147 protein-coding genes and 1 pseudogene are annotated in these 174,678 nt (G+C 71.8%); 62 read left to right on the top strand and 86 right to left on the bottom strand.

Features of this window, described 5'->3' with window-relative positions; all coding sequences use genetic code 11:
* Both KME79_RS18200 and KME79_RS18195 read left to right on the top strand, forming a co-directional pair.
* The coding region (locus KME79_RS18200) for an MFS transporter (RefSeq protein WP_246640014.1) at positions 1–1,550 on the top strand (1,550 nt) is incomplete at its 5' end.
* Between the two features lie 50 nt (positions 1,551–1,600).
* The gene (locus KME79_RS18195) at positions 1,601–2,530 is read left to right on the top strand and encodes an aldo/keto reductase (protein ID WP_219545437.1); all 930 of its coding nucleotides are present in this window, start codon (positions 1,601–1,603) and stop codon (positions 2,528–2,530) included.
* A 50-nt stretch (positions 2,531–2,580) separates the two neighbouring features.
* Here the strand turns inward: KME79_RS18195 and KME79_RS18190 are convergent, their stop codons facing one another.
* Positions 2,581–3,483, bottom strand: a complete 903-nt coding sequence (locus tag KME79_RS18190; protein ID WP_219545436.1) for a polyprenyl synthetase family protein — start codon at positions 3,481–3,483, stop codon at positions 2,581–2,583.
* A 245-nt stretch (positions 3,484–3,728) separates the two neighbouring features.
* Between KME79_RS18190 and KME79_RS18185 the strand changes: the two genes are divergently transcribed.
* From KME79_RS18185 to KME79_RS18155, 7 genes are all read left to right on the top strand, one after another.
* On the top strand, positions 3,729–5,087 hold the full coding sequence (locus tag KME79_RS18185) for a cytochrome P450 (RefSeq protein ID WP_219545435.1): 1,359 nt from the start codon (positions 3,729–3,731) through the stop codon (positions 5,085–5,087).
* Positions 5,084–5,950, top strand: a complete 867-nt coding sequence (locus tag KME79_RS18180; protein WP_219545434.1) for a terpene synthase family protein — start codon at positions 5,084–5,086, stop codon at positions 5,948–5,950. Before KME79_RS18185 ends, KME79_RS18180 begins: the two co-directional genes overlap by 4 nt.
* Positions 5,947–7,464, top strand: a complete 1,518-nt coding sequence (locus KME79_RS18175; protein WP_219545433.1) for a prenyltransferase/squalene oxidase repeat-containing protein — start codon at positions 5,947–5,949, stop codon at positions 7,462–7,464. The genes KME79_RS18180 and KME79_RS18175 overlap by 4 nt, the downstream gene beginning before the upstream one ends.
* Positions 7,465–7,599: 135 nt before the next feature.
* On the top strand, positions 7,600–9,948 hold the full coding sequence (locus tag KME79_RS18170) for a sensor histidine kinase (RefSeq protein ID WP_148030607.1): 2,349 nt from the start codon (positions 7,600–7,602) through the stop codon (positions 9,946–9,948).
* A complete protein-coding gene (locus KME79_RS18165) occupies positions 9,945–10,364 on the top strand; it encodes a roadblock/LC7 domain-containing protein (RefSeq protein WP_148030606.1) in 420 nt (139 codons plus the stop codon). Before KME79_RS18170 ends, KME79_RS18165 begins: the two co-directional genes overlap by 4 nt.
* Complete coding sequence (locus tag KME79_RS18160) at positions 10,361–10,738, top strand: DUF742 domain-containing protein (RefSeq protein ID WP_148030605.1); 378 nt, start codon at positions 10,361–10,363, stop codon at positions 10,736–10,738. The genes KME79_RS18165 and KME79_RS18160 overlap by 4 nt, the downstream gene beginning before the upstream one ends.
* On the top strand, positions 10,719–11,303 hold the full coding sequence (locus tag KME79_RS18155) for a GTP-binding protein (protein ID WP_148030604.1): 585 nt from the start codon (positions 10,719–10,721) through the stop codon (positions 11,301–11,303). Before KME79_RS18160 ends, KME79_RS18155 begins: the two co-directional genes overlap by 20 nt.
* A gap of 58 nt (positions 11,304–11,361) precedes the next feature.
* On the opposite strand, the gene KME79_RS18150 is transcribed toward KME79_RS18155, so the two are convergent.
* The 3 genes from KME79_RS18150 to KME79_RS18140 all read right to left on the bottom strand — a co-directional run bounded on the left by KME79_RS18150 (position 11,362) and on the right by KME79_RS18140 (position 14,682).
* A complete protein-coding gene (locus KME79_RS18150; protein ID WP_219545432.1) occupies positions 11,362–12,981 on the bottom strand; it encodes a monocarboxylic acid transporter in 1,620 nt (539 codons plus the stop codon).
* On the bottom strand, positions 12,978–13,208 hold the full coding sequence (locus KME79_RS18145; RefSeq protein WP_372452440.1) for a DUF485 domain-containing protein: 231 nt from the start codon (positions 13,206–13,208) through the stop codon (positions 12,978–12,980). Before KME79_RS18145 ends, KME79_RS18150 begins: the two co-directional genes overlap by 4 nt.
* 313 nt (positions 13,209–13,521) lie before the next feature.
* Positions 13,522–14,682: a trans-sulfuration enzyme family protein gene (locus KME79_RS18140; protein WP_219545431.1), complete on the bottom strand. Its 1,161-nt coding sequence runs from the start codon at positions 14,680–14,682 to the stop codon at positions 13,522–13,524.
* 11 nt (positions 14,683–14,693) lie between these two features.
* Between KME79_RS18140 and KME79_RS18135 the strand changes: the two genes are divergently transcribed.
* Complete coding sequence (locus tag KME79_RS18135; RefSeq protein WP_219545430.1) at positions 14,694–15,683, top strand: LacI family DNA-binding transcriptional regulator; 990 nt, start codon at positions 14,694–14,696, stop codon at positions 15,681–15,683.
* Here the strand turns inward: KME79_RS18135 and KME79_RS18130 are convergent.
* The 12 genes from KME79_RS18130 to KME79_RS18075 form a co-directional block, all read right to left on the bottom strand.
* Positions 15,680–16,693 (bottom strand): SseB family protein, encoded by a 1,014-nt coding sequence (locus KME79_RS18130; protein ID WP_219545429.1) that lies wholly within the window; start codon positions 16,691–16,693, stop codon positions 15,680–15,682. The two genes, KME79_RS18135 and KME79_RS18130, sit on opposite strands and share 4 nt — an antisense overlap.
* Complete coding sequence (locus KME79_RS18125; protein ID WP_219545428.1) at positions 16,686–18,341, bottom strand: IQM protein middle domain-containing protein; 1,656 nt, start codon at positions 18,339–18,341, stop codon at positions 16,686–16,688. The genes KME79_RS18130 and KME79_RS18125 overlap by 8 nt, the downstream gene beginning before the upstream one ends.
* A 58-nt stretch (positions 18,342–18,399) precedes the next feature.
* Positions 18,400–19,887: a sodium/solute symporter gene (locus KME79_RS18120; protein WP_219545427.1), complete on the bottom strand. Its 1,488-nt coding sequence runs from the start codon at positions 19,885–19,887 to the stop codon at positions 18,400–18,402.
* Positions 19,884–20,264, bottom strand: coding sequence for a hypothetical protein (locus KME79_RS18115; RefSeq protein WP_219545426.1), 381 nt, complete (start codon positions 20,262–20,264; stop codon positions 19,884–19,886). The genes KME79_RS18120 and KME79_RS18115 overlap by 4 nt, the downstream gene beginning before the upstream one ends.
* A 57-nt stretch (positions 20,265–20,321) precedes the next feature.
* Entirely contained in the window at positions 20,322–21,071 is a 750-nt protein-coding gene (locus tag KME79_RS18110; RefSeq protein WP_148030597.1) for a LytR/AlgR family response regulator transcription factor, read from the bottom strand.
* A gap of 33 nt (positions 21,072–21,104) precedes the next feature.
* Positions 21,105–22,283 (bottom strand): sensor histidine kinase, encoded by a 1,179-nt coding sequence (locus KME79_RS18105; RefSeq protein WP_219545425.1) that lies wholly within the window; start codon positions 22,281–22,283, stop codon positions 21,105–21,107.
* A gap of 3 nt (positions 22,284–22,286) precedes the next feature.
* Positions 22,287–22,700: an HIT family protein gene (locus KME79_RS18100; protein WP_148030595.1), complete on the bottom strand. Its 414-nt coding sequence runs from the start codon at positions 22,698–22,700 to the stop codon at positions 22,287–22,289.
* A gap of 50 nt (positions 22,701–22,750) precedes the next feature.
* Positions 22,751–23,686 (bottom strand): YihY/virulence factor BrkB family protein, encoded by a 936-nt coding sequence (locus KME79_RS18095; RefSeq protein WP_308248963.1) that lies wholly within the window; start codon positions 23,684–23,686, stop codon positions 22,751–22,753.
* A gap of 1 nt (position 23,687) precedes the next feature.
* The gene (locus KME79_RS18090) at positions 23,688–24,464 is read right to left on the bottom strand and encodes a DUF3618 domain-containing protein (protein ID WP_219545423.1); all 777 of its coding nucleotides are present in this window, start codon (positions 24,462–24,464) and stop codon (positions 23,688–23,690) included.
* Positions 24,461–24,841 carry a phage holin family protein gene (locus KME79_RS18085; RefSeq protein ID WP_148030592.1) on the bottom strand — a complete coding sequence of 127 codons (381 nt, stop codon included), beginning with the start codon at positions 24,839–24,841 and terminating at the stop codon, positions 24,461–24,463. Before KME79_RS18085 ends, KME79_RS18090 begins: the two co-directional genes overlap by 4 nt.
* Before the next feature lie 132 nt (positions 24,842–24,973).
* On the bottom strand, positions 24,974–25,138 hold the full coding sequence (locus KME79_RS18080; RefSeq protein ID WP_219545422.1) for a hypothetical protein: 165 nt from the start codon (positions 25,136–25,138) through the stop codon (positions 24,974–24,976).
* Positions 25,139–25,160: 22 nt separating this feature from the next.
* Complete coding sequence (locus KME79_RS18075; protein ID WP_219545421.1) at positions 25,161–26,204, bottom strand: questin oxidase family protein; 1,044 nt, start codon at positions 26,202–26,204, stop codon at positions 25,161–25,163.
* A 113-nt stretch (positions 26,205–26,317) separates the two neighbouring features.
* On the opposite strand from KME79_RS18075, the gene KME79_RS18070 reads away from it, so the two are divergent.
* Positions 26,318–29,218, top strand: a complete 2,901-nt coding sequence (locus KME79_RS18070; RefSeq protein WP_219545420.1) for a DEAD/DEAH box helicase — start codon at positions 26,318–26,320, stop codon at positions 29,216–29,218.
* Position 29,219: 1 nt separating this feature from the next.
* Positions 29,220–29,969: an SWIM zinc finger family protein gene (locus KME79_RS18065; RefSeq protein ID WP_219545419.1), complete on the top strand. Its 750-nt coding sequence runs from the start codon at positions 29,220–29,222 to the stop codon at positions 29,967–29,969.
* Positions 29,970–29,976: 7 nt separating this feature from the next.
* Here the strand turns inward: KME79_RS18065 and KME79_RS18060 are convergent, their stop codons facing one another.
* The 8 genes from KME79_RS18060 to ctaD all read right to left on the bottom strand — a co-directional run bounded on the left by KME79_RS18060 (position 29,977) and on the right by ctaD (position 39,038).
* Positions 29,977–30,915 carry a diacylglycerol/lipid kinase family protein gene (locus tag KME79_RS18060; protein ID WP_148030588.1) on the bottom strand — a complete coding sequence of 313 codons (939 nt, stop codon included), beginning with the start codon at positions 30,913–30,915 and terminating at the stop codon, positions 29,977–29,979.
* A 78-nt stretch (positions 30,916–30,993) separates the two neighbouring features.
* Positions 30,994–33,741 (bottom strand): immune inhibitor A domain-containing protein, encoded by a 2,748-nt coding sequence (locus KME79_RS18055; protein ID WP_219545418.1) that lies wholly within the window; start codon positions 33,739–33,741, stop codon positions 30,994–30,996.
* Between the two features lie 120 nt (positions 33,742–33,861).
* Entirely contained in the window at positions 33,862–34,203 is a 342-nt protein-coding gene (locus tag KME79_RS18050; protein WP_219545417.1) for a hypothetical protein, read from the bottom strand.
* Entirely contained in the window at positions 34,200–34,583 is a 384-nt protein-coding gene (locus KME79_RS18045; protein ID WP_148030585.1) for a fumarate reductase subunit C, read from the bottom strand. The genes KME79_RS18050 and KME79_RS18045 overlap by 4 nt, the downstream gene beginning before the upstream one ends.
* Positions 34,580–35,305, bottom strand: coding sequence for a succinate dehydrogenase iron-sulfur subunit (gene sdhB / locus KME79_RS18040; RefSeq protein WP_372452439.1), 726 nt, complete (start codon positions 35,303–35,305; stop codon positions 34,580–34,582). Before sdhB ends, KME79_RS18045 begins: the two co-directional genes overlap by 4 nt.
* On the bottom strand, positions 35,298–37,031 hold the full coding sequence (gene frdA, locus KME79_RS18035; RefSeq protein ID WP_219545415.1) for a fumarate reductase (quinol) flavoprotein subunit: 1,734 nt from the start codon (positions 37,029–37,031) through the stop codon (positions 35,298–35,300). Before frdA ends, sdhB begins: the two co-directional genes overlap by 8 nt.
* Positions 37,032–37,035: 4 nt before the next feature.
* Complete coding sequence (locus KME79_RS18030) at positions 37,036–37,269, bottom strand: hypothetical protein (protein WP_148030582.1); 234 nt, start codon at positions 37,267–37,269, stop codon at positions 37,036–37,038.
* Between the two features lie 80 nt (positions 37,270–37,349).
* Positions 37,350–39,038: an aa3-type cytochrome oxidase subunit I gene (gene ctaD / locus KME79_RS18025; protein WP_219545414.1), complete on the bottom strand. Its 1,689-nt coding sequence runs from the start codon at positions 39,036–39,038 to the stop codon at positions 37,350–37,352.
* A 175-nt stretch (positions 39,039–39,213) separates the two neighbouring features.
* Between ctaD and KME79_RS18020 the strand changes: the two genes are divergently transcribed.
* Entirely contained in the window at positions 39,214–40,419 is a 1,206-nt protein-coding gene (locus KME79_RS18020; protein ID WP_219545413.1) for an aspartate aminotransferase type Ic, read from the top strand.
* On the opposite strand, the gene KME79_RS18015 is transcribed toward KME79_RS18020, so the two are convergent.
* Entirely contained in the window at positions 40,420–40,998 is a 579-nt protein-coding gene (locus tag KME79_RS18015; RefSeq protein ID WP_219545412.1) for a hypothetical protein, read from the bottom strand.
* A 54-nt stretch (positions 40,999–41,052) separates the two neighbouring features.
* Here KME79_RS18015 and KME79_RS18010 point away from each other — a divergent pair, with 54 nt between their 5' ends.
* The 12 genes from KME79_RS18010 (at position 41,053) to KME79_RS17955 (ending at position 55,147) form a co-directional block, all read left to right on the top strand.
* Complete coding sequence (locus KME79_RS18010; protein WP_261808441.1) at positions 41,053–42,414, top strand: FAD-binding oxidoreductase; 1,362 nt, start codon at positions 41,053–41,055, stop codon at positions 42,412–42,414.
* Between the two features lie 173 nt (positions 42,415–42,587).
* The gene (locus tag KME79_RS18005; RefSeq protein WP_308248962.1) at positions 42,588–44,930 is read left to right on the top strand and encodes a serine/threonine protein kinase; all 2,343 of its coding nucleotides are present in this window, start codon (positions 42,588–42,590) and stop codon (positions 44,928–44,930) included.
* Between the two features lie 79 nt (positions 44,931–45,009).
* Complete coding sequence (locus tag KME79_RS18000) at positions 45,010–45,636, top strand: TetR/AcrR family transcriptional regulator (RefSeq protein WP_187281064.1); 627 nt, start codon at positions 45,010–45,012, stop codon at positions 45,634–45,636.
* Positions 45,637–45,689: 53 nt separating this feature from the next.
* A complete protein-coding gene (locus tag KME79_RS17995) occupies positions 45,690–47,222 on the top strand; it encodes an acyl-CoA carboxylase subunit beta (protein WP_148034438.1) in 1,533 nt (510 codons plus the stop codon).
* Complete coding sequence (locus KME79_RS17990) at positions 47,219–49,141, top strand: ATP-binding protein (protein ID WP_219545411.1); 1,923 nt, start codon at positions 47,219–47,221, stop codon at positions 49,139–49,141. Before KME79_RS17995 ends, KME79_RS17990 begins: the two co-directional genes overlap by 4 nt.
* The gene (locus tag KME79_RS17985; protein WP_219545410.1) at positions 49,113–49,874 is read left to right on the top strand and encodes an enoyl-CoA hydratase-related protein; all 762 of its coding nucleotides are present in this window, start codon (positions 49,113–49,115) and stop codon (positions 49,872–49,874) included. The genes KME79_RS17990 and KME79_RS17985 overlap by 29 nt, the downstream gene beginning before the upstream one ends.
* Positions 49,875–49,882: 8 nt before the next feature.
* Positions 49,883–51,616 carry an acyclic terpene utilization AtuA family protein gene (locus KME79_RS17980; RefSeq protein WP_308248961.1) on the top strand — a complete coding sequence of 578 codons (1,734 nt, stop codon included), beginning with the start codon at positions 49,883–49,885 and terminating at the stop codon, positions 51,614–51,616.
* Between the two features lie 48 nt (positions 51,617–51,664).
* Positions 51,665–52,465, top strand: coding sequence for a GNAT family N-acetyltransferase (locus tag KME79_RS17975; RefSeq protein WP_219545409.1), 801 nt, complete (start codon positions 51,665–51,667; stop codon positions 52,463–52,465).
* A 55-nt stretch (positions 52,466–52,520) separates the two neighbouring features.
* Positions 52,521–53,543 carry a phosphotransferase family protein gene (locus tag KME79_RS17970; protein WP_219545408.1) on the top strand — a complete coding sequence of 341 codons (1,023 nt, stop codon included), beginning with the start codon at positions 52,521–52,523 and terminating at the stop codon, positions 53,541–53,543.
* 96 nt (positions 53,544–53,639) lie between these two features.
* Positions 53,640–53,900 carry a hypothetical protein gene (locus KME79_RS17965; protein ID WP_219545407.1) on the top strand — a complete coding sequence of 87 codons (261 nt, stop codon included), beginning with the start codon at positions 53,640–53,642 and terminating at the stop codon, positions 53,898–53,900.
* A 59-nt stretch (positions 53,901–53,959) separates the two neighbouring features.
* On the top strand, positions 53,960–54,811 hold the full coding sequence (locus KME79_RS17960; protein ID WP_219545406.1) for a helix-turn-helix domain-containing protein: 852 nt from the start codon (positions 53,960–53,962) through the stop codon (positions 54,809–54,811).
* A gap of 69 nt (positions 54,812–54,880) precedes the next feature.
* On the top strand, positions 54,881–55,147 hold the full coding sequence (locus KME79_RS17955; RefSeq protein ID WP_148030571.1) for a hypothetical protein: 267 nt from the start codon (positions 54,881–54,883) through the stop codon (positions 55,145–55,147).
* 2 nt (positions 55,148–55,149) lie between these two features.
* Here KME79_RS17955 and KME79_RS17950 read toward each other — a convergent pair whose 3' ends face one another.
* From KME79_RS17950 to KME79_RS17935, 4 genes are read right to left on the bottom strand one after another with little or no spacing between them, the layout of a single operon-like run.
* Positions 55,150–56,514: a sensor histidine kinase gene (locus KME79_RS17950; protein ID WP_219545405.1), complete on the bottom strand. Its 1,365-nt coding sequence runs from the start codon at positions 56,512–56,514 to the stop codon at positions 55,150–55,152.
* Positions 56,511–57,209 (bottom strand): response regulator transcription factor, encoded by a 699-nt coding sequence (locus KME79_RS17945; RefSeq protein WP_148030569.1) that lies wholly within the window; start codon positions 57,207–57,209, stop codon positions 56,511–56,513. Before KME79_RS17945 ends, KME79_RS17950 begins: the two co-directional genes overlap by 4 nt.
* A gap of 45 nt (positions 57,210–57,254) precedes the next feature.
* Positions 57,255–58,808: a phytoene desaturase family protein gene (locus KME79_RS17940; protein WP_219545404.1), complete on the bottom strand. Its 1,554-nt coding sequence runs from the start codon at positions 58,806–58,808 to the stop codon at positions 57,255–57,257.
* Between the two features lie 59 nt (positions 58,809–58,867).
* Complete coding sequence (locus tag KME79_RS17935; RefSeq protein ID WP_219545403.1) at positions 58,868–59,761, bottom strand: LysR family transcriptional regulator; 894 nt, start codon at positions 59,759–59,761, stop codon at positions 58,868–58,870.
* 71 nt (positions 59,762–59,832) lie between these two features.
* On the opposite strand from KME79_RS17935, the gene KME79_RS17930 reads away from it, so the two are divergent.
* From KME79_RS17930 to KME79_RS17915, 4 genes are all read left to right on the top strand, one after another.
* Positions 59,833–60,897 (top strand): YeiH family protein, encoded by a 1,065-nt coding sequence (locus KME79_RS17930; protein ID WP_219545402.1) that lies wholly within the window; start codon positions 59,833–59,835, stop codon positions 60,895–60,897.
* Positions 60,898–61,055: 158 nt separating this feature from the next.
* The gene (locus KME79_RS17925) at positions 61,056–61,982 is read left to right on the top strand and encodes a pseudouridine-5'-phosphate glycosidase (RefSeq protein ID WP_219545401.1); all 927 of its coding nucleotides are present in this window, start codon (positions 61,056–61,058) and stop codon (positions 61,980–61,982) included.
* The gene (locus KME79_RS17920; protein ID WP_219545400.1) at positions 61,979–62,920 is read left to right on the top strand and encodes a carbohydrate kinase family protein; all 942 of its coding nucleotides are present in this window, start codon (positions 61,979–61,981) and stop codon (positions 62,918–62,920) included. Before KME79_RS17925 ends, KME79_RS17920 begins: the two co-directional genes overlap by 4 nt.
* A 72-nt stretch (positions 62,921–62,992) precedes the next feature.
* Positions 62,993–65,125, top strand: a complete 2,133-nt coding sequence (locus KME79_RS17915; protein WP_219545399.1) for a hypothetical protein — start codon at positions 62,993–62,995, stop codon at positions 65,123–65,125.
* Between the two features lie 6 nt (positions 65,126–65,131).
* Here the strand turns inward: KME79_RS17915 and KME79_RS17910 are convergent, their stop codons facing one another.
* From KME79_RS17910 to KME79_RS17880, 7 genes are all read right to left on the bottom strand, one after another.
* Positions 65,132–68,005, bottom strand: coding sequence for a helix-turn-helix transcriptional regulator (locus KME79_RS17910; protein ID WP_219545398.1), 2,874 nt, complete (start codon positions 68,003–68,005; stop codon positions 65,132–65,134).
* 31 nt (positions 68,006–68,036) lie between these two features.
* Complete coding sequence (locus tag KME79_RS17905; protein ID WP_261808438.1) at positions 68,037–68,441, bottom strand: GNAT family N-acetyltransferase; 405 nt, start codon at positions 68,439–68,441, stop codon at positions 68,037–68,039.
* A gap of 777 nt (positions 68,442–69,218) precedes the next feature.
* On the bottom strand, positions 69,219–69,440 hold the full coding sequence (locus tag KME79_RS17900) for a hypothetical protein (protein WP_148030560.1): 222 nt from the start codon (positions 69,438–69,440) through the stop codon (positions 69,219–69,221).
* Between the two features lie 157 nt (positions 69,441–69,597).
* Positions 69,598–70,734: an acyl-CoA dehydrogenase family protein gene (locus tag KME79_RS17895; protein WP_219545397.1), complete on the bottom strand. Its 1,137-nt coding sequence runs from the start codon at positions 70,732–70,734 to the stop codon at positions 69,598–69,600.
* Positions 70,735–70,737: 3 nt separating this feature from the next.
* Positions 70,738–71,652 (bottom strand): hydroxymethylglutaryl-CoA lyase, encoded by a 915-nt coding sequence (locus KME79_RS17890; protein ID WP_246640012.1) that lies wholly within the window; start codon positions 71,650–71,652, stop codon positions 70,738–70,740.
* Positions 71,649–73,841 carry an acetyl/propionyl/methylcrotonyl-CoA carboxylase subunit alpha gene (locus KME79_RS17885; protein ID WP_246640011.1) on the bottom strand — a complete coding sequence of 731 codons (2,193 nt, stop codon included), beginning with the start codon at positions 73,839–73,841 and terminating at the stop codon, positions 71,649–71,651. Before KME79_RS17885 ends, KME79_RS17890 begins: the two co-directional genes overlap by 4 nt.
* Before the next feature lie 2 nt (positions 73,842–73,843).
* A complete protein-coding gene (locus KME79_RS17880) occupies positions 73,844–75,424 on the bottom strand; it encodes a carboxyl transferase domain-containing protein (RefSeq protein WP_148030557.1) in 1,581 nt (526 codons plus the stop codon).
* 66 nt (positions 75,425–75,490) lie between these two features.
* Here KME79_RS17880 and KME79_RS17875 point away from each other — a divergent pair, with 66 nt between their 5' ends.
* From KME79_RS17875 to KME79_RS17855, 5 genes are all read left to right on the top strand, one after another.
* Positions 75,491–76,087, top strand: a complete 597-nt coding sequence (locus tag KME79_RS17875; protein ID WP_219545396.1) for an SACE_7040 family transcriptional regulator — start codon at positions 75,491–75,493, stop codon at positions 76,085–76,087.
* Positions 76,088–76,214: 127 nt separating this feature from the next.
* The gene (locus KME79_RS17870) at positions 76,215–76,700 is read left to right on the top strand and encodes a PadR family transcriptional regulator (RefSeq protein ID WP_246640010.1); all 486 of its coding nucleotides are present in this window, start codon (positions 76,215–76,217) and stop codon (positions 76,698–76,700) included.
* Entirely contained in the window at positions 76,700–77,677 is a 978-nt protein-coding gene (locus tag KME79_RS17865) for an ATP-binding cassette domain-containing protein (RefSeq protein ID WP_148030554.1), read from the top strand. The genes KME79_RS17870 and KME79_RS17865 overlap by 1 nt, the downstream gene beginning before the upstream one ends.
* A 3-nt stretch (positions 77,678–77,680) precedes the next feature.
* On the top strand, positions 77,681–78,535 hold the full coding sequence (locus KME79_RS17860) for an ABC transporter permease (RefSeq protein ID WP_148030553.1): 855 nt from the start codon (positions 77,681–77,683) through the stop codon (positions 78,533–78,535).
* Between the two features lie 88 nt (positions 78,536–78,623).
* A complete protein-coding gene (locus tag KME79_RS17855) occupies positions 78,624–79,034 on the top strand; it encodes a hypothetical protein (protein ID WP_219545394.1) in 411 nt (136 codons plus the stop codon).
* A 51-nt stretch (positions 79,035–79,085) separates the two neighbouring features.
* On the opposite strand, the gene KME79_RS17850 is transcribed toward KME79_RS17855, so the two are convergent.
* On the bottom strand, positions 79,086–80,420 hold the full coding sequence (locus KME79_RS17850; RefSeq protein ID WP_219545393.1) for a hypothetical protein: 1,335 nt from the start codon (positions 80,418–80,420) through the stop codon (positions 79,086–79,088).
* 210 nt (positions 80,421–80,630) lie between these two features.
* On the opposite strand from KME79_RS17850, the gene KME79_RS17845 reads away from it, so the two are divergent.
* Positions 80,631–82,838 carry a dehydrogenase E1 component subunit alpha/beta gene (locus KME79_RS17845; RefSeq protein WP_246640009.1) on the top strand — a complete coding sequence of 736 codons (2,208 nt, stop codon included), beginning with the start codon at positions 80,631–80,633 and terminating at the stop codon, positions 82,836–82,838.
* A 12-nt stretch (positions 82,839–82,850) separates the two neighbouring features.
* Here KME79_RS17845 and KME79_RS17840 read toward each other — a convergent pair whose 3' ends face one another.
* Genes KME79_RS17840 through KME79_RS17830 form a run of 3 tightly spaced genes read right to left on the bottom strand, consistent with a single transcriptional unit; the run spans position 82,851 to position 85,377 of the window.
* Positions 82,851–83,969 (bottom strand): magnesium and cobalt transport protein CorA, encoded by a 1,119-nt coding sequence (locus KME79_RS17840; RefSeq protein WP_219545391.1) that lies wholly within the window; start codon positions 83,967–83,969, stop codon positions 82,851–82,853.
* Positions 83,970–84,014: 45 nt separating this feature from the next.
* Entirely contained in the window at positions 84,015–84,485 is a 471-nt protein-coding gene (locus KME79_RS17835; protein WP_148030548.1) for a nuclear transport factor 2 family protein, read from the bottom strand.
* Positions 84,486–84,489: 4 nt separating this feature from the next.
* Complete coding sequence (locus KME79_RS17830; protein ID WP_261808436.1) at positions 84,490–85,377, bottom strand: amidohydrolase family protein; 888 nt, start codon at positions 85,375–85,377, stop codon at positions 84,490–84,492.
* A gap of 34 nt (positions 85,378–85,411) precedes the next feature.
* Here KME79_RS17830 and KME79_RS17825 point away from each other — a divergent pair, with 34 nt between their 5' ends.
* Positions 85,412–86,113, top strand: a complete 702-nt coding sequence (locus KME79_RS17825; protein WP_219545390.1) for a M50 family metallopeptidase — start codon at positions 85,412–85,414, stop codon at positions 86,111–86,113.
* Between the two features lie 9 nt (positions 86,114–86,122).
* Here the strand turns inward: KME79_RS17825 and KME79_RS17820 are convergent, their stop codons facing one another.
* Together KME79_RS17820 and KME79_RS17815 are read right to left on the bottom strand one after the other, a co-directional pair.
* On the bottom strand, positions 86,123–86,554 hold the full coding sequence (locus KME79_RS17820; RefSeq protein WP_219545389.1) for a PPOX class F420-dependent oxidoreductase: 432 nt from the start codon (positions 86,552–86,554) through the stop codon (positions 86,123–86,125).
* Positions 86,555–86,776: 222 nt separating this feature from the next.
* Positions 86,777–87,499, bottom strand: a complete 723-nt coding sequence (locus KME79_RS17815) for a hypothetical protein (protein ID WP_219545388.1) — start codon at positions 87,497–87,499, stop codon at positions 86,777–86,779.
* Positions 87,500–87,587: 88 nt separating this feature from the next.
* Between KME79_RS17815 and KME79_RS17810 the strand changes: the two genes are divergently transcribed.
* Genes KME79_RS17810 through KME79_RS17800 form a run of 3 tightly spaced genes read left to right on the top strand, consistent with a single transcriptional unit; the run spans position 87,588 to position 93,131 of the window.
* Positions 87,588–88,787 (top strand): hypothetical protein, encoded by a 1,200-nt coding sequence (locus KME79_RS17810; protein WP_308248960.1) that lies wholly within the window; start codon positions 87,588–87,590, stop codon positions 88,785–88,787.
* Positions 88,784–90,004: a helix-turn-helix domain-containing protein gene (locus KME79_RS44895; RefSeq protein WP_308248959.1), complete on the top strand. Its 1,221-nt coding sequence runs from the start codon at positions 88,784–88,786 to the stop codon at positions 90,002–90,004. Before KME79_RS17810 ends, KME79_RS44895 begins: the two co-directional genes overlap by 4 nt.
* 43 nt (positions 90,005–90,047) lie before the next feature.
* Positions 90,048–93,131 carry a chromosome partitioning protein ParA gene (locus KME79_RS17800; RefSeq protein ID WP_308248958.1) on the top strand — a complete coding sequence of 1,028 codons (3,084 nt, stop codon included), beginning with the start codon at positions 90,048–90,050 and terminating at the stop codon, positions 93,129–93,131.
* 9 nt (positions 93,132–93,140) lie between these two features.
* On the opposite strand, the gene KME79_RS17795 is transcribed toward KME79_RS17800, so the two are convergent.
* Complete coding sequence (locus tag KME79_RS17795) at positions 93,141–94,742, bottom strand: citrate synthase (RefSeq protein ID WP_308248957.1); 1,602 nt, start codon at positions 94,740–94,742, stop codon at positions 93,141–93,143.
* Between the two features lie 55 nt (positions 94,743–94,797).
* Between KME79_RS17795 and KME79_RS17790 the strand changes: the two genes are divergently transcribed.
* A complete protein-coding gene (locus KME79_RS17790) occupies positions 94,798–96,012 on the top strand; it encodes a LeuA family protein (RefSeq protein ID WP_219545386.1) in 1,215 nt (404 codons plus the stop codon).
* Positions 96,013–96,015: 3 nt separating this feature from the next.
* Here KME79_RS17790 and KME79_RS17785 read toward each other — a convergent pair whose 3' ends face one another.
* The 3 genes from KME79_RS17785 to KME79_RS17775 form a co-directional block, all read right to left on the bottom strand.
* Positions 96,016–97,575 (bottom strand): OmpA family protein, encoded by a 1,560-nt coding sequence (locus KME79_RS17785; RefSeq protein ID WP_308248964.1) that lies wholly within the window; start codon positions 97,573–97,575, stop codon positions 96,016–96,018.
* Between the two features lie 195 nt (positions 97,576–97,770).
* A complete protein-coding gene (locus tag KME79_RS17780; protein ID WP_219545384.1) occupies positions 97,771–101,661 on the bottom strand; it encodes an AAA family ATPase in 3,891 nt (1,296 codons plus the stop codon).
* A complete protein-coding gene (locus KME79_RS17775) occupies positions 101,662–102,783 on the bottom strand; it encodes an exonuclease SbcCD subunit D (protein ID WP_219545383.1) in 1,122 nt (373 codons plus the stop codon).
* 106 nt (positions 102,784–102,889) lie between these two features.
* On the opposite strand from KME79_RS17775, the gene KME79_RS17770 reads away from it, so the two are divergent.
* The gene (locus KME79_RS17770) at positions 102,890–104,380 is read left to right on the top strand and encodes an alpha/beta hydrolase family protein (protein WP_219545382.1); all 1,491 of its coding nucleotides are present in this window, start codon (positions 102,890–102,892) and stop codon (positions 104,378–104,380) included.
* A 19-nt stretch (positions 104,381–104,399) separates the two neighbouring features.
* On the opposite strand, the gene KME79_RS17765 is transcribed toward KME79_RS17770, so the two are convergent.
* Both KME79_RS17765 and KME79_RS17760 read right to left on the bottom strand, forming a co-directional pair.
* Complete coding sequence (locus tag KME79_RS17765; protein WP_148030538.1) at positions 104,400–105,326, bottom strand: alpha/beta hydrolase; 927 nt, start codon at positions 105,324–105,326, stop codon at positions 104,400–104,402.
* A gap of 1 nt (position 105,327) precedes the next feature.
* Positions 105,328–106,191 (bottom strand): enoyl-CoA hydratase-related protein, encoded by an 864-nt coding sequence (locus KME79_RS17760; RefSeq protein WP_148030537.1) that lies wholly within the window; start codon positions 106,189–106,191, stop codon positions 105,328–105,330.
* A gap of 142 nt (positions 106,192–106,333) precedes the next feature.
* Here KME79_RS17760 and KME79_RS17755 point away from each other — a divergent pair, with 142 nt between their 5' ends.
* Positions 106,334–107,863, top strand: a complete 1,530-nt coding sequence (locus KME79_RS17755; protein WP_308248956.1) for an LCP family protein — start codon at positions 106,334–106,336, stop codon at positions 107,861–107,863.
* Positions 107,864–107,885: 22 nt separating this feature from the next.
* Here KME79_RS17755 and KME79_RS17750 read toward each other — a convergent pair whose 3' ends face one another.
* The 7 genes from KME79_RS17750 to KME79_RS17720 all read right to left on the bottom strand — a co-directional run bounded on the left by KME79_RS17750 (position 107,886) and on the right by KME79_RS17720 (position 117,761).
* A complete protein-coding gene (locus tag KME79_RS17750) occupies positions 107,886–108,896 on the bottom strand; it encodes an enolase C-terminal domain-like protein (RefSeq protein ID WP_219545380.1) in 1,011 nt (336 codons plus the stop codon).
* An 11-nt stretch (positions 108,897–108,907) separates the two neighbouring features.
* Positions 108,908–110,278: an MFS transporter gene (locus KME79_RS17745; protein WP_246640008.1), complete on the bottom strand. Its 1,371-nt coding sequence runs from the start codon at positions 110,276–110,278 to the stop codon at positions 108,908–108,910.
* Between the two features lie 63 nt (positions 110,279–110,341).
* The gene (locus tag KME79_RS17740) at positions 110,342–111,523 is read right to left on the bottom strand and encodes a VWA domain-containing protein (protein ID WP_219545379.1); all 1,182 of its coding nucleotides are present in this window, start codon (positions 111,521–111,523) and stop codon (positions 110,342–110,344) included.
* Positions 111,516–113,864, bottom strand: a complete 2,349-nt coding sequence (locus KME79_RS17735) for a DUF5682 family protein (protein WP_219545378.1) — start codon at positions 113,862–113,864, stop codon at positions 111,516–111,518. The genes KME79_RS17740 and KME79_RS17735 overlap by 8 nt, the downstream gene beginning before the upstream one ends.
* Entirely contained in the window at positions 113,861–114,925 is a 1,065-nt protein-coding gene (locus tag KME79_RS17730) for an ATP-binding protein (RefSeq protein ID WP_148030534.1), read from the bottom strand. Before KME79_RS17730 ends, KME79_RS17735 begins: the two co-directional genes overlap by 4 nt.
* Positions 114,922–116,301: a DUF5691 domain-containing protein gene (locus tag KME79_RS17725; protein WP_308248955.1), complete on the bottom strand. Its 1,380-nt coding sequence runs from the start codon at positions 116,299–116,301 to the stop codon at positions 114,922–114,924. Before KME79_RS17725 ends, KME79_RS17730 begins: the two co-directional genes overlap by 4 nt.
* Positions 116,298–117,761, bottom strand: a complete 1,464-nt coding sequence (locus KME79_RS17720) for an SWIM zinc finger family protein (protein ID WP_308248954.1) — start codon at positions 117,759–117,761, stop codon at positions 116,298–116,300. The genes KME79_RS17725 and KME79_RS17720 overlap by 4 nt, the downstream gene beginning before the upstream one ends.
* Positions 117,762–117,840: 79 nt before the next feature.
* Here KME79_RS17720 and KME79_RS17715 point away from each other — a divergent pair, with 79 nt between their 5' ends.
* Positions 117,841–118,404 (top strand): cupin domain-containing protein, encoded by a 564-nt coding sequence (locus KME79_RS17715; RefSeq protein WP_219545376.1) that lies wholly within the window; start codon positions 117,841–117,843, stop codon positions 118,402–118,404.
* Here the strand turns inward: KME79_RS17715 and KME79_RS17710 are convergent.
* Positions 118,376–119,425 carry an alpha-hydroxy acid oxidase gene (locus tag KME79_RS17710; RefSeq protein WP_148030532.1) on the bottom strand — a complete coding sequence of 350 codons (1,050 nt, stop codon included), beginning with the start codon at positions 119,423–119,425 and terminating at the stop codon, positions 118,376–118,378. The two genes, KME79_RS17715 and KME79_RS17710, sit on opposite strands and share 29 nt — an antisense overlap.
* A gap of 211 nt (positions 119,426–119,636) precedes the next feature.
* Between KME79_RS17710 and KME79_RS17705 the strand changes: the two genes are divergently transcribed.
* The gene (locus tag KME79_RS17705) at positions 119,637–120,002 is read left to right on the top strand and encodes an anti-sigma factor antagonist (RefSeq protein ID WP_148030531.1); all 366 of its coding nucleotides are present in this window, start codon (positions 119,637–119,639) and stop codon (positions 120,000–120,002) included.
* Here the strand turns inward: KME79_RS17705 and KME79_RS17700 are convergent.
* The 4 genes from KME79_RS17700 to KME79_RS17685 all read right to left on the bottom strand — a co-directional run bounded on the left by KME79_RS17700 (position 119,999) and on the right by KME79_RS17685 (position 124,535).
* Positions 119,999–120,481: a MarR family winged helix-turn-helix transcriptional regulator gene (locus KME79_RS17700; RefSeq protein ID WP_219545375.1), complete on the bottom strand. Its 483-nt coding sequence runs from the start codon at positions 120,479–120,481 to the stop codon at positions 119,999–120,001. The two genes, KME79_RS17705 and KME79_RS17700, sit on opposite strands and share 4 nt — an antisense overlap.
* A 51-nt stretch (positions 120,482–120,532) precedes the next feature.
* Positions 120,533–122,149 carry a sulfatase-like hydrolase/transferase gene (locus tag KME79_RS17695; RefSeq protein ID WP_219545374.1) on the bottom strand — a complete coding sequence of 539 codons (1,617 nt, stop codon included), beginning with the start codon at positions 122,147–122,149 and terminating at the stop codon, positions 120,533–120,535.
* A gap of 97 nt (positions 122,150–122,246) precedes the next feature.
* Entirely contained in the window at positions 122,247–123,146 is a 900-nt protein-coding gene (locus tag KME79_RS17690) for a sulfotransferase family protein (RefSeq protein ID WP_219545373.1), read from the bottom strand.
* A gap of 36 nt (positions 123,147–123,182) precedes the next feature.
* Positions 123,183–124,535: a hypothetical protein gene (locus KME79_RS17685; protein ID WP_219545372.1), complete on the bottom strand. Its 1,353-nt coding sequence runs from the start codon at positions 124,533–124,535 to the stop codon at positions 123,183–123,185.
* 159 nt (positions 124,536–124,694) lie between these two features.
* On the opposite strand from KME79_RS17685, the gene KME79_RS17680 reads away from it, so the two are divergent.
* Positions 124,695–125,189, top strand: a complete 495-nt coding sequence (locus KME79_RS17680; RefSeq protein WP_219545371.1) for a hypothetical protein — start codon at positions 124,695–124,697, stop codon at positions 125,187–125,189.
* 11 nt (positions 125,190–125,200) lie between these two features.
* Here the strand turns inward: KME79_RS17680 and KME79_RS17675 are convergent, their stop codons facing one another.
* The gene (locus KME79_RS17675) at positions 125,201–126,802 is read right to left on the bottom strand and encodes an FAD-binding oxidoreductase (RefSeq protein WP_219545370.1); all 1,602 of its coding nucleotides are present in this window, start codon (positions 126,800–126,802) and stop codon (positions 125,201–125,203) included.
* Between the two features lie 333 nt (positions 126,803–127,135).
* Here KME79_RS17675 and KME79_RS17670 point away from each other — a divergent pair, with 333 nt between their 5' ends.
* Complete coding sequence (locus KME79_RS17670) at positions 127,136–128,716, top strand: ABC-F family ATP-binding cassette domain-containing protein (RefSeq protein ID WP_219545369.1); 1,581 nt, start codon at positions 127,136–127,138, stop codon at positions 128,714–128,716.
* A 31-nt stretch (positions 128,717–128,747) separates the two neighbouring features.
* Here KME79_RS17670 and KME79_RS17665 read toward each other — a convergent pair whose 3' ends face one another.
* Entirely contained in the window at positions 128,748–129,053 is a 306-nt protein-coding gene (locus KME79_RS17665; RefSeq protein WP_148030523.1) for a hypothetical protein, read from the bottom strand.
* A gap of 310 nt (positions 129,054–129,363) precedes the next feature.
* On the opposite strand from KME79_RS17665, the gene KME79_RS17660 reads away from it, so the two are divergent.
* A complete protein-coding gene (locus KME79_RS17660; RefSeq protein ID WP_148030522.1) occupies positions 129,364–129,780 on the top strand; it encodes a hypothetical protein in 417 nt (138 codons plus the stop codon).
* Positions 129,781–130,058: 278 nt separating this feature from the next.
* On the opposite strand, the gene KME79_RS17655 is transcribed toward KME79_RS17660, so the two are convergent.
* Entirely contained in the window at positions 130,059–130,556 is a 498-nt protein-coding gene (locus KME79_RS17655; RefSeq protein WP_219545368.1) for a MarR family winged helix-turn-helix transcriptional regulator, read from the bottom strand.
* A gap of 74 nt (positions 130,557–130,630) precedes the next feature.
* Between KME79_RS17655 and KME79_RS17650 the strand changes: the two genes are divergently transcribed.
* The 6 genes from KME79_RS17650 to KME79_RS17625 all read left to right on the top strand — a co-directional run bounded on the left by KME79_RS17650 (position 130,631) and on the right by KME79_RS17625 (position 136,935).
* Entirely contained in the window at positions 130,631–131,500 is an 870-nt protein-coding gene (locus KME79_RS17650) for a haloalkane dehalogenase (RefSeq protein WP_219545367.1), read from the top strand.
* Positions 131,501–131,505: 5 nt separating this feature from the next.
* Positions 131,506–132,486, top strand: a complete 981-nt coding sequence (locus tag KME79_RS17645; RefSeq protein WP_219545366.1) for a zinc-binding dehydrogenase — start codon at positions 131,506–131,508, stop codon at positions 132,484–132,486.
* A 26-nt stretch (positions 132,487–132,512) separates the two neighbouring features.
* Complete coding sequence (locus tag KME79_RS17640; RefSeq protein ID WP_219545365.1) at positions 132,513–133,559, top strand: alpha/beta hydrolase; 1,047 nt, start codon at positions 132,513–132,515, stop codon at positions 133,557–133,559.
* Positions 133,560–133,771: 212 nt separating this feature from the next.
* On the top strand, positions 133,772–133,987 hold the full coding sequence (locus tag KME79_RS44890) for a hypothetical protein (protein ID WP_246640007.1): 216 nt from the start codon (positions 133,772–133,774) through the stop codon (positions 133,985–133,987).
* Positions 133,988–134,007: 20 nt separating this feature from the next.
* Positions 134,008–135,519: an aldehyde dehydrogenase family protein gene (locus KME79_RS17630; RefSeq protein WP_308248953.1), complete on the top strand. Its 1,512-nt coding sequence runs from the start codon at positions 134,008–134,010 to the stop codon at positions 135,517–135,519.
* A 108-nt stretch (positions 135,520–135,627) separates the two neighbouring features.
* On the top strand, positions 135,628–136,935 hold the full coding sequence (locus KME79_RS17625) for a CehA/McbA family metallohydrolase (protein ID WP_219545363.1): 1,308 nt from the start codon (positions 135,628–135,630) through the stop codon (positions 136,933–136,935).
* Between the two features lie 56 nt (positions 136,936–136,991).
* On the opposite strand, the gene glnII is transcribed toward KME79_RS17625, so the two are convergent.
* The 3 genes from glnII to KME79_RS17610 form a co-directional block, all read right to left on the bottom strand.
* Complete coding sequence (gene glnII / locus KME79_RS17620; RefSeq protein WP_219545362.1) at positions 136,992–138,011, bottom strand: glutamine synthetase; 1,020 nt, start codon at positions 138,009–138,011, stop codon at positions 136,992–136,994.
* An 85-nt stretch (positions 138,012–138,096) separates the two neighbouring features.
* Positions 138,097–141,183 carry an AAA family ATPase gene (locus KME79_RS17615; RefSeq protein WP_308248952.1) on the bottom strand — a complete coding sequence of 1,029 codons (3,087 nt, stop codon included), beginning with the start codon at positions 141,181–141,183 and terminating at the stop codon, positions 138,097–138,099.
* An 11-nt stretch (positions 141,184–141,194) separates the two neighbouring features.
* Entirely contained in the window at positions 141,195–141,872 is a 678-nt protein-coding gene (locus KME79_RS17610) for a hypothetical protein (protein ID WP_219545361.1), read from the bottom strand.
* 233 nt (positions 141,873–142,105) lie between these two features.
* Between KME79_RS17610 and KME79_RS17605 the strand changes: the two genes are divergently transcribed.
* On the top strand, positions 142,106–142,450 hold the full coding sequence (locus KME79_RS17605; protein WP_148030513.1) for a carboxymuconolactone decarboxylase family protein: 345 nt from the start codon (positions 142,106–142,108) through the stop codon (positions 142,448–142,450).
* On the opposite strand, the gene KME79_RS17600 is transcribed toward KME79_RS17605, so the two are convergent.
* Positions 142,410–143,609 carry a PQQ-dependent sugar dehydrogenase gene (locus KME79_RS17600; RefSeq protein WP_308248951.1) on the bottom strand — a complete coding sequence of 400 codons (1,200 nt, stop codon included), beginning with the start codon at positions 143,607–143,609 and terminating at the stop codon, positions 142,410–142,412. The two genes, KME79_RS17605 and KME79_RS17600, sit on opposite strands and share 41 nt — an antisense overlap.
* Before the next feature lie 434 nt (positions 143,610–144,043).
* Here KME79_RS17600 and KME79_RS17595 point away from each other — a divergent pair, with 434 nt between their 5' ends.
* Entirely contained in the window at positions 144,044–144,796 is a 753-nt protein-coding gene (locus KME79_RS17595) for an SDR family NAD(P)-dependent oxidoreductase (protein WP_219545359.1), read from the top strand.
* A 111-nt stretch (positions 144,797–144,907) separates the two neighbouring features.
* Here the strand turns inward: KME79_RS17595 and KME79_RS17590 are convergent, their stop codons facing one another.
* Complete coding sequence (locus tag KME79_RS17590) at positions 144,908–146,128, bottom strand: ABC transporter ATP-binding protein (RefSeq protein ID WP_219545358.1); 1,221 nt, start codon at positions 146,126–146,128, stop codon at positions 144,908–144,910.
* Between the two features lie 170 nt (positions 146,129–146,298).
* Between KME79_RS17590 and KME79_RS17585 the strand changes: the two genes are divergently transcribed.
* On the top strand, positions 146,299–147,381 hold the full coding sequence (locus KME79_RS17585; RefSeq protein WP_219545357.1) for a LacI family DNA-binding transcriptional regulator: 1,083 nt from the start codon (positions 146,299–146,301) through the stop codon (positions 147,379–147,381).
* Here KME79_RS17585 and KME79_RS17580 read toward each other — a convergent pair.
* Together KME79_RS17580 and KME79_RS17575 are read right to left on the bottom strand one after the other, a co-directional pair.
* Complete coding sequence (locus KME79_RS17580) at positions 147,371–149,302, bottom strand: S41 family peptidase (protein WP_219545356.1); 1,932 nt, start codon at positions 149,300–149,302, stop codon at positions 147,371–147,373. The two genes, KME79_RS17585 and KME79_RS17580, sit on opposite strands and share 11 nt — an antisense overlap.
* Before the next feature lie 112 nt (positions 149,303–149,414).
* A complete protein-coding gene (locus KME79_RS17575) occupies positions 149,415–149,900 on the bottom strand; it encodes a glutathione peroxidase (RefSeq protein WP_219545355.1) in 486 nt (161 codons plus the stop codon).
* 311 nt (positions 149,901–150,211) lie between these two features.
* On the opposite strand from KME79_RS17575, the pseudogene KME79_RS17570 reads away from it, so the two are divergent.
* Together KME79_RS17570 and KME79_RS46985 are read left to right on the top strand one after the other, a co-directional pair.
* Positions 150,212–150,502: pseudogene (locus tag KME79_RS17570) on the top strand (aggregation-promoting factor C-terminal-like domain-containing protein); the annotation flags it as partial.
* Between the two features lie 341 nt (positions 150,503–150,843).
* Positions 150,844–151,320 carry an aggregation-promoting factor C-terminal-like domain-containing protein gene (locus KME79_RS46985; protein WP_308248949.1) on the top strand — a complete coding sequence of 159 codons (477 nt, stop codon included), beginning with the start codon at positions 150,844–150,846 and terminating at the stop codon, positions 151,318–151,320.
* 25 nt (positions 151,321–151,345) lie between these two features.
* On the opposite strand, the gene KME79_RS17560 is transcribed toward KME79_RS46985, so the two are convergent.
* On the bottom strand, positions 151,346–151,993 hold the full coding sequence (locus KME79_RS17560; RefSeq protein WP_148030507.1) for a TetR/AcrR family transcriptional regulator C-terminal domain-containing protein: 648 nt from the start codon (positions 151,991–151,993) through the stop codon (positions 151,346–151,348).
* Positions 151,994–152,076: 83 nt separating this feature from the next.
* Here KME79_RS17560 and KME79_RS17555 point away from each other — a divergent pair, with 83 nt between their 5' ends.
* The gene (locus KME79_RS17555; RefSeq protein WP_219545354.1) at positions 152,077–153,192 is read left to right on the top strand and encodes a ferritin-like domain-containing protein; all 1,116 of its coding nucleotides are present in this window, start codon (positions 152,077–152,079) and stop codon (positions 153,190–153,192) included.
* A gap of 5 nt (positions 153,193–153,197) precedes the next feature.
* Here the strand turns inward: KME79_RS17555 and KME79_RS17550 are convergent, their stop codons facing one another.
* From KME79_RS17550 to KME79_RS47730, 5 genes are all read right to left on the bottom strand, one after another.
* Positions 153,198–155,681 (bottom strand): P-loop NTPase fold protein, encoded by a 2,484-nt coding sequence (locus tag KME79_RS17550; protein ID WP_219545353.1) that lies wholly within the window; start codon positions 155,679–155,681, stop codon positions 153,198–153,200.
* Positions 155,682–155,721: 40 nt separating this feature from the next.
* Positions 155,722–157,650, bottom strand: a complete 1,929-nt coding sequence (locus KME79_RS17545; protein ID WP_219545352.1) for a tetratricopeptide repeat protein — start codon at positions 157,648–157,650, stop codon at positions 155,722–155,724.
* Positions 157,651–157,948: 298 nt separating this feature from the next.
* The gene (locus KME79_RS17540; RefSeq protein WP_219545351.1) at positions 157,949–160,012 is read right to left on the bottom strand and encodes a tetratricopeptide repeat protein; all 2,064 of its coding nucleotides are present in this window, start codon (positions 160,010–160,012) and stop codon (positions 157,949–157,951) included.
* Positions 160,005–160,418, bottom strand: coding sequence for a hypothetical protein (locus KME79_RS17535; RefSeq protein WP_219545350.1), 414 nt, complete (start codon positions 160,416–160,418; stop codon positions 160,005–160,007). The genes KME79_RS17540 and KME79_RS17535 overlap by 8 nt, the downstream gene beginning before the upstream one ends.
* 198 nt (positions 160,419–160,616) lie before the next feature.
* Positions 160,617–160,757, bottom strand: a complete 141-nt coding sequence (locus KME79_RS47730) for an FxSxx-COOH-like cyclophane-containing RiPP peptide (protein ID WP_504739479.1) — start codon at positions 160,755–160,757, stop codon at positions 160,617–160,619.
* Between the two features lie 149 nt (positions 160,758–160,906).
* Between KME79_RS47730 and fxsT the strand changes: the two genes are divergently transcribed.
* On the top strand, positions 160,907–163,441 hold the full coding sequence (gene fxsT / locus KME79_RS17530) for an FxSxx-COOH system tetratricopeptide repeat protein (RefSeq protein ID WP_219545349.1): 2,535 nt from the start codon (positions 160,907–160,909) through the stop codon (positions 163,439–163,441).
* 8 nt (positions 163,442–163,449) lie between these two features.
* Here fxsT and KME79_RS17525 read toward each other — a convergent pair whose 3' ends face one another.
* From KME79_RS17525 to KME79_RS17515, 3 genes are all read right to left on the bottom strand, one after another.
* Positions 163,450–164,703, bottom strand: coding sequence for an HEXXH motif domain-containing protein (locus tag KME79_RS17525; RefSeq protein WP_219545348.1), 1,254 nt, complete (start codon positions 164,701–164,703; stop codon positions 163,450–163,452).
* Positions 164,700–165,869, bottom strand: a complete 1,170-nt coding sequence (locus KME79_RS17520) for an FxsB family cyclophane-forming radical SAM/SPASM peptide maturase (protein WP_219545438.1) — start codon at positions 165,867–165,869, stop codon at positions 164,700–164,702. Before KME79_RS17520 ends, KME79_RS17525 begins: the two co-directional genes overlap by 4 nt.
* A gap of 182 nt (positions 165,870–166,051) precedes the next feature.
* Positions 166,052–166,531, bottom strand: coding sequence for a nucleoside deaminase (locus tag KME79_RS17515; RefSeq protein WP_219545347.1), 480 nt, complete (start codon positions 166,529–166,531; stop codon positions 166,052–166,054).
* 57 nt (positions 166,532–166,588) lie between these two features.
* Between KME79_RS17515 and KME79_RS17510 the strand changes: the two genes are divergently transcribed.
* Complete coding sequence (locus KME79_RS17510; protein ID WP_219545346.1) at positions 166,589–168,370, top strand: ABC transporter ATP-binding protein; 1,782 nt, start codon at positions 166,589–166,591, stop codon at positions 168,368–168,370.
* Positions 168,367–170,190 (top strand): ABC transporter ATP-binding protein, encoded by a 1,824-nt coding sequence (locus tag KME79_RS17505; protein WP_219545345.1) that lies wholly within the window; start codon positions 168,367–168,369, stop codon positions 170,188–170,190. The genes KME79_RS17510 and KME79_RS17505 overlap by 4 nt, the downstream gene beginning before the upstream one ends.
* A gap of 22 nt (positions 170,191–170,212) precedes the next feature.
* On the opposite strand, the gene KME79_RS17500 is transcribed toward KME79_RS17505, so the two are convergent.
* The 7 genes from KME79_RS17500 to KME79_RS17470 form a co-directional block, all read right to left on the bottom strand.
* Complete coding sequence (locus tag KME79_RS17500) at positions 170,213–170,614, bottom strand: hypothetical protein (protein ID WP_148030497.1); 402 nt, start codon at positions 170,612–170,614, stop codon at positions 170,213–170,215.
* 112 nt (positions 170,615–170,726) lie between these two features.
* Complete coding sequence (locus tag KME79_RS17495) at positions 170,727–171,026, bottom strand: hypothetical protein (protein WP_219545344.1); 300 nt, start codon at positions 171,024–171,026, stop codon at positions 170,727–170,729.
* Positions 171,027–171,084: 58 nt separating this feature from the next.
* A complete protein-coding gene (locus KME79_RS17490; RefSeq protein WP_219545343.1) occupies positions 171,085–171,420 on the bottom strand; it encodes a DUF202 domain-containing protein in 336 nt (111 codons plus the stop codon).
* Between the two features lie 3 nt (positions 171,421–171,423).
* Entirely contained in the window at positions 171,424–171,750 is a 327-nt protein-coding gene (locus KME79_RS17485; RefSeq protein WP_148030494.1) for a YidH family protein, read from the bottom strand.
* A gap of 46 nt (positions 171,751–171,796) precedes the next feature.
* Complete coding sequence (locus tag KME79_RS17480) at positions 171,797–172,192, bottom strand: DUF8711 family protein (protein WP_219545342.1); 396 nt, start codon at positions 172,190–172,192, stop codon at positions 171,797–171,799.
* A 38-nt stretch (positions 172,193–172,230) separates the two neighbouring features.
* The gene (locus tag KME79_RS17475; RefSeq protein WP_219545341.1) at positions 172,231–173,517 is read right to left on the bottom strand and encodes an ABC transporter substrate-binding protein; all 1,287 of its coding nucleotides are present in this window, start codon (positions 173,515–173,517) and stop codon (positions 172,231–172,233) included.
* Positions 173,518–173,530: 13 nt separating this feature from the next.
* A partial coding sequence (locus KME79_RS17470; protein WP_219545340.1) for a branched-chain amino acid ABC transporter permease occupies positions 173,531–174,678 on the bottom strand: 1,148 nt, incomplete at its 5' end.

Raw genomic sequence — 174,678 nt, 5'->3', positions numbered from 1 at the left:
TGGCCGGGCCGGAGCCGTCGACGCGGCGGCGGTGGGCCGGGCTGGCGGTGCTGTCCGCCAGCGTGCTCATCGTGGTCATGGACATGACCATCCTGAACGTCGCGCTGCCCGCCATCTCGGAGGCGCTGCTGCCCGGCTCCGCCGAGCTGCTGTGGATCGTGGACGTGTACGCGCTCGTCCTGGCCGGGCTGCTGGTGACGGCCGGGGCGCTGGGCGACCGGTGGGGACGCAAGCGGATGCTGCTGGCCGGGTTCGCGGTGTTCGGCGCGGCGTCGGCGGCGGTGCTGCTGGCCGGCGGGTCCGCCGAGCTGATCGCGGTGCGTGCGGTGCTCGGCGCGGGCGGGGCGATGATCATGCCGTCCACGCTGTCGATGATCCGCACCCTGTTCACCGATCCGCGCGAGCGGGCCACCGCGCTGGGCGTGTGGGCGGCGATGGCGGCCGTCGGCGCGGCGCTCGGGCCGATCCTGGGAGGCGCGCTGCTGGAGGTCTTCAGCTGGCAGTCGGCGTTCCTGGTGAACGTGCCGATCATGGTCGTGGCCATCGTGGCGGGGCTGTTCCTGCTGCCCGAGTCGCGCGCTCCCCGGCCGGGCGCGTGGGACGCGACGGCGACCGTGCTGTCCATCGTCGGCATGGGGTCGCTGGTGTACGGGATCAAGCGCGTGGGCGAGTACGGCCTGGGCGACCTCACCGGGACGGCCGCGGGGGCGGTGGCGGTGGTCGCCCTGGGCTGGTTCACCGTCCGGTGCCTGCGCCGGCCGGATCCGCTGCTGGAGCTGCGGCTGTTCCGCAGCCGGCCGTTCACGGCGGGCGTGGTGACGGCGCTGGCCACGTCCATCGCGATCGCGGCCACGCTGCTGCTGCTGGCGCAGTGGATGCAGCTCGTGCGCGGCTACGGCCCGCTGGAGACGGGGGCCAGGCTGCTCCCCGCGGCGGTGGCGGCCGCGGTGGCCTCGCCGCTGGCGCCCCGGCTGGCGGCGCGCGTGGGCGCCCGCGCGGTGCTGGCGGGCGGGCTGGCGGTGTCCGGGCTGGGGTTCCTGGTGCTCTTCGTCGCGCCGGCGCTCCTGGGGGACGCCTCCGGGTCCTTCGCGGCGGGAGCCGTGGCGTCCGACGGGCTCGGGTACGGGACGGTGGCGGGCGCGCTGGCCCTGATCGGGGCCGGGCAGGGATCGCTGGCCGTCGCCTCGGCGGCGATCATGTCGGGGGCGCCCGTGGCGAAGGCGGGGAGCGCCGCCGCCATCGAGGAGACCAGCTACGAGATCGGCGGCGCGCTCGGCGTGGCGATACTCGGGAGCGTGGCGGCGGCGGTCTACCGCACGGGGCTGGACTACCGGGGGCCGTCGGCGGAGGTCGCGAGCGAGTCTCTCGGGGGTGCGCTGACCGTGGCGGCCGAGCTCGGGCAGGCGGGGATGCGGCTCGCCGAGCAGGCCAGGAGCGCGTTCACCGAGGCGCTGACGCTCACCTCCGGGGCGGGCGGGGTGCTCATGCTGCTGGCCGGGCTGGGAGTGTGGCTCATGCTGCCGCGAGGCCTCGACCTGTCGCGCCACTGATGCCGCCGTGCCACGCGAGGCGTGTGGTGACCGGTGCGGATAATGGGGTGATGAGATCGATAGGCACCACAGATCTGTCCGTCCACCCCATCGCGCTCGGCACCAACGTGTTCGGCTGGACCGCCGACAAGGAGACGTCCTGGGCGGTGCTCGACGCCTACGTCAAGGCCGGCGGCAACTTCATCGACACCGCCGACAGCTACCCGTACTGGGCGACGGGCGAGTCCACCTCCGAGATGCTGATCGGCGAGTGGATGGAGCGCCGGGGCAACCGGGACCGCCTCGTGCTGGCCACCAAGGTCGGCATGCTGGAAGGGCTCAAGGGGCTGGCGCCGCGGACGATCAGGACGGCGGTGGAGGCGTCGCTGCGCCGGTTGCGCACCGACCGCATCGATCTCTACTGGGCGCACGTCGACGATCGTGACACCCCGCTCGGGGAGACGCTGGAGACGTTCGGCGAGCTGATCCACGAGGGGAAGGTCCGCCACGTCGGGGCGTCCAACTACGGGCCCGAGCGGCTGGCCGAGGCGCTGAAGGTGGCCGACGAGAACGGGCTGCCCCGGTACGTGGCGCTGCAGCAGCCGTACAACCTGGTCGAGCGCGCGTACGAGGGAGAGCTGCGCGACGTGGTGGCCAGGGAGGGGCTGTCCAGCACGCCCTACTGGGGGCTGGCCAGCGGGTTCCTGACCGGGAAGTACGCGGGCGGGGCGGCGGTCGACAGCCCGCGGGCTTCGAGGGCGGCCGTTTACCTGCGGACGGAGCACGGGCGGCGGACGCTGGAGGCGCTGGGCAAGGTGGCGGCCGAGCGCCGGGCGGAGCCCGCGACGGTGGCGCTGGCGTGGCTGGCCGCGCAGCCCACGGTGGCCGCGCCGATCACCAGCGCGCGCAGCGTGGAGCAGCTGGCGCCGCTGATGGCCGCGGCCACGCTGGAGCTGACCCCGGAGGAGCTGCGGCGCCTCGACGAGGCCTCCCGCCCCTGACCGCACGCGCCCGGCCGATGAGGTCCTGTCGAGGGCGGGGGTCGGCCGGGTCAGTGGATGCGGTCGGCGAGGGAGACGCACAGGGCGCGGAGGTCGGCGGCGCCGGGGAGGCAGTCGTCGAGGGTGGTCAGGGCTGACGACAGGTAGCGGTCCGCCAGGGTCTCGGCCTCGGCGCGGCCGCCGGCCTCCTCGACGAGGCCGGCGGCGCGCCGTACCGAGTGCTCGTCGGCGGCGCCCGCGTGGAGGAGGGCGGCGAGGTCGTGGGCGGCGGCGCCGTCGGTGGCGAGGGCCGCGAGCACCGGGTAGGTCTTCTTGCCGCGGCGCAGGTCGCTGTCGGCGGGTTTGCCGGTGACGCCGGGGTCGCCCCAGATGCCGAGGATGTCGTCCACGAGCTGGAAGGCGACGCCGAGCTCGCGGCCCATCTCCCACAGGCGCGGGGCCAGGTCCGCCCTGCCGCCCAGGATGACGCCGGTGGCCGCGGCGGCGCCGAGCAGGCCGCCGGTCTTGCCGAGGGTCATCTCGGTGTACTCGTCTGCGGTCACCGCGCCGGGGCCGCGCCACGGGCGGTCCTCGAAGGCCATGTCGGCGGTCTGGCCCTGGACCAGCTCGACGAGGGCCCGCGACAGGTAGTTCATGGCCTCGCCGGAACCGGCGAGCTGGGCGACGGCGAGCGCCAGGAGGGCGTCGCCGGCCAGCAGGGCGGGGCCGGTGCCGTACGCCTTCCACAGGGCCGGGCGGTGCCTGCGCCGCTCGTCGAGATCGATGATGTCGTCGTGCACCAGCGAGAACGCGTGCACCAGCTCGACCGCGACCGCCGCGGGCACCGCCGACTCGGCGGGCGCGCCGGCGGCTTCGGCGCAGAGCAGGGCGATGGCCGGGCGCACGCCCTTGCCGCTGTTGCCCTCGTACGGCCTGCCGTCGGCGTCGGACCAGCCGAGCGTGAACGCGGCCATCCTGGCGCTCCAGGGATGCAACGAGGACACCGCCTCACGCAGGGCGGGCTCGAAGAGACGTCGGCAACGCGCTATCGCCGCGTCGCTCCCCGGCGTGCCAGGATCCCCGAGATCCACTGGTGCTCCTCCTGCCTCGATCTTGAATGTACCGCCAAGATCATGTGATACTCCATCCTAGATTTGGCTTTTGTGGGCAAATGTCCGTCCCGGTGGGGACGGGGTGCTGTGGGCTTGGAGGCACGACTGTGGCGACCGGCGCCGCACCGACCAGAACCGTTCCCTTTCTCACCAGACTCACCAAGCACCACCGGATCCCGGTCAACGCCCTCGAAGAGGCATCGGTGCAGGCCGGAGGCGAGCTCGTCCGGCTCCACATGGGCCCGTTCCGCCCCTATCTGGTGACCCATCCCGACCACGTCCAGCACGTGCTGACCCAGAACCAGACCAACTTCGTCCGTGAGGGCATGTTCTGGGACCCGCTGGCGCCGCTGCTCGGCGAGGGCATCCTGTCGGACGGCGAGACCTGGGCGGAGAGCCGCCGGATCCTGCAGCCGCTCTTCACGGCCAGGTACGTCAACTCGCTGGCCGAGCAGATGGCTGTGATCATCAACGAGCTGATCGAGGAGACGATCGTCCCGGGGCGGCCGATGGACATCTCCCGCGGCGTCTCGGCGATCGTGCACCCGACGATCGTCCGGCTGTTCTTCGGCTCGAAGATCTCCACGGCGGACATCGCCCGGCTGGTGCCGGCCTACGACGTCGCCGTCACCGCCAAGGCCGTGCGGCTGGTGATGCCGTTCGTGCCCGACGGCATGCCGATGCCCGGCGACCGGGCGTTCCGGCGCGCGATCAAGGACATCGACGCGGTGGTGTACCCCCGCATCCGCGAGGCCAGGGCACGGGCGCGGGAGGGCCTGGACCAGGACAGCACCGACGTCGTCGCGCGCCTGGTCAGCGCCCGCGAGGACGTCCCCGGCGAGGAGGGCGACCGGCGGATCAGGGACGACCTGGTGGCCATGCACGGAGCCTCCACCGAGACCTCGGCCACGGCGCTGACCTGGGTCTGGCCGATCCTCGACGCCTACCCGGGGATCGCCGCGAAGGTGTACGAGGAGATCGACCGGGTGGTGGGCGGCGACCCGGTCAGCACCAGTCACCTGCCGCACATGCCGTACCTGAGGATGTTCGTCAACGAGCTGCTGCGGCTCTACCCGCCGGGCTGGATCCTGCCGCGCAAGGCCGTGGAGGCGGACGTGGTCGGCGGGGTCGAGGTCGAGGCCGGGTCCACCATGCTGCTCAGCCCGTACCTGACGCACCGGATGCCGGACTTCTGGGAGTCGCCGACGGTGTTCGACCCGGAGCGGTTCGCGCCGGGATGGGAGGCCGGGCGGCACCGCTACGCCTACTGGCCGTTCGGCGCGGGGCCGCACGTGTGCCTGGGGCAGCACCTGTTCCAGATGGAGGCGCCGCTGCTGATCGCCGGGATCCTGCGCAAGTACCGGCCGGTGGTGCACGTCGACCGCCCGGTGACCCCGCGGCTGGCCTCCTCGCTGCGGCCCCCGCCCGGGCTGACGATGACCCTCGTGCCGGCGGGCCGGTCATGAACGATCCCGGCGCGCTGTTCGCCACCGGGCGGACGTGCGCGCTCGCGGTGGCGGGCGGGCGCGAGCTCGAACGGCACGCGGCGCGCTACGAGGGCCTGTTCCCCCGCGAGTCCTTCGACTCCGGTCTCTTCGGCTCACTGGCGATGGCCGGCGCGTTCGGCTCGCCGTGGGCGAGCCCGGCCTCGCTGCGCGTCGTCAACCGGGCGTCGCTGCTGGTGTTCGCCGTGGACCGGCTGTTCGACGAGGAGGCGGCCGCACGGGACGACGTGGCGGCGCTGACCAGGACATGCCTGGCCGCCGCGGACGGGTTCCCGGCCGCTTCGCCCGTCGCCCGCTTCGTGGGGGACCTGCGGGCCGAGCTGGGCACCGTGGCCGCCTTCGCCGCGCTGGAGCCGGCCTGGCGCGAGCGGCTGGAGCTCATGGTCGGCGCGATGGCCCGCGAGTGGGAGTGGAGCAGGGGCGGCGGCAGGCCCTCCACCGAGGAGTACCTGTCGAACGCCGACAGCAGCGGCGCCCTGTTCATCGCGGTCTCGCACTGGATCTACACCGGCGAGGTCACGACCCCGGAGGACCTGGCGGGGCTGCGGGCGGCGGGCGAGACCGTGCAGCGCTACCTGCGGCTGCTCAACGACCTGGCCACGCACCGCAGGGAGTCGGCGTCCGGTGACGTCAACGCGCTCACCCTCGGCATGACGGCGGACGAGGTGAGCACGCGCATGGCGGAGCTGGCGCGAGAGGCCGCCGAGCTGATCGGGCCGCTGCGCGACAGCCGCCCGCGGGCCGCGGACCACCTCTGGTGGCAGATCCACTACAGCGCCGGCTTCTACGGGCTGTCCGACTTCTGGGCTTCGGGGGCGGCATGAGCACCGACATCACCCGGCGTGCCGCCGAGCTGGTCGCGGGCCTCATGGTGACGCCGTGGGGCCAGGTCTCCCCTTCGGTGTACGAGACGGGGCGGCTGGTCACGCTGGCCCCCTGGCTCGGCGGTCATGCGGAGCGGATCGCGTTCCTGCTGGCCGAGCAGGGTGCGGACGGCTCGTGGGGCCCGCCCGGCGGGTACCGGCTCGTACCGACGCTGAGCGCCACGGAGGCGCTGATGAGCGCGGCGCGCGACGGCGACCGCGAGGTGCTCCTACCGGCCGCGAAGGCGGGGCTGGAGGCGCTGCGGCGCATGCTCGCGCAGCCGCCCGAGCTGCCGGACACGCCGGCCATCGACCTGATCGTGCCGTCGCTGGTGGCGCTCATCGACGGGCACGGGTACGGCGAGCCGCTGCCGCATCCGCCCGGGATGGACGGATCCCGGCTCGAACTGGTCAAGCGCCTGCTGGAGTCCGGCGCCCAGCCGCCGCAGAAGGTGCTGCACGTGCTGGAGGCGGCGGTGCCGCAGCGCGCGGACGGCGTGCTGCCCACGTCGATCGGCACGGTCGGCGCCTCGCCGGCGGCGACGGCCGCGTGGCTGGGCGGTTCCGCGCCGGCCGACTCGTCCGACTCCGCCAGGCACCACCTGGAGGCGGTGGCCAAGCGGTTCGGCGGGCCGGTCCCGGTCGGGCTGCCGATCACCGTGTTCGAGCGCGGATGGGTGCTGAGCTGGCTGGCCAGGGCGGGCGTGCCGGTGGAGGCCCCGCCGGAGATGATCGCCGACCTGCGGGCGGCGATCGGCCCGCAGGGCACGCCGGCGGGCGCCGGCCTGCCCGCCGACGCGGACACCACCAGCGTCGCCCTCTACGCGCTGGCCCTGCTCGGCGTGCCGTCCGATCCCGAGTCGCTGCTGCTGTTCGACACGGGCACGCACTTCTGCACCTGGCAGGGCGAGGACGGCTTCTCGCCCAGCGTCAACGCCCACGTGCTGGACGCGTTCGGCCAGTACGTGCGGGCCAGGCCCGCCGCGGCCGAGCGGTACGGGCCGGTGATGGCGCGGGTGGCCGGCTGGCTGGCCGGGCTCCAGCGGCCCGACGGGAGCTGGGACGACCGGTGGCACGCATCCCCCTACTACGCGACGCTGGGCTGCGCGCTGGCGCTGGGCGAGTTCGGCGGGCCGGAGCACGCCGGCGCGGTGCTGCGGGCGCGGGAGTGGGTGCTGGCCACCCAGCGGGGCGACGGGTCGTGGGGGCGGTGGGCGGGCGTGCCGGAGGAGACCGCCTACGCCGTGCAGACCTTGCTGCTGTCAGGACCGGAGCCGGACGAGCGGTGCAAGCGGGCAGCAGGGCGTGGATACGACTATCTTCTCCAGGTGGTCGATTTACCGCATTTCACACCATTGTGGCATGACAAGGACCTTTACTCGCCGACAGCGATCGTGCGAGCCGCGGTCCTGGCGGCCTTACACGTCGCGGAGACCCGCATGCAATACGAATTTAACTCGAAAAACAGGACATAGCGTCTCATTCGCGCCGTTTTGTGTTGAGGCAGCAATAGTACATTGCTAGGGTGACCCGAGTGTCAGATTCCTGGTTTGCCCATTTCGCCGCCTTGACAAGGTATGCTTACCGCGCTTTTCCGACGGGTGGGCCCGATGCGCTTCCGTAACGCCAGCGTCCGTTCGAAGGTCACGGCGCTGATCGTGTCGCTCATCCTGCTGTGGGCGTTCGCCGCCTGGGTCACGCTGCGGGAGGGCGTCAACCTGCTCGGGGCGGCCACCGTCGACTCGCAGGTGGTCGAGCCGAGCGAACCGCTGCTCGTCGAGCTGCAGCGCGAGCGCCGCCAGACGATCGCCCGCATCGGCGCGGGGTCCAGGGGCGCCGACAAGGCGCTGCGCGACCAGCGCGCGCGCACGGACGCCGCGCGCGCCGAGTTCGCCGCCTCCATCGACAGCACCGCCGTGTCACTGGCCGCCGAGGACTCCCTGATGGAGCGCATCGCGGACGTGCGGGCCGAGCTGGCCAAGCTTGACCAGGGCAGGAAGTCGATCGACTCCGGCCGGGCCGGCGGCGCGCAGGCCGCCGCCGCCCCGTACAACAACGTGATCGACTCCCTCTACCAGATGTACGACTCGGTGGCGGCGTTCGATGACAAGGAGATCGCCAAGGACGGACGGACCCTTTCGCAGATCCACCTCTCCCGCGAGTGGCTGGCGCGCGGGGACGCGCTCATGGCGGGCGTCTTCGCCAGGGGCGGCTTCACCCCGGACGAGCACGCCGAGTTCATCACCACCGCGGGCGTCTTCCGCCACACGCTGTCCACGGCCATGTCCCAGCTCCCGGACGAGGACTGGACAGCCTTCGACCGGTGGATGAAGAGCGACCCCGCCACCCGGGTGCAGGCGATGGAGCAGCGGCTCATCCAGCACGACCCCCGCGTCGGGCCGCTGCCGGTGGACGCCGAGGAGTGGCGCAAGGCGACCGAGTCGACGCTGGCCGACATGCAGCGGGTGACGCTCGCGGCCGGTGACCGGCTGGCGGAGCGCATCGTGCCCATCGCCGTCGGCGTCGTCGTCCGGCTCCTCCTGGCCGGCGGCCTCGGCCTGGTGGCGGTCATCGCCTCGATCGTGCTGTCGATCACCACGACCAGGCAGCTGCTCGCCCAGCTCAGGAAGCTGCGCGACGCCGCGCACGAGCTGTCGGACGAGCGGCTGCCGCGCGTGGTCGAGCGCATCGGCCACGGCGAGGTGGTGGACGTCTCGAAGGAGGTGCCCGACCTCGACTTCGGCGACAACGAGATCGGCCAGGTGGGCCAGGCGTTCAACGCCGTGCAGCACACGGCGATCAGCGTCGCCGCCGAGCAGGCCGAGCTGCGCCGCAGCATCCGCGACATCCTGCTCAGCCTGGCCCGCAGGACGCAGGGCCTGGTGCACCGCCAGCTCACCGTGCTGGACGTGATGGAGCGGCGCGAGACCGACCCGGAGGAGCTTAAGGAGCTGTTCCGGCTGGACCACCTGGCCATCCGGATGCGCCGCAACGCGGAGAACCTCATCGTCCTGTCCGGCTCGTCCCCCGCCCGCACCTGGCGGCGCTCGGTGCCGATGCTGAACGTGGTGCGCGGCGCGCTGGCCGAGGTGGAGGACTACACCCGGGTGACGATCCTGCCGCTGGGCGACGTGGTGCTCGTCGGCCGCGCCGTCGGCGACGTCATCCACCTGCTCGCCGAGCTGATCGAGAACGCGGTCTCGTTCTCCCCGCCGTACACGGCGGTGCAGGTCAGCGGGCAGCTCGTGGCCAACGGGTACGTGATCGAGATCGAGGACCGGGGCCTCGGCATGAAGCCGGAGGACCTGGCCTCGGCGAACGAGCGCATCGCCGACCCGCCGGAGTTCCGGATCACGGGCACCGCACGGCTGGGCCTGTACGTGGTGAGCCAGCTGGCCAGGAGGCACGACATCCAGGTCAGGCTGAAGGCTTCCCCGTACGGGGGGACGACGGTCGTGGTGCTGCTGCCGCAGGACCTCGTCGAGGTCGACACCGACCCGCATCCGCACGAGGGCGAGGCGTCGCCGGCCCTGCCGCGCAGGGCCGTGGCGGTGGCGGAGCGCGCGCCCGCGACGCACAACGTCCGCCAGCTCAAGGTCGCCGCCGATCCGGCGCGGCCGCAGCCCCTGCCCCAGCCCGTACGCGACCAGCCTCGTCAGGCCCCGAACCAGCAGCCGGCCCCGCGCGCCGTGCCCGCGCGGACCGGCGAGTCCGAGGAGACCGTGGAGCCGAAGCAGCCCGAGTTCACCCCCGGAGGCCTGCCGCTGCGCGTGCCGCAGGCCAACCTGGCCCCCGCCCTGCGCGAGGAGGGGCCGAGCACGCTGGACGACACCGAGGAGGACGATGAGCGTTCGCCGGAGGAGATCCGGGCGATGATGGGATCCCTGCAGTCGGGCACCCGTCTCGGCCGGACCGAGGCCGCCAAGCTGATGGGCGAGCAGCCGGGAGGTGACTCATGAGCCCCGGCACCGACCTCAACTGGCTGCTCGACGACCTGGTCGGGCGGATCGGCGACGTCGAGCACGCGATCGTGCTGTCCTCCGACGGCCTGCTGATGGCCTCCTCGGCCGGGCTGGTACGCACCGACGGCGAGCACCTGTCGGCCGTGGCCTCCGGGCTGCAGAGCCTGGCCAAGGGAGTCTCCGAGCACGTGAAGGGCGGCCCCGTCAAGCAGACGGTGGTGGAGTGGAAGTCCCAGTTCCTCATCGTCACCACGGCCGGCGAGCGCGCCTGCCTGGCCGTGCTGTGCGGGCAGCAGGCCGACATCGGCCTCGTCGCCTACGAGATGGCGATGATGGTCGCCCGCGTCGGCCAGTACCTCACCTCGGGGGCGCGGGTCGAGGCCGCGCAGGTCGAGGCGGGGAGGGAACGGTGAGCGCCACCGACGGCCCCACGGACGAGCACTGGATCGACCCGGAGATCATCCGCCCGTACGTGGTGACGCGCGGCCGGACGGCCCCCACGCGGGGCAGGTTCGACCTCATCTCCATGGCGCTCGCGATCGGCCCGCCGCCCGGCCCGGACGCCGGGCTGGACCCGGAGCACCTGTCGATCCTGCGGCTCTGCCGCGAGCCCAAATCCGTGGCGGAGATCGCCGCCCATCTGAACCTGCCCGCGGGCACCATCCGCGTGCTGCTCGGCGACCTGTTCGACAGGGAGCTCGTCTCGGCCCAGGAACCGCAATCCGAGGTGGACATGCATGACGTGAAGATGTACAGGGCGGTGCTCGATGGTCTTCGATCGCTCTGAGCGGCCGCGCCTCCCGCGGGCCATCAAGATTCTCGTGGCCGGCGGCTTCGGCGCGGGCAAGACGACCATGGTGGGCGCGGTGTCCGAGACCCGGCCGCTGCGCACCGAGGAGATCCTCACCGACCGCAGCGTGGGCGTGGACGACCTGTCCAGCGTCGAGGCCAAGCGGACCACGACCGTGGCGATGGACTTCGGCCGCATCACGCTGAACGACGAGTACGTGCTCTACCTGTTCGGCACGCCCGGGCAGGAGCGGTTCTGGTTCGTCTGGGACGAACTGGCGGAGGGGGCGCTGGGCGCGGTCATCCTGGCCGACACCCGGCGGCTGGCCGACTGCTTCCCCTCGGTCGACTACTTCGAGCGGCGCGGCACGCCGTTCGTGGTCGCGGTCAACTGTTTCGAGGGGGCTCCCTCGTACGACCTGCCCGAGGTGCGGCTGGCACTGCAGCTCAACCCGTCGATCCCGATCGTGATGTGCGACGCGCGCAAGCGCGACTCCAGCCGCGAGGTGCTGATCACGCTGGTGAAGCACTCGGCGCGGCTGCGCGCGGAGCCGGTGGGCTGACCCTCGGCTGACCCCGTGCGAGCGGGCCCGGCCACCCGGCCGGGCCCGCTCGGCGGTTCTAGTGCTTGACGGCCTTCTCCGCGCCGACGCCGGTGAGGGATCGCACCTCGATCTCGGCGTACTTGGCGGCGTTGTACTCCTTGCTCATGATCGTGCCGAGGTAGCCGCACAGGAAGCCGAACGGGATCGAGACGATGCCCGGGTTGCTGAGCGGGAACCAGGCGAAGTCGGCGTCGGGGAGCAGGGCCCTCTCTCCGCCGGAGACGACCGGCGAGAAGACGACCAGCAGCAGGGCGGAGAGGAGACCGCCGTAGATGGCGCTGACCGCGCCCGCCGTGTTGAACCTCTTCCAGAACAGGCTGTAGAGGATCGCCGGCAGGTTGCCCGAGGCCGCCACCGCGAAGGCCAGGGCCACCAGGAAGGCGACGTTCTGGTTCTGCGCGAGGATGCTCAGGCCGATCGCCACGGCGCCGATGACCAGGGCGGAGATCCGCGCCACCACGACCTCCTGCCGCTCGCTGGCCTGGCCGCGCCGGAAGACGTGCGCGTACAGGTCGTGGGCGAAACTGGAGGAGGAGGCGAGCGTGAGGCCCGCCACCACCGCGAGGATCGTGGCGAAGGCGACCGCGCCGATGAAGGCCAGCAGGATCGTGCCGCCCACCGAGCCGAAGATCTCCTCGCCGATCCGCAGCGCGAGCAGCGGCGCCGCCGTGTTGCCTCCCGGATCCTGGGCGACGATCTCCTCCCGGCCGACGATGGCGGCGGCGCCGAAGCCGAGCACGAGCGTCAGCAGGTAGAAGGTGCCGATGATGCCGATGCCCCATATGACGGACTTGCGGGCGTCCTTGGCGGTCGGGACCGTGTAGAAGCGGATGAGGATGTGCGGCAGGCCGGCGGTGCCGAGCACGAGCGCGAGGCCGAGGCTGATCAGGTCGATCTTGCCGGCCAGGCCCTGCTCCTCGGTGCCGTACCTCAGGCCGGGGCTGAGGAAGCTGTCGGGGTTGGCCCCCGGGCCGCTGGTCGCGGCCGCCTGGCCGAGCAGGCCCGACAGGTTGAAGCCGAACTCGGCGAGCACCAGGATGGTCACCAGGGCGGCGCCGGTCATGAGCAGCACGGCCTTGACGATCTGGACCCAGGTGGTGCCCTTCATGCCGCCGAAGACCACGTACACGATCATCAGAGCGCCGACGGCGACGATCGTCCAGACCTTGCCCGCCTCGGAGGTTACGCCGAGCAGCAGGCCGACCAGGGCGCCGGCGCCGACCATCTGGGCCAGCAGGTAGAAGATGCTGACCACGATGGTGGACACGCCGGCGGCGGTGCGGACCGGGCGCGGGCTCATCCGGAAGGCGAGCACGTCGGCCATGGTGAACTTGCCGGAGTTCCGCATCAGCTCGGCCACCAGCAGCAGCGCCACCAGCCACGCCACCAGGAAGCCGATGGAGTACAGGAACCCGTCGTAGCCGAACAGCGCGATGATGCCCGCGATGCCCAGGAAGGAGGCCGCCGACATGTAGTCGCCGCCGATGGCCAGGCCGTTCTGCGCGCCGCTGAAGGACCGGCCGCCCGCGTAGTAGTCGGCGGCCGTCTTGGTCTGGCGGCTGGCCCAGACCGTGATGCCGAGGGTGGCCGCGACGAACGCCAGGAAGAGGATCGTGGAGAGGGTGGTCGAGCTCACTGAGTCTTCTCCTCCACCTCGTGCCGCAGCTTGTCGGCGATGGGGTCGAGCTTCTTCTCCGCATGGCGGGAGTAGGCCCAGGCGATCCAGAAGGTGGACACGAACTGGAGCAGGCCCAGGACCAGCCCGACATTGATGTCACCGAGCAACTTGATCCCCATGAAGCCGCGGGCCCAGCCCGACAGCACCACGTACAGCAGGTACCACGCCAGGAACGCCACCGTCATGGGGAACGTCCAACGCCGGAAACGCCGCTTCAGCTCTTGGAATTCAGTGCTCTCCTGCATTTGTTCATAGACGGACGCGTCATGTTCTCTGGTCGTCACGAGACCTCCATTGTGATGAGGATCACGCTCACGGTAAGAGCCCGGAGCGCCCCGCGTGGAGATCTCGCGCGACGCCTGTCGCCGAGCCGCCGACGAGCGGCGTTCAACTGGAGAGCCGTTGCGGTGAATGGTCAATTGAGTACGACGAACGGTAGATCGGCCTTTCACCGTCCCCCCGCTCGTCGGGGAGCCGGCAGGTGGATGGACAGCGCTGTCAGGCGTCCCCCATCCGCTCCAGCGCGCCACCCAGGTCCTCGATCAGCGTCTCGGCCGGTTCCAGGCCGACCGAGAGCCGCACCAGCCCTGCCGGGATGCCCATGGTCGCCCGTACGCTCTCCTCGGTGGACAGCGCCGGCGCGTTGACCAGGCTCTCGAAGCCGCCCCACGACACCCCGACGCGGAAGTGGCGCAGCTCGTCCAGGAAGGCGGCGACCTCGTCGCGCTCTTCGGTGGCCAGCTCGAAGCTGAACAGGCTGGAGAAGCCCGACATCTGGCGCAGCGCCAGCCGGTGCCCGGGATGCGAGGGCAGCCCGGGGTGGTTGACCCGGCGCACCGCCGGATGACCCTCCAGGAACGCCGCCACCGCCAGCCCGCGCTCCTGGTGCGCGGCCATCCGCACCGGCAGCGTGCGCAGGCCCCTGATGACCTTGGCCGCGTCGTGCGGTGACATGGCGGCGCCGTAGAGCTGGTACTCGGTCAGGGCCAGCGGCCTGATCAGCCGGGACGGGCCCGCCACCACCCCGCCCACGAGGTCGCTGTGGCCGCCCGCGTACTTCGACAGCGAGTGCACCACCAGGTCCACGCCCATGGTCAGCGGCTTCTGGAAGATCGGGGTGGACCAGGTGTTGTCCATCACGGTGACCAGGCCGTTCCCGGCCGCCCAGCGGGTGACGGCGGGGATGTCGAAGATCTCGTACCGCATGTACGAGGGAGACTCGAAGTAGAGTAGGCGGGTGTGGTCCTTGATAGCGCTGTCACACGCGTCGAGATCGACCACATGCGTATGCGTCACGCCGAACTTCTCCAGGTAACGCAGAAACTGGGTGGTCGGCCCGTACACCGCGCCCAGCACCAGCACGTGGTCGCCCGCCGACACCAGCGAGGAGATCGTCGCGGAGATCGCGCCCATGCCGGAGGCGAAACACTTGGCCCGCTCGGCCCGCTCCAGCGCGGCCAGCTTGCGCTGCGCCAGGTCGACGGTGGGGTTGGTGCCGCGCCAGTAGACGTACCGCTCGTCCTCGTTCCTGATCGCCTCGCCCAGCTCGGCCGCGTTGGGGAAGGTGAACAGCGAGTTCTCGAAGATCGGCGGGTTGACCGCGCCCAGCATCCAGGGCTCGTCCTCGCCGAGGCGTCCGCAGATCCATTCATCGTCCATGAGGGGACACTATGACAGCGACCCAGGGGGAACCGACCATGGTGGACGTCGCCCGGCACGCGGGCGTGAGCCTCAAGACCGTCTCCCGGGTGGTCAACCAGGAGCCGCACGTGAGCGCGGCGCTGCGGCAGCGGGTGCGGGCGTCGATCAGCGCGCTCGGCTTCCGGCGCAACGAGGCGGCCAGCCGGCTGGCGCGCGGCGCCACCATGCTGACGCTCGGGCTGATCATGGAGAACATCTCCAACGAGTTCTACTCCCGGCTGGCCAAGGCGGTCGAGGCGGCGGCGGACGAGCACGAGGCGCTGGTCGTGTTCGGCTCCTACGAGGAGCGGCCGGAACGCGAGCGCATGCTGGTGGAGTCCATGTACGCGCGGGGCGTGGACTCGCTCATCATCGTCCCCTCCCCCGCCGACCATTCGTGGCTGGCCGGGCATCCTGGGCTGGAGACGGTGTTCGTGGACCGGCTGCCGCCCGGGCTGGAGGGGGCCGACGTGGTGGCGCTGGACGACGTCAGGGGCGGGCTGATCGCGACCGAGCACCTGCTGGCGCGCGGCCACCGCCGGATCGCGCTCATCTCCGACGACGACGGGCTCAGCTCGGTGCACGACCGCGCGACGGGCTACCGCACGGCGCTGGGGGCGGCGCTGGACGAGTCCCTGGTGGTGCGCGGGGTGTTCGACCCGTGGCGGGTCTCCCGCGAGGTGGAGCGCCTGCTCGGCCTGCCCTCGCCGCCGACGGCGTTCTTCGCCGCGAACAACCGGGCCGCGATCGGCATCCTGCAGGCGCTGCGCGAACGCCCGGAACGCCCCGCGTACGTGGGATTCGATGACTTCGCGCTGGCCGACGTGTTCGACCCCGGCGTGACCGTGGTCCGCTACGACGTCGACCGGCTCGCGCGCGGCGCGGTGGACCTGCTGCTGGACCGCTCGGGTGCGGGCCGCCGGGTCAAGATCCCGGTGGAGCTGGTCGCGCGCGGCTCCGGCGAGATCCCGCCGCCCTAGCCCGGCCCTCCGGCGGCGAAGGCGGTGGCGTACGCGGTGCCGGGGTCGACCAGCACACCGTAGCCCTCGGGGATGAGGTCGAGCAGGTCCTTTCCGGTGGCCGAGAAGAAGCGCGGCTCCGTCTCGTCCTTTCCTGCCGCCGCGAACGCGGCCAGCGCCTCGGGAAGGGTGAACGCCGGCACCAGCCCGGCCCCCGGCGGCCCGACGGCGACGACGCCGGGGCTCTCGGTGGCCTGGCAGTAGAGGCGGGTGCGCAGGAAGGCTTCGTAGGTGGACCTGCTCACCCGGACCGGCTCCTCGCCCGCCAACGTGGCGATCGAGTTCTCCAGTCGCAGCAGGTAGGCGAGCCAGCCGGAGCCCGCGCCGCCCCTGGAGGCGGCGTTCAGGCCGTCCGTGAGGTCGTCGATCTCCTCCGGGACGAAGCCGGTGACGTGCAGGAACGCCGCCAGGACGTCCTCGGGGGCGCGCCCGGGACGCGGACGCGCCAGCACGGCCACGTCGCGGCTGCCCTGCCACCACGGCTCCACCAGGGCCACCTCGTCCCCGGAGTTCAGCCGCATGGGCTGCCAGCTGCCGCCGCCGGCGAATCCGTAGAAGGCGCCATGGAGCCGGTGGGCGGCCTCCTGCCCGTCCAGGTGCAGCCGGGCGATCGCCCGGAAGTCGCCGAGGTCCGGCGACGGGTCGTGCCGCATGACCAGGAAGGGCAGCTCAGGCCAGGGTCGCAGGAGGTCCATGTGCTCCAGCACCCGGCGCAGGAAATCACGGATGTCCTGCTCGTCATGCGGGACGGGCGGATCCGGCAGCAGGTCGAGGAGACGTTCCCCGGAGTCCAGGGCCTCCCGGAGCGCCTCGTGCTCCTCCTCGCGCGTGAAGCCGCCGAACGGCTCCAGCACCAGCCCCCCGGCCCTCCACCGGACGAGGTCGTCGTCCCAGACCGGCTTGAACTGCACGGTGTAGAGCAGGGACCAGACCACGCGGCGCCAGCCCCACGGCGGCGGCAAGTCACCCACTGGTGTATCCCTCCTTGATCACGCCTTCGAAGTCCACTCCGGCTCTTCGCAGGCGGTCGATGGCCCGCTGGAGATCCTCGGGGCCGGGGCGGTAGTGACCGCTATGACGGGAAACTGCCTTCAGGACCCCATTCTTCACTTCGAGGTCTCCGGCCGCCGCCACTTCGCCACCGCGCAGGAAGCTGGAGTGGTGGAATCTGCCTACGGTGTGCTCCGGGTTCGCGTAGAGGTTCCCGTATCGATCCATGACGAAGATGGCGCGCCCCTCTCCCGAGAAGTGGGCACTCGCCTCGCTGGTGTCGAACGGCTTCCCGGTCACGTCGTAGAGCTTCCCGTCGTGGACCACCAAGCGTTTGCTCTCAAGCTCTTGAGCGTCAAGGTACTGCACGCCGGTGCGCTCCTCCCCCACGTGCTGGCGCCGCATCGGGATGGTTCTCAGGGGCGGGCCGTCGGCGGCGGTCCTGGGCGGGGGGATCGGGGAACCGTCCGGGAGGCGGGGACCGGCCCGCGTGGCCGCGCCGGTGAGTCGGCCCGCGCGGGTGGCGGCCGCGCCGGCCCCGAGCAGGACCTCGGGGATGAGGCGGCCGAACCAGCGGGCCGGGTTCTCCGTCAGCGTCTCCCAGTCGACGGCCGACTTGGCGAACTCCAGCGGGTGCTCGGCCGCGAACTCCCCCGCGTCGTACGCCGCCCGCGCGCGTTCCACCGGGCCTGAGGGGTTGGTGATGAGGCCGCCCAGCGAGTGCTCCCAGCCGAACCGGGCGGCGCCGATGACGGCTTCCGCGGCGCCCTGGGCCAGGGGTACGGCCACGCGCTCCGCGTACTGGTGGGCGAGGCCGCCCGCGGCGGGCACGAGGCCGGCCACCTGGTCGGCCCAGAAGGCGCCGACACGGGACAGCGTGTCGGTGACCCCGTCGGTGACCGTCTCCGTGACCGTGTCCGCTACCGTCCCGTTCGCCGTGCCAGCCGCTGTGCCGGTGGCCGGGCCGGGTGCCGTGCCGGTGGCCGGGCCGGGTGCCGTGCCGGTGGCCGGGCCGGGTGCCGTGCCGGTGGCCGGGCCGAGGGCGGGGCCGTCGAAGGCTGACTGCGGGGGTGGGTCGGGTGCGGGGGCGGGGGTGGTCTTGAGCAGGTCGGCGCGGCGGCGGCGCAGGTCGGGGCGCTGGTCGGCCAGCCAGGCGCCGGCGCGGACGACGTCCTGGCCGGGCGCGCTGTCGAGGCCGACGCTGACGAGCGTCGCCGCCAGGCTCTGACCGGCAAGCTGCCAGGATTCGGCGACCTCGGCCAGTTCGGCGTCGATGGCCTGCATGAGGTCGGGGTCGCCGCCCACGAAGCCCCCGGGCGGCTCGCGCAGCGGCACGGGCGGACGGCGCGGGTGCGGAGCTGGCACGCGGGGCGGGTCGCCGCGGGCCGTGGCGAGGCGTTCGACCTGGCGGAAGGCCCGGGTGAAGGCCCGGCCGACCTCTGCGCACCGGTCCACCAGGCCGGCGTGTAATCGGGCGGCCCTGGGGCCGAGCAGCGCGCCGTCGCCGAAGAGCCGGAAGGCCCGGTCGAGCGCGTCGCCCTGCTCCTCGGCCAGGCGGGCGACGGCGCGCAGCGCCCGCGCGGCCTCGTCCGGGGTGGCCATGGCGTACCCCCGCCTGTCGGTGGACACGCCGAGCGTAAGGAGGCCGCGCGGTTCCTATGCTGCGATATTCCCGTTTTCTATGGGATCAGGACGATCGGGGACGCCAGTCGCCGCGGTCGAGGTCGAGGTTCTCCGGGGTGTGCAGGCGGACCATGATCCTGGCCACGCCCCTGGGCACGCGGTGCTGGGTGACGAACGACACCACCACCATGACCAGGAACGCGATCGGCACGGTCCACGCGGCGGGCTGGGCCAGCAGCGCGCCCAGCATGCCGTCGTACGGGCCGCCGGTGATCGTGACGAGGACCGCCAGGCAGGCCAGCCCGCCGCCGGCGAACAGCCCCGCCAGCGCGCCGGTCGTGGACAGTCTTCGCCACCAGATGCCGAGCACCAGCAGCGGGCAGAACGACGAGGCGGCCACCGCGAACGCCAGCCCGACCACGTCGGCCACCGGCAGCGCCCGCGCCCACAGGGCCAGCGCCAGCGGCACCGCGACGGCCATCAGCGTGGCGATCCTGAACGAGCGCACCCCGCCCTTGAGCAGGTCCTGCGCGATCACGCCGGCCACGGAGACGGTCAGCCCCGAGGAGGTGGACAGGAACGCGGCGAACGCTCCGGCGGTGACGAGCGCGGTCAGCAGGTCGCCGAGGGTGCCGCCGATCATCCGGGAGGGCAGCGTCAGCACCACGGTGTCCGTGCGGACCAGGTCGGTCGCGTACAGCCGGCCGAGCCAGCCGTACACGGCCGGCAGCAGGTAGAAGGCGCCGAGCAGCGACAGCACGACGAGCGTGGTGCGGCGGGCGGCCCGGCCGTCGGGGTTGGTGTAGAAGCGGACGAGCACGTGCGGCAGCCCCATCGTGCCCAGGAAGGTGGCCAGGATCAGGGAGTACGTCGAGTACACCCCGTACTCCCTGGGCCCGCCCAGCGGGGTGAGCCAGAGTCCGGTGTCCTCCGGGCTCAGCGGGGGCGCCCCGTCGGCCCGCCAGGCGAGCAGCAGGAACACCACGGGCACGGCCAGCGCGGTCAGCTTGAGCCAGTACTGGAACGCCTGCACGAACGTGATGGACCGCATGCCGCCCGACAGCACGTTGATCACCACCACGCCGGCGACCAGCAGCCCGCCCGCCCACACCGGCGCGCCGGTGATCGTCCGCAGCACCAGGCCCGCGCTCTGGAACTGCGGCATGAGGTACAGCCAGCCGATGAGCACCACGAGCACGCTGGCGGTGCGCCGCACCATCATGGACTCGAGCCGGGCCTCGGCGAAGTCGGGCAGCGTGTAGGCGCCCGAGCGGCGCAGCGGCGCCGACACCAGCACGAGCAGCACCAGGTAGCCGCCGGTCCAGCCGACCGGCAGCCACAGCATGTCGACGCCGTACGACAGGATGAGCCCGGCGACGCCCAGGAACGAGGCCGCCGACAGATACTCGCCGCCGATCGCCGAGGCGTTCCACAGCGGGCTGACGGTGCGGGAGGCGACGTAGAAGTCGGAGGTCGTGCGGGAGACGCGGATGCCGAACGCGCCGATGAGCACGGTCGCCACCACGACGATGAGGACGGCGGCCAGGCTCACGGACGGTCGACCAGGTCGGCGAAGTGGCGCTCGTTGCGCTCGGCCTGGCGTACGTACAGCCAGGCCCCGATGACGAAGGCCGGGTAGATCAGCCCCGCCAGCACGGCCCACGGCAGCGGGATCCCGAGCACGTCGACCTCGGCGAGCTCGGGGATGAGCAGGAACAGCAGCGGCAGCCCGCACACCACGCAGGCCAGCACGGTGCAGACGAACATGGCCAGCCGGAACTGGGTGCGCAGCAGCGAGCGCATGTAGACCTCGCCGAGGTCCGTCTGCTCGTCGATCTCCCGGGTCGCCGGGAAGCGGGGTCTGCGCGTGGCGGCGGTGTGGGGGCTGGTGACCGCCACCCGGCGGCCGGGACGGGGTTCAGGGCTCACAGGTCTGACGTCTCCTGGGGCAGTGGCTCAATAGGATCTCCCCTTCCCTGGCGCGGCTCATTCGGGCCTGTGCCGCCGGGCTCGGCGGACGAGGAGGTCGCGCAGCTCACGGGTGTGGCGGCGGCTGACGGGGATCTCGGTGTCTCCGACCCGGACCGTGCACCGGCCGGAGTCGATGTGCAGCTCGACGATGTGCTTGACCGCGACCAGGTGGCTGCGGTGCACGCGGACGAACCCGGCCGCCGCCCACCGCTCCTCCAGCGTGGCCAGCGGGATGCGCACGAGGTGGCTGCCGGTGGCGGTGTGCAGGCGGGCGTAGTCGCCGTGCGCCTCCACGTAGATGACGTCGGCGCTGGACACGAACCGGGTCACCCCGCCCAGCTCGACCGGGATCGTGTCGGTCTCGGCGCCGTCGACGGGCACGTCGGCCGAGACCGCGACCCGTCTGATCGCCTCGGCCAGGCGTTCCGGGCGCACAGGTTTGAGCAGGTAGTCCTCGGCCTTGATCTCGAAGGCGTCGACGGCGTGCTCCTCGTACGCGGTCACGAACACCACCCGCGGCGGGTTGGCGAACTGGGACAGCAGCCTGCCCAGCACCACCCCGTCGAGGCCGCGCATCCTGATGTCGAGGAAGACCGCGTCGATCGGCCGGCCTTCGGCGATGGCCCGGTCCAGCAGGCGCAGCGCGGCGGCCCCGTCGCGGGCGGTGGCCACCTCGCCGATCCGTGGGTCGGCGCGGAGCAAGTAGGAGAGATCTTCCAGGGCGGGAAGTTCGTCGTCCACCGCGAGCACCCGAAGTTGCGCCATGTACAGTGATAAAACCGACAACAAAGATCCAGGTCAACGGGCTGAGACGCCTGGGTGATATTTCGGCAACCTGACGTTGACCTTCGTGCCCGCTCCGCGGCCCGTCTCGACGACCAGCCCGTACTCGTCGCCGTACACCTGACGCAGCCGCAGGTCGACGTTGGCCAGCCCGACGCCGCCCGCCGGCGGGATCTCACCTGCGAGGATGCGCCGCAGCCTGTCGGGGTCCATGCCGAGACCGTCGTCCTCGACGCTGATGCGGCACTCGGCGCCGGCGTCCTCCGCCATGATCGCGATGCGGCCGACGCCGTCCTTGCTCTCCAGGCCGTGCCTGACGGCGTTCTCGACGAGCGGCTGCAGGCACAGGAACGGCACCGCGACCGGCAGCACCTCCGGCGCGATGCGCAGCGTCACCTGGAGCTGGTCGCCGAAGCGGGCGCGCTCCAGGATCAGGTAGCGGTCGATGGAGCGCAGCTCCTCGGCGAGCGTGGTGAACTCGCCGTGCCGCCGGAAGGAGTAGCGGGTGAAGTCGGCGAACTCCAGCAGCAGCTCCCTGGCCCGCTCCGGGTCGGTGCGGACGAACGAGGCGATCGTGGTGAGGGAGTTGTAGATGAAGTGCGGGGAGATCTGCGCGCGCAGCGCCCGCACCTCGGCCTCCATCAGCAGCGTGCGGGAGCGGTCGAGCTCGGCCAGCTCCAGCTGGGAGTCGACCCAGCCCGCCACCTCCTGGGCGGCGCGGACCAGCCCGGCGGAGGCGTGCTGGCCGTAGGCGGCGAGCGTGCCGACGACCCGGTCGTCGGTGGTCAGCGGCACCACCACGGCCTGCCTGATCGGGCATTCGAGCAGGTCGCAGGAGATGCTCAGCACCTGCGTGCGACCGTCTCCGAGCGTCGCGCGGGCGTGCTCGAACGCCTCCCCCGCGTGGTGCTCGCCCTCGCCGTCGTACACCAGCAGCCGCTCGCCGTCGGTGATCGCCAGCGCGGGCGAGCCGAGCAGCCGGCGCAGGTGGCGCGAGGCGCGGTCGGCGCCGTCGGCGGTGAGGCCCGCGCGCAGCGGCGGTCCGGCGAGCGAGGCGGTGTGCAGGGTCTCGAACGTGGCGCGCTCGGCCGGGCTGGTGCCGAGCTCGCGCCGGCCGCGCATGACCCGCCACAGCACGATCGCGGGCACGGCGACGATCGCCGCCACGACCGCGATGCCGACCAGGAGCTCCACGGCTCAGCCCGCGGTGAGGGCGCCGGCGACGCGTCCGGCGTAGTCCTGCGCCTCCTCGGGGGAGGCGTACTTGGTGCGCGGCCAGAAGAAGCCGCGCAGGCCGTCCTTGGGGTTGCGCGGGACGACGTGCACGTGCAGGTGGGGGACGCTCTGGCTGACGCGGTTGTTCATCGCGACGAAGGTGCCGCCCGCGCCCAGGCCCTCCTCGACGGCGCCGGCCATGGCGCGGACCCGGTCGAAGAAGGGGCCGACGTCGGCGAGGTCGGCCAGCGTCTCGATGTGCGCCCGCGGCACGACGAGCACGTGGCCCTTGAAGACCGGGCGGGCGTCGAGGAACGAGACGGCCACCTCGTCCTCGTGGACCAGGGTGGCGGGCCGCTCCCCGGCGATGATCTCGCAGAACAGATCGGTGCTCACCGGCGCACCCTACTCCACGGCCGTCGCCGGGGTCGCCTGTCTCCGCACGGTCACCCGGGCAGCGAATCGGGCTTCGGCGGGTCCCTGGGGACGGCGTACGGCTCCTGCTCCGCGGGCTTCCCCTCGGCCACCCGGCGCTCCCTGATCAGCTCGGCGTCCAGCTCGGCGCCGAACAGCAGCGCCATGTTCGACAGCCACAGCCAGATCAGGAAGACCACGACCGTGGCGAGCGTCCCGTACGTCTTGTTGTAGGAGCCGAAGTTGGCCACGTACACGGCGAAACCGGTCGAGACGATCAGCCACAGGACGACCGCCAGCAGCCCGCCGGGCGTCAGCCAGCGCACCCCGGGCTGGCGCACGTTCGGCGCGGCCCAGTACAGCACCATGATCAGGCCGACCGCGATCAGCGCGAGCACCGGCCACTTGGCCACGTTCCAGGCGGTCACCGCGGTCTCGCCCAGGCCGAGCGCCTCACCGGCGACGCGGGACAGGTCGCCGGTCAGCGTGACCGCGACGGCGGCGGCGGCCAGCAGGACCATCAGCATGATCGTGAGGCCGAGCCGGAGCGGGGTGAGCTTGTAGAACGGGCGGCCCTCGTCGATGTCGTAGATCTCGTTGCAGGCCCTGATGAACGCCGCGATGTAACCGGACGAGGACCACAGCGCGACGGCCAGGCCGAGGATCGCCGCCAGGCCCGGCCGGCTCGCCTGCTGGACGCCCTGCAGGCCCTGGGTCAGCAGGTCGCGGACCTCGGCGGGGGCCAGCGTGACCGCGTTCCCGAAGAGCGTGCTCGCGTTCTGCTGGCCGAACAGGCCGAGCAGCGACACGAACACGATCAGGGCGGGGAAGATGGACAGCACCGCGTAGTAGGTGAGCGACGCGGCCAGGTCCTGGACGCGGTCGTTCTTGAACTCCACGGCCGTGCGCCTGACGACGCGCCACCAGGACCGGCCCGTCAGTTCGGCGGGGGTCTCGGGGGGTGTCACGTCATAGACCCCGGCGGCGCCGGTCGGCACGGCGGAGGATCAGCGCGACCACCGCGCCGGCGACCGCGAATCCCAGGACCGGCCGCAGGTAGTCGTTGCCGGCGGCGTTCTCCCGTGCCTTGTCCTTCAGTTCGAGTGCCCTGCCGGACATCTCGGCCGCCCTGGCCCTGGCGGTCCCGCCCATCTCGGCCGCTCGGGTCTTCGCGGTGCCGCCCATCTCGCCGGCCCTGGCCTTCGCCGTGCCGCTCATCTCGGCCGCCTTGGCCTTGGCGGTGCCGACCATCGCGGCGGCGCGCTCCTTGGCCGACTCGGCCGCCTCGGCCGCCCGGCTCTTGACGTCCACCTTGTGGGCCAGCGCGCTCACGGTCTCGCCGAGTTCGCGGCGGGTCTCCCTGATGCTCTCGCGGACCTGTTCCTCCTCGTCGCCGCTCACGGCGGCCCGGCGCGCGCGGTCGGTGAGCGGCGTCGCGATGGAGCCCCGGTCCTGGTAGGGAGTGGTCGACTCGGGGACCCGCGTGCCGCCGCCGCGCAGCGACTCCTCCTCCACGGCGCGGGAGTGGATCGCCTCCGCGCGGTCGTCCGGCTCCGGCCCCTCGGGGATGAACGTCTCGTGCGGCTCGCGGCGGAGCTCCGCCTCGTGCGCGTTCTCGGCCGCGCCGCCCCGCGTGACGGGCACGTTGATGGATTCGGGGTCCGTCGGGGTGCCGACCGTCGCCCTGCGTGAACCCACGTCGCCCGCGTACTGGTCGTCGGAGTATCCCGGGTTCGTCTCACTCATCGGTGTGCTCCCTCCCTGACCGCGCCGATGTCGGCCTTCACGCTGGCGATCGTCTCCCTGGGAACGGGCGGGGTGGCCTGCTGGACCTGCTTCTTGCCGGCCAGGCCCAGCACCGCCGCGGTCGCGAGCAGCACCACGGCCACGATCGCGGCCGCCAGCCAGGCGGGCATGACGAGCGCGAGCAGCATCACGACGGCCGCCACGAGCACGGCGCCGCCGAAGAGCCCGACGATGCCCGCGGCGCCCACGATGCCGGCGCCGAGGCCGGCGCGCTTGCCCTTGCGCGTGAGTTCGAGCTTGGCCAGCCGGAGCTCGTCCCTGACGAGCCGGGAGACCTGCTCGGACAGATCGCTGACTAGTTTCTGGGTGTCGTTCACGACGTCGCCTCCTCCGTCGAGGAGTGCGCCTACCCACCTATACCGCCTTCTATCACGACCCTTCAGGCCGGTGATCAGCGCGGATTCCGGGCAGCGCGAAGCCGCGCGACCGCTCGGGCCGCGCGGGCTCTCTCAGCGCTTGGCGGCGCGCAGCAGGAAGTCGACGACCCGTACGACGGGCGAGGCGGGCGCCTCGCACCAGTTGGCGGGCTGCTTCGGCTTGCTCCACGGAGAGGGGAGCTCGCACGAGGGAGCCTGCGGCTTGGGCCGCTCACACCACGATCCGGGAGGATTCATACTTCCACTGTACAACCGGGCATCACGCTTTCAGCGGCTGAATGGAGCGGGACGCGCGCACGACCGCCGCGAGGGCGTCCGGGTCGGCGGTGCGTTCGTACACGTCCAGCGCGGTGTCGGCCAGCTTGATCACGTGCTCGTCGCCGTGCGCGACGGCCCGGTCGAACGCCTCCTGCGCGGAGCCGGGCGCGGCGGGCAGCTCCCGCCCGGTCACCGGCCCCGCGGGCCCGTACGCGGCCGTGACCGCGGCGGCGGCGGCCCACGCCGCGTCGAGGCTCGGCACCCAGAGGGAGGCGGGCAGGGCGGGCAGCGTGCGGAGCACCGCCGTAGGAGCGGTCGCCGAGTGGATCAGCATGACGGGCGAGCCGTGCGCGTGGGTGAGGTAGCGCAGGGTGGCGGCGTCGGCCAGCGCGGCGAGCCGGTCCCTGGCCTCGCCGGCGCCCGAGGCCGGGGCCAGCGCGGCGACCGACGGCTCCCAGCCGCCGGTGCCGGCGAGCTGGCGGAGCCGGTGGTCGATGTCCCGGCTCTGGTCGGCCACCCGCGGCACCCCGGCCAGCGCGCCCGACGGCGTCTCCGTGCCGGACGGCGGGGCCGCTCCGGCCACGGGCTGCCAGCGTGCCGCCCAGTAGCCGAGCGCCTGCCCCAGCTCGGCGAGCCGCGGCCCGTCCTCCAGCTCCAGCAGGGCGTGGACCGCGTGGCCGGTGCGGATGACTCCGTGGGTCGCCCCGGCCGCGATGCCGGGCAGCAGCCGCGGCCACCACTCCTCCAGCACGGCCCGCCACGGCCGTTCCTTCGTCTCCCGCTCGAAGAACCGCAGCCAGTCGCCGAGCCGTCGCGGGTCGCCCAGCGCTTCCCGCCAGTCGTCCCCGATCGCGCGGGTGCCGCCGGGAGCCTCCTCCAGGCGGGCGGTGTAGGCGTCCAGCCAGCGGTGGACCTCGCGGGCGTGCCCGCGCCTGACCATCGACTCGACCGCCATCGGGCCGTGGTTGCTCAGCCAGCCGTCGAACTCGGGGCCGGTGCGGTGCAGCCGCTCGAACGCCTCTTCCAGGGTGCCGCTGTCGTCCATGCACCCGACGCTAGCCCCGCCCGCCCCCGCCGCGCCTCGGTCCTTGGGCCTAGGCGCCCTCCTCCGTTCGTCCTATGACGGATCGGCGGGGCGCCGGCGGGTAACCTGCCGGGGTGCTGGTCGTACACGGGGTGTGGGCGGGAGAAGGGCTGGCCTTCTGGGCGGAGCAGCCCGCGCGGGCTGCGGGCGGGCCCGGCCGGCATCCGTTCGCCGCGCCGGTCCCCGCGCTGCGGGAGGCGCTCGGCGTCGACGGCGGGGGCGAGCCGGAGCTGGCGTTGCTGCTGCCGGGGACGGCGAAGGAGCCGATGCCCTCGCCCGAGACGGGGCGGCCCGCGACCGCGACGCGGCCCCGGTTGCGGGTGTGGCGGGTGCCCGCCGTGGTGCCGCCCGTCCCGGCCGCCCTGCGGGTGGTGGACGCCTACGACGGCAGCGCCACCGTCCGTCACTGGGCGGCCGCCGCCGGGTTCGCCCGCGACCTGGTACGGCGCGGCCGGGTGGTCCCGCGGCTGGTGGCGGCTCCCGGCGGCGCCTGCCGTGCGGTCTGGGAGCCGGTGGTCACCCGGGGTGACGCGGCGTACTTCAGGGAGCTGGCCCTGGCGATGCCGCCCGCGTCCCGTACCTCTGAGGTGGAGCGGCCGTCCGGGGAGGTGCTGTGGGAGGCGCTCGGGGCGTTCACCGACGCGCTGGTCCGTGAGGCGCTGCCCGAGCCGCTCGTCGAGCGGGCGGTGACGGCGCGCGAGCGGTGGCTGGCCGCCCTGACCGGCCCCGACGGCTCGTGCCCCGACGTGCCTGGCCTGCGCGAGGAACTGGACCGCTGGCGCGAGACGGTGGTGGCCGCCGAGGGCGCCGCGCGGGTGTGCTTCCGGCTGGTCGAGCCGGCCGAGGAGGACGAGGACGACCGGGACCTCGACGCGGGGTGGCGGGTGGAGCTGGCTCTGCAGGGGGTGGAGGACCCGAGCCTGTACGTGCCCGCCGCGCGGGTGTGGCGCGGGGAGCCGGTGGCCGGGGTCCCGGCGGCGGAGCGGGAGCTGCTTGCCGGGCTCGGCCGGGCGGTGCGGCTCTATCCGGAGCTGGAGCGGGCGCTGCGCGTGGCCGAGCCGGGCGAGCTGGTGCTCGACACCGCGGGCGCGTTCGGGTTCCTCAAGGAGGCGGCGCCGCTGCTGCAGGCCGCCGGGTTCGGGGTGCTGCTCCCCCGCTGGGCCGGGCGGAACCGGCTGGGGCTGAAGGTGACGGCCAGGAGCAAGGGCCCGGGGGCGGTGGCCGGGCAGGGGCTGGGGCTGCGCGAGCTGGTCGGCTTCCGGGTCGACCTGGCCGTGGCCGGGGAGACGATCGGCGAGGAGGAGCTGGCCGAGCTGGCCCGGTTGAAGGTGCCGCTGGTCCGGGTGCGCGGCCGGTGGGTGGAGCTGGACGAGCGGCAGCTGGCGGCCGCGCTGCGGGTGGTCGGCGGCGAGCGGGCCGGTGAGGCGCCGGCGGCCGACCTGCTGCGGCAGGTGGTCCGGGGCGACGGCGAGCTGCCGCTGCTGGAGGTGGACGCCGACGGGGTGCTCGGCGACCTGCTGTCCGGCGAGACGGAGCGGCGGCTGCGGCCGATCGGCACGCCCGCGGGCATCGACGCGACGCTCCGCCCTTACCAGGAGCGGGGGCTGGCCTGGCTGAGCTTCCTGTCGGAGCTGGGGCTGGGCGGGATCCTGGCCGACGACATGGGGCTGGGCAAGACGATCACCACCCTGGCGCTGCTGGTCCACGAGGGGACGGGGCCGACGCTGCTGGTGTGCCCGATGTCGCTGCTGGGCAACTGGCAGCGGGAGGCGGCCCGGTTCGCGCCGGGCCTGCGCGTGTACACCCACCACGGCCCCGGCCGCGACCCCGCGCTCATCGCCGGCGCTGACCTGGTCCTCACCACGTACGGCACGGCGCAGCGGGACCTGGAGGCGCTGCGCGGGGTCTCCTGGCGGCGGGTGGTGTGCGACGAGGCGCAGGCGATCAAGAACAGCGGCACGCTCCAGGCCAGGGCGGTCCGGGCGATCCCGGCGGCGCAGCGGCTGGCGCTGACCGGGACCCCGGTGGAGAACCACCTGGCCGAGCTCTGGTCGATCATGGAGTTCGCCAACCAGGGGCTGCTGGGGACGCGGGCCGGGTTCAGGGAGCGGTTCCAGGAGCCGATCGAGGCCCGGCAGGACGAGGAGGCGGCGCACGCGCTCAGGCGGGCGACCGGGCCGTTCATCCTGCGGCGCGTCAAGACCGACAAGTCGGTGATCAGCGACCTGCCGGAGAAGCTGGAGATCAAGGAGTGGTGCCCGCTCACCACCGAGCAGGCGTCGCTCTACCAGGCGGTCGTGGACGACATGCTGGGCAAGATCGACGGCAGCGAGGGGATCGAGCGGCGCGGGCTGGTGCTGGCGACCGTGGCCAAGCTCAAGCAGGTCTGCAACCACCCGGCCCACCTGCTCAAGGACGGCTCCCGGCTGGCCGGCAGGTCGGGCAAGCTGCAGCGGCTGGAGCAGCTCGCCGAGGAGATCCTGGCCGAGGGCGAGAAGGCGCTGGTGTTCACCCAGTACACCGAGTTCGGCGCCATGCTCCAGCCCTACCTGGCGCGGCGGCTGGACCGGCCGGTGCTCTGGCTGCACGGCGGCCTGCCGAAGAAGGCCCGCGACCGGCTGGTCGACCGCTTCCAGGAGGACGGCGAGCCGATGCTGTTCCTGCTGTCGCTCAGGGCGGCGGGCGTCGGGCTCAACCTGACCGCCGCCAGTCACGTCGTCCACGTCGACCGCTGGTGGAACCCGGCCGTCGAGGACCAGGCCACCGACCGCGCCTTCCGCATCGGCCAGCGCAAGAACGTGCAGGTCCGCAAGCTGATCTGCGCCGGCACGCTGGAGGAGCGGGTCGACGAGCTGATGGAGCGCAAGAAGGCGCTGGCCGAGCGGGTGGTGGGCACCGGCGAGGACTGGCTGACGGATCTGTCGACGCGGGAGCTGCGCGAGGTGTTCCGGCTGACTTCGGAGGCGGTGGCCTGAGATGCGGTACGGGACCCCGATCAAGGTCGAGGGCGGCCTCCGCGCCCGGTCGAGGCGCGGCTCGATCGGGTCGGCGTGGTGGTCGCGGCGGTTCATCGACATCCTGGAGCGCGTCTGCGACCGGGGCAGGCTCTCACGCGGGCGCGGCTACGCCAGAGCCGGGCAGGTGCTGTCCATCGACCTGTCGCCCGGCCTGGTGTCGGCCGCCGTGCAGGGTTCGCGGCGCACCCCGTACGAGGTGACGATCGCGATCGAGGCGTACGGCGAGGAGCGCTGGGAGACGCTGGAGTCGGCGATCGCCGAGCAGGCGGTCTACCGGGCCAAGCTGCTGGCCGGGGAGATGCCGGAGGAGATCGAGGAGCTGTTCGCCTCGGTCGGCGTCGACCTGTTCCCGCGCGATCTCGGCATGGACTGCTCGTGTCCCGACTGGGGGTTCCCGTGCAAGCACGTGTCGGCGGTGCTGTACCTGCTGGCGGAGTCGTTCGACGAGGACCCGTTCCTGGTGCTGGCGTGGCGCGGGCGGGGGCGCGCGGAGCTGCTGGGCTCGCTCGCCGCCCGGCCCGCCGCGGGCGTCCCGGCGGTGGCGGACGTGCCGTTCGCGGAGCGGCTGGCGGACTTCTACACGCCGGGCGGCAGCGCGCACCCGCCGGAGCGCCGCCCGGCGGGCTCGGACCTGCTCCCCCGGCTCTTCCCGCCGCCCGCGGACCTGGCCGCCCCGCTCGGCGTCGCCTACCGCCGGCTGGGTGAGTGAGCCGGGGTCAGCGGTCCTCGAAGTCGGCCGGGACCATGACGCGTACGCCGTTGGGCACCACGCGGAGCCTGATCGGGGTGCGGAGCCGCACCTCGCCGTCGACGTCGGCGGCCATCGGCGGGTCGGTCTCCAGCAGCATCTCCCGGCCGGTCACGAAGGGACCGCCGGCCAGGCTCCGCCACCGCCCCGTGGTGGCGCGGGCGAGCGTCTCGACCAGCAGCCGCAGCTTCTTGCCCGAGCCGAGCTGGTAGGCGACGAGCATGCCGTCGTCGATGCTGATGTCGCGGGCCACCTGCCAGCCGCCGTGGAAGCGGCCGTTGGCGATGTTGAGCTGGTGGGTCAGGAGCTCGTGGCGCTGCCCGTCGACCGTGATGTAGGCCCGGAACGGGCGGTGGCCGGGCAGGATCGTGAGCGCGGTCAGCGGGTAGGCGGGCCGGCCCACCCACCGCTTCAGCCACGGCCTGACCTTGCCCGCCACCTCCACCGACACCCCGAAGCTGGCCAGGTTGGCGAACGGCCGGTCGTCGGCCATGCCGAGGTCGATGTCGGCCACCTTGCCGGTGGCGAACACCCGGATCGCGCCCGAGAGGTCGAGCGGCAGGCCGAGGCTGCGGGCGAAGTTGTTGGTGGTGCCGAGCGGCAGGACGCCGAGCGCCACGTCGCGGTGGGCGACGTGGCGCACGGCCGAGGAGAGCGTGCCGTCGCCGCCGCCGACGATCAGCAGGTCGGGCCCCGTCGCCAGGGCCGTGTCGAGCAGCTCGCGCAGCCGTTTCGGGTTGTAGACGCCGATCTCGGCCAGCGGCTCGAAGCCCAGCTCGTGGACCTGCTCGATCACCTCGAAGTAGTGGCGGCGGCCGCGCCGTGAGCGAGTGTTGATCACCACTGCCACACGGCGATCCTTGAGGATCGCCGCGGTGTGCTCGGCCTTGGTGCGCAGTTCGCTCATGGTCATCAATCGTAGGTCCAGAAGCCCCTGCCTTCGCACGGCGACCGTGTGAAGACAGGGGCTCGCGACCCGCCTGATCTACTTCTTCGGCGGGGTCACCTGGACGATGGCGCCGAGGTCGCCGGGGAGCGGGCTGATCAGCTTGATCCCCACGCCCAGCGCCTTGCCCTCGTCCCCGGGGTTACCGGAGCCGAGCACGTGGCCGCCGCCGATGTCGAGGCCGTAGTACTCGGTGGCCGGGGTGCCGTCCACGTTCACCACGCGGGTGCTGTACGGCTGGTCGCCCTTGGACGGGACGACGGTGGAGGCGTCGAAGTCCCGGTAGAACAGGCCGCCGTCCTGGACCTCCAGGCCGGGGTACCAGGTCTTGGCGTCGGTGAACCCCTTGACGCCCTTGAGCCCGCCGATCTGCGTGCAGTACTCGCTGAACGGCTCGTCCGGCGCCTCCAGGCACTCCTTGAGCGGGTAGGTGTTCCTGAACGAGAACGCCGCGTTGGACGTCTGGGTGCGGCCTTCCATGTTCTTGTGCCTGGTCGGGTCCTTCGCGGCCGCCTCGCCGGTGCGGCGCAGCGGGTCGAAGTGGGAGTCGACGAGCAGCAGGGTGCCCTTGGAGCCGATGCTCGGCGCCGCCTCCAGGTTGTTCACCAGCACGTTGTTGGTGTAGGTCGAGTCGCGGTACCAGACCAGCAGGCCGGGCGCGTTGTACTTGACCTTCTCCACCTTCCACGCCCCGTCACGCGAGTACGTGGTGTCGTAGGCGTACTGCAGGCCCTTGTCGAACCCGTCGAAGTTGCGCCACTCGGCGAGGTAGAACCGCTGGATCTCACGCTCGCCGTTGTTGATCGTCCAGCCCTGGCCGCTGGTGTTGGTGAAGGTGCCGCCGGTGGCCCGCCAGCCGTTCTCGCCGCCCTCGACGTCGTCGCTCCACACGGTGGCGCCGTCGCTGGTGAGCTCGAAGTCGTCGGCGTGCCAGCCGCGCGGGGTGAAGGCCGCGTCGGTGTTGTACGTCAGCCGCAGCTTGATCGATTGGCCGGCGAACGGCGTCAGGTCGACGTAGTCGTGCCGCCAGCCGCCGGTGTCACCGGTGATGCCGTACTTCTTGTCGCCGAAGGTCGCGAGGTTCTTGTTCGGGTCCGGGTAGTCGTCGGGCGTGGTGATCTCGTCGCCGGCCTCGTCGAAGACCTTCTGCTGGGCCCAGGTCGCGCCACCGTCGGTGGACACCTCGACGAAGCCGAAGTCCCAGTCGGACTCGATCTCGTAGTTGTTCCACATCCAGAACCGCACGTCGGACCCGGCGGGCACGTCGATGTCGCGGCCCACCGAGACGTTCGCCCACTCCTGGTCCATGCCGGACCACCAGGCGTTGCCGCCGCTGTGCGGGTCGACCATCTTGAGCGGCTCGGAGGCCAGGTTCACCCGGACGCCGTCCTGGGTGAGCTTCGGCGTGCGGGAGGACTGGCCGACGGTGACCAGGCTCTTGCGGTCACCCGGGTCGAACACCTTCGGGTTGGCCCAGCCGAGCACCCACTTGTCCCACAGGCCCATGTGCGTGGGCATGGACTGGAAGATCGGGCCGGAGTGGGAGCCGCTGGACATCAGGTCCCAGAAGTCCACCGCGGAGCTGCCCGCGCCGGAGGTGTCGTACAGGTCGGGCAGGCCGAGGTCGTGGCCGTACTCGTGGGCGAAGACGCCGACGCCGGAGTCCTCGGGCTGGACGATGTAGTTGGAGATCTTCATGTCGGTGCCGGGCACCTGGTAGCCGCCGGCGACCGCGCTGGAGTGGGCCCAGATGGCGTAGGTGCCCTCGGCGCCGCCGTCGGAGGACTTGTCCTTGCCGGCGTGGACCAGCACGAGGTGGTCGATCACGCCGTCGGGCTCGGCGAAGTTGCCGTCGCCGTCGGCGTCGGAGACGTCCTCGAGGTCGTAGTCGGCCCACGGGAAGTCCGGCTGGGTCTGGGCCAGCACGTCGACGGCGTCGATGGCGAGCTGGCCGGCGCCGAGCGGGTTGTCCGGGTGGCCGGACATGTCCTGCGGGTTGCCGCCGCAGGCCGCGGCGCCGTACCAGGCCTCGGAGTGCGGGGCCTTGATCCAGCCGACGGCGGAGCCGGTCACGGAGTAGGCGCCCTTGGACATCTCCTCGTACATCTTCTTCAGCGTGAAGCCGGAGATGTCGATGCCCGGCCTGCCGTCGCGGGGGTCCCTCAGGTCCTTGCGGACGCGCTCGGTGATGCCCTTGTCGGTGTAGAGCATCTTGTTGAAGTGCTCGGGGCTGAAGTCCTTGACCCAGAAGGAGTTGTTGTCCTTGTTCGGCAGCGTGGCCGGGTCCGGGATGTTGTTGTGCAGGGGGCCGTTCTTGAGCGTGCCGGCCGGCTCGACGAGGCAGTCGTCGGGGGCGCTGTCGACGGTTCGCAGCCGGTTGTAACCGGAGAAGTCGTCGTCGGCGTTCTCGTTGAACTCGACCAGCAGCGTCAGCAGCTTGGCGGTCCTGGTCTGCTTGGTCTTCTTGAAGATGAAGTCGGCGGGGTTGCGGCCGGTCCTCAGGGCCTCCTGCTCGCGGGCGGCGAGCACCCGGGCGGCCGCCGGGTTGCCCAGGCTGTGCTTCTGGTCGATCTCCCGTGCCCGCGACCGTGAGCGCTTGTCACCGCCCGGCGCGCCCGGCTCCTCGGGCGTGGCCTCGTCCCTGGGCGGGGCGTAGTTGATGTAGAAGTCGGACGGACCGGGCTCGTAGCGCGCCACGGAGGACGCTTGCGCGGTGGGCGCCGTGAGGGTGGCGCCCAGCAGGGCTACTGCCGAGATCGTGGCTAAGAGGCGCGTCTTTCGGGACACCGAGTACCCCTTCTGCCCGGGGTCGCCGGGCGATGGCCGGAGGGTTTCGCAAGCCGGACGGTAGACCCCGGATAAACTCGGCGTAAAGCCGCGAGTCGAAATATCACGAAACCAGGACATTCACCACAGCAGCCATGCCGCGACGGCGGCACCGCCCAGTGCCCCGCCGTAACACACCACGGCGATCGGCAGATCGAACCGGGCCAGGCCCAGCAGTTCCTCGCTGGTGTGGCGGATCCGGTGCGCGGCGTGGAAGAGGCAGAGGGCCACGACCGCCACCAGCGCCACCCGCACCGGCAGGGGTTCGAGCGCGCCCGCCAGGTGCGCGGCGGACGGCCAGTCGAGCACGCCCAGCGGCATGAGCACGCCGAAGAGCAGCACGAGCACCGGCAGCAGCAGCGCGGCGACCACGCCGCCGCCGCTGAAGAGCAGCCACAGGTACGGTTCCAGCACGCGTCTCATGGCGACCTCAGCACGACGTACGCGACGACCGCGGAGACCAGCAGCCAGGCCGAGTGGTTGCCGCCCTGGATCATCCAGGCGGGCACCCGCCAGCCGTCCAGCCGGACCACCGTGGCCTTGGGCGCGAGGTTGAGGAAGGTGATCGCGTGGAAGCAGGTCGCGGCCAGCGCCACCACGTTGACCGCGATCATCCACGGTTGCCCGGCGAGCGCGACGAAGCCCGCGTACCCGCCGCCGGTCAGGGCGGCGATCATCAGCAGCAGGAACGCGACCGTCCAGGCCACGAACACGCTGGTCAGCTCCCGGAGCACGAAGATCGTGTAGCGCCGCGAGCGGGCGAACCAGAGCCGGTCGCGGCCGCGTACGTAGGGCGCGGTCATCGACGGCTCCACGGCAGCACCGAGCGGAGCGCGGCGGTCAGCTTGTAGCGCTGGATGGCCTCGGCCGGGTCGACGTGCTTGGGGCAGGCGTTCGTGCACTCGCCGACGAACGTGCACCCCCAGACGGCGTCCTCCTGGCTGAGCACGTCGAACCGGTCGTCCATGTCGCGCGAGTCCAGGTTGTAGCGCTGCGCCAGCGCGATCGCCGCGGGCCCGAGGAAGTCCGGGTCGAGCACGTACACCGGGCAGGCCGAGTAGCAGAGCATGCAGTTGATGCACATGCTGTACTGCTTGTAGGCGTCGAGCTGCGCCGGGGTCTGCGCGTACTCGGCGGTCAGCGGCAGTTCCTCGCCCCCCCTGACCAGCCACGGCCGCACCGACGACAGCTTGGCCAGGAAGTCCTCGATGTCCACCACCAGGTCCCTGATGACCGGGAACCCCTTGAGCGGCTCGATCCTGACCGGTCCGTCGCCGTACTCGGTGAGGAAGGTCCCGCAGGTCAGCCGGGGTTCGCCGTTGACGGTCATGCCGCACGACCCGCAGATGCCCATCCGGCACGACCAGCGGAACGACAGCGTGCCGTCCAGCCGGTCCTTGACGTAGGTGAGCCCGTCGAGCACCGCCCAGTCGGGCATGAGCGGCACCTCGTACGACGCGAAGACGGGCTCGGCGTCCTGCCCGGGGCGGTACCGGGCGACCTCCAGCCGGATCGACTCAGTCACGGCCATAGACCCTTTCCCCTGGGGGCCAGCGGGTGATGGTGACGGGCAGCAGCCCCACCGAGGGGGTGCCGTCGGGGGCGCGGTGGACCAGCGAGTGCGCCAGGAAGGCGCCGTCGTCCCTGACGGGGAAGTCGGTGCGCTGGTGGGCCCCGCGCGACTCCTGCCGGTTCAGCGCGCAGGCCACGATGGTCCGCGCGACGTCGAGCATGGCCCGCAGCTCCAGCAGGTTGATCATCTCGGTGTTGAAGACGGCGCTGGTGTCGTCGGCCCGCGCCTCCAGGGCGCGCTCGCACAGCTCGGCGAGGGTGCCGGCGGCCTTGGCCAGCACGTCGCCGCCGCGGTAGATGCCGGCCGCGCCCTCCAGCGTGTGCTGCATCTCCTCGCGCAGGACGGCGACGCGCTCGCCGTTCGCGCGGCCTTCGCGGGCGCGGGTCAGCCGCCGCCGCTCGTCGTCGCCCTGGCTGCGCACCGCGGGCGGCTCGCCCTCGCGGTGGGTACGGGCGAACTCGGCGGCGGCGATCCCGGCCCGCCTGCCGAAGACGAGGATCTCCGGCAGCGAGTTGGAGCCGAGCCGGTTGGCGCCGTTGATGCTCACGCAGGCGGTCTCCCCCGCCGCGTACAGCCCCGCGACCGGGGTGGCCCCGTCGAGGTCGGTGTGCACGCCGCCCATCATGTAGTGCACGACGGGACGGACCGGGATGAGGTCGGTGGCCGGGTCGAGGTTCTGGTAGCTGCGGCACAGCTCGCGCACGAACGGGATGCGGGCGTCGATCTTGTCCTCGCCGAGGTGGCGCAGGTCGAGGTAGACGACGGGCCCGTACGGGGTGTCGGCCGTGCGTCCTTTGCGCTGCTCGTGGACGAACGCCTGGGAGAGCCGGTCGCGCGGGCCCAGCTCCATGCTGCGCAGCTTCGGGGCGGGGGTGGGCCGGCCCAGGTCGTAGTCCTGGAGGTAGCGGTAGCCGTCCTTGTTGATCAGCCAGCCGCCCTCGGCCCTGGCCGCCTCGGTGATGAGGATGCCGGTGAACGGCAGCCCGGTGGGGTGGTACTGGACGAACTCCATGTCCTTCAGCGGCGCGCCCGCCCGGTAGGCCAGCGCCATGCCGTCGCCGGTCTTGATGGTCGCGTTGGTGGTGAACGGGAAGGCCCGGCCGCAGCCGCCGGTCGCCAGGATCACGGTCCTGGCGGGGATCGCCTCGACGCGGCCGGTCCTCATCTCGACGGCGACCACGCCGTGCACCCGGCCGTCGTCGACGATGAGCTGGGTGACGTACCACTCGTCGTATCGCACGATGTCGGGATATTTCAGGGTGGTCTGGAAGAGCGTGTGCAGCAGGTGGAAGCCCGTCTTGTCGGCCGCGTACCAGGTGCGCTGCCGTTTCATGCCGCCGAACGGGCGTACCGCGACCCGCCCGTCGGGCTCCCTGCTCCACGGGCAGCCCCAGTGTTCCAGCTGGATGAGCTCGCGGGGCGCCTCGGCCACGAACGCCTCCACCGCGTCCTGGTCGCACAGCCAGTCGCCGCCGGAGATCGTGTCGTAGCAGTGCTCGTCCAGGCTGTCGCCGGCGCCGATCACCGCGGCGGCGCCGCCCTCGGCGGAGACCGTGTGGCTGCGCATCGGATACACCTTGGACAGCACGGCCACGGTCAGGGACGGGTCGGTCTCGGCGACCGCGAGCGCGGCGCGCAGGCCGGCCCCGCCGCCCCCGACGATGAGCACGTCGATCATGCGATCAGCTCCCGCGGTCGGGCTGGATCGGGTCCTTCACCCGCCTGCCGTCGTGGCGGACGGCGGACAGGTGGATGCTGCCGTCGTGGTACTCGTGCCGGATCCGGCGGCAGCCGCAGTCGAAGAACTGGTCGCGGATGACGAGGCCGTAGCCGTCGTCGTCGACGAGGCGTTCGCCTCCCGACTTCTTCCCGCAGGGGGCCGTCTCGGGGGTGAAGGGGATCTTGGTGCCGGTCATCGCCGATCTCCTTAGACAGGCGACTGAATGGGCGGATCGTCACATCAACAGAAGCACCGCGACCTCTCGGGGGAAAGGTCTCACTTTGTTTCGCGGCGCTTGAGCGCGGCCTGCTGGGCCTCCTTCAGCTCCGGCTTGTCGTCGGGCGGGTAGTGCAGGTCGAACGCGGGCCGTTCGGAGCGGATCGGCGGCATGAAGGTGAAGTTGTGCCGGGGCGGCGGGCAGCTCGTGGCCCACTCCAGCGAGCCGGCGAACCCCCACGGGTCGTCGACGGTGACCTTGGGCGCCCGTCTGGCCGTCTTCCAGACGTTGTAGAGGAACGGCAGCGTCGAGGCGCCGAGCAGGAACGCCCCCGCCGAGGAGATCTCGTTGAGCAGGGTGAACCCGTCGCCGGGCGAGTAGTCGGCGTAGCGGCGCGGGAACCCGAGCATGCCGAGCCAGTGCTGCACCAGGAAGGTGGTGTGGAAGCCGATGAACAGCGTCCAGAAGTGGAGCTGGCCGAGCCGGTCGTCGAGCATCCGGCCGGTCATCTTCGGCCACCAGAAGTAGAACCCGGCGAACATGGCGAACACGACCGTGCCGAACACGACGTAGTGGAAGTGGGCCACCACGAAGTAGGAGTCGGTGACCTGGAAGTCGAGCGCCGGCGAGCCCAGGATGACGCCGGTGAGCCCGCCGAGCAGGAAGGTGACGAGGAACCCGATGGCGAACATCATCGGCGCCTCGAAGGACAGGTGTCCCCGCCACATGGTGCCGATCCAGTTGAAGAACTTCACCCCGGTCGGCACCGCGATGAGGAAGGTCATGAAGGAGAAGAACGGCAGCAGCACCTGCCCGGTGGGGAACATGTGGTGCGCCCAGACGGTCATGGACAGCCCGGCGATGGCGATGGTCGCGCCGACCAGGCCGATGTAGCCGAAGATCGGCTTGCGGCTGAAGACCGGGATGACCTCGGTGATGATGCCGAAGAACGGCAGCGCGATGATGTAGACCTCGGGATGGCCGAAGAACCAGAACAGGTGCTGGTAGAGGATCGGCCCGCCGTTGGACGGGTCGAACACCTGGGTGCCCAGCCGCCGGTCCGACTCCAGCACCAGCAGCGCGGCGGCCAGCACGGGGAACGCCATCAGCACGAGCATGCTGGTCAGCAGCACGTTCCAGGTGAAGATCGGCATCCGGAACATGGTCATGCCGGGCGCCCGCATGCCGATGATCGTGGTGATGAAGTTGACCGCGCCGAGGATGGTGCCGAGTCCGGCGAGGGCCAGCCCCATGATCCACAGGTCGCCGCCGACGCCGGGCGAGTAGGTGGCCGACGACAGCGGCGTGTAGGCGAACCAGCCGAAGCTCGCCGCCCCGCCCGGGGTGAAGAAGCCCGCCACCGCGATCAGGCCGCCGAACAGGAACAGCCAGAAGCTGACCGCGTTGAGCCGGGGGAAGGCCACGTCGGGCGCGCCGATCTGCAACGGCATGACCGCGTTGGCGAACCCGGCGAACAGCGGGGTGGCGAACAGCAGCAGCATGATCGTGCCGTGCATGGTGAACATCTGGTTGTAGGTCTCGGCGTCGACGACCTGCAGTCCCGGCGCCGCCAGCTCGGCCCGGATGATCATCGCCATGACCCCGCCGATCAGGAAGAACCCGAACGAGGAGATCAGATACAGGTAGCCGATCACCTTGTGATCGGTGGTCGACAGCCAGGACGCGATGACCGTCCCGGTGCGCCGTCGCCTGACCTGTTCGATCGAGGTCTCGCGAACGGTGGTCACGGCTGCTCCCTCCAGTAGAGGTGGCGTGCCTACCCATTCCACGCCAACGATCGACGTGCGTGAAGGAGTTTTTCGAAGATTGCCGATAAGTCCCCTTCTCGGATGGCGGACGCGGGCCAGGACCGGCCCCAGGATCTTCTATCCTTCGTGTCAACCCGATCGGAGGAGAGATTTCGTGACCGCTTCGCGTGACTACGCCGCCCTCGCCCAGCGTGGGCTCTCGCTCGACCTCACCAGGGGGAAGCCGTCGCCGCGTCAGCTCGACCTCTCCAACGACATGCTGAGGCTGCCGGAGTCCTACCACGCGGCCGACGGCACCGACGCCCGCAACTACGGCGACCTGCAGGGCCTGCCCGAGCTGCGCGAGCTGTTCGGCCCGCTGCTGCAGGTGCCGCCGGCGCAGGTCGTGGTGGGCGGCAACGCCAGCCTCGCGCTCATGCACGACACGGTCGTGCACGCGCTGCTCGGCAAGGTGCCGGGCGCCGAGCGGCGGTGGGTGGAGGAGCCGGAGATCACCTTCCTGTGCCCGGTGCCCGGCTACGACCGCCACTTCACGATCTGTGAGCGGCTCGGCATCACGATGGTGGCCGTCCCGATGGGCCCTGACGGCCCCGACATGGACCTCGTCGAGCGGCTCGTGGCGAGCGACCCGAAGGTCAAGGGCATGTGGTGCGTGCCCAAGTACAGCAACCCGTCCGGCGTCGTCTACAGCGACGAGACCGTGCGCCGGCTCGCCGCCATGCCGGCGGCCGCCCCCGACTTCCGGATCTTCTGGGACAACGCCTACGCCGTCCACCACCTCACCGACGCCCCGGCCGAGCTGGCCGACCTGCTCGCGCTCTGCGCCGCCCACGGCAACCCCGACCGGGCCCTCGTGTACGGCTCCACCTCCAAGGTGACGCTGGCCGGCGCGGGCGTGTCGTTCTTCGGCTCGTCCCCGGCGAACGTGGAGTGGTTCCTGGCCAACACCCGCAAGCAGTCGATCGGGCCCGACAAGCTCAACCAGCTGCGCCACGTCGAGTTCCTGCGCGACGCCGACGGGGTGGCCGCCCACATGCGCCGCCACGCCGAGCTGATCGCGCCCAAGTTCGAGCTGGTCGACCGGGTGCTGACCAAGGAGCTCGGCGGCCTCGCCACCTGGACCAGCCCGCGGGGCGGCTACTTCATCAGCCTGGAGGTGCCGCACGCCGCCGAGGTGGTGGCCAGGGCCAGGGCGGCGGGCATCGCGCTCACGCCCGCCGGGGCCACCCACCCGTACGGCGAGGACCCGGACGACCGCGTGATCCGGATCGCCCCGACCTATCCCGAGCTGGACGAGCTGGAGCAGGCCATCCTCGGCCTGACCGTGTGCGTGCGGCTGGTGGCCGAGGAACGCGCCTGATCAGCGCGTCCCCGCGGGGGGCCGGAAGCCGAAGATGTACTGACGCGTCTCGTGCGGGTGGAAGGTGACGTCGACCCCGGGCTCGAAGGCGACGTTGTCGCGGGAGCAGTAGCAGAGGCTCTCCCAGACGGCGTACGCCTTCTCCCGGGCGGGCCCCTCGGCCTCGTCGCGCTTGCGCGCCCCGTACGCGCCGAGCACGAGCAGCAGCCCGACCCCCCAGAACACGCCGGTCAGGCAGAACGGCGCGAGCAGCACCTCCGCCCAGCCGGAGAACTTGCCCATCGCGATCACCAGCGACACGACCAGGTGCAGCAGGGCCGCCACGCCGAGCAGGACGTACCCCTGGTTCCTGGTCCAGGGCGTGTAGTGGCGGCTGGGGAACGACAACCAGACCGCGAGCTGCGTACGGCTCATCTGGTGTTTGGACGCGCCCAGCGCGGCTCGCGAGGGCAGGTCGGCGACCTCACGATCGCCGGGCAGCCTGACCCGCCCGATCCGATACGTCGTGCCCGCCGCCACGACCCCCGGCACCGCGATGACCTGATCTACCAGCCCGCATGCCGGACACTTCACTTCCACCCGCCGCAGTCTCTCCGTAAAACGACACTCCATGCAAACCGTAAGGTTCTTCATGTGAGACCCATTGACGCCCTGGTGAGTTCCCTGCCCGACGGCCGGGTCGTGACCGACCCCGACGTGATCGACTCCTACGCCCGCGACCGCACGTTCGTGGAGCCCGGCAAACCGCTCGCCGCGGTGCTGGCCGGCTCGCGCGACGACGTGGTGGCCACGCTGCGCTGGGCGAGCGAGCACCGGGTGCCGGTCGTGCCGCGCGGCGCGGGCACCGGGCTCGCCGGCGGCGCGACCGCGGGCGACGGCGCGGTCATCCTCTCCCTGGCCAGGATGGACCAGATCAGGGAGCTCGCTCCCGCCGACGAGATCGCCGTGGCCGAGCCCGGCGTGATCACCGCCGACCTCGACCGGGCCGCCAGGGAGCACGGGCTGATGTACGCGCCGGACCCTTCCTCGTACGAGATCTCCACGATCGGCGGCAACCTGGCGACGAACGCGGGCGGGCTGCGCTGCGTCAAGTACGGCGTCACCCGCGACTCGGCGCTCGGGCTGGAGGTGGTGCTGGCCGACGGGCGGATCCTGAACACCGGGCGGCGCACCATGAAGGGCGTCACTGGCTACGACCTGACCGGCCTGTTCGTCGGCTCCGAGGGCACGCTGGGCGTGATCACCGCCGCCACCGTGCGGCTGCGGCCGGTCCCGGCGGCGGCGCCGGCGACGTTCGCGGCCGAGTTCGGCTCGCTGCGCGACGCGGGCGCGGCGGTGTCGGCGATCATGGCGGCGGGGTGCCAGCCGTCGCTGATGGAGCTGCTCGACCGGGCCACGCTGGAGGCCATCGACGACTGGCGCAACATCGGCCTGGAGGCGGGCACGATGGCCATGCTCATCGGCCAGTCCGACGCCTCCGACGGCCAGGCCGCCGCCGCCCGCATGGAGCGGCTCTGCCTCGACAACGGCGCCACGTTCGTGGCCGTCTCCTCCAGCCCGCAGGAGACCGAGGAGCTGATCGGGCTGCGCCGGATGGCCTACCAGGCCAAGGAGCGGCTCGGCGCGTGCCTGGTCGAGGACGTGTGCGTGCCCCGCTCGGTGCTGCCCGACATGATCGGCGCGATCGAGGCCGCCGCCGCCCGGCACGGCGTGCGCATCTGCACCGTCGCGCACGCCGGCGACGGCAACCTGCACCCGGTGTTCGTCTTCGAGCACGGTACGAGCGAGCCGCCGCCCGAGGTGTGGGCCGCGGCGGACGAGGTGTTCACGCGGGCCCTGGAGCTGGGCGGGACGCTCACCGGCGAGCATGGAGTCGGCGTGCTCAAGCGGCGCTGGCTGGCGCTGGAGACGGGGCCGGTGGCGCGGGAGGTGCAGCACGGCATCAAGGCCGTCTTCGACCCGCTGAACATCCTCAACCCGGGCAAGGCGATCTGACCGGTGGCCGGTTGTTCACCAAGACGTGACCTCGGCTGCGAATCCCGTAACGACCTGCGTGAAAACGCTGACACGCGAGCGTCAGACAGAGAAGATATTCCAGGTAGCGACTCATACCAATAGTCACGCTGGTAGCGTTTTGCCCCAGCGATCGTTCTGTATGGGGGTCCGGGGTGAGTCAGTTCCAGCCGTTGATGGCGGACGACCCGCAACGGCTGGGCGCGTTCGAGATCGTCGCCCGGCTAGGCGAGGGTGGCCAGGGGGTGGTCTACCTTGGCCGGACGGCGTCCGGCGAGCAGGTCGCCGTCAAGCTTCTGCACAATGCCCTGGCGGCCGACCCGGAAGCCAGGAGCCGCTTCCTGCGCGAGGTCGCGGTGGCCCAGCGGGTCGCCCGGTTCTGCACCGCGCCGGTGCTCCACGCCGACCTGGAGGGCAGCCGGCCGTACATCGTCAGCGAGTTCGTGCAGGGGCCGTCGCTGCGTGAGCTGGTGATCAACGAGGGCCCGCGCCGGGGGGCGGCGCTCGAACGGCTCGCGATCAGCACCGCGACCGCCCTGGCGGCCATCCACCGGGCGGGCATCCTGCACCGCGACTTCAAGCCCGCCAACGTGCTCATGGGTCCCGAAGGGCCCGTGGTGATCGACTTCGGCATCGCCCGCGCCCTCGACGCGCCCGGCGCGACCGCGACCGGCATGGCCATGGGCACCCCGTCCTATCTCGCGCCCGAGCAGCTCACCGGCACCGCGCCGGTGTCGGAGGCGGCGGACGTGTTCGCGTGGGGCGTCACCATGGTGTACGCCGCCACCGGCAAGCCGGCCTTCGGCGCCGACTCGATCCCCGTGGTGATGAACCGCATCCTCCACCAGGAGCCGCAGCTCGGCGGGATGGAAGGGCGGCTGGCCGAACTGGTGGCGCTCTGCCTGTCGAAGGACCCCGGCCAGCGGCCGTCGGCCGACCGGCTGATCGTCGAGCTGACGGGCCAGCCGGCGCCCAACGCGGCCATCGAACCGGTCTCGGGCCCTCAGGCCCAGCGCCCCTACGAGCCCGCCCCGTACCCCTCCCCCGAAAGAGCCACCCCCTTCGGCGCGGGCCCCTCCGAGGGCATTGGAACGCGGCAGGCCCCCGCCCACCCAGGCCACGCGGCAGCAGCCCACCTGGCCGCCCATCCCGGCACGAACCATCCCGGACCGGGCCAACCTGGCGCTGGCCAGGGGGGCGCTCAGCCTGGCACGGAGTACCCGGCCGGCCAGCCTGGGACAGGCCAGCCGGGCACTCAGCCTGGCACGGGATACCCGGCCGGTCAGCCTGGGACGGGCCAGCCGGGCGTGCAGCCCGGACCTGGCGGTCCGCAGAATCCGTGGATGCCTGGGGCCGCGGCCGACGCCATGCCGCACACGGGCGCGTACGGCCCGCCCGGAGGCGCGCCCGAGACCACCGGCGGCGGCGCTCCCGGCGGGCACCCGGCGATGCACGGGTCGCCCGGCATGGGCGCCCAGCCTCCGTTCCCGGGCGCGCAGCATCCCGGCCAGGCGGGACCCGCCGCCCACGGCCAGGGCGGCCCTGGACACGCCGGTCCCGTCGCGCAAGGCGGACCGGGATCCGCGGGCCAGGGCGGACCGGGGCAGGGCGGGCCTTTCGGTCCCGGGCAGCAAGGCCCCGGTCAGCAAGGTCCCGGGCAGCAAGGTCCCGGTCAGCAAGGTCCTGGGCGGGCGCCGCGTGAGCCGATGTCCAAGCAGCGGCGGTCGCTCACGTTCGCGCTCTCCGGAGCCGCGGCCGCGGCGCTGCTGGTGGTGGTCGGCGCCGTCGTGGTGCAGGCCAACGCCAAGTCCACGCCCGTGATGAACGTGGACAACGCCACCGCCTCCACGGCCCCCGCGTCCCAGCCCCCGCCCACCCCGGACACGTACTCCCCGGTCCCCACCCCGGACCTGGAGGAGCCGAAGCCGACCAAGACCCGGAAGAAGAAGACCGACGAGGCCACCGCCAGGCCCGACACGATCACGGTCCCCACCACCCGCCCGACGACCACCAAGCCGTCACCGTCGCCGTCGCCCACGAAAAAGAAGAAGAAGCGGAACACCCTCGTCGAGCCGGACCTGGAGCCGACGACGCAGCCCACGGGCGGCGGCGAGCAGACGGACCTGCCGACCAAGCCGCGGCCCAAGCCGCTGGTCAAGAACACCACGAACGTGGTCGCCCTCTGCGGCACCGGCTACAAGGTGATCAACCAGCGCAAGCTCGCCGACAAGTCCGGCCGGGACACCGCCATGATCTACCTGCTCTACCACACCGGCCAGGGCAAGAACTGCGTGGTGACCAAGTCGCTCTACGTGCACCCCGACAAGGTCGCGATGAGCGCCCACCTCCAGGTCAAGGGCGGCGCGCAGGCCGACGACCCGGGCCGCTTCACCCGGCACGCCGGCCCGATCCGGCTGGCCGCCAAGAAGAAGTGCGTCATCTGGGGCGGCACCTTCGAGGGCGTGAGCTGGAAGTCCGGCTGGAGCCACTGCGGCTGAGCCGCGAGCCTCGCGGGCCGCGCTCCCTCCGGGAGTGCGGCCCTTCTCATGCGGGCAGGATGGCGCTACCGTTCCTGACGTGATCGTCAAGTCTCTGACCCAGCGGGGGAAGCGGACCCGCGCCGCTCTCCTGACGGCGGGGCGGGACGCGTTCGAGGAGTGCGGGTACGACGGGGTACGGGTCGACGACGTGTGCGCGCGGGCCGGGGTGTCCCATGGCACGTTCTACACGTACTTCGACTCCAAGGAGGCCCTGTTCGCCGAGGTCGCGGAGGCGGTGGTGGGTGAGATGTTCGCGGCGAACGTGGTCGGCCCGTCCGCGCCCGCCGACCCGTACGCGCGGATAGCCGCCGCCAACCGGCTCTACCTGCGGGCCTGGTCGGCGAACTCGCGCCTGGTGCGGATGCTGGAGCACGCGGCCACCGTCGACGACCGGTTCGGCGGCCTGCTGCTGGAGCTGCGCGAGGTGTTCGTGCGGCGCGGCGAGGAAGGGCTGCGGCGGCTGCAGCAGCAGGGCCTGGCCGACGCGTCGCTCGACCCCAGGCTGACCGCGATCATGCTCGGCGGCATGGTGGAGCAGTTCGCGCACGTCTGGCTGGACCTCGGCGAGCGCGCGAGCGAGGAGGCCGCCGTGGACCATCTCACGCGGCTGTGGGCGCGGGCCATCGGGCTGACGCCGCCGTCAGGTTCCGGGGAGGAAGCGTGATCATCAGCAGGCTCGACCCCGGCGCGGACGACTACGCGCGCCGCCGCGAGGCGATGCTCGCCAAGCTGGCGGAGCTGGACGCCGAGCACGCCAAGGCGGTCGCGGGCGGCGGCGCAAAGTACGTCGAGCGCCACCGCCGGCGCGGCAAGCTGCTCGCCCGCGAGCGGATCGAGCTGCTCGTCGACCCGGACTCGCCGTTCCTTGAGCTGTCGCCGCTGGCCGCCTGGGGCAGCGACTTCCCGGTGGGGGCGAGCGTGGTGACCGGCATCGGGGTGATCGAGGGCGTCGAGTGCCTGATCAGCGCGAACGACCCGACGGTCCGGGGCGGCGCGTCCAACCCGTGGACGCTGCGCAAGACGCTGCGGGCCGCCGACATCGCCTTCGAGAACCGCCTGCCGTACGTGAACCTCGTGGAGAGCGGCGGCGCCGACCTGCCGACCCAGAAGGAGATCTTCATCCCGGGCGGCCGGATCTTCCGCGACCTGACGCGGCTGTCGGCCGCCGGGATCCCGACGATCGCGCTGGTGTTCGGCAACTCCACGGCCGGCGGCGCGTACGTCCCGGGGATGAGCGACTACACGGTGATGGTGCGCGAGCGGGCCAAGGTGTTCCTGGGCGGGCCGCCGCTGGTGAAGATGGCGACCGGCGAGGAGTCCGACGACGAGTCGCTGGGCGGGGCCGAGATGCACGCCCGGGTGAGCGGCCTGGCCGACTACCTCGCCGCCGACGAGCACGACGCGCTGCGCATCGGCCGCCGCGTCGTCGGCTCGCTCCACTGGCGCAAGCAGGGCGCCGAACCGTACCCCGTGCGGGAGCCCGCGTACCCGGCGGAGGAGCTGCTGGGGATCGTGCCGGAGGACCTGAAGGTGCCGTTCGACCCGCGCGAGGTGATCGCCCGGGTGGTCGACGGCAGCGCGTTCGAGGAGTTCAAGCCGCTGTACGGGGCGTCGCTGGTGACGGGCTGGGCCCGGCTGCACGGCTATCCGGTGGGCGTCCTGGCCAACGCCCGCGGGGTGCTGTTCAGCGAGGAGGCGCAGAAGGCCACCCAGTTCATCCAGCTCGCCAACCAGACCCGCACCCCGCTGGTCTTCCTGCAGAACACCACCGGCTACATGGTCGGCAAGGAGTACGAGCAGGGCGGCATCATCAAGCACGGCGCGATGATGATCAACGCGGTGTCCAACTCGACCGTGCCGCACCTGACCGTGGTCATGGGCGCCTCGTACGGGGCGGGCAACTACGGCATGTGCGGTCGCGCGTACGGGCCCAGGTTCCTGTTCAGCTGGCCGAGCGCGAAGTCGGCGGTGATGGGGCCGGCGCAGCTCGCCGGGGTGCTGTCGATCGTCGGCCGCGCCGCGGCCGGGGCGCGCGGCCAGGTGTACGACGAGGAGGCCGACGCGGCGATGCGGGCGATGGTGGAGGCGCAGGTGGAGGCGGAGTCGCTGCCGTTCTTCCTGTCGGGCAGGCTCTACGACGACGGGGTGATCGACCCGCGCGACACCCGGACGGTGCTCGGCCTGTGCCTGTCGGCGGTCAACAGCGCGCCGGTGCCGGAGCCGGCCGGGTTCGGGGTGTTCCGGCCATGATCAGGCGTCTGCTGGTGGCGAACCGGGGCGAGATCGCCCGCCGCGTCTTCCGTACCTGCCGTGAGCTGGGCGTCGAGACCGTGGCGCTTTACTCCGACGCGGACGCGGACGCGCCGCACGTGGCGGAGGCCGATCTCGCGGTGCGGCTGAGCGGGGTGAAGCCCGCCGGGACGTATCTGGCGATCGACCGGGTGATCGAGGCGTGCCGGGTGTCGGGGGCGGACGCGGTCCATCCCGGATACGGATTCCTGTCGGAGAACGCGGCCTTCGCCCGTGCCGTGCTGGACGCGGGCCTGACCTGGGTCGGGCCGCCGCCGGACGCCATCGCGGCGATGGGCTCGAAGACCGGGGCCAAGCGGCTGATGGCGGAGGCCGGGGTGCCGGTGCTGCCGACGCTCGACCCGGCCGCGCCCGGGGAGTTCCCGGTGCTGGTGAAGGCGTCGGCGGGCGGCGGCGGGCGCGGCATGCGGGTGGTGCGCGACCCCGCGGACCTGGCTCGGCAGGTGGAGTCGGCGCGGCGGGAGGCGGAGGCGGCGTTCGGCGACGGCGGCGTCTTCGTCGAGCCGCTGCTGGAGCGGGCCAGGCACGTCGAGGTGCAGGTGCTGGCCGACGGCCACGGCACCGTGTGGGCGCTCGGCGAACGGGAGTGCAGCGTCCAGCGCAGGCACCAGAAGGTCGTCGAGGAGTGCCCGTCGCCGGCGGTGACGCCGGAGCTGCGGGCCCGGCTGGCGGACGCGGCCGTGCGCGCCGCCCGCGCCATCGGGTACACCGGGGCGGGGACGGTCGAGTTCCTGGTCGCGGGCGAGCGGGTGGCGTTCCTGGAGGTGAACACCCGGCTGCAGGTCGAGCATCCGGTGACCGAGCTGGTCTACGGGGTCGACCTGGTCCGCCTGCAACTGGAGGTGGCCGAGGGCGCCCGCCTGCCGGAGGCCCCGCCCGAGCCGCGCGGGCACGCGGTGGAGGCCCGGCTGTACGCCGAGGACCTCGCGTACCTGCCGCAGTCGGGGGTGCTGCACCGGTTCGAGGTGGCCGGCGCGGTGCGGGTGGACGCGGGGGTGGAGAGCGGGTCGGTGGTGTCCCCGCACTACGACCCCATGCTGGCCAAGATCGTCGGGTACGGTGCGACGCGCGGCGAGGCGGTGCGGAAGCTGGCCTCCGCCCTGCGGGGCGCCCGCCTCCACGGGGTCACCACCAACCGGGACATGCTCCTCCAGATCCTGAAAAATCCTGCTTTCGAGCGAGGCGACACCCACACCGGCTTCCTCGACGAGCATCCGCCCGCGCCTCCCCCGCCTCCCGGCGCCCGGGAGGCGCTGGCCGCCGCCCTGGCCATGGCCCGCGCCGGCCGCGACCGCGCCCCGGTCCTGCGCAGCCTTCCCTCCGGCTGGCGCAACGTCCGCTCGCAGCCTCGTACGGCCCGCTTCGAGGAGACCGAGGCCACCTACGACCCCCTCCCGCCCGGCACCGTCGTGGTCGCGGTGACCCCTCTGCCCGCTGTCCGGACCGGCTCCGACGGCGGGGCGTATCGAGTGGTCCTGGAGACGGACGGGGTGCGGCGGGCGTTCGAGGTGTGCTGGTACGGGGACGGGAAGGTCTACGCCGACGGGCCGGAGGGCGCCGCCGTGCTGACGCCCGTGCCACGCCTGCCGGAGCCGGTGGAGCACGTCGCCCCCGGCTCGCTGCTGGCCCCGATGCCGGGCAGCGTGCTGCGGGTGGAGGTGGAGCCGGGTGACCGGGTGGCGAAGGGCACCCCGATCCTGGTGCTCGAAGCGATGAAGATGGAACACGCGGTCACCGCCCCCGCGGCGGGCGTGGTCGCGACCGTGCACGTGGAGAAGGGCCGGCAGGTCGACGCGGGCGCCGTGCTGGCGGTGATCAGGGAGAGTGACGATGACGGAGCTGGTGCACAGCGACCTTGAGCACGGGGTCGCGACCGTGACCCTGGACTCGCCGAAGAACCGCAACGCGTTGTCCACCAGGCTGCTGGGCGACCTGGAGTCCCACCTGAAGCAGGCGATCGCCGACGACGCGGCGCGGGTGATCGTGCTGACGGGCACGGGTCCGGTGTTCTGCTCGGGCGCGGACCTGAAGGAGCAGCGCGACCCGGGCGCCGCGCCGGTGACCACGTCGCTGCCGGACATCCTGACCATGATCTGGCACAGCCCGAAGCCGGTGGTCTGCCGCCTCAACGGCACCGCCCGCGCGGGCGGCATCGGCCTGGTGACGGCGTGCGACGTCGCGATCGCGCCCGACACGGCGTCGTTCGCGTTCTCGGAGGTGCGGCTCGGCGTGGTGCCCGCCATGATCGCGGTGCCGGTGCTGCGCAAGGTGAACCCGCGGGCGGCGTCGGAGTACCTCTTGACCGGCGAGGTGTTCGACGCGGCCAGGGCGGTGGAGATCGGCCTGCTCAACCGGGCGGTGCCCGAGGCGGAGCTGGACGCGACCGTGCGCCACTACACCGGCATGCTGGTCAAGGGCGGCCCCGAGTCGCTGGCGATCACCAAGATGCTGCTCTGCGAGCTGCCGGGGGTGTCGTTCGAGGAGGGCGTGCGCCGGATGGCCGCCCTGTCGGCCGAGCGGTTCACCTCCGAGGAGGGCCAGGAGGGCATCGCCGCCTTCATGGACAAGCGCCCGCCCCGCTGGGTCCCGTGAGCCACCCGGTGGACCACTCTGTGCTCCGGGTGGCCAACTGCAGCGGCTTCTACGGCGACCGGCTGTCGGCGGCCCGCGAGATGGTCGAGGGCGGCCCGATCGACGTGCTCACCGGCGACTGGCTGGCCGAGCTGACCATGCTCATCCTGGCCGGTAACCGGCTCAAGGGCCGGCCCGGCTACGCGCCGACGTTCCTGCGTCAGCTGGAGGACGTCCTCGGCGCCTGCCTGGAGCGCGGCATCAAGATCGTGTCCAACGCGGGCGGCCTCGACCCGGCGGGCTGCGCCGACGCGGTGCGCGAGCTCGCCGCCCGGCTCGGCCTCTCCCCCAGGGTCGCGCACGTCACCGGCGACGATGTCACCGGCCGCGACCTGGACCTGGTCAACGCCGACACCGGCGAGCGGCTGACGGCCACCCCGCTCACGGCCAACGCCTACCTGGGCGGCCGGCCGATCGCCGCCGCCCTGTCGGCGGGCGCCGACGTCGTGGTGACCGGCCGCGTCACGGACGCGGCCCTGGTGACGGGTCCGGGCATCTGGCGGTACGGGTGGGGGCCCGCCGATCTCGACCCGCTGGCGGGATCGGTGGTCGCCGGCCACATCATCGAGTGCGGCTGCCAGGCGACGGGCGGCAACTACGCGTTCTTCCAGGACGTCCCTGACCTGGCCCGCTGCGGCTTCCCGATCGCCGAGCTGCACGCCGACGGCTCGTGCGTGATCACCAAGCACCCCGGCACGGGCGGGCTGGTCTCGGTGGGCACGGTCACGGCGCAGCTGCTGTACGAGATCGCGGGCCCGCGCTACCCCGGCCCCGACGTGGTGGCCAGGTTCGACACCGTCGCCCTGTCGTCCGACGGCCCCGACCGGGTCCGCGTCACGGGCGCCCGCGGCGAGCCGCCGCCTGACACGCTCAAGGTCGCGGTCAACTACCTGGCCGGTTACCGCAACACGATGACCCTCGTGCTCACCGGGCTCGACATCGAGGACAAGGCCCGGGTGGCGGAGGAGACGATCTGGGCGCGGATCCCGAAGGACTCCTTCGACCAGGTGGACGTCACGCTCACCGGCCACGGCCTGCTCAGGATCACGGTCATGGACGCCGACCAGCGCAAGGCGGGCCGGGCGTTCTCCTCCGCCGTGGTGGAGACGGGGCTCGCCGGCTACCCCGGCTTCTACGGTCTCACCCCTCCAGGCCCGGCGTCCCCGTACGGGGTGTACTGGCCGGTCCTCGTACCGGCGTCGGAGGTCCGTCCGGAGGTGTACGTGGACGGCGAGCGGGTCCCGCTGGACGCGACGGAACCTCGCGGGGACGTCTCGCCGCCGCAGCCGAGCGGCGCGGCCGACGACCTCGCGGCCACAGCCGGTGTGACGTCCGGAGACGCGTCCGGGGGCGACATCCCTGGAAGCGAGGCGGCGGTGCGGATGCCGCTGGGGCGGATCGCCGGGGCGCGGTCGGGTGACAAGGGCGGCAACGCCAACCTGGGCGTGTGGACCACCACTCCCGAGCGCTACACCTGGCTGGCCGCCCATCTCACCACCGAGCGCCTGAAGTCCCTGCTGCCCGAGCTGGCCCCGTACCGAGTCGACCGCTACGCGCTGCCCAACCTCAACGCGCTGAACTTCGTGATCCACGGGCTGCTCGGCCGCGGTGTGGCCGCCAGCCCGCGCATGGACCCCCAGGCCAAGGCGCTCGGCGAGGAGCTGCGTGCCTGCCCGGTGGAGGTGCCCGCGCGCCTCGTGTAAACCATTTGAGCCGGTATGTCCCCGTACACGAGGATGACCGGCATGCCGATGCGCCGATTGACCCTCGACGACCTGGACGACTGCGGCCGGTTGGCCGAGGACCGCGGCTGGCTGCCGGAGCGGCACAAGTGGACGCTGCTGTTCGAGGTCGGCGAGGTGTACGGGATCGACGCGCCCGACGGCGACGGCCTGGCCTCCACGACCGTCCTGACCCGGTACGGCGACGGCCACGCGGTCGTCAGCATGGTGCTCACCGCCGCCAGGTACGCACGCAAGGGGATGGCCCGCGGGCTGATGGAGCACGTGCTCGCGCGGGCGGGCGACCGCGTCGTGTCGCTGCACGCCACCGAGTACGGCAGACCGCTGTACGAGAGCCTCGGGTTCCGCACGGCCGGCCGGGTGGCCAAGCGCACCGGCGTCTTCCGCGGCGAGCCCTCGGGCCGCACCCGCGTCGCCACGGAGGCGGATCTCGGCGCGATCCTGGCGCTGGACGCGGAGGTGTTCGGCACGGACCGGTCTGCGCTGCTGCGCCGCATGGACGGGTTCGGGGAGCGGGTCCGGGTGGCCGAGGGCGGGTTCGGCCACTGCTGGCGCAACGACGACAACGTGGTGATCGGCCCGGTCGTGGCCCGCGACGAGGAGACCGCCCGCGCCCTGATCGGCGACCTGGCCCTGGACGCGGGCGGCGAGGTGCGGATGGACCTCGACCTGGCACAGGACGGCCTGACGCGGTGGGCCGGCGAGCACGGCGTCGGCGCTCCGTGGGAGGTGTCGCTGATGGTGCGGGGCGGCGACCTGCCCGGCGACCGGTCGCGGCAGTTCCTGCCGTTCATGCAAGCGCTCGGCTGACTCCGCAGCGTTAGGATGAGGCGTTCCAGAATGTGATTCGGGTCGAAAGGCGGCCATGTCCTCCACCCATATCGACGTCAGCGCCGTCGACCTCGATGAGCTCGGCGCCTGGATGGACGAGCAGGGCCTGCCCGGAGGCCCGATCACGGCGGTCGCGCCGGTCTCCGGCGGCACCCAGAACGTGATGGTCCGCTTCGAGCGCGGCGGGGTCCCGTACATCCTGCGCAGGCCGCCGCAGCACGCGCGGGCCAAGAGCAACGAGGTGCTGCGGCGCGAGGCCCGCGTGCTGGCCGCGCTGCGCGACACGCCGGTCGCGGCGCCCCGGCTGGTGGCCGCGCAGACCGCGCGGGAGCCGGTCTTCTACCTGATGGAGCCGGTCGACGGGTTCAACCCCTCGACCGGGCTGCCGGAGCCGCACGCGAGCGACGCCGCCATCCGCCACCGGATGGCGCTGGAGGCGGCCTCGGCGCTGGCCGAGCTGGGCCGGGTTGACCCGGGCCTGCTGCCGGGCTTCGGCCGGCCTGAAGGGTTCCTGGAGCGCCAGGTGCCGCGCTGGATGCGCGAGCTCGACTCCTACGGCGAGCTCGCCGGCTATCCGGGGCCGGACATCCCCGGCCTGGAGGAGACGGCGCGCTGGCTTGAGAGCAACAGGCCCGCCTCGTTCCGGCCGGGGGTCATGCACGGCGACTTCCACTTCGCGAACCTGATGTTCGCGCCCGACGGCCCGCGCGTGGCGGCCATCGTCGACTGGGAGATGTGCACGATCGGCGATCCGCTGCTCGACCTCGGCTGGCTGGTGGCGATGTGGCCCATGGCCGACGGCTACGTCCCCGGCCTGGCCTCGCCGCGCGAGATCGTCGACTGCTACGCGGCGCTGTCCGACCGCGATCTGTCCGCCATCGACTGGTACGCGGTCATGGCGTGCTTCAAGCTGGGCATCGTGCTCGAAGGCACCCATGCGAGGGCATTCGCCGGGAAAGCCCCCAAGGACATCGGTGACCTGCTGCACGCCGCCACACTCGACCTCTTCGCCCGTGCAGGGCACATCATGCGCAACTCTCTCGAATCACCCACATAACATCCAATATCCTGATTTTCCCGAAAAACGATCACAGGGCAGCCCACGGACCGTACAATTGCGCGCAATTGCCGCGTAGTTCGGGGAAGGGTCGTCATGCGGATGCGGTTCCTTGGGTCCACGTCGGAGGCGGGCGCCTGCCCCACCCTCTACGAGACGGATCGCGGCACGATCGTCGTCCAGGGACTTCAGGTCTCGGACCCCGAGGCGCTCGCGGACCTGCGTGACGTGCTCGACGGCGAGACGGCGGTCGAGGTGCCGCGCGAGCTGCTCACCGAAATCGCGGCCCGGGTCCTGCCCGAAATCACGGCAACCGCTTTCCAGGGCAGTGCCCCCGCACGACCAGCGACCGGCTGATCACAATTGCGCGAACAGGCCTGGCATGATCCGGGATCACGGGTCTAGCCTCTAGCGACGTGAGCTCGTTTCAGCAGGCGCGCATCGACCTCGGCAGCCAGCTCCGCCAGTTGCGCGAGTCGGCGCACCTGTCCGGCAAGGAGCTGGCCGAGCGGCTGCGCTGGCAGCCGTCCAAGGTCTCCCGCCTGGAGAACGCCCGCCAGACGGCGTCGGAGGACGACGTGGTGGTGTGGGCCCAGGCGGTGTCCGCCTCTCCGGAGACCACCGACGAGCTCATCACGCAGGCCATCGCGCTGCTGGAGCGGCACGACGGCTGGAAGCAGCGCCACCGCAGCGGCCTGGCCGCCATCCAGGAGGACCTGCGCGACCTGGAGGCGCGCACCAAGCTGTTCCGCGCCTTCGAGCCGGGCATCCTGGTCGGCCTGCTGCAGACGGCCGAGTACGCGCGCCACGTGTTCAGCAAGGTCAAGCGCCTCTACAGCGCGCCCGACCAGATCGACGCGGCGGTGCGGGTGCGCATGCAGCGCCAGGAGATCCTCTACGACCGCTCGCGCACGTTCCGCTTCGTCGTGCTGGAGGCCGCCCTGCACACCCGGCTCGCCCCGGCCGACGTCATGCGCGGCCAGCTCGACCGGCTGCTCGCCGTCAGCACGCTGCCCAACGTCGAGTTCGGCGTCGTCCCGTTCACCCGGGAGCTGCCGGCCAATCCGGTGCACGGTTTCTGGATCTTCAACGAGGCCCTGGTCACCGTCGGCACCCTGACGAAGGACCTGCTCTTCCGCGATCCGGACGACGTCGCCTTCTACACCAACGCCTTCGAGGACTTCGCCGAGGCGGCGCAATTCGACGAACCTGGCCGTGACATCATCATCAAGGTTCTTGACCAGTATCGAAAACATTCATCACATTAACCGGCGCAATTGCTTGCCCTCCCATCAAGATCGTGCAATTCTTTGCCCGAGACGTTGCGGAGGTGATGCATGATGCTGGATTCCGCGCTCTGCCTCGAGCAATTCGCTTGGCATGCGGGTCGTCACGCTGACCTGTCGGTTCAGCATGTGTCGCTGGCCAGCGACCCCGCCTACGTCTCGGTGCGCAACCGCTTCTCGGCCACGCTCGCCGAGAGTGTCACCTGTTCCGAGGATGGAAGTTTCATCACCTCGTGGGGTTACCGTCTCGGCACCGCCGACGACGTGGAGGCCGCCGCCGCCCGCCTCGCCTTCCTCCTGGCCGCGCTGCCCGCCTGAGCTCACGCCCGCGCGCCGGGGGCAGGCGTGCCCGGCAGGATCATCGTCGCGACCACGCCGCCGTCGGCCGCGTTGCGGAGCCTGATCTCTCCTCCCACCTCCTGGACGGCCTGGTGGACGATGGCCAGGCCCAGCCCGGAGCCCGGCAGCGACCGGGCCGAGGGCGAGCGCCAGAACCGGTCGAACACGTGCGGCAGCTCCTCCTCAGGAATGCCCGGCCCATGGTCCCGTACGGTCAGCTCGCCGTCCCGGAGGGTCACCTCCACCTCGCTGTCAGGGCTGAACTTGGCGGCGTTGTCGAGGAGGTTGAGCACCGCCCGCTCCAGCGAGGCGGCCCCGCCGACCACGTACCACGGCTCCAGGTCGGCGGCGACCTCGGCGCCGCGCAGCCGCGCCCGCTCCACCGCGGCGGTGACCACCTGCTGGAAGGCGAGCTCGGCGTGCGGCTCGTGGTCGGTGTCGCCGCGGGCCAGCTGCAGCAGGTCGCCGACCAGCGTGGTCAGCTCGGCGAACTGCGCCTTGACGTTGACCAGCAGCCGCTCCTTGGCGCCGGGGTCGAGGCTGCGGCCGGTCTGCTCGCTGCGCAGCAGCAGGTCGATGTTGGTGCGCAGAGTGGTGAGCGGGGTGCGCAGCTCGTGCCCGGCGTCGGCGACGAGCTGCCGCTGCCGGTCGCGTGAGCCGGCCAGCGCGGCCGTCATCGCGTTGAAGGAGGCGCTCAGGCGGGCGATCTCGTCGCCGCCCTCGACCGGGATCCGGGTGTCGAGGTCCTCGGTCTGCGCGATGTGCTCGACGGCCCTGGTCAGGCGGCCGACCGGGCGCAGCGCGGCGCGGGAGACGAGCAGCCCGACCGAGGCGGCGACCAGCACGCCGAGCGCGGCGACGCCGGCCAGCAGGACCGTCACCCTGCGCAGGGTGTCGTTGATCTCCTCCACCGGCCTGCCGACGACGAACGCGGCGTTCTCGTCCACGTTCCTGACGTAGACGCGCAGCGGGGTGCCGTCGTCGGCGCGGCCGTCGTAGAACTCCCACTGGCCGTAGTAGCCGGCCGCGATCCGCCTCTCGTGGGGGGTCACCTTGATCGCGGTGTTGCCCATGACGCAGCGCTCGCCGCCGGGGAAGACGATCTGCATCGGCTCGGTGAACGCCGGGTGCCCGTCGAGCGCGGCAGCCGGCTCGGAAGAGCAGTTGCGCACCGCCCCCTGCATGGCCTTGACCGGCACGGCGATGTCCCGCAGCGACTGGTTGAGCTGCCAGGACAGCTCCCGCCGGACGAAGTACCAGCAGCCCACGGCGGAGACCGCGACGGCTATCGCCACCGCCGCGGCGACCAGGAGCGTCAGCCGCGAGCGAAGACTGCGTTTCCTCATGGCGAGCCTCTGAGCACGTAGCCGACGCCGCGCACGGTCTGGATGACGCGCGGCTCGCCGCCGGCCTCGGTCTTGCGCCGCAGGTACATCACGTACACGTCGAGCGAGTTGGAGGTGGGCTCGAAGTCGAACCCCCACACCTCGGCCAGGATCTGGTCGCGGGTCAGCACCTGGCGCGGGTGCGTCAGGAACAGCTCCATCAGCAGGTACTCGGTCCTGGTCAGGTCGAGCCGCCGCGCTCCCCTGGTGACCTCGCGGGTCACCGGGTCCATCCGCAGGTCGGCGAAGGACAGCGCGTCCTCGGGCGCGTTCGGGCCGCTGAGCGCGCCGCGCCGGAGCAGCGCGCGCACCCGGGCCAGCAGCTCGTCCAGCTCGAACGGCTTGACCAGGTAGTCGTCGGCGCCCGCGTCCAGTCCGGACACGCGGTCGCCGACGGCGTCGCGGGCGGTGAGCATGAGCACGGGGATGTGGTTGCCGCCGGCCCGCAGCCGGCGGCAGGCGGTCAGCCCGTCGAGCCGGGGCATCATGACGTCGAGCAGCACGGCGTCGTACGGGCTGCCGGCCAGCTCGTCCAGGGCCTCCTGCCCGTCGTCGGCGGTGGTGACCTTGTAGCCCTCGAACTCCAGGCTCGACTGCAACGCCTCGCGCAAGGCGGGCTCGTCGTCCACCACCAGCAACCGGGCAGCCTCGTTCATGCGCACCACGCTAGAGGAACATTCTGAGAACCCGATGAAGGCAGGTCAGCGCCCCAGGACCGCCATGGCCGCGTTGTGGCCGGGGATGCCGCTCACCCCGCCGCCGCGCCGGGCGCCGGCCCCGCACAGCAGGATGCGCTCGTGCCCGGTCTCGACGCCCCAGCCGCCTTCCTCCCCGTACGGCCAGCTCAGGTCCCGGTGGAAGATGTGACCGCCCGGCAGGCCGGCCTCGTTCTCCAGGTCGACGGGGGACTTGGCCTCGATGCACGGGGTGCCGTCGGGGGCGCGCAGCAGGCAGTCCTCGATCGGCTCGGCCAGCACCGAGTCGATCGAGGCGAGGGTGGCGCGCAGCGCCCGCTCCCTGGCCCCGTCCGGGTCCTGGCGGAACAGGCGGGCGGGCATGTGCAGGCCGAACAGCGTCATCGTCTCGGCCTTGCCGCGCAGGCCGGGGCCGAGGATGGACGGGTCGGTGAGCGAGTGGCAGTAGACCTCGGCGGGCGGCAGGTCCGGGATGTCGCCTCCGGCCGCCTGGGCGTGGGCGCGGGCGAGCTGGCCGCCGCTCTCGTTGATGTGGAACGTCCCGCTGAAGGCCGCCTTCGGGTCCACGCCGGCGTCCTTGAGCCGGGGCAGCCGGGAGAGCACCATGTTGACCTTGAGCTGCGCCCCCTCGGGCAGGCCCGGCGCGCGGCCGAGCACCCGGCCGAGCACCCGGTCGAGCACCCGGTCGAGCACCCGGTCGAGCACCCGGTCGAGCACTGCGGGGGGCAGGTTGACCAGCACGTGCCCGCCGGTGACCGTGTGCTCGCCGTCGTCCGTACGGAACGTCACCTCGCCGGACGGCGCGATGCCGACGATCTCGGCGCCGGTCCTGATCTCCGCGCCGGCCGCGCGGGCGGCGGTCTCCAGCGCGCCGGAGACGGCGCCCATGCCGCCCACCGGGACGTTCCACTCGCCGGTGCCGTCGCCGATCACGTGGTAGAGGAAGCAGCGGTTGGCCCGCAGGTCGGTGGCCGGGTCGGCGAACGTGCCGATCAGCGCGTCGGTGAGCACCACGCCGCGCACGACGTCGTCGGCGAACCGCTCGTCCACCGCCTCGCCGATGGGGCGGGCGAACAGGTCGCGCCACGCCTCGGCGCCGACCAGCTTCTCCACCTCCGCCGCCGGCCGCAGCGGCTCCAGCAGCGTCGGCGCCAGCGCCCGCGCGGCCGTCGCGGTCATGCCGTAGAACGCCTCCCAGGCGGCGTGGTCGGCCTCGCCGCCGGTGACGGCCCGGAACGAGGCCCTGGTGCGGTCCGCGTCCTCGCCGTCGACGAGCAGCCCGGTGTCGCCGACGGGCGTGTACGAGGAGTAGCGGCGGCGGCGCAGCTCCAGCTTCAGGCCCAGATCCTTGACGATCTTCGTCGGCAGCAGGCTGACCAGATAGGAGTAGCGCGACAGCCGCACGTCCACGCCCGGGAACGGCCGGGCCGAGATCGCCAGGCCGCCCGTGTGGTCCTGCCGTTCCAGCACCAGCACCCGCCGCCCGGCCCGGGCGAGATAGGCGGCGGCGACCAGCCCGTTGTGCCCGCCTCCGGCGATGACCACGTCGAAAGTCCCCATTCTCCGCACTCTAGGACCTCCGATCCCGGCCCCGCCATCGGGCCCGGGCCGCTCTTCCGTCAGGCCGGGCGGGCGGCGATGGAGAGGAGAGTGGCGGCGGAGCCGGTGAGGGGGCGGCCCCTGCGCCAGACGGCCCGCAGGGTGCGTGCCAGGTCCAGCCCGTAGAGCGGCACCTCGACCAGCCGCCCGGTGGTCAGCTCCGCCTCCACCGCGTAGGCGCTGAGCACCGCGGGGGCCACCCCCGCCTGGGCGGCGCCCTTGACCGCCGCGTTGGACCCCAGCTCCAGCCTCGGCCTGGCCCGGTGCAGCGCGCTGAACACCACGTCCAGCGTCTCCCTGGTGCCCGACCCGCGCTCCCGTACCACCAGCGGGGTGGCGGCCAGCTCGGGACCTCGCAGGAGGGTGCGGCGGCGCGCCCACGGATGGCCGGGCGCGACCACGACCACCAGCCGGTCGCCGCCCACCACCCGCTCGGCCAGCCCGTCCGGCACGGCCGGCCCTTCCACGAACCCGAGCTCCACCTCCCCGGCCAGCACCCGGGCCGCCACGTCGGCGGAGTTCATCACGTCCAGCCCGGCCTCGACGTCCGGCTCCCGGCTCTGCAGCTCGCCCAGCCAGCGCGGCAGCAGGTACTCGGCCACGGTCATGCTCGCCGCGACCCTGAGGTGCCCGGCCCCGCCGCGCCGGACGGCCTCGGCGGCGCGCACGAGCTCCTGGGCGGCGCCGACGACCTGCGCGGCCCAGCCGGCCACGATCTTCCCTTCGCCGGTGAGCGCCGACCCGCGCGGGGTGCGCTCCAGCAGGGGGAGGCCGAGGCGGCGTTCGAGCCGGGCGATGCGCTTGCTGGCCGACGGCTGCGCGATCCCGGCCGCCCTGGCCGCCTGCCCGAGGCTGCCCAGCTCGCCGACGTCGACCAGCAGCTTGAGCGAGACGAGATCGGGCAATTCACTCATAGCCCCAGGCTATGACCTGCCATCCGGCGAGCGGCTACCGGCGTTCCCGGTCCCGCCGAAGACTGGATGCCGTGCCCCTGCCTGCTCTCCGGTCCCTGCCCGCCCTGCTGCCCGGGGTGCTCGTGTCGGCTGCCGCGCTGGGGGGCGCGCTGGCGGTGAACGCGGCGGTGCCCGCGGTGAGCGCGGCGGTGGTCGCGGTGGTGCTGGGGGCGGCGCTGGCGGGCTTCGGGGGTGCCCGCCGGCGGCTGCTGCCGGGGCTGCGGTTCGTGTCGAGGCCGGTGCTGCGGGCGGCGGTGGTGCTGCTCGGGCTGCAGGTCTCGGTGCCGCAGATCCTGGGGCTGGGCTGGCAGACGGTGGTGGTCGTGGTGGTGGCCACCGGGGTGACGTTCGCGGTGACGCCGGTGGCCGGCCGCAGGCTCGGCGTCCCGCCGGGCGCCTCGCTGCTGGTGGCGACGGGGGTGGCCGTCTGCGGGGCGGCGGCGATCGCGGCCATGCACGACAGCGCGGGCACCGAGGACGACGAGGCGGCCGCCGCCCTGGCGGTGGTGGTCCTGTACGGCACGGGCGCCCTGCTCGCGATCCCCCTCGCCGCCTCCTGGCTCGGTCTCTCCCCCTCGCAGCTCGCCGTCTGGACGGGCGCGGCCGTTCACGAGGTGGCCCAGGTGGCGGCCATCGGGGCCGCCACGGGCGTCCTGACGACGGCCGTGACGGTCAAGCTCGGCCGGGTCCTCCTCCTGGCTCCCCTGGTCGCCCTCGTCTCGTACACGGGGTCTCACGCCACGCCCGGGAGGCGGCTCCAGGACGCGCATGCCGGACGGGCGGGCCTGCCCGCGGATCCACCGGTTCGTCCCGCACGGGCACCGCGCGGGAAGGCGGGGCGGGTGGCCGGGGTGCCGCTGTTCGTGGCCGGGTTCGTCGTCATGGCATGCGTGCGCGGCACGGGGATGGTGCCGGACGGGGTCGTCGCGGTGGCGGGGCAGGCGGCGAATATCCTGTTGGCTGCCGCGATGTTCGGCCTCGGCACCGGGATCGACGTGCGGAGACTGCTGCGCGGAGGGCGGACCGTGCTGCTCGGCGGGATCGCCACCGGGCTCGTCGGCGGGGTGTCGCTCGCGGGTGTGCTGCTGCTCGTGTGATCCCCGGGCGGACGGCGGCGCGGGGGTGCCGCCGTCCGGGTGAGCACGGGTGGACGCGGACGCGGTCCCCCCGTACGCTGCTCGGTTCGGAACAAATTCCTCGAAACACTCCGTTCCGACAATGCGCCACAAGACCACTCAAGGAGTACGAAACACACATGCGCCGCACCACCGACTCCCTTCTCCAGCCGTCCGACGAGGTCGCCGAGGCTCTCGACTCGGGCGCACCGGTCGTCGCGCTGGAGTCCACGATCATCTCGCACGGCCTGCCCCGGCCCCGCAACCTCGAGGTCGCGCGCGAGCTGGAGGAGATCGTACGGCGCGAAGGCGCGGTCCCCGCCACGATCGCGGTGCTGGACGGAGTGGCCAGGATCGGCCTGGACGAGGCCTCGCTGGAGCGCGTCGCGATGGAGCCGGGGCTGCGCAAGCTGAGCCAGCGCGACCTCCCGCTCGCCGCCGCGCTGAAGGTGAGCGGCGCGACCACGGTGGCGGCGACGTCGTTCCTGGCGGCCCGGGCGGGCATCCGCCTGTTCGCCACCGGCGGCCTGGGCGGCGTGCACCGCGGCTGGACGGACGACCAGGACGAGTCCGCCGACCTGGACACGCTGTCCAGGACCCGCGTCACCGTGGTGTGCGCGGGCGTCAAGTCCATCCTGGACGTGCCCGCCACGCTGCAGCGCCTGGAGACGCGCGGCGTGACCGTGGCCGGCTACCGGACCGACGAGTTCCCCGGCTTCTACCTGCGTTCCTCCGGCCGTCCCGTGGAGTGGCGGATCGAGATGCCCGAGGAGGCGGCCGCGGTCATGCGCGGCCAGGACGCGTTCGGCGGCCAGGAGACGGCGCTGATCGTGGCCAACCCGATCCCGGAGGACCAGCAGCTCGACCCGGCGCTGCACGACCGCGTGCTCGCCGAGGCCCTGGCCACCGCCGAGCGCGAGGGCGTCACCGGCCAGGCGATCACCCCGTTCCTGCTGGGCTACCTGGTGCGCGGCACCGGCGGGGCCTCCCTGGAGGCCAACCTGGCCGCGGTCCGCGGCAACGTCGCGCTCGCGGCCCGTATCGCGCTGGCCTGGTCACGATCGTGAACGGCCAGGGCCTGCTGGTCATCGGCGACGTGGTCACCGACGTGGTGGCCATGCACGGCGCTCCGGTCATGTCGGGCCCCGACATCCCTTCCGACATCGCCGCCGACATCGCGCTGCGCCCCGGCGGCTCCGGCGCGAACACCGCCGCGTGGGCGGCCTTCCTGGGCGCCGACGCGAACCTGCTGGCCCGCTGCGGATACGACAGCAGCGAGTGGCACATCGCCGAGCTGACCAAGACCGGGGTGCGCCCGCACATCCGGATCGACGCCGCCAACCCGACCGCCGTGGTCATCTCGATGGTCGACAGCACCGGCGAGCGCTCCATGCTGACGAACCGGGGCGCCGGCGAGCTGATCTCCCCCCTCGACTGGGACGACGCGCTCCTCGACGGCGTGACGCACCTGCACGTCTCCGGTTACACCCTGTTCAGCGATCCCGGCCTGGCCCTGAGCAGGCTGGCCATGGCGAAGGCGACCGGTGCCGGGGCCTCGATCAGCGTCGACCCGGCCTCGACGGGCCCGCTCGCCGAGTTCGGCGTGACGCGGTTCCTCGGCGAGACGGCGCTCGCCGGATTGATCTTTCCCAATCGTGACGAAGCTCTCCTTCTCAGCGGCGCCACCACGCCCGAGCGGGCGGCCGAGACCCTCAGCGAGCATTACGGGACAGCGGTCGTGAAGCTGGGGCCCCAGGGCGGTCTCGTGGCGGTAGGCGGGCAGGTCGTGGCGAAGGCGGACGCGGTGCCCGCGGAGGCCGTGGACTCGACGGGAGCGGGTGACGCGTTCGCCGCCGGCTACCTCGCCGCCGCCCTGTCGGGGGCGGGCGAGAGGGAGGCTCTGGAGTCAGGTTGCCGTGCGGGTGCCGAGTGTGTGGCCCTCGTGGGGGGTCGTCCACGGTACGGTTTGGACATGAAGCGTCTTTACCCTATTCACACCGATTGATAGCTTGCCGCGTAGGCTGCACCATCAGTCACATGCGTATCGCGGCACACTGGGGAGGATAAGGTCCCGCCGATGGACGTCGAGTCATCGATCTGCCTGAGCGACCTGGTCCCTGCCCTGCGCTGGAGTCGGCCGCAACAGGTCGCGGAGGCGCTGTCCGATCCGCGCCTGCCGTCCGCGTGGTGGTCGTCGATGCCGCTGCAGAGGGCCTTCGCCGCGACCGGTCTCGACTGGGTGTGCGAGCGGCTCGCGCTCCTCGCCTCCTCGCGCTGGGATCATCTGCCGCTGGGCGACGTGCTGCCGGCGATGGCGCTGCATCCGATCGATCCGACGCTGCCGGGCTATCCGGAGCCCGCCCGGACGGCGATCGTGGGCCTGGGCGGCTGGCACCGACTGCGCCGCCTGACGCCGGCCGACCTGAAGGCGCCGGGGTCCACTCCCGAGACGGTGATGGGTACGGTCTTCCGCGAGGTGCTCGGCAGGCTGGCGGCCCGGCCGGAAGCCGTGGCCGGGCATCCCGAGGTCACCAGGCCGGTCCAGCGCGGCGCGTCCGGCACCGGTTCCTTCCCCGCCGCGGGCGAGCGTCCGGCGGCCGCGTTCGAGGGCACCGGCGCCTTCGCCGGCCCGAACGGCGGCCCCGCCAAGGGCGAGCCGCTGCCGCAGCGCGCCGACGAGCGCCGCAACACCGGAGCCTTCCCCGCCCCCGCCGACGAGCGCCGGAACACCGGCTCCTTCCCCAGGGTGGGCGACGACGCGCGGCCGGGCGGCGAACCCCGGCGTCCGGCAGCCTCCTTTCCGGCCGAGGAGCAGCGCTCCCCCGGGTCCTTCCCCGGCGACAGCCGGCGCGCTCCCGGCTCGTTCCCCGGCGACCCCCAGCGGTCGCAGAGCTCGTCCCCGGACGAGGGCCGGCGCTCCACGGGCTCCTTCCCCGCCGTCGGCCGGGACCAGCGCTCCACGGGCTCCTTCCCCGCCGTCGGCCGGGACCAGCGCTCCACCGGCTCCTTCCCCGCCGTGGGCGGGGGCCAGAGCCCGCTGCCACAGCGCCCCGCCGCGTCCGACTCCTCCGGCCCGCACACCGGCTCCCTGCCGAGCCTCCCCGGCGGGTCCGCCTCGTACGGCTCCCAGCCCGCCCCTGTGCCGTCCGACACCGACCACGCGATGGTCAGGGTGGTCGACAGCCTGTTCCGCGGCCTGAACAAGCTGGAGCTGGCCGTGGCCGAGCACCGCCTGTTCGCCGAGGACCCGGTCAGCCTGCGCACGCTCGCGCACAAGATGCTCGTCGAGCGCGAGATCCTCTCCCAGGCGCAGCGCACCGCCGAGGAGCGGGTGCTCACCTGGCTGCGCTCGTCGGAGTCGGCCCCGATCACCGGGCACATGTTCCGGCTCACCGAGTGGCTGGGCGCCGCCGCGACCGAGGATCAGCTGATCGGCGCGGACCCCGCCCATCCCGCGACCGTGCCGTCCCTGCGCACCCCGCTGTGGCGGGTGCTGGTCACGCTGATGCCGGACCGCCGTCTCCAGGACGGCTGGCTGGTCGTCGGCGACATCCAGGGACTGCAGGCCCGTACCCGCAGGCTGCTGGCCTCGGCCCAGCCGGACGCGGACATGGTGGAGCTGATGGCGGAGCTGGGCATCCGCGCCCACTCGGCCAAGGCGTGGCTGGACGCGCTGCCGCCCGAGCAGGTCCACGACCCGGTCGCCGCGTCCGAGGGCCCGCCGCAGCCGCTGCCGCGCCGCACCCCCGGCGCCAACGGGCACCACCACAGGGGCGGCCAGCCGATCCCCGCCGCCGCGGCCAACTCCATCGACCCGTCGGCCGCGCTCGCGACGCTGTCGGCCCTCTCCAACGGCCGCTCGCCGATGCTCCAGGGCCACCTGGCCGGCACCCCGGCCACTCCCCCGCCGCCGCCTCCGAGCCCGTCGTCGGATCCGCGCCGCTGGCAGCGCATCGAGGTCAAGCCCGAGCACCTGCGCGGCGGCCCCGTGCCGGTGCCGCAGAACTACGCGGCCCAGCTCGGCATGCGCCCCGGCACGCTGCTGTCGGTCACCGGCCCGGGCGACAACGCGATCGTGCTGGTGTGGCAGGGTCAGCAGCCGGTGTTCGACTCTCTCCAGCCGGTGCTGATGCGGCTCAACGCCCGCCCCGGCGACCAGGTGTACGTGACGGTCGACGGCTACCGCCTGGAGGCCCAGCTCACGGGCTGAGGCCGCTCACTCGCCGAACAGGCGCAGCGCGTGGGCCTTGGCTGCGGCCTCGCCCCGGGAGGCGACGCCGAGCTTGGCGAGGATGTTGGACACGTGCACGCTGACCGTCTTGACGGCGATGAACAGCTCGGCGGCGATCTCGCGGTTGCTCCGGCCCCTGGCGACGTGGCGCAGCACCTCCAGCTCGCGGGCGGTCAGGCCGAGCGGCGGCCCGCCGGGCGCGGACTGGTCCGCCAGGGCGATCCCGGCCCGCCTGGCCAGCGCGTCGACCCGCGCCAGCAGCGGCCGCGCGCCGAGCCGCTGCGCCAGCTCGTCCGCCGTGGCCAGCCGCGCCGCCGCGTGCTCGCGGTCGCCGCACGCCAGCGCGGCGTGCGCGGCCCCCTCGCACACCCGGGCTCGCGCGTACGGGTTGCGCAGCGCCTCCCAGGCGGCCACCGCCGCGTCCCAGGCCTTGAGCCGGGCCTCGGGGTCGTCCTCCGTCACGGTCATGGCGGTGACGGTGAGCCGCTGGGCCTGCTGCAGGTCGCCGTCGGCGGGCAGCCGCTCGGCGAGCGCGCGGACCTCGGCCAGCACCGGTCCGCCCAGCTCGGCCAGGGACGCCAGCAGCCCCCACGAGTAGCGCGGCTCGGCCCTGAGGTCGTGGGAGCGCAGCAGGCGCAGGCCCGCCTCGCGCGCCTCGTCGACCCGGCCTCGGGCCAGCAGGAGCTCCGCCTCGCGGCGGCCGTGGGGCAGCACGGTCTGCTCGCGGAACGAGCCGCGCGCCACGATGCGCCCGATGGCCGCCAGCAGCTCCGCGGCCTGGTCGAGCCGGCCGCGGGCCAGCGCGATGTCGGTGGCGAAGCCGCGCAGCCCGGTCTGGTGGGGCGGGGGCGGCACCAGCTCCAGGGCGTGCTCGATCACCTCCAGCGCCTCGTCCCAGCGGCCGAGCGACATCAGCGGCTCGGCCAGGTTGATCGACAGGAACGTGCCGGACGTGCGGGCCAGCCCGTAGCGCTCGGCCAGCGCGATGCCGTCGCGGGCGACCTGGGCCGCCTCTTCGTGGCGTCCGGCGCCCTCCAGGCTGTCGGACTCGGAGATGGCCACGCGCATGAGCGCGTTGTAGGCGTCGGCGCGGACCGCCAGCCGGCGCGCCTCGGCGTAGCCGCCGCGATGCTCGTCGATCTCGGCGAAGCGCAGGCAGCGGGTCCAGGTGAGGCTGATCAGGGCCTGCGCCTGGACGGTGTCGTCGCCGGCCCGGCGGCCGATCTCGATGGCCTGCTCCGCCGTGGCGATCCGCTCCGCGCGCCGGTCCGGCCGGTGGAGCATGCGGGCCAGCGACTCCAGCACCTGGCCGCGCAGCCTGCTCGGCGGCTCGGCGGGGACCAGGGCCGCCGCCTCGTACAGGTCGTCGATGTGGCCGGGGCGGCTCAGGTCGTAGCGGATGAGGCCGCGCAGCCGCAGCACGCGGGCGGCCGCCACCGGGTCGGCGGCGCGGTCGATCTCACCGAGCGCGGCCGAGGCGAGCGCGGCGGCGCGGTCGTACTCGCCCGCGAGGTGGGCCACGACGGCCGTCTGGCGCAGCACGTCGGCGTGGCCGCGGCCGGTGCGCTCCGCCGCGTCGGGCACGTGGTCCCACAGCTCCAGCACCCGCGAGAGCATGCGCAGCTGCTCGTCGTAGGCGGTGGAGCGACGGGCCGCGGCGGCGGCGTGCCAGGCGCTGGTGAGCGCCCAGGTGGTGTCGCGGGCGGCGTGCCAGTGGTGGGCCAGCTCGATCGCGCCGCGCGGCGCGGGCAGGACCGACAGGTCGCGCTCCAGCGCCTCGGCGAAGCGGGTGTGGAGCCGGGTGTGCTCGCCGGGCAGCAGGTCGTCGTGGAGCGCCTCGCGGATCAGCGCGTGGCGGAAGGCGTAGCCCTCGCCGTCGACGGCGAGCACGTTGCCCGCAACGGCGGGGCGCAGCCGGGCGGCGAGCGCCGCCTCGTCGAACCCGGTGACGGCGGCCAGCAGGTCGTGCTCGATGCGCTGGCCGCCGGCGCTGGCCATGCGCAGCAGCTCCTGCGTCTCGTCGGGCAGCCGCTCCACGCTCGCCAGCAGCAGGTCGCGCAGTGACTCCGGGAGCAGGCCGCCGGAGCCGTCCTCGCTCAGCAGCGCCTCGACGAACAGCGGGTTGCCCTCGCTGCGCGAGTAGACCCGCTCGATGTCGGCGGGCGACGGCTCGCGGGCGAGGATGCCCGCCGCCTGGGCGGCGACCTCGCGGCGGCTGAGCCGGCTCAGCTCCACCCGGGTCACCCACGCGACCCTGGACAGCTCGGCGAGGAGCGGGCGCAGTGGGTGGGCGTGGTGGAGCTCGTCGGAACGGTAGGTGACGACGATCATCAGGCGGCCGGTGCCGCGCTGGTAGCGCACCAGGAAGGAGAGCAGGTCGCGGGTGGAGCGGTCGGCCCAGTGGGCGTCCTCCACGACCAGGATGACCGGCCGGTCCTCGGCCAGCCGCTCCAGCAGGCCGAGCAGCTGCTCGAACAGCCGCGCCCTGGCCTCGGCGCCGTCGCGGTCGGGCTCGCCGAACTCGGGCAGCAGCCGCGCCAGTCCTCGGGTCGTGCCGCCGGGCACCAGCTCAGCGACCCGGTCGCGGCCGAGCGTGCGCACCAGGGAGCGCAGCACGGCGGTGAACGGGGCGAACGGCAGGCCCTCGGTGCCGAGCTCCAGGCAGCCGCCGACGAGCACCAGCGCGTCGCCGGCCCGGTCGGTGAACTCCCCCATGAGCCGGGTCTTGCCCACCCCGGCCTCGCCGCCGACCAGCACGGTGGCCGCGGCGCCGCCGCGCGTCTCACCCAGTACACCCAGGAGCAGGTCGAGCTCGCCGGCACGGCCGACGAACAGGGGGCTCACCTGGTGGATGGTCACGCACCAAGCATGCCATCCCCCTAGGACAAGGTCAGCGCAGCACCTTACGGTAGAAAGTGGCAGAAGCCTCGTAACCGAGCGCGTGATAGAACTCCGGCGCGCGCCGGGTCGCCATCGCCACGTAGCGGGCGCCGCGGTCGCGCGCCCACTTCTCGAACTCCACGAGCAGGCCGCGCCCGATGCCCTGCCGGCGCGACCCCGACTGCACCATCGCCTCCTCCACCCAGGCGACGGGCCCGTTGGCGAAGAGCGTCAGATGGACGTAGCCGAGCAGATAGCCGTGGACGCGCCCGTCGACGACGGCGGCGAGCAGCAGGGTGTCTTCGTCCTTCAGCAGCAGCGGCAGCGCGGCGTCGAAGGCCTCGCGCTCGGGCCGGAAGGTGAGACCGAACTCGCGCGCCAGCGCGAACACGTCGTCCGCGTCGGACTTCTCCACCCTCCGGATAAGAAGATCGTCAGCCGTCATGACGTATGACACTAGATCGCGCCCCGTTCCCGAGTCCAACACTCATGAGTCGCGGATCGCCCGGACCCGGCCTGCCGAGGGCGGCGACAGGGTGCGCGGCACAAAAACGACATTCATACCATACACGAAGAAGTGCCGCGACACCTTCGACGGAACGCGGGCGGGCCGGGGTGGCAAGGATTTACCACTCCGGTACGCATAGCCCCTCCGAGGTAGAACATAAGAAAAGCTAGACTCTTTCATATTACCTCTGCCTCGCCTAAGCTTTCATGAGAAAGGGCCTCCTGTCTGCACAATGCGACGTCGGCCGACAGGAGGCCCCTCCTCCCTCGCTACGGGAGGGATGGGTTGAAACAGACACACAACCGTACGGCTCGGAGGATCACCCCGAGACAGTTGCACTCGATGGATACGGCTGTACGGACTCATACCCTGACGCTGACGGCGGTTTCACAAGAACGACATTAGTCGCGCCTGGCGACCGTCTTCGTCAAACCCAGCGTAGAAGAAAAGCCCCAGCCACCACAAGTGGCGACTTTCGGGGCCAGCTAGAAAAAGGTACAACTCGGGTACATAAAATCATACTACGGGCATTGTTCCTACTTACCCGTAAATTCGCATATGTCGCCACTCTGACGACATTCGAGCGATATGTCCCCTATGACAAGCAGCAGGGTGACGGGTGGAACCCGCCGGCACGACGAGAACGCCCCGGCCACCCGCCGATTGCGGGCGACCGGGGCGCGTTCAACTCCTTCTACCGTCGGAGAACAGATAGCTCCCGACGATGATCATGCCTATCTGGAAGGTCCAGAGCCTGATATCCGCGAGCTCCGGCTTGACCTGGGCCCATGCCTTCTCGTCCAGGAAAGCCCCGGCGAGCACAGTGACCATGATCAAACCGGACAGAATGATCATATAGATTTTCAGGAACCACCATCGCAGGTGATCCTGTGACGGATCCAGCATTTCATCCTCATGGTTAAGGGGAAACGAGGCAGTCCGTCATCACCGCGCCGGAGATGGACCAGTGTGCTCCTTGTGGGCTCACCCCAGAGTCCGCCCTCCGCCGATCGAGTGCGATGCGCCGAATCCTAGCGCCCTGCGGCGACAGACATCCGCCAATTCACAGATCACCCAATCCCAGCTGGCGGGCGATCAGCATGCGCTGCACCTCGGACGTTCCTTCGCCGATCTCCAGGATCTTCGCGTCGCGGTAGAAACGGCCCACCGGAAACTCGTTCATGAATCCGTACCCGCCGAAGATCTGCGTCGCGTCGCGGGAGTTGTCCATGGCCGCGTTGGACGAGACGAGCTTGGCGATCGCCGCTTCCTTCTTGAACGGGACGCCCGCGAGCATCTTCTCGGCCGCGTGGTAATAGGCCAGGCGGGCGGTGTGGGCGCGGGCCTCCATGTCGGCGATCTTGAACTGGATGGCCTGGTAATGGCCGATCGGGTGGCCGAAGGCGCGGCGCTCGCGCACGTACTTCAGGCACTCGTCCACGCAGCCCTGCGACAGGCCGACGCTGAGGGCGGCGATCGCGATGCGGCCCTCGTCCAGCGTCTGCAGGAACTGGGCGTAGCCGCGGCCGCGCTCGCCGAGCAGGTTGGCGGCGGGCACCCGGCAGTCGGAGAACGACAGCTCGCGCGTGTCCGAGGCGTTCCAGCCGACCTTGGAGTACTTCTTCGACACGGTGAAGCCCGGCGTGCCCGAGGGGACGAGGATGGTCGAGATCTCCCGCTCGCCGGTCAGCGCGGCGACGCCGACGACGCCGGTGATGTCGGTGCCGGAGTTGGTGATGAACGCCTTCGTCCCGTTGATCACCCACTCGTCGCCGTCGAGCACGGCGGTGGTGCGCATGCCGCCGGGCACGTCCGAGCCGCCGCCCGGCTCGGTCAGGCCGAACGCGCCCAGCATCTCCCCCGCGGCCAGCTTCGGCAGCCAGTGGTCGCGCTGCTCCCCGGTGCCGAACCGGAGGATGGGCATCGCGCCGAGCGACACCGCCGCCTCCAGGGTGATCGACACGCTGGAGTCGACCCTGGCCAGCTCCTCCAGCGCCAGGCAGAGGGCGAAGTAGTCGCCGCCCATGCCGCCGTACTGCTCGGGGATGGGCAGGCCGAACAGGCCCATCGCGCCCATCTGGCGGACGATGTCGTACGGGAACTCCTCGCGCTCGTAGTAGCCGCCGATGACGGGGGCGACCACCTCGCGGGCGAAGGCCTCGACGGTCTTGCGCAGCTCTTCGTGTTCGGGTGTCAGCATGGGTCAGCCTTTCGCGAGGGCCTGGACGACGCGGGAGGGGCTGGGCCGGCCCAGCCGGGCGGCCAGCCAGGTGCTGGTGGCCACGAGCTTGTCCAGGTCGAGGCCGGTCTCGATGCCGAGCCCGCGCAGCATCCAGACGAGGTCCTCGGTGGCCAGGTTGCCGGTGGCGGACTCGGCGTACGGGCAGCCGCCGATGCCTCCGGTGGAGGCGTCCACGGTGGTGACGCCCGCCCTGAGCGCGGCCAGGGTGTTGCCGAGCGCCTGCCCGTAGGTGTCGTGGAAGTGGACGGCGAGCTTGTCCGGCGAGGTGAACGCCTCGATGAGCGCGGTGACGTGGCCGGGCGTGCCGACGCCGATCGTGTCGCCCAGCGACAGCTCGTAGCAGCCCAGCCCGAGCAGCCGCTCCCCGACCGCGACGACCTGGGAGACGGGCGTGGGGCCCTCCCACGGGTCGCCGAAGCACATCGACACGTACGCGCGCACCCGCACGCCGTTCTCCAGCGCCCGGGCGACCACCGGCTCGAACATCTCGAACTGGCTCTCCAGGCTCCGGTTGAGGTTCTTGGCGGCGAACGTCTCGGTGGCGCTGGCGAAGACGGCGATCTCGTCGACGCCCCGCTCCAGCGCCCGGTCCAGGCCGCGCTCGTTCGGCACGAGCACCGGGTAGCGGACGCCGGGCCTGCGGTGCAGCCGGTCGAGCAGCTGCTCCGCGTCCGCGAGCTGGGGCACCCACTTCGGGTGCACGAAGCTGGTCGCCTCGATCACCTTGTGCCCGGCGTCGGCGAGCCGGTCGATGAACTCGGCCTTGACCTCGACGGGCACGATCGCGGCTTCGTTCTGCAGGCCGTCGCGGGGGCCGACCTCGTAGACGGTGACCTGCTGCGGCAGGCCCTCCATCGGGTACGCGCGCGCCATCATCCCTCCTCCACCACGGCCAGCACGGCGTCCATGTCGACGGGCCGGCCGGCCTGCGCCGGCAGCTCGGCGACGCGGCCGTCCCGTGGGGCGGTGACGGTGTGCTCCATCTTCATCGCCTCCACGATCACCAGCGGCTGGCCTTCCTTGACCTGGTCGCCGACCTGGGCCTTGACCACCAGGACGGTGCCGGGCATCGGGCTCCTGACCACGCCGTCACCGCTCCCCGCGGCGCCTGCGCGGTCACCCGGGTCGCCGATCAGGTGGCGGGTGACGGGCCAGGCGTGCCCGTCCCGGCCGAGCCACACCGTCTCGCCGTCCCGGGCGCACACGTAGTGCGTCGTACGACCATCCACAGTGACGACGACCCCACCCCCGTACGGCCGGACGGCAGGTCCGCCCGGCGATCCGGGACCGTCCGCGTACGTGCGGAGGACGGATGGAACGGGCGGGCCGTCCGCCACCCTGACCTCGGCGCCCTCCCGGGGCAGGCCGCGCACGTGGACGGCATGCACGCCGTCGCGCGTCTCCAGCCGCCACGTCGTCCAGGCCCGCTCCCCGACCCGCCAGCCGTCCATGACCTCCCACGGGTCACGCCCCACCGGCTGATCGTGAAACACGAGCGCGGCGGCCGCCAGCGCATCCAAGGGCACCCCGCGCCCCATACGAGCCACGGCGACCCCAGCCACGTCCGCGTGAGCCACATCTGTACGGCCCCGGTCCGCGCGGGCCGCATCCGCACGACCCCCGTCCTCGCGGGCCTGATCCGCACCACCCGCGTTCGTGCGAGCCGCATCCGCACGACCCCCGTCCTCGCGGGTCTGGTCCGTGCGGGCCGCTTCTGCGCGGGTTGGGTCGGTGGTGGGGAGGAGGTCTGGGAGGGCTCGTTCGACCAGGCCGGTGTCCAGGTCGCCGGCGCGGACGGTTTCGTGGGCGAGCAGGGCTCGCAGGAACGGCACGTTGGTGGTGACCCCGAGCACCACGGTCTCGCTCAGGGCGCGGTCGAGGGCACGGAGCGCGCCCGCCCGGTCCGGCGCCCAGGCGATGACCTTGGACAGCATCGGGTCGAACTCGCTGCCGACCACTCCGCCCTCCAGCAGCCCGGAGTCGACCCGTACCCCCGGACCGGCGGGCTCGCGCAGGGCGAGGACGCGGCCGCCGGTGGGCAGGAAGCCGCGCGCCGGGTCCTCGGCGTAGACGCGCGCCTCGACCGCGTGGCCGTCGAGCCGCACCTCGTCCTGGGTGAACGGGAGAGGCTCGCCGGCCGCCACCCGGAGCTGCAGCTCCACCAGGTCGAGGCCGGTGACCAGCTCGGTGACGGGGTGCTCGACCTGGAGACGGGTGTTCATCTCCATGAAGTGGTAGGCGCCCGTGGCGCCGTCGACGATGAACTCGACGGTGCCCGCGCCGACGTAGCCGACCGCGCGGGCGGCCTCCACGGCGGCGGCGCCCATGCGGGCCCTGGTCTCCGCGTCGACGAAGGGCGACGGGGCCTCCTCGACGATCTTCTGGTGCCTGCGCTGCAGGCTGCACTCGCGTTCGCCCAGGTGGACGACGGTGCCGTGGCCGTCGGCGAGGACCTGGATCTCGATGTGCCGGGGCCGCTCCACATAGCGCTCGATCAGGAGGGTGCCGTCGCCGAAGGCGGCCGTGGCCGTGCGCCGGGCGGACTCCAGGGCGTCCGGCAGCTCCGCCGCCGACCTGACCAGCACCATGCCCTTGCCGCCGCCGCCCGCCGACGGCTTGATCAGGGCGGGGAAGGCGGACCAGGTCGAGAGCTCGTCGCCGGGTTCGGCCGCGCCCGGTACCACGGGCACTCCGGCGGCCGACACGGTGCGCTTGGCGCGGATCTTGTCGCCCATCGCCTCGATGGCGTCCGCCGGCGGCCCGACGAACACCAGCCCGGCCTCCGCGCAGCGGCGGGCGAAGGCGGCGTTCTCGGCCAGGAAGCCGTAGCCGGGGTGGACGGCCGCCGCGCCGGAGCGCCGGGCCACCTCCACGATCGCCTCGATATCCAGATATTTCGGGATCTGGTGGGCCTCGTCAGCCTCGATCACGTGGCGCGCGCCCGCGTCGGCGGCCGTGTGCACGGCGACCGCGCCGATGCCGAGCGCGCGCAGGGTGCGGATGACCCGGACGGCGATCTCGCCCCGGTTGGCGACCAGCACCCGGCCGAACAGGGAATCAGTCATGATCACATCCGGAAGACGCCGTAGCCGGCGGGTTCGAGCGGGGCGTTGGCCGCCGCGGACAGGGCCAGGCCGAGCACGGTGCGGGTGTCGACGGGGTCGATCACGCCGTCGTCCCACAGCCTGGCGGTGGAGTAGTACGGGTTGCCCTGGTGCTCGTACTGGGCCCGGATCGCCTCGGGGTCGGCCCCGCCCGCAGAGGAGCCCACCGTGGTGAGCACGTTCGCCGCCTGCTCACCGCCCATGACCGAGATGCGGGCGTTCGGCCACATCCACAGGAAGCGCGGCGCGTACGCCCGCCCGGCCATCGCGTAGTTGCCGGCCCCGAACGAGCCGCCGATGACCACCGTGAACTTGGGCACCCGGGCGCACGACACGGCCGTGACCATCTTGGCGCCGTGCTTGGCGATGCCGCCCGCCTCGTACGCCTTGCCGACCATGAACCCGCTGATGTTCTGCAGGAACAGCAGCGGGATCCGCCGCTGGTCGCACAGCTCGATGAAGTGCGCGCCCTTGAGCGCGGACTCGGCGAACAGGATGCCGTTGTTGGCCAGGATGCCCACCGGGTGGCCGTGGACATGGGCGAACCCGGTGACCAGCGTGGGCCCGTACTCGGCCTTGAACTCCAGGAACCGGGACCCGTCAACCAGCCGCGCGATCACCTCGCGTACCTCGTACGGCCGGCGCGTGTCGGCGGGGACGATCCCGTAGAGGTCGCGCGGATCGTGGGCGGGCGGCTCCGGCGCGGCCACCGGCCACGGGCGCGGGGCGCGCGGCGCGAGCGTGGAGACGATGTCGCGGACGATCGCCAGCGCGTGCGCGTCGTCCTCGGCGAGGTGGTCGGTGACGCCGCTGACGCGCGCGTGCAGGTCGCCGCCGCCGAGCTCCTCGGCCGTGACCTCCTCGCCGGTGGCCGCCTTCACCAGCGGCGGGCCGCCCAGGAAGATCGTGCCCTGGTTCCGTACGATGACGGCCTCGTCGCTCATGGCGGGCACGTACGCGCCGCCCGCGGTGCAGGAGCCGAGCACGGCGGCGATCTGCGGGATGCCCCGCGCGGACATCGTGGCCTGGTTGTAGAAGATGCGGCCGAAGTGCTCGCGGTCCGGGAACACCTCGTCCTGTTTCGGCAGGAACGCGCCGCCGGAGTCGACGAGGTAGACGCACGGCAGGTGGTTGTGCAGCGCCACCTCCTGCGCGCGCAGGTGCTTCTTGACGGTCATGGGGTAGTAGGTGCCGCCCTTGACGGTGGCGTCGTTGGCCACGACCACGCACTCGCGGCCGGAGACCCGGCCGACGCCGGTGATGATGCCGGCGGCGGGCGCCTGGTCGTCGTAGAGGCCGTTCGCGGCCAGCGGCGACAGCTCCAGGAACCGCGAGCCCGGGTCGAGCAGGCCGTCGACGCGCTCGCGGGGCAGCAGCTTGCCGCGCTCGACGTGGCGGCTGCGCGACCGTTCTGGCCCGCCGAGCGCGGCGGTGGCGAGGCGGTCGCGGAGCTCTGCGGCGAGCCGCTCGTTGAGCTCGGCGTTGCTCCTGTACGCCTCGCTCCCGGGGTCGGCGGCCGACTTGAGTATCGGCCAGTCGCTCATCTCTGCCCTCTCGTCATGGTCGTGATGTTAGTGGCCATTAACTCAACCGTCTAGCATGATGTGACTGTGACGACTGCCCCGACACCTACCCGCAATCGCGGCAACAGGCGTGCCGAGATCCTCGACGCCGCCGCGAGGCTGTTCGCGGCGCGCGGTTTCCACGGCGTGCCGATCGAGGACATCGGCGGCGCGGTGGGCGTCTCGGGGCCGGCGCTCTACCGCCACTTCAGCGGCAAGGAGGCGCTGCTGGCGGAGCTGCTGCTCGACATCAGCTCGCGGCTGCGCGAGTCGGCGGTCGCGGTCGTCACGGCCTCCGCCGGCCCGGCCGAGATCCTGGACGCGCTGCTCGACGCGCACATCACGTTCGCGCTCGAGCAGCCGGCGCTGATCACCGTGCACGACCGCGAACTGGGCAACGTGCCGGAGCGGGAGCGGCGGCAGATCCGGCGGCTGCAGCGGCTCTACGTCGAGGAGTGGGTGGCGGTGCTGGCCGAGCTCCACCCGTCGTGCCCGGCGTCCCGGCTGCGGGCCGCCACGCACGCGGTCTTCGGCCTGCTGAACTCGACGCCGCACAGCGCGGGCGAGCTCCCGCCCGGGGCGATGCGCCCGCTGCTGCACGCCATGGCCGGGGCTGCGCTCCGGGCAGCTGTTAACGAGCACTAACACGGACGAGAGTCGCCAGAAAAGGGCATTGCCGCCTCAACTATCTAGATATATCGTCAGAACATCTCGATAGTTGGGAGATGTAATGATTGATCCACATGGACGACACGGATTCCCGCACCCCCCGATGCCGCCGCCCCCGCCGGGCACCCCGGGCATGGAGGCGGGGCCGCGGGTGCGGCGCGGCGACGTCCGGGCGGCGCTGCTCCTGCTGCTCGGCGAGGAGCCCAAGAACGGCTACCAGATGATCCAGGACATCGAGGCGCGCAGCCGCGGCGTGTGGCGGCCCAGCCCCGGCTCGGTCTACCCCGCGCTCCAGCAGCTGGAGGACGAGGGCCTGGTCACCGGCGGCGAGGCCGGCGGCAGCCGGACCTACCGCCTGACGGAGGTGGGCCGCGACGAGGCGGGACGCCTGAGCGCCGCCCCCGCGCCGTGGGACGAGGTGGCGAGCACCGTGCCGGAGGACCGGCACGAGCTGCGCCTGCTGTGGGGGCAGCTCGGCGAGGCGTTCGTCCACCTGACCAGGACGGCCAACGACCGCCAGGTCGCCGAGGCCAAGAAGCTGCTCAGGCAGACGCGCAAGTCCGTGTTCCAGATTCTGGCGGAGGATTGATGAGCGAGGACGCGGCCGTCGTCGTACGAGGGCTGACCAAGACGTACGGGAAGGTCGAGGCCGTCAAGGGCGTCGACTTCGAGGTGTCGCCGGGCGAGGTCTTCGGATTCCTCGGCCCCAACGGCGCCGGCAAGACCACCACGATCAGCATGCTCTGCACGCTCGCGAACCCGACGGGCGGCACCGCCTCCGTCGCCGGCCACGACGTGGTCAGGGAGCGCGACGAGGTGCGCAGGAACATCGGCCTGGTCTTCCAGGACCCCACCCTCGACGGCTACCTGACCGCCGAGCAGAACCTGCGCTTCCACGCCGAGCTGTACGGGGTGCACAAGAGCGTGGTCGACGAGCGGATCAAACGCGTCATGGAGATGGTGGCGCTCTGGGACCGCAAGGACGCCAAGGTGATGACGTTCTCCGGCGGCATGAAGCGGCGGCTGGAGATCGCCCGCGGCCTGCTCCACTCACCGCGGGTGCTGTTCCTGGACGAGCCGACGGTCGGGCTCGACCCGCAGACCCGGTCGGCCATCTGGGGCTACATCAACGAGCTGCGGGTCAGCGAGGACATCACGATCTTCATGACCACCCACTACATGGACGAGGCCGAGTACTGCGACCGGATCGCGATCATCGACCACGGCGAGATCGTGGTGATCGACTCTCCCGAGCGGCTCAAGGCCAGCGTCGGCAAGGACCGGGTGCAGATCCACACCCGTGACGACGAAGCCGCGATCAAGGCGCTGCGTGAGCGGTTCGGGCTGGAGGCGGCGGTGCACGAGGGTGCGGTGACGTTCGCCGTGGCCTCGGGCGAGGAGTTCGTGCCGCGGCTGTTCGCCGAGCTCGGCATGCCGATCACGTCGGTGAGCGTGTCGCGGCCGTCGCTGGACGACGTGTTCATGAACTACACCGGCTCCACGATCCGCGACGCCGAGTCCGGAGACGACCAGATGGCCTTCATGCGCGCGATGGCGAGGCGGTGAACGATGACGACACAGGCGATCCGCGTGCGGGTGCCGGCCCGCAGCGCCGCGCACGACCTGCGGGCCATCAAGGTGGTCCTGCACCGTGAGATGCTGCGCTTCCTCAACGACCGCACCCGCATGCTCTCGATGCTGCTGCAGCCGGTGCTGTGGCTGTTCGTCATGGGCACCGGCCTGGGGTCGCTGGTCCAGGCGTCGATCCCGGGCGTGGACTTCCGCACCTTCATGTATCCCGGCATGATCTCCATGACGGTGATCATGACGGGCATGTTCTCGGCGGGGTCCATCGTGTGGGACCGCGAGTTCGGGTTCCTGCGCGAGATGCTGGTCGCGCCGGTGTCGCGCACGGCCATCGTGGTGGGCAAGTGTCTCGGCGGCGCGATCGTGGCCACCGGCCAGGGCATCGTCATCCTGGCCATGGCGGGGATGGTGGGGGTGCCGTACTCGCCCACGCTGATGCTCACGCTGCTGGCGGAGATGTTCCTGGCGGCCTTCACGATCACCGCCTTCGGCGTGATGCTGGCGGCGCGGATGAAGAACATGCAGTCCTTCTTCGGGCTGATGCAGATGGCGATCATGCCGATGATGTTCCTGTCGGGCGCCATGTTCCCGCTGGCCAACCTGCCGTCGTGGCTGCACGCCCTGACGGTGGTCAACCCCATGACGTACGCGGTCGACCCGATGCGCCAGGCCGTCTTCTCCCACCTGGACGTGCCGCCGGAGGTGAACGCGACCCTGAACCCGGGGGTGCAGTGGTTCGGCTGGCAGGTGCCCGTGCCGGTGGAGCTCGGGCTGGTGGCGGCGCTGGGGCTGGGGCTGCTGGCGGTGGGCATCGCCCAGTTCAAACGGGCCGACTAGCCGGGGGTTCGAACACAGGCACGCTTCACGGAGAGTATTCTTTCCATTGCAAGGAGCGACGTCATCCCCCCCTCGAGAGGATCTCTCCATGTTGGATCTGCAGACGAAAGTCGACCACCTGGAAATCAGGGTCTCGGCGCTCGAACGGTCTACAGTGAGCGGTGTGCCCAACCTGAGCATCGAACAGCGCTTCTCCGCCCTGCACGACCGTGTCGACGACGTCGGGCGCAACGTTCTCGACAAGATCGACAAGCTGGACAAGCGCATGGACAAGTTCGACCAGCGCATGGACAAGTTCGATCAGCGCATGGACGGGTTCGAACGACGTATGGACGGGTTCGAGCGGCGTCTCGACGACCTCCAGCAAGACGTCAACCTGCTCAAGCAGGACGTGAGCCAGCTCAAGCAGGACGTCGGCGAGCTCAAGCTGGGCATGGTCGACATCATGTCCATGCTCGCGAGCCTGGGGGCGACCGCGCCGGAGCGACGGGTCAACTGAGGACATGGTGAGGCCCGGGGCGCTGATGCGGCGCCCCGGGCCTCGTCGATGTCAGCGCCGCACGCGGACGTAGTCGGAGCGGCTGGTGTCGCCGTTCGTCCTGTCGTCACCCTCGTAGACGAACCGCCAGCGGCCGGAGGTCCAGGCGCGGACCTCGGTGAACAGCCTGCCGCTGTCGCTGGACCAGGCGGACTTCACGAGCCTGTACTCGTCGGACCGGTTGGACTTGAAGTACAGGTCCACCTTGCCCTTGTAGCCCTTCCAGGTGCCGTCGTCGTCGACCTGGAGCTGGGCCCAGATCTTCAGGTCACGGCCGCGCTTGACCGGCTCGGGGTAGGCGTTGAAGCCGAGGACCCGGGTGTCGGCCTTCTCGACCGGCTCGGTGACCCGCACGAAGTCGGGGCCGCTGACCGAGCCGTCGACCCGGCGGTCGCCCGCGTACACCGCGCGCCACCAGCCGCTCTGCTCGGCGGTGGTGGAGGCGTGGAAGCGGCCGTGCCGGCTGGTGCGGTCGCCGGTGACGTCCGTCCACTGGCGGGAGGTCACGGCCCTGAACTGGATGGTCACGCGCTCACCGCGCAGCGCCCGCCGGTCGTCGGCCTGCAGGGTGCCTTTGAAGCGCAGCTTGTCGCCCTTGACGACGGGCTCCGAGTAGGCGTCGAAGCCGACGATCCTGGTGTCGATGGTCCGGGGGCGGACGCGGACGCCGTCGCTGTCGCTGACCGACGCCTTGGCCTCGGCGTTGCCGGCGAACTCGGCGCGCCACTCGCCGCTGCGCCACGGCTTCACGCTCGCGGAGAACCAGCCGTTGCGGCTGGTCTTGTCCGTGGTGACCTTGCGGAAGTCGTCGGAGCCGCGGGAGCGGAAGCTGATCGCGACCTCCTGGCCGCCGTAGCCCTGGTCGCCGGCCCTGAGCTGGCCGGAGAGCCGGACCCGGTCGCCCTTCGTGACCCTGTCGGGGTTGGCGTCGAACCTGACGATCTTGGTCTCGAGCGCCTTCTTGACGTCGAACGTGCCCTTCAGCTGGCCCGTCTCGTCACCCTTGACGGCGGTGGCGGTGTAGTTCCACGTGCCCACCGTGCCGACGGAGCGCTCGACCTGGAAGGTGTCCGTCCCGACTTTCTTGGCCTCGATGATCGGCTGGGTGCTGACACCCGGCGGAGTGAAGACCATGGTGGCCTTTTCGGCGTCCTTCGCCTGGATCGTGAAGGTCACCTTGGCGGTGCTTTCGAAGAGCACGACCGGGGATGCCGGGTTGAGCGTCACCTTGGTGACGGCCGGCGCTGCTGCTGTGTTGACCTGCGCTGACGCGGGTGGCGTAAGGACCAGCGCACCGGCCCCCACCGCCATCGCGACGGCGATCGTACGGATGCGTTGTAACGACATTCGGGTTCCTTTCCTGGATACCCAGTTGGTTTCAACGCGGCTTTGAGGGCGCCACGTGTCAAACCAGTAGACGTGGTGGCGAATGGCGAAGTTCACCATTCTGACAAGCTGTTATAGATCTATGTCAAAAGGACCGGTCCAACACATGTCGCCCGTGACTGGCAGACGAACACGGTGCTCAGCGGCCATAATCGGCATGTGGCGCGCGACATGGTTGAGACTCATTTCGTCCAGGCAGTGGAGACCCTCCAGACGGGCCCGGCCCGCGGTCCCGGCGATCCGGTGCGGGAGGGCGCCACGCTCACCGGAGAGCAGTGCCGGACGCTCTACCAGCGCCAGCTCGACAGCCGGCTGCTCGACATCGCCGCCCGCTGGCTGCGCGAGCAGGACGAGGGCTTCTACACGATCGGCTCGGCCGGTCACGAGGGCAACGCGGCCGTGGCCGCCGCGCTGCGCCCGGACGACCCCGCGCTGCTCCACTACCGGTCCGGCGCGTTCTACCTGACCAGGTCCGAGCAGGCCGGGCGGCTGCCCGAACAGGGCATCAGGGACGTCCTGATGGGCCTGACGGCGGCCGCCGAGGAGCCGATCGCGGGCGGCAGGCACAAGGTGTTCGGCCATCCCGAGCTGGCCGTCATCCCCCAGACGTCCACGATCGCCAGCCACCTGCCGAGGGCGGTGGGCGTGGCGTTCGCCATCGAGCGGGCCCGCGCGCTCGACACGGCGGGCCTGTGGCCCGACGACGCGATCGCCGTGTGCAGTTTCGGCGACGCCTCGGTCAACCACGCCACGGCCCTGTCGGGCTTCAACACCGCCGCCTACGCCACCTACCAGGGGCAGCGGGTGCCGATCCTGTTCGTGTGCGAGGACAACGGCATCGGCATCAGCGTCAGGACCCCCAGAGGCTGGGTGGAGGCGTCCGCCAGGCGGCCCGGCATCGAGTACTTCGCGGCCGACGGCTGTGACCTGGCTTCCGCGTACGACACGGCGGTGCGGGCGGTGGAGCACGTGCGCTCCCACCGCACCCCCGCGTTCCTGCACCTGTCGACGGTGCGGCTGATGGGGCACGCCGGCTCCGACGTCGAGTCCGCGTACCGCACCCAGCGCGAGCTCCGCGCCGACCTGGCGCGCGATCCGCTGCTGCGCACCGCGCGGCTGCTCGTCGAGGCGGGCCTGACCACTCCGGAGGAGCTGCTCAGACGGTACGAGCTCGCCCGCGAGCACGTGCTGCGCATCGCGCTGGAGACCACCCGCCTGCCCAGGCTCCGCTCGGCGAAGGAGGTCATGGAGCCGATCGCGCCGCACGACGCCGACCTGGTCGCCAAGATCAGCCCGGTGGCGGCGGAGAGCGCGGTGCGGGAGCGGACGTTCGCCGGGACGCTGCCGGAGTCGGAGAAGCCGCTGACGCTTTCCCAGTCGATCAACCGCACGCTCGCCGACGCGCTCGCGGTCTACCCGGAGATGATGGTCTTCGGCGAGGACGTCGCCAAGAAGGGCGGCGTCTACGGGGTGACCCGCGGGCTGCAGAAGAGGTTCGGCCCCGCCCGGGTGTTCGACACCCATCTGGACGAGCAGGCCATCCTCGGGCTGGCCCTGGGCGCGGGGGTGTCCAGGCTGCTGCCGGTGCCGGAGATCCAGTATCTGGCCTACCTGCACAACGCGATCGACCAGATCAGGGGCGAGGCCGCCACGCTGTCGTTCTTCTCGCAGGGTGCCTACCCGAACCCGATGGTGGTGCGGATCGCGGGCTACGCCTACCAGAAGGGGTTCGGCGGGCACTTCCACAACGACAACGCGATCGCGGCGCTGCGCGACATCCCCGGCCTGATCATCGCCTCGCCGTCCCGGCCCGACGACGCCTCCGCCATGCTCCGCACGTGCCTGGCGGCCGCGCGCACGCAGGGGTCGGTGTGCGTGTTCCTGGAGCCGATCGCGCTCTACCACACCAGAGACCTGTTCGAGGAGGGCGACGGCGGCTGGCTGGCCCCGTACGCCCCGCCGTCGCGCTGGGCGGAGACGCACGTGCCGATCGGCGGCGCCCGCTCCTACGGCGACGGGCGCGACCTGACGATCGTGACGTTCGGCAACGGGGTGCGGATGAGCCTGCGGGCGGCGGTGCGGCTCACCCAGGAGGGCTTCAGCTGCCGGGTGCTGGACCTGCGCTGGCTGGCGCCGCTGCCGGTGGCCGACCTGCTGCGCGCGGCGGAGCTGACGGGCAAGGTGCTGATCGCGGACGAGACGCGCCACTCGGGCGGCGTGTCCGAGGGCGTCATGGCCGAGCTGCTCGACGCCGGCTACCAGGGTCAGGTGGCCCGGGTGACCTCGGCCGACAGCTTCGTCCCGCTGGGCGGGGCGGCCGACCACGTGCTGCTGTCGGAGGAGGAGATCGAGGAGGCAGCCCGCAAGCTGCTCTCCTGACCTGGCCCGGCGCTACAGCCAGCCGCGCCGTTTGAAGATCACGTACAGGATGACGCACACCCCCGCCATGAGGGAGATCGCGAACGGGTAGCCCAGGGCCCAGTGATACTCGGGCATGTGGTCGAAGTTCATCCCGTAGATGCCGCCCACCACGGTCGGCGCGAAGAGGATGGCCGCCCAGGCGGAGATCTTCTTGACCTCCTCGCCCTGCTGGATGCTGACCTCGGTCATCCTGGCCATCTCGGCGTTCTGCGCCTGGGTGACCAGGGTGGAGTTGACCACCAGGATGTCCTGGAGCTGCTGGCGGAAGGAGGCCACCCGCTCGTTGACCGTGATGGCGTGGTCGGCCACGTCGCGCAGGTAGCTCTGCAGTTCCTCGTCGACGCCGTACTTGTCGGCGCCGGCGATGAACCCGTCGATCAGCCGCACCAGCGGCGCGGTGGCCCGCTGGAACTCGATCACCTCGCGCGACAGCTCGTAGACGCGGCGGGACACGGCCGGGTCGCCGCCGAACACCTGGACCTCGATCTCCTCGATGTCCTCCTGCAGCCCTTTCACGACCGGCGCGTAGTCGTCGACCACCGCGTCCAGGATCGCGTACAGCACCGCCTGCGGGCCCTTGCGCAGCAGGTCGGGCTCCGACTCCATACGCCTGCGCACCACCTGAAGGTCGGGTGCCTCGGAGTGGCGGACGGTCAGCACGAAGTCGGGGCCGACGAACACGTTCAGCTCGCCGAAGGCCACCTCCTCCACCTCGTCCCGGTAGGTGGCCGCGCGCAGCACCACGAACAGGGTCTCGCCGTAGCGGTCGGCCTTGGGCCGCTGGGAGCCGACGATGGCGTCCTCGACGGCCAGCTCGTGCAGCTGGAACTCCTCCGCGAGCTTGACCAGCTCCCACTCCTTCGGCCGGTACAGGCCGATCCAGGCGAGCGCGCCGGGTTTGTCCTTCAGGCACTGGAAGGCGTCGGCCAGCGAACCGGGGTTGTCGATGGCGCGGCCGTCCTGGTAGATCGTGTTGTTGATGACCGTCGGACGGTAGGGCTGATCCTCGCTGGGCCGGGGGTCCATCGACTTCTCGGGAGCCGGCTCGCGTGTCAGCCTGCCGCGCCGGCGCCCTCTCGCCCTGGTCATGCCACCTCCTGTGTGTCGCTCCCCGTGTCGCCCCCCGTGTCGCTCCTAGGTCGCGAAGTCGTCGAGCTGTGCCATGGCGCGCTCGCGGATCATCTGCCGCCATCTCGGCGTCCACCCGAACAACAACCCGTGCGGGCGGCCCAGCGCCATCTTGGACCAGCGTTTGAAGTCGAACTCCTCGTGATGTCTGATGATCAGGTCGTCCTCGAACCGGAACATCGCCTCTATCTCGTTGACCACCTGCCGCCCCGTACTGGGCATGCGGTAGCGGGCCGTCCAGCGGGCGGTGCCGGAGAAGTCGTCGGCCGTCGCCCCGTGGAACTCGGCCTTCATGCCGACGCCCCGGCTGAGCTGGAGCCGCCACATCGCCATCACCCTGTCGCGGCCCTCCAGCTCCTGGAAGACGGGATCGCCGAAGCTGACCTCGGGGTGGTAACAGCTCTCCATGGCCGCCGCATCAGCACGGCCGAGTGCCTCGTAGAAGGCGCTTATCAGCGCCACGTGCCGATCGTTCACTCTGCTATCGAATCATGGTCAGGCCGTTGTCCCAGCACACGGCCCTGAGCCAGTCGTCGCCGAGGCCGAGCCGGTCGAGGGCGTGCAGCTGGTGTGCGTACGGGTGGGGGATCGTCGGGAAGTCACTGCCGAGGACCACCTTCCCCGCCAGCCCGAGTTCACGCAGGGCGGGACGGAGCCGGGCGGGAAAGGGCATGCCGAGCTCGGCGAAGTCGGTGAAAGCCATCGTGGTGTCCAGCGCCACCCGCTCGTAGCGCTCGGCCAGCGCGAAGAACGGATCGTACTCCGGCATGCCGAGATGGGCGATGATCACGCGCAGCCGGGGATGCGCGCGCAGCACCTCGCCGATCGGCTCGGCGCCGACGTACCCGCCGGGCACGGGCACCGAGCTGGCGTGCACCACCACAGGGACGCCGGCCTCGGCCAGCAGCCCCCAGATGCCGTCCAGCTCGGGCAGGCGCGGGTCGAAGTCGCCCACCTGGAGGTGCACCTTGAAGATCTTGGCCCCCTGGTCGAGGGCCTGCCGGACGTAGGCGGGGGCGCCGGGCTCGGGATAGAAGGTGGCCGAGGGCAGGCAGCCGGGTGTGCGGCCGGCGAAGCCGAGTGTCCAGGCGTTGAGGTCGGCCGCCATGCCGGGCTTGTGCGCGTACGCGAGCGCGGGGAAGGCCGTCACCCCCAGCTCCCGCAGCCGGGTCACGCGCTCGGCCACCGGCCACTCGTACTCGATCTTCCAGCCGCTGCCCATGAGGGGGCCGCCGTGGTGGAAATGGTGCCAGACCCGGCGTTCCATCCGCTCGGGCAGGAAATGCACGTGCAGGTCCACCAGGCCGGGCAGTCCGAGCGCCGCCCACCAGGCGCGCACCCCTTCATCAGAATCAAGTTCTGTGGCCACGACCGTGACTTTACCCGGATAGGGTTCCTCATCGATGGACAAGTTCTGGGCTCAGCTGATCGAGGCGCAACCTGACCCCGACCCCTGGGTCGTGGTCGTCTCCGCGCTGGTCGCGCTGGCGATCGTCACCTTCACCGTGCCCTGGCAGCTCACCAGAGGGCTGATCACGATCGCCCACGAGGGCGGCCACGCCGTCATGGCGCTGCTCACCCGGCGCAAGCTGGAGGGCATCCGGCTGCACTCCGACACCTCGGGCGTGACGCTGACCAGGGGCAGGCCCACCGGGCCCGGCATGGTGCTGACCGCGCTGGCGGGCTACCTGGCGCCGTCGCTGCTCGGGCTGGCCGCCGCCTGGCTGACCGACCAGGGTCACATCACGCTGCTGATCTGGGGGATGCTGCTCTTCCTGGTGTGCATGCTCCTGCTGATCCGCAACCTGTACGGCGCGCTCATCCTGCTGGCGTCGGGCGGGGCGGTGTTCGCGCTGTCGATGTACGCGCCCGGCGAGGTGCAGCAGATCGTGGCCTTCCTGGTGGTGTGGTTCCTGCTGTTCGGCGGCGTCCGGCCGATCCTGGAGCTGCAGCGCAAGCGGCGCAGGCGCCAGGCGCGCGACTCCGACGCCGACCAGCTGGCCCGGCTGACCCTCCTGCCCGGCGGGTTCTACGTGTTCTTCTTCCTGCTGGTGGCGGGGGCGTCCGTGGTCGGGGGCGCCTACCTGATGAACCCGCTCGCGTAAGTAAGCCGGTCAGACCACGTCCCGGGTGGACAGCTCGAACGGCCCGGTGTCGATCCCCCAGCTGCGGACGCGGCGCGCACGGATACGGATCCAGGCCGGGTCGAACGGCATGTTCGCGCCGATGCGCTCGCCCAGCTCGGCGCCGCCGGTGGTGTGCGTCTCCGCCCGCCCCCGGATCTCGATGCCGCGCGGCGTCCACGGGTCGACGGAGGCCAGGTCGTCCACGATGAACGCCACGTCAGGATGCCGCCGCGCGTCGCGGAACTTCTTGCTCTCGGACATGCCGGTGCCGGCGTGCCCCCCGATCACGACGCAGCCGGACTCCGGGTCGTAGAAGACGCCCACGGTGACCAGGTGCGGCCGCCCGCCGGGGCCCACGGTGGCGAGGCGGCCCAGCAGCTGGCCGTTCAGGTAGGCGATCTCGTTGGTCGTCATGCTCATGCCCCGAGTCTCGGCCCTGCGCTCACGGGGAGGGAGACCACGTCAGGACTGGCCCTGTCAGGGCCACCCTCGTGTCCCTCAGGTCATGAAGCAGGACGGCGCCGGCGTGCTCGTCGAACGCGGGCGCGAGCCGTACCACCGGTTCAGGAGACGCCGCACGACGTCGCCGGCGCTCAGCCCGGGGGGAGCTGACCCTCAACGCCGCGCACCCGCCCATCCTGCTCAGCTGATCGACCTGTCATCGAGGTCGGCTGTCATGGCCGCCTCCCGGCCGCGCTCGAACCCGGTCTCGTCGTAGAAGGAGGACGCGCCTGGCTTGGTGTCCCAGCGCTCGAACTCCGCGCGCACCGCCGCCTCGCGCCCGGCCAGCACCAGCTCCCCCGCACCGCCGGAGACCTCGTCGGCGACCTCCCGCACCCGGGCCCGCATCTTGTCGGCCAAGCCCTTGCCGAAGCCGCGGTAGAAGCCCCGCTGGTACAGCGTCCGCTTGCGGCGCAGCAGCTGCGCGGGCAGGCCGGGGTGCCTGGCCCGCTCGGCCCGCCAGGCGAGACCGAACCGCAGCTCCATCTGGATCAGCACCGAGGGCAGCAGGATCTTCAGCGACTTCAGCACCTCCACGGGGCCGACGAGCCGCACGTGTGAGACCCGGTCGCGCCGGCGTCCGCCCTCGTGGCAGCCCATGCAGCCGAGCGCGCTGATCACCAGCCAGACGGCCTCGGCCCGCTCGATGTGATGACCGCCGCTGGTGTCGATCGGCAGCCGCCACGTGCCGACGGGGCTCGCGGCGTCGCGGCGCACGGTGTCCGCGTCCAGCCCCATCCGGTAGAGGATCTTGGCCGCCAGGGCGGCCGCGCTCTCGGCCTCCTCGCGGTCGGATCCCTTGCCCTCGGCGATGTCGAGCAGCGCCCGCACCTGGTCGACGCCCCAGCTCTTCCGTTCCCCCACGACCTCACACCCTCTCATCCCGCTCCCCCGGCGCGCGGCGGACCGGTCGCGGCGGAGAATGTCGGCCGGAGGCCGTACCTTAGTGCGCGTGCCCGAGCAGCCCTTGACCCTCGACGCCGCGCTCAGCGATGAGGCGGTGCTGTCGACCTACCGCCGGATGTTCGCGGCGCTGGCCCGCGACAGCGGCGCGGTGGTCGACGACCCCGTGCTGGTCGACATCGCCGAGACGCTGTTCGCCGCGTTCGCCGACGCGGGCGAGGAGTGGCTGACGCACGAGCAGATGCGCCTGGCCTGCGGGGCCTATCCGGCCGACCAGTTCGACAACCGGCTGCGGGTGCTCAAGGGGCTGGGCGCGATCCGCGAGGTGTTCCCCAAGCCCAACCAGCTCCGTTACCGCGCGTCGTTCACCAGCGTGGTCGGCCTGATGTTCATCCGGCGGATGATGGACGACGGCGGCCAGTCGGAGATGCACCGGCTGCTCGCCCTCGAAGATCTCAACGTCGCCGACCCGCGCACCACGATGGAGGAGGCCCGGCAGAGCGCGGCCGGTCTGGCGAGGGCGTTCCGGCTGTGGGCGCTGGAGCTGATCACGCTCACCACCGGCACCATCGAGGAGCTGCGCGAGCAGGCGCCCAAGCTGTGGGGCACCGAGGAGATCGCCCGCCGCGCGCAGAGCGTCCACGGCACGATCCTGACCCGCTGGCCCGAGCTCGACCGGGTCTGCACCGACCTGCGGGCGGCGATCTACGCCTACAGCGACGCCTCCCGCCGCGCGGCCGGGCGGCTGGCCGACTCGGCCGGCACCACCCGCAACCTGACGCTGCTGCCGACGGAGACGTGGCGCACGTTCGCCCAGACGGCGACCAAGGAGCGGCTGGCCGCGGTGCTCGACGGGTTCGTCTTCGACGCCCCGGCGCCGTGGCACGATCCGGCGGCGATCGCCCGCGCCGTCGACGAGGCGCCGCGGCCGGCGCCCGCCCAGCCCACGCCGCCGCGCTCCACGCTGCCCGACCCGGGCCCCGACGGCTCGCTCGGCGCCGCGCGGGAGGCGGCCGTCGAGCGGCTGCGCGAGCTGGCCGAGTCCCTGCTGGGCGGGGAGTCGCGGGTGGCGCTGGCCGACGTGCTCGGCCCCGACTGGGCCACGGCCCGCCGGGTGCTCGCCGACCTGACGACCGTCGACCTGCGGCCGGAGCTGCCCTACCGGCTGGCCTGGTCGGACGGGCTGACGATCGACCCGTCCCGCGAGCCGTCCTGGCTCTCCCACGGCCACCTGGAGCGTACGCCGTGACCGCCGATCAGGCCGCGCACGCGCGGGCGCGCGCGCAGGGCCCGCTGCGGCTCGGGCCCGGCGCGCCGGCCCCCGCGGGCATGACCAGGCTGAGCGGCCCGGACTCCTCGGGGATGGCGCTGCCCGTGTGGCCCGACGGGGTGACGCCGTCGCTGCTGGAGGAGCACCAGGTGCCGCCCATGCCGGTGGAGCGGGCCGGCGAGACCCGGCGGGTGCTGGCGGCGGTGCTCAAGTGCTGCTGGGCCGACCATTCGGCCGACCCGTGGCCGGGCGAGCCGGCGCCGCTGGAGCGGGTGCTCGACACCTACCGCGCGCTGATCGGCCGCACCGACGACCTCATGCGCAACTGGGCCATCGGGGCGCTGCGCCGGCTGCACGACTCGGCGTGGGTGGTGGTGGCCGGCGGCATCGTCTCGCTCGGCCCGCGGTGCGCGCTGTGGCCCGTGGAGTCCCACGCGGTGCTGAAGGACCTGGTGCGCCGCATCCCCGAGCCGGAGCGCCGCGCCGTGCCGGTGGTCCCCGACGCGGGCCTGGTCGCCGCCGCCCTTCCGGAGCCCGCCGCTCCCGACCAGGGCGCGGGGAGCCGGGCGGAGCCGGGCGTGGCCGAGTTCGACGACCTGCTGAGCGGCTACGACGAGCGCCGCAGGGCCGAGCTGGTGTCCGCCTTCATGGTGGTGGAGCACGCCGCCGAGCCCGTGCAGGAGGCGAGGTTCGCCGCGTTGCGCGACCCGGCGCTGCGGCGCACCCTCGCCGAGATGCTCGCCCGCCGCGGGCGCACGCTCGTCCAGCAGCGCGAGCGCTGGATCTCGGGTTACGCCGACGATCTCGTACGCGACGAGCCGCCGGGAGGAGGGCCGGGCGAGAGCGAGCGGGCGGTGCTGACCCTGGTGCTGGTCCACTCGGTGGCCATCCCCCGCGCCGAGGGCCTGCTGCCCGAAGACTCGTGGCTGTCGCCGCACCCGGCACCGGTCGACGAGTTGCGCCGCCACACCCAGCTCCCGATCGGCGAGCTGGAGTCGGCGCTGCGCGCGCTGCGCCACGCGGGGCTGGTGACCCAGGTCAAGGCGGGCGAGGAGGCCGGGGGTTACGTCCCCGGCCCGCAGTTCCACCGCCTCACGCCGGAGGCGCGCAGGCGGCTGCAGGAGGAGCTGATCCTCGCGGCGGGTCCCGACACGCCGCTGGCGGTGGCCGTACGAGCACGCAGGGCAGCCCGATGACCGGGGCGGCCGACCGAAGGAAACGGGGGTAGTGGTGGCGCAGGTGGAGAACGTCGTGGGAGATCGGGTGCTGGTCGCCGTGCAGGCGGTCAACATCTCCCGGCTGTCCACCCATCCGGTGCCCGTCGTGCCCGGCACGCTGATCGTCGTGGCGGGGGCGGGCCCCAAGGACTCCAACGGCGCCGGCAAGTCGTCGTTCATCGCGTCGATCACCGCGCTGCTCGGCGACGAGCAGTGGCGGTTCGCCTCGGGCGCCAAGACGGTGTCGGAGCTGCTGTTCAACGCGGAGCTGGCCAGCGGGGCGGGCGCGCGCCAGTGGGCGAGCGCCGGTCACGGCTACATCGTGGGCGTGTTCGCGCCCGCCGCCGGCAGCGAGAGCCTCGACGCCTACACGGTCGATCCGGGCGACGACGACGGCGAGCTGTTCGGGGTGGCCGGGCGGCCCGACGCGCCGCTGACCGTCTGGCTACGGGTCAACCAGGAGGCTCCGCATCTGGAGATCCGCTGGCGGGAGGGGGTCCGGCTGGCGGCGGCGCCGTCGGAGGCCGAACGCGTGGCGCGGGCCGACGAGATCTGGGCGTCGCTGCCCCGATCGGCGGGCCGGCGCGACGTCGTGGCCCGCGACCTCACCAAGGTCCTCTACGGCGACCGGGTGCGGTGCGTCTCGTTCCTGTCGACGAGCGTGCGCAGCAAGGTGGCCACCAACCTCCTGTCCCAGCCGCTCAACGAGATCTCGCCGGAGCGGGTGTTCGAGGCGATCGCGGCGCTGACCGGGCTCGACGCGGAGCTGGAGCAGGAGCGGGAGGCGCGGCGCGACGAGCACGCCAAGCGGGTGCGGGCCGCGCAGGCGGCGGAGCGGCTGGCCGAGTTCGAGACCGAGTCGCGGGCGCTGCTGTCCACGTTCGACCGGCGCGACCAGGCGAGGGTGGGGCTGGCCGGGGCGTTGCGGTGCTGGCAGGGGCGCCAGGCGCGCAAGCTGGCCGACGCGGCGGCCAAGGACTCCGCGCTGGCCGCCGAGCTGGCCGGGCACCAAGCGGCGGGAGAGACGGCGGCCGAGGCGATCGCCGAGGTCAAGGCGGAGATCGCCACGCTCAAGGACGACACGCTCGACCGGCGCGTCACCGAGGCGCGCAAGGAGCTGGCCGCCCTCCAGGCGCGGGCGGCCAAGCTCGACGCCGACCGTGCGGTCGCGGAGAACTCCGCCGACGAGCTGCGCGGCCGGATCCCGGCGCTGGAGGAGACACGCAGGTTCGCCGACGGGCGCGACGTGCCCGCGGCGGAGGGCGAGCTGCGCGAGTCCCGGCTGCGGCTCAACGAGGCGCTCAAGGCGCTGGGCGTGGCCGACCAGGAGGTGGCCTCGGCCCGCGCGGCGCTGGACGACGCCGAGGGCGGCCCTGCCGCCGCCCAGCTCGACGCACTCGCCGGGGCGGGTGTCCCGGCGTCCGGCCTGCTGGACGCCCTCGACGTCGCCGAACAGGCGCGCGACCACGCCACGAGCGCCCCGCCTTCGACCTCCGGCCGTGCGTGCGCCGGCGGCAGGACCGGCAGCCTGGCGGATGCCGCCGGCGTCACCGGCGGCGCGGCGGGAGGCGGGCTGGCGCTGGACGAGCTGCGCAACTGGCCCGGTGAGCACGCCGTGATCGTCGACGCCGGCCGGCTGGCGGAGGCGGCCGAGGCGCTGCGTGAGCTGCCCGGGTCCGTGCTGGTCAGCGCGGCCGGGGTGAGCGTGGTGGGGGCGTTCGACGGGGTGGCGACCGGCAGGGAGGCCCGCATCAAGGCCGCCGAGCAGCGCCTCAACCGCGCCGTCGACTTGCAGGACACCGCTGCCGAGGCCGTGCGCGACGCCGAGGAGACGGTGACGCTGGCCCAGCGCAGGCTCGACGGGGCCAAGGCGGGCGTGCGGCTGGAGGAGCTGGAGCGGCGGCTGACCGGGCAGCGGGCCAGGCTCGGCGAGCTGGCCGCCGCGCTGGAGGAGCTGGCCCCGAGGGTCGCGGAGGCCGAGCGGGAGACCGCCGCGCTCGACTTCCGCGCCCGCACCAGAGACCTGGAGATCGAGCGGCTGGAGAGCCGCCGCCGGCAGCTCGACGGCGAGCGGGCGCGCGCCCGCGAGCAGGAGACGCGGGTCACGGCCGAGCGGGAGGCGCTGAAGCTCGGCGCGCTGACCGCCGAATGGGGCGGCACCGCCGAGTCGGCCGCCGAGTGGCTGGGCGAGCTGCCCGAGGAGGAGCGCCCGCGCACCGCCGACGAGTGGTGGCGGGTCGCCGAGCGCCGGCTCGACCAGGCGCTGCGCGACACGTTCCCCGAGGAGGACGCGGAGGTGCCGGAGGAGCTGCGGTTCCTGCTGGCCGAGCGGGGCGGCAGCGCGGCGCGGGAGCAGGCGACGTTCGCGGGCGTGTGCGGCGCGCTCGCCTCCTACCTGCGCGGCCAGGAGGAGTACGAGAAGCACCAGCGCAGGCAGATCGAGGCGCAGCTGGTGTCGCGGCAACGTGACCTCGCGGCGGCCGACAAGGGCGCGGAGGAGGCGGCGCAGTCAACGGCCGTGCACCGGGCGGCGCTCTCGGCCGCGATCAAGGCCAGGCTGGAGCGGGTGGCCGAGGAGTTCGAGAAGCTCGACGTCTCGTACGGCGGCTACGGGGCGACGCTGGAGTTCCCGGTGCCGCCCGCGCCCGCGGACCCGGAGCAGCGCTGGCAGTGGCGGGTGACGCCGAAGTGGCGGCGCGGCGAGGGCCAGGGCTTCGTGCCCTACAACCGGCGGGCCAACACCGCCCTGATGGACGAGAAGGCGGTCAAGCTGGTGTGCGCGGCGGCCATCGCCTCGTCCGGGGGCGGCCACCTGTGCCTGGTGCTCGACGAGCTGGGCCGCAACCTGGGCAAGGAGCACCGGCGGGAGGCGGTGGCGCTGTTCCGGCGGATCGGCGAGACCTACGGCATCACGGTGATCGGGGCGCTGCAGGACGACATGGAGCCGTACGCCATCGACGCCTGCGGCCAGTACGTCAAGCTGCGCCGTTCCTCCGACGCGATGCCCTACAACGAGCCCCCGGTGATCGTCGGCCACGACCAGCACGCTGACCGGGTCAAGGCCCTGGCGGCCTACGTCGACAGGTCCGGCGAACAGCCCGGCTGAGCGCCGGGTTCAGGGTCTGGGGATCGGCGGGCCGGTGTAGGAGGCGCGCAGCCGCAGGAGGGAACCTCGGGCGTACTCCTCCATGGCGTGGGCGAGCCAGCCGGCGGTCCTGGCGACGGCGAAGATCGCCTCGCCCGCGCCGGGGGTCATGCCGGCGACGGCGGCGAGGGTGGCGAGGCCGAAGTCGACGTTGGGCTCGGGGAGCCGTCGCCGGCGCGCCTCGGCCAGGACGGCTCGGGCGGCGGCGAGCCGGTCATGGCCGGGGGCGGCCTCCGTCACCAGGTCGAGGAGCGTGGTGGCGCGGGCGTCGCCGTTCTTGTAGACGGTGTGGCCGAAGCCGGGGATGCGCTCGCCGCGGCGGATCCGGTCGGCGATCACGCGGGGGGCGTCGGAGGGGCGGGCGACCTCGGCGAGGAGGCGTTCTGCGGCATAGGAGGCGCCACCGTGCAGGGGGCCGCCCAGCACGCCCAGACCGGTGATGACGACGGCGTACGGGTCGGCCTTGGCGGAGGCGGCGACCCGCGCGGCCAGCGTGGAGGCGGCCAGCTCATGGTCGGCGAGCAGCACGAGCGCGGCTTCCAGTGCCCGGAGCAGGGACGGGCTCGGGGGGTGCGGCGTCAGGCGGGGCCACAACCGCTCGGCGATCGAGCGAGGCACGGGACCGCTGCTCTCCGCGGCAGTGCCTGCTTCCGGCTCTCGCTGCCCGGCCCCCCGCCCGCGTTCCGGCACGGCCTGCCCAGCGTCGTCACCGAACCACTCGACCTCGGGTCTGAGCCGCCCGCCCTCGTCACGGCGTCCCGGTCCGAACCCGCCGGACTCATCGCCCGACCCGGGTCTGAGCCGTCCCGGCGCGTCTCCCGACCTCGGTGCGGGCCGTCCCGGCTCATCTGCCCATCCCGGTGCGGGCCGGCTGAACTCATCGTCGGGCTCTGGCCTGGATGGGTCATGGACGTCTGGTGGGCCCAGTACCGGGAGGGCGTCGACGAGGCCGGTGATGAGGCGGCGGGCGGTGGCGGTGATCGAGGGCGGGTCTAGCTGGAAGCGGAGCAAGTCGGTGGCGCCGAGGACGGTGGTGATGACCTGGAGGCGGTCGAGCGGGAGGAGTGACTCGGGGAGGTCGCGTTGCGCGGCGACGGCGGCCTGGACGGCATCCGCGTCGGCCTGCCAGGTGGGCGCCGTCCCGGGCTCCCGGTCGGGGGGATCGTCCTTTCCGACCCCGGAACGATCCTTCGTGACCGTGCCGGGGCTGTCGGCCGAGGGGCCGGGGGGGCTTTCTGGGCCGGCCGGGGAGGCGTGCTCGGTCCAGAGCCATTCGGCCGTCGCCTCGAAGCCGGCGGTGCGGGCGAGGGTGAGGGCGTCGTGGCCACGGTAGTAGGGCCGGTCGGCCCCCAGCGCGGTGACGGCGGACTCGATGACCAGCTCGGGCGGCTGGCCGCGGGGCCTGCCCCGCCGGGCCAGGGTCTCGATCTCGGCGGCGTCGAAGAGGCTGCGGCGGCCCTCGTGGCGCCGCTTGAGCACCCCGCGGCTCACGTACGCGTACAGGGTGGCCGGTTTGACGCCCAGCCGGTCGGCGGCCGTGGCCGCGTCGATCCACTCCACACCCAACTCCACGTGTTGATGAAAATCAATATTGATACACATTGAAGGAACATGTCAACGTTGCTGCATGCCCAAAGTTCACTTCCTTGACGTGACGAACCGGGACGGCGTGCAGACCGCGCGCACCGGCCTGTCGAAGTTCGGCAAGACCATGGTCAACTTCTATCTGGCCAAGCTCGGCGTGGCGCAGTCCGAGATCGGGTTCCCCTTCCTGTTCCACGAGGTCCCGTACGTGCGGGCGCAGGTGGCGCTGGCCGAGGCGGGGGCGTTCGGCGAGCTGCGGCTGTCCGGGTGGTGCCGGGGCGTGGCGGCGGACGTGGAGAAGGCGGCGCCGCTCGGTCTCAGGCACTACAACCTGTCGATCTCCACCAGCGACTACATGATCCAGAACAAGTTCCGCGGCCGGCTCGACCGGGGCGCGATCATCCGGGAGATGACCGCGGCGGTGCGCACCGCAAAGGCGGCGGGCGCGCGGACCGTGGGGGTGAACGCCGAGGACGGGTCGCGGACCGACGACGGGTTCCTGGTGGAGTTCGCGCTGGCGGCGAAGGAGGCGGGCGCTGACCGGATCCGCTACTGCGACACGATCGGCGGCGACACGCCTGACCGGATCAGGGAGCGGTTCGCCAAGCTGGCCTCGGCGGTGGCGCTGCCGGTGGAGACGCACTGCCACAACGACCTCGGCATGGCGGTGGCCAACTCGGTGTCGGGCGCGCTCGGCGACCTCGACGCGGGCCAGGACGCGTGGATCAACACCTGCGTCAACGGCATCGGCGAGCGCTCCGGCAACGCCGACCTGCTGTCGACGATCCTGGCGTTCCGGCACGGCTTCGGGCTGGCCGCCGAGATCGGCGACGCGCTGGACCTGACGTGGGCCAGGAGGTTCGGGCTGTGGGCGGCCCACGCCTTCGGCCAGCCTCTCCCGTACCACCAGGTCGGGGTGGGGCGGAACGCGTTCGCGCACGAGAGCGGCATCCACGCCGACGGGGCGCTGAAGGACCACGGCAACTACGAGCTGTACGACGAGGCGACGCTGGGCCCGTTCCCGGAGGACTGGCACGCGCGCGAGGGCCGGGTGGTGCTGACGGGCGAGTACGGCGGGAAGGCCGGGTTCCGGCACGTGATGGACGGGCTCGGGGCGGAGGTGGCGGACGAGGACCTGAGCTTCAAGCTGGTGCAGCTCTGCAACGCGATGACGGGCAGGCCGCTCACGGACGACGAGCTGCGCCTGATCGCGGCCTACCCGCGCGAGCTGTCCCTGCTCTTCCCCGGCCAGTTGTGACGGTCACGACACGGGGATGTCCTTCACCTCGCCCAGGTCGGCCGCCTCCAGGGTGATGGACGTGACGTCGTCGGCGGGCGCCGGATAGTACACGTACGAGCGGTTGACCTCACCCTTCTCCAGGGCGAGCACGGAGTTCTCGACGAACTCGGTGTGCATCTTGAGCGGGTGGTAGCGCGCCTGGGTCTCCGGATCCACCAGGATGAACGCCCCGTAGTCGGACGCGGCCGAGAAGTTGTGGGCGAACCCCTTGAACGGGTCGGGTATCGGGATGTAGTGGTCCTTCACCGACACCACGTCGAACACCGCCACCAGATAAGCCCCGTCACGGTAGAAGGGGTGGAAGTCCACCCGCAGCCGGCCCCCGGAGTGCGGCCACTCCAGCGAACCGACGACCGGCCCCGCCTCGGCCCGGTAAGGGGCGGGCTCGCGGGTGGAGCCCCTGACGTCCGTCGCCGTCCCCGTGGTGACCGTGACGTCCGGCCGATCCCGCTTGATCGTGTACGAGATCTCGACCCGCCGGTTGCGGGCCCGGCCCTCGGGGTCGTCGCCGCCGTCCCGCTTCTCGTTCCTGGCGATCGGCTCGTTCTCACCCTTGCCTTCGGCCTTGTACGTGTAGTCACCGCCGAGCTCGGCCACCAGGTAGTCGCGGACGGCCTCGGCACGCTCGACCGACAGCCGCTGGTTGTAGGTGCCGCCGCCCTTGCTGTCGGTGTGCCCTTCGATGAGGATGGGCGGCTTGTCCGGGTCGGCGCGCTCGCGGGTCTCCGCGACGGCCTCGTCCAGGATGGCCGCGGCCTTGTCCGACAGCGTCGCCTCGTCGAAGGCGAAGAGCACGTCGGTGCGGAGCGCCACGGTCTCCTGGCCGCCTTCCTGGAACGTGGTCTTCTCCGGGGTCTCGACCAGCTCGTTCAGCCCGGACACCCCGGACCAGTGGTCGCCCTCGGGGAGCACCACCGGCCACTGGTGTTCCCCGCCCTCGCCGCGCTTCCTGGCGGCGGGCGGCGGGGCTCCGTCGGTGACGGGGATGCCGGTGGTTGGGGCCATCGCCAGATCGGGTACGAGCGAGACGCTCTTCACACCGCCGGGCAGCGGCGGGAAGTACACCTCGACCGGATAGCGCACGCCCGGCTGGAAATCCTCGGGATACCCGTCGCCGTGACGGGTGCCGAACGCCCGCTCCCCGGACTTCTCCCGCAACGTGAGGTACATCTTCCCGCCCATGGGGTCGAGCAGCCGGAACCTGCCGAAGGTGACGCTCTGTCCGGGGAGCCCGTCGTACCCGAACCCGCCTGGCGTCTTGGTGTCCTCCGTGGTCGAGATCTCCATCCTCAGCACGGTCAGCTCCTCGTGCCGTTCGACCGCACGGACCTCGACCCGGAACGGGTTGGACGCGTGGAACCCGACCAGGCCCTCGCGCACGTAACCGGCTCCGGAAACGGAGGCCGAAGGCGCGGCGGAGGGCGACACCGCAGTGGGCGACGCCGCGGCGGGAGAGGGCGACGGCGGGCCGGCCCGCTCGGGGGCACCGCCGCATCCCGCGACCGCGGTGACCAGGAGCACGGCTGTCAACCCGGCGCCACGCATACGATCAGACCTCCCGATCGACGACGTGCGGGAGTATACGGAGCCGCCTGGGCCGTTACGTCGCATTCGGCGGTATTCGCGGGGTCCAGGCCGCCTCACCTGGCCTGCCGTGTTTCCGCACGTGCCACATCGTCGCAGATCAGCGATTACGGTGATCCGCGGGAACGGGGCCTAACCGGTGGTCGCCGCCAAGGTGGAACCGGTGCGGGTCTTGGTCACCTTGAGCTGGGCGGGGATGCGCGAGCGCAGCTCGGCCACGTGGCTGACGATGCCCACCGCGCGGCCGCCGTCACGCAGGCCGTCGAGGATGTCGAGCACGCCGTCGAGGGTGTCCTCGTCCAAGGTGCCGAACCCCTCGTCGACGAAGAGCGTGCCGATCTCGGCGCCGCCCGCCTCGGCCGTCACCACGTCGGCCAGGCCGAGAGCCAGCGCCAGAGAAGTGATGAAGCTCTCCCCGCCGGACAGCGTGGCCGGATCACGCTCGACCCCGGTCCACCCGTCGAACACCCGGAGACCCAGGCCGCCGCCGGAGCGCGACCGGGACCCGGCGGTCTTGGCCAGGTCGTGGCGGAGCAGGTAGCGCCCGCCGGACATGTGGTCGAGGCGGTCGTTGGCGGCGTCCACGACCTGGCGGAGGCGTTCGCCGAGCACGTAGGAGGACAGGCTCATGCTCCACTGGTTGTCGCCGGACGTGCCGGCGGCCAGCGCGGCCAGTTGCTCGGCCAGCTTGTGGCGCTCGGCGGCGGGGCGCCACCGGGCCACGCATCCGGCCAGTTCCTCGCGCAGCTCGGCCAGCCGGTCGGCCCTGGCTTCGGCCCGGTCGCGGGCGGAGGCCAGGGCGGTGCGGGCCCGCTCGGCCTCGTCCCTCTCGGCGGAGAGCCGCGCCAGGTCAGGCGCCGGCTCCGCGGCCGCCGCTATCAGCTCCGGGTCCTCGAGTACGGCGGTGACGGCGGCGAGCTGGTCGTCCAGCCTGCGCAGCGCCTCGGCCTTGCTCTCCAGCTCGGCGGCGCTCCTGGCGGCGGCCGAGGCGTCGGCGGTGTCGGCGAACCCGGCCTCACGCGCCGCCTCCTGAGCGGCGTCGTGTGCCGTGACCCGCTCGCCTTCCGCGGCTTCGGCCGCCCTGGTCGCCTCCAGCGCCTCCCCCAGGAGTTCGGCCTCGTCGGTGAGCCTGGTCAGCCGGGCCGTGATCGTGGGGTCGTCGCCGCGCGCCTCGTCCAGCCTGGCGCCCAGCCGGGCGGCATCGGCGCTCAGCTCCTCCTGGCGGGTCCGGCCGGCGGCCAGCCTCGTGGCCACCCGCCGCGCCTCCTCCTGGAGCGCCTCCCTCTCATGCCCGCGCCGCGTCACCTCCGCGACCAGCGCGCCCTCCTCCCCTGCGACCTCCCGCAGCCGGGCGACCTCCCGATCCAGCAGGCGCCACACCTCACGCACGTCCTCCTGCCGGACCTCCTCACCGTCCGCCGACCCGCGCACGCCCTCCCGCCGAGCGCTCTCACCGTCCAGCAGATGCGACGACCCAGGCACGCCTTCCTGCCGGACATCCTCGCGATCCGCCAACCCACGTACGTCCTCACCGTCCAGCACAACCGACGGCTCACGTACGCCTTCCCTCCGGACAGCCTCGCCATCCGCCAACCCACGCAGGTCCTCCTGATCGAGGCCTCTTGTCTCGTCGGAGGTGTCCGGGTGCTGTGTGGCGTTCTCAAGGTGACGTGGGGCGGCGTTCTCGATGACGTCGCGCAGGGTGAGGCGGGTGTGGAGGCGGGCGCGTTCGGCTCGCAGGTGGGCGGTGTGGGTGCGGTGGGCGGCGAGGGTTTCACCCAGTTCGCGGGCGCGGTCGCGGACCTGTTCGCGCTCCGCCTCCGCCCGCTCCAGCTCGGCCGCCAGGCGCGGCTCGCGGTCGGCGACCTCGCGGAGGCGGGTCAGCTCCCGTTCGGCTTCCTCCACCCCGGCCTCGGCGTCCTCGACGGCCAGCCCCGCCGTGGCGGCCAGCGCGTCGGCGTGGCGGGATTCCAGGGAGGCGAGCACCCGCTCGGCGGACTCGCGCTCGGCGACCGCCGCCTCGTGCTCGCGCTCGGCGTCGAGCTCGTCGTCCGGTGAGGGCGCGCTGGGCGCCGGGGACGCCGGGTGCGGGTGGTGGTCGGAGCCGCAGACCGTGCACGGCCGCCCGTCGGCGAGGTCGCGGGCCAGCTCGGCGGCCATCCCGTCGATGCGGGCCTGGCGGATGTCGAGCCAGCGCTCGCGCAGGTTCTGTGCCCGGTCGACGACCTCCTGGTGCACGGCCCTGGCGTCTTCCAGCTCGGCGGCGAGCGCGTCGCGGCGGCGGGCCTGGTCGAGCGTCGTGCGGGCCGAGTCCAGGACGGCGGCCGCCGCCGGGATGCCCGCCGCCTCGGCGCGCACCTCCGCCAGCCGGGCGGCGGCCTCGGCGACCCGCTCGGGCAGCTCCGCCTCGGCGGCCGCGACCTCCGCCTCCTGCTCCCCCAGCGCCTCCAGCTCGGTGGCCAGCCGGGCGAGCTCCCGATCGGTCTCGATCAGGCGGGCCGCGACCTCTCGTACGGCCTCGACCGCCGGGATCCGGGCGGCGGCGGCGCGCGCCCCGGCCAGCCTCCGCTCGCCCTCCTCGATGAGCGCCGGCAGGGCGGCCAGCCGCTCACCCACCTGCTCGTCCTCGCGTCCGAGAGCGGTCAGCTCCTCCTCCAGCCGGCTGAGGTCCCGCCTTACGACGAGCAGCCGTGCTTCCTCGGTGAGCAGCTCGGACAGGCGGGCGATCTCGCTCCGGCGTTCCCTTTCGAGGACGGCGAGCCGCTCGGGAGCCACCCACCCGGCCACGGAGACGTCCCCTTGCGACGGCTCGGCGAGGCCCCCGGGGGTACGGAGGAGGATCGGCCGCGCGCGGGCCAGGGCGTCGGCGGCGAGGGCGCGGGCCTTGGCCGCGGCTTCCGTGCGCTGGCGGGCGGCGGCGATGAGCGGGACGACGGAGCCTGCGCGATGGGCGTCGTCGAGGATGGCCTGAAGCTCGGCGCGTTCCTCGGCCCGCTCGTCGAGGGTGCGGCGCAGGGTCAGGGCCTCGGCGTGGCGGCGCTGCCGTTCGGCGAGAGCGGACGCCCGGTCGAACCGCCCGGTCGCGGCCCGCCACGCCTCCTCGGCCTCGGCCTGGTCGTCGGCGCCGCGGGAGACGGCGGCCTCGGCGGCCTTCAGGAGAAGACCCGCCCAGGACACGGGGTCCTCCTCCGGAGCAGGCGGCTCAGGAGCGACACCGGCCTCCAGCGAAGCGGCCCTCTCCGTCGCAACGGACCTGACGCCCGGCGGAGTGGAACCGGTCGCGTTCTCCGCCGAGGTGAGGTGGAAACCGGCAGGGGCGGGGGTGGGTTCCGGAGGGGTGGGGTGGAGGAGGGCGGGGCCGGCGGCTTCGGCGACTCGGTGGACGGCGTACTCCACCTGCTGGCGCAGCTCCTGCTGCGACCGGAACGCCTGCTTGCGGTGCTCGGCCAGCCACGCCTCGGCCTGGGTGAAGATCTTGACGGTGAACAGCCGTTCCAGCAGCTTGCGGCGCTCCAGCCCGTCGGCGCGCAGGAAGCGCGCGAAGTCGCCCTGCGGCAGCATCGCCACCTGGCAGAACTGGTCGGCGTTCATCCCCAGCAGCCCGCCCACCAGGTCGCCCGCCTCGTCGGCGCGGGTGGTCAGCCCGACCCAGCCGGAGCCGCGCCGCTCCTCGACGATGACCTTGGCCTTCTCCTCGGTGTAGCCGGTGCCGCGGAGCTTGGGCCGCTGCCAGGCCGGGGAGCGGTGGACGCGGAGTAAGCGGCCGCGGATGCTCACTTCGAGCGTCACGGACGGCCCCGCCCCGGGCGGGGCGTGGTCGCAGCGCAGGCTGCGGGCGCTGTTGCGCTGGCCGGGCACCTGCCCGTAGAGGGCGAAGCAGAGGGCGTCGAGGACGGTGGTCTTGCCCGCCCCCGTCGGCCCGTGCACGAGGAACAGACCCGATTCGGTCAAGGCGTCGAAGTCGACTGTCTCGGGCCGGGGGAAGGACCCGAACGCCGTCAGCGAGAGCCGGTGCGGCCGCATCTACGCCATCGTCTCCTTCACCCTCGACTCCTCGATGGCCCGTCTTAGCAGCTCTTGCTCTTCGCGTGTGGCAGGCTCGCCGCGCACCTCGCGGACGAAGTCGAGCGCGACCTCCGCCTCCGGCCGCCCGTGCAGCCTGGCCGGCGCGGGCGCGGCCCGCTCGCCTTCCGGCTCGAAGGACAGGGCCAGCGTGTGGGGGAAGCGGGCGCGTAACCGATCCATGGCGGCGCGCGGGCGTACGGGGTCGGTGAGGACGACCTGCAGCCAGTGGTCCTCGACGCTCTCGTACCGGGGCGAGGTGAGCAGGTCGTCGAGCCGGCCCGAGAGGCGGCCGACCGGGCGCGGCACCGGCGCGGGCACGAACTCCGCCGCGGCCTCCTTCCCCGGGCCGAGCGTCACCAGCCAGGACCCCTTGAGCTGCCCCGCCTCGGAGAACGAGTAGGCCAGTGGGGAGCCGGAGTAGCGGACCGTCTCGGACATGCGCTGGCGGCCGTGGAGGTGGCCGAGCGCGACGTAGTCGACCCCGGCGAAGGCCGCCAGCGGGACGTGGGCGACCCCGCCGACGCTGATGTCGCGCTCGCTGTCGCTGGCCGCTCCCCCGGTCACGAACGCGTGCGCGAGCACCACCGAGCGGGGGTGGCGGGCGGCGTCGGCGCGGACGCGGTCCATGGCGTGGGTGAGCGCGGCGGTGTGGCTGCGCTCGGTCAGCTCCCAGGGGCGGCGGACCAGCTCGGGCTCCAGGTAGGGGATGCCGTAGAAGGCGACGTCGTCGATCACCACGGGCTCCCACGCCTGGGCGGGGTCGGTGCGGAGGTGGACGCCCGACGCCTCGATCAGGGCGGCGCCGAAGCCGAGCCGGCGCGCCGAGTCGTGGTTGCCACTGATCAGGATCGTGCGCGCGCCCGCCTCCCGCAGGCGGCGCAGCGCCTCGTTGCACAGCGCGACGGCGTCGACCGGCGGCAGCGCCCGGTCGTAGACGTCGCCGGCGACGAGCACGACGTCGACCCGCTCGGCCCGCACGGTCTCCACCAGGTGGTCGACGAACGCCGCCTGCCCGTCGAGCAGGCTCTCGCGGTGGAACGAGCGGCCCAGGTGCCAGTCGGAGGTGTGCAGGATCCGCATTCGCAGGAAGCTAACAGGTCCCGCTGACAAATGCGGCCCCCTGCGCCACATGAGCTGGGAGTAAGCTGAAAGATCGACGGGCAAACCAACGCACATGGGGAGGCCGATGCGGACTGGCCGTGGCATTCTGAGCGTTGCCGCCGGTCTGTTGCTGGTGGCTCTGGCGTCCGTCGGGTACATCCTGCCGCCCGCGTTCGACCCGCCGCCGCTCAAGGCCGATGTCGCATTACAATCGCTGCCTCCCCAGCCCCCCGCGGAGCTGCGCCCGGTGGCGAAGGTCTCCGACTTCCGGCAGGAAGAGATCTCGGTCCGGGCCGAAGGGCAGACGCTCCACGGAACGGTCCGATTTCCGGTGAAGCCGGGCCGCTACCCGGCGATGGTGTTCGTGTCGGGCTCCGGCAACGGGTCGCGGACGGAGTTCACGCCGCAGGCGGAGTTCCTGTCCCGGTCGGGCGTGGTGACGCTGGCGTTCGACAAGCGGACGGTCGGCTACAACTTCCGCGACCGCGACTTCTCGCTGCTCGCGGACGACGCGCTGCGCATGGTCGAGTATCTGCGCACCCGCTCCGACGTCGACCCGGTCCGCGTCGGCGTCTGGGGCGTGAGCGAGGGCGGCTGGGTGGTGCCGATCGCCGCGGCCAAGAGCGCGAGCGTCGGGTTCGTGGTGCTGGTCTCGTCGCCGAACGTCTCGCCGCTGCGGCAGGTCGCCTGGGCGCTGAACGAGCAGCTGCTGCGGCTGCGCGCCCCCGTGGGCGTGCGCGACCTGCTGACCAGGGCGATGGGCGCGGTCGGCTTCGACTTCCTGCGCTATGACGCGCAGCCCGCGCTGGACCGGATCGAGCAGCCGGTGCTGGCCTTCTACGGCACCACCGACCCGTCGATCCCGTTCGTGGAGTCGACGGACGCCCTGCTGCGCGGCATGAAGGCGGCCGGGAACGACCGCTACACGATCCGCTTCATGGCCGAGGGCGACCACGCGATGCGGGTGCGCGGCGGCGACTTCACCGCCGGTTACCTCGACACGCTCGCCAACTGGATCCTCGGCCTGCCGGCCACCGCCCGGCCCACGGCGCACGTCGCGGGGGCGACGCCGGTGCAGCGGTTCCAGGCGGCCGACGTGCCGGCCGCGCCGTGGTACGCGGGCGGCACGATGCTGGGCCTGACGATCTGCCTGGCCGCCGTCGGCTACGTGGCGGGCCCGGTCGCGGCGATGGTGGTGCGGCTGCGCGGCCGGCATCACATCCCGGAGCTGAACGCCAGGCTGTGGCCGCCGATCAGGCGCAGGCTGGCCAAGATGGTGTGGACCGGTCTCGGCCTGCTGCTGTCGGTGGTGGCGTTCATCATGCTGCTGGTGCTGTTCAGCATCAACCAGGCGGGGGCCTGGCCGGCGGTGCTGGCGGGCTGGCTCGTGGTGCGGGTGCTCGCGGTGCTGATGCTCATCCAGGAGGTCACCGCGGTGGCCGCGGTGGTGTCGGGCCTGCGCGAGGGCATGCGGCCGAGCCGCTGGCAGCACGTGGCGATCGCGGGCGTGCTGGGCGGCACCGGCCTGCTGCTGGTCGCGGCGGCCTACTACGGACTGTTCTCGTTCCCCTGGTAGGGGCCCGCATCGGCGCGGACTACGTCAGCCCGGCCGCTGGACGCGACCCGACATAGGTGGCCATCCAGCGGTCGAGCTCGGCGAACACCTGCTTGCGCACCGGCTCGGCCGACAGCACCAGGTCGTGCACGCCGCCGTCGACGCGCACGCACGTGACGTGCGGGCCGAGCGAGGTCGCCCAGCGGGCCATGTGTTCGGGGTCGAGCACGATGTCGGCCGAGCGTGCTTCCGGTACGAAGTCCCGTACCCGGAGGCCCTTGCCGGCGGCGAGGACGAGCACGGGCACGTCCACCTTCAGCCCGCACTGCAGGCGGCGCTGGGCGCGCCGGATGGCGGCCAGCCAGGTGGCGTGCACCGGGAACCCGCCGAGCGGCTTCAGCTCCAGGTCGTAGTGCCACTCGCCGCCGTGGTCGCGGTGGAGGCTGTGGCCGTAGGCGTGGCTGGAGCCGAGCGGGAGCGGCCTGAGCACGTACGAGAGCGGGGTCTTGAGCAGGTCGGCGGCCAGGCGGAGCGGGCGGGAGACGTTGAGGTCGAAGAAGGGGCTGTTGAGCACGAGCCCCTGCACCAGGCCGCGGCCGCGGACCCGGTCGGCCCAGAGCGGGGCGATGAGCCCGCCGGTGGAGTGGGCGTTGATGGTCAGCTCGTCGTGGTCGCGCCGGATCAGGCGGACGGCCTCGTCGATCTCCGGGAAGTACTCGGTGACGCTGCGCACCAGGCCGCGGGTCTGGTGCGGCAGCAGCGAGCGGCCGTACTTGCGCAGGTCGAGCGCGTAGAAGTCGATGCCGTGCCCGACGTAGTGGTCGGCCAGGTGGTCCTGGAAGAAGTAGTCGGTGAAGCCGTGGATGTAGAGCACCGCCCGGCGCGATCCGGTCCGCTTGGAGATCAGGGTCGCCACGACCTCGCCCTCGTAGTCGGGCGGCATGGCGAGCACGGTCGTCTCGTACATGTCAGCCACCATACGGATCATCGGGCCACGACGGCACTCCCGGGGGGAGGTCCTCGCCGACGGACATCGGGAAGGCGGGCGGCCGCTTCTCCAGGAACGCGGTGACGCCCTCGGCCGCGTCGGCGGCGGGGCCCAGCTCGGTCATGAGCCGGGAGTCGGCCGCGTGCGCCTCCCACGGCGAGGACGCCGACAGCCCCGACCACATCAGCCTGCGCACGGCGGCCACCGACACCGCGGAGGTGTTCTCGGCGATCTCGCGGGCGAGCGCGTACGCGGCGGGCAGCAGTTCCTCTCCCGGGTAGACGCGTGACACCAGCCGGCCTTCCAGCGCTTCGGCGGCGCCGAAGACCCTGCCGGTGGCGGCCCACTCCATGGCCTGCGCGATGCCGACGATCCTGGGCAGGAACCAGCTGGACGCGGCCTCGGGCACGATGCCGCGGCGGGCGAAGACGAACCCGAGCTTGGCGGTGTCGGCGGCCAGCCGGATGTCCATCGGCAGCGTCATCGTGAGGCCGACGCCGACGGCGGCGCCGTTGATCGCGGCGATGACGGGCTTGAGCGATCGGGCGACGCGCAGCGCGACGGTGCCGCCGCCGTCACGCGGATAGCCGTTCACCAGCTCGGCTTCGCGTCCGGACCGGCCGAACGTGCCGCCGCCGCCGCTCAGGTCGGCGCCCGCGCAGAAGGCCCGGCCCGCGCCGGTGACGACCACCGCGCGCACTTCGTCGTCGGCGTCGGCCAGGTCGAAGGCCTCGATCAGCTCGGCGCGCATGGTCAGCGTGAACGCGTTGAGCCGGTCGGGGCGATACAGGGTGATGGTCGCGACCTGGTCGGCCACGCCGTACTGGATCTCGGTGAACGCCATGGACCGAATCTTATTCGGTGACAGATGTTCATCCATTCATAAACATAGATTTCGTATTTTGTCCGTAGGCTGCCGCCTCGATTCGGGCCTATGTGATGAACTTCGGGGAAGCGGTGATCTGGTGTTCCAGGGGAGGATTCGGGTGGGTGCGCTACGGCTCGTCGGCTGGCTGGTGCTCGCTGCGCTGGCGCCCGGCGCCGCCCACCTGAAGGCGGGGTGGCGCAGGACGGGCCTGACGCTGCTCAGCGTGTACGCCGCCGCCCTGCTCGGGATCCTCGCCCTCTGGCTGACCACTGACCTGGGCTCCCTGGCCGGGGTGCTCGTCGACGACACCTCGCTGGTGCTGGGCACCTTCGCCGCGGGCCTGCTGGGCATCGCGTGGTTCACCCTGATCGTGCACTCGTTCACGGTGCTGCGGCCCGGCCTGCTGCGCCAGGCCGAGCAGATCGTCACCGGGGCGCTCGCCGGGCTGCTCGCCGTCGCGGTGCTCACGCCGTTCGCGCTGGTCACGCAGTACGCGTGGACGGGCCGGGAGACGATCAACCACATCTTCAAGAACCCGGGGACGGACCCGCAGGCCGACGGCGACCGGCCGGTGCCGGCCGAGGACCCGTGGGCCGGCCGGGAGCGGGTGAACATCCTGCTGCTGGGCGGCGACGCCGACGACCACCGGCCGGGCGTGCGCACCGACAGCATGCACCTGGCCAGCGTGGACGTGAAGACGGGCAACACGGTCCTGTTCAGCCTGCCGCGCAACCTGGAGAACGTGCGGTTCAAGCCGGGTACGCCGATGGCCGAGCGCTTCCCCGACGGCTTCCGCCTGCCGGCCGACGCCGCCGGCGGCCGCAGCGACCTGCTCAACAGCGTCTGGGAGTACTCCGACGCGCACCCGGAGATCTTCGGCGGCAAGCGTGACCAGGGCCCCGGGGTGCTGATGGAGACCATCGGCCACACGCTGGGGCTGGAGGTCGACTGGTACGCGCTGGTCAACATGTGGGGGTTCGCCCGGCTGATCGACGCGATCGGCGGCGTCACCATCACCGTCGAGCAGGACGTGGTCTTCGGCAAGTACAACGAGGGCCTGGTGAAGGCCGGCACGCGCAGGCTGAAGGGCGCGGACGCCATGTGGTACGCCCGCTCGCGCACCAACAGCGACGACTACACCCGCATGGGCCGCCAGCGATGCGTGATCAGCGCGCTGCTCCACCAGGCGGACCCGGCGACGGTGCTCTCCAGGTTCACCGCGATCGCCGGGGCGACCGAGGATCTGGTCGAGACCGACATCCCCCGCGACATGCTGACCCATCTGGTGCCGCTCGCGCTGAAGGCACAGGACGCGAAGGCGACCAGCGTCCAGTTCGTGCCGCCGCTCATCAAGACGTACGACCCCGACTGGCGGGAGATCCGCAAGCTCGTCCGCAAGGCGCTCCGCGAGTCCACCGGCGCCGCGCCGGTCGCGGCCTCGGCCACCCCTGAGGCCAGTTCCGAGGCCACCCCCGAGGCCACCCCGGACGCCACCCCCGAGGCCACCCCGGACGCCACCCCCGAGGCCACCTCTGCGGCCACCCTCGCGGCCACCGCCACGCCGTCGCCCTCGAAGACGCCGAAGAAGACCGCGGACCCTGACGAGAGCTCCGCCACGGACCTCTCGGCGGGCTGCGGCAAGGCCTAGCGCCCGCTCGACCGAATCCGGCTCAGCCGGTGAAGGTGAAGTAGTCCTTCGCCAGGCGGCGCAGCCGGGTCTCGTCGACGGTGTGGCCGAGGCCGGGCTGGGTGAACGGGACGGCGATGACGCCCGCGTTCGCGCCGACGATCGGGGTGACGATCTGGTTGTTGCGCGGCGGCTGCGTCACGTCGCACGGCAGCGTGCAGCCCGGCAGGCTGCCGACGGCGACGGTGGCCGCCCTGGCCAGCCCGGCGCCCTGACCGCCCGCGCACTGGATGTCCCACCCGGCCGCGACCGCGCGGTCATGGGCGCGGCGGGTCTCGCTGATCGACGGGAAGGCGGACGGCCGCAGCAGCAGCACCCTGGCCGCGCGCAGCGTCAGGTAGTCGTCGAGGTCGGCGGTGCGGTGGACCTCGACCGCGACCGAGGCGCTCACCTGGTCCTGCAGGTCGGCGTGCGCGTACACGTCGCCGGCCGGGAAGGGGCGCTCGATCACCTCCAGCCCGTAGGCGTCGAGCGCGACGAGCTGGCCGCCGTCGGTGTAGGCGTTGCCGCAGTCGACGGCGAGCGTGAGCGCGGGGTAGGCGGCGCGCACGGCCCGGACCGGCTCGACGTCCCAGCCGGGCCGCACGTCGAGCGTCACGTGGCCGTAGCCGGCGCACACCTGCTGGTTGACCCGCGTCACCAGGCTCTCTATCGACAGGTCGGGGGTGAGCCGCACGGTCGCCATCAGCGAGGTGCGGGTGCCGCCGATCGCGTCGGCGAGCGGCACCCCGCGCATCCGGGTCCACAGGTCCCAGCAGGCCATGTCGACGGCCGGGTCACCGCTGGGCACGCTGTCGGGGTGTTCCCAGTCGACGCCGATGAGCACCGCCCCGAGCGTCTCCTCCAGCCTGGACCAGGACTTGGGCGCGGGGCTGACGGCCTCGCCCCAGCCGGTCATGCCGCCGTAGTCGGTCAGCTTCACCAGCAGGCACTCCGTGCGCCTGCCGTAGGGCAGCACGACACGAAGCACCTCCAGCTCCCGCACTCGCGGCATGAGCCCCCCTCTTATGACGCGGCCTCCTCCAGTGTGCCTGCCCCGGCGGGGTGGACGAAACGGGGGGCCACCCACGCGGCGCCGAGAGCGAGCACGACGGTGAAGGCGAGTCCGACGAGGTAGCCCTGCCCGGTGGCGGTGAACAGGGCGCCGCTCACGGCGACGGCGACCACGGTGAACACCGACTCACCGACCCCGAGCGCAGCCGCGTTGCCGCCCTCCTCGCCCTTCGCCGACATCTCCAGGACCAGCACCGACACTGTGGGGTGGAGCATGCCGATGCCCAGCCCGGAGATCGCCATCGCGACGTGCGCGAGCCCGATCGGGACCGCGTCGATGAGGACGAGCGAGACCAGCGAGATGCCGGCCGCGATCATGAGGGCGCCGCCGCGCAGGGCGGTCATGTTTCCGATCGTGCCGCGGCCCTTGATCCAGGAACCGGCGGACCAGCCGAGCGCGCCGACCGTCAGCACCACGCCCGCGGCGGCCAGCGACAGGCCGCGCTCCTGGGTGAGCATGAGCGGGATGAGGACCTGGGCGGCCATGAGCGAGCCGTAGGCGAGACCGCGCAGCACGGGCCCGCTCGGCAGGCCGCGGGCGGCCCTGAGCGAACCGGCGGGCAGCAGCCGGGGCAGCGCGACGGCCAGCAGCGCGCCGCCCGCGGCCAGCAGCGGCACGCCGCCCAGCCCGAGCGCGCTGCCGTACTGGATGAGCGCGGCGGCGACGGCGGTGAGCGCGGCCCAGGCGAGCTTGCCGCCGATCGCCGGGGCGTCCGCCGCGCCGGCCCCGCCCGTGGCCCGGTCGCCGCCGCCCCGCCAGAGCAGCAGCGCCGCGGGCACCACGATCAGGGACACGCCGTAGAAGATCCACCGCCAGCCGGCGTGCTCGGCCACCAGCCCGGCGATCGTCGGCCCCACCATCGAGGGCACCACCCACGCGGCCGAGAACAGGGCGAACACCTTCGGGTGCAGCTCCGGCGGGTAGACCCGGGCCACGAACACGTACAGCGCCACCTGGATCAGCCCGGCCCCGAGCCCCTGCACGAACCGGCCCGCGACGAGGACCTCCATGGTCGGCGCCGCGCCCGCGAGCAGCAGGCCCGCGACGAAGGCGGCCACCCCCGCGGCGATGGGCGGCATCGGCCCGCTCCTGTCGCTCCACCGCCCGCCGAGCACGGTGGCGATCACGCTCGCCGCCAGCGTGGCGCTGAAGGCCAGGTTGTACAGGTGCAGGCCGCCGAGCTCGCGGGCCACGACCGGCATCGCGGTGGTCACCGCCATCGCCTCGAAGGCCACCAGCATGATCAGCGCGACCAGCCCCACGCTGAGCCCGCGGTATCGGGAGGAGAGCACGCCGGGGGCGCGCTCCGCAGTCATCGTCATGATCCGTCAAGCTACGCGAACCGGCGGGCCGGCACATCGGGCGCAGGGCGTAGGCCGTCCGCCCTAGGGACCTGCCTGGCCGGGGCCGCCGAGGTTGCGTTCGGCCCACCGGCCGATGTCGCGGCGCTCGATCACCGCGGCCATCAGATCGGGGAAGGCGTCGGGGGTGCAGGCGAACGCGGGCACGCCCATCGCCGCCAGCGCCGCCGCGTTCTCGTGGTCGTAGAACGGCGCGCCCTCGTCGGACAGGGCCAGCAGCACGATCACCTGGACGCCGGCCTGGGTCATCGCGGCCACCCGGCGCAGCATCTCCCGCCGGATGCCGCCCTCGTACAGGTCGCTGATCAGCACGAAGATCGAGTCGGCCGGCCGGGTGATGAGGCCCTGGCAGTAGGCGATGGCCCTGTTGATGTCGGTGCCGCCGCCGAGCTGGGTGCCGAACAGCAGCTCCACCGGGTCGTGCAGTTGGTCGGTCAGGTCGGCCACGGACGTGTCGAAGACCACCAGCGACGTCTTGAGCGAGCGCATCGAGGCCAGGACGGCGCCGAACACGCTGGAGTAGACCACCGAGGCCGCCATCGACCCGCTCTGGTCGATGGCCAGCACCACCTCGCGCTGGACCGCCCGCTGTCTGCGCGCGTAGCCGACGAGCCGCGACGGGACGACGGTCTCGCGCTCCGGCAGGTAGTTCTTCAGGTTGGCGCGGATCGTGCGGTCCCAGTCGATGTCGGCCGCGCGCCTGGGGCGGTGGTTCCTGGCGCTGCGGTCGAGCGCGCCGGTGACGGCCGCCCTGGTCTTCTGGGCGAGCCGTCTCTCCAGCTCGGCCACCACCGCGCGGACCACCGCCCTGGCGGACTCGCGGGCCTGGTCGGGCATCACCCGGTTGAGCGACAGCAGCGTGCCCACCAGGTGGACGTCGGGCTCGACGGCGTCAAGCATCTCCGGCTCCAGGAGCAGGCGGGTGAGGTCGAGCCGCTCGATCGCGTCCTTCTGCATCACCTGGACGACCGTGGCGGGGAAGTAGGTCCTGATGTCGCCCAGCCAGCGGGCCACCCGCGGCGCCGACGCGCCCAGCCCGCCTTCGCGCCCGCCCGCCTTGCCGCCCCCGCCGCCCTGCCCGTAGAGGGCGGCCAGCGCCGTGTCCATCCCCGCGTCGGCGCCCCGCAGGCCGTGGCCGGTGCCGTCGGCGTCGCCGCCGCCGAGCACCAGCCGCCACCGGCGCAGCCGCTCGTCCTGGTCAGCCATGCGCACTCCCCAAGATCTCCAGCACGGTGCGCGCGGCCGCTCCCGCGCGCCGCTCGTCCAGCTCCGGCTCCGCGGCCTCCGCCGCGCGCCCGCCCTGCCGCACGCGCTCCCCCACCGCTCTCCTCTCGGGTACGGCGAAGCTGCCGAAGGTACGCCGCAGCAGGGGCAGCACCTCGACGAACTGCTCGGCGCCGAGCCCGGTGAGCCACTCGTCGACCAGCCCGAACAGGCGCGGATCGTGCACCAGCAGCAGGCCGCCGCCGGACAGGAACCCCTCGACCCAGGCGGCCGTCCTGGCGGGCGACTCACCCCGCGACGCGGCTCTGGCCATCCGGTCGCCGGCGTCGTCGATCTCCCCGGCGTCGAGCAGGATCCGGGTCAGCCGCCCCTCGACCAGGCCGTGCAGATCCTGACGCCCGCACAGCCCGAGCAACGTGGCGAGCCACCGCTCACGCGGCGACGCCGCGCCGCCGCCGGGCTGCTCGGGCTCCCCCGCGTGATCCGGCCCGCCCGGCCCCTCGTCCAGCAGGCCCATGGCCGTGTGCACGGCGTCGACGTGGCCGAGCAGCCCGGCCGCCGCCTCGTCGTCCAGCCGGGTCACCGCGACGGGCAGGCCCACGCAGATCCGGTCGAGCATCGACCGCACGATCACCCTCAGCCCTTCGGCCGAGGTCCCGCGCACGTCGCCGTACCGGTGCGCGCGCACCATCGCCGGCAGAGCCGCCATCAGCCGGGTGACGTCGGTGTCGAGCGCCGCCTTGGCGGACAGCGCGGCCAGCACGTCGGGCAGCGCCTCGGGCAGGTCGGCCAGCAGGCACTGCTCCACCAGCCCGGTCAGCTCCGCCAGCGACACCCCGCCGGACCCACCGCCCTGCGACGCCCCACCGGACCCACCGCCGGACCCGGGAGAACCCCCTGCCGTCCCACCGGGCCCCGGCGAGCCACCGGGCATCGGTCCGGGAGCGGGCGTGCCGGTGGCGCGGTCGCGGGCGTGGCGGGTCGCGGCGGTCGCCACCGTGGTGCCGAGAGCCGCCCGCTCGATCAGCGCCAGGTCGAACTCCGGCTCCCACCGCAGCCGCCACGTCTCCCTGAACGTGCCCTTGCCCCGCGCCTCCCCCGGCTCCCCCCAGCCGACCCCGAGCAGCCGCAGCCGGTGCAGCAGATGGCTGCGCGCCAGGTCGAGCGGCTTGCGCAGGTCGAGATCGAGCTCACGGTCGAGGGCCTCGGGCTTGAGCCGCACCTTGCGCTGCTGGTCGCGCAGGTCACGCTGGAGCGGCACCATCGGCGTGCCGTCGGTGACCAGCCCCAGCCGGTCGCCGACGACCAGCCGCCGGTGGATCAGCTCGACCGCCAGGTCGTCGCCCTCGCACAGCACCGCCCGGGCCGCCTCGGTCACCTCGCCCAGCCCGGCCAGCGGCCGGCCGCGCAGCGCCGCCAGCCCGTGGGCGAGCCGCGACGCCTCGATCACGTGCGCCGGCGACACCGCCAGCCCTTCGTCGCGCAGCACCCCCGCCGCCCCGGTCAGCCACCGCTCGATCGGCCGGTCGGGGGCCGTGAACAGGTGGTCGTACCAGCCGGGCGAGGTGATGCCCGCCCCGTAGCCGCTCCACCAGGCCAGCCGCCCGTACGTCCACGGCACCCAGGTCAGCTCCGCCTTCACCCTGGGCATCCCGCGCAGCACCGCGTTGTCGTCCTTGACCGGCGGCAGCGGCCCGGACAGCGCGGGGACGTGCCAGGCCCCGCAGATCACGGCGATCCGCCCGTGCCCTTCCTTGATCGCCGCACGCAGGGTCTTGCGCATGTACGCCTCGCGCCTGGCCTCCCGCCCGGCCGGTACGTACCCTTCCCGGACGGCGGCCACGGCCTCGGCGATCACCTCGAACGGCGTGTCGCCCCGGTGCTCGACCACGTCCTCCCACCACCGCTCCGGGTCGTCGTATCCGGCGGCGTGGGCCAGCGCCCCGATGGGGTCGAGCCGCGTCGTCTCCTCCGCGGACTCCGGAGCGGGCTCGGCGGGCTCCGAGGGCTCCGCGAGGGTGTGGGCGGCGGGAAGGTCGCAGAAGCGGACCGGGACGCCCGCACCGACCCCGTACAGGATCGCCTGCCATTCCGGGGAGAAGCGGGCGAACGGCCAGAAGGCGGCGCTGGACGCGCTGCCGGGGACGTGGGCCAGCAGCGCGACCGGCGGCTCCAGGTCAGGGGCGAGGCGGACGAGGGAGTCGGCCTCCGGCGGGCCCTCGACGAGGATGACGTCGGGGCGCAGGCGTTCGAGCTCGGCCCGGACCGCGCGGGCCGAGCCGGGGCCGTGATGGCGGACCCCCAGGACGGAGACGCCGCTCATGAGACCTCGCGGCAGGCGCGGTAGAAGTCGCGCCAGTCGGACCGCTCGCGCACGACCGTCTCCAGGTACTCGCGCCACACCACCCGGTCGGACACCGGCTCCTGCACCACCGCGCCGACGATGCCGGCGGCCACGTCGGCGGGCCGCAGCACGCCGTCGCCGAAGTGGGCGGCCAGGGCGATGCCGCTGGTCAGCACCGAGATCGCCTCGGCGGTGGAGAGCGTGGCGCTGGGCGACTTGACCTTGGTGCGGCCGTCCTCGGTCAGGCCGGCGCGCAGCTCGCGGAAGACGGTCACGACGCGGCGGATCTCCGACAGCGCGGTCGCCGTCTCGGGCAGCTCCAGCGAGCGGCCGAGCTGGGCGACGCGGCGGGCGACGATGTCGACCTCCTCCTCGGCCGTGGCGGGCACCGGCAGCACGACCGTGTTGAAGCGGCGGCGCAGCGCGCTGGACAGCTCGTTGACGCCGCGGTCGCGGTCGTTGGCGGTGGCGATGACGTTGAAGCCGCGTTCGGCCTGCACCTCGCGGTTGAGCTCCGGGATGGGCAGCGTCTTCTCCGACAGCACGGTGATCAGCGCGTCCTGCACGTCGGACGGCATGCGGGTGAGCTCCTCGACCCTGGCCACCCGCCCCTCGGCCATCGCCCGCATCACCGGGGACGGCGTCAGCGCGTCCAGGGACGGGCCCTCGGCCAGCAGCCGCGCGTAGTTCCACCCGTACCGGATGGCCTCCTCTGCGGTGCCGGCGGTGCCCTGGACGAGCAGCGTCGAGTCGCCGCTGACGGCGGCGGCGAGGTGCTCCGACAGCCAGGTCTTGGCCGTGCCGGGCACGCCGAGCAGCAGCAGCGCCCGGTCGGTCGCCAGGGTGGCGACGGCGACCTCGACGATGCGGCGGGCGCCGACGTACTTGGGGGTGACGCGGTCGCCGTCGCCGAGGATGTAGGTCGTGACCGCCCACGGCGAGAGCTTCCAGCCGGGCGGGCGCGCCCGGTCGTCCTCCTTGGCGAGCAGGGCCAGCTCGTCGGCGTACTGGTCTTCCGCGTGGGGACGCAGAACGGTCATGACAACTCCTTGAACATGTCGGCGCGGAAGCGCAGCGAGGCGGCCACCCGCTGGACGGCCGGCGCGGGCGAGTAGCTCTCGGCCAGCGGAGCCAGGCCGGGGTCGAGGCGTTCGCCGGCCAGCCGGACCAGCTCGTCGAGGTTCCACGGCTGGCTGGCGGCCACCTTGACGATCTTGTGCAGGACGGCCGAGGCGAGCGGCTCCCGCCAGTAGGGCGACACCCCGCCGAGCACCATGATCAGCTGGCTGTCGAGGTCGTGGCCCAGGGTGAACCCGGCGGCGAGCTCCTGCTGCTCGTCAGGGCCGAGCGCCTCCAGCAGGTCGGCGATCGGATCCCAGGCGAACATCGCCCGCGCCCACGCCGGGTCGCGCTGCAGCACCGCGGCGCGCACCCAGCCGGCCTTCACCTCGCCGTCCCACTCGGGGATGCGGCGGGCGAGCAGGCTCTCCGGCGGCTCGCCCCACATCGTCAGCGGCGCGCGGGCGATCACCTGCTGCAGCCACCAGGCCCGCTCGCCGAACCCGCGCGGCGGCTTGGCCCTGATGCCGTCGCGCTCCATCACGCCGTCGCAGCCCGCGGGCGGCTCGACGAGGATCGCGGCGGGCGTGACGGTCAGGCAGGCGCGGGCCCGTTCGGCCATCCGCCGCGACAGCCGGGACCCCGGCAGGCGGGTGAGCAGGTTGGCGGCCTCCTGGCGCACCTCGCGCCGCCGGTCGTCGAGCGCCGACTCCAGGAACGGCTCGTCGTCCATGGACAGCCCGTCGGCCAGCATCTCCGTGAACGCGGCCCGGTCGTCGGGCGTCTCGCGCTCCCACGTGGTCTCCAGCAGCCGCCGCGCCCCGGCGGGGTCCTGCTTCCTGAGCCGCCGCAGGTGGGCGCGCCGGTCAGCGGCGCTGCCCAGCTCCCACGTCTCGCCGGTCGGCTCGTCCAGGAGATACGCCCATGCGGGGTTGCGCGCGGCGAGCCACCGGCCGCGCCGTCCGGCGATCACCCCGAGGTGGGCGCGCACGGATCGGTCCCACCGGCCGCGTTCGAGCAGCTCGGGCAGCACGTAGGGCGGCACCCTGCGGCCCGTCGCGGCGGCGACGGCCAGCCATTCGGGCAGCAGCCTCTCGTGCTCGCCGGCCACGATGCGCGCCAGCCGCTCGGCGGCGCGCCTGCCGACCGGCTCCTGCTCCTCCCCGGGCGCGGCCTCCTCGCCCTCGGGCTCCACGGGCCGCCGCCCGGCGCGCCGCCGCACCGTCTCGACGGCGGCGGCGCCGAGCAGGTCTCCGGGGTACGGTCTGCGGTCGGTCCCGACGAGGGCCGTCGAGGCCAGCTCCTCCCAGTCGTTCGCCGTCGCCCGGAGTGCCGCCGAAGGGTCGCCGGTCTTCACAGGATCACCACCGTCCCGTTCTCGTCCCAGGTCGTCAGGGGGCGCAGGCCGCGCGGCGTCCACTCGGCGGCCACCGTCACCGGCCGCCCGCCGGACACGGCGAGCAGCCGCCACACCCCGCGCCACGAGGCCAGCAGCGGGAACCCGGCCAGCGTGGCCTCCCCCGGCACCACACCGGTCAGCACCAGCGGCCACGACTCGGTCCACGGGTCGGCGGCCAGCGCCGCGGCGACCTCCCCCATCGCGTCGTCGGCACTCATCCCCGGCACGACCCCGCCCGCTTCCGAAGAAGCCCCGCGCGCATCCCCCGCAGACGACCCCGTCTCAGCGCCCGATCCGCCCATCGGAGGCGCCTCTGGGGCGTCGGCGCGCACGCCCGTACGAGAAGAGCCGGCTCCCGAAAGGGACGGCGACGCATGCCCCGCGAGCGTTCCCGAAGGAGCCGAGGGCTGCGGCGCGTGTTCTGCGACGGCTTCTCGAAGGGCGGGTGGGTGGCGGTGGGCGACGAGGGCGCGGAGGGGGGCGGCGCCGGGGTAGAAGGCGAGGTCGGCGTCGATGGTGGTGCCCGTCACGAGGGAGGCGTCGAGGGGCTGGCCGGAGGGGGCGAAGGACAGGATGAGCGCGGCGCGGCCGGTCGAGCGGCCGCGCAGCCAGACGCGGCGGGCCGTGAGCCGGTCCTGCTCCTCGTCGCGCCGGCCGAGGACGTCCCACCGGTCGCGCACCATCGGACGGGCCAGCACCTCCTCCCGGGTGACCGGGAACCCGACCCGCATCAGCACCGTCTCGGCCAGCTCCGGGGGCAGCTCGGCACGCCTGCGGTAGGCGACGGCGAGGAGGTGGAGCAGGGCGTGCTCCTCCAGCAGCCGGCCCGGCCACTCGTCCTCGTCCCTGACCCGGGCGAGCCTGGTCACCATGCCGGCCGCGCCCGGCGCCTGGGCGTCGATGAGCCGTTTGGCCAGACCTTCCCAGTCGTGCGGCGCGGCCGTGGCCAGGCCCTGACGGATCTGGTCGGCCAGCCACCGCTCCAGCTCCGCCAGCCCGGCCGCGACCCGCCCGTGCCGCAACGACTCGCCGTTGCGGGGCGGCGGGGACGGCGCGGCTTCGAGCCGGGCGGCCGAGCGGGCGGCGCGGGCCTCGCGCTGGGCGAGCCACTCCCCCGCCCACGCGGGCAGCCCGTCCGCAGGCGGGACGCCGTCAGAGGACCACAGGAGCAGCAGCCCCAGGGCGTGCTTGCAGGGGAACTTGCGGCTCGGGCAGCTGCACCGGTAGGCGGGCTCGCCCAGGTCGACGCAGGCCTGGTAGGGCGTGGCGCCGCTGCCCTCGCACTCGCCGAACAGCACCTCGCCCGTCAGACCGCGCACCGGCCACCTGCCCGGCGCGGCGACCCCCTGGGCGGCCTTCCGTGAGGACGCGTCGGGGGCGAGGGAGAGGACCTGATCACGGCTCCACCGTTCGATCACTCGCCGCACATTAGCCACGCCGACCGACATTCCGCGACCGTGCGAAGACGATCGACCGCGCCCCCGTAGAATCCGCCGGATGGAGCTGATGATCTATCCGGACGGGCCGGTGTTCGAGGTGGCCGGCGAGGAGGACGCGCTGGCGCGGGGGCTGGAGGGGCAGCTCGTGCTCGACGGGACGCGGTTCCTGCGGCGGGACGTGACCGGGGCGCCGGTGGGGTTCGAGCCGCGGCCGCCGGTCGCGCGGGCGCTCGACCTGCTGCCGCATCCTGAGGGCGGGTGGTTCAGGGAGACGTGGCGGGCCGGGGTGACGTTCCGGCCCGACGGGTACGAGGGCGCCCGGGCCTCCGCGACCGGGATCTACTTCCTGTTGCAGCCGGGCGAGGAGTCGGTGCCGCACATGGTGCGCTCCGACGAGGTGTGGCTGTGGCACCGGGGCGGTCCGCTGCGGCTGACGATCGGCGACGAGAGCGTGATCCTGGGGCCGGACGTCGAGCGCGGGCAGGTGCCGCAGGCCGTGGTACCCGGCGGCGTGTGGCAGTCGGCCAGGCCCGCGGAAGACCAGGAGGTCCTGGTCAGCTGCGTGGTGTCGCCGGGGTTCGACTTCGCCGACTTTACGGCGCTGCCGCCGGGCCGTCGGTGACGACCAGGTCGCGCGGCACCTGGCCGGCCGAGCCGAGGCCGCACAGGGTGAGCGCGTTGGCCAGTTCGGCGCGGAGCAGCGCCAGCACGTGAGCGACGCCGTCGGCGCCCGCCACCGACAGCCCCCACACCACGGGCCGGCCGATCGCGACGGCGCGGGCGCCCAGGGCGAGCGCCTTGACGACGTCGGTGCCGCGCCGCACGCCGCCGTCCAGCAGGACGGGCACGCGACCGCCCACCGCGTCGGCGACCGCAGGGAGGCGGTCGATGGTGGCGGCGGCGGAGTCGAGCTGGCGTCCGCCGTGGTTGGACACGATGATCGCGTCGGCGCCGTGCGCGACCGCCAGGGCGGCGTCGGCCGGGTGCAGGATGCCTTTCAGGACGATCGGCAACGAGGTGGTCCGGCGCAGCCGGTCCACGTGCTCCCACGAGATCTCCGGTGAGAGCGTCACCTGCCGGATGTCGCCGTCGCCGCCCAGGTTGGGGCACGACAGTCCCGCCGGTAGTTCCAGCAGCGCGCTCCTGGCCCGCTCCCCTGTCCGCAGCGCGGGTGAGTCGACGGTGATGACCAGCGCCCGGCATCCGGCCGCCTCCGCCCGCCGCACCAGGTGCTCGGTGTAGCCGGGGTCCGGCTGCAGGTAGAACTGGAACCAGAGCTCGGCGCCGGTGGCCGCCACCTCCTCCATCGCCACCGTCGACAGCATCGCGGTGATCATGATGCCCCCGGCCGCGGCGACCGCCCGCCCGGTGGCCAGTTCCCCTTCCGGGTGCGCCAGCCGGTGGAAGGCGGTGGGCGCCACCAGCACCGGCATCGACGCCGTCCGTCCCAGGATCGTGACGTCCAGCGCGGGCTCGCCGGCGCCGGTCAGCACCCGGGGCACCAGCATCAGCCGCCGGAACGCCGCCTCGTTGGCACGCAGCGTCACCTCGTCCTGGGCTCCGCCGGCGAAATAGTCGTAGAGATCGGGGTCTAATCTGTCCTTGGCCGCTTGCTCGTACTCGCGCAGGTTGACCGGATCCATGCGCTCAATGTGCCCGTACGATGCCGGGGCTGGCAATCGTGGCTTGCAGGACGTACGCTCCAGTAGCGCTGAGTCACATCGTTGACGCGCAGCGGCGAGATTAACGGGACTCGGCGCATGTTGGCGTTGTTTCTTGGGTACTGCCTGGATTCATTGCATTGTGCAATGGTGAGCTCAAGGGTGAAATGTCACACTTTAGGAGGGCGGAGACATGCAGCCCGGCTTCTCCTGGATCATCACCCCCAACGGCGGCGCCGCCGTCCTCAGCCTGTCGGGTGAGCTCGACATCGCTACGGCCGCCGAGTGCGGCCGCTGCATGGCCGAGGCCATCGCGAGCACCGAGCCCGCGAAGGTCGTCGTCGACATGAAAGGCGTCGAGTTCTGCGACTCGTCGGGGCTCAGCGTCCTGATCGCGGCGGCGAGCGGGGCCGAGGCGTCCGGCGGCGTCCTGGTCCTCTGCGAGCTCCATCCCCGGGTCCAGCGGGTGCTCGACGTCACGGGCCTGACCAAGCGGTTCAGGTCGTACGGCACGGTCCAGGAGGCGATCGCCGCCCTGCCCAAACCGATCACGTCCTAGCCCTCGGGCCAGCCCAGCGGGTGCGGGCCCTCCCCGGGAGGCTCACCGCCCGCCGTGTTGAAGGCGTTCATGGCCGCGACCAGCGCGCGGCACTGCTCCGGCGACATGCGCGCCACGATCGTGCCGATCTCGGCGCGGCGGCGGGCGGTCACCTCGTCCACGACGTGCAGGCCTTCCGGGGTGAGCCGCATCAGGCTCTCCCTGCGGTTGAGCGGGTTGACCTCGCGCACGATCAGGTCGGCGGCGGCCAGCCGGTCGGCCATCCGCATGGCCGTGGAGGGGTTGACGTTCAGCAGGTCGGCCATCGTGACGAGCTTGGTCTCCCCCTGGGTGGCCAGCACCACCAGCATCCTGAACTGCGACAGCGTGACCCGGTCCGCCACCGCGCCGAGCGAGCGGGCGGCGATGCCGACGAGCAGGCGGGTGCCCGTCAGCACCGCCGAGATCACCGCGGAGAGATCGTCCGCCCGCTCTGGCATAGCCCTCTTTGTACACGCTTCACATCACGGGCTGCCGAATGATGCGATATTTCACACAAGGCTGCGCTGGTGGCGGTAGGTCCTGCGGAACGTGTGCCGCTTCTTCCCCGAGCGGAAGGCCGCCGACCCGGTGACCAGTCCGCGCCCGGGAACCCGGAAGGTCGCGCTGGTCTCCTCGCCCGGCAGCAACTCGGCCACCTCCCTGCGGGCCGTCACCTTGCCCCCGCGCGGCAGGGTCAGCCCGAGCCGCACCTTGCGCCACGTGACGGCCGAGCCGTTGACGAGCGTCACGGTGACGCGGTCGCCGGAGGCCGTCACCCTGAGCCCGTACGGGCGGCGCGGGTCGGGGCCGATCGACCGGTCGAGCAGGTCCATCAGCTCGGAGACCACGTCCGGCCTGATGGCGGCCAGGTCCTTCCGCTCGCCGAGGTCTTCGTCGAGGTCGTACAGCTCGATCCTGCCGTCGGGGCCCGCGCCCTCGACGCCGGGCGCGAACCTGATCGCCTTCCAGCGGCCGCGGCGGATCGCCTGCGCCTTGCGCGGCCGGTTCCAGATCAGGTGGTCGTGGTCGGGCCCGGCACCGCCGCTGAGCATGCCGCGGAACGAGCGGCCGTCGATCCCGTCGGGCACCGGCACCTCTGCCAGGTCGGCCAGCGTCGGCATCAGGTCCCAGTAGGCCACCGGCCGCGTCTCCACCCGGGAGCGCATCTTCGGCGACCAGGCGATCAGCGGCACCCGGATGCCGCCCTCGTACAGATCGCGCTTGTCGGCGCGGAAGGGGCCGTTGGAGTCGAACAGCCGGGGCGTCACGCCCTTCTCGCGGTGCGGGCCGTTGTCGCTCATGAACAGCACGATCGTGTCGTCGGCGACCCCGGCCTCGCGCAGCGCGCCCACGAGCTCGCCCACGTACGAGTCGAGCAGCGTGACCTGGGCGGCGTGGCGGCGGTTGGCGCGGCTCCACGGCTTGTCCTTGTAGCGGCCGGCGTTGCCGGGGACCTCGCTCGGCGAGTGCGGCAGGTTCGTCGGGAAGAAGAGCAGGAACGGCCGGTCGGACGGCTTCTTGATGAAGTCGACGGCCTGCCGCAGGAACAGGTCGGGCGCGTACTTCTTCCCGGTGATCGCCACCTTGCCGCCGTTGCGCCACAGGTAGCTGGGGAAGTACTGGTGGGCGTGGCGGTGGCTGATGTAGCCGAAGAACTCGTCGAAGCCGCGCTCGTTCGGATGCGACGGCTGGCCGGGCAGCTCGGGGCCGAACCCCCACTTGCCGATGCACGCCGTGCGGTAGCCGGCCAGCTGGAGCAGCTCGGCGAAGGTCAGGTCGCCCTCCCGCAGCGCGCGCTGGGGGCCGCCCTCCGGGTTCTCCCGTACGGTGGAGTGGCCGGCGTGCAGGCCGGTGAGCAGCGAGCAGCGCGACGGCGCGCACAGCGGCGCCCCCGAGTAGGCGGCCTCGAACCGCACCCCGTCGGCCGCCAGCCGGTCGATGTTCGGCGTGACGATCTTCTTCTGCCCGTTGATGCCGATCTCACCCCACCCCAGGTCGTCGGCGAGGATGACCAGGAAGTTGGGCCGGGAGACGAGCGCGGCCTGCGCCGGCGACGCGGCGGCGGGGACGGACAGGCCGGCCAGCGCACCCGCCAGGAGGGTGCGACGTGAGGGAGCGGGGATCATGCAGGACACCTTTGGTGCAGTGTGAGATCGGGGTGCGAACCACGGGAGAACGGCAAGCGAACTCTGCCGGAGCCGGATAACGAAATGGCCGCGCTCGTCAGCAGTAGTCCCAGAGCCTGCAGATCTCCTCGAGCTCGGGAGGCAGCTCGTCGTTTGGGGGCAACGGGCGGCCAGCGACGACCGTACCGCTCTTGATCTTGTCGCGCCAGTCGCCCACCCCTTTCTGGAACGTCCCGTGATCCTTGTCTCCATAGTTGAGCATTCCGGGCTCCCAGGACACGCCGAGGAAGGCGCAGAGGTCCTTCAGCGTCCCTTCCGGCTCGGCTACCAGGTCCTCGTAGCGCAGGGTGTGGCCCTCCAGCTGGGTGCGGGCCTCCTGGAGGTAGTTCATGTACGCGAGAGTCCGCGGCACGGCCTCCGCCATGGGCCGCTTGACGGGGTCGGCCTCGTGCCAGGACTGCACGATCGACATCGGGTGCCGCAGCAGGAAGATGAACCTGGCGTCGGGCCAGCACGTCCTGAGGCGCTTCCACACGAACACGTTGCTCGGCGTCTTCTCCACCAGGATCGGCTTGCCGCTGCGCGACAGCTCCCGGTGCAGCAGCCGGTCCCAGACGAGGTGCTCGACGTCCGCGTGCGTGTGGCCGAGCAGGCGCATCGCCTGCCGTACGGGGTCGGTGCCGAACGCCACGGTCATGCGGCGGAAGTGCGTCTCGATGGGCGAGTGGATCCGGCTGTGGGAGTTCAGGATCACCCGCAGCAGGGTCGAGCCGGACCGGACCGACGACAGCAGGAAGACGGGCTCGCGGAGCAGCCGGTCGTGCGCCGGGTCCACCGGCTCGCGCACCACGTCGTCGGGCAGCCGCTGCGTCTCCGGCGCCGGTCTGGGCGCGGGCCTCGGCTCGGGCGTCTTCGCCGCCCGCCGCCTCCCGGCGCGGGTGATCGTGTAACCGGTCAGTCCTTCTAGCGTCGCGTTGGCCCTGTACTTCCAGCTCATGGCCCGTCAACGTACGGGTGACCGGTGAACCCCCGGTTAACCCGCCCTGTGAGGTTCGGCCTGACCGTCCGGGTCCTCCCAGACCGCCAGGGTCTGAGCGGGTCCGCCTATGCGCTGCCAGGCGCCGGTGTCGCGGGTCCAGCGGAGGATCCGCGAACGATCCCGGGCCAGGACGTACACCGCCCGGCCGCCCACCCGCGTCTCCGCGCCCGCCGGGCCGATGTCCTGCCAGGCCCCCGGTCCCGGCTCCGGCAGGACGCGCAGCCGTACGCCCGGCGGGTCGGTGGAGAACAGGCCCTCGGCGCCTCCGTACAGCTCGCCCGCGGGGCCCGCCGCGTGCACCCATCGCCGCCGTGACGCCGGCGGCTCCCCCTCGGTCCAGCGGTTCACCGCGCCGCGATCCGGGGTGAGGCCGTACAGGCCCTGGCCGGTGACCGCGAACGAGGCGCCCTCGGTGCCGGCGAAGTCCCAGTGGCCGGGTCTGTCCCGGTAGAACCAGATCCAGCCGGTGCCGGGGGCGACGGCGAACAGGCCTCGCGTGCCGCCGTACAGGCGTGTCGCCGGCGCGCCGATCCAGGTCCAGGAGGCGCCCTGCCCGTCCCAGACGTGGACGGACTGGCGGTCCGCGGCCAGCCGGTGCAACCGCGGACCGGCTACGGCGAAGTCGGCGCCCGGCTCGCTGATGGGTGACCAGACGCCGGGACTCCCGCCGTACACGTAGAGCCGGTCGTCCATGCCCGTCGCGAACAGGCCCGCGGGACCGGCCCAGAGGCGTTTCGCGGCGTCCCCGATCTTCGTCCACTCCTCCCCGCCGTCCCACCGGAAGACGCCCCGGCCGCCCGGCCCGACGGAGAACACCCCGGCGCCCGAGAGAGGCGGGGCCGTCACGACGCCGCTCGCCGGGACGCCGGGCGCGCTCGGCGGTTCCCACCCGGCCAGGGCGACGAGCACGGCGAGCACCACGATCCCGGCGACGCCGATGAACAGCAGAGGACGCCGCCTACGCCGTCCCACCGGCACCCCACCCGCCGCGGGACCGATCGGTTCGACGGACGCGGGAGAGGCGGGGGGCGGTTCCGTGAGGGCGGTGGAGGGCTGGGGGGTTGTGGCGAGGGCTGCCGCGTGCAGGCGCTCGGCGGTCTCCAGGCGCGTCCGGCGGGTGCGCTCGTCAGGCGTACGGTCGCGTACCAGCCGCCGCAGCAACTCCAGCGGGATGATCTTCTCACCGGAACGGTACTCACCCCAGAGCGTCTTGCTCACGTGATAGCGCCCGGCCAGCTCGCGGAGAGTCGTCCCGCCGGTGAGCCCGAGCAGGAACTCCGCCAGCGCGTTGGCCTGCTCCGTACTCCCTCTCGGCCGGCCCTGGGGTCTGCCCGCCCTGCGTTCCATCGCGACCGCCCCCTTCCCACCCCATCTCCGATGATCATCTGACGAGAACCGGTTTGTCCACGGACAAACTCGTTGTCCGCACTTCACGCCGGACGGTTCCGGACAATCGCCCCGCCCCGCACTCTCGTGATCACCGTCCACGACTCGGGAGGACATCTCATGATGAGCAGAACCACGGCAGGACTCGTCTCGGCGGCCCTGCTCGCCACCGCCCTGACCGCCTCACCGGCCGCCGCGCACGGCGGGCACACCCCCGAGCAGGTGTGCGGTCCCGGCTTCGGGAAGGTGGCGAACGGCACCCGGCCGGTGACCGACCGCGAGGGCGTCGTCTGGGCCCACGTCCACCTGCTCTACAGCGCGCGTACGGGAGAGAACTGCGTCGTCACCATCAAAACCAGGCACGTGGGAGTGCCCACCTGGACCACCGCGACCCTCTGGGTCGAGACCCCCGACCGGACCTACCAGGACAAGAGTGACTACAAGTACTACGCGGGACCGGTGAAGGCCTACGCCAGGAACAAGTGCGTCGCCTTCGAGGGGACGACGCGGACCGGCAGGGCCGGCCGGCACGTGTTCTTCGACGACCGGGCCTCCGGCGGCTCCGACGGCTACGGCAACTGCGGCGCCCGGGCCAAGCGCCGGGGCGGCGGCTGACCCGGCGCCGGCTACGGCCGCACCGACAGGGCGTGGCGGAAGACGTCGCGGGGGTCGTAGCGGCGCTTGACCCGCTGGAGGCGGGCGTAGTTCCCGTCGTAATAGATCGTGGACCAGGGGACGCCGGAGGTGTTCCAGGCCGGGTCGGCGTGGTCGCTGTCGGGGTAGTTGATGTAGGCGCCGCCGCAGTTGCCGCCGGGGACCGGGACACCGCCGGTGCTCGCGAACGTGTCCCTGTGCAGGCCGCGCACCCACGCCATGCGGGCGTCGCCGTCCTGGCCCTCCTCCCAGGTGACGAGGTGCAGCGCCTTGAGCACCGACCGGCGTTCGGCGGTGGCGGTGGCCTCCGGCGGCACGGTGTTGACCTTCCCGCCGTACGACAGCAGCCAGAGCATGCCCTGGGAGGAGATCTCGCCCGGTTCGCCGAGACGGTCGTAGGCCACGTCGGCCTGCTCGTCGGTGAACCTCTCCCGCAGGTAGGCCGACTTGCCCTTGTACCGGCCCCGTTCGGCGTCCGCGCCGAGTGAGAGCTCCCGTACGGCCTCGTACCAGGGCTGGCGGACCAGCGGCGGGACGTACTGCGGCGGCGCGACCCCGTCGGCGACGAACGCGAAGTGGTCGCGCAGCAGCTTCTCGGCACCGGGCAGGTCGCCGTCGATCTGGGTGGGCATGATCATCCCGCCCGGGTCGTCGCCCGCCTGCCTGCCGGGGATCATCAGGGAGCCCCACAGCGACAGGTTCGGGCTGCCGGGCTCGCTGTTGCGTACGTGCCAGTCGGCGTAGTTGCGCAGCAGCCTGCGGAACGAGGCACGGTCCATCCCCTGCCACGACCAGATCGCCACTCCGGACAGGACGGTGCGGGGCGGCCTGGGCAGCAGCTCGGCCGGGTCGTTCCCGCGGGCGCGCGGGTCGCGCATCCAGTAACGGGTGACGATGCCGAAGTTGCCTCCGCCGCCGCCGGTGTGCGCCCACCACAGGTCGTGGTGCGGATCGCCGGGGTCCCGGGTGGCGACGACGGCGCGGGCGCGGCCGTCCCGGTCGACGACCACGACCTCGACGGCGTGCAGGTGGTCGACGGTCAGCCCGTCGCGGCGGGACAGCGGCCCGTACCCGCCGCCCGCGATGTGCCCCCCGGCGGCCACGCCCCCGCATTGGCCGCCGGGGATGGTGACGCCCCAGCCCAGGTAGAGCGTCCGGTACGCGTCCATCAGCGTGGCTCCGGCCTCGATGACGAACGCGCCTCGCCTGGCGTCGAAGTACACGCCGGACATCTCACACAGGTCGATGACGACCTCGGTGCCGTCGCCGACGAAGTTCTCGTAGCAGTGGCCGCCGCTGCGCACGGCGACCCGGCGGCCGGCCCGCACCGCCTCCTGCACCGCCTTGACGACCTGCTCGGTGGAGCCGGCCAGGTGGAAGTACTCGGGCTCGTGCCGGAAGCGCAGGTTGGTCCTGCGGACCGCCAGGTACTCGTAGCGCGGGTCCCCGGGCCGCACCACAACAGGTCCTGACAGTGGTGCCTCCCTGGCCGACGTCGTGACCCCGCCGGCCGCCGCCACGCCCCCGGCCGCGGCCCCGGCCCCGATGAACAGCCGCCGCGTGATCTCGCTCATGACCGGTCCCCCGTCTCGTCGAAGCCCTCGATGACGACGCTAGGGATCGCGGCCCGCCCCGTGAATGGATTCAGGTTCACGACGGGGGTGGAGTTGGCTCCACCCCTTGATCTCGGAAGGTCGAGCGGGTAGGGTTTCGGCGTCCTTGTCGCCGACCCCTGAGGTGATCCTGTTGGAGATCTGAGGCCGAGACGCCGCGCCATTTCGCTGTGCGCATGCCCGACCTCAGACGATCGCCTCTCCTTCGGCCATCTCCTTTCCGGTCTTCCCGGCCTGCGCGCGCGGTGTCTCCACGTGTCCCGAAATTTCTAGACACGTCAGGGAGCCGCCCTTATGTCTTTTTCCATCGTCTGTGACGCCATCTCGTTCGAGTGGACCGACGGCACGCCCGTCCTGTCGGACCTCGACGTCGCCTTCGGCCCCGGCCGCACCGGCCTGATGGGCGTCAACGGGTCGGGCAAGTCGACCCTCCTCCGGCTGATCGCCGGCGAACTGCGCCCGTCCTCGGGCACGATCAGCGTGGCCGGCGAGATCGGTTACCTCCCGCAGAACCTCCCGCTGGCCATCGGCAGCACGGTCGCCGACCTGCTCGGCATCACCGCGCGGCGGGCCGCCCTGCACGCCATCGAGAACGGGGACGTCGCCGCCGAGCACTTCACCGTGATCGGCGACGACTGGGACGTCGAGGAGCGCGCCCGCGCCGAACTCGACCGGCTCGGCCTCGGCCACCTGGACCTGGACCGCACCGCCGCCACGCTGTCCGGCGGCGAGGTGGTCATGACCGGGCTGGCCGCGCTCCTCGTACGCCGCCCCGACGTGCTGCTGCTCGACGAGCCCACCAACAACCTGGACCTGGACGCGCGCCGCCGGCTCTACGCCGCCGTCCGCTCCTGGTCCGGGGTGCTGGTGGTCGTCAGCCACGACCGCGCCCTGCTCGACCTCGTGGACCAGGTGGCCGACCTGCGGGACGGCGCCGTACGGATGTTCGGCGGCAACCTCACCGCGTACGAGGAGGCGCTGGAGGCCGAGCAGGAGGCCGCCGAGCGCACGGTCCGCGCGGCCGAGGGCGACGTCCGGCGGCAGAGACGCGAGCTGGAGGAGGCGCAGACCAAGCTGGACAGGAGGGTCCGGTACGGCAACAAGATGAACGCGACCAAACGCGAGCCCAAGATCGTCATGGGCGGCCGCAAGCGGGCGGCGCAGGTCTCGGCGGGCAAGCACCGCACCATGCACGCCGAGAAGCTCGACCAGGCCCGCGACCGCCTCACCGAGGCCGAGCAGGCGCTGCGCGAGGACGACGAGATCAGGGTCACCCTGCCGGAGACGGCGGTCCCGGCCGGCCGCACGGTGCTGACCCTGCCGGACCTGACGGGCCTGTACGAGCTCCGCGGCGGGCCTGAGGAGGACGGCGAGCCGATCGCGGAGCTGGTCGTCCGCGGCCCCGAGCGGATCGCCCTGGTCGGCCCGAACGGGTCCGGCAAGACGACCCTGCTGCGGAGCGTCGCGGACGGCGACCACCCGGTCCCGACCGGCTATCTGCCGCAGCGGCTCGACCTGCTGGACGACTCGCTGAGCGTGCTCGGCAACGTCCGCCGCTTCGCGCCGTCAGCGCCGGTGAACGAGGTGCGGGCGCGGCTGGCGCGCTTCCTGTTCAGGGGCGAGCGGGCGGAGCGGGCGGCGGGCACGCTGTCGGGCGGCGAACGGTTCCGCGCGGTGCTCGCGGCGCTGCTGTCGGCCGAGCCCCCGCCGCACCTGCTCCTCCTGGACGAGCCCACGAACAACCTCGACATGTCCAGCGTCCGCCAGCTCGCCCAGGCCCTGTCGGCCTACCGGGGGGCGCTGATCGTGGTCAGCCACGACCTGCCGTTCCTGGAGACGCTGGGCATCACCCGCTGGCTGCGGAAGGAGCGGTGAACGCCGGGGCCTCGGTGATCATGCGTCCGTCCTACGTGCCGGCGAACATGTCGTAGTGGTCCACGGTCAGCTCCTTGTCGACCAGGAAGCGCTCGTCCTCGGGGTAGAAGACGGCCACGGACGGGTCCTCACCGGCGAACGCCTTCACCGCCTCCCACGAGTCCCACATGGTGATCAGGAAGAACTCGGTGCGGTCCCCGGCGTCGCGGCGGGTGAAGTAGGCGCCCTTGTTGCCGGGGGTGGCGGTGTACTCGGCGTATCCGGTGCGCATCAGGTAGGCCTCGTAGTCGGCCGCGTCGGCCGCCCGCGTCCAGCCTCTCCAGGTACGGATGATCATAAGCAGCACGCTAGCGCGACCGGCGCGCGCCCGTGGCGAACCGGTTGGCCAGAGCCGGTGGTGAAAGTTTCACCCGCACCGCCACGCGGACGCGACCGCGACGACACCGTCGCTCCCCGTCACGAGGCCCGCGACCGGCCGGTTGATCCGCCGGGCGACGTCGTCCGGCGGATACGGGCCGCCCGGAAGCCGCGATACGACCACCAGGGCGCCGGTCACCACCCGAAATGGGCCTGTCCGGACCCGCGGTCGTCGTGTGACTCTCGCCCAAGAACCCCCCGCCCCAGAGGCAGTAGGGAGAGATGACTTCTTGAAACCTCACCGTGCAAGGCGCGCCCTCGCACTCGGCGCGGCAGCCGCCCTGGCGCTCGGCGTGTCACCCGCCCAGGCGGCGAACGCGGCCGGCGCCTCGGCCCTGAGCTGCACCATCACCATCACCAACCCGACCCAGTTGTACACGACGAACGTGTACGCCTACGTCGAGGTCTCGTGCAACCAGAAGGTCTCGTTCATCGGCGGCTACCTCTCCCTGTACCGGGACGGCACCTTCCTGAACTACGCCGAGATCTACCAGTACAACCTCGCCTACGTCTACAAGCTCAACATGGTGTCCTGCGTGCCGGGGAACTACCACGTCATGGGTTACGGCTTCGCCAACCTGGACGGCGGGGCGCCCGACTTCTCCCAGCGCGTCGCCACCACGCCGATCGCCATCACCTGCACCTGAAGCACCCGAGCCCGTACCGGCTCAGCCGCCGGAGCTCACAAGGGCGGTTCGGAGCCGGTCCGGCCAGACCATGGCGTGCGCGAACAGGACCGCCCCACCTGCTGCTCACCTCACGGGCCACGTCAAGGCGTACGTGGACCATGTCGTATCTGTACTCGCCACGCGGACGTGATCTCGAACTCCTGGCCGAGGCGTGAGCAACAAATCGCTGACGAGGGCAGACATCAGCGCGCACCCTGCGCCCGCACGACACCCGCCGTACCGTGCACGGTTGGGGGTCAGTCGAGATGACTGTCGTCGAGCGACGTCAAGCGGGCGGCCGCGTCGGGGTCCGCCTGGCCGATGCGGTCCAGCAGGCGGTGCAGGAGGCCGCGGAGGGTCTCGAACTCCTCGGGACTGGTCAGTTCGGCCCACCGCTGTTCGATCCTGTCTCCCATGCCCGCCGCCAGCGGCCGTACCGCCCTTCCCCGTTCCGTGAGGACGATCAACCGTGACCGGCCATCGCGGGGATTCGTGCGGCGTTCCAGATAACCGGCACGTTCGAGCTGGTCGACCGACTGTGCCATGGTCTGCTTGCGCACGCCGGCCTGGACGGCGAGCTCGCGTATCGCTATTCCCTCGGGCGGGACGAACGGGAAGACCTTGGCATCCCCCGAGCGAATGTCGCCGAAGCCCGCCTCTGCGAGGGACGCCTCGATGTCATGGGCGTATTCGCGGTGGAGGAGGCGCAGGAGGAGGGCGAGCCGCAGGCGCTTGGCGGACGGATCTCGGCTCATATTGACAGCCACCTGTCTAGTTCTAGTATGGTCAGGTACCTGTCTAGTATGCCATCTTCGCAGAGAGACCTGCCATGCCCACTGCCCATGTTCTTGATTCCACGATCTTCTACCGGGAGGCCGGCGCGGGGACGCCGATGGTCTTCCTGCACGGCAACCCCACCTCGTCCTACCTGTGGCGGCACATCTTGCCCACCGTCAGCCAGTACGGCCGGTGCCTGGCACCCGACCTCATCGGCATGGGCGAGTCGGGCAAGCCCGACATCGCCTACACCTTCCACGATCACGCCCGCTACCTCGACGCGTGGTTCGACGCGCTCGGTCTCGATCAGGTCGTGCTGGTCGGTCACGACTGGGGCGGCGCCCTGGCCTTCGACTGGGCCGCCCGCAATCCCGGACGGGTCCGGGGCATCGCGTTCACTGAGACGATCATCAGGCCGATGTCCTGGGCAGACTTCCCCACCGGTGCCCGCCCGCTGTTCGAGTCCATGCGCACGCCCGGTGTGGGCGAGGCCATGGTCCTGGACCAGAACGCGTTCATCGAAAAAGCGCTTCCTGCCACCATCGCCGGCGGGCTGAGCGAGGAGGACCACGAGGTCTACCGCCGCCCCTACCCGACCAGGCAGAGCCGGCTGCCGCTGCTGCAGTGGCCGCGGGCGATGCCCCTGGAGGGGGAGCCGGCCGACGTCGTGGCCAGGGTCGCCGCCTACGACGAGTGGCTGGCCGACAGCGCGGAGGTGCCCAAGCTCCTGCTCACCTTCGAGCCCGGACCGGGCACGATGACGGGCAAGGAGACCATCGACTGGTGCGCCGCCCACGTGTCCGGTCTGGAGATCGTGATGCACGGGCCCGCCGGCCATCACACCCCCGAGGATCAGCCCGAGGCCATCGCCGCCTCGCTGCTCGCCTGGCTGGTCAAGCACAACCTGCGCGGCGAGGGCTGAGCACGATGCGAGCGATCAGGCAGCACGCGTTCGGCGGCCCCGGGGAACTCCGGTTGGAGGAGGTGCCCGATCCCCATCCCGCCGACGGTGAGGTGCGGATCCGGGTCGAGTCGGCCGGTGTTCATCTCCTGGACACGGTGATCCGCCAAGGAGGAGGCGGGCCGCGGGTCGCGCCCCGCCTGCCCATGACCCCGGGCCGGGAGGTCGCCGGACTCGTCGACGAGATAGGCACCGGCGCGGACGCGCACCTCATCGGCCGACGCGTCGTCGCCGACCTCGGCTTGGCCAGTGGCGGGTACGCCGAGCTCGCGCTGGCCCCGTCGGCGGCCCTCCACGTCCTGCCTGACGACGTCGACGCCGACTCCGCCGTGGCCATGATCGGCACCGGCCGGACGACCATGGCGATCCTCGAACTCGCGAGCCCGGTCGCCGGCGACGTCGTCCTGGTCACCGCAGCCGCCGGAGGAATCGGAACCCTGCTGCTCCAGGCAGCGTTGGCCGTCGGCGCGACGGTCGTCGGCGTCGCGGGCGGCCCCGACAAGGTGGCGCTCATCCGCGGGCTGGGCGCCGACTACGCCATCGACTACAACCGGCCCGGCTGGCCCGACGCTGTGCGCGAGGCGTTGGCGGGCAGGCCGGTGACGCTGGTCCTCGACGGAGTCGGGAGCCAGATCGGCCGGGACGCGCTGGAACTGCTCGAGGTGGCCGGACGCCTGGTGATGTTCGGTTCCGCTTCGGGATCCCTGACCGAGTTGTCGGCCCACGACCTGTTCGCCCGAGGTATCAGCGCCGCCTCCGCCGTCGGGGCCCGAATCCTTCAGCGCCCAGGAGGCACCCGGGCGTTGGAGCTCAGCGCCATGGAAGCGCTGATCAGCAAGCGACTCATCCCCGTGATCGGCCGGCGGTTCGCCCTGGCGGACGCCGCCGCCGCGCACCTCGCTCTGCAATCGCGCGCCACCACCGGAAAGACGGTCCTGCGACCGTGACCCCTCTTCCCACGAAAGGGACCCTTGTGCTCCACCGCATCCTTCTCGCGGCCACCGCGGCCGGCCTGCTGGCTGGTCTGGTGACCGCTGCCCCTGCCGGCGCCGACACGTCCACGCCCACCGCGCGCTGCCGGGACGTCACCGTACCCGTGTCGATCGCCGCCGGGCAGCCACGGATCTATCACATCTGGGGGCGACTGTGCACGCCTGCGGGCCGTGCCGCCTCAACGGTCCAGGTCCTGATCCATGGCCTGAACTACAGCCATGTCTACTGGGATTTCCCCTTCCGCGCCCACCGGTACTCCTACGTCGAGCGGGCGAACCAGACCGGTTACGCGACGTTCAACCTGGACCGCATCGGAGTCGGACGCAGTTCACACCCGGCGAGCAAGGATGTGACGTTGCAGTCCAACGCGCTGACCATCGCACAGGTGGTGGCGGCGCTGCGGACGGGCAAGGTGGGCCCTCGGGCGTTCGCCGATGTGGTGCTCGTCGGGCACTCTTTCGGCTCTGAAGTGGCGAAGTTCGCCGCGTCGCGCTTCCAGGCCGCGGACGCGCTGATCCTGACGGGCAACGCGCACCGTGTGTCGCCGAGCGGTGCGGAGCTTGCCGGACGGTACGGCCAGCCGGTGAGCGAGGTTCCACGGTTGGCCGCGCAGGTTCCTCCGGGTGACGACGGCTACGTGACGGTCAAGGACGAGCAGCGGCCCGCGGTCATGTATTACGTGCCGGGCGCCGACCCCCAGGTCATCGCGCGCGACAGCGCCAGGAAAGAAACGAATACGATGAGCGAGATCTTCTCGCTCGGCGATGCCGGCGCACCCGGCGTGACAGAGGCGATTCGCGTGCCGGTGCTGTTCGTCGTCGGCAACCGGGACCGGCTGGTCTGCGCCGCCGACGCCAACGACTGCACCTCGCCGGCTGCTCTCGCGGCGGACGAACGGCCGCTCTACCCGGCCGCGCCCCGAGTGGATGCCGTGGTGCTGGACGACGTCGGCCACGCGATCAACCTGCACCGTCGCGCTCCCGCTGCCTACGCCAACGTACTGAACTGGCTCGACCGGAGTATTTGAACAACGGATCCCGGCAGCGACGGCGCAGGAAGCTCAAGGCGGCGGCGCAGTTCCAGGTTCTCCCCTTGAGCCACCTCCAATGCTCTGCTCTTCCTCAAGCTTGCGCGAGAGCACTCTCACGGCAGCCGAGGACGAGACACCGGGCTCGGCGAGCCTTGTCGGTCGGCTGCTGCTGTTCGCGCAACAGCCGATTGCCTCAGATGCTCGGGCAGGTGGCCGAGCTCCGCGCGGAAGGGCTGATCCGGCACCTGGGCGTCAGCGACGTTGACGCCGCGCAGTTCGCCGAAGCTCAGGCGATCGCGCCCGTCGCGGCGGCGCAGAACCGGCACACCGGTGACACCGCGCTTGGAAGGTTGTCCCTCGTGGGTTGGGGATTTTCCGGGGAGATGATTGTCTGTCCGGAGAAGCTACGAGGAGGGCACCGGTGACCCGTCAGATTGTTTCCGTCGTGGGTGGCAAAGATGCCGCCGGCTCGGACACGTACACGTCTGCCAACCCCGCGCGGCTCGACGAGGCGGTGGCCCGGGTGGGGCTGGCCGACGCCGGCACGTTCGCCGCCGCCTGCCGTACCGCCAAGGACGCCCAGCGGGAGTGGGCGAAGGTCCCGGCTCCGGTGCGCGGCCGGGTGATCGCGTCGATCGGCCGGCTGGTGGAGGCCAACGCGGAGAGCCTCGCCGCGCTGGTGACCGAGGAGATCGGCAAGCCGTACGCGGAGGCGCTCGGCGAGGTGCGGGAGATCGTCGACACGTGCGACTTCTTCCTGGGCGAGGGGCGCAGGCTGTACGGCCAGACGGTCCCGTCGGAGATGCCGGACAAGAATTTGTTCACCTTCCGCAACCCGGTCGGCGTGGCCACGGTGATCACGGCGGGCAACTTCCCGGTGGCGGTCCCGTCGTGGTACCTGGTGCCGGCCCTGCTGTGCGGCAACGCGGTGGTGTGGAAGCCGGCCGAGTACGCGGCCGCGTCGGCGCACGCGATGTACCGGCTGTTCGCGGCCGCCGGGCTGCCCGACGGCGTGCTGAACGTGGTCTTCGCCGACGGCGCGCAGACCTTCGAGGGCCTGGAGCGGGCGCTCACCGAGGGCACGGTCGACAAGATCGGGTTCACCGGTTCGAGCGAGGTCGGCAGGAAGATCGGCGAGCTGGCGGGGCGTCACCTGCAGTCGCCCTGCCTGGAGCTGGGCGGCAAGAACCCGATGGTGATCATGCCGGACGCGGACCTGGACCTGGCGGTGGAGGGCGCGCTGTTCGCCGGGTTCGGCACGGCCGGCCAGCGCTGCACGAGCCTGGGCACGGCCATCGTGCACGAGAGCGTCCACCAGGACTTCACCGACCGTTTCGTACGGGCGCTCAAGGCGGCCCGCGTCGGCGACCCGCGCGAGGACGTGCTGGCGGGCCCGCTGCTCGACCGGAAGTTCGCCGACCGGTACGAGGAGTACCTGACCTGGATCCAGCCCCACCACCGGGTCGTCTCGGGCCCGACGGGGCGGATCACCGAGGACAACCCGCGCGACGGCTTCACCGGCGAGGGCGGGCTCTACTACCACCCGGTGGTGGTCGACGGGGTCCGGCCGGACGACCGGATCTTCCTGGAGGAGACGTTCGGCCCGATCGTCGGCGTCACCACGTTCTCGACCATGGCCGAGGCGGTCGAGCTGGCCAACCGGCCGGGATACGGCCTGTCCAGCTCGATCTACACGACGAACCCGAAGCACGCGTTCGCCTTCCGCGAGGGCGTCTCGGCGGGCATGGTCAGCATCAACAACTCCACGTCCGGGGCCGAGGCGCACCTGCCGTTCGGCGGCAACGGCAAGTCGGGCAACGGCAGCCGCCAGTCGGGGATGTGGGTGCTCGACCAGTTCACCCGCTGGCAGTCGATGAACTGGGATCACTCCGGCCGCCTGCAGAAGGCCCAGATGGACGTGGCGGAGATTACTCCCGATCACGGGTTCCGGCTCTAGTTCCTTCATACCGGGTGTAAAAGAAGCCACCCCGCCGAGAAGGGGGCCCTTCCCGGCGGGTGATGGCCGTGTCACGATGACGGCGCCTTCGATCACGGGGAGAAGCCGATGCGTGACTATCCGAGACCATTACCTGGTCAGCCGGTCCTCCGCCTGCGGGCCGGCGTCCCATGCCGCTGGAGCGTCCGCACCCTCGACGGGCGCGGCTGGTGCCCGCCCGGCACGCCCCCGGCGCGCGATCTCGACGGCCTGCCGTACTTCCACGGCGACGATCTCGTCCTGCCGGTGCCCCGCGAGCCGGTCCAGGTCCGGGCGGCGCGAGGCGTGGAGCACGGGTGCGCGGAGACCACGCTGCTGCCGGGCGAAGGAGAGACGCTGGTGGAGCTGGCCCCGCCCCGCCTGTACGACGCGGCGGCGCGCGGCTGGTACGGCGCCGACCTGCACGTGCCGCTGAACCGGCCGCCCCGGTGGGTGGCCTCCGCCCAGCACGGCGAGGACCTGCACGTCGTCAACGTGCCGCCCGGCGACGGCGACACGCTGGCGCGGTGGTCGGGCCGCGACCTGCCGTGGTCGGACGGCGCGCACCTGGCCCGGGTGGACCTGGTCCACCAGGTGCTGGGCCTGGACTCGTGGCCGCTGTCCACCGTCGCGCTGAGCGAGCTGCACCGCCGGGGCACGCTGGTGTGTTACGCGAACTCCTGCCGCGGGCCTGCGGAGACGGCCGACCAGCTGATGAACGGCGGCGATCCGGGGTTCGACGCGCGGCTGGCCGTGGTGGACGCGGCGCTGGGGCTGGTCGACGGCTTCCCGTCGGTGATCGGCTCGCCCTGCGCGTACCGCCGGCTGATCGGCGCGGGCAACCGGGTCGCGGCGACGGGCGGCCGCACGCACCGGCTGGGCCCGATCGGGCGCGAACGCACGTACGCGCACGTCGAGGGGCGGCTGACCGCCGGCGCGTACGCGGAGGCGGTGCGGCGGGGCCGCACGTTCGTCACCACCGGCCCGTTCCTGGAGCTGGAGGTGGACGGCCGGGGCCCGGGCGACACGCTCGACCTCGCGCCGGGCGAGACGGTCCGGGTGTCGGCGCGGGTGCTCGGCGACGGGGCGGAGCGGGTGCGGCTGCTGACGGCCGACGGCGAGCTGGCGTCGGGGCCGCCCGGCGAGCTGGCCGCGCGCCTGTCCGTGGTGTGGCCGACGTACGTGGTCGCGGTCGCCGAGGGCCGCGGGCGGGTGCTCGCCCACACCAGCCCGGTCCACCTGGACGTGTGCCACCGGCGGGTGGCCAGGGAGGAGGACGTGACGTTCTGCCTGCGCTGGCTCGACCTGCTGGAGAAGCAGATCAGGGACCGGGTGGACGAGGACGGCCTGGAGGTGCTGGAGGAGGCGCGGCGCGTCTACCAGTCCCGGCTGCGCTGAAGAGGAGAACGCGGGCCTCAGGGGTGCCCGCGTTCTCTCCCCTCCTCGAACCCGGGTCAGACCTGGCCGGCCTTCTCCAGGGCGGTGCAGCAGGTGTCGACCAGGAGGCGGGCGACCACGTACGGGTCGACGTTGGCGTTCGGGCGGCGGTCCTCGATGTAGCCCTTCTTGTCGACCTCGACCTGCCACGGGATGCGGACGGACGCGCCGCGGTCGGAGACGCCGTAGGTGTACCTGTTCCACGGGGCGGTCTCGTGCGCGCCGGTCAGGCGGCTCTCGATGTCGGCGCCGTAGTGCCTGACGTGCTCCATCGGCTTGTCGCCGTCGCCGAGGGCCTCGCAGGCGGTGATGATCGCGTCGTAGCCCTCGCGCATGGCCTTGGTGGAGAAGTTGGTGTGCGCGCCGGCGCCGTTCCAGTCGCCGCGGGCGGGCTTGGCGTCGAGCGTGGCCTCCACGCCGAACTCCTCGGCGGTGCGGTAGAGCAGCCAGCGGGCGATCCACAGGTGGTCGCCGACCTCCAGCGGACCGGCGGGGCCGATCTGGAACTCCCACTGGCCGGGCATGACCTCGGCGTTGATGCCGGACACCTTCAGCCCGGCGGCGAGGCAGCGGTCGAGGTGGAGTTCGACGATCTCACGGCCGAACACGGCCTCGGCGCCGACGCCGCAGTAGTAGTGGCCCTGCGGGGCGGGGAAGCCGCCCTCGGGGAAGCCGAGCGGGCGGCTGCCCTTGAAGAACGTGTACTCCTGCTCGATGCCGAACCACGAGTCCTGCTCGGCGAACTGCTCGGCCACCGGGCGGAGCTGGGCGCGGGTGTTGCTCTTGTGCGGGTCGCCGCTGACCTCCTCGACCTCGCACAGCACGAGCACGTGGTCGCCGCCGCGGATCGGGTCGGGGCAGGTGAGCACGGGGCGGAGCACGAGGTCCGACTTGTGGCCCTGGGCCTGGTTGGTGCTGGAGCCGTCGAAGCCCCAGACAGGAGGCTCGGCCCCGTCGGCGAGGATCTTGGTCTTCGAGCGCAGCAGAGCGGTGGGCTCGGTGCCGTCGATCCAGATGTACTCAGCCTTGTAGCTCACAGCGGGTCCCTTTCCCATGTTCATCAGCCACGCCGAGTCTCATGGACCGCCGTTTCCCAGTTTTTGCCCTTATGTGAACGCCGTGTTAAGGCCGTCGCTTCTTGTCACCCGTCGTGAGGCGGTATTCCTGGCCGAGCTCGCGCCGTCCGTTCCCGTCATAGCCGAGCAGCCGCATCGCGGTGTCCGGGTCCAGCGCCGCCGCCAGGAGCTGGGCGCGGGCGTGCGCCTCGTCCCGGTCCCGCTCCGCCTTGGCCTGGGCCACCCGGACGCCTTTGACGGCCACGGTGGTGAGCCCGACGCCGACGACCACCGCGACCACCACCACGAAGAGCGCGATCAGCAGCCACGGCGAGGCGATGCCCGGCGCGGGGCCGGGGGCGGCGGCCGCGCCGGTCTCCGTCCCCGAGGCTGGGCCTGCGGTCAGCACGCCGGTCAGCGCGAGCGCGAGGATGATCGCCAGCCCGACGAGCATGAACAGGCTGGCCGCGACCACCCACAACCGTCCGGTACGACCCCGCGGCGGCGGCTGCTCGACCGTGTCGTCCACGATCAGCGGCACTGCCCTCGGCGGTGGCGGCGGCTGCTCCGAGCCCCACGGCACGATCTCGGGCCGCCCTTCATCACCCTCACCCGCGGCGAGGGAAAGGGGCGCCGGACCCCTCACCACAGGAGACGCGCCGGACCAGCCAGGATCCGGAGGCGCCGCACCAGCCCCGGCGTGCGCCGCGGGCCAGGCGGGATCCGACCTGGGAGTGTCGCCGCCGGAGGCGCCGGACCAGGCGGGGGCCGTGCCAGGGGCTCCCGGCCAGGCGGGGGCCGTGCCGGGGGCTCCCGGCCAGGCCGGGGCCGTGCCAGGGGCTCCCGGCCAGGCCGGGGCCGTGCCAGGGGCGCCGATCCAGTCGGGATCCGTGCCGGGGACCGCGAAGGCGAGGGGGTTCGCCGTTTCCGGGGCCGGCACCGTGGAGCCGTCGCCTGGTGGGGCGGGGGTGACGGTCTCCGCCGCGCCGGGCAGGTCGCGCGCCACCGGGCGGTGTTCGCGGTGCGCGAGGGCGGCCTCCGCGTGGTACTCCTCCAGGTTTCGGTAGAACTCGTCGGAGGCGTACATCGTGCCGTCGACGACCGGCCCCCGCCGCCGCCGGAGGATCGCCACCACGTCGTCGCCGTCCAGCGTCCGGTGCGTCTCCAGGGCGTGCGCGAGGCACAGCACGTCGCGGCGGTGCTCTGCGAGCAGGTCCCCGGTCTTGTCCAGCAGCCGCGCCAGGTTGTCCTCGATCCGCTCCCCCAGCACGCCGGGTCGCCCGCCGGTGATCCCCAGCTCCCGGAGGGCGGGCAGCGAGGTGACGCCCGAGCCCATCCCCCAGGACGACTCCATGAGCGCGCTCAGGCAGGTCGCCGCGTGCAGGTCGCCGCGGACGCCGGACGAGCTGTCCTCGCCGAAGAACATCCGCTCCCCCGCCAGGGAGGCGAGCGAGACCATGATGTCCGCCTCGTACTCCGACTTCCAGCGGGTGGACCCGTTCGACGGGCCGAGGTCGCCGGCGCCCTTCTCGATGGTGGCGAGGCCGATCTCCTGGTGGGAGCGCGTCACGTACGCGACCACCGCGTGACAGGCCTCGTGCACGGCCACGGCGTGGCGCTCGCGTTCGACGTGCTCGTCCGGGCCGAGCCGCTGCCGCCTGGCGCGCAGCACGTCCGGCCAGGTGATGGTCTCCCGCCCGTCGCACACGGCGCTGATCAGCGACTCGTTGACCAGGTCCTTGATGGTGGCGCCGGTCGCGTACGGGGTGATGGCGGCGAGCCTGCCGATCTGTTCCGCGGTCAGCTCGTGCGCCACCTCGGCGAAGTAGCCCTGGTAGGTGCGGAGCCGCCCGGCCCTGGACGGGTGGCCGACCCGGTGGACGCGGTCGACGCGCCCGGGCCTCAGCAGCGCCGGGTCCAGCGCGTCCGGCCGCTCGGTGGCCAGGATGACGAGGACGCGGTACGGGGGCGGCGGCTTGGGCCGCATCCCGAGCAGCCGCCTGACCGTCCGGTTGAAGAGCCCGCGCGGCTCCTTCAGCCCGGACAGCTCGGTGAGCAGCGCCCGCTGCGTGCGGGCGTCGCCGCCGCCTCCGTCGAAGGGCTCGCCGGGGAAGGCGAGCACCGAGCGGCTCTCCTCCGACAGGTAGTCCGGTCCGTGGCAGCCGGAGAGGCCGCCGCCCTCGGCGGGCGGTCCCGGCCGGCCGCGCCCGCCCAGCGCGTCGGCGTCGTCGAAGAGGACGACCACGCCTCCGTAGCGGAGCGCGAGCCTGCGCAGCTTCCTGAAGAGCGTCCTGACCTTCAGGACGCCGACACCCGCGAACGTGCCGGTGAACGCGCCCGAGTCCACGACCACGTACGGCTTGCCGGTCTCTCCCGCGACGGCCTCGGCGATCAGCGTCTTGCCGGTGCCCGGCGGACCCCACAGCAGCAGGCCGCCCGGCACGTACCCCCCGCGCCGCTCGATCTCGCCGGGCTTCTCCAGGAGGACGAGGCTCTGCCTGATCCGCTCGACCACGTGGTCCTGCCCCCACACGTCGGCGAAGCGGGTCGTGACGTCGCCGGGGAAGTACGTCTCGACGCCGCCCCGGGACAGGAACCAGAGCAGGGCGGCGAACACGATGATCACGACGAGCGGAACGGCGATCTGGAACACGAGCGGCAGCGCCCGGGGCAGCAGCGCCGGAGCCTCGAACAGCGCGACCGCCGGGCTGGTTCCGAGCACCGCCGCGAGCACCAGGGCCAGCAGCGCCACCCAGACAGCGATCTTCGCCAGGCGGGCCAGGCGGAACCTGGTCCAGTCGTCGAGACGCCGGTGCGACCAGCGCTCCCACCCGCCGAAGACCCGCCGGCCCCAGAACCGCCGGTAGCCCGGCAGGCGCTCGCCGGCCAGGAGGTGGAGCTGCCGTGCCGCCTCCGCGCCGAGCAGCCAGAAGATCCACTGATGGTCCCTGGCCACCACCCGGACGGCGTCGGCGAACGGCACGATGCCCGGGTGATCCGCCATCACCTTCAGGGCGAGCACCAGATAGACGGCCGTCAGGCCGGCCAGGAACCTGCTCCGGTCCCAGAGCCGCCGCTTCTCCGCCGTGGCGGCGTCCGGGCCGGCGGGCCCGCTTCCGGGGGCGCGCAGCCCTGCGTGGGGCGTGGTCTTCACGGGGTGCTCCCTCATCCGGGCAGCCTGAGCAGGTTGAAGGAACCCGCGATCTGGTCGAACTCGGCGGCGCGCCGGGTGAAGCAGGTCGCCTCGCACGCGAGGAACATCACCGACAGGCTCGTTCCCTGGCCGTCGAGAATGACCGTCTGGTCGAATGTCTGGATCTCGCCGCCGATCCGGTAGTTGTAGCGGACCCGGACCCCCCTGGCCCCGTCGCCGAGGGCGAGCTCCCTGTCCATGAGCGGCTCGAAGTGGCTGAACGCCGGCGCCCGCCCCGCCCGCAGCACGGACATCAGGTACGCCGTGCGCGTCTGCTCGGTCACCGGCAGGAGGAAGTCGCGCATCCGGTTGAGCGAGATCTCGTTGCGCTGCCCGTCGGTCAGCTTGCGCACGGTCACGTACACGAACGGGTCCCGCGAGCCGAACAGGTGCTCCACGGCGGGCCGGGCCGCCTGGTCGTAGGCCGTCGACCAGACCTGTTGCCTGCGCAACTGCGCCGCCGCCGAGCTCGGGTGGTCGTCCGACAGCAGCCGTTCGAGCGGGGACGCGTCGAGCCGGGAGAAGGAGGACGGCACTTTGAAGTAGGTGGTGCCGTCCCGGTCGCGCACGTAGTGGAACTCGGGTTGCCCGCAAGCGGACATGGTCGCCGCCGCGGCGATGAGCGCGATCCACGCCCGCGTCGTCTTCACCAGGGATTACCTCCGCATGACGAGGCACCGCAGTTGTTGTGCCCGTTTTCTCCCGACTGAGCCGTGCACAGCATGAGAAATCTTGACCAAAACTTGGCCGTGCGTTGGTCTCACTTGTTACAGATCAACAGGTCTTCCTGTCGTCCAGGTCTGACTTCCGGCCGGGCCTCTTGGTCATCGCGCGGTGGGTGGCCGAAGATGAAGCCACCCCCCTCACGCGACCGGAGCGCACGATGACAGAACCGGCCGGACCGGCCACGGAGATCGTCGACTCGTACGGGATGACGGCTGAGCGCGCCTTCGCCGACCTCTGGTCGCGGGAGACGCTCACCCTCAGAGAACGCCGCCTGCTCCTGCTCGGCCTGCTCGTCGGGCAGGGCATCGACGACCAGGTGGAGCTACAGCTCGACGCGGCGCTGCGCACGGGCGACCTGGACGAGGCCGAGCTGCGGGAGCTCGTCGTCTTCCTCACCCACTACGCGGGCTGGACGCGGGGGACCCGGCTCGGCAAGCAGGTCGAGGACCTGATCGAACTGGTCAGGCGGGATCGATCCGGTAGACGGGGCCGGCCAGGCTGAGCGCGTACAGCTCACCGTCGTGGTCCTCGCCGAACGAGGACAGCTGCTCCACCTCGCCCACGCGCCGGTCGCGTGCCGGCTCGTCGACGGGCGCCGCCCTGATCCACCCCGCGCAGAAGTCGCCGTAGAGGAACTGGCCGCGCAGCCACGGGATCTTCGCGCCGTGGTAGACGAACCCGGCGATCACCGAGCAGTTGCCGCCCTCGTTCAGCGGGTAGACGATCACCGGGTCGGTCAGCTTCCCGGCCGGGCCCTGGCGGAAGCGTTCCCTGCCCTCACGCAGGTTCCAGCCGTAGTTCTCGCCGCCTTCGGAGCCGGCCGGCTGGTAGTCGACCTCCTCCCACGCGTTCTGGCCGACGTCGCCGATCCACAGGTCGCCGTTGGCCCGGTCGAAGCCGAACCGCCACGGGTTGCGCAGCCCGTAGGCCCAGATCTCGGTCCGCGCGCCCTCCTTGCCGACGAACGGGTTGTCCTCCGGCACCGCGTAGGGTTTCCCGCCGCGCGGGTCGATGCGCAGGATCTTGCCCAGCAGCGTGCCCAGGTCCTGGCCGTTGCCCTCCGGGTCACCGCCGCCGCCGCCGTCGCCGAGCGCGATGTAGAGGTAGCCGTCGGGGCCGAAGGCGAGCTGGCCGCCGTTGTGGTTGGCGAACGGCTGTTCCTGCGTCAGCACGTCACGCCTGCGGGTGGCGCGGGCGCCGTCGTAGGCCCATTCGGTGACGTGGGTGGTGCCGGCCTTGTCGGTCCAGTCGAGGTAGAGCCAGCGGCCGGACGGGTGGAAGGCGACGCCGAGCAGGCCCTGCTCGTTGCCGCCGCTCACCTCTCCGGACAGGTCGACGACCGTGTCGCCGTCGGTGGTGCGCAGCCTGCCGCCCTGCTCGGCCACGTACAGCCGCCGATCCCCGCTCCGGACGGCGAACGCCACCGGCCGTTCCAACTCGGCGATCCGCGTGAACCGCAGCCTGCCCTGCGCGGGCGTACTCGCCGCGGGCGAACCGGACGGACTCACCGCCTCCGTCCCGACGGCCGAACCGGACGCGGACGGACTCACCGCCTCAGTGCCGGCCGGAACGGACGCGGACGGCGGGACGGGGGCCCCTTCCGGCGGCGCGGCGGAGCAGCCGGTCAGGACGACGGCGAGCACGGCCACAGCGAGGCGCACGCCGCCCATCCTCGCACGCCCCAACCGCCCTCACCACCGCCCAACGCCACCACCCCGCCCCAACCCGCAGTCCGCCACCGCCACGCCGTCCCAACCGCGCTCTTCGCCACCGCCGCGCCGTCCCCGCGCGCTCTTCGCGACCCGGCGCCACTGCCCACGTGGTGCGGAGGGTACGTGGCCTCCCGCTTCTCCATCGCGAGCAGCCCGAACCCGGTCAGGCTCCGCGACCCGGACTTGCACCCCCTCCCCACTCCGTTTTCCGGAGCTACGGCGGGCTGAGCGGGCCGTAAGGCACGCATGACGGCGCCCAGCCCGAGGGGGTTCCCGAAAAAGGTTGTCGATGTTGATTCTCCGGTCGCCGCCGGTCCGCCGCGAACGAACCGGAACGATCGGCTCCAGCGATCGCGCACCCCCGCCGCGTTAGGGTTCTTGGCATGCCTACCGCATTGATCACCGGCGCCACGGCCGGCATCGGCGCCGCCTTCGCCCGCCGGCTGGCAGCCGACGGTTTCACCCTGGTCCTGGTGGCGCGCGACGAGCGGCGGCTCGGCGAGGCCGCCGCTCAGCTGGAGCTGAGGTACGGGGTCGCGGTCGAGGTCCTGCCCGCCGACCTGGCGACCGACGACGGCCTGGCCCTGGTGGAGGCGCGCTGCCGTGCCGGGGTCGATCTGCTGGTCAACAACGCCGGGTTCGCGCAGCGGCACGACTTCCTCGACACGCCGGTGGAGGACGAGCTGCGGATGCTCAAGGTCCACTGCGAGGCGGTGCTGCGGCTGACCCTGGCGGCGCTGCCGGGGATGCGCAAACGCGGCAAGGGCGCGGTGGTTAACGTCGGTTCGGTGGCGGGCTTCTTCACCCGCGGCACCTACAGCGCGTCCAAGGCCTGGGTGGCCAACTTCAGCGAGTCCGCCGCGGCCGAGATCAGCGAGCCCGGCGTCAAGGTCATGGCGCTCTGCCCGGGTTTCGTGCGGACGGAGTTCCACCAGCGCGCTTCGATCGACATGTCCGGCATGCCGGGGTTCATGTGGCTGGACGCCGACAAGCTCGTCGCCGAGGCGCTGCGCGATCTGGCGCTGGGCAAGTGGGTCTCGGTGCCGAGCCTGCGCTACAAGGCGGTCGTCGCGGTCGGCAGGTTCGTGCCGCGCCGCCTGGTCGCGGAGGTCTCCGCCCGCATCGGCCGCCGTTGACGGATCCGGGAAACGGGTCGGGCCCTCTTCGCGGGAGGGGGTCGCGATGAGGGCCCGGACGGCCGCGGGCGGGCCCGCGGCCGGGAATCGGTAGCCGGAGTACGGCTGCGGTCAGCGGCCGACGTTGGCCGGGTGGCCGACGGCCAGGCCGGAGGCCGGGTCGAAGAAGTGCAGGTTGTGCGTGTCGACGACCAGGTCGATGGTCTGGCCGTGGCGCACGTGGCTGCGGGCGTTGACCCGGGCGGTCCACAGCGACTTGTCGCCGGCCAGCGGCAGCGTGGCCTCCTCGTCGTCGCCGGTGTCGGCCGCGGCCACGGTGTCCTTGTGCTCCACCGGCGGGGCGTCGATCAGGAACAGCACGTTGATCTCGGAGCCGAGCTCCTCGGTGACCTCCGCCTTGGCGGACAGCGTCGCCCAGCCGTTGTCGGCGTGGGCGCCGGCGGAGGCGGCGTCCTCGAAGTCGGACGGGCGGATGCCGAGGATGAGCTTCTTGCCGATGTACTGGTCGAGGCCGGGCTTCTCGGTGAACGTGGACTCGGGGATCGGCAGCTTGTAGCCGGCGAAGGCCACGGCGGCGCCGCCGTCGCGGACCAGTTCGGCGTTGACGAAGTTCATCGACGGCGAGCCCATGAATCCGGCGACGAACAGGTTGACCGGCCTGTCGAAGAGGTTCTGCGGGGTGTCGACCTGCTGGAGCAGACCGTCGCGGAGCACGCAGACGCGGTCGCCGAGGGTCATGGCCTCGACCTGGTCGTGGGTGACGTAGACGGTGGTGACGCCGAGGCGCTCGTGCATCTGGTTGAGCGAGGCGCGCATGGAGACGCGGAGCTTGGCGTCGAGGTTGGACAGCGGCTCGTCCATGAGGAAGGCCTGCGGCTCGCGGACGATGGCGCGGCCCATGGCGACACGCTGGCGCTGACCACCGGACAGGGCGGCCGGCTTGCGCTTGAGGTAGGTCTCGAGGCCGAGCATCTTGGCCGCGTCCTGGACCCGCTGCTGGATCTCGGCCTTGGGCATCTTGCGCAGCTTGAGGCCGAAGGCGAGGTTCTCCTCGACGGTCATGTGCGGGTAGAGCGCGTAGTTCTGGAAGACCATCGCGATGTCGCGGTCCTTCGGCGGCAGGTGGTTGACCACCTTGTCGCCGATGGCGATCTCGCCGCCGCTGATGTCCTCGAGGCCGGCGATCATCCGGAGGGCGGTCGACTTGCCGCAACCGGAGGGGCCGACCAGCACCATGAACTCGCCATCCTTGATCTCAAGGTTGAGCCCGTTCACAGCCTTGACGCCACCGGCGTAGATCTTGTCGACGTTGGTCAAAACGATGGATGCCATGACAGTCCTTCGCGCAGGGCGATGGCCCCGATAGTCGATGATGCGTATGTGGATACGTTTTCAAGCATCTCATCGTGAAACGGATATCCCTGTCAAGGGTTCCCCTATGAACAGCCATCGCGGGACCGGCGGTCTTCCGGAAATCGGGAAAGCATGATGGAATCGTTTCCATGGATAAGCGGGCGACGATCAAGGACGTGGCCGAGGCCGCGGGCGTGGGCATCGCCACCGTGTCCCGGGTGCTGTCAGGCGGCTCGGCCAGCCCTCAGACCAGGGAGCGGGTGCTGGCGGTCGCGGCCCAGCTCGACTACCGCCCCAGCGCCGTCGGCCGCAACCTGCGCCAGCGCCGCACCGGCGGGCTCGGGCTGCTGGTCCCCGACCTGACCGACACGTTCTTCGGCCAGCTCGCCGAGGGGGCGCTCGCGTACGCGCGCTCGGCCGGCGAGCCGGTCGTGCTGGGCTCCACCGGCGACGACCCCGAGCAGGAGTCGGAGATGATCGGCATGCTGCTGGAGCAGAGCGTGGACCGGGTGGTCGCGGTGCCGTCCGGCGACGCCGAGACCTGGCAGCCGGCCCTCAGGGCGGGCATGACGGTGGTCTTCGCCGACCGCCTGCCGGTCGAGGGCGCCGATCCGGCCGGCGAGGGCCCCGACCGCGACCTCATGCTCCTCGACGGCCTGCCGCCGGCCCGCCCGTCGCGCCCGCTGGACGTCCCCGCGGTCCTCGCCGACGACCGGTCGGGCATCCGTACGGCGGTGCGCTACCTGAGAGGGCTCGGCCACCGGCGCATCGCCTATCTCGGCGGCCCCGGGCACGACCGGCGGGCGGAGGCGTTCCGCGAGGCGGTGGGGGCGCCGGCGGACGAGGAGCTGATCGTGTTCGCCACCGGGAGCCGCGACTCCGCCTACGCGGCCGCCTCCGGTCTGTTCCAGAGCCGTCCGGACCTGTCGGCGGTGGTGGCCGGGGGCAACGTGCTCGGTGAGGCCGCCGTCCTCGCCGCCCGCGAGCTCGATCTGCGGGTGCCGAGGGACGTGTCGCTCGTGATGTACGACGACGTCCCGTGGGCGGAGCTCTGCTCGCCTCCCCTGACGGTGATCGCCCAGCCGGGGCGCGACATCGGCTACCGGGCGGCCGAGCTCGTCCTGCGCACGGGCGCCCGCCGCCCGCGCACGGTGGTGCTGCCCACGGAGCTGATCATCCGGGGCAGCTGCGGGCCGTACCCCGGCCGGCCCGGCGCCGGGGTCAGGGCCTGAGGGTACGGGCGGCGACGAGCCGCCCGGACTGGAAGCCCTCCACGCGGACGACCTGCGCGGCGGCGAGGCCGGGGACGGTCACGGTGACCGTCACGGTGACCGTCACGGTGACCGTCTCCTGGGTCAGGTCCACGGTGAGCCGCGGCCTGCCGTCCAGGTAGACGTCCGCCCGGTCCAGGAGGCCGGTCCGCAGGGTCAGCTCGTCCGCCGCCCCCGCGACGCGCACGTCGAGGCGGCGGGCCGGAAGGGCCGCGAGGAGCTCGCCCGCGCGGTCGAGCAGGTCCTGGTTGCCGGCCAGGATGTCCCGGCGGGTCAGGCGGTGGCGGTGGCCTGGCCGTACGCCGAGGTCCTCGACGGGCGTGCCGGCCAGCTCGTGGACGCGCAGCGTGCGGCGGACCGACACGCGCATGCCCGCTCCGCCGGGCAGCGGCCGGTACGGCGAGCCGGGCGCCGGGCTGGGCAGTTCGAGCAGGAGCTTGAGCAGCTCGTGCGTCCAGACGTTGGCGCCGCCCGCGCCGGTGTTGTCGTCCACGCCGAGGACGGGGCCGATCCCGTGGTCCTGGAAGCCGGCGGCGAAGATGTCCGTCGCCGAGTAGCAGCGGGCGTCGGTGATCAGCACGACCGGGCCGTGATAGCACTGGCCGATGGCGTTGGCCCCGGCCTCGGGGGTGATGGCGAAGCCGGCCGAGTGCACGGCGCCGATCTCCAGGGCCTGGTTCATGGACGGGCACCACGGTCCGAGGTCGATCTGCCCGGTCGGGTTCTCCTCGTGCTGCGCGCAGATCCGCACGTTCAGCGGCGTGGTGACGAACTGGGTCGGCTCGGGGGTGATCCGGTGCGGCGTCAGCGTCTGCAGCAGGAACTCGGCGGCGTGGATGTGCCCGCCGCCGTTGCCCCGCACGTCGACCACGAGCCCGTTCCGCGGCAGCAGGCCGGCGAGCCGGACGAACTCGCCGACGAACGCGCCGGGGTCGTTGGTGTTGAAGGTGAACACGCGGATGTGGCCGAAGGTTCCCGACGGCGTGTCCACGGCCCGCGCCTTGAAGAACGCAGGCATGGACGTCGGGAGGTCCGCTCCCGGGGCGTCGGTCCCGGCGGCGTCGACGATCTCCGCCGTGAGCGTCCGGGGGACGTACAGCATCCTGAGCGCGCGGGAGATCGCGTCCGTGCCCAGGTCCAGCCCCTGCGACACGGCGGCCTCGGTGAGCGCCCCGGCGTCGACGAACGGCGGCGGGTTGTCCGTCACCCGCCACGGCTCCCGCAGCTCGCGGGCTATCCCGTCCCGGCCCAGGTAGCCGAGCGTCACCCAGGACTCGTCGGGCGGCAGGTGGATCACCAGCGGCCGGATGGTCAGCGACTGCAGCCCGCGCGAGTGCCGCGCCGCCGGGTTGCCGCCGGCGTACCGTGCGGCGTTGGCGTCCACCGCGGCGCCGATCGGGGTCCCGTTCCAGTGGGTGACCTCGGCGCCCGGCTCCAGCCCCGGCGCCGAGAACCCCTCCACGAGCCTGGTCACCAGGTAGCGGGGTCTGCCGTCCTCGTGGCACTCCTCGATCAGGAACGGGAGGTAGGCGACCTTGCTCGGGTACGGCTGCGGGAGCAGGTAGTTCGTGTGCAGGTCGCGTACCGAGTGGAAGATCTCCGACAGCTCCGCGTGGAAGCTCGGCTCGGGGCCGGCGGTCGCGGCGGTCTGGCGGCTGAGCCTCAGGGCCAGCAGCCGGAGCCGCTGCACCGGGTTGACCGCGTACATCGCGATCTTCAGCGGGAGGTGCGCGTAGTTCTGCTCGATCAGCACCAGCGCCTGCTCCACGAGCGTGCGCCGGTCGGCGAGCGTGAGCGTGCCCGCCGTGTCCAGGAAGTCCCGCAGGTCCACGGCGTCGGCCAGCCGCTTGGCCTGCCCGGTCGCGCCCTCGCTGATCCCCATGCCGCCTCCCGGTCCGCGCGCCTGCCCGACAGGGGACAAGCTCTCAGAGCACGGCGGCGGCCGCGTCAGGAGGCGCCCCAGGGATTTCCCTAGGGCGCCTGCTCCCGAGCGGTCAGAGGACCTTCTCGATGGCGGCCAGGACCGCCGGGTCCGTCGGCACGGTGCGGGGGCGGAAGCGGGCCACCACCCGGCCGTCGCGGTCGACGAGGAACTTCTCGAAGTTCCACTGCACGTCGCCGCTCTCGCCCTCGGCGTCCGGCGCCTGCACGAGGCGCTCGTACAGGGCGTGCCGGTCGGGACCGTTCACGTCGGCCTTGGCCAGCAGCGGGAAGTCGACCCCGTACGTGGTCGAGCAGAACTCCTGGATCTCCTCGGCGCTCCCCGGCTCCTGCCCCATGAACTGGTTGCACGGCATGCCGACCACGCTGAACCCGCGCGGGCCGTACTCCTGGTGGAGCTTGACGAGGTCGGTGTACTGCGGGGTGAGCCCGCACTTGGAGGCCACGTTGACGATGAGCAGGGCCTTGTCGCCGGCCACGCCGGCGAGGGTGGTGGGTTCGTCCGTCAGGGTGCGGACCGGGATCTCTCGAACGTTCATGGTCCGACCTTACGAGATGCCTGTCAGCCCCAAAACGTGACCTAATCCACATTTATCCCCCGAAGGCCCAGCAACAGGCATATATCGAGATCTTTACTGACGATCTACATTTCCATGGTCAATTCGCAGTAAAGGTGACAAGTCCGGCAGGGTGGCGCGGTCCCCGATTCCTGCGAAAGGGAACCCGAATGCCCATGCTCCGCCGTACCAGCGTCCTGCTCATGAGCGCCTCGCTCATGGTTGCGGGCGGCGCCACGGCCGCACAGGCGCAGAGCTCCCAGACGAGTGCGACCAGCACGAGCAGCAAGAACAAGTCCATGGCCAAGAAGATGGTGAACAAGCGCGGCTGGGCCGCCACCCAGTTCAGATGCCTGGTCAAGCTCTGGGAACGCGAGAGCGGCTGGAACCACCGGGCCGGCAACCGTTACTCCGGCGCCTACGGCATCCCCCAGGCGCTGCCCGCCGGCAAGATGGCCTCGCACGGGAGCGACTGGCGCACCAACCCCAGGACACAGATCGCCTGGGGGCTGAGCTACATCAAGAAGAGGTACGGCACGCCGTGTCGCGCCTGGGGCCACTTCCAATCCCACCACTGGTACTGATCCAAACCTCAGGCTTGCGCGAGTTTCGCGGAAAGCGCCGGCCATCGAGGCGCCGGGCCGATCAATCCGGGCCCAACGAGAGCGCCCTTTATCCGCATCGATCCCGCAAACACCTGTCCTTGGCGTGTCCCGGGTTCTGACCGCGCGCGGTCGCGCGTACTAGAAACCGGCTCAGAGGACATGTCGTGGAGCTCTCCGGGCCGTCCGGCGAGAAGCCGGGCGGATCAAGGATCCCGGAGGGCCGCGCGGACCCTTCTCGTCCGAGCCACGGACGCGGACCGGCAGGGGCGCCGGGGAAGCGAGAGCGCCCGTCCGCACGCGACCCGACCGCGAGGATCGACTTGAACAGCAAGCGCACGCTACACAGCACGATCGTGACCCTGGCCGCGCTCACCGCCGCACTCGGCGGGATGGAGGTCGCGGCCACGGCCGAGACGGAGGGCGCCGACGACGCGCCCATGGTGGTCCGTACGTGGCGGACCAGCGCGGAACCGCGCGTCCCTGCCCACCGTCCGAGAAGCACCAGCAAGCGTTTCGCCCTCGACCAGGTGGTGCGCAGGTCATGGGGCCTGCGCGAGTTCCACTGCCTGGACAACCTGTGGACCAGGGAGAGCGGCTGGAACCACCGCGCCGTGAACCGTTCGTCCGGCGCCTACGGCATCCCGCAGGCGCTGCCCGGCGGCAAGATGCGGGGAGCGGGCAAGGACTGGCGGCACAACCCGAGGACCCAGATCCGCTGGGGGCTGTCCTACATCAAGGGGAGGTACGGTAAGCCGTGCGGCGCCTGGGGGCACTTCAGGTCGCACAACTGGTACTAGCCGGACGCCGGAGGGCATCCGCGGGTCACCGGGTGCCCTCCCTCCTCGCCGGGTGCACCGCGATCGCCTGGACGAACAGCTCCACCCCGAACGCGAACTCCGCCTCGTGGTCGCAGGAGCCCAGCAGCTCGGACAGCGCGCTCACCTCGGGGAACAGCTCGGGATCCACCTCCTCGGGGTCGATCGTCGAGCTGCGGCCGGGGGCGAAGGCGGGCGTCACGCCGACCTCGCGCAGCAGCGAGCCGACGATGAACGCGATGAACAGCCGCAGCACCCGCACCGCGTCGGCGCCGTCGAACCCGGCGCTGCGCAGCGTGGCCAGGGCCCGCTCGACGGGCAGCAGCCCGGCGTGGCTGTGGAGCTGGCGGCTGACGACGAGCATGGTGCAGCGCGGGTAGTGGTGGGCGATCTGGCGGAAGGCGCGCGCCTGCATGCGGACCCGGTCGGCCCAGTGGGCCTCCGGGTCGTCGGTGAACTCGATCTCGCTGAGCACGCTCTCGGCCACGCCGTCGAGCAGGGCGCCCTTGTTGGGCACGTGGTTGTAGAGCGACATCACGCCGACCCCCAGCTCGGAGGCGATGCGCCGCATGGAGACGGCGTCGGCGCCCTCGCGCTCGATCAGCTCGACCGCGGCGGCGACGATCCGGGCCCGGGACAGCGGCTGGGTGGTCACACTGCATTCTATTGACGCGCGTACAGCGTACGTGCAAGCCTCCAAGGAACGTACGGTGTACGTCGCCCCCCTCCGGAGGTCCGATGTCGACCCACGAGCTCTACACCATCCCCGCAGGCCTGGCCACGTGGAACGTGGAAATGGCCGGAACCACGAAGTTCACCTGGGAGTACGACGACGGCAGGGACCGCATGCTGGCCTTGTACCAGAAGGGCAAGGACAAGCAGTGGGACTCCACCAAGCGGATCGACTGGGACCTCGAAGTCGATCCGTACGACATCCTCGGCATCCCCGACCAGACCATCGCCATCTACGGCACCCCGCTGTGGGAGCGGATGGACGACAAGCAGCGTAAGGACGTGCGGCTGCACAACGCGTCCTGGCAGTTCTCCCAGTTCCTGCACGGTGAGCAGGGCGCGATGATCTGCTCGGCCAAGATCGTGGAATCGGTGCCTGACCTCGACTCCAAGTTCTACGCGGCCACCCAGACGATGGACGAGGCCCGCCACGCCGAGACCTACGCCCGCTTCCTCCAGGAGAAGGTCGGCCTCGCCTACCCGATCAACCCGTACCTGAAGTCCCTGCTGGAGTCCACGCTGAGCGACTCCCGCTGGGACATGCCCTACCTGGGGATGCAGGTGCTGATCGAAGGTCTCGCCCTCGCGGCCTTCGGCGTGATGCGCGACATCACCACCAAGCCGCTGCCCAAGCAGATCCTCGCCTACGTCATGCAGGACGAGGCCCGGCACGTCGCCTTCGGCCGGATGGCGCTGCGCGACTACTACCGGCAGCTGTCGGAGGCCGAGCTGCGCGAGCGCGAGGACTTCGTCATCGAGGGCTGCTACCTGATGCGCGACCGCCTGCGCGGCCGGGAGACCTGGGAGAACCTCGGCCTGACCAGGGCCGAGGTGGACGAGGCCATGGTCGCGGTGGACCAGTCGGAGTACCTCCGGCTGTTCCGGTCCCTGCTGTTCAGCCGCATCGTGCCGTGCGTCAAGGACATCGGGCTGTGGAGCCCGCGGCTGCAGCAGGCGTACGCGGACATGGGCGTGCTGGAGATGGCCGGCCAGTCGCTGGAGGCGCTGATGAAGCAGGACGAGGAGATCGCCGACAAACTGGACGAAGCCCGCTTCGCCGAGGAGGAAGCCGAACGGCACGCCGAGGTGTCGCAGACCATCGCCATGGGCTCCGACGGCTGACCCCGTCAACCGTCCGCGAGCAGATCCACCAGGCGTGGATGCACGAAGTGGTAGGCCTCCGGGCCCACCTGCCTGAACAGGCCGGCCACCACGGCGGCCTGGAGCAGGCTGGGCACTTCCATGCCCTTGATCCCGGAGCGGCGGAACACGGTCCTGACATCCGGGTCGTCGCTGCTGAACACCTCCTGCCCGGTCTCGGCCACCAACCGCGCGATCCCGGCGAGCGCGGTCGCCACGGCCTCCACGCCGAACCCGGCCTCGGCCGTCCTGCGCGTCGCCCAGCCGGCGAACCAGGGCAGGAAGTCCACGGGCCGCCTGGGCAGCTCACCGATCCAAGCGGGGTCGCGGGTCAGCGCGGCGAGCAGTGAGGGTGAGCCGAGCAGGTCGTCAGGCAGGTGCGGCGGGTCCGCGCCATGTTCGCCGAGCACGCGGCGCAGCAACCGCCGGCCCTCCACCGGGACGACGCCCTCCACCGTGAGCAGCCGGAAGCCCGGCCGGGTCGCGGCCGGGTCGCGGTCCGTCATGATGATCCCGGCCCCGGCCAGATCGGCCCAGCGCACGGCCCGCGTCACGACGGCCGCCCGCCGGGCGTCGCCGATCTCGTCCAGCCCGTCGAGCACGAGAACCAGCGAGCCGCGCTGGACGATCGCGTACGCGTCCGCGATCGAGATCTGGTACTCCTCGACCAGCGCGTGCGTCAGCATCCGGTCGAACTCCGCGATGTCTGCCCGGAGTGCCCGAAACGGAAGGAACACCGCCACAGCGGCAGCGTGCTTCCCGACCTCGTTGTGCCGCCGTGCCAGGCCCGCGGCGAGAACGGACTTGCCCGTGCCGGGCCGGCCGCCGATCAGCAGCCTCGTCCCCTGGGCCAGGATCTCGTCGATCGAGGCCGGGCGGGCCTCGCTCTCCTCGGGGAAGCGCACCAGCGGCGTCAGGAGCTCGCCTTCGCCGACCACCTGGCCCACCCGCCGGCGCACCCGCTCGGCCAGCGTCGCGAGCGCGTCCTCCAGCGCGTCCCGGCTCAGCCGGCTCGCCTCGGGCACGGCATCCTCGGAGGCGGAGGGCTGTTCCCTGGGTGGCGGCGCGACGGTGTCCACCAGATCGCCTGACTGCGGTACCGGCGACTCCCGGACCAGGTCGATGTAGGCGCTGACACTGTCAGGAACGCTGGTGCCGGACTCGGCGAGTTCCGCCACTATCCGCAGAGGCAGAGCGGGCCAAGCCGGCAGCGGGTCCTCCCCCGCGGTCTCCAGGTCCTCGGCGATCCGCTTGAGCAACGTGGGGTCGTTCATCAGCCGTACGTAGAAGTCCGCGTCTCCGTCCCTGATCAGGAGGACGGCTGCGAGGACGCGGACCTCGTACGGGTCGAGCTCCCTGGCCCTGGCCACCCGGTCCTGCAGGATGAGCACGTTGACGAAGCGTTTGATGGCACGCGGATTCGCCCGTAACCCGCAGACGAGCAGGCTCTTCGTGGCGTGAATGTCGTGGTTGAGCAGCCCTTCCACATAGGCGGCGAAGGCGCTCGCCGAGAGCCTGGGCATCTCGAAGGGGAACTGGACGATCTTGTCGAGATACTCCCCGACCGGGTCCTGATACTTCTCCTTCAGCGCCGCCGCCAGCGGCGCCTTGGCGACGCCCAGGACGAAGACGCAGTTGTCGCGGCTGAAGTACAGCTTCAGGGCCTCCAGCAGCGCCGTGATCTTGTCGACGTGGCACCGGTCCAGGTCGTCGATGAACACCACCAGGCGGCTCTTCTTCCGTTCACGCAGAACCGTCGCGATCAGCCTGCTCAGGTGCTGGTCCAAGCGAGAGCGTTCGGATCGAAGGCGGAACTTCTCCTCTCCGTACGCCTTCAGGGCACGTTGCACGAAGGGCGGGTTGACATTGATCGTGGACGAGAGGATCAGGGAGCCAAGCGCCTCGGAGACAGTGCGCAGCGCCCCGGTGACGTTCTCTCTGCCGTCCAGCCCGAGATCGGTGACGATCGCATGGAGCAGGGGCAGCACCGGGTTCTCGTCGTACTGGTGCAGCCAGGAGTCGAACCACACCGTGGCGCATCCGGAGGAGTCGTCGTCCAGCCGGGCGCGCACCTGGTGGAGCATCGAGGTCTTGCCGCTCCCCCACTCACCGAACACCCCGATGACCATGGGCGGGGTCGCCGACCGGGCGAGCTCTGCGAGACAGTCGACGTACTCGTACCTCTTGAGAGCGTCTTCCATGACTGGTTCGTCGCTGAGGGTGAATCCGCGGGATTCGCTTGCCCGGTCCCCCTGAGGCGTCATGTCGCCGATCGTCGACTTCTTCCGTCGCCGCCTCAGGAGCAACAGGGACACCAGGTGGATCGCCATGACGGCCACCAGCAAGCCGGGCCAGTAACGCTCCAGCAGGGAAGAGGCGTGCACGACGACCACGGGACGCCGGTCGACGCCGGCCTGCGAGATGAGCACGAGCAGCATCGGCAACGCCCATGCCCACCGTCCACGCACCATGCTTCGATTCAACACACGGCGAACGCGGAGGGCCAGATCGTCAGTTCTCGGGCCGGGTCGTGGTGAGAAGTTCGGCCTGCGCTGTCAACCGTGGAGGGAGCGGCTTGCGGCTCGCGGTCTGCTGGGCTTGCCGTGCCAGGCGTGCCGCCTCCGCATCCCGCCCCGCCGTCTTCATGACGCGTGCGGTCCGCAGCAAGGTTGCGGCGTCGCTGTCCGCGTCCACGATCGGCAGTACCCTGACCGCCCTCTTCACGTCTCCGCTCAGCGCCAGAGCGAGCGCGTAGGCGGCGCGGGTGGAGGCCAACTCATGAGGCCGGACCCGATCGAGATCGCGCAGCGCGGCCTGAGGCTCGACATCCGAGAGGATCTCACCACGGACGCGCAGCGCCTCGACCTGGTTGTTTCCCGAGCGAAGCGCCACGTCCAGCATGTCGACCGCGCCGCTTTCATGCCCGATGTACCACAACGCCCAGGCCAGCTCAGTGAGGATCACCGGTTCCGGACTCCGCGTGACCGCTCCCCGCAACTCATCGACGGCAGCTTGGTAGGCGCCTTGATCGACCAGGATCCGGCCGACGGCGGCCAGGAGGGTAGCGACGATGCGGTCAGTGCCGCGGAGCATGGTGTACGTCTTAGCCGCCTTCCGATAGTGCGCGATCGCCCCGTCGAAGTCGTTCTGCAGGTAGGCCGCGTCTCCTGCCAAGGAGTGGACGCGAGCTCGTTCCCTGGCGTCGGCTGGGCTCACGAGAGCCCGCTCCGCCTGCTTGGCGGCGAACTCGAACCAGCCCCGCTGCAACGCGGCCTCGATGGTCGACAGGTGATGGGGTGGCTCCGGCGGCTGCCGTCCGAACGACATGCTCAAGAAGGGCGGCGCTAGGCGTGCGGGCATCTCGTAACACTGTTTCTCGCCGTAGCGCAGGATCCGGCCTTGAACAAGCGCCTGTATGACTGGTGGCGGGAGCTCCCCGTCATCCGTCCCGTAGGTCGCGATCTGGCGCAACCACGCGGCCAACTGCTTCACATCCCCGTCCAGCCGATCGCGCGCCACCTCCTGGAGGATGCGATCACAGTGCTCGGCCAGCACTTCGTTCACGTCCACGAGGTCCGCGGCCGTGATGGGGATGCTCCTCTCACTCGTGGACTTCCACAGAGCCCCGCAGACCAGTTGAAGATGAGCCGGCTCCACGCCGGCGGAGTCGGCCCGCAGGTCTTTCACGAGTTTCTCGGCCACGCCGGGAGCGAACTCTCGTCCGATGTTCGCGAGTGGCCCTCGACATGCCTCCAGGGCGGCATCGACGGTGAGCGGCCCGAGCCGGACGGACGCCTCCGAGCTCATGTGCGCGCGCAGTCCTTCATGGTGTCGCAGCTGCTCGAAATGCTCATCTGCGATGACGACGAGGAGATTCAGCGGGAGATTTCCGCTGAGCGCGGCACTCAACTGGTCGAGAAGATGGATGTGACTGTCCGGATGCCGACGGAACGCGGTGAAGAGTTCCTCCGCGTGGTCGAACACGGCCATGGCCGTCCCACCGTTCGGGTTCCAATGGTGCCAGCGCAGAAAAGTGCTGATGGTGAGGCCGGAGAACCGGAGTGGGTGCTCGTACGGCGACCATGACGACATCAGGGCGAAGGCGTGCGGATCGCTGTCGTCGAGGATGGCGGCGGCCGGCACGACGGAGGGGCGCCGCACGCTCCCCGGGGGCAACACGTCAGAGCTTCTCAGAAGAGGCAGCACACCGGCCGCCACCAGCGATGTCTTCCCCACACCCGAGGGACCGTGCAGAATCGTCAGCCGGTGATGCCGCCACAGGCGCGCGAGAGTGTGGGCCTCGGTTTCCCTCCCGAAGAATCGCGCCGCGTCCTCTCGGCGATAGGCGGTCAGGCCGACATACGGCTCGAGGCCGCTGCCGCTGGAAGGCATTGCCACACCCGCCCGCAGATGTAATCGCACCAGTACGCCGTTCGTCATCACCGTTCATGACGAAGATCCTGCACCCCGGATGCGGGGAGTTCAGGTGACTCAACCATACTTGCCCAAAGCCCGAAGGTTGCAAAATACGCAACCGGGAGGAACGCTCGAGCGGCATTCGGCTGAGTTCCGGGTCAGGGGCGCCCGCAGTCCGGCACCATCGACCTTCGAGACTCCTCCCTGGTGATCCTTACATCTCGAATACGGCCATCCGTAAAGCGGGGATGGCAGTCGCTTCCCCACGCGGGCAGCCCTTACATGTTCTCCTCGTCTTGCCGCCATCACCAGCACAACAGCGCTAAACGCTGTTTTCGCCGTTCAAACTCGACAGCGAACGAAGCGTCAGCTGGGTGTGCGGGTGGTCACTGCCCAGCTCTTTTGTTTGTTGCGTAAGGAGCTGTCGGAAGGTGTGCTCGGCCCCGGTCCGGTCGCCCCGCTTCGCCAGCACCCAGGCGAGCTCATATCGCGTGGCAAGGGTTGCCTGATAGTCGGCGCCTAAACTCGTTTCCTGATCTCGGAGCACCGCCCGGAGGAGATTCTCGGCCTCGGCTAGATCTCCCCGTCCCGCTACAGTCCGCGCGATCTCGTAACGGGTGGCCAGCGTACGCTCGTCATCAACACCCAATTCAGTTTCCTGATCGCGCAGCAACGCGCGAAGGAGGTGTTCGGCCTCGGCGGACCCCTTCTCCTCTGCCACGAAGCGCGCGTGGTCAGCCCGGATATCCAATAGTTCCGTGTCGCCGTCCGGCACCGTGGACAACAACTCGTGGTAGATGTGTTCGGCCTCGGACTTCCTGTCGACATACTGATACGCACCCGCCTGTATCCGCCGCAGGGACCGGGCGACAGGGTGATCGGCGGCGAGGCTGGGCAGATGTTTTATCGCGGCCTCCGTTATTTTCACCGAGGCTTCGTACAAACCGGCCCACAGCAGCATCGTCGCCGCGACGTACGCGGTGCTCATCAGGTTCTCGAGTACGGGTCCACGCACTTGCGGTCCGGCCACGTCCAGCATTTCCTCAAGATGGGCCGACCACTTCTGCCATGCCGGCCGACGTGCAGGCCCGTCCGCCTGCAGGTCTGCGGTCGCGTGCACCAGCAGTTCCGTGGCAGCGGAAGCAGTACGGTCGGTCTCCACATAATCGAGACGCTCGCGAACCGTCTCGGCGACCAGAGGGTTGACCATCACATCGGCGACCCCCTCCGCCGTCGCACCGTCCGCTGTCAGCAACGGTGCCTGGATCAGCCCCACCGAGAGCAATGCTTCCAGCCCCGCGACAACCCCGGCGCGATCAGGACTGCCGCAGGCCCTGCCGAGGATGGCATGATCCAGCCCACTCACCGGTATGGGAACGGCGGGCGCGAACCAAGCCAGCACCCCCAGCAGACCTCGCGCCTGCCCCACTCCCGCCGTCTCCAGTTGAGCCAGCGACAGTTCCCATGTCCGGCCCACCACGACCCGATCGTCCACCTCACCTGCCGTACCGCCCAGTACGGCAGTCCCCTCGGACTCCAGGACCTGTCGGTAATCAGCGAAGGATTGCTGCTGAGCGAAAGGAGACGCCAATTGTGACCCGGCATGGTGCAACGCAAGGACCAGGCCTGCCAGCCGTTCGGCCAGAGCCTCGGCCTCGGTGATGTCACCGGCCCCAGGAGCCAGGTCCACCAGCACCTGGCCGCCGTGCTTCTTGCTCAGACACCCCACAAGGTGAAGTTCGGACCCGTGTCCCCAGTGCCGCGGATCACCGTCGCGTGTGCTGACCAGAACCAGCCCGGATCTCGACCCGCGTAGCCACCCGTTGCCATCCCCCACCGTGCGGCCGGCCGTCTCCAACTTCGCGACGTCATCAGCGTCATCGATCACGAGCAGCCAGTCTCGATGGGCCTCCAGCACCTGCCACAGCACGTCGCATGCAGGCTGGCGGCCGGTTCTGGCCTCATCGACCTGCCAGTCGTCCGCTCCCAACGCCCGCGCCAGAACCAGCAGCGAGCCGGACAGGTTCGCCGCGTCCACCGCCGAGGCCCACCAGACCGGACGCCCGTCCTGTACCGCCAGTTCGGCCAGTTGCAGGGCCACGGTGGATTTGCCCGTGCCTCCCAAGCCCGCCAGCACATGCACTCGGCCGTCCGGCCCCGCCAGCAACACCCGCAGCTGCTCCAGCAGAGGTTCGCGGCCTCGTACTCGCTTCGGCAGGCGTCCCAGCGGAGGGAACAACACTCCGTGCGCTCGCGTTGCGCCCGGTGCGCTCTTCCCGGGAGAGTAATAGTTGTTGATGTTCAGATTACGGCCGGCGTTGAAGCCGTCCCTCTGTGCAGTGGTGTTTTGGCGCGTCCCGGCTTGAGGGAGAGGCTCGTCAGCCATCTGGCGACGACTTCGCCTTAGACTGATCCACGGTCATATTGCCAGCCGCCATGAACAGGTCCCGGCGGGCATCCCCGTTTTGCACTACCGTCCCTGGAGAAGCTTGCACCGCCGTCCCCACAGAAGCCTTGTAGGGTTCCCATTCAGCCAGTTCTTCGGCGAACCTCGGGTCGCGCTCGGCATACCAGCACAGCGCCCTGGCAAGTTCGTTGATCGCGTCCTGGTTCTCAGGCGTCGCCATAGCCTGTTCCAGAGCATCCACGGATCGTGGATCTCCTCCGAAAACGCTGCGAATACGCTCCCGGATTCTCTCCACCAGGCTCTTGGTCACATCTTGCGCGAGTCCCTCAACAGCCGCCCCACCTGCGATGAGAGCTACCTCACCTGCCACCGCCGCCAGATCCATCTGCGCCACCCTCCCCAACACTGATCACCACGCCCCCTACCAACTATCCATAGTCGACATCGCATGGTGGCGGGGCGTAATCAATTCTAGAGATTCGGAGCAGCGGGTCCCATGGTCAGCCGGAAATACATGACATATCTATCCGGCATAAGGTATCCAGGCATGCCCTATGTGGGAGCTCGCCCGGAGACGACTGAGTCAGACCGCGGATTGGAAGCTGGCAACAACGCCGCTTCCCTCGGCCAATCGCTCCCACACCCTGCTCAGAGCCGAGATGTCAAGACTCTTGAGCGCTTCCAGATCGACTTCACCCACATCAATCAGCCCAGTCGTGGACATATCGCTCATGCTCTCCCCCTGGCCCGTTACGGTCGCCCGTAACACCTGAAATGCTTAACCGTAGCGGTTCTTCACACAGAGTCTCCGGCCATCCATCGCCAAAATCAATCACAGGAGGGAAAATCAAGCAGACAGGAGGCGATTGGTTCATGGATCAGCAGGCCGCTCCACAGGAACCGTTCCAGATGCCGGCGATCTGGGGCAAGAGGATCCCGGGTCGCAACAAGCACTTCACCGGCAGGGAGAATTTGCTCGATCAATTGCGGGCGAGCATCATCTCCACCACCAAAGCGGCTGTCGTGCCTCAGGCGCTGCAAGGGCTGGGCGGGGTCGGGAAGACCCAGCTGGCGATCGAATACGCGTGGCGCTATCGCGGTTCCTACGACCTGGTCTGGTGGGTGCCGGCAGACCAGCCGATGCTCGTGCCGAGCACGCTCGCGACCCTCGCCGAGGATCTCAAGCTGCGTCCGGCGAACAGCGTCGGCATCGAGGAGGCCGCCGCGTCCGTCCGTGACGCGCTGCAGCGCGGCGATCCGGTCGAGCGGTGGTTGCTCATCTTCGACAACGCGGACGAGCCCGAAGAGATCCGCGAGTTCATCCCGGAGGGCGGCCCGGGACACGTGCTGATCACCTCACGCAACAGCCGGTGGAGCGGCGTGGCCGAGACGGTGCCCGTGGACGTCTTCTCCACGGAGGAGAGCGTCGCGTTCCTCCGCAAGCGCCTGCGCAAGGAGGTGCCGCAGAAGGAGGCGGAGCACCTGGCGGGCGAGCTCGGCGACCTGCCTCTGGCGCTGGAGCAGGCGGCCGCCCTCCAGGTCATGACCGGCATGTCGACCGAGGAGTACGTCGAACAGCTCGCCCTGCAGGCCAGCGACCTACTGAACCTCGGCAAATCGACCGAGTATCCGCTGTCGATGACGGCCGCCTGGCAACTTTCGGTGAACGAGATCGAGAACCGGCTCCCCGAAGCCGCGACGATGCTGCGCTGTCTGGCTTTCTTCGGGCCGGACCCGATTCCACGCGCCGTCTTCCGCCGGGGAAGCAAGAGCGGCGTCAAGCTGATGGCCCCCATCCTGGCGAAACCCATCCTGATGGCCCAGGCGTTCGGGGAGCTCAACCGGTTCGCCTTGGTGAAGATCGAAAAGGATGCTGGCACCGTACAGGTGCACCGACTGGTCCAGGCCCTGCTGCGTGATTCCGTGGAACCGGACAAGCGCGAAGAGTACAAGCACGAGGTGCACCTCCTGCTCGCGGGCGGCTCCCCCGGCGACCCGGAGGACACCGCCAACTGGCCCGACTACGCCGACCTGATCCCCCATCTGCGCCCCGCGGGCGTCGTCGAGTGCGCCGACCACGGGGTGCAACGGTTCGCCATCGACATCACCCGCTACCTCTTCCGGGTCGCGAACTACTCCTCGGCGCGAAAGTACGCTGAGGATTTTCTCGTTCACTGGACGGGCATGTCCGAGGAGAACGAGAAGGACGAGAACGTCCTTCGGCTGCGGCGGCACCTGGGGAACGTCATGTGGCAGGCCGGCGCCTTCGACGAGTCGCGCGCGCTCAACGAGGAGACCTTCGACTACATGCGCGAGGTCTTCGGTGAGAAGAACGAAGAGACGCTGCGCATCAGGCTGACCATTGCCGCGAACCTCCGTGCCAGGGGGATGTTCCGGGAGGCGTTCCAGCAGGACACTGAGTCGCTGAAGCTGCACGAGGAGGTCTTCGGCAGGGTCGTCCCCGCCACCCTGCGTGTGCTCAACAACCTGGCGCTCGACCACCTCCTGCTCAGCCAGTTCGACTCCGCGCTCGATCTCGCGCAACTGGTCTACATGGAACAGAGCAGCGCCAAGTCCGGGGTCAGCAAGTGGGACCTGCAGGCCTCGTGGAACGGCCTGGCGCGCACGGTCAGGTTGTACGGCGATCACGACCAGGCGTGCGACGTGGGAGAGGAAGCATACGCCCATGGGCAGAGTGAGCTGGGCGTCGAACATCCGCTCACGCTCGTGACCGCCCGTGATCTGTCCATCGCCCGCCGTCGGCGTGGGGACATCGATGGAGCTCTGGAACTCATCGAAGAGACGTACACCAGATTGAACAAGATCTTCGGTCCGGACTACCCGGAGACCGTGGCAACGCAGGTAGCGTTCGGCAACATCTTGCGACAAGCCGGCCGCTCCGAAGAGACGATGGCCATGACGCGACAGGCCCTCGAGCGCTACCGTTCCATCTTCGGCGATGAACATCCGTTCACCTACGGCTGCTTGATGGACCGCGCCTCGCTCTTCAACCTCCGTGGAGACGCCGAGGAGGCGCGAAAGCTTGACCAGAGGGCCCATGACGGGCTGCGAGACAGGCTGGGGCCCAAGCACGCTTACGTCTTCGGCGCCGCCCTCAACCTGACCAGCGACATAGCGGCGCTCGGCGGCATCGCCGAAGCCCGCAAACGGGGCGAGGTCGTCCTGGAGCAGGTGCGCGAGTTCTTCGGGCCCGACAACCTACTGTCCCTTTCGGCAACCGTGAATCTCGCACTCGACCTGCATGCCGACGGGAAGCCGGAACAGGCGCAGGCACTGTACGAGGACGCGATGCGAGGCTACGAGAGATACACCCCCGAGCACCCGGAAAGGGTCCACGCCTCGAAGTGGAGACGCTTCAGATGGGACTGTGACCCCATCAGCCTCTGACGCGGGAATCACGTGTTACGCGCCAGCCATGCTTCCCGGTGCGCTGCCGCCCGCTCGTCCGCGGCGGCCAGGGCAGTTCGCGGCACGCTCTCGGCCATCCAGTCCGCCAGCGTGCTCCGCATGGCGGTCACGAACCGCTCGCCGGGAGCAGTCAGCCGACCGCTGTCGAGCAGCGTTCCCGTCGCCTCGTACGCGGCCTGCCGCCAGTGCGCGAACTCGACGTGCGCCTGCTGGTCCGTATCGTGGGCACGCTCACGGCGCCAGAAACCCGCGACTCCCACGTGCGCGTATACGCCCTGCAGCAAGCCTGCCAGCGGCCGGGGGTCGGGACGCCAGGGCGCGTAGTATCCGCCGTCGTCCGGCTCCAGCAACTCCAGGATGTCCAGCACCGCGCCGAGCTTCGCGTGCTGGACCTCGTGCGCGAACGTGTAAGCGAGCCATCGCCACTCATGAGGAGTCGACATACCGATGGCACCGAATCTGTCCCGGGCCGTAGCACTGTTCATGCGGTATTCCGGACCGGTAATGGGTGTCAGCACGGAGACGATTTCGGCGGTCTCATCGGCGAGCGTCCAATGCCGCGCTTTCAGCACTTGCCATGAGACCTGGAGATATTCGCGCCAGATGTCCAGTTCGGCCGTGGACAGTCTGTCGTCGGGCACGTTGTCGGGGGACCACCGGAAGGGGTCCAGGTCGTCCACCCATAGGCTGAAGCCGCCCACGCCGATGCGCCGCAACGGCCGCCAGAACTGCCCCTCGTCATCGTGGACGTTCACCCGCCGCCCACCCACCTCGACCGTCCCGTCGGCATGCAGGTGCAGGTCTACCAGGTCGGCCTTCCCCGGGATCACGATCTCACCCAGCGACGGCAGCATGATCCGGCCGTCCGGCGCGGGTACCTCGACGCGCACCGGACGGCATGCCCTGATCGCGGCTACCGCCGCCAGCGCACCGAGTTGGACACTGCCGGAGAAGTCCGCGGTTTCACGCGACCGGATGACGTGCGACGCCCACGCTCCGACCGCCGGATGAGCGATCACACTCTCCACGGCTCGCGGCGCGTGCTTCTCGACCTCGGCGAGCAGGTCGTACGCCCGCCCCACGGCCGGATGGGAGCCCGCGAGCCGGACGACGCCCAACACGAGCAGCCGGTGCTTGCTGCGCTCGGCCGCCACAAGCTGGCGGGCGGCCTCCGCGCCGCCGCCACCGGACGCCAGCCGGGCGAGGATGTCATCGGGCAACCGGTGAACTCGTGGGTTCATGGGGGTCCCTTCGGAAGCCGGGCTCTGCGAAGATCGGCAACAAGCCGTTGGCGGATGTGGCCGATCAGCTGATACAGGTCGGGGCAGTAGACGGACGGGTTCAGGAATCCGGTGCCCCGGCGGTAGCGGTGCGTGTAGAGGCCGGCCCCGCAGACCCTGCTGTAGACGCACTCCTTGCACGTGTCGCTGAGTCCTTCGAAGGCCAGTTGCCGGGCCACCACGCCTGGGTGCTGGAGCGCGCGGTCGAATGAGTGGTCGACGATGTTCAGCCCGGTCGCCGGCGCTCCGTGCCCGACGGCCTTCAATGAGTCCGTCTGCTCCATCGTCCCGTCGGTCTCGATCACCACCAGGGTGGACGGAGTGAGGCCTACGGACTCGCTGGCGGATGCGCGGCCGAGGAGCAGATGGATGATCTCCTGGAAGAGCCGGACGACGGTCTCCCCACTGGCTCCGTACCAGCGGTCGAAGGCCGCCACGAGCCAGTCTCCGTAGGGCGTCGCACCGGGGTCGGGCACACGGCCCGGAGGCGGCACGTCCCAGGTGCCGTGCGGGAGGAGGAAGTCGATCACCGGCGGCTGGAAGTGCAGCAAGGCTTCGTACGTGGCCACCGGGTCATTCGCCAGATCGACCGTGCACAGCAGGCCGTTGTAAAGGTGGCGGAATTCCGGCTCCACCAGGAGGGTGAGCGCTTCCGCGACTGCCGGATAGCTGCTGCGGCCGTCCGCATAGCGGCGGTTCCGGTCGTTGCCGTCAGAGGTGCCGTCCAGGCTCACCCCCACCTGGATGCCCTCTTCCGCGAAGGCCCGCAGTACGTCCTTGTCCAGAAGCACGCCGTTGGTCTGGACGACGGCGTCGACCCGCACCTCGAGACCAGCATTTTCCCGGACGAGCCGGACAGCCTGCCGTAGGTAGTCGGCACCCGCCAGCAGGGGCTCGCCGCCGTGCAGGATCAGTCGCACGGAGTCGAGCGCGTGGTCCCGCGCGTGCTCCGCGATCCGCTGTGCGACCGTGTCCACCAGTTCGGGGGCCATGATCATGGGCCTGGATCGCCAGCTCTGGTCGGCGAGCGTGTAGACGTAGCAGTAGTCGCAGGCGAGGTTGCAGCGGCTGTGTACTTTAAGAAGAAATTGACGGAAGGGGTGCGGACTCCACCCGTTTCGGAGCATTTCCGGGATGTCCAGAGTGCCTGGCCACTCTCGTGCGGGGTCTTCCCCTTGGTCAATCACCCTTGGAACACCCCGCACCCGCCGGACAAGGAAGTGATTCCTGATGCTAACCGAGGCGCTCCCCGATGGGGAGGAGTTATTTGGGTAACCATAAATGCCAGAACTCAACCGCCATTACCGTCTCACCCTTTTCCGTGGAACCGCCGGTGAAGATCCCTGATCTCGTCTGCCAGCTCCCCCGCCGGCCCCTCCACCGAAGCCCCCGGCACCACCTCCCGGATCGCCAGCCCCCGCACCGGCGCCGGAGCCACCCCCATCTCCCCCAGCCACGCCGACAACTGCTCCGACGACGACGCGTACACGATCCGTCCGAGCCCCACCCACCCATGCGCCGCCGCGCACATCGGGCAGTGCTCCCCCGACGTGTACATGGTGGCCGCCGCCCGCTCCTGCGGGCTCAGGTTGGCGGCGGCCCAGCGGGCGAGTTCGAACTCCGGGTGGCGGGTGTGGTCGCCGGTCGCGACCACGTGGTTGTGGTCCTCGCCCAGGACCGTGCCGTCCGCGCTCACCAGCACGGATCCGAAGGGCTCGTCGCCCGAGGCGAGGGCCTCGGCGGCGAGTTCGACGCATCTGCGCAGGTGACGAAGGTCTGTCTCGTTCATGAGATCCACCATGCCACGTCCGAAAATGGGTTGAGGGGCGGTACTAGCCTTAGAAGGATGCCTCCTGATACGCGCGCTCCTCGTCGTCCCCTGCTCGAAAACATCTCTCTATGGCGGTTACGGCGCTATCTCCGCCCGTATGTCGGAAAGCTCGTCTTCATCTGGCTGGCCGCGATCGTCGGCATCAGTGCCAGCATCGCGCTGCCCCTGGTCGGCGAGCGGGTCGTCGACGGGCCGGTGCGCGACGGCGACAGCCGGGCGCTGCTGCTGCTCGGGTCGCTGGCGCTCGGTCTCGGCGTCCTCGAAGCGCTTCTCATCTTCCTGCGCCGGTGGGCGCAGATCGGCCCGGTGCTGGGGCTCGAGACGCGCATCCGCGACGACCTGTACGCACAGCTGCAGCGGCTGCCGATGAGGTTCCACGGCGAGTGGCAGTCGGGCCAGTTGCTGTCGCGGGCCACCACGGACCTGTCGACGATCCGCAGGTTCCTCGGCTTCGGCATGCTCTTCCTGGTCATGAACATCCTGCAGCTGATCACGGTGACCGTGCTGCTGCTCAACATGTACTGGCCGCTGGGCGTGCTGGTGGCCGTCTCTGCGGTGCCGATCGTCCTGCTGTCGATGCGGTTCGAGAAGCGCTACATCCGCATCTCCCGGCAGGTTCAGGACGAGCAGGGCGACCTGGCGACGCTGGTCGAGGAGTCGGCCATCGGCATCCGTACGATCAAGGCGTTCGGCCGCCGTCACCACGTCTTCGAGCGCTACGACGAGGCGGCGCGCAGGCTGTACGGGACGTCGATGGAGAAGGTGCGGCTGTCGGCGCGGTTCTTCACCTTCCTGGAGGTGATCCCGAACGTCACGCTGGCGATGGTGCTGCTGCTCGGCGCGCTGGCCGTGGGGCAGGGCTCGCTGACGCTGGGCGCGTTGTTCGCGTTCACCACGCTGGTGCTGCAGCTGGTGTGGCCGATCGCCAGCCTCGGCTACATCCTGGCCATGGCGCAGGAGGCGATGACCGCCGCCGACCGGGTCCTGGAGGTCCTGGACACGGTCCCGGAGATCACCGGCGGCCGGGGGCGGATCGAGCGGCCCCGCGGTCACCTGCGGTTCGAGGGGGTGGAGTTCCGCTTCCCCGGCGCCGACCGGCCGGTCCTGCACGACCTGTGGCTGGAGGTGCGGCCGGGTGAGACGGTCGCGGTCGTGGGCGCCACCGGCTCGGGCAAGACCACGCTGACCGCGCTGGTGCCGAGGCTTCTCGACGTCACCGGGGGCCGGGTCACGATCGACGGTCACGACGTGCGCGACCTGGAGCTGCCCGAGTTGCGCTCCATCGTGGCGACCGCGTTCGAGGAGCCGACGCTGTTCTCCATGAGCGTGCGCGAGAACCTGACGATGGGCCGCCTGGACGCGACCGAGGAGGAGGTCGACGACGCGATCCGCACCGCGCAGGCGATGTTCGTGTACGACCTGCCGTGGGGTCTGGACACCCGGATCGGCGAGCAGGGCATGTCGTTGTCCGGCGGCCAGCGGCAGCGGCTGGCCCTGGCCAGGGCGGTGCTGAGCAGACCGAGGATCCTGGTGCTCGACGACACCCTCTCGGCGCTGGACGTGGAGACCGAGGCGCTGGTGGAGGCGGCGCTGCGGGAGGTGCTGCGCGAGGCGACCGGCATCGTGGTGGCGCACCGGGCCTCCACCGTGCTGCTGGCGGACAAGGTGGCGCTGCTCGCGGGCGGCACGATCACGCACGTCGGCCGCCACCACGACCTGCTGGCCGAGGTGCCCGAATACCGGCAGCTCCTGGCCCAGGACGCCGATCTGGACCCGTCGGAAGGAGCCTTGCGTTGACATCCGCCACGACCGGCTGGCGCGGGGTCGCCTCCGAGGACCAGGACGAGCTGCCGGACAAGGTGAGCGGCCTGCTGCGGGCCCGTTCGCGCAGGCTGCTGGGCGACCTGCTGGCCCCGCACCGCAAGGGCATCATGGTGCTCACCGCGGTCATCATCGCCTCCAGCGGGGCCGGGCTGGCCATCCCCTACCTGGTGAAGGTGGGCATCGACGCGGGCATCCCGCCGATGCTGCGCGGCGAGGGCACGGGCACGCTGCTGACGGTGGTGGGCGTGATCCTGGCGGCGGCCGCCGCGCAGGCGCTCACCCGGCAGGCGTTCCTCAAGATGTCCGGCCGGATCGGTCACCAGATCCTGCTGGAGCTGCGCAGGCGGGTGTTCGACCACTTCCAGCGGCTGTCGCTGAGCTTCCACGAGAAGTACACCTCGGGCCGGGTCATCTCGCGGCTCACCTCGGACATCGAGGCGATCGCCGAGCTGCTGCAGGCCGGCTTCGACGGGCTGGTCACGGCGGTGCTGACGATGGCCGGCACCGCCGTGCTGCTGCTCGTGCTGGACGTGGAGCTGGGGCTGGTCGCGCTGGTGCCGCTGCCGATCCTGCTGCTGTTCACCCGGTGGTTCCGCCGGCAGTCCGCGATCGTCTACCGGCGCACCAGGGAGACGGTGGCGCTGGTCATCGTGCACTTCGTCGAGTCGATGACCGGCATGCGGGCGGTGCAGGCGTTCCGCCGCGAGCCGCGCAACCAGGAGATCTTCGAGCGGCTGAACGACGACTACCGCCAGGCCAACGCGCGCAGCATGAGGCTGATCGCGGTGTTCATGCCGGGCATCAAGCTGATCGGCAACCTGACGGTGGCGGCCGTGCTGTTCTACGGCGGCTGGCTGGCCTTCCACGGGGAGGTCACGGTGGGCGTGCTCACCGCGTTCCTGCTCTACCTGCGCGGCTTCTACGAGCCGATGCAGGAGATCAGCCAGTTCTACAACACGCTGCAGTCGGCCAGTGCGGCGCTGGAGAAGCTGTCGGGCGTGCTGGAGGAGGAGCCGGCGGTGCCGGAGCCGCGCGCGCCGCGCCCGCTGCCGCAGGCGCGCGGCGAGGTGCGCTTCGAGGACGTACGGTTCGCGTACGTGGAGTCGATGCCGATCCTGCCCGGACTGGACCTGGCGATCCCGGCGGGGCAGAGCGTGGCGCTGGTCGGCTCGACGGGGGCGGGCAAGACCACGCTGGCCAAGCTGATCTCCCGCTTCTACGACCCGACGGCCGGGCGGGTGCTGCTGGACGGGGCCGACCTGCAGGAGCTGGACGAGCCCACGCTGCGCCGGGCGGTGGTCATGGTGACGCAGGAGAACTTCCTGTTCAACGGGACGGTCCTGGACAACATCATGTTCGGCCGGCCGGGCGCGACCGAGCGGCAGGTGCGCGAGGCGGCGCAGGCGATCGGCGCGCACGACTTCATCGCGTCGCTGCCCGACGGCTACCACACGGACGTGGGCAAGCAGGGCGGGCGCATGTCGGCCGGCCAGCGGCAGCTGGTGGCGTTCGCGCGGGCGTTCCTGGCCGACCCGGCGGTGCTCATCCTGGACGAGGCGACCTCCAGCCTGGACGTGCCGAGCGAGCGGCTGGTGCAGCGCGCGCTGCGCACGATCCTGGCCGACCGCACGGCGCTGATCATCGCCCATCGGCTGTCGACGGTGGAGATCGCCGACCGGGTGCTCGTCATGGAGCGCGGCGAGATCGTCGAGGACGGGCCGCCGGACCGGCTGGTGGCCGCCGACGGCCGCTTCGCGGGCCTGCACCGCGCGTGGCTGGAGAGCCTCTCCTAGTGCGGCCCGGCGGCCGCCCTGACTAGTGCGGCCTGGCGGCCGCCATGACGCGATACACCTCGTACGCGGCCACCAGCACCGCCGGGACCCCGAGCACGACCAGGAGCCGGTGGTGGCGCGGCGTCCGGCCCGCCGCCACCGGTACGGGATCGGGGTCGGGCACCCGCGGCCGCTCCGGCTCGGGCTCCGGCGAGGACAGCAGCTCGGGGTGGCGGGCGAGGTAGCCGTCGGGGAACGACGTCACCGCGAACCCGCCGCAGGCCGGGCAGCAGGCGCCCGACCAGGGCGGCTGCACCACCACGCCGCCCATCAGCCAGATCTCGCCCCGGTCACCGAGCCTGACGGTGTAGGCCTCCTCCCAGACGTGCCAGCAGCGCAGGCACTCCAGCGGCCACAACCGGCGCCCACCGGTTCCTTCGTGCACCAGGACCACCCCCCGGGTCAGGGACCGTCATCCGCACCGAGTGTCCGCCCTGCCTATTGACACGGCAAGATGGCCCTTATAACACTCTCTGTTAGTCAAATATGACCATCTGTTACGTCTCAAGCCAACGCGGGCGTTTCCGCACCGGGCTGATGAGCGGGGTGGCGTCGGAGCCGGCGGGCCGCGTGGCCCTGATCAGCTCCGGGTGGTGGGCCAGGTAGCCCTCGGGGAACTGGACCGCCTGGTAGCAGCCGCACCTCGGGCACTTCTCGGCCGGCGTCGGGGGCGGCACAGGGACGTTTCCGCGCAGCCATACCTCACCCCGGTCGCCGAACCTGACGGTGTATTCCTCTTCCCACACGTGCCAGCAGGCGCGGCATTCGAAGGGGACCTTCCGCAGTTCTTCTCTCATGAGGTCACCTCCCTCTCTTCGAGTGTCCGCCTTCCTCCCGCGGCCCCGCAACCCGCCCTCACCGCATGGACAACACGAACACCACTGCCCCGGCGACCAGGGCGAGCGTGCCGAGCCAGGCGAAGACCGCGTCGGCCCGGTGGTCCAGCGGCCGGCCGCCGTGCAGCGCCTCCTGCACCCGGAGGAAGCGGGTGCCGGTGCGGATGAGCAGGACGGCGCCGCAGAGCGCCGCCAGCGCGAACGCGGCCGCCGCCGGGAGCGGCAGCCCGGCGCGCGCCGACAGCCCGGCCGCGCCGAGGCCGCCGGTGGCCAGCATGACGGCGGTGCGGACCCAGGCCAGGCGGGTGCGCTCGCTCTGCAGCCCCTGGTCCCAGATCTCGTGCGGGTCGCCCATCGGTCAGGCCGCGAGCAGGATCATCACCAGGGCCAGCACCGCCACGGTCGCGACCCCGTACCCGAACACGGACGCCAGCGCGGGCGGCGGGAGCGGCGCCTGGGCACGCAGCGCGCGCTGGATGTTGCGCCAGCGCGGGTAGGCCATGCCGGCGGCCAGCGCCGACAGCGTGACCAGGATGACGGCCAGGGTGGTGCGCAGCCATGGGACGAAGTCCGTGGAGGGCACCGCCGCCATGGCCACCCCGGCGGCGCTGAGCGCCAGGGCGGTGCTCAGCCAGGTGAGAAAGGTTCGCTCGTTGGCCAGGGTGAAACGCGGGTCAGGCTCCATGAGCCCCACGCTATTTCGCGACCATTCTCCCTAGAGAAAGCGGGGTTCAGCCTCCGGAGCAGGCCTCGGCGACCTGCTTGACGTAGGCGGCCGTGTCGCTTCCGACCTTCTGGGCGGCGTCGACGGCGTCGTTGACGTTCTGCACGTTGAGGCCGGACAGGGTGCCGGCGAGCTTGTCGGACGCTTCCTTGATGGTGGTGTTGGCGGCCGAGTCGGCAAGGTCGTTGAGCTTGGCGGCCGTGTCGTCGAGCGCCTTCTCCATGGCCTGCGGGTCGTTGACCAACTGGGTCAGCTGCGACGTCAGCTCACCGACGATCTTTGGGGCCTCCAGGCAGGCCTGGGCTCTGTCGATCGTGGTGTTGACCTCGGCGCAGCCGGCCGCGGCGAACGCGAACGCGGGGATGACGGCGAGGGACGCGAACCGGCGGTAGCGGCGAGACATGTCCCGACCCTACCCAACCGACCGCGTCCCCCGCGTGATCACAGCTTGGCGAAACAGGGACCGTCGAAGGTGTAGGACTCGGCGGTGGGGCCGGTGAAGAAGTCCCGCACCTCGGTGACGCCGGTCGGCGCCGTCTCGTCGAGTTTGTTGATGAGCGTCTGGCGGAAGGTGGCGGTGTCGGGGTCGTCGGCGTAGTTGCCGGCCTCGGGCGGCAGCATGCCCTCGTAGTCGACCGTCTTGAGCGACTTGACGGCCGCGAGCAGGCCGGCGCGGCTGACGTCGCCGCCGGCGACCATCTTCTCCAGCGCCGCCTTCATCGGGTACGCCCACGCCCAGCCGGAGGTGTAGCCGTCGTTGGGGGTGACGCCGGGCAGCGCCTCGCGCATGGCCTGGTGGCCGGGAGTGTCGGCGTTCCACGGCTTGCCGGGGGCCGACTGCTCGTACAGGGCCTTGAGCGCCTCGGCGGCGGGCGACTGGAGCAGGGCGGGGTTCCAGGTCGGGCCGGTGCCGATGAAGCGGCCCTTGAATCCGGCCGCTGCGCTCTGGCCGACGATGGTGGCGGCGTCGGCCGGGCCGGTGGTGAGGATCACCAGGTCCGGCTTGACGCGGGTGATCTCGGTGATGGCGCGGCCCTGCTCGGTGGCGCCCGGCGGGGTCTCGACGCCGGTGAACTCCAGCCCGTGCGCCTCGGCCGCGATCTTGGCGCCGGCGGCGGCGTCCGCGCCGTAGTCGCCGGCCAGGTGCACGGCCATCACGGACTTGGGCTGGTACGCCTCCATGGCGTAGTCGACGGAGTTCATCGCCTCGACGCAGTAGTTGGCGCCGGTCTCGATCACCACGTCCTCGAACTCCCAGGCGGAGGTCCAGGAGGCCGGGGCGGAGACGACGCTGCTGGCCTTGAGGTCGCCGATGATGGCGGCGGTGGTGGGCGAGCCGAGCGTCTGGGCGAGGCCGAGCACCTGGTCCTTGATCTCGTTGTAGACCTGCCGGTGAACCTCCGGGTTGTACTTGTTGTCGCGGACGTAACGGGTGACGTCGACCTCGTACGTGCCGCCGATGCCGCCGGCCTTGTTGACCCGGGCCCAGAATGCCTTCTGCGCCTCGGTGATCGGCACGGCCAGCGCCGCGAACGGCCCGGCCGTCAGGTCGGAGATGGAGCCGAGGTAGATGCATCCCTTGGCGCTGTCGACAGCGGAGGGACAGGGCTCACTGGTGACTCCTGTCGTCTGGGCGCTCTGCCCGCCCTCGTCGTCCCCCCGGAAGACGCCGCACGCGGACAGAAGGGCCACTGCTGCAGTGATGGCCACCACATAGCGACTCTTCATGAAATGACCCTTTCTAGTAGGAGAAAGGCCAGGCTTTCCAGTAATTCCGTACGCGGATCCAGAGGCCGAACAGGCCCCGCGGTTCGAAGATGAGGAACAGCACGATCAGCAGGCCGTAGAGCACGGTCTCGACCTGGAACACGTTGGGCGTCTGCGTGGTGTCGCCGCTGATCACCGGCACCAGGGCGGGCAGCGTACGGGTCAGCGGCTGCAGCAGCGAGATGAACAGGGCGCCCGCGATCGCCCCCGACACGGTGGCCACGCCGCCGATCAGGACCATCGCGATGAACTGCACCGACAGCAGCAGGCTGAACGAGCCCGGCTCGACGTACCCGGACACGGTGAAGAGCAGCCCGCCCGCGCAGCCCGCGTAGAAGGACGAGACGCCGAACGCGAGCACCTTGTAGCGGGTGAGCGGCACCCCGATGACGGCGGCGGCGATGTCGCGGTCGCGGATGGCCGCGAACGCCCGGCCGACGCGGGAGCGGGCCAGGTTGCGCGCGGCGACCGCGAAGACCACGAGCAGGACGAGCATGAGCAGGTAGAGCTGCTGCTCCCGGGTGCCGAGCGCGCCGTCCTGGTCGAGCCTGACGCCGAGGAACGCGGGCACGGCCGCCTCCCGGCCGACGCCGACGCCGCCGGTCAGCTCCTGCCACTCCTTGAAGACGTGCTCGCCGAGGAAGACCAGCCCGAGCGTGACGATGGCCAGGTAGAGCCCGCGCAGCCGGGTGGCCAGCGGCGCGACGAGCACCCCGGCCGCGGCGGCGACGAGCCCGGCCGCGGGCAGCCAGATCCAGATCTCGGAGATCCCGTACCCGATGGTGTCGCCGCCGGGCGGCCCGGACAGGGCGGCGGCGGTGTAGGCGCCGATGGCGACGAAGAAGGCGTGCCCGAGCGAGACCTGGCCCGCGTACCCGGTGACGATGTTGAGCCCGATCGCCCCGATGGCGAGCACGTACGCGACGGCGAGCACCTCCAGCGCCGGGTCGCTGAGCACCGCCGACAGCGCGAGCGCCAGCAGGACGAGCGCGCCCGCCGAGACCCGCTTGGCCCGGGTGTCGAGCAGCGCCATGTCCTGGGCGTAGGAGGTGTAGAGCAGCGGCCGCCCGCGCACCCTCCGGGACCGGCCGGTCGGTAAGGCCGGGTCTCCGGTTCGCGTTC

It is taken from the genome of Nonomuraea harbinensis (genome assembly GCF_019396385.1).
In the GTDB taxonomy this organism is placed as follows: domain Bacteria; phylum Actinomycetota; class Actinomycetes; order Streptosporangiales; family Streptosporangiaceae; genus Nonomuraea; species Nonomuraea ferruginea.
This window is presented reverse-complemented; position numbering and strand designations above follow the sequence as displayed.

Coding starts and splice junctions, on each gene's coding strand:
- KME79_RS18195 (WP_219545437.1), top strand. CDS start 1,601: ATGAGATCGATAGGCACCACAGATCTGTCCGTCCACCCCATCGCGCTC.
- KME79_RS18190 (WP_219545436.1), bottom strand. CDS start 3,483: ATGGCCGCGTTCACGCTCGGCTGGTCCGACGCCGACGGCAGGCCGTAC.
- KME79_RS18180 (WP_219545434.1), top strand. CDS start 5,084: ATGAACGATCCCGGCGCGCTGTTCGCCACCGGGCGGACGTGCGCGCTC.
- KME79_RS18175 (WP_219545433.1), top strand. CDS start 5,947: ATGAGCACCGACATCACCCGGCGTGCCGCCGAGCTGGTCGCGGGCCTC.
- KME79_RS18170 (WP_148030607.1), top strand. CDS start 7,600: ATGCGCTTCCGTAACGCCAGCGTCCGTTCGAAGGTCACGGCGCTGATC.
- KME79_RS18165 (WP_148030606.1), top strand. CDS start 9,945: ATGAGCCCCGGCACCGACCTCAACTGGCTGCTCGACGACCTGGTCGGG.
- KME79_RS18155 (WP_148030604.1), top strand. CDS start 10,719: ATGGTCTTCGATCGCTCTGAGCGGCCGCGCCTCCCGCGGGCCATCAAG.
- KME79_RS18145 (WP_372452440.1), bottom strand. CDS start 13,208: ATGACGGTGGCGTTCCTGGCGTGGTACCTGCTGTACGTGGTGCTGTCG.
- KME79_RS18140 (WP_219545431.1), bottom strand. CDS start 14,682: ATGGACGATGAATGGATCTGCGGACGCCTCGGCGAGGACGAGCCCTGG.
- KME79_RS18135 (WP_219545430.1), top strand. CDS start 14,694: ATGACAGCGACCCAGGGGGAACCGACCATGGTGGACGTCGCCCGGCAC.
- KME79_RS18110 (WP_148030597.1), bottom strand. CDS start 21,071: ATGGCGCAACTTCGGGTGCTCGCGGTGGACGACGAACTTCCCGCCCTG.
- KME79_RS18090 (WP_219545423.1), bottom strand. CDS start 24,464: ATGAGTGAGACGAACCCGGGATACTCCGACGACCAGTACGCGGGCGAC.
- KME79_RS18080 (WP_219545422.1), bottom strand. CDS start 25,138: ATGAATCCTCCCGGATCGTGGTGTGAGCGGCCCAAGCCGCAGGCTCCC.
- KME79_RS18075 (WP_219545421.1), bottom strand. CDS start 26,204: ATGGACGACAGCGGCACCCTGGAAGAGGCGTTCGAGCGGCTGCACCGC.
- KME79_RS18065 (WP_219545419.1), top strand. CDS start 29,220: ATGCGGTACGGGACCCCGATCAAGGTCGAGGGCGGCCTCCGCGCCCGG.
- KME79_RS18060 (WP_148030588.1), bottom strand. CDS start 30,915: ATGAGCGAACTGCGCACCAAGGCCGAGCACACCGCGGCGATCCTCAAG.
- KME79_RS18050 (WP_219545417.1), bottom strand. CDS start 34,203: ATGAGACGCGTGCTGGAACCGTACCTGTGGCTGCTCTTCAGCGGCGGC.
- KME79_RS18045 (WP_148030585.1), bottom strand. CDS start 34,583: ATGACCGCGCCCTACGTACGCGGCCGCGACCGGCTCTGGTTCGCCCGC.
- frdA (WP_219545415.1), bottom strand. CDS start 37,031: ATGATCGACGTGCTCATCGTCGGGGGCGGCGGGGCCGGCCTGCGCGCC.
- KME79_RS18030 (WP_148030582.1), bottom strand. CDS start 37,269: ATGACCGGCACCAAGATCCCCTTCACCCCCGAGACGGCCCCCTGCGGG.
- KME79_RS17995 (WP_148034438.1), top strand. CDS start 45,690: ATGCTCGCCAAGCTGGCGGAGCTGGACGCCGAGCACGCCAAGGCGGTC.
- KME79_RS17990 (WP_219545411.1), top strand. CDS start 47,219: ATGATCAGGCGTCTGCTGGTGGCGAACCGGGGCGAGATCGCCCGCCGC.
- KME79_RS17985 (WP_219545410.1), top strand. CDS start 49,113: ATGACGGAGCTGGTGCACAGCGACCTTGAGCACGGGGTCGCGACCGTG.
- KME79_RS17975 (WP_219545409.1), top strand. CDS start 51,665: ATGCGCCGATTGACCCTCGACGACCTGGACGACTGCGGCCGGTTGGCC.
- KME79_RS17970 (WP_219545408.1), top strand. CDS start 52,521: ATGTCCTCCACCCATATCGACGTCAGCGCCGTCGACCTCGATGAGCTC.
- KME79_RS17965 (WP_219545407.1), top strand. CDS start 53,640: ATGCGGATGCGGTTCCTTGGGTCCACGTCGGAGGCGGGCGCCTGCCCC.
- KME79_RS17955 (WP_148030571.1), top strand. CDS start 54,881: ATGATGCTGGATTCCGCGCTCTGCCTCGAGCAATTCGCTTGGCATGCG.
- KME79_RS17950 (WP_219545405.1), bottom strand. CDS start 56,514: ATGAGGAAACGCAGTCTTCGCTCGCGGCTGACGCTCCTGGTCGCCGCG.
- KME79_RS17945 (WP_148030569.1), bottom strand. CDS start 57,209: ATGAACGAGGCTGCCCGGTTGCTGGTGGTGGACGACGAGCCCGCCTTG.
- KME79_RS17940 (WP_219545404.1), bottom strand. CDS start 58,808: ATGGGGACTTTCGACGTGGTCATCGCCGGAGGCGGGCACAACGGGCTG.
- KME79_RS17935 (WP_219545403.1), bottom strand. CDS start 59,761: ATGAGTGAATTGCCCGATCTCGTCTCGCTCAAGCTGCTGGTCGACGTC.
- KME79_RS17925 (WP_219545401.1), top strand. CDS start 61,056: ATGCGCCGCACCACCGACTCCCTTCTCCAGCCGTCCGACGAGGTCGCC.
- KME79_RS17915 (WP_219545399.1), top strand. CDS start 62,993: ATGGACGTCGAGTCATCGATCTGCCTGAGCGACCTGGTCCCTGCCCTG.
- KME79_RS17900 (WP_148030560.1), bottom strand. CDS start 69,440: ATGCTGGATCCGTCACAGGATCACCTGCGATGGTGGTTCCTGAAAATC.
- KME79_RS17895 (WP_219545397.1), bottom strand. CDS start 70,734: ATGCTGACACCCGAACACGAAGAGCTGCGCAAGACCGTCGAGGCCTTC.
- KME79_RS17890 (WP_246640012.1), bottom strand. CDS start 71,652: ATGATGGCGCGCGCGTACCCGATGGAGGGCCTGCCGCAGCAGGTCACC.
- KME79_RS17885 (WP_246640011.1), bottom strand. CDS start 73,841: ATGACTGATTCCCTGTTCGGCCGGGTGCTGGTCGCCAACCGGGGCGAG.
- KME79_RS17880 (WP_148030557.1), bottom strand. CDS start 75,424: ATGAGCGACTGGCCGATACTCAAGTCGGCCGCCGACCCCGGGAGCGAG.
- KME79_RS17870 (WP_246640010.1), top strand. CDS start 76,215: ATGCCGCCGCCCCCGCCGGGCACCCCGGGCATGGAGGCGGGGCCGCGG.
- KME79_RS17865 (WP_148030554.1), top strand. CDS start 76,700: ATGAGCGAGGACGCGGCCGTCGTCGTACGAGGGCTGACCAAGACGTAC.
- KME79_RS17860 (WP_148030553.1), top strand. CDS start 77,681: ATGACGACACAGGCGATCCGCGTGCGGGTGCCGGCCCGCAGCGCCGCG.
- KME79_RS17855 (WP_219545394.1), top strand. CDS start 78,624: ATGTTGGATCTGCAGACGAAAGTCGACCACCTGGAAATCAGGGTCTCG.
- KME79_RS17850 (WP_219545393.1), bottom strand. CDS start 80,420: ATGTCGTTACAACGCATCCGTACGATCGCCGTCGCGATGGCGGTGGGG.
- KME79_RS17845 (WP_246640009.1), top strand. CDS start 80,631: ATGGTTGAGACTCATTTCGTCCAGGCAGTGGAGACCCTCCAGACGGGC.
- KME79_RS17840 (WP_219545391.1), bottom strand. CDS start 83,969: ATGACCAGGGCGAGAGGGCGCCGGCGCGGCAGGCTGACACGCGAGCCG.
- KME79_RS17825 (WP_219545390.1), top strand. CDS start 85,412: ATGGACAAGTTCTGGGCTCAGCTGATCGAGGCGCAACCTGACCCCGAC.
- KME79_RS17820 (WP_219545389.1), bottom strand. CDS start 86,554: ATGAGCATGACGACCAACGAGATCGCCTACCTGAACGGCCAGCTGCTG.
- KME79_RS17790 (WP_219545386.1), top strand. CDS start 94,798: ATGCCCAAAGTTCACTTCCTTGACGTGACGAACCGGGACGGCGTGCAG.
- KME79_RS17780 (WP_219545384.1), bottom strand. CDS start 101,661: ATGCGGCCGCACCGGCTCTCGCTGACGGCGTTCGGGTCCTTCCCCCGG.
- KME79_RS17775 (WP_219545383.1), bottom strand. CDS start 102,783: ATGCGGATCCTGCACACCTCCGACTGGCACCTGGGCCGCTCGTTCCAC.
- KME79_RS17770 (WP_219545382.1), top strand. CDS start 102,890: ATGCGGACTGGCCGTGGCATTCTGAGCGTTGCCGCCGGTCTGTTGCTG.
- KME79_RS17765 (WP_148030538.1), bottom strand. CDS start 105,326: ATGTACGAGACGACCGTGCTCGCCATGCCGCCCGACTACGAGGGCGAG.
- KME79_RS17760 (WP_148030537.1), bottom strand. CDS start 106,191: ATGGCGTTCACCGAGATCCAGTACGGCGTGGCCGACCAGGTCGCGACC.
- KME79_RS17750 (WP_219545380.1), bottom strand. CDS start 108,896: ATGCCGCGAGTGCGGGAGCTGGAGGTGCTTCGTGTCGTGCTGCCCTAC.
- KME79_RS17745 (WP_246640008.1), bottom strand. CDS start 110,278: ATGACGATGACTGCGGAGCGCGCCCCCGGCGTGCTCTCCTCCCGATAC.
- KME79_RS17740 (WP_219545379.1), bottom strand. CDS start 111,523: ATGGCTGACCAGGACGAGCGGCTGCGCCGGTGGCGGCTGGTGCTCGGC.
- KME79_RS17735 (WP_219545378.1), bottom strand. CDS start 113,864: ATGAGCGGCGTCTCCGTCCTGGGGGTCCGCCATCACGGCCCCGGCTCG.
- KME79_RS17730 (WP_148030534.1), bottom strand. CDS start 114,925: ATGACCGTTCTGCGTCCCCACGCGGAAGACCAGTACGCCGACGAGCTG.
- KME79_RS17715 (WP_219545376.1), top strand. CDS start 117,841: ATGGAGCTGATGATCTATCCGGACGGGCCGGTGTTCGAGGTGGCCGGC.
- KME79_RS17710 (WP_148030532.1), bottom strand. CDS start 119,425: ATGGATCCGGTCAACCTGCGCGAGTACGAGCAAGCGGCCAAGGACAGA.
- KME79_RS17705 (WP_148030531.1), top strand. CDS start 119,637: ATGCAGCCCGGCTTCTCCTGGATCATCACCCCCAACGGCGGCGCCGCC.
- KME79_RS17700 (WP_219545375.1), bottom strand. CDS start 120,481: ATGCCAGAGCGGGCGGACGATCTCTCCGCGGTGATCTCGGCGGTGCTG.
- KME79_RS17695 (WP_219545374.1), bottom strand. CDS start 122,149: ATGATCCCCGCTCCCTCACGTCGCACCCTCCTGGCGGGTGCGCTGGCC.
- KME79_RS17690 (WP_219545373.1), bottom strand. CDS start 123,146: ATGAGCTGGAAGTACAGGGCCAACGCGACGCTAGAAGGACTGACCGGT.
- KME79_RS17685 (WP_219545372.1), bottom strand. CDS start 124,535: ATGGAACGCAGGGCGGGCAGACCCCAGGGCCGGCCGAGAGGGAGTACG.
- KME79_RS17680 (WP_219545371.1), top strand. CDS start 124,695: ATGATGAGCAGAACCACGGCAGGACTCGTCTCGGCGGCCCTGCTCGCC.
- KME79_RS17675 (WP_219545370.1), bottom strand. CDS start 126,802: ATGAGCGAGATCACGCGGCGGCTGTTCATCGGGGCCGGGGCCGCGGCC.
- KME79_RS17670 (WP_219545369.1), top strand. CDS start 127,136: ATGTCTTTTTCCATCGTCTGTGACGCCATCTCGTTCGAGTGGACCGAC.
- KME79_RS17665 (WP_148030523.1), bottom strand. CDS start 129,053: ATGATCATCCGTACCTGGAGAGGCTGGACGCGGGCGGCCGACGCGGCC.
- KME79_RS17655 (WP_219545368.1), bottom strand. CDS start 130,556: ATGAGCCGAGATCCGTCCGCCAAGCGCCTGCGGCTCGCCCTCCTCCTG.
- KME79_RS17650 (WP_219545367.1), top strand. CDS start 130,631: ATGCCCACTGCCCATGTTCTTGATTCCACGATCTTCTACCGGGAGGCC.
- KME79_RS17645 (WP_219545366.1), top strand. CDS start 131,506: ATGCGAGCGATCAGGCAGCACGCGTTCGGCGGCCCCGGGGAACTCCGG.
- KME79_RS17625 (WP_219545363.1), top strand. CDS start 135,628: ATGCGTGACTATCCGAGACCATTACCTGGTCAGCCGGTCCTCCGCCTG.
- KME79_RS17605 (WP_148030513.1), top strand. CDS start 142,106: ATGACAGAACCGGCCGGACCGGCCACGGAGATCGTCGACTCGTACGGG.
- KME79_RS17595 (WP_219545359.1), top strand. CDS start 144,044: ATGCCTACCGCATTGATCACCGGCGCCACGGCCGGCATCGGCGCCGCC.
- KME79_RS17590 (WP_219545358.1), bottom strand. CDS start 146,128: ATGGCATCCATCGTTTTGACCAACGTCGACAAGATCTACGCCGGTGGC.
- KME79_RS17585 (WP_219545357.1), top strand. CDS start 146,299: ATGGATAAGCGGGCGACGATCAAGGACGTGGCCGAGGCCGCGGGCGTG.
- KME79_RS17580 (WP_219545356.1), bottom strand. CDS start 149,302: ATGGGGATCAGCGAGGGCGCGACCGGGCAGGCCAAGCGGCTGGCCGAC.
- KME79_RS17575 (WP_219545355.1), bottom strand. CDS start 149,900: ATGAACGTTCGAGAGATCCCGGTCCGCACCCTGACGGACGAACCCACC.
- KME79_RS17555 (WP_219545354.1), top strand. CDS start 152,077: ATGTCGACCCACGAGCTCTACACCATCCCCGCAGGCCTGGCCACGTGG.
- KME79_RS17550 (WP_219545353.1), bottom strand. CDS start 155,681: ATGGTGCGTGGACGGTGGGCATGGGCGTTGCCGATGCTGCTCGTGCTC.
- KME79_RS17545 (WP_219545352.1), bottom strand. CDS start 157,650: ATGACGAACGGCGTACTGGTGCGATTACATCTGCGGGCGGGTGTGGCA.
- KME79_RS17540 (WP_219545351.1), bottom strand. CDS start 160,012: ATGGCTGACGAGCCTCTCCCTCAAGCCGGGACGCGCCAAAACACCACT.
- KME79_RS17535 (WP_219545350.1), bottom strand. CDS start 160,418: ATGGATCTGGCGGCGGTGGCAGGTGAGGTAGCTCTCATCGCAGGTGGG.
- KME79_RS47730 (WP_504739479.1), bottom strand. CDS start 160,757: ATGTCCACGACTGGGCTGATTGATGTGGGTGAAGTCGATCTGGAAGCG.
- fxsT (WP_219545349.1), top strand. CDS start 160,907: ATGGATCAGCAGGCCGCTCCACAGGAACCGTTCCAGATGCCGGCGATC.
- KME79_RS17525 (WP_219545348.1), bottom strand. CDS start 164,703: ATGAACCCACGAGTTCACCGGTTGCCCGATGACATCCTCGCCCGGCTG.
- KME79_RS17520 (WP_219545438.1), bottom strand. CDS start 165,869: ATGCTCCGAAACGGGTGGAGTCCGCACCCCTTCCGTCAATTTCTTCTT.
- KME79_RS17515 (WP_219545347.1), bottom strand. CDS start 166,531: ATGAACGAGACAGACCTTCGTCACCTGCGCAGATGCGTCGAACTCGCC.
- KME79_RS17510 (WP_219545346.1), top strand. CDS start 166,589: ATGCCTCCTGATACGCGCGCTCCTCGTCGTCCCCTGCTCGAAAACATC.
- KME79_RS17495 (WP_219545344.1), bottom strand. CDS start 171,026: ATGAGAGAAGAACTGCGGAAGGTCCCCTTCGAATGCCGCGCCTGCTGG.
- KME79_RS17490 (WP_219545343.1), bottom strand. CDS start 171,420: ATGGGCGACCCGCACGAGATCTGGGACCAGGGGCTGCAGAGCGAGCGC.
- KME79_RS17485 (WP_148030494.1), bottom strand. CDS start 171,750: ATGGAGCCTGACCCGCGTTTCACCCTGGCCAACGAGCGAACCTTTCTC.
- KME79_RS17480 (WP_219545342.1), bottom strand. CDS start 172,192: ATGTCTCGCCGCTACCGCCGGTTCGCGTCCCTCGCCGTCATCCCCGCG.
- KME79_RS17475 (WP_219545341.1), bottom strand. CDS start 173,517: ATGAAGAGTCGCTATGTGGTGGCCATCACTGCAGCAGTGGCCCTTCTG.